Source organism: Thioalkalivibrio thiocyanodenitrificans ARhD 1 (assembly GCF_000378965.1).
In the GTDB taxonomy this organism is placed as follows: Bacteria; Pseudomonadota; Gammaproteobacteria; order Ectothiorhodospirales; family Ectothiorhodospiraceae; genus Thioalkalivibrio_A; species Thioalkalivibrio_A thiocyanodenitrificans.
On sequence record NZ_KB900536.1, the window covers coordinates 1,055,494 to 1,283,782 of the forward strand.

224 protein-coding genes, 2 tRNA genes and 1 pseudogene (2 of these 227 running past the window's edge) are annotated in these 228,289 nt (G+C 64.7%); 59 read left to right on the forward strand and 168 right to left on the reverse strand.

Going from position 1 to position 228,289, the window contains the following annotated elements; all coding sequences use genetic code 11:
* The 11 genes from THITHI_RS20535 to THITHI_RS0104965 form a co-directional block, all read right to left on the reverse strand.
* A protein-coding gene (locus THITHI_RS20535; protein ID WP_018231962.1) for an AMP-binding protein crosses the window boundary here: on the reverse strand, positions 1–248 show its start. It extends 1,324 nt beyond the left edge of the window; only the first 248 of its 1,572 coding nucleotides appear in the window; its start codon is at positions 246–248; its stop codon lies off the left edge, out of view.
* A gap of 75 nt (positions 249–323) precedes the next feature.
* Entirely contained in the window at positions 324–1,766 is a 1,443-nt protein-coding gene (gene sauS / locus THITHI_RS20540) for an acylating sulfoacetaldehyde dehydrogenase (protein ID WP_051079915.1), read from the reverse strand.
* A gap of 183 nt (positions 1,767–1,949) precedes the next feature.
* A complete protein-coding gene (locus tag THITHI_RS0104925) occupies positions 1,950–2,915 on the reverse strand; it encodes a Bug family tripartite tricarboxylate transporter substrate binding protein (protein WP_026186064.1) in 966 nt (321 codons plus the stop codon).
* A gap of 86 nt (positions 2,916–3,001) precedes the next feature.
* Entirely contained in the window at positions 3,002–3,448 is a 447-nt protein-coding gene (locus tag THITHI_RS0104930) for a tripartite tricarboxylate transporter TctB family protein (RefSeq protein WP_018231965.1), read from the reverse strand.
* A complete protein-coding gene (locus THITHI_RS0104935; RefSeq protein ID WP_018231966.1) occupies positions 3,445–4,968 on the reverse strand; it encodes a tripartite tricarboxylate transporter permease in 1,524 nt (507 codons plus the stop codon). Before THITHI_RS0104935 ends, THITHI_RS0104930 begins: the two co-directional genes overlap by 4 nt.
* Before the next feature lie 299 nt (positions 4,969–5,267).
* Positions 5,268–7,013 (reverse strand): sulfoacetaldehyde acetyltransferase, encoded by a 1,746-nt coding sequence (xsc, locus tag THITHI_RS0104940; RefSeq protein ID WP_018231967.1) that lies wholly within the window; start codon positions 7,011–7,013, stop codon positions 5,268–5,270.
* 356 nt (positions 7,014–7,369) lie between these two features.
* On the reverse strand, positions 7,370–8,137 hold the full coding sequence (locus THITHI_RS0104945; protein WP_033337075.1) for an IclR family transcriptional regulator: 768 nt from the start codon (positions 8,135–8,137) through the stop codon (positions 7,370–7,372).
* Positions 8,138–8,400: 263 nt separating this feature from the next.
* Positions 8,401–9,585 (reverse strand): acetate/propionate family kinase, encoded by a 1,185-nt coding sequence (locus THITHI_RS0104950; RefSeq protein ID WP_018231969.1) that lies wholly within the window; start codon positions 9,583–9,585, stop codon positions 8,401–8,403.
* A 302-nt stretch (positions 9,586–9,887) separates the two neighbouring features.
* On the reverse strand, positions 9,888–10,220 hold the full coding sequence (locus tag THITHI_RS0104955) for a DUF2173 family protein (protein WP_018231970.1): 333 nt from the start codon (positions 10,218–10,220) through the stop codon (positions 9,888–9,890).
* Between the two features lie 3 nt (positions 10,221–10,223).
* Entirely contained in the window at positions 10,224–10,562 is a 339-nt protein-coding gene (locus THITHI_RS0104960; protein WP_232199384.1) for a DUF2173 family protein, read from the reverse strand.
* A gap of 54 nt (positions 10,563–10,616) precedes the next feature.
* A complete protein-coding gene (locus THITHI_RS0104965) occupies positions 10,617–10,973 on the reverse strand; it encodes a DUF2173 family protein (RefSeq protein WP_018231972.1) in 357 nt (118 codons plus the stop codon).
* A gap of 278 nt (positions 10,974–11,251) precedes the next feature.
* Between THITHI_RS0104965 and THITHI_RS0104970 the strand changes: the two genes are divergently transcribed.
* Positions 11,252–11,758, forward strand: coding sequence for an RDD family protein (locus tag THITHI_RS0104970; protein WP_018231973.1), 507 nt, complete (start codon positions 11,252–11,254; stop codon positions 11,756–11,758).
* A 371-nt stretch (positions 11,759–12,129) separates the two neighbouring features.
* Here the strand turns inward: THITHI_RS0104970 and lptG are convergent, their stop codons facing one another.
* Positions 12,130–13,155 carry an LPS export ABC transporter permease LptG gene (gene lptG, locus THITHI_RS0104975; protein ID WP_051079972.1) on the reverse strand — a complete coding sequence of 342 codons (1,026 nt, stop codon included), beginning with the start codon at positions 13,153–13,155 and terminating at the stop codon, positions 12,130–12,132.
* Between the two features lie 32 nt (positions 13,156–13,187).
* Entirely contained in the window at positions 13,188–14,309 is a 1,122-nt protein-coding gene (lptF, locus tag THITHI_RS0104980) for an LPS export ABC transporter permease LptF (RefSeq protein WP_018231975.1), read from the reverse strand.
* 133 nt (positions 14,310–14,442) lie between these two features.
* Here lptF and THITHI_RS0104985 point away from each other — a divergent pair, with 133 nt between their 5' ends.
* The 4 genes from THITHI_RS0104985 to THITHI_RS0105000 all read left to right on the forward strand — a co-directional run bounded on the left by THITHI_RS0104985 (position 14,443) and on the right by THITHI_RS0105000 (position 19,770).
* On the forward strand, positions 14,443–15,933 hold the full coding sequence (locus THITHI_RS0104985) for a leucyl aminopeptidase (protein WP_018231976.1): 1,491 nt from the start codon (positions 14,443–14,445) through the stop codon (positions 15,931–15,933).
* Between the two features lie 44 nt (positions 15,934–15,977).
* Complete coding sequence (locus tag THITHI_RS0104990; RefSeq protein WP_018231977.1) at positions 15,978–16,424, forward strand: DNA polymerase III subunit chi; 447 nt, start codon at positions 15,978–15,980, stop codon at positions 16,422–16,424.
* 21 nt (positions 16,425–16,445) lie between these two features.
* Entirely contained in the window at positions 16,446–16,841 is a 396-nt protein-coding gene (locus THITHI_RS18510) for a hypothetical protein (RefSeq protein ID WP_018231978.1), read from the forward strand.
* Positions 16,842–17,007: 166 nt separating this feature from the next.
* Positions 17,008–19,770: a valine--tRNA ligase gene (locus THITHI_RS0105000; RefSeq protein WP_018231979.1), complete on the forward strand. Its 2,763-nt coding sequence runs from the start codon at positions 17,008–17,010 to the stop codon at positions 19,768–19,770.
* A gap of 392 nt (positions 19,771–20,162) precedes the next feature.
* On the opposite strand, the gene THITHI_RS20545 is transcribed toward THITHI_RS0105000, so the two are convergent.
* Entirely contained in the window at positions 20,163–20,336 is a 174-nt protein-coding gene (locus THITHI_RS20545; RefSeq protein ID WP_156820477.1) for a hypothetical protein, read from the reverse strand.
* Here THITHI_RS20545 and fdnG point away from each other — a divergent pair.
* The 7 genes from fdnG (at position 20,326) to THITHI_RS20550 (ending at position 29,474) form a co-directional block, all read left to right on the forward strand.
* Positions 20,326–23,379 carry a formate dehydrogenase-N subunit alpha gene (fdnG, locus tag THITHI_RS0105010; RefSeq protein WP_156820478.1) on the forward strand — a complete coding sequence of 1,018 codons (3,054 nt, stop codon included), beginning with the start codon at positions 20,326–20,328 and terminating at the stop codon, positions 23,377–23,379. The genes THITHI_RS20545 and fdnG overlap by 11 nt on opposite strands.
* An 11-nt stretch (positions 23,380–23,390) precedes the next feature.
* Positions 23,391–24,284 carry a formate dehydrogenase subunit beta gene (gene fdxH / locus THITHI_RS0105015; RefSeq protein ID WP_018231982.1) on the forward strand — a complete coding sequence of 298 codons (894 nt, stop codon included), beginning with the start codon at positions 23,391–23,393 and terminating at the stop codon, positions 24,282–24,284.
* Between the two features lie 15 nt (positions 24,285–24,299).
* Positions 24,300–24,935, forward strand: a complete 636-nt coding sequence (locus THITHI_RS0105020) for a formate dehydrogenase subunit gamma (RefSeq protein WP_018231983.1) — start codon at positions 24,300–24,302, stop codon at positions 24,933–24,935.
* The gene (gene fdhE, locus THITHI_RS0105025) at positions 24,932–25,858 is read left to right on the forward strand and encodes a formate dehydrogenase accessory protein FdhE (RefSeq protein ID WP_018231984.1); all 927 of its coding nucleotides are present in this window, start codon (positions 24,932–24,934) and stop codon (positions 25,856–25,858) included. The genes THITHI_RS0105020 and fdhE overlap by 4 nt, the downstream gene beginning before the upstream one ends.
* 69 nt (positions 25,859–25,927) lie before the next feature.
* The gene (selA, locus tag THITHI_RS0105030) at positions 25,928–27,373 is read left to right on the forward strand and encodes an L-seryl-tRNA(Sec) selenium transferase (RefSeq protein ID WP_051079973.1); all 1,446 of its coding nucleotides are present in this window, start codon (positions 25,928–25,930) and stop codon (positions 27,371–27,373) included.
* The gene (selB, locus tag THITHI_RS0105035) at positions 27,370–29,286 is read left to right on the forward strand and encodes a selenocysteine-specific translation elongation factor (protein ID WP_018231986.1); all 1,917 of its coding nucleotides are present in this window, start codon (positions 27,370–27,372) and stop codon (positions 29,284–29,286) included. The genes selA and selB overlap by 4 nt, the downstream gene beginning before the upstream one ends.
* A gap of 92 nt (positions 29,287–29,378) precedes the next feature.
* Positions 29,379–29,474: transfer RNA gene (locus THITHI_RS20550), tRNA-Sec, on the forward strand.
* 34 nt (positions 29,475–29,508) lie between these two features.
* Here THITHI_RS20550 and THITHI_RS0105040 read toward each other — a convergent pair.
* The 17 genes from THITHI_RS0105040 to THITHI_RS21185 all read right to left on the reverse strand — a co-directional run bounded on the left by THITHI_RS0105040 (position 29,509) and on the right by THITHI_RS21185 (position 44,547).
* Entirely contained in the window at positions 29,509–30,972 is a 1,464-nt protein-coding gene (locus tag THITHI_RS0105040; RefSeq protein WP_198005578.1) for a sigma-54-dependent transcriptional regulator, read from the reverse strand.
* A gap of 183 nt (positions 30,973–31,155) precedes the next feature.
* Positions 31,156–31,374, reverse strand: a complete 219-nt coding sequence (locus tag THITHI_RS0105045) for a DUF2970 domain-containing protein (protein WP_018231988.1) — start codon at positions 31,372–31,374, stop codon at positions 31,156–31,158.
* A gap of 30 nt (positions 31,375–31,404) precedes the next feature.
* Entirely contained in the window at positions 31,405–31,875 is a 471-nt protein-coding gene (locus THITHI_RS0105050; protein WP_018231989.1) for a periplasmic heavy metal sensor, read from the reverse strand.
* A 161-nt stretch (positions 31,876–32,036) separates the two neighbouring features.
* Positions 32,037–33,632: a peptide chain release factor 3 gene (locus THITHI_RS0105055; RefSeq protein ID WP_018231990.1), complete on the reverse strand. Its 1,596-nt coding sequence runs from the start codon at positions 33,630–33,632 to the stop codon at positions 32,037–32,039.
* Between the two features lie 216 nt (positions 33,633–33,848).
* Positions 33,849–34,400, reverse strand: coding sequence for a DUF3106 domain-containing protein (locus THITHI_RS0105060; protein WP_018231991.1), 552 nt, complete (start codon positions 34,398–34,400; stop codon positions 33,849–33,851).
* Complete coding sequence (locus tag THITHI_RS0105065; protein ID WP_018231992.1) at positions 34,397–34,753, reverse strand: hypothetical protein; 357 nt, start codon at positions 34,751–34,753, stop codon at positions 34,397–34,399. Before THITHI_RS0105065 ends, THITHI_RS0105060 begins: the two co-directional genes overlap by 4 nt.
* Positions 34,750–35,316 (reverse strand): RNA polymerase sigma factor, encoded by a 567-nt coding sequence (locus tag THITHI_RS0105070; RefSeq protein ID WP_018231993.1) that lies wholly within the window; start codon positions 35,314–35,316, stop codon positions 34,750–34,752. Before THITHI_RS0105070 ends, THITHI_RS0105065 begins: the two co-directional genes overlap by 4 nt.
* A gap of 104 nt (positions 35,317–35,420) precedes the next feature.
* A complete protein-coding gene (locus tag THITHI_RS0105075; RefSeq protein WP_018231994.1) occupies positions 35,421–35,852 on the reverse strand; it encodes a hypothetical protein in 432 nt (143 codons plus the stop codon).
* A 191-nt stretch (positions 35,853–36,043) separates the two neighbouring features.
* The gene (rimI, locus tag THITHI_RS0105080; protein WP_026186068.1) at positions 36,044–36,511 is read right to left on the reverse strand and encodes a ribosomal protein S18-alanine N-acetyltransferase; all 468 of its coding nucleotides are present in this window, start codon (positions 36,509–36,511) and stop codon (positions 36,044–36,046) included.
* Between the two features lie 222 nt (positions 36,512–36,733).
* Positions 36,734–37,441 carry a uracil-DNA glycosylase gene (locus tag THITHI_RS0105085; RefSeq protein ID WP_018231996.1) on the reverse strand — a complete coding sequence of 236 codons (708 nt, stop codon included), beginning with the start codon at positions 37,439–37,441 and terminating at the stop codon, positions 36,734–36,736.
* Between the two features lie 29 nt (positions 37,442–37,470).
* Positions 37,471–39,021 (reverse strand): 2-isopropylmalate synthase, encoded by a 1,551-nt coding sequence (locus THITHI_RS0105090; RefSeq protein WP_018231997.1) that lies wholly within the window; start codon positions 39,019–39,021, stop codon positions 37,471–37,473.
* Between the two features lie 379 nt (positions 39,022–39,400).
* Complete coding sequence (gene pssA, locus THITHI_RS0105095; protein WP_018231998.1) at positions 39,401–40,207, reverse strand: CDP-diacylglycerol--serine O-phosphatidyltransferase; 807 nt, start codon at positions 40,205–40,207, stop codon at positions 39,401–39,403.
* Position 40,208: 1 nt separating this feature from the next.
* Complete coding sequence (locus tag THITHI_RS0105100) at positions 40,209–40,841, reverse strand: phosphatidylserine decarboxylase (RefSeq protein ID WP_018231999.1); 633 nt, start codon at positions 40,839–40,841, stop codon at positions 40,209–40,211.
* 94 nt (positions 40,842–40,935) lie between these two features.
* A complete protein-coding gene (gene ilvC / locus THITHI_RS0105105) occupies positions 40,936–41,952 on the reverse strand; it encodes a ketol-acid reductoisomerase (protein WP_018232000.1) in 1,017 nt (338 codons plus the stop codon).
* Between the two features lie 88 nt (positions 41,953–42,040).
* Positions 42,041–42,532 (reverse strand): acetolactate synthase small subunit, encoded by a 492-nt coding sequence (ilvN, locus tag THITHI_RS0105110; protein ID WP_018232001.1) that lies wholly within the window; start codon positions 42,530–42,532, stop codon positions 42,041–42,043.
* Between the two features lie 13 nt (positions 42,533–42,545).
* The gene (locus tag THITHI_RS0105115; protein WP_408643393.1) at positions 42,546–44,234 is read right to left on the reverse strand and encodes an acetolactate synthase 3 large subunit; all 1,689 of its coding nucleotides are present in this window, start codon (positions 44,232–44,234) and stop codon (positions 42,546–42,548) included.
* Positions 44,119–44,547 (reverse strand): DUF305 domain-containing protein, encoded by a 429-nt coding sequence (locus tag THITHI_RS21185; protein WP_083908661.1) that lies wholly within the window; start codon positions 44,545–44,547, stop codon positions 44,119–44,121. Before THITHI_RS21185 ends, THITHI_RS0105115 begins: the two co-directional genes overlap by 116 nt.
* Before the next feature lie 296 nt (positions 44,548–44,843).
* Between THITHI_RS21185 and THITHI_RS0105120 the strand changes: the two genes are divergently transcribed.
* Complete coding sequence (locus tag THITHI_RS0105120) at positions 44,844–46,490, forward strand: histidine kinase (protein WP_018232003.1); 1,647 nt, start codon at positions 44,844–44,846, stop codon at positions 46,488–46,490.
* On the forward strand, positions 46,487–47,167 hold the full coding sequence (locus THITHI_RS0105125) for a response regulator (protein WP_018232004.1): 681 nt from the start codon (positions 46,487–46,489) through the stop codon (positions 47,165–47,167). The genes THITHI_RS0105120 and THITHI_RS0105125 overlap by 4 nt, the downstream gene beginning before the upstream one ends.
* A 75-nt stretch (positions 47,168–47,242) precedes the next feature.
* Here the strand turns inward: THITHI_RS0105125 and THITHI_RS0105130 are convergent, their stop codons facing one another.
* Genes THITHI_RS0105130 through THITHI_RS0105145 form a run of 4 tightly spaced genes read right to left on the reverse strand, consistent with a single transcriptional unit; the run spans position 47,243 to position 49,885 of the window.
* Positions 47,243–47,614: a S24 family peptidase gene (locus tag THITHI_RS0105130; RefSeq protein WP_018232005.1), complete on the reverse strand. Its 372-nt coding sequence runs from the start codon at positions 47,612–47,614 to the stop codon at positions 47,243–47,245.
* A complete protein-coding gene (gene cysG / locus THITHI_RS0105135; RefSeq protein ID WP_018232006.1) occupies positions 47,611–49,077 on the reverse strand; it encodes a siroheme synthase CysG in 1,467 nt (488 codons plus the stop codon). The genes THITHI_RS0105130 and cysG overlap by 4 nt, the downstream gene beginning before the upstream one ends.
* Before the next feature lie 21 nt (positions 49,078–49,098).
* Positions 49,099–49,371 (reverse strand): glutaredoxin 3, encoded by a 273-nt coding sequence (gene grxC / locus THITHI_RS0105140; protein WP_018232007.1) that lies wholly within the window; start codon positions 49,369–49,371, stop codon positions 49,099–49,101.
* A 43-nt stretch (positions 49,372–49,414) separates the two neighbouring features.
* Positions 49,415–49,885 (reverse strand): tetratricopeptide repeat protein, encoded by a 471-nt coding sequence (locus THITHI_RS0105145; protein WP_018232008.1) that lies wholly within the window; start codon positions 49,883–49,885, stop codon positions 49,415–49,417.
* A gap of 587 nt (positions 49,886–50,472) precedes the next feature.
* Between THITHI_RS0105145 and THITHI_RS0105155 the strand changes: the two genes are divergently transcribed.
* Positions 50,473–50,673 (forward strand): Alvin_2107 family globule sulfur oxidation protein, encoded by a 201-nt coding sequence (locus tag THITHI_RS0105155; RefSeq protein ID WP_026186069.1) that lies wholly within the window; start codon positions 50,473–50,475, stop codon positions 50,671–50,673.
* An 81-nt stretch (positions 50,674–50,754) separates the two neighbouring features.
* Here THITHI_RS0105155 and THITHI_RS0105160 read toward each other — a convergent pair whose 3' ends face one another.
* From THITHI_RS0105160 to THITHI_RS0105190, 7 genes are all read right to left on the reverse strand, one after another.
* On the reverse strand, positions 50,755–51,393 hold the full coding sequence (locus THITHI_RS0105160; RefSeq protein ID WP_018232011.1) for a hypothetical protein: 639 nt from the start codon (positions 51,391–51,393) through the stop codon (positions 50,755–50,757).
* Positions 51,390–52,172 carry a DUF3050 domain-containing protein gene (locus THITHI_RS0105165; RefSeq protein WP_026186070.1) on the reverse strand — a complete coding sequence of 261 codons (783 nt, stop codon included), beginning with the start codon at positions 52,170–52,172 and terminating at the stop codon, positions 51,390–51,392. Before THITHI_RS0105165 ends, THITHI_RS0105160 begins: the two co-directional genes overlap by 4 nt.
* A gap of 142 nt (positions 52,173–52,314) precedes the next feature.
* Complete coding sequence (locus THITHI_RS0105170) at positions 52,315–52,518, reverse strand: hypothetical protein (RefSeq protein ID WP_018232013.1); 204 nt, start codon at positions 52,516–52,518, stop codon at positions 52,315–52,317.
* 235 nt (positions 52,519–52,753) lie between these two features.
* A complete protein-coding gene (locus THITHI_RS0105175; protein WP_018232014.1) occupies positions 52,754–53,095 on the reverse strand; it encodes a TusE/DsrC/DsvC family sulfur relay protein in 342 nt (113 codons plus the stop codon).
* 65 nt (positions 53,096–53,160) lie between these two features.
* Positions 53,161–53,850 carry a type I-MYXAN CRISPR-associated protein Cas6/Cmx6 gene (gene cas6, locus THITHI_RS0105180; protein ID WP_018232015.1) on the reverse strand — a complete coding sequence of 230 codons (690 nt, stop codon included), beginning with the start codon at positions 53,848–53,850 and terminating at the stop codon, positions 53,161–53,163.
* A gap of 12 nt (positions 53,851–53,862) precedes the next feature.
* Positions 53,863–54,054 (reverse strand): hypothetical protein, encoded by a 192-nt coding sequence (locus THITHI_RS0105185; protein ID WP_018232016.1) that lies wholly within the window; start codon positions 54,052–54,054, stop codon positions 53,863–53,865.
* A gap of 10 nt (positions 54,055–54,064) precedes the next feature.
* Positions 54,065–55,009, reverse strand: coding sequence for a TauD/TfdA family dioxygenase (locus THITHI_RS0105190; protein WP_083908662.1), 945 nt, complete (start codon positions 55,007–55,009; stop codon positions 54,065–54,067).
* Positions 55,010–55,512: 503 nt separating this feature from the next.
* On the opposite strand from THITHI_RS0105190, the gene dsrA reads away from it, so the two are divergent.
* From dsrA to THITHI_RS0105265, 15 genes are all read left to right on the forward strand, one after another.
* Complete coding sequence (dsrA, locus tag THITHI_RS0105195; RefSeq protein WP_018232018.1) at positions 55,513–56,784, forward strand: dissimilatory-type sulfite reductase subunit alpha; 1,272 nt, start codon at positions 55,513–55,515, stop codon at positions 56,782–56,784.
* 51 nt (positions 56,785–56,835) lie between these two features.
* Complete coding sequence (dsrB, locus tag THITHI_RS0105200) at positions 56,836–57,915, forward strand: dissimilatory-type sulfite reductase subunit beta (RefSeq protein ID WP_018232019.1); 1,080 nt, start codon at positions 56,836–56,838, stop codon at positions 57,913–57,915.
* 87 nt (positions 57,916–58,002) lie between these two features.
* Positions 58,003–58,395, forward strand: coding sequence for a sulfurtransferase complex subunit TusD (gene tusD / locus THITHI_RS0105205; protein ID WP_018232020.1), 393 nt, complete (start codon positions 58,003–58,005; stop codon positions 58,393–58,395).
* 88 nt (positions 58,396–58,483) lie between these two features.
* The gene (gene tusC, locus THITHI_RS0105210; RefSeq protein WP_018232021.1) at positions 58,484–58,876 is read left to right on the forward strand and encodes a sulfurtransferase complex subunit TusC; all 393 of its coding nucleotides are present in this window, start codon (positions 58,484–58,486) and stop codon (positions 58,874–58,876) included.
* Between the two features lie 16 nt (positions 58,877–58,892).
* Positions 58,893–59,195 (forward strand): sulfurtransferase complex subunit TusB, encoded by a 303-nt coding sequence (tusB, locus tag THITHI_RS0105215; RefSeq protein WP_018232022.1) that lies wholly within the window; start codon positions 58,893–58,895, stop codon positions 59,193–59,195.
* A 55-nt stretch (positions 59,196–59,250) separates the two neighbouring features.
* Positions 59,251–59,583: a TusE/DsrC/DsvC family sulfur relay protein gene (locus THITHI_RS0105220; protein ID WP_018232023.1), complete on the forward strand. Its 333-nt coding sequence runs from the start codon at positions 59,251–59,253 to the stop codon at positions 59,581–59,583.
* A 70-nt stretch (positions 59,584–59,653) separates the two neighbouring features.
* On the forward strand, positions 59,654–60,400 hold the full coding sequence (locus THITHI_RS0105225; RefSeq protein WP_018232024.1) for a respiratory nitrate reductase subunit gamma: 747 nt from the start codon (positions 59,654–59,656) through the stop codon (positions 60,398–60,400).
* Between the two features lie 40 nt (positions 60,401–60,440).
* Positions 60,441–61,931 carry a sulfate reduction electron transfer complex DsrMKJOP subunit DsrK gene (gene dsrK / locus THITHI_RS0105230; RefSeq protein WP_018232025.1) on the forward strand — a complete coding sequence of 497 codons (1,491 nt, stop codon included), beginning with the start codon at positions 60,441–60,443 and terminating at the stop codon, positions 61,929–61,931.
* A gap of 61 nt (positions 61,932–61,992) precedes the next feature.
* Positions 61,993–63,939 (forward strand): NAD(P)-binding protein, encoded by a 1,947-nt coding sequence (locus THITHI_RS0105235; protein ID WP_018232026.1) that lies wholly within the window; start codon positions 61,993–61,995, stop codon positions 63,937–63,939.
* Between the two features lie 2 nt (positions 63,940–63,941).
* A complete protein-coding gene (locus tag THITHI_RS0105240; protein WP_018232027.1) occupies positions 63,942–64,430 on the forward strand; it encodes a hypothetical protein in 489 nt (162 codons plus the stop codon).
* Complete coding sequence (gene dsrO, locus THITHI_RS0105245) at positions 64,427–65,164, forward strand: sulfate reduction electron transfer complex DsrMKJOP subunit DsrO (RefSeq protein ID WP_018232028.1); 738 nt, start codon at positions 64,427–64,429, stop codon at positions 65,162–65,164. The genes THITHI_RS0105240 and dsrO overlap by 4 nt, the downstream gene beginning before the upstream one ends.
* A gap of 18 nt (positions 65,165–65,182) precedes the next feature.
* On the forward strand, positions 65,183–66,430 hold the full coding sequence (gene nrfD, locus THITHI_RS0105250) for an NrfD/PsrC family molybdoenzyme membrane anchor subunit (protein WP_018232029.1): 1,248 nt from the start codon (positions 65,183–65,185) through the stop codon (positions 66,428–66,430).
* 22 nt (positions 66,431–66,452) lie between these two features.
* Positions 66,453–67,871 carry a cobyrinate a,c-diamide synthase gene (locus THITHI_RS0105255; RefSeq protein WP_018232030.1) on the forward strand — a complete coding sequence of 473 codons (1,419 nt, stop codon included), beginning with the start codon at positions 66,453–66,455 and terminating at the stop codon, positions 67,869–67,871.
* A 25-nt stretch (positions 67,872–67,896) separates the two neighbouring features.
* Positions 67,897–68,259, forward strand: a complete 363-nt coding sequence (locus THITHI_RS0105260) for a HesB/IscA family protein (RefSeq protein WP_018232031.1) — start codon at positions 67,897–67,899, stop codon at positions 68,257–68,259.
* A 19-nt stretch (positions 68,260–68,278) separates the two neighbouring features.
* Positions 68,279–68,953, forward strand: coding sequence for a Fe2+-dependent dioxygenase (locus THITHI_RS0105265; protein WP_018232032.1), 675 nt, complete (start codon positions 68,279–68,281; stop codon positions 68,951–68,953).
* 82 nt (positions 68,954–69,035) lie between these two features.
* Here the strand turns inward: THITHI_RS0105265 and THITHI_RS0105270 are convergent, their stop codons facing one another.
* From THITHI_RS0105270 to THITHI_RS18515, 10 genes are all read right to left on the reverse strand, one after another.
* Positions 69,036–70,130 carry an Sfum_1244 family protein gene (locus THITHI_RS0105270; RefSeq protein WP_033337083.1) on the reverse strand — a complete coding sequence of 365 codons (1,095 nt, stop codon included), beginning with the start codon at positions 70,128–70,130 and terminating at the stop codon, positions 69,036–69,038.
* Between the two features lie 149 nt (positions 70,131–70,279).
* Positions 70,280–71,206, reverse strand: a complete 927-nt coding sequence (locus THITHI_RS0105275) for a hypothetical protein (RefSeq protein WP_018232034.1) — start codon at positions 71,204–71,206, stop codon at positions 70,280–70,282.
* A gap of 112 nt (positions 71,207–71,318) precedes the next feature.
* On the reverse strand, positions 71,319–72,599 hold the full coding sequence (locus THITHI_RS0105280) for an OmpP1/FadL family transporter (RefSeq protein ID WP_018232035.1): 1,281 nt from the start codon (positions 72,597–72,599) through the stop codon (positions 71,319–71,321).
* Between the two features lie 265 nt (positions 72,600–72,864).
* Positions 72,865–74,016, reverse strand: coding sequence for a radical SAM protein (locus THITHI_RS0105285; protein ID WP_018232036.1), 1,152 nt, complete (start codon positions 74,014–74,016; stop codon positions 72,865–72,867).
* Between the two features lie 158 nt (positions 74,017–74,174).
* Positions 74,175–75,254 carry a geranylgeranyl reductase family protein gene (locus THITHI_RS0105290; RefSeq protein WP_018232037.1) on the reverse strand — a complete coding sequence of 360 codons (1,080 nt, stop codon included), beginning with the start codon at positions 75,252–75,254 and terminating at the stop codon, positions 74,175–74,177.
* A complete protein-coding gene (locus tag THITHI_RS0105295) occupies positions 75,255–76,340 on the reverse strand; it encodes a lipoate--protein ligase family protein (RefSeq protein WP_018232038.1) in 1,086 nt (361 codons plus the stop codon). It abuts the gene before it with no gap.
* On the reverse strand, positions 76,340–77,530 hold the full coding sequence (locus tag THITHI_RS0105300; protein WP_018232039.1) for a radical SAM protein: 1,191 nt from the start codon (positions 77,528–77,530) through the stop codon (positions 76,340–76,342). Before THITHI_RS0105300 ends, THITHI_RS0105295 begins: the two co-directional genes overlap by 1 nt.
* 80 nt (positions 77,531–77,610) lie before the next feature.
* Positions 77,611–78,048 (reverse strand): glycine cleavage system protein GcvH, encoded by a 438-nt coding sequence (gene gcvH, locus THITHI_RS0105305; protein ID WP_083908663.1) that lies wholly within the window; start codon positions 78,046–78,048, stop codon positions 77,611–77,613.
* Between the two features lie 701 nt (positions 78,049–78,749).
* Positions 78,750–78,980, reverse strand: coding sequence for a sulfurtransferase TusA family protein (locus tag THITHI_RS0105310; RefSeq protein WP_018232041.1), 231 nt, complete (start codon positions 78,978–78,980; stop codon positions 78,750–78,752).
* 146 nt (positions 78,981–79,126) lie between these two features.
* On the reverse strand, positions 79,127–79,483 hold the full coding sequence (locus THITHI_RS18515; protein ID WP_033336906.1) for a rhodanese-like domain-containing protein: 357 nt from the start codon (positions 79,481–79,483) through the stop codon (positions 79,127–79,129).
* Between the two features lie 353 nt (positions 79,484–79,836).
* Here THITHI_RS18515 and THITHI_RS0105320 point away from each other — a divergent pair, with 353 nt between their 5' ends.
* The 4 genes from THITHI_RS0105320 (at position 79,837) to soxB (ending at position 84,452) form a co-directional block, all read left to right on the forward strand.
* Positions 79,837–81,282 (forward strand): M48 family metalloprotease, encoded by a 1,446-nt coding sequence (locus THITHI_RS0105320; protein WP_033337085.1) that lies wholly within the window; start codon positions 79,837–79,839, stop codon positions 81,280–81,282.
* 318 nt (positions 81,283–81,600) lie between these two features.
* On the forward strand, positions 81,601–82,068 hold the full coding sequence (soxY, locus tag THITHI_RS0105325; RefSeq protein WP_018232044.1) for a thiosulfate oxidation carrier protein SoxY: 468 nt from the start codon (positions 81,601–81,603) through the stop codon (positions 82,066–82,068).
* A 48-nt stretch (positions 82,069–82,116) separates the two neighbouring features.
* On the forward strand, positions 82,117–82,425 hold the full coding sequence (gene soxZ, locus THITHI_RS0105330) for a thiosulfate oxidation carrier complex protein SoxZ (protein ID WP_018232045.1): 309 nt from the start codon (positions 82,117–82,119) through the stop codon (positions 82,423–82,425).
* A gap of 227 nt (positions 82,426–82,652) precedes the next feature.
* Positions 82,653–84,452 (forward strand): thiosulfohydrolase SoxB, encoded by a 1,800-nt coding sequence (gene soxB / locus THITHI_RS0105335; RefSeq protein WP_018232046.1) that lies wholly within the window; start codon positions 82,653–82,655, stop codon positions 84,450–84,452.
* A gap of 397 nt (positions 84,453–84,849) precedes the next feature.
* Here soxB and THITHI_RS18520 read toward each other — a convergent pair whose 3' ends face one another.
* On the reverse strand, positions 84,850–85,407 hold the full coding sequence (locus THITHI_RS18520; protein WP_198005579.1) for a tetratricopeptide repeat protein: 558 nt from the start codon (positions 85,405–85,407) through the stop codon (positions 84,850–84,852).
* A 483-nt stretch (positions 85,408–85,890) separates the two neighbouring features.
* On the opposite strand from THITHI_RS18520, the pseudogene THITHI_RS20985 reads away from it, so the two are divergent.
* A pseudogene (locus tag THITHI_RS20985) lies at positions 85,891–86,013 on the forward strand (ATP-binding protein); the annotation flags it as partial.
* Between the two features lie 484 nt (positions 86,014–86,497).
* Here the strand turns inward: THITHI_RS20985 and THITHI_RS0105345 are convergent.
* The 20 genes from THITHI_RS0105345 to THITHI_RS0105440 all read right to left on the reverse strand — a co-directional run bounded on the left by THITHI_RS0105345 (position 86,498) and on the right by THITHI_RS0105440 (position 102,692).
* Positions 86,498–86,573: transfer RNA gene (locus tag THITHI_RS0105345), tRNA-Lys, on the reverse strand.
* A 142-nt stretch (positions 86,574–86,715) separates the two neighbouring features.
* Positions 86,716–87,984: a YeeE/YedE family protein gene (locus tag THITHI_RS0105350; protein ID WP_018232048.1), complete on the reverse strand. Its 1,269-nt coding sequence runs from the start codon at positions 87,982–87,984 to the stop codon at positions 86,716–86,718.
* A gap of 192 nt (positions 87,985–88,176) precedes the next feature.
* Complete coding sequence (queC, locus tag THITHI_RS0105355; RefSeq protein WP_026186078.1) at positions 88,177–88,851, reverse strand: 7-cyano-7-deazaguanine synthase QueC; 675 nt, start codon at positions 88,849–88,851, stop codon at positions 88,177–88,179.
* A 186-nt stretch (positions 88,852–89,037) separates the two neighbouring features.
* On the reverse strand, positions 89,038–89,691 hold the full coding sequence (queE, locus tag THITHI_RS0105360) for a 7-carboxy-7-deazaguanine synthase QueE (protein ID WP_018232050.1): 654 nt from the start codon (positions 89,689–89,691) through the stop codon (positions 89,038–89,040).
* Between the two features lie 111 nt (positions 89,692–89,802).
* Positions 89,803–90,597, reverse strand: a complete 795-nt coding sequence (gene ybgF / locus THITHI_RS0105365; protein WP_018232051.1) for a tol-pal system protein YbgF — start codon at positions 90,595–90,597, stop codon at positions 89,803–89,805.
* Complete coding sequence (pal, locus tag THITHI_RS0105370; RefSeq protein ID WP_018232052.1) at positions 90,597–91,139, reverse strand: peptidoglycan-associated lipoprotein Pal; 543 nt, start codon at positions 91,137–91,139, stop codon at positions 90,597–90,599. Before pal ends, ybgF begins: the two co-directional genes overlap by 1 nt.
* A 63-nt stretch (positions 91,140–91,202) precedes the next feature.
* On the reverse strand, positions 91,203–92,513 hold the full coding sequence (gene tolB / locus THITHI_RS0105375; protein ID WP_018232053.1) for a Tol-Pal system beta propeller repeat protein TolB: 1,311 nt from the start codon (positions 92,511–92,513) through the stop codon (positions 91,203–91,205).
* A 20-nt stretch (positions 92,514–92,533) separates the two neighbouring features.
* Positions 92,534–93,493 (reverse strand): cell envelope integrity protein TolA, encoded by a 960-nt coding sequence (tolA, locus tag THITHI_RS0105380; protein WP_018232054.1) that lies wholly within the window; start codon positions 93,491–93,493, stop codon positions 92,534–92,536.
* 4 nt (positions 93,494–93,497) lie between these two features.
* Positions 93,498–93,944: a protein TolR gene (gene tolR, locus THITHI_RS0105385; RefSeq protein ID WP_018232055.1), complete on the reverse strand. Its 447-nt coding sequence runs from the start codon at positions 93,942–93,944 to the stop codon at positions 93,498–93,500.
* A gap of 37 nt (positions 93,945–93,981) precedes the next feature.
* Positions 93,982–94,668, reverse strand: coding sequence for a protein TolQ (gene tolQ / locus THITHI_RS0105390; RefSeq protein ID WP_018232056.1), 687 nt, complete (start codon positions 94,666–94,668; stop codon positions 93,982–93,984).
* Positions 94,658–95,107, reverse strand: a complete 450-nt coding sequence (gene ybgC, locus THITHI_RS0105395) for a tol-pal system-associated acyl-CoA thioesterase (protein ID WP_018232057.1) — start codon at positions 95,105–95,107, stop codon at positions 94,658–94,660. The genes tolQ and ybgC overlap by 11 nt, the downstream gene beginning before the upstream one ends.
* A 36-nt stretch (positions 95,108–95,143) precedes the next feature.
* Positions 95,144–96,205 (reverse strand): Holliday junction branch migration DNA helicase RuvB, encoded by a 1,062-nt coding sequence (gene ruvB / locus THITHI_RS0105400; protein ID WP_018232058.1) that lies wholly within the window; start codon positions 96,203–96,205, stop codon positions 95,144–95,146.
* A gap of 132 nt (positions 96,206–96,337) precedes the next feature.
* Positions 96,338–96,943, reverse strand: a complete 606-nt coding sequence (ruvA, locus tag THITHI_RS0105405) for a Holliday junction branch migration protein RuvA (protein ID WP_018232059.1) — start codon at positions 96,941–96,943, stop codon at positions 96,338–96,340.
* Entirely contained in the window at positions 96,940–97,479 is a 540-nt protein-coding gene (gene ruvC / locus THITHI_RS0105410) for a crossover junction endodeoxyribonuclease RuvC (protein ID WP_018232060.1), read from the reverse strand. Before ruvC ends, ruvA begins: the two co-directional genes overlap by 4 nt.
* A 109-nt stretch (positions 97,480–97,588) precedes the next feature.
* Positions 97,589–98,338, reverse strand: a complete 750-nt coding sequence (locus THITHI_RS0105415; RefSeq protein WP_018232061.1) for a YebC/PmpR family DNA-binding transcriptional regulator — start codon at positions 98,336–98,338, stop codon at positions 97,589–97,591.
* Positions 98,339–98,504: 166 nt separating this feature from the next.
* Positions 98,505–99,140: an esterase/lipase family protein gene (locus THITHI_RS0105420; RefSeq protein ID WP_018232062.1), complete on the reverse strand. Its 636-nt coding sequence runs from the start codon at positions 99,138–99,140 to the stop codon at positions 98,505–98,507.
* Positions 99,133–99,582 (reverse strand): dihydroneopterin triphosphate diphosphatase, encoded by a 450-nt coding sequence (gene nudB, locus THITHI_RS0105425; RefSeq protein ID WP_232199385.1) that lies wholly within the window; start codon positions 99,580–99,582, stop codon positions 99,133–99,135. Before nudB ends, THITHI_RS0105420 begins: the two co-directional genes overlap by 8 nt.
* A gap of 260 nt (positions 99,583–99,842) precedes the next feature.
* Complete coding sequence (aspS, locus tag THITHI_RS0105430; protein ID WP_018232064.1) at positions 99,843–101,615, reverse strand: aspartate--tRNA ligase; 1,773 nt, start codon at positions 101,613–101,615, stop codon at positions 99,843–99,845.
* Positions 101,616–101,712: 97 nt separating this feature from the next.
* Complete coding sequence (locus THITHI_RS0105435) at positions 101,713–102,396, reverse strand: DUF502 domain-containing protein (protein ID WP_018232065.1); 684 nt, start codon at positions 102,394–102,396, stop codon at positions 101,713–101,715.
* Positions 102,396–102,692: an FmdB family zinc ribbon protein gene (locus THITHI_RS0105440; RefSeq protein WP_018232066.1), complete on the reverse strand. Its 297-nt coding sequence runs from the start codon at positions 102,690–102,692 to the stop codon at positions 102,396–102,398. Before THITHI_RS0105440 ends, THITHI_RS0105435 begins: the two co-directional genes overlap by 1 nt.
* A gap of 111 nt (positions 102,693–102,803) precedes the next feature.
* Between THITHI_RS0105440 and THITHI_RS0105445 the strand changes: the two genes are divergently transcribed.
* Both THITHI_RS0105445 and THITHI_RS0105450 read left to right on the forward strand, forming a co-directional pair.
* A complete protein-coding gene (locus tag THITHI_RS0105445) occupies positions 102,804–103,181 on the forward strand; it encodes a DsrE family protein (RefSeq protein ID WP_026186079.1) in 378 nt (125 codons plus the stop codon).
* Positions 103,182–103,333: 152 nt separating this feature from the next.
* Positions 103,334–104,185, forward strand: a complete 852-nt coding sequence (locus tag THITHI_RS0105450) for an SDR family oxidoreductase (RefSeq protein WP_018232068.1) — start codon at positions 103,334–103,336, stop codon at positions 104,183–104,185.
* Positions 104,186–104,730: 545 nt separating this feature from the next.
* Here THITHI_RS0105450 and THITHI_RS0105455 read toward each other — a convergent pair.
* Together THITHI_RS0105455 and THITHI_RS0105460 are read right to left on the reverse strand one after the other, a co-directional pair.
* Positions 104,731–107,994, reverse strand: a complete 3,264-nt coding sequence (locus tag THITHI_RS0105455; protein WP_018232069.1) for an efflux RND transporter permease subunit — start codon at positions 107,992–107,994, stop codon at positions 104,731–104,733.
* Complete coding sequence (locus THITHI_RS0105460; RefSeq protein ID WP_018232070.1) at positions 107,991–109,055, reverse strand: efflux RND transporter periplasmic adaptor subunit; 1,065 nt, start codon at positions 109,053–109,055, stop codon at positions 107,991–107,993. The genes THITHI_RS0105455 and THITHI_RS0105460 overlap by 4 nt, the downstream gene beginning before the upstream one ends.
* Positions 109,056–109,337: 282 nt before the next feature.
* On the opposite strand from THITHI_RS0105460, the gene THITHI_RS0105465 reads away from it, so the two are divergent.
* The 3 genes from THITHI_RS0105465 to THITHI_RS0105475 all read left to right on the forward strand — a co-directional run bounded on the left by THITHI_RS0105465 (position 109,338) and on the right by THITHI_RS0105475 (position 112,222).
* Entirely contained in the window at positions 109,338–109,817 is a 480-nt protein-coding gene (locus tag THITHI_RS0105465; RefSeq protein ID WP_156820479.1) for a DUF4124 domain-containing protein, read from the forward strand.
* A gap of 122 nt (positions 109,818–109,939) precedes the next feature.
* Positions 109,940–110,284: a phenylpyruvate tautomerase MIF-related protein gene (locus THITHI_RS0105470; RefSeq protein ID WP_018232072.1), complete on the forward strand. Its 345-nt coding sequence runs from the start codon at positions 109,940–109,942 to the stop codon at positions 110,282–110,284.
* 219 nt (positions 110,285–110,503) lie between these two features.
* The gene (locus THITHI_RS0105475) at positions 110,504–112,222 is read left to right on the forward strand and encodes a proline--tRNA ligase (RefSeq protein WP_026186082.1); all 1,719 of its coding nucleotides are present in this window, start codon (positions 110,504–110,506) and stop codon (positions 112,220–112,222) included.
* A gap of 88 nt (positions 112,223–112,310) precedes the next feature.
* On the opposite strand, the gene THITHI_RS0105480 is transcribed toward THITHI_RS0105475, so the two are convergent.
* Positions 112,311–114,671, reverse strand: a complete 2,361-nt coding sequence (locus THITHI_RS0105480) for a DUF1631 domain-containing protein (protein ID WP_018232074.1) — start codon at positions 114,669–114,671, stop codon at positions 112,311–112,313.
* A 141-nt stretch (positions 114,672–114,812) separates the two neighbouring features.
* On the opposite strand from THITHI_RS0105480, the gene THITHI_RS0105485 reads away from it, so the two are divergent.
* Entirely contained in the window at positions 114,813–115,685 is an 873-nt protein-coding gene (locus THITHI_RS0105485; RefSeq protein ID WP_026186083.1) for an HDOD domain-containing protein, read from the forward strand.
* Between the two features lie 169 nt (positions 115,686–115,854).
* Here THITHI_RS0105485 and THITHI_RS0105490 read toward each other — a convergent pair whose 3' ends face one another.
* The 3 genes from THITHI_RS0105490 to THITHI_RS0105500 all read right to left on the reverse strand — a co-directional run bounded on the left by THITHI_RS0105490 (position 115,855) and on the right by THITHI_RS0105500 (position 117,433).
* Positions 115,855–116,142 (reverse strand): acylphosphatase, encoded by a 288-nt coding sequence (locus THITHI_RS0105490; protein WP_033336907.1) that lies wholly within the window; start codon positions 116,140–116,142, stop codon positions 115,855–115,857.
* 202 nt (positions 116,143–116,344) lie between these two features.
* Positions 116,345–116,929, reverse strand: coding sequence for a LysM peptidoglycan-binding domain-containing protein (locus THITHI_RS19730; protein ID WP_033336908.1), 585 nt, complete (start codon positions 116,927–116,929; stop codon positions 116,345–116,347).
* Positions 116,930–117,118: 189 nt separating this feature from the next.
* Positions 117,119–117,433 carry a DUF4398 domain-containing protein gene (locus THITHI_RS0105500; protein WP_033336909.1) on the reverse strand — a complete coding sequence of 105 codons (315 nt, stop codon included), beginning with the start codon at positions 117,431–117,433 and terminating at the stop codon, positions 117,119–117,121.
* A 137-nt stretch (positions 117,434–117,570) separates the two neighbouring features.
* Here THITHI_RS0105500 and arsC point away from each other — a divergent pair, with 137 nt between their 5' ends.
* From arsC to THITHI_RS0105515, 3 genes are read left to right on the forward strand one after another with little or no spacing between them, the layout of a single operon-like run.
* On the forward strand, positions 117,571–117,933 hold the full coding sequence (arsC, locus tag THITHI_RS0105505) for an arsenate reductase (glutaredoxin) (protein WP_018232079.1): 363 nt from the start codon (positions 117,571–117,573) through the stop codon (positions 117,931–117,933).
* Position 117,934: 1 nt separating this feature from the next.
* Positions 117,935–118,534: an NAD(P)H:quinone oxidoreductase gene (gene wrbA / locus THITHI_RS0105510; RefSeq protein ID WP_018232080.1), complete on the forward strand. Its 600-nt coding sequence runs from the start codon at positions 117,935–117,937 to the stop codon at positions 118,532–118,534.
* Positions 118,534–118,890 (forward strand): DUF2069 domain-containing protein, encoded by a 357-nt coding sequence (locus THITHI_RS0105515; protein WP_018232081.1) that lies wholly within the window; start codon positions 118,534–118,536, stop codon positions 118,888–118,890. The genes wrbA and THITHI_RS0105515 overlap by 1 nt, the downstream gene beginning before the upstream one ends.
* 10 nt (positions 118,891–118,900) lie before the next feature.
* Here THITHI_RS0105515 and hda read toward each other — a convergent pair whose 3' ends face one another.
* From hda to THITHI_RS0105535, 4 genes are read right to left on the reverse strand one after another with little or no spacing between them, the layout of a single operon-like run.
* Entirely contained in the window at positions 118,901–119,605 is a 705-nt protein-coding gene (hda, locus tag THITHI_RS0105520; protein ID WP_018232082.1) for a DnaA regulatory inactivator Hda, read from the reverse strand.
* 7 nt (positions 119,606–119,612) lie between these two features.
* Positions 119,613–120,719 (reverse strand): AI-2E family transporter, encoded by a 1,107-nt coding sequence (locus THITHI_RS0105525; protein WP_018232083.1) that lies wholly within the window; start codon positions 120,717–120,719, stop codon positions 119,613–119,615.
* Positions 120,719–121,273 carry a CDP-alcohol phosphatidyltransferase family protein gene (locus THITHI_RS0105530; protein WP_018232084.1) on the reverse strand — a complete coding sequence of 185 codons (555 nt, stop codon included), beginning with the start codon at positions 121,271–121,273 and terminating at the stop codon, positions 120,719–120,721. Before THITHI_RS0105530 ends, THITHI_RS0105525 begins: the two co-directional genes overlap by 1 nt.
* Entirely contained in the window at positions 121,270–122,355 is a 1,086-nt protein-coding gene (locus tag THITHI_RS0105535) for a DUF2066 domain-containing protein (protein WP_018232085.1), read from the reverse strand. Before THITHI_RS0105535 ends, THITHI_RS0105530 begins: the two co-directional genes overlap by 4 nt.
* Positions 122,356–122,533: 178 nt before the next feature.
* Here THITHI_RS0105535 and purM point away from each other — a divergent pair, with 178 nt between their 5' ends.
* The 4 genes from purM to THITHI_RS0105560 all read left to right on the forward strand — a co-directional run bounded on the left by purM (position 122,534) and on the right by THITHI_RS0105560 (position 126,254).
* Entirely contained in the window at positions 122,534–123,613 is a 1,080-nt protein-coding gene (gene purM, locus THITHI_RS0105540; RefSeq protein ID WP_018232086.1) for a phosphoribosylformylglycinamidine cyclo-ligase, read from the forward strand.
* The gene (gene purN, locus THITHI_RS0105545) at positions 123,613–124,287 is read left to right on the forward strand and encodes a phosphoribosylglycinamide formyltransferase (protein WP_018232087.1); all 675 of its coding nucleotides are present in this window, start codon (positions 123,613–123,615) and stop codon (positions 124,285–124,287) included. Before purM ends, purN begins: the two co-directional genes overlap by 1 nt.
* 4 nt (positions 124,288–124,291) lie before the next feature.
* A complete protein-coding gene (locus THITHI_RS0105550) occupies positions 124,292–124,996 on the forward strand; it encodes a DUF3108 domain-containing protein (RefSeq protein ID WP_018232088.1) in 705 nt (234 codons plus the stop codon).
* A 346-nt stretch (positions 124,997–125,342) separates the two neighbouring features.
* The gene (locus THITHI_RS0105560; protein WP_018232090.1) at positions 125,343–126,254 is read left to right on the forward strand and encodes a DMT family transporter; all 912 of its coding nucleotides are present in this window, start codon (positions 125,343–125,345) and stop codon (positions 126,252–126,254) included.
* On the opposite strand, the gene THITHI_RS0105565 is transcribed toward THITHI_RS0105560, so the two are convergent.
* The 4 genes from THITHI_RS0105565 to pmbA form a co-directional block, all read right to left on the reverse strand.
* Entirely contained in the window at positions 126,251–127,171 is a 921-nt protein-coding gene (locus THITHI_RS0105565; protein WP_232199386.1) for a zinc metalloprotease HtpX, read from the reverse strand. The two genes, THITHI_RS0105560 and THITHI_RS0105565, sit on opposite strands and share 4 nt — an antisense overlap.
* A 69-nt stretch (positions 127,172–127,240) precedes the next feature.
* Positions 127,241–128,524 (reverse strand): peptidoglycan -binding protein, encoded by a 1,284-nt coding sequence (locus THITHI_RS0105570; protein WP_018232092.1) that lies wholly within the window; start codon positions 128,522–128,524, stop codon positions 127,241–127,243.
* 2 nt (positions 128,525–128,526) lie between these two features.
* Positions 128,527–129,675, reverse strand: a complete 1,149-nt coding sequence (locus THITHI_RS0105575; protein ID WP_018232093.1) for a hypothetical protein — start codon at positions 129,673–129,675, stop codon at positions 128,527–128,529.
* Between the two features lie 296 nt (positions 129,676–129,971).
* Positions 129,972–131,315 carry a metalloprotease PmbA gene (gene pmbA / locus THITHI_RS0105580; protein ID WP_083908665.1) on the reverse strand — a complete coding sequence of 448 codons (1,344 nt, stop codon included), beginning with the start codon at positions 131,313–131,315 and terminating at the stop codon, positions 129,972–129,974.
* Positions 131,316–131,576: 261 nt separating this feature from the next.
* Between pmbA and yjgA the strand changes: the two genes are divergently transcribed.
* Complete coding sequence (gene yjgA, locus THITHI_RS0105585; protein WP_033336911.1) at positions 131,577–132,077, forward strand: ribosome biogenesis factor YjgA; 501 nt, start codon at positions 131,577–131,579, stop codon at positions 132,075–132,077.
* Positions 132,078–132,246: 169 nt separating this feature from the next.
* On the opposite strand, the gene tldD is transcribed toward yjgA, so the two are convergent.
* The 13 genes from tldD to leuS all read right to left on the reverse strand — a co-directional run bounded on the left by tldD (position 132,247) and on the right by leuS (position 148,714).
* A complete protein-coding gene (tldD, locus tag THITHI_RS0105590) occupies positions 132,247–133,692 on the reverse strand; it encodes a metalloprotease TldD (RefSeq protein WP_018232096.1) in 1,446 nt (481 codons plus the stop codon).
* Between the two features lie 120 nt (positions 133,693–133,812).
* On the reverse strand, positions 133,813–134,655 hold the full coding sequence (locus tag THITHI_RS0105595; RefSeq protein WP_018232097.1) for a carbon-nitrogen hydrolase family protein: 843 nt from the start codon (positions 134,653–134,655) through the stop codon (positions 133,813–133,815).
* A gap of 27 nt (positions 134,656–134,682) precedes the next feature.
* Positions 134,683–135,015, reverse strand: coding sequence for a hypothetical protein (locus THITHI_RS0105600; RefSeq protein WP_156820481.1), 333 nt, complete (start codon positions 135,013–135,015; stop codon positions 134,683–134,685).
* A 66-nt stretch (positions 135,016–135,081) separates the two neighbouring features.
* Entirely contained in the window at positions 135,082–139,014 is a 3,933-nt protein-coding gene (locus THITHI_RS0105605; protein WP_026186089.1) for a YhdP family protein, read from the reverse strand.
* 172 nt (positions 139,015–139,186) lie between these two features.
* Positions 139,187–140,665, reverse strand: coding sequence for a ribonuclease G (gene rng, locus THITHI_RS0105610; RefSeq protein ID WP_018232100.1), 1,479 nt, complete (start codon positions 140,663–140,665; stop codon positions 139,187–139,189).
* A 25-nt stretch (positions 140,666–140,690) separates the two neighbouring features.
* Positions 140,691–141,266: a Maf family protein gene (locus tag THITHI_RS0105615; RefSeq protein ID WP_018232101.1), complete on the reverse strand. Its 576-nt coding sequence runs from the start codon at positions 141,264–141,266 to the stop codon at positions 140,691–140,693.
* Between the two features lie 196 nt (positions 141,267–141,462).
* The gene (gene rlmH / locus THITHI_RS0105620; protein WP_018232102.1) at positions 141,463–141,933 is read right to left on the reverse strand and encodes a 23S rRNA (pseudouridine(1915)-N(3))-methyltransferase RlmH; all 471 of its coding nucleotides are present in this window, start codon (positions 141,931–141,933) and stop codon (positions 141,463–141,465) included.
* Between the two features lie 82 nt (positions 141,934–142,015).
* Positions 142,016–142,393 (reverse strand): ribosome silencing factor, encoded by a 378-nt coding sequence (rsfS, locus tag THITHI_RS0105625; protein WP_018232103.1) that lies wholly within the window; start codon positions 142,391–142,393, stop codon positions 142,016–142,018.
* A 26-nt stretch (positions 142,394–142,419) separates the two neighbouring features.
* On the reverse strand, positions 142,420–143,076 hold the full coding sequence (gene nadD / locus THITHI_RS0105630; RefSeq protein WP_018232104.1) for a nicotinate-nucleotide adenylyltransferase: 657 nt from the start codon (positions 143,074–143,076) through the stop codon (positions 142,420–142,422).
* Between the two features lie 81 nt (positions 143,077–143,157).
* Positions 143,158–144,441 carry a glutamate-5-semialdehyde dehydrogenase gene (locus THITHI_RS0105635; RefSeq protein ID WP_026186090.1) on the reverse strand — a complete coding sequence of 428 codons (1,284 nt, stop codon included), beginning with the start codon at positions 144,439–144,441 and terminating at the stop codon, positions 143,158–143,160.
* 32 nt (positions 144,442–144,473) lie between these two features.
* Entirely contained in the window at positions 144,474–145,523 is a 1,050-nt protein-coding gene (gene holA, locus THITHI_RS0105640) for a DNA polymerase III subunit delta (protein ID WP_018232106.1), read from the reverse strand.
* A 192-nt stretch (positions 145,524–145,715) separates the two neighbouring features.
* Complete coding sequence (locus THITHI_RS0105645; protein WP_018232107.1) at positions 145,716–146,114, reverse strand: LPS-assembly lipoprotein LptE; 399 nt, start codon at positions 146,112–146,114, stop codon at positions 145,716–145,718.
* A gap of 146 nt (positions 146,115–146,260) precedes the next feature.
* Positions 146,261–148,714, reverse strand: coding sequence for a leucine--tRNA ligase (gene leuS / locus THITHI_RS0105650; RefSeq protein ID WP_018232108.1), 2,454 nt, complete (start codon positions 148,712–148,714; stop codon positions 146,261–146,263).
* Positions 148,715–148,926: 212 nt separating this feature from the next.
* Here leuS and THITHI_RS0105655 point away from each other — a divergent pair, with 212 nt between their 5' ends.
* A complete protein-coding gene (locus tag THITHI_RS0105655) occupies positions 148,927–149,292 on the forward strand; it encodes a TusE/DsrC/DsvC family sulfur relay protein (RefSeq protein WP_026186091.1) in 366 nt (121 codons plus the stop codon).
* A gap of 48 nt (positions 149,293–149,340) precedes the next feature.
* On the opposite strand, the gene THITHI_RS0105660 is transcribed toward THITHI_RS0105655, so the two are convergent.
* From THITHI_RS0105660 to THITHI_RS0105690, 8 genes are all read right to left on the reverse strand, one after another.
* Positions 149,341–150,414 carry an ABC transporter ATP-binding protein gene (locus THITHI_RS0105660; RefSeq protein WP_018232110.1) on the reverse strand — a complete coding sequence of 358 codons (1,074 nt, stop codon included), beginning with the start codon at positions 150,412–150,414 and terminating at the stop codon, positions 149,341–149,343.
* 102 nt (positions 150,415–150,516) lie between these two features.
* Entirely contained in the window at positions 150,517–151,356 is an 840-nt protein-coding gene (locus THITHI_RS0105665; protein WP_018232111.1) for a carbohydrate ABC transporter permease, read from the reverse strand.
* The gene (locus THITHI_RS0105670) at positions 151,353–152,249 is read right to left on the reverse strand and encodes a carbohydrate ABC transporter permease (RefSeq protein WP_018232112.1); all 897 of its coding nucleotides are present in this window, start codon (positions 152,247–152,249) and stop codon (positions 151,353–151,355) included. Before THITHI_RS0105670 ends, THITHI_RS0105665 begins: the two co-directional genes overlap by 4 nt.
* Entirely contained in the window at positions 152,246–153,565 is a 1,320-nt protein-coding gene (locus THITHI_RS0105675; RefSeq protein ID WP_018232113.1) for an ABC transporter substrate-binding protein, read from the reverse strand. Before THITHI_RS0105675 ends, THITHI_RS0105670 begins: the two co-directional genes overlap by 4 nt.
* Positions 153,566–153,654: 89 nt before the next feature.
* Positions 153,655–153,801, reverse strand: a complete 147-nt coding sequence (locus tag THITHI_RS20555; RefSeq protein ID WP_156820482.1) for a hypothetical protein — start codon at positions 153,799–153,801, stop codon at positions 153,655–153,657.
* Positions 153,798–156,614, reverse strand: coding sequence for an EAL domain-containing protein (locus tag THITHI_RS19615; RefSeq protein ID WP_198005580.1), 2,817 nt, complete (start codon positions 156,612–156,614; stop codon positions 153,798–153,800). The genes THITHI_RS20555 and THITHI_RS19615 overlap by 4 nt, the downstream gene beginning before the upstream one ends.
* Before the next feature lie 331 nt (positions 156,615–156,945).
* The gene (locus THITHI_RS0105685) at positions 156,946–157,590 is read right to left on the reverse strand and encodes a response regulator (RefSeq protein WP_018232115.1); all 645 of its coding nucleotides are present in this window, start codon (positions 157,588–157,590) and stop codon (positions 156,946–156,948) included.
* Entirely contained in the window at positions 157,587–159,938 is a 2,352-nt protein-coding gene (locus tag THITHI_RS0105690) for a PAS domain S-box protein (RefSeq protein ID WP_083908667.1), read from the reverse strand. The genes THITHI_RS0105685 and THITHI_RS0105690 overlap by 4 nt, the downstream gene beginning before the upstream one ends.
* A gap of 726 nt (positions 159,939–160,664) precedes the next feature.
* Between THITHI_RS0105690 and THITHI_RS19735 the strand changes: the two genes are divergently transcribed.
* From THITHI_RS19735 to THITHI_RS20560, 5 genes are all read left to right on the forward strand, one after another.
* Positions 160,665–162,902 (forward strand): putative bifunctional diguanylate cyclase/phosphodiesterase, encoded by a 2,238-nt coding sequence (locus THITHI_RS19735; RefSeq protein WP_083908668.1) that lies wholly within the window; start codon positions 160,665–160,667, stop codon positions 162,900–162,902.
* Between the two features lie 15 nt (positions 162,903–162,917).
* Positions 162,918–163,640 (forward strand): response regulator transcription factor, encoded by a 723-nt coding sequence (locus THITHI_RS0105700; RefSeq protein ID WP_018232118.1) that lies wholly within the window; start codon positions 162,918–162,920, stop codon positions 163,638–163,640.
* 309 nt (positions 163,641–163,949) lie between these two features.
* Entirely contained in the window at positions 163,950–165,782 is a 1,833-nt protein-coding gene (locus tag THITHI_RS0105705; protein WP_198005581.1) for an IPTL-CTERM sorting domain-containing protein, read from the forward strand.
* 532 nt (positions 165,783–166,314) lie between these two features.
* Entirely contained in the window at positions 166,315–166,809 is a 495-nt protein-coding gene (xrtH, locus tag THITHI_RS0105710) for an exosortase H (RefSeq protein ID WP_018232120.1), read from the forward strand.
* Positions 166,799–167,374 carry an exosortase H-associated membrane protein gene (locus THITHI_RS20560; protein ID WP_018232121.1) on the forward strand — a complete coding sequence of 192 codons (576 nt, stop codon included), beginning with the start codon at positions 166,799–166,801 and terminating at the stop codon, positions 167,372–167,374. The genes xrtH and THITHI_RS20560 overlap by 11 nt, the downstream gene beginning before the upstream one ends.
* A gap of 56 nt (positions 167,375–167,430) precedes the next feature.
* On the opposite strand, the gene THITHI_RS0105720 is transcribed toward THITHI_RS20560, so the two are convergent.
* From THITHI_RS0105720 to THITHI_RS0105775, 12 genes are all read right to left on the reverse strand, one after another.
* Complete coding sequence (locus THITHI_RS0105720) at positions 167,431–168,738, reverse strand: TRAP transporter large permease (protein ID WP_018232122.1); 1,308 nt, start codon at positions 168,736–168,738, stop codon at positions 167,431–167,433.
* A gap of 10 nt (positions 168,739–168,748) precedes the next feature.
* Positions 168,749–169,264: a TRAP transporter small permease gene (locus tag THITHI_RS0105725; protein WP_018232123.1), complete on the reverse strand. Its 516-nt coding sequence runs from the start codon at positions 169,262–169,264 to the stop codon at positions 168,749–168,751.
* A gap of 87 nt (positions 169,265–169,351) precedes the next feature.
* Positions 169,352–170,515 carry a TRAP transporter substrate-binding protein gene (locus THITHI_RS0105730; RefSeq protein WP_018232124.1) on the reverse strand — a complete coding sequence of 388 codons (1,164 nt, stop codon included), beginning with the start codon at positions 170,513–170,515 and terminating at the stop codon, positions 169,352–169,354.
* The gene (locus THITHI_RS0105735; RefSeq protein WP_018232125.1) at positions 170,490–170,789 is read right to left on the reverse strand and encodes a hypothetical protein; all 300 of its coding nucleotides are present in this window, start codon (positions 170,787–170,789) and stop codon (positions 170,490–170,492) included. The genes THITHI_RS0105730 and THITHI_RS0105735 overlap by 26 nt, the downstream gene beginning before the upstream one ends.
* A gap of 332 nt (positions 170,790–171,121) precedes the next feature.
* On the reverse strand, positions 171,122–171,799 hold the full coding sequence (locus THITHI_RS0105740) for a TVP38/TMEM64 family protein (RefSeq protein WP_018232126.1): 678 nt from the start codon (positions 171,797–171,799) through the stop codon (positions 171,122–171,124).
* Between the two features lie 132 nt (positions 171,800–171,931).
* A complete protein-coding gene (locus THITHI_RS0105745; protein ID WP_018232127.1) occupies positions 171,932–172,543 on the reverse strand; it encodes a class I SAM-dependent methyltransferase in 612 nt (203 codons plus the stop codon).
* A gap of 307 nt (positions 172,544–172,850) precedes the next feature.
* The gene (locus THITHI_RS0105750) at positions 172,851–173,318 is read right to left on the reverse strand and encodes a universal stress protein (protein ID WP_018232128.1); all 468 of its coding nucleotides are present in this window, start codon (positions 173,316–173,318) and stop codon (positions 172,851–172,853) included.
* 149 nt (positions 173,319–173,467) lie between these two features.
* On the reverse strand, positions 173,468–174,244 hold the full coding sequence (locus THITHI_RS0105755) for an ABC transporter permease (protein WP_018232129.1): 777 nt from the start codon (positions 174,242–174,244) through the stop codon (positions 173,468–173,470).
* A complete protein-coding gene (locus THITHI_RS0105760) occupies positions 174,241–175,224 on the reverse strand; it encodes an ABC transporter ATP-binding protein (RefSeq protein ID WP_232199387.1) in 984 nt (327 codons plus the stop codon). Before THITHI_RS0105760 ends, THITHI_RS0105755 begins: the two co-directional genes overlap by 4 nt.
* A 267-nt stretch (positions 175,225–175,491) precedes the next feature.
* Positions 175,492–176,892: an efflux transporter outer membrane subunit gene (locus tag THITHI_RS0105765; RefSeq protein WP_033336912.1), complete on the reverse strand. Its 1,401-nt coding sequence runs from the start codon at positions 176,890–176,892 to the stop codon at positions 175,492–175,494.
* Complete coding sequence (locus THITHI_RS0105770) at positions 176,885–180,049, reverse strand: efflux RND transporter permease subunit (RefSeq protein ID WP_018232132.1); 3,165 nt, start codon at positions 180,047–180,049, stop codon at positions 176,885–176,887. Before THITHI_RS0105770 ends, THITHI_RS0105765 begins: the two co-directional genes overlap by 8 nt.
* A 28-nt stretch (positions 180,050–180,077) precedes the next feature.
* Positions 180,078–181,247 carry an efflux RND transporter periplasmic adaptor subunit gene (locus THITHI_RS0105775; protein ID WP_018232133.1) on the reverse strand — a complete coding sequence of 390 codons (1,170 nt, stop codon included), beginning with the start codon at positions 181,245–181,247 and terminating at the stop codon, positions 180,078–180,080.
* Between the two features lie 492 nt (positions 181,248–181,739).
* Between THITHI_RS0105775 and THITHI_RS0105780 the strand changes: the two genes are divergently transcribed.
* Complete coding sequence (locus tag THITHI_RS0105780; protein ID WP_018232134.1) at positions 181,740–182,690, forward strand: LysR family transcriptional regulator; 951 nt, start codon at positions 181,740–181,742, stop codon at positions 182,688–182,690.
* Between the two features lie 64 nt (positions 182,691–182,754).
* Here the strand turns inward: THITHI_RS0105780 and THITHI_RS0105785 are convergent, their stop codons facing one another.
* From THITHI_RS0105785 to THITHI_RS0105795, 3 genes are all read right to left on the reverse strand, one after another.
* Positions 182,755–184,050 (reverse strand): RNA polymerase sigma factor, encoded by a 1,296-nt coding sequence (locus THITHI_RS0105785; RefSeq protein WP_018232135.1) that lies wholly within the window; start codon positions 184,048–184,050, stop codon positions 182,755–182,757.
* A gap of 22 nt (positions 184,051–184,072) precedes the next feature.
* Positions 184,073–184,426, reverse strand: a complete 354-nt coding sequence (locus THITHI_RS0105790) for a YciI family protein (protein WP_026186095.1) — start codon at positions 184,424–184,426, stop codon at positions 184,073–184,075.
* 221 nt (positions 184,427–184,647) lie between these two features.
* Complete coding sequence (locus THITHI_RS0105795; RefSeq protein ID WP_018232137.1) at positions 184,648–185,061, reverse strand: VOC family protein; 414 nt, start codon at positions 185,059–185,061, stop codon at positions 184,648–184,650.
* Between the two features lie 274 nt (positions 185,062–185,335).
* Here THITHI_RS0105795 and cuyB point away from each other — a divergent pair, with 274 nt between their 5' ends.
* Positions 185,336–186,034 (forward strand): cysteate racemase, encoded by a 699-nt coding sequence (gene cuyB / locus THITHI_RS0105800; protein ID WP_018232138.1) that lies wholly within the window; start codon positions 185,336–185,338, stop codon positions 186,032–186,034.
* A gap of 168 nt (positions 186,035–186,202) precedes the next feature.
* The gene (locus THITHI_RS0105805) at positions 186,203–186,727 is read left to right on the forward strand and encodes a zinc ribbon-containing protein (RefSeq protein ID WP_018232139.1); all 525 of its coding nucleotides are present in this window, start codon (positions 186,203–186,205) and stop codon (positions 186,725–186,727) included.
* 203 nt (positions 186,728–186,930) lie between these two features.
* Here THITHI_RS0105805 and THITHI_RS0105810 read toward each other — a convergent pair whose 3' ends face one another.
* From THITHI_RS0105810 to THITHI_RS0105855, 10 genes are all read right to left on the reverse strand, one after another.
* Positions 186,931–188,064: a hypothetical protein gene (locus tag THITHI_RS0105810; RefSeq protein ID WP_018232140.1), complete on the reverse strand. Its 1,134-nt coding sequence runs from the start codon at positions 188,062–188,064 to the stop codon at positions 186,931–186,933.
* A 175-nt stretch (positions 188,065–188,239) separates the two neighbouring features.
* Positions 188,240–189,505 (reverse strand): vWA domain-containing protein, encoded by a 1,266-nt coding sequence (locus THITHI_RS0105815; RefSeq protein WP_026186096.1) that lies wholly within the window; start codon positions 189,503–189,505, stop codon positions 188,240–188,242.
* A 20-nt stretch (positions 189,506–189,525) separates the two neighbouring features.
* Positions 189,526–190,572 (reverse strand): AAA family ATPase, encoded by a 1,047-nt coding sequence (locus tag THITHI_RS0105820; protein WP_018232142.1) that lies wholly within the window; start codon positions 190,570–190,572, stop codon positions 189,526–189,528.
* 208 nt (positions 190,573–190,780) lie between these two features.
* Positions 190,781–192,316: an apolipoprotein N-acyltransferase gene (lnt, locus tag THITHI_RS0105825; protein WP_018232143.1), complete on the reverse strand. Its 1,536-nt coding sequence runs from the start codon at positions 192,314–192,316 to the stop codon at positions 190,781–190,783.
* A gap of 113 nt (positions 192,317–192,429) precedes the next feature.
* The gene (locus THITHI_RS0105830) at positions 192,430–193,293 is read right to left on the reverse strand and encodes an HlyC/CorC family transporter (protein ID WP_018232144.1); all 864 of its coding nucleotides are present in this window, start codon (positions 193,291–193,293) and stop codon (positions 192,430–192,432) included.
* Positions 193,294–193,405: 112 nt separating this feature from the next.
* Entirely contained in the window at positions 193,406–193,852 is a 447-nt protein-coding gene (gene ybeY / locus THITHI_RS0105835) for an rRNA maturation RNase YbeY (protein ID WP_018232145.1), read from the reverse strand.
* Between the two features lie 10 nt (positions 193,853–193,862).
* Positions 193,863–194,861, reverse strand: coding sequence for a PhoH family protein (locus tag THITHI_RS0105840; RefSeq protein WP_018232146.1), 999 nt, complete (start codon positions 194,859–194,861; stop codon positions 193,863–193,865).
* Between the two features lie 97 nt (positions 194,862–194,958).
* Complete coding sequence (gene miaB / locus THITHI_RS18545; protein WP_018232147.1) at positions 194,959–196,320, reverse strand: tRNA (N6-isopentenyl adenosine(37)-C2)-methylthiotransferase MiaB; 1,362 nt, start codon at positions 196,318–196,320, stop codon at positions 194,959–194,961.
* An 88-nt stretch (positions 196,321–196,408) separates the two neighbouring features.
* Complete coding sequence (gene ssb, locus THITHI_RS0105850) at positions 196,409–196,867, reverse strand: single-stranded DNA-binding protein (protein WP_018232148.1); 459 nt, start codon at positions 196,865–196,867, stop codon at positions 196,409–196,411.
* 92 nt (positions 196,868–196,959) lie between these two features.
* Positions 196,960–198,336 (reverse strand): MFS transporter, encoded by a 1,377-nt coding sequence (locus tag THITHI_RS0105855; RefSeq protein ID WP_018232149.1) that lies wholly within the window; start codon positions 198,334–198,336, stop codon positions 196,960–196,962.
* A gap of 308 nt (positions 198,337–198,644) precedes the next feature.
* Between THITHI_RS0105855 and uvrA the strand changes: the two genes are divergently transcribed.
* Positions 198,645–201,500: an excinuclease ABC subunit UvrA gene (gene uvrA / locus THITHI_RS0105860; protein ID WP_018232150.1), complete on the forward strand. Its 2,856-nt coding sequence runs from the start codon at positions 198,645–198,647 to the stop codon at positions 201,498–201,500.
* Between the two features lie 43 nt (positions 201,501–201,543).
* On the opposite strand, the gene THITHI_RS0105865 is transcribed toward uvrA, so the two are convergent.
* From THITHI_RS0105865 to rpoB, 35 genes are all read right to left on the reverse strand, one after another.
* On the reverse strand, positions 201,544–202,281 hold the full coding sequence (locus THITHI_RS0105865; protein WP_018232151.1) for an SAM hydrolase/SAM-dependent halogenase family protein: 738 nt from the start codon (positions 202,279–202,281) through the stop codon (positions 201,544–201,546).
* Between the two features lie 372 nt (positions 202,282–202,653).
* On the reverse strand, positions 202,654–203,079 hold the full coding sequence (rplQ, locus tag THITHI_RS0105870) for a 50S ribosomal protein L17 (RefSeq protein WP_026186097.1): 426 nt from the start codon (positions 203,077–203,079) through the stop codon (positions 202,654–202,656).
* A gap of 37 nt (positions 203,080–203,116) precedes the next feature.
* Complete coding sequence (locus tag THITHI_RS0105875; RefSeq protein WP_018232153.1) at positions 203,117–204,115, reverse strand: DNA-directed RNA polymerase subunit alpha; 999 nt, start codon at positions 204,113–204,115, stop codon at positions 203,117–203,119.
* A gap of 179 nt (positions 204,116–204,294) precedes the next feature.
* The gene (gene rpsD / locus THITHI_RS0105880) at positions 204,295–204,915 is read right to left on the reverse strand and encodes a 30S ribosomal protein S4 (RefSeq protein WP_018232154.1); all 621 of its coding nucleotides are present in this window, start codon (positions 204,913–204,915) and stop codon (positions 204,295–204,297) included.
* 16 nt (positions 204,916–204,931) lie between these two features.
* Positions 204,932–205,321 carry a 30S ribosomal protein S11 gene (gene rpsK, locus THITHI_RS0105885; RefSeq protein WP_018232155.1) on the reverse strand — a complete coding sequence of 130 codons (390 nt, stop codon included), beginning with the start codon at positions 205,319–205,321 and terminating at the stop codon, positions 204,932–204,934.
* A 31-nt stretch (positions 205,322–205,352) separates the two neighbouring features.
* The gene (rpsM, locus tag THITHI_RS0105890) at positions 205,353–205,709 is read right to left on the reverse strand and encodes a 30S ribosomal protein S13 (protein ID WP_018232156.1); all 357 of its coding nucleotides are present in this window, start codon (positions 205,707–205,709) and stop codon (positions 205,353–205,355) included.
* A gap of 67 nt (positions 205,710–205,776) precedes the next feature.
* The gene (rpmJ, locus tag THITHI_RS0105895; RefSeq protein ID WP_018232157.1) at positions 205,777–205,890 is read right to left on the reverse strand and encodes a 50S ribosomal protein L36; all 114 of its coding nucleotides are present in this window, start codon (positions 205,888–205,890) and stop codon (positions 205,777–205,779) included.
* A gap of 28 nt (positions 205,891–205,918) precedes the next feature.
* A complete protein-coding gene (gene secY, locus THITHI_RS0105900) occupies positions 205,919–207,253 on the reverse strand; it encodes a preprotein translocase subunit SecY (RefSeq protein WP_033337092.1) in 1,335 nt (444 codons plus the stop codon).
* Between the two features lie 21 nt (positions 207,254–207,274).
* Positions 207,275–207,706: a 50S ribosomal protein L15 gene (gene rplO, locus THITHI_RS0105905; protein ID WP_018232159.1), complete on the reverse strand. Its 432-nt coding sequence runs from the start codon at positions 207,704–207,706 to the stop codon at positions 207,275–207,277.
* Between the two features lies 1 nt (position 207,707).
* Positions 207,708–207,896: a 50S ribosomal protein L30 gene (gene rpmD / locus THITHI_RS0105910; protein ID WP_018232160.1), complete on the reverse strand. Its 189-nt coding sequence runs from the start codon at positions 207,894–207,896 to the stop codon at positions 207,708–207,710.
* A 5-nt stretch (positions 207,897–207,901) separates the two neighbouring features.
* Entirely contained in the window at positions 207,902–208,408 is a 507-nt protein-coding gene (gene rpsE / locus THITHI_RS0105915) for a 30S ribosomal protein S5 (RefSeq protein ID WP_018232161.1), read from the reverse strand.
* A gap of 12 nt (positions 208,409–208,420) precedes the next feature.
* Positions 208,421–208,774 carry a 50S ribosomal protein L18 gene (gene rplR / locus THITHI_RS0105920; protein ID WP_026186099.1) on the reverse strand — a complete coding sequence of 118 codons (354 nt, stop codon included), beginning with the start codon at positions 208,772–208,774 and terminating at the stop codon, positions 208,421–208,423.
* A gap of 16 nt (positions 208,775–208,790) precedes the next feature.
* Positions 208,791–209,324: a 50S ribosomal protein L6 gene (gene rplF, locus THITHI_RS0105925; RefSeq protein ID WP_026186100.1), complete on the reverse strand. Its 534-nt coding sequence runs from the start codon at positions 209,322–209,324 to the stop codon at positions 208,791–208,793.
* 13 nt (positions 209,325–209,337) lie between these two features.
* Complete coding sequence (rpsH, locus tag THITHI_RS0105930) at positions 209,338–209,733, reverse strand: 30S ribosomal protein S8 (RefSeq protein ID WP_018232164.1); 396 nt, start codon at positions 209,731–209,733, stop codon at positions 209,338–209,340.
* Between the two features lie 14 nt (positions 209,734–209,747).
* Positions 209,748–210,053, reverse strand: a complete 306-nt coding sequence (rpsN, locus tag THITHI_RS0105935) for a 30S ribosomal protein S14 (RefSeq protein ID WP_018232165.1) — start codon at positions 210,051–210,053, stop codon at positions 209,748–209,750.
* A gap of 13 nt (positions 210,054–210,066) precedes the next feature.
* The gene (gene rplE / locus THITHI_RS0105940) at positions 210,067–210,606 is read right to left on the reverse strand and encodes a 50S ribosomal protein L5 (RefSeq protein WP_018232166.1); all 540 of its coding nucleotides are present in this window, start codon (positions 210,604–210,606) and stop codon (positions 210,067–210,069) included.
* A gap of 12 nt (positions 210,607–210,618) precedes the next feature.
* Positions 210,619–210,936, reverse strand: a complete 318-nt coding sequence (rplX, locus tag THITHI_RS0105945; protein ID WP_018232167.1) for a 50S ribosomal protein L24 — start codon at positions 210,934–210,936, stop codon at positions 210,619–210,621.
* A gap of 17 nt (positions 210,937–210,953) precedes the next feature.
* Positions 210,954–211,322: a 50S ribosomal protein L14 gene (gene rplN / locus THITHI_RS0105950; RefSeq protein WP_018232168.1), complete on the reverse strand. Its 369-nt coding sequence runs from the start codon at positions 211,320–211,322 to the stop codon at positions 210,954–210,956.
* Positions 211,323–211,359: 37 nt separating this feature from the next.
* Complete coding sequence (gene rpsQ, locus THITHI_RS0105955; RefSeq protein ID WP_018232169.1) at positions 211,360–211,626, reverse strand: 30S ribosomal protein S17; 267 nt, start codon at positions 211,624–211,626, stop codon at positions 211,360–211,362.
* Between the two features lie 4 nt (positions 211,627–211,630).
* Positions 211,631–211,828 (reverse strand): 50S ribosomal protein L29, encoded by a 198-nt coding sequence (gene rpmC, locus THITHI_RS0105960; protein ID WP_018232170.1) that lies wholly within the window; start codon positions 211,826–211,828, stop codon positions 211,631–211,633.
* Positions 211,828–212,241 carry a 50S ribosomal protein L16 gene (gene rplP / locus THITHI_RS0105965; RefSeq protein ID WP_018232171.1) on the reverse strand — a complete coding sequence of 138 codons (414 nt, stop codon included), beginning with the start codon at positions 212,239–212,241 and terminating at the stop codon, positions 211,828–211,830. Before rplP ends, rpmC begins: the two co-directional genes overlap by 1 nt.
* 12 nt (positions 212,242–212,253) lie before the next feature.
* Complete coding sequence (gene rpsC / locus THITHI_RS0105970) at positions 212,254–212,940, reverse strand: 30S ribosomal protein S3 (RefSeq protein WP_018232172.1); 687 nt, start codon at positions 212,938–212,940, stop codon at positions 212,254–212,256.
* A gap of 11 nt (positions 212,941–212,951) precedes the next feature.
* Entirely contained in the window at positions 212,952–213,290 is a 339-nt protein-coding gene (gene rplV / locus THITHI_RS0105975; RefSeq protein ID WP_018232173.1) for a 50S ribosomal protein L22, read from the reverse strand.
* A 5-nt stretch (positions 213,291–213,295) separates the two neighbouring features.
* The gene (rpsS, locus tag THITHI_RS0105980; protein ID WP_018232174.1) at positions 213,296–213,568 is read right to left on the reverse strand and encodes a 30S ribosomal protein S19; all 273 of its coding nucleotides are present in this window, start codon (positions 213,566–213,568) and stop codon (positions 213,296–213,298) included.
* A 15-nt stretch (positions 213,569–213,583) separates the two neighbouring features.
* Positions 213,584–214,408 (reverse strand): 50S ribosomal protein L2, encoded by an 825-nt coding sequence (gene rplB / locus THITHI_RS0105985; protein WP_018232175.1) that lies wholly within the window; start codon positions 214,406–214,408, stop codon positions 213,584–213,586.
* 12 nt (positions 214,409–214,420) lie between these two features.
* Positions 214,421–214,717 (reverse strand): 50S ribosomal protein L23, encoded by a 297-nt coding sequence (gene rplW, locus THITHI_RS0105990; RefSeq protein ID WP_018232176.1) that lies wholly within the window; start codon positions 214,715–214,717, stop codon positions 214,421–214,423.
* The gene (rplD, locus tag THITHI_RS0105995) at positions 214,714–215,319 is read right to left on the reverse strand and encodes a 50S ribosomal protein L4 (protein WP_018232177.1); all 606 of its coding nucleotides are present in this window, start codon (positions 215,317–215,319) and stop codon (positions 214,714–214,716) included. Before rplD ends, rplW begins: the two co-directional genes overlap by 4 nt.
* Positions 215,320–215,324: 5 nt before the next feature.
* A complete protein-coding gene (gene rplC, locus THITHI_RS0106000; protein ID WP_018232178.1) occupies positions 215,325–215,969 on the reverse strand; it encodes a 50S ribosomal protein L3 in 645 nt (214 codons plus the stop codon).
* 135 nt (positions 215,970–216,104) lie between these two features.
* Entirely contained in the window at positions 216,105–216,416 is a 312-nt protein-coding gene (gene rpsJ / locus THITHI_RS0106005) for a 30S ribosomal protein S10 (protein ID WP_018232179.1), read from the reverse strand.
* 83 nt (positions 216,417–216,499) lie between these two features.
* Complete coding sequence (gene tuf, locus THITHI_RS0106010) at positions 216,500–217,690, reverse strand: elongation factor Tu (RefSeq protein ID WP_018232180.1); 1,191 nt, start codon at positions 217,688–217,690, stop codon at positions 216,500–216,502.
* 33 nt (positions 217,691–217,723) lie between these two features.
* Complete coding sequence (gene fusA, locus THITHI_RS0106015) at positions 217,724–219,817, reverse strand: elongation factor G (RefSeq protein ID WP_018232181.1); 2,094 nt, start codon at positions 219,815–219,817, stop codon at positions 217,724–217,726.
* 39 nt (positions 219,818–219,856) lie between these two features.
* A complete protein-coding gene (rpsG, locus tag THITHI_RS0106020) occupies positions 219,857–220,324 on the reverse strand; it encodes a 30S ribosomal protein S7 (protein WP_018232182.1) in 468 nt (155 codons plus the stop codon).
* 26 nt (positions 220,325–220,350) lie between these two features.
* Positions 220,351–220,728 carry a 30S ribosomal protein S12 gene (gene rpsL, locus THITHI_RS0106025; RefSeq protein WP_012638885.1) on the reverse strand — a complete coding sequence of 126 codons (378 nt, stop codon included), beginning with the start codon at positions 220,726–220,728 and terminating at the stop codon, positions 220,351–220,353.
* A gap of 122 nt (positions 220,729–220,850) precedes the next feature.
* Positions 220,851–225,050, reverse strand: coding sequence for a DNA-directed RNA polymerase subunit beta' (rpoC, locus tag THITHI_RS0106030; RefSeq protein WP_018232183.1), 4,200 nt, complete (start codon positions 225,048–225,050; stop codon positions 220,851–220,853).
* A gap of 79 nt (positions 225,051–225,129) precedes the next feature.
* On the reverse strand, positions 225,130–228,289 hold the 3' portion of the coding sequence (gene rpoB, locus THITHI_RS0106035) for a DNA-directed RNA polymerase subunit beta (RefSeq protein ID WP_018232184.1). Its footprint extends 917 nt past the window's final position; only the last 3,160 of its 4,077 coding nucleotides appear in the window; the start codon falls outside the window, past its right edge — the gene reads right to left on this strand; it ends in the stop codon at positions 225,130–225,132.

Genomic DNA, 228,289 nt, shown 5'->3' on the forward strand with positions numbered 1-228,289 from the left:
GGCACGATGATCCGTCCGCTGGCCATCACGCCAAGAAACAGGATGGCGGACCAGAGGCCGTTCTCCATGAGAAAGGCTACCTTCTCGCCCCTGCCGACGCCGCCCGCGGAGAGATACCTGTCAATCACGTCGATGTAGCGGCGCAACTGTTCGAAGCTGACGGTTTCGGAGGTCTCGGGGCCGATGAGAAACGGCTCGTCCGCGCGCTTCCCGGCCCATTTTTCCGCGAGTGTGAGAATCGTGCTCATGGTGATCTGAACCCTCGACAGAATCCCGGAATCAGTGATGACGGATGCGGCAGCGCGCCGGGCGATGCCCGCCAGTCAATCCGCGTCGATGCCGTACTTCTTCCAGTACGGTTCAAACAGTTCCTGCATCGTCGGCTCCACGGGGGGAATCGACCTCGCGATGCGCGTGATGTTCATGTAATGGTTGACATTCAGGTTCTCGGAGATGGGATTTCCACCCCAGGTCCCGCAGCCCATGGACAGAGAGAACGGCAATCCGTTGTCGAAGCTTCCACCGGTCGCGAAGGCGTGGGCCTGGTTGACGATGACCCGGCATACGGGCATCTCCAGGCCCAGACGGCGGACGTGGTCATCGTCGCGGGTATGAATGCCGCATGAATGTCCAGCCCCCTGGTGCTCGAGGATCTCGCGCACCCGGTCGAAGGCGGCATCAAAATCCCGTGCACGGTAGAGGGTGAGCACTGGAGACAGCTTCTCGCTCGAAAACGGGTGGTCGCGCCCCACCCCGCTCTCCTCCACCATCAGGATGCGGACATCGTCCCCGGTGGCACGGTCAATGCCCGTGGCGCGCGCGATCTCCACGGCGCTCCTGGCAAGCAGGTTTCGATTCAACGCACCCTGCTGCCACAGATTCTCCTGCAGGCGCTGCTTCTCCTGCGCATCCAGCAGTACCGCCCCCTGGCGGGCCATGGCGGCCAGCATCGCGTCATAAACCTCGTCCACGATCACGAGGCTGTTCTCGGAGGAACAACTGGTGGCATTGTCGAAGGTCTTGGATGCCGCGATCCTGGCCGCCGCATCGTCCAGATCCGCCGAGGCATCGACAATGACCGGCACATTGCCGGTGCCCACGCCGATCGCCGGCGTGCCGCTGGCGTATGCGGCACGCACGTTGTTCTGGGAACCGGTGACCAGGACCAGATCCACCTGGCGCATCAGCTCCAGCGTCATCTCCTTGGTGACCGGCGTCGGCAGGTACTGCACCAGGTCCCTTGGCGCGCCCACGCGGTCGAGTTCCTCGTGCATGTAACCCACGAGCCGGGCGCACACCTCCGCCCCCTTGGGCGACGGCGAAAGGATCACCGCATTACGGCACTTGAGGGCATTGATGACCTTGTTGGCCGGCGTCGCGGCCGGATTCGTGGATGGCACCACCGCGCCCACCACTCCGACCGGACGGGCAATCTCCACCAGTCCGAGTTCGGGCAGCTCGCGGATTACGCCCACCGTCTTCCGTCCCTTGAGATCACGCAACAGACCCTTGGTCTTGCGCTCGTTCTTGATCATCTTGTCCCGAACATTGCCAAGCCCGGTCACCTTGACCGCCAGCTCCGAAAGCTCGCGGTTGCGATCGGGCTGCATGAGCGCCCAGGCGATGCCGGTGACCGCCTCGTCCACCCGGACCTGATCGAACTGTTCGAACAGGCGCTGGGCAGCCCGGGCCCGGGCAACCACTTCGGCGACTCGTGCCGCGGCCTCCGTGTCTGCCGCCTGTCCACTGACGTGTTGGGAAACCATAGTCTTGCTCTCTGAAAGGGCTTCACCCATCCGCCGGGCCGGGCACAGGCCCATGCCTCACGTGGGGAGCCGCAACGACGCCGGACGGACCGGCGCCGGATAAGATCGGAATCAGGGGCCGGGCCGTCCCTGACCCCCACTCACCGTCCGTGACGGGCCCCTGTAAAAACACTGCCAACAGACTCAGTTGGCTTCCATGCCCTCGAACAACTGCTCCAGGGTCACCTGCTGGCGCTCCCAGAGTTCCCGCGTCTCGGCCCGGTTCATGACACGCAGGGGTGAGCCGCCCGCCAGCATGCGGCCCTTCACGCGGTCGTGGTTGAACATGTTCACGAACGCCTCGGACAGCCGCTCCAGCCGGTCCGCGGGGACGCCCTGGGGTGCCATCACACCGCGGAAGTTCACGCTGGTGTCGTCCACGTCGAAGCCCCGCTCCTTCAGGGTAGGCACATCCGGCAGGAAGTCCTTGTCACGCTCCAGGTCCGCGATGGCCAGGATTTTCAGACGATCGCGCGCACGATAGGCGTCGGACAGGTTGTTGAAGCCCGCCATGGTCTGACCGCCCTGCACGAACCGCATGGCATCCACACCGCCGGAAGTAGGCACATAACGCAGCTCGATGTCTGCCGCCCGCTCCAACTGCAGGCTCGCGATGTGGTGACCCACGAACTGTCCGGCACCCGATACCGTAACCCCGCCGGGATTCGCCCTGGCGTATTCGACCAGATCTTCCACGGTGTCGAACTGGCTGTCCCGGGAGACGATCAGTACGGCAGGATCCGCACCCCAGTTGGCGATCGGCTCAAGGTTGTCCTTGTTGTAGTGGGTATCATGCATGATCGACTGCGCGATGAAATGCGGCACGTTGTATCCGGACAGCTCGTAGCCATCCTTGCCAAAGGACTGGACCACCTGGTTCCAGCCCACCTGACCACCGGCACCGGGGCGGTTGATGATCGCCACAGGCTGGCCCAGGAACTCCTCGGACGGAATGGTCACGATGCGTGCCTGGAAGTCGGAAGCACCACCCGCGGTGTACGGGATCATTACGGTCAATGGACGTTCGGGGAAATCCGCCTGCACGGCGCCCAGCGCGCTCAGGCCGAATACGACCGGAACCGCCAGCAACCCCATCAGATATCGTTTCATGAAATTCATCATCGGTTACTACCTCCTTAACATCCCATTGTGGATTGTTTTGGGGCCGGTTCATGGCCGGCCCGCTGTTGGGCTCGTCAAAATAAGAGTGCTCGTGGCAAATGAACGTTCAACAGGAGAACAAACAAGAGATACAGGGTGAATGTGAAACACAGGCCGACGAATACCATGATTCCCAGCCGCCGCATGGTGAAACGTTCCGGGCTGAACACCAGGGCCGTGGCCATGAAGACCAGAAACGAGGTGGAGAAGAATCCCAGGCGCGGCGCGAGAAAGGCCAGCCCCAGCAGGATGACAAGCATGGGCCAGATGATCCGCATGGGGATCGATTCGATGTCGGCCGCCATGAGCAGCTTTCCGGGCTTGAACGCCATCACCGCGAGACCCACCGACAGCACGACCATGGTAAGCGCCACCATGCGCGGAAATTCGTACCCGCGGGCATCCGGCGATGACCAGATCAGGAGGCCGACGGACAGAAGCACGCAGGTGACGGCGGCCAGTCGTTGAGCCCAGACATTCATTTCCCCGATGCCTCCGCGCTTTGGGCCGCGCGACGTCTGCTGCGTATCTTGAGTTCACTGTAGATGCTGTAGCCCACCGACACGAGGCACAGGGAGATCAGTACGATATTGATGGTGCCGGTAAAGAAGTATGGCACGGGGCCGTCCAGGGCCGGGGCGATGATCAGCCCCTGGAGCAGGTTCTCCTCGGCAATGGGGCCGAGAATGATGCCCAGCACCACCGGTCCGGGGCCGAAACCGTAACGCATGGCGAAGTACATGCCCGTACCGAGCACGAGCATCACGAGAACGTCCGAATAGCTGTGCTGCACGCTGAACGTGCCGAAGATGGCCAGCACGGCCACGGCGCCCGCCATGTACTGCTTGGGAATACGGATCACGTAACGGCTCAGGGAACTGATATAGAGACCGAACACCATCAGCAGGATCTGCGCGGCCAGCAGGGCACCCAGGAACGTCCAGACCACCTGGCCGTGCTGCGTGAACAGATCCGGTCCAGGAAACAACCCCTGAATAAGCAGGCCGCCCAGCAGCACCGCCGCGGTGGGACTCCCCGGAATGCCCAGTGACAGCATGGGGACCAGTGACGACCCCACCATGGCATTGTTGGCGCTTTCCGAGGAAATGACGCCGTCCGCTTCCCCTTTGCCGTAATTCTCGGGATTCTTGCTGAACTTCTTGCTCTGATCGTAGGCCAGCAACCCGGCGATCTGCCCGCCGGCGCCGGGGATGAGCCCGACGATGGCACCCACCACGCTGCCCAGGGAGAGCGTGCGCACCCGGCTCAGGTTGTAGCGCACCGACCGCCAGATGCTGCGGCTCTCCATCCGGAACTCTTCACCGGACTGGCCCCGCCAGGCACTTTCCACCATGTAGAGCACCTGCGGAATGGCGAACAGCCCGATCAGCGCCGGCACGATGCTGACGCCGCCCTGCAGATGGCTGGTAAAGACGAATCGCTCCGTGCCGAGAATCGGGTTGAATCCGATCAGCGAGATCCAGATCCCGAACGCCCCGGCGATCAGCCCCTTCAGCACCGACGCGCTGCCGAGCGATCCGATCACCGTGACGCCGAGGATGGCCACCCAGAAGAGTTCCGAAGGCCCGAAGCGCAACGCAAGTTCCGCCAGCGGCGGCGTGAAGAAGATCAGGACCAGCACGCCGAGCACACCGCCGATGCCGGAACTGATGAAGCAGTAATGCAGCGCCTCGGTGGCCCGGCCGCTCTTGGCCATGGGATGGCCGTCCAGGATCGTGGCGATATTGGCCGGCGCCCCCGGGATGTTGACGAGGATCGCGCTGACCGCGCCTCCGGCCACCGTGGAGGCATAGATCACGCCGAGCAGAATGAGCCCGGAGGTCGCATCCATCTGGAAGGTGAACGGGATCAGCAGCGCCACGGCCATGGTGGGGCTCACGCCGGGCATGGCGCCAAGCAGCAGCCCCACGACGGTCCCGAGGATCAGGATGACGAGGTTGACGCCACTGAATACCTCGGGAAGGTACGTTAGCAACTCCACGATCGATTCTCCTGCCTCATGACCCCTCCGCCGCTGTCCGGTGATCCCTTACCGGAACCTGTGCATGGCGCATGGAAACCTGTCCTCGGGGATCCGCGACCCCTGAAGATCCGTCCATGCGCTCGTTCGGGCAACACGCGATCCGATGCAATGCGCCTCCGCGGGGCACCGGATGCGTATTCACCCTTTATAGTCGTTCTATATGGCTTCCCTATCTGCTGTCGACAATCTCGATCCGGCACGCAGCGGGCCGGTCACCTGCTTCCCCGGACAAGGGGGCGCCATGGCGCCCGCCCTGCTCACATGTACTTCTTGTACTTGTCCAGCAGGCGCTTGGGATGCTTGAGCGCGTCGCGGCGGAACGGGTCGCCCAGTTCCCGCGAGACATTGATCTCGATCACCGTGGTCTTGCCCTCCTGCTGCGCCTTGCATGCCGCAGCCAACGCGCCGCCCACATCGTCGAGCTTGTCGACGGTCACGCCCTCGGCACCCATGGAACGCGCAATCCCCGCCCATGACGGGCTGTTCAGATTCGAACCCACGAAACGCTCGCCGTAGTAATCCACCTGGTTCTTCTTCTCGGCGCCCCACTGGCGGTTGTTGAACACCACCGCCGTGACCGGGATGTTCTCCCGCACGCAGGTGAGGATCTCCACCATGCTCATCGCCCAGGCGCCATCACCCACGTAAGCCACCGCCGGTCGGTCCGGCGCACCCACCTTGCAACCGATGATCGCCGGCAGCGCATACCCGCAGTTGCCGAAACTCATGGCAGCGAAGAAGCTCCTTGGCTGTTCGAAGCGCAGGTAGGAATTGGACACCGAGCAGATGTTGCCGATGTCCGTGGAAACCATGGCGTTGCCGGGCATGGCCTTCTCCAGTTCCCGAAGCACCTGACGCGGATGCAGGCCGCCGTCCGAATCCGCCACCTTGAGACTCCAGTCGTCGCGCTCGTGGCTCCAGGAGTCGAGCTCCTTCTCCCACTGCGCCTTGGTGGTCTCGATGGTGCCAAGCCGCTCGTCACGGCTGGCGTCGCAGGCAAGCTTGCGGTCCTTGAGTCTTGCCAGCAGCGCACGCGCCACCGACGCCGCATCACCCAGCAGATCCACATCGGTGTTCTTCACCAGCCCCAGCATGTCCGGATTGACGTCCACCTGGATGATGCGCGCATCCTTCGGCCAGTAATCGAGCCCGTGCTGGGGCAGCGTGCCGAAGGGGCCAAGCCGGCTGCCGAGCGCCAGCACCACGTCGGCCTTCTCCATGAGCTGCATGCCGGCCTTGGAGCCCTGGTAGCCCAGCGGGCCGGCCCAAAGCTTGTGGCTCGCCGGGAAGGAGTCGTTGTGCAGGTAACTGTTGACCACCGGCGCGCTCAGGCGCTCGGCGAGTGCGATGCACTCGGCAACGCCGTCCGACATCACCACCCCGCCTCCGGAGATGATGACCGGGAAACGTGCCTCGGCCAGCAGGTCGGCGGCCCGGTCCAGTTCACGCTCGCCGCCGGCGCCGCGCTCGATGACCTTCGGACCCGGGATCTCGCACTCGATCTCGCCGTAGAACAGATCACGCGGGATGTTGAGCTGGGTGGGCGCATTCTCGTTGATGGCACGATTGAAACAGCGCGCCGCGATCTCCGCCATGCGGTCCGAACGGCTCAGGTGCCCCTGGTACTTGGTGATCTTCTCGAAGTACGGCAGCTGCTCGGTCTCCTGGAAACCACCCAGGCCCTGGGAGTTGGTGCCCGTCTCCGGCGTGATCGCCACCACCGGGCTGTGCGCCCAGTAGGCCGCGGCGATGCCGGTGACAAAGTTGGTGATCCCCGGACCGTTCTGAGCGACGCAGACCCCGTGCCGTCCGGTCACCCGGGAGTATCCGTCCGCCATGTGGGCGGATCCCTGTTCATGCACCGTGGGTATGAAACGGATACCCGCCGGTTCGAAGATGTCCAGCGCATCCATGAACGCCGAACCCACGATGCCGAAGACATTCGTGACGCCATGCGCAGCCATTGTCTCCACCAAAGCCTCACTGGGGGTCATGCGTTTCATCAGTCTTTCTCCTTGGAAATAGGTCAGGCTCTGAATCCTGTCCCGCGGCCGGCCTCCCGAACCGGGGCCCGCGGCGGGTCACGAATCACGTCGGGCAGTACGAAATTAAGGGGCCATTATAGACAATTCCCGAGATGATGCGTCTCATTTTTAGCGTATTTTGTCGTTTTTGTGCAATCAGAGGGAAAAAAGTTCTGGCCCATGGATTGCATGCACCTGTCCCGGACGGCATGGATTGCGAGAAACATGAATGACTTGCCGTCGGGAAATATCGCACGGGATACACCGGGCGGTCGTGGTGACCGGACCGCCCGCATCGTCACGACGGCCGCAACGGTCCGGGTCTGCCCGGCGGTTCAGCCGTACATGATGGGGGCGAGTTCGCGGGCGGCCTCACGCAGATCCGGCAGGATGGCGCGCAGTTCCGCCAGGGAGCGGCGGGGAATGGAGGCATGAATGGATACGGCGACGATCGGCGCACCCCTGGGCGGGCGGATGGGCACGGCAATACAGGCCATCCCTTCGATGAATTCCTCGTTGTCGATGCCCACCTCCTCCCGGCGTGTACGCGCCAGTTCACGCTGAAAATCCTCCGGGTGCGTGATGGTGTGGCGGGTCTTGGGCTCGAGAACCAGCGAGGCGATCAGGCGGTCACGCACCCGCTTGGGCTGCAGGGCCAGCAACAGCTTGCCGGTGGCCGTGCAGTGCAGCGGCACATGGGAACCGACATCAAAACGCAGCCGCAGCGGCCAGGCGGAATCCACCCGGTCCAGGTAGGTGATGCGGTCACCTTCGAGCAGCACGATGTTGCAGGCCTCACCGACCTTCTTCGCCAGTTGCTGCAGGATCAGATGCTGCGGACCGCGCATGGCCTCGCACTGGAACACCTTGTAGGCAAGGTCACGCAATGCCGGGCCGGGCACGAAGCGACGGCCGGTCTCATCCTTGAGCAGGTAGCCCTCCTCCTCCAGCAGGGCCACGATGCGGTGTACGGTGGGTTTGGGCAGGCCTACCAGATCCGAGATCTCCGGAAGTGCCAGGGGCAGCTGGGCATTGGTCACCGCATGCAGCACCTGCAGCGTGCGCGCGCCCGCCGAACCGCTCTGACGCTTCTTAACCGGCATATCCAGCCACTCCGCGGCCGCGGGCACCGGTCCACTCACCGTGACGCGGCAGTAAAACAGGCTGGTCGGCAGTCGTTGTTGTCACCATGCGGTTCCGTTCGATGTCGCGTCCGAAACAGGGCGCGATACCCGTTGCGATCGGAGAGATATGGAAGGCGCAGCCCACGCGAATATGAAACTCCCCCGCGTTTTTATAGCATGTCATCGCACCCCGGGCATTCGGGCCGGATGCTTTCAATCATGAAAACGCCGGCGGTGCCGACTCACGCCATCTGCAGACAATCCAGCGTGTGCCGGGCGATCATCAGCTCCTCGTTGGTGGGGATCACCCACGCGTGGACCCCGCTGCCCCCGGTACTGATGCGGCCCGAGCCCTGCTCGTTGGCCGCTTCATCCAGCTGCAGACCCAGCCAGTCCAGGCGCCGGCAGATGGCCCGCCGTATGGGGGCCGCATTCTCCCCGACCCCGGCGGTGAACACCAGCGCATCCAGTCCGCCCATGGCGGCCGCCAGGCTGCCGATCTCCCGAACCGCACGATAGACGTAGTACTCCACCGCCTCGGCAGCCGCCGCTTCGTCGCTGGTCAACAGTTCCCGCATATCGGCGCTGATGCCGCCGGACAGGCCCAGCAGCCCGGATCGGCGGTAAAGCAGGTCCTCCAGCTCGGCAATGCTCATGCCTTCGTTCTGAAGCAGATGCAGGAGTACGCCCGGATCGATGCTGCCGCAGCGCTGGCCCATGGGCAGACCGTCCAGGGCGGTGAAGCCCATGGTCGTGGCCACGCTGCGGCCGTCCTGCAATGCACACATGCTGGCGCCGTTGCCCAGGTGCGCGACCACGGTCCGGCCGCGGGCGGCACGGGCGTCGACGTCCGGAAGCACCGAGGCGATGTACTCATAGGACAGGCCGTGGAATCCGTAGCGCAGGATGCCCCTGTCCTCGTACTCCCTGGGGAGCGCGAAGCGCTGTGCCACCCGGGGCTGCCGGCGGTGCACCGCGGTATCGAAACAGGCGACCTGAGGCAGGGACGACCACAACCGGGATACCGCGTGAATGGCCTTGAGATTCTGGAGCTGGTGCAGGGGCGCCAGGCTGCTGTAACTCTCCAGCATGGCCAGCGTGTCCGGCTCCAGACGCACGGGACGGCTGAAATGGGCGCCGCCATGCACCACCCGGTGGCCCGCCCCCACCAGTTGCCCGTCTTCCAGAAGCTCCTCCAGCCAACGCAGCGCCTGGTCCAGGGCCTGATCGTGATCGGCGGCATCATCCAGATTGCGCCTGAGCAGGGATCGGCCCTGCTCATCTGCGAAGCAGAGATACGCACGGCGCCCCCCCAGGCCGTCGGCCTGCCCGCGAAAGCGCGGTTCCAGAACAAGGCCATTCACCGCGTAGAGCGCAAACTTGATACTGGACGAACCTGCATTGATGACCAGAAGGCTTCGGGTCATGGTGTCTCCGCATCTGTCTCAGGGCCGTCGAACTCGAAAGGCAATTCGGGACTGAAAGGTGAAAACATGGAGTAAAGTTCAAGGTTCAAAGTTCAAAGTTCAAGGCAAAGTCCCCCACGACGATCCCGCGGTGTCCTTATCCTTTGAACCTTGAACCTTGAACCTTGAACCTTGAACCTTGAACTTTGAACTTTGAACTTTGAACTTTGAACTTTGAACTTTGAACTTTGAACTTTGAACTTTGCCGCCGAGTATAGGGATCCGACCCGGCTCACGCGACCCGCCTGCCATCGCAAGGCCACTCAGAAACGGGCCACGTCATCCAGTTCGCGCATGACCTCGTTGATGGAGGTCTCCGCATTGACGACGAGACAGACCAGGTTGCCGATGGAGCATACCGAGTGGGCATGTCCACGCACGATCCAGCCCTTGGGGGGTGTCCAGCCGCGCAGCCGGGTGAACATGGAGAACTGGTCCGCATTGCCCTGGGTGAAGCGCTTGTAGTCGTGAGCGAAGCGCGCCAGCCGGGACATGTTCACTGCATCCAGCAGTCCGTACCCCTCAACGAACGCGCCGTCGTCGCGGAAGCGGGCCACCACCATCACGCCATCCAGCGCCAGCAGCCGCCTGATCATTCCTCAGCCCGCCAGGGCGGCGTAGGCCGCTTCCACGTCGCCCTCTTCGTTGCGCAGTATCACCCCATGACAACCATTGATGACGGCTGTCCAATCCATGCCGATGAGCGTGAATCCCTCGATGGGATAGAAACCGCTCATGCCGGTCAGTCCCTCCCAGCCCCGCGCCTGCATCGAGGCCAGGGATATGTTCGCCACACAGACATGGCTGAGCATGTCCAGGGCCACCTCATCCATGCCGGAATCCGGCGCGATCTCGTGACTGACCAGTTCTCCCTTGTCAGAGAACCGGAAGGCGGCGATGGCGCCGCTCAGCGTCATGAGCGTACTCAACTCAATCATTCGAACACCTCTTCCCCTCGCTGCGCATATGCGGACCCGGTACGGATGTCCGGGTCAGACCATGTCGATAGCCACTTCGTCGAGCGATTCGTGCATGCACCTCAGCACGGCGTTCATGGTGCCGTCCGCGTTCTCCAGGAAGCAGAAGAAATTGGCCATGACGCAGACGCTGAACCGCGGGCCCCTGACCGCCCAGCCCCGTGAGGGCACCAGCCCGCACCCCGGGCAGAACACCCCCAGCATGTCGCATTCCATGTGCACCCCCATATGGGTAGCCCGGCACATGATGGACGCCATGCGGGCCATCTCCGGCGTCAGATTGCCGTCGTAGGAAAACCGGTCACCCCGGTAGGAATACTCTCCGGCCGCCAGGACACCCGGCTGCGCCATGAGATTTCGAACCAATCCCATGAACCCCTCCCGTCAAAGGTGCGGCGATCCAGGCAGGACACCGCACGGAAACGGAACCGTCTCCGCCCGAAACCCGTTCGCGGCGGGGATTCCCTTATAATGGCCCGCTTCTGCATGGGCGGGCTTTTCCGCGAATTTTTACCACAGCGGTCCGGTTCTCGCCATAAAATCGATCGGAGCTATTGAAAAAATTGATGGGATTTCCGGGATCCACGACCGACATCGCGAAACCGGGTACGGGGCCGGGCACGATCCCACCCGCCGCCACAGGATGATCCATGCCACTTGAACAACCCTGCCCGGAGCCCGTCTCCCTGCCCCGCAGACTGGGCGCCATGATCTACGACGGCCTGTTGCTGCTGGCCCTGCTCATGGTGGCGGAGTTCCTTATCGCAGCCCCCTTCGGCATCACCGAGGAACACCCGCTGTTCCTCCCGCTGCGCCTCTATGTGCCGGTGCTGGCCTTCGGCTTCCTGGGCTGGTTCTGGACGCGCCCCCAGGGCCGGACACTGGGCATGCAGGCCTGGCATGTCCACCTGCTCAGCGACGAGGGCGGGCCGGTCACCTGGCGGCAGGCGGGCATCCGCTTCATCGTCGCCCTGTTCCAGTGGTGCATCGTACTTGCCGCTATCGCCCTCTACCTGCGGGGCTGGTGGTGGGCCGTCCTGCCGCTGGCGCTGGTGGTGGCGGGCGGACTCGTGCTGACCTGGCGCGACCCCCGGCAACTCATGCTGCATGACCGGCTCTCGGGTACGCACCTGATGAGGGTGAGGGGTGAGGGGTGACGCATGGAGCATGATGGCCGCCCCGTCACTTACCACTGCTCTTCATCCCTCCCGTAGGATGGGTCAAGCGCAGCGGACCCATGCGGAAGAGACCGTGACGGGCTGACCGAGGAGCGTAACGAGTGGCCGGTCAGCCCGTCACTTGTCACTCGTCACCATCCGTTCAGCATGGGTCCGCTGCGCTTGACCCATCCTACGGTCCACTCGTTACTGTTGACCGCTAACCCCTGGCTGCCTTGGTGAGGGTGGCGTGAAGATCGAAGTTCAAGGTTGAAGGTTCAATGTTCAAAGGGGGTGGGTGACTGTGCCACTTCTCCGTTGAACCTTGAACCTTGAACCTTGAACTTTGAACCTTGAACTTTGAATTCGCCCTACCTGACTCGCCTGAGCGCCAGCATGGCGATCACGAAGAAGATCAGCAGCGGCAGACTGGCGCTCAGCATCGGCGGCAGACCGTAGAGGATGCCCATGTGATTGAGCGTGCGGTTGAGCAGGTGAAAGCCCACGCCGATCAGCAGGCCGATGAACAGCCGCTGCCCCGCGCTGCCCGTGCGCAATGAGCCGAACACGAACGGGATGGCCAGCAACAGCATCACGAGGCTCGACAGGGGCGTGGAGAAACGCAGCCAGAAGGCCAGTTCGTAGTGGGCGGAATCCAGATTGTTGTGGCGCAGGTAATCCACGTAATGCGCCAGTGTCGCCGCCGACATCTGGCGCGGCTCCACCGCCAGCACGCTGAACAGTTCGGGCGCCAGCAACCGGGGCCAGCGCTCCTCGGCCACGTGCTCGCTGCGCACGCCATCTGCGTAAACATGGCTTCGGCGGATACCCGAGAGCACCCACTCGCCGCCCTCCAGGTGTGCCGCGTCCACTTCCATCAGGCGCTGCAGCCGGCGGTCGTCGTCCAGCTCGTAGATGCGAAGGTTCAGCAGGCGCAGATCCGGCATCACCGCGCCCACGTTGAGAAAACGCTGTCCGTCCTTGGCCCACAGACCGCCGGCCCGCAAATGCAGCTGCTCCGAGTGCGCCATGGTACGCAGCGTCTGGGCCCGCTGCTCACTGGCCGGGGCCACCAGTTCTCCCACGAGGACGACCACCACCAGCATCAGCACACCGGCACGCAGCACGGAACGCACGATGCGCGCCACCGAAAGTCCGGCGGCGCGCATCGCGGTGAGTTCGCTGTTGGCGGCAAGGGTACCCAGGCTCAGCAGGCTCCCAAGAAGCACGCTCGTGGGAAACAACTCATAAGCGCGGCGCGGCACCGTGAGGGCCGTGTAGACCAGCGCCTGCACAAGCCCGTACCGGTCGCCGTCGATATCGTCGATCTCACCGATGAAGGCGAACAGGGTGTCCAGACCCGTGAGCACCAGCAGGGCCAGCAGCGTGCCGCCCATGACACCCCGGGCGATGTAGGTGTCCAGGCGTTTCAAGCCCCGGCCTCCCCCAGGCCGGCGCGGCGTCGCACCCGCAGGCCCCGCTGCCGCCAGAGCAGCGCCAGGGTCAACGCGACGAGGGCTGCATGCACCCACCACATGCCGAGCCAGGCCGGTGTCTGACCACTGGCATACCAGGACTTGCCCAGGATCAGGAAATTGGCATAGACGATGTAGACACCGATGGCCGCGGTCAGCTTGGCGAAGCGCCCTCCCCGGGGGTTGGTGGTATGGGAAAGCGGCAGCGCCAGGGCTGCCAGCAGCACCATGGAGACCGGGATGGAGATGCGCCACTGCATCTCCGCACGTTCATGGCGGTGTGTCGAGCCGATGAGTTCCCGGGTGGACATGCTGTCCACGCCGCCCCGCCTCGAGCCCTCCGGGTCCGGCACCCGGACCCCGTGGGTCCGGAACTCCAGAATGCGGAATTCCCGCTCCCCGGGCCGACCCAGGTACCGGTAACCGTCATGGAGCACCAGGTAGCGCTGGCCGGTCACGGGATCCACCTTGCTTTCCGCGCGCCGGGCGGTGACCACCTCGGTGCCGTCCGCGCCCCGGGACTGGATGAACACATCGCGCATGGCGGCGCCGTCCGGCGTATAGCCTTCGATGAAGAACACGCGTCCGCCCACCCGGGACTCCAGAAACCGCCCCGGCGACACGCCCAGCAGTTCGGAACGACGTTCCACATCCATGCGCACCTGATCGATGGTCGCCGACGCCAGGGGCGCACCCCAGAACACCAGCACCGTGAGCAATGCCGTCATGGGCGCGGTCACCCAGGCAATGGTCTGATACAACCGCGCAGGCCCGACGCCGCAGGCCTGCAACGCCGCCATCTCGCTGTCCTTGTACAGGCGCCCCAGGCCCAGCATGAGGGCGAGGAAAAGGGACACCGGCAACAGAAGGATCAGTCCGCGCACCGAACCGAGCGCCACCAGCGTCATCAGCACGTCCGCCGGAATGCGCCCCTCAGCGGCTTCGCGCAGCATGCGGGCGACGGTCCCGCCGACGATGATCAGCAGCAGCACCAGGGTCACGGCCAGATGCGTGCCCAGCATCTCCCGCATCAGATAGCGGTTGAGGACATTGGGCCGGGCCGCGCTCAAGCCCATTCGGCAGCCCTTCCCCCGGACGCCCGGCGTGGTGATAAGCGGTCAACTCTCATAGAATGCATAAACCTCAATCAGGCAACCCGCGTTCGCGGCATGACATCGCGAACCCCCATCAGCATACCCGAGGAAAGGCATGGAATTTTCAGTCAAGAGCGGCAACCCGGAAAAACAGCGCAGCGCCTGCGTGGTCGTGGGCATCTTCGACCGGCGCAAGCTGTCCGCCGCTGCCCGGGTCCTGGACAAGGCCAGCGGCGGGGTACTCTCCACCATTCTGCGCCGGGGCGACATGGACGGGGAGAAGGGTCAGACCCTCTGGCTGTACAACCTGCCGGATACACTCTGCGACCGGGTCCTGCTGGTGGGTTGCGGCAAGGAACGCGAGTTCGATGAACCCGCCTACCGCAGTGTGACCGCCACCATGGCGCAGACCGTACAGCGCAGCGGCGCGGTGGAGGCGGTGAATTATCTCACGGATCTGCCGGTAAAGGGTCGTGACACCCTGTGGAAGATCAGCCAGGCGGTCACGGTCACCGAGGACGCCCTGTACCGCTTTCAACGGCTCAAGAGCAAGAAAGACGACACCCGGCGCCCCCTGCGCCGCATCGTCCTGAGCGTGCCGTCGCGTTCCGACCTGCTGCCCGGCGAGGAGGCCGTGCGCATCGCCGCCGCCGTTTCCGTGGGCACCCGGCTGACCCGGGACCTGGCCAACCTGCCCGGCAACATCTGCACCCCCGCCTACCTGGCCGAACAGGCCGTTCAGCTGAAGAAGACCTACAAGGGGCTCAAGGTGGAAGTGCTGGAGGAGGCTGGCATGGAGAAACTGGGAATGGGCGCCCTGCTGTCCGTCTCCCGGGGGAGTGCGCAGCCCGCCAAGCTGATCGTCTTGGAGCATCGCGGCGGGAAGAAGGATCGGAAGCCCGTGGTGCTGGTGGGCAAGGGCATTACATTCGACACCGGCGGCATCTCGCTCAAGCCCGGTGCGGCCATGGACGAGATGAAGTTCGACATGTGCGGCGCGGCCAGCGTGCTGGGAGTCATGAAGGCCTGCGCCGAGATGATGCTGCCCATCAACGTGGTGGGCGTGGTGGCGGCTGCCGAGAACATGCCCGACGGCAAGGCCACGCGGCCCGGCGACGTGGTGACCACCCTGTCCGGTCAGACCGTGGAGATCCTCAATACCGACGCCGAGGGCCGTCTCGTGCTGTGCGACGCCCTCTCCTACGTGGAGCGCTTCACTCCGGATGCGGTCATCGACATCGCGACGCTGACCGGCGCCTGCATTATCGCACTGGGTCACCAGGCCACGGCCCTGCTCGGCAACCATAGTCCGCTGGCCCACGAACTGCTCAACGCCGGCAGGCAGAGCTACGACCGGGCCTGGGAACTGCCGCTCTGGGACGAGTACCAGGAACAGCTCAAGAGCAACTTTGCCGACATGGCCAATATCGGCGGGCGTCCCGCCGGAACCATCACCGCCGCCTGCTTCCTGTCCCGGTTCACCAAGAAATATCACTGGGCCCACCTGGACATCGCGGGCGTGGCCTGGAAGAGCGGCAAGGAAAAGGGTGCCACCGGCCGCCCCGTCCCCCTGCTGATGCAGTACCTGCTCAACAAGGCAGGTTGAGGTTTCTCCTTGCCACGTGCCACTTGAGACTTGCCACTGCCTTCATGACCCGCATTGACTTCTACGTACTGGATGACGAGGACCCCGGCGAGCGGCTGCGCATGGCCTGCCGCATTATCCAGAAGGCCTTCGGCCTGGGACACCGGATCCATGTGCACACGGGTTCGGCCGGGCTGTCCGGGCAACTGGATGAGGCCCTGTGGACCTTCAGGGATATCAGCTTCATTCCCCATGAGGTGGAAGGCTCGGATCCTGACTGCCCGGTGCAGATCTGCCATGATCGGGAACCAGACACCGCCGGCGAGATTCTCGTCAATCTGGACTCCCGTGTACCGCTGTTCTTCAGCCGCTTCGAGCGGGTCGCAGAGATCGTCAACCAGGAGCCGACCGTCCGCGACGCGGGCCGCGAACGCTACCGTTTCTACCGGGACCGGGGCTACGACCTGACCCATCACCGTCTCGGCCCGCCGGGCCGGAATCGCGCGTCATGACCGGACACCCAGGAGTACATCATGGCCAAGCCCCCCGAGGCACCTCGCATTCCCACACTGACCCGCCTGATCCGACCCGCCGCCGCATCCCGGGCGGGCAGCGGCCGCCAGAGTGACCCCGGAGTGCCCAGACCCGCGGCCGGGCCCCTGCCCGAGGACCTGGACATCGACCTGCAGTTGGATGCCCTGGATGCCCTGGATACACCCACGGCGTTCCCGCCGGCCCCCCTGGAGCCGATTGTGCCTCCGTCGGATTATCCCGCCGCCCATGACCTGCACGCCCGTGTCGAGACCATAGTCGACGAGGCGCTGGCAGCGCACATCCCGGCATTGCGCGAACAACTGGTGAAATCCGTGTTGCGCGCCCTGTCCGAACCCGCCGCCGGATCCCGCGGGAAGGCACCGGGAGAAGACTGACCACCCGGGCGCAACACGGCTTCCCCACAACCCACGATGTACTCCCGGGTCACGGCACCTGATTGACCCGCGCGGCCCCGGGCAACACCAATACCCGGCGGGCTTCCGTTATAATGGCGGGCTTTCGGCCAACTGCCGGCACCCAAAGCCACACACCCGGATACCCATGGACAAGACCTACGACCCCCGCGCCATCGAACAACCCCTCTACCAGGAGTGGGAGAAGGCCGGACATTTCCGGCCCGGCGGCCGGGGCGCCCCCTACTGCATCATGCTGCCCCCGCCCAACGTGACCGGCACCCTGCACATGGGCCACGCCTTCCAGCACACCCTCATGGACACCCTCATCCGCTACCACCGCATGGGCGGTGACGACACGCTCTGGCAGGGAGGCACGGACCATGCGGGTATCGCGACCCAGATGGTGGTGGAACGGCAACTGGCCGCCGAGGGCATCAGCCGCCACGATCTCGGCCGCGAGGCCTTTCTCAAACGGGTCTGGCAATGGAAGGGGGAATCCGGCGACACCATCACCCGGCAGATGCGGCGCCTGGGCAACAGCATCGACTGGGAACGGGAACGCTTCACCATGGACGACGGGCTGTCCAGGGCCGTGCGCGAGGTGTTCGTGCGCCTTTACGACGAAGGGCTGATCTACCGCGGCAAACGCCTGGTGAACTGGGACCCGGTGCTGCACACGGCCGTCTCGGACCTGGAAGTGGTTGCCGAAGAGGAGCAGGGATCGCTCTGGCATATGCGCTACCCGCTGGCCGACGGCTCCGGACACCTGGTGGTGGCCACTACGCGTCCCGAAACCATGCTGGGCGACACTGCCGTAGCCGTGCACCCGGAGGACGAGCGCTACAGCCGACTGATCGGCAAAGACGTCGAGCTTCCCCTCACCGGGCGCACCATCCCGGTGATCGCGGATGACTACGTGGATCCGGAGTTCGGCTCCGGCTGCGTGAAGATCACGCCCGCCCACGACTTCAATGACTACGCCATAGGGCAGCGCCACGCGCTGCCCATGATCAACATCCTCACCGTGGATGCCCGGATCAACGACGAGGCCCCCGAGACGTACCGGGGCCTGGACCGCTTCGAGGCACGCAAGCGCATCGTCGCCGATCTGGAGGCCCGGGGGCTGCTGGAGCGCATCGACGACCACAAGCTCATGGTGCCCCGGGGCGACCGCACCCATGCGGTGATCGAGCCCTTCCTCACGGACCAGTGGTACGTCAAGGCCGGTCCGCTGGCGGAGCCCGCCATCCGCGCAGTGGAGGACGGGCGCATCCGTTTCGTGCCCGACAACTGGAGCAAGACCTACTTCGAATGGATGCGCAACATCGAGGACTGGTGCATCTCCCGCCAGATCTGGTGGGGTCATCGCATCCCGGCCTGGTACGATGAAGCGGGCAACATCTACGTGGCCCACGACGAGGACGAGGTGCGCCGCAAGCACAACCTGGGCAGGGACGTGATGCTCAACCAGGACCCGGACGTGCTCGACACCTGGTTCAGCTCGGCGTTGTGGCCCTTCTCCACCCTGGGGTGGCCCGACGAGACGCCGGAACTGGGGCGCTATTATCCCACCAACGTGCTGGTCACGGGCTTCGACATCATCTTCTTCTGGGTGGCCCGCATGATCATGATGGGCCTGAAGTTCATGGACGACGTGCCCTTCCGGGAGGTCTACATCACGGGGCTGATCCGTGACTCGGAAGGCCAGAAGATGTCCAAGTCCAAGGGCAACGTGCTGGACCCCATCGATCTGATCGATGGCATTGCCCTGGAAGACCTGGTCGAAAAGCGTACGCGGGGCCTGATGCAGCCGCAGATGGCCAAGCGCATCGACAAGGTCACCCGCAAGCATTTCCCCGACGGCATTCCGCCCTTCGGCACTGACGCCCTGCGCTTCACCCTCGCCTCGCTGGCCTCCACCGGCCGGGACATCAAGTTCGATCTGGGCCGCATCGAGGGCTACCGGAACTTCTGCAACAAGCTGTGGAACGCCGCCCGTTACGTGCTCATGAACACCGAGGGTCAGGACACCGGCCTGGGCGGGGAACCGGTGGAGCTGTCCCTGGCCGACCGCTGGATCGAGTCGCGCCTGCAGGCGGTGATCGCCCAGGTCCGCCATCACATGGACCACTACCGCTTCGACCTCGCCGCCCAGACCCTGTACGACTTCACCTGGCACGACTACTGCGACTGGTACCTGGAACTGTCCAAACCGGTACTGACGGGCGATGCCGGCGCGGTGGCGCAGCGTGGCACCCGCCGCACCCTGGTGCGTGTGCTGGATGCGATGCTGCGCCTGATGCATCCGGTCATGCCCTTCATCACCGAGGCCATCTGGCGCCAGGCGGGCCCGCTGGCCGGGTGCGACGGCGACACGCTGATGCATCAGCCCTACCCGGCGCCGGACGAGGCGCGGGTGGACGCCGCCGCCGAGGCGGAGATCGACTGGGTAAAGACGTTCATCCTCGGCATGCGGCGCATCCGTGCCGAGATGGACATCTCGCCGGGCAAATCCCTGCCCCTGCTGATCGAGAACTGGAACGAAAAGGACCGCACACGCTACACGGACAATGAGGCCTTCATCCGCTTCCTGGCCCGGCCGGAATCGGTCACCTGGCTCGAGGCGGATGACGAGGCCCCCGAATCGGCCATGGCCCTGGTGGGCGAGATGCACCTGCTGATCCCGCTGGCGGGCCTCATCGACAAGGACGCCGAGATCGCACGCCTGGAAAAGGAGCGGGCCAAGGTTCGGAAGAATCTGGACGTCTGCGGCGCCAAACTCGCCAACCCCGGTTTCGTGGACCGCGCCCCCGCCGAGGTAGTGGACAAGGAACGCTCACGGGTGGCGGACATGGAAGTGACCCTCAAGGAGCTGGACGCGCAACTGGAGAAGATCCGGCAGATCTAGTGCCGCGTCCCACGAGGCTGTTCACAGGCAAAACCTACGGGGCGCTCGCAGCGTAGGAACCCAGTCCCGCGGGCGATCCGGCCCGACACCGGTGGATCATTCTTCGCCCGGGGGACCGGGCTCCTACGGGAATCCCCCCTCCGTGTAGGAGCCCAGTCCCCTGGGCGATCCGGCCCCACGCCGGTGGATCGTTCTTCGCCCGGAGGACCGGGCTCCTACGGGGACCCCACCCAGTGTAGGAGCCCGGTCCTCCGGGCGATCCCTTCCACACCGATGCTTCACCCGCCTCCAGGCGCGTCAAAGTGGCCCATTAAAAACATCAGACCCGGGTCAAATCGACCCACCACGCCCTGTTTCATGATTTCCTGATATTTGCCTATCAGATTGTTTATTCATTCTTTTTTCATTTTCATCAGCACTGGCTCAGGTATTGCATAAACTTTTTGGATAGCCACATAAGAAGGACTGCCGGTGACCGGCAGGTGGTTATTTCGCAAAACATGCGATTCCAACAATAAGAAACTTTGGATTCCATTCCAGTCGAGGAGCGAGTCGATGAAAGTCACAAGACGTCAGTTCCTGAAGCTCTGCGCGGGAGGCATGGCCAGTTCCAGCCTCGTCGCCATGGGCTTCTCGCCAAGCGAGCTGCACGCCTCGGTACGCCAGTTCAAGCTGGCGCGCACCACCGAGACCCGCAGCACCTGTCCCTACTGCTCGGTCAGTTGCGGCGTGATCATGTACACCCTGGGATCGGGCGGCAAGAACACCCACAAGGCTCTGATCCACATCGAGGGCGATCCGGACAATCCGGTCAACCGCGGCACCCTTTGTCCCAAGGGCGCCGGCCTGATGGACATGATCAACAGCGAGACTCGACTGAAGCATCCCGAGGTGCGCGCGCCGGGCTCCAACGAGTGGCAGCGCATCTCCTGGGATGAGGCATTCACGCGCATCGCCCGCCTGATGAAGGACGACCGTGACGCCAACTTCATGCTGCGCAACGAGCGGGGGCAGCGGGTCAACCGCTGGGCCACCACGGGATTACTCGCCAGTTCCGCGGCCAGCAACGAGGGCGGATACATCAGCGCCAAGACGGCCCGTGCCTACGGCATGACGGCAGTCGACACCCAGGCGCGCATCTGACACGCCCCGACGGTAGCCAGTCTGGCTCCGACGTTCGGGCGAGGTGCGATGACCAACCACTGGGTGGACATCAAGAACGCCGACCTCATCCTCATCATGGGCGGCAACGCCGCCGAAGCACACCCCTGCGGTTTCAAGTGGGTCACGGAGGCCAAGGCCAACCGTGGCGCCAGGCTCGTGGTGGTGGACCCCCGTTTCACGCGCTCCGCGGCAGTGGCGGATTACTACGCACCGGTGCGGGTAGGCGCGGATATCGCCTTCCTGGGCGGGGTGATCAATTACCTGCTGACCCATGACCGCATCAATCACGAGTACGTGACCAACTTCACCAACTCGGCCCTGATCGTGAATGCCGACTACAGGTTCGAGGACGGCATGTTCTCGGGCTATGACGAGGCCAACCGCCGTTATGATCGCAGTTCCTGGGGCTACGAGATGGGTGATGACGGCTACGCACGCGTGGACATGTCCCTGCGGCATCCGCGCTGCGTGTTCCAGTTGCTGAAATCCCACTACTCCCGCTACACGCCGGAGATGGTGAGCAGCATCACCGGCACCCCGGAAGACCGGTTCCTGAACATCTGCGAGATGATCGCGGAGACCTCGAAGCCGGACAAGGTGATGACCATCATGTACGCCCTGGGGTGGACCCAGCACACAGTGGGTTCCCAGAACATCCGCACCATGGCCATGATCCAGCTCCTGCTGGGCAACATGGGCATGCCGGGTGGCGGCGTGAACGCACTGCGCGGCCACGCCAACGTGCAGGGTATCACCGACATGAACCTGGTGACCACCAACCTGCCGGGTTACCTGGGCCTTCCGGGTGACGCGCACCAGGACTTCAACGCCTTCATGGAGCAGCGTTCGCCCAGGCCCATCAGACCCGGCCAGATAAGCTACTGGCAGAACTACCCGAACTTCCACGTCAGTCTCATGAAGGCATGGTGGGGCGATCATGCCCATGCCGGCAACAACTTCGCCTGGGACTATCTGCCCCATGTGGACAAGCCCTACGACGTGCTGCAGATGTTCGAACTGATGCACAAGGGCGAGATGCACGGCTTCCTGTGCCAGGGATTCAACCCGCTGGCCGCCGTCTCCCACAAGGCGAAGATGAGTACCGCGCTGGCCAAGCTGAAGTTCCTGGTGGTGATGGACCCGCTGGCCACGGAGACCTCGGAGTTCTGGCGCAATTTCGGCGTCTACAACAATGTGAATCCGAGAGACATCCAGACCGAGGTATTCCGTCTGCCCAGCACCTGCTTCGCCGAGGAAGACGGCTCCTTCACCAACTCGGGACGCAACATCATCTGGAAGGAAAAAGGCGTGGAGCCGCCGGGCGAGGCGAAGACGGACCGGGCCATCATGGCCGGCATCTTCCTCAAGCTGCGGGAGTTGTACCGTGAAGAGGGCGGCACGTATCCCGATCCCATCGTCAACCTGCACTGGCCGTACACCAACCAGGAAGAGCCGGACTCCGGTGAAGTCCTGCGGGAGGTGTCCGGCCGGGCCATCGCGGACATCCGCGATGCGGACGGCAACGTGACCATTCCGGCCGGTCGGCAGGTAACGGGCTTCGGTCAGTTGCGTGCCGATGGCAGCACCATCTGCGGAAACTGGCTGTACAGCGGATGCTGGTCACCCGCGGGGAACATGACCGCGCGCCGGTCCACATCCGACCCGTCGGGCCTGGGGCTGTATCCGGAGTGGGGATTCTGCTGGCCGGCCAACCGGCGCATCCTCTACAACCGGGCTTCCTGCGACACCCAGGGGCATCCTTGGGATCCGAAGCGGGCACCGATCGCCTGGGACGGCAGCCGCTGGAGCGGTCCGGACGTTCCGGACATGCGGCCCAATGCGGCACCTGCCGAGGGCGTCAATCCCTTCATCATGATCCCCGAGGGGGTTGGCCGCCTGTTCGCGGGCATGAACGACGGACCGTTCCCGGAGCACTACGAGCCCTTCGAGACACCGGTGGGTCACAATCCGCTGCATCCGGACAATCCCAAGGCCACCAGCAATCCCGCGGCACGCGTGTTTGCCAACGACTGGGCCTCCTTCGGCAAGGCGGACGAGTTCCCTTACGCGGCGACCACCTACCGGCTCACGGAGCATCACCACTTCTGGACCAAGCATGCGCTGTCCAACACCATCACCCAGCCGGCTCAGTTCATCGAGATCGGCGAAGTGCTGGCAAGGGAGAAGGGCATCAGCAACGGCGACCAGGTGACCGTCGAATCCAACCGCGGCGACATCACCGCCACGGCGGTGGTCACCAAGCGCATCAAACCCCTCAATGTTGACGGAAAGGTCGTACACACCGTGGGTATCCCGATCCACTGGGGCTTCACCGGTGTGGCCCAGAAAGGCTTTCTGGCGAATGTGCTCACGCCATTCGTCGGTGACGCCAACGCCCAGACGCCGGAGTTCAAGGCGTTCCTTGTCAACATCGAGAAAGCCTGAGGAGGTGCGCCATGTCATCGATGCAATCTCTTGATATCAAGCGCCGCTCCGCGACCACCCTGCCCTCGCCCAGCGTACGCCGGGTGCAGCCGCAGGTGGCCAAGCTGATCGATGTATCCAAGTGCATCGGCTGCAAGGCCTGTCAGGTGGCGTGCATGGAATGGAACGATCTCAGGGACGAGGTGGGCACCAACGTGGGCGTCTACGACAACCCGGTGGATCTCAACGACAACACCTGGACGCTGATGCGCTTCTCGGAGGTGGAGCCGGAGGACTATGCCTTTGAATGGCTGATCCGCAAGGACGGCTGCTTCCATTGCGAGGACCCGGGCTGCCTGGAGGCCTGCCCGGCGCCCGGCGCCATCGTGCAATACACCAATGGCATCGTGGACTTCGTCTCGGAGAAGTGTATCGGCTGCGGCTACTGCGTGGCCGGCTGTCCGTTCGACATCCCGCGGATCTCTCAGAAGGACAACCGCGCCTACAAGTGCACCCTTTGTTCGGACCGGGTCGCCGTCGGCATGGAGCCCGCCTGCGTCAAGGCCTGTCCCACCGGCTGCATCACGTTCGGCACCAAGGAGGAAATGGTCAGGCATGCGGGGGACCGGATCGCGGACCTGAACTCCCGCGGTTACGACAATGCGGGACTGTATGATCCGCAGGGGGTGGGCGGCACCCACGTCATGTACGTGCTGCAGCACGCCGACAGGCCGGAGCTCTATCACGGCCTGCCGGAGGACCCGCGGATCAGCGGCATGGTCAGCTTCTGGAAGGGCGTCAGCAAACCGGTCGGCATGGCCGTCCTCGGCCTGACTGCCATCGGGGCATTCTTCCACTACCTCAAGGTCGGACCCAAGGAAGCAGAGGAAGAAGACGACACCAACACCACTGGCAGCAAGGACTGAGAGGAGAGCCAAACCATGTCCGACAAAGACAAGCTCATCGAGCGTTACACCGCGGGTGAACGGCGCAACCACTGGCTGACGGCCATCACGTTCATCCTGCTGGCACTCTCCGGTCTCGCGTTGTTTCATCCGTCCATGTACTGGCTGACCAACCTCTTCGGAGGGGGACAGTGGACGCGCATCCTGCATCCCTTCATCGGGGTGCTGATGTTCGTCGTGTTCCTCGGCATGATGCTCCGGTTCTGGCGTCATAACCTGATCAACCAGAACGATCGCAAGTGGCTGGGACAGCTGGGCGACGTGATCAGCAACCGGGAGGACCGTCTGCCGCCCGCGGGGCGTTACAATGCGGGCCAGAAGCTGCTGTTCTGGGTGATGGTCCTGTGCATGCTGATCCTGGTCGTTACCGGCGTGATCATCTGGCAGCCGTACTTCGCACCGATCTTCTCCATCGGGCTGGTGCGTTTCGCCTTGATGCTGCATGCCCTGAGCGCCTTCGTGCTCATACTGGGGATTATCGTGCACATCTACGCGGCCATCTGGGTGAAGGGCTCGACGCGCGCGATCACCCGCGGTACCGTTACCCGACCATGGGCAAAGAAGCATCATCCACTCTGGTACCGTGAGGTCACCGGGGAGGCCAAGGAATGAGTTCCATCATCCAGCCGGGTGCCATCGTTCCACCCAGTCAGGAGGCGCCGTTTGTTCGGCTCGCCGACCGGAAGCATGTCTTCCGGCGGCGGGCGGAACGCCTCCTTGACCTGGCCGATGGACACCCTCTGGAACCTTTTCTCATGTTCCTCGGGGCCCTTGCGCGGGCCCAGCAGGATGCGCTCGACTCACTGGAGCACAGCAACCCGGTCAGCCCGCGTCCGGATACTTCCGGTGCCGGCGGCGCGGCCGTCTTCCCCGTCCAGGGATGGACGCGTGCCCCCTTGTGGCGGGATCTGCTCGGCTCGATCCTCGATTCGGTAGAATCCGCGGCACCCGCGGCGACGCGTCAGGCCATCGACCGGCTGCGTTCCATGGACGACGGCGAACTCGAGGACATGGCACAGCGTATCCTCGACGGGGACAACGAGGCACTCGACCCTGCGGCCGCCCCCCTGGTGGCGAGCGCCCTGCAGGTCTACTGGACCCATCTGGCCGGTCACGCGGATCCTGGGCATCTGGGCGAGAAGCGCTTCAGCAAGGTCTGCCCGGTTTGCGGCAGCGCACCGGTGAGCAGCATGGTGCGTGTGGGTGGCGTGGAACAGAAGCTCCGTTACCTGCACTGCTCGCTTTGCGAGAGTGATTGGCACCTCGAGCGGCTGACCTGCAGCAATTGTGAATCCACCACGTCGCTTCAGTTCATGGGGATCGAGGGCGGCAGCGAGGCGGTCAAGGCCGAGGCCTGTGGCGAGTGCCGCAGTTACCTGAAGATCCTTTACATGGACAGGGATCTGGACGTGGATCCCGTGGCGGACGACATCGCCACGCTGGCGCTGGATCTGCTCATGGCCGAAGAGGGCTATGAGCGCAGCGGGCCAAACCTGTTGTTTGTACCCGGAGAGGAAGTGGCAGACACCAACTGAACCCTGTCGGCCGGAAAACCGAGAACCCGCCGATACCCACCCGTGCCGCGTGACGGCCGAGCCCGGACCATGACGACAGCAAACCGGAACAGTACACACACAGACAACCACCCGCACGACCGGCCCCGCCCCCCCTCGGTGGAGCGTCTTCTGTCTCTTCCCGATTCACAGCCCCTGATCGTCCGGCACGGACGGGAACCGTTCCTGCGCGCGCTGCGCCTGGTGCTTGACGGTCTGCGCGAGGACCTTCACAAGCCGGACACGGACGCCCGGCGCTTCGAGCCGGCGCAGATCCTGAGCCACACCGCTTCCGTGCTGGAAGCCGCGGCCGCGCCACGGCTTCGCCAGGTGTTCAATCTCACGGGAACAGTGCTGCACACCAACCTGGGCCGGGCCCTGCTGCCGGTCGACGCGGCCGAGGCGGTGATGCGCGCAGCCGTCGCTCCCGGCAACCTGGAGTTCGACCTGCAAAGCGGCAGGCGCGGCGACCGGGACGATCTGATCAACGAACTCATCGGCGAGCTGACCGGAGCCGAAGCGGCCACCGTCGTCAACAACAATGCCGCCGCGGTCCTGCTGTCGCTCAACACCCTCGCCCTGCGAAAGGAAGTTATCATCTCCCGGGGAGAACTGGTGGAGATCGGCGGCGCCTTCCGCATCCCGGAGGTCATGCGCCGTGCCGGCTGCAAGCTGGTCGAGGTGGGCGCCACCAACCGTACGCATCCCCGCGACTTCGAAAGCGCCGTCGGTGCGCGCACGCGCCTCATCATGAAGGCCCATACCAGCAACTACGCCATTCAGGGCTTTACCGCCGTCGTGCCGGAGGCGCGCCTGGCGGAGATCGCCCATGCCCACGATCTGCCCTTCATGGTGGATCTGGGCAGCGGTACCCTGGTGGACCTGGAGCGCTACGGTCTGCCCCACGAACCCACCGTACAGGAGACCCTGTCCGCCGGTGCCGACGTGGTCACTTTCAGCGGTGACAAACTCCTGGGCGGCCCGCAGGCCGGGCTGATCGTCGGACGTGCCGACCTCATCGCCCGCATCAAGAAGAACCCGCTCAAGCGCGCCTTGCGGGTGGACAAGATGACGCTCGCCGCCCTGGAGGCGGTTCTGCACCTGTACCGGGATCCCGACCGGCTCCACGAACGGCTCACCACGCTGCGACTGCTCTCGCGCCCCGAATCCGAAATATCCGCGCTCGGGGAACGCCTGTTGCCCTGCGTTCAGGGCGCGTTCGGCCAGGCCGTACGCGTCACCCTGCGCCCCTGCCAGAGCCAGATCGGCAGCGGGGCCCTGCCCGTGGACCGGCTGCCGAGCCGGGCGCTGGTGCTGGAGCCACCCCGACCCGGGCGCGGCGCGGGCACGGCGCTCAAGCACCTGGAACGGGCCCTGCGCGGCCTGCCCTGCCCGGTCATCGGGCGCATCAAGGATGGTGCGCTGTGGCTGGACCTGCGCTGCCTGGAGGACGAGCAGGCATTCACGCGGCAGCTGTCCGGACTCGTGCTGCCATGATCGTCGGCACCGCGGGCCACATCGATCACGGCAAGACCGCACTGGTGCGCGCACTCACCGGCGTGGATGCCGACCGTCTCAAGGAGGAACAGGCCCGGGGTATCACCCTGGATCTGGGCTATGCCTATCAGGCATTGACGGACGGGGGTGTACTCGGATTCGTGGATGTGCCGGGCCACGAGAAGCTGGTGCACAACATGCTCGCCGGCGCCACAGGCATCGACCATGTGCTGCTGGTGGTCGCCTGTGACGACGGCCCCATGCCCCAGACACGGGAACATGTTCAGATCCTGGACCTGCTGGGGCTGGCGAGCGGCACCGTGGCGCTCACCAAGTGCGACCTGGTGGACGGCGTGCGTCTGGAAGAGGCGCACCGGCAGATTCGGGACCTTCTCGCCTCCTCGGGCCTGGCCGACGCCCCGGTCATGGCCGTCTCCTCGGTCACCCGTGAGGGCATCGACGCCCTGCGTGACCACCTGCACGCTGCCGCGCGCGAAACCGGCCTGCGGCGAACCGACGGCATGTTCCGTCTTGCGGTGGACCGTTGCTTCACGCTGAGCGGGGCTGGCACGGTGGTCACCGGCACGGTGCACGCCGGCCGCGTATGCGTGGGCGACACCGTGCGGGTCACCCCGTCCGGGCTGGACGTGCGGGTGCGCGCCATCCACGCTCAGAACCGTCCCGGGGAAGAGGGGCTTGCCGGCCAGCGCTGCGCGCTCAACCTGTCCGCCCCGGGCCTCGGGAAACGCGATATCGCCCGGGGCGACTGGGTGGTGGATCCCCAGCTTGACCGGCCCACGTCACGCCTGGACGCACGCCTGCGCGTCCTGCCGGACGAGCCCGGGCCGCTCAAGCACTGGGCACCCGTGCACCTGCATCTGGGTGCCGCGAGACTCATGGCGCGGCTTGCAATCCTCGAGGGTGACCGGATTGAACCGGGTGCCAGCGGCCTCGTTCAACTGGTGCTCGAGGACGAGACACACGCGCTGCACGGGGACCGTTTCGTGCTGCGCGACCAGTCGGCCCGTCGCAACATCGGCGGCGGCGTGATCCTGGACAACCAACCCCCCGCCCGGGGACGTCGCACCGCGGCGCGCATCGGCCTGCTGAACGCCTACAGCCAGCCCGACCCGGCCCGCGCCCTGCGCGCAGCCCTGCCCTTCGCCCCGCGCGGCCTGAACCTCGACAACTGGATGCGCCTTCGGAATCTGGACACCCGCAACGCGGACGCGGTCCGGGAAGGCGTCTCCATGCGCCTGGTGGAGACACAGGCGGGCCTCACCGCCTTCGACCCGGCGCACTGGAGCGCCCTGCGTGAACGCGCCCTGCAGATGCTCGCCGAGGATCATGAGCGGCACCCGGAGCGACTCGGACCGGATCGGGAACAACTGCGCCGGCTCACGGCACCGGCCATGGACCGCCCCGTGTTCGGCGCCCTGCTGGATGAACTGGTGGCCGAGGGCCGGATGGTGCTGCACGCCCCCTGGATCCATCTGCCCGGTCACCGCGTGACCCTGGCGCCCACCGAGGAGCGTCAGTGGCTGGAGCACATCAGGCCAATGCTGGAAGCGAGCCCGTACAATCCGCCCCGGGTGCGCGACATCGCCCGCAGCTGCAATCTGGAAGAGGACAAGGTGCGCCGGCTCATGCGCCAGTTGGCCGGCATGGGCGAGGTCTACCGGGTGGCCCACGATCACTACTTCACCCGCGATGCCGTGGCGGATCTGGCCGTGATCGTGCGCGACCTGACCGAGCAGCATGGTGCAGCGCTCGCGGCGCCCTTCCGCGACCGCATCGGCACCGGCCGCAAGGTGGCGATTCACATACTGGAATTCTTTGACCGCATCGGCTATTCACGCCGCATCGGCGACGAACACCGTGTGTTCAAGGATTCCCTGTTGAGGCTTCGCTGAGTTTGAATGGACAGGCTTGTCGAGGATCTGCACGACCCAAATGATTGAGAATATGGGTAATTCCTGCTAATCCTGTCCATCAGCATGAAAAGGGAAGGACTTCGTATCCGGTGGTGCGGCCGGTCTTCAAAACCGGTTGGGGCCGTCAGGCGGTCCCGGGTGGGTTCGACTCCCACGTCCTTCCGCCATTTTTGCCCGGGCTGTCGTTTGACATCCCGGACGTCACCGACCTCCGGTGCCGTCAGGTGCTGCCGGGTTCGGGCCGGCTCCTCGCAGTGTCGTCCGGTCCGACGCCGTCCGCAGCTTGCGTTCCAGGGTCTTGCGGCCGATATTGAGCTGCCGTGCTGCCTCGGACTTGTTTCCCCTGCACTGCTCCAGCACAGCAAGGATATGGGCCATTTCAACCTCGGCAAGTGTGGGTGTCTTATCCACCGCTTCGGCATTGAGGCCGTCCAACGCTCCGTTCATGCGCAGGACCTCGCTCGGCTGGCGCCCCAGCAGCAAGGAGCATTCCATGAGATTCCTCAACTCCCGCACGTTCCCCGGCCAGCTGTAACGGCGCAGCCGCGCCAGTTCGACGTCGTCAAGCTCCACCTCCGGCACGCGCAGTTCCGCCGCCAGGGTACGGGAGAAGTACCTGGCCAGGGCCGGGAGGTCCTCCAACCGTTCGCTCAGTGCAGGCATGCGGATGGTCAGTACATTGAGCCGGTAAAAGAGATCCTCCCGGAAGCGTCCGTTATCGACCACATTCGGCAGGTGTCGATTGGTCGCCGCGATGATGCGCACGTCCACGGGTGTCTCTCGATTCGACCCCACCGGACGGATCGTGCGCTGCTCGATGACACGGAGGAGCTTTGCCTGCATGGGCAAGGGCATCTCGCCGATCTCGTCCAGAAAGATCGTCCCGCCATGCGCATAGGTGAACAGGCCGTCACGGCTTTGCAGTGCGCCGGTAAAGGCGCCCTTCACATGACCGAACAGCTCACTCTCCAGCAACTCCGCGGAAAAGGCCGCGCAGTTGATGGGCACGAACGGGCCGTCGCGGCCGCTCCATACGTGGATTGCCCGGGCAGCCAGTTCCTTTCCGGTCCCTGACGCGCCTTCGACCAGCACCGTGGAGGGCATGGGTGCGATGCGCTTGATCACATCGCACACACTGGTCATGAGCTCGCAGTCCCCCACCATACCGTCCATGGCATTCCATTGTTCGATCTGGCGACGCAGCAGGAAGTTCTCGCGTGCCATCTGCTGCTGCTGAAAACACCGGTCCACGGCGGTCAGCAACTGCTCGACCCGGAACGGCTTGACGATGAAATCGACCGCCCCCGCACGAAGCGCGGCGATGGCGGTATCGAGGTCGGTGTGGGCCGTGATGAAGATCACCGGCGTGCTGCCACCCTGATCGCGCAGCGACTGAATCCAGCGCACTCCCGACTGCCCGGGAAGGCGGATATCGCAGATGATCAGGTCGAAATGGCGCTGCTGGCAGATCTCTTCCGCCTGTTCCGCCCCCTCAACCAGCTCCACCCGGGCATGGTGCTTGGCCAGACCATGCATGAGGAAACTGCGCATACCCGGCTCGTCATCCACCACCAGTATGGAAAAGGCGCCGGAACCCGGTATTGAGGATCCCCCTTGATCCGGGTGACCCATCCGGGAAAACGATCCGGCAGGTACCGTAGACATACCGTCCTTACCTCCAGTGGTCATCCATTCTGGGCATCTCAACCTTATCCCGACCACAATCGGGGCGGTTCCCTGAGACGTGACGCCCGTCAGCCGGCCCTGAAACGAATTCGCACAACGATGATTCTAGACCATCCGCGCCTCATGCCGGCCCATCCGGCTCGAGATACCGCGACGGGCGGCCTACACCCCGGCCAGCCACAGCACCAGGCGCACGACGCCGAACACCGTGAGCACGAACAGCAGGGTCGCCAGCAGGCCCACCACCACGAAATGTATGGGTTTGCCATGCCTGAAGTCGCGCTCACGGTTGCGACGGTTCTGCACACCGAAGAAGGCCGACAGGACGCTTTTCAGTACATCCCAGAAGCTCACCCTCTCGTCTGACCTGCATTGATTCATGTCTGGCCCCTCATGGCTCGGGCAGGAAAATCAGGGTTGAAGACGCTCGAACCGGGCAAAATCGTCCAGATCCAGTTCCAGCAGGCGAAAACGCTCCAGAAGGATCATGCGTTTGGACGCGTCCAGGTCATTGAGCAGCACGATGAGCTGTTCCAGCACCCGGCTGCGGTAATGGGAATCCTCGCGTCCGATATCCTCCAGGAGGCTGCTCACGGCGTCGAAATCCGGCGCGGGATCCGCCAGGTGACCGAACAGTTCCCCATGGACCAACCGCCGCTGCGTCCGGCGGCGTTCGTCACGCGCGGTGGCGAACCTGCCGAGGCTGACCAGCCGATGGCGCCATTCGGGTTCGGCGTCCAGATCATCCAGCAATCGCTGCAGATCACCGGTCAGGGCCGCGTCAGGTGGCGGGCCCGCCGACGGCGCGGCCCGCTGTGCAAAAAGGTATCCATTGGCGAACAGCGACAGCACCAGCAGTACTGCCAGAATCCATGTCTGCATCGATCTCTCCCGGTGCCCGCGGATCCCGACTCTGCGGACGGGTGGCAGCCATCATAACCCGGCGCCGATGATCCATTACACACCGACTGTCAGCACGACGCGACCGTTGTTCCCGTCACCTCCCCCGGGATACCGGTACCGGTGGCGCCAGGATCGCGGGTTCAGGCGCTCACGCCATGTTCCCGCGTGGCCTGGAAGCGGATCTCCGGCCACTTCTCCTGGGCCATCTGCAGGTTCACCCGGGTGGGTGCGATATAGACCAGGTCTCCGCCGTGGTCCACAGCCAGGTTGGCGGCCGCCTTGTCTCTGAACTCCTCGAACCTGCGGCCGTCATCGCAGCTCACCCAACGGGCGGTCTGCACGTTCACATTCTCGAAACTGGCATCCACGTTGTACTCGGCCTTGAGCCGGTGGGCCACCACGTCGAACTGCAGGATACCCACGGCACCGAGGATCAGGTCGTTGTTGGTCAGGGGCCGGAACAGCTGCGTGGCGCCCTCCTCGCAGAGCTGCTGCAGGCCCTTTTGCAGCTGCTTCATCTTCAGGGGGTCACGCAGATGGGCGCGGCGGAACAGTTCGGGAGCGAAGTTCGGAATTCCCGTGAAGGAGAGCTGCTCACCCTGGGTGAAGGTGTCGCCGATGCGGATGGTGCCATGATTGTGCAGGCCGATGATGTCGCCCGGGTATGCCTCCTCCACGTGTTCCCGGTCCGAGGCCATGAAGGTGAGCGCATCGCTGATCTTCACGTCACGACCGATGCGCACCTGGTGCACCTTCATGCCCTTCCTGAAGGCACCCGAGCACACCCGCATGAAGGCGATGCGGTCCCGGTGCTGGGGATCCATGTTCGCCTGGATCTTGAATACGAAACCGCTGAAGGTCTCCTCGGAGGGGTCCACGTTGCGCGTCTCGGTCTCCCGGGGCCGGGGCGGCGGGGCGTTATTCACGAAGTCGTCCAGCAGCTCCTGCACGCCGAAGTTGTTGATGGCGGAACCAAAGAACACCGGCGTCTGACGACCGGCCAGGTATGCCTCCTTGTCGAAGCTGTGGGAGGCACCCATGACCAACTCCAGCTCCTCGCGAAGCTCGGTGGCCTGCCCGCTCAGGACCTCGTCCAGGCGCGGATTGTCCAGACCCTGGATCACTTCGCCCTGCCGGATCTTGCCCCCGTGAGTGGGCGAGTACAGATGCACGGCGTCCCGGTGAAGGTGATAGACACCCTTGAATCGCTTGCCCATGCCAATGGGCCAGGTGACCGGCGCGCACTGGATCCCAAGCACGTCCTCCACCTCGTCCAGCAGATCGATGGGCTCACGGCCCTCCCGGTCCAGCTTGTTGATGAAGGTCATGATCGGGGTGTCGCGCAGGCGGCACACCTCCATGAGCTTGATGGTGCGCTCCTCCACGCCCTTGGCCACGTCGATGACCATGAGCGCCGAGTCCACGGCGGTGAGCGTACGATAGGTGTCCTCGGAAAAATCCTCATGCCCCGGGGTGTCCAGCAGGTTGACGATGCGCCCCTTGTAGGGAAACTGCATCACCGAGGAAGTCACCGAGATACCGCGCTGCTTCTCCAGCTCCATCCAGTCCGAGGTTGCATGGCGCGCCGCCTTGCGCCCCTTGACGGTGCCGGCCAACTGGATGGCACCGCCGAACAGCAGCAGCTTCTCGGTGATCGTCGTCTTGCCCGCATCCGGGTGGGAGATGATCGCAAAGGTGCGCCGGCGGGCGGTCTCGGTGGCGTGCTTGGAACTCATGGACTAGGGAGGGGGCTGATGGAAACTGCTCATTATAACTCATCGAGGACGGCGGCCGAAGGATGAGTGACGGTCAAAGTTCAAAGTTCAAGGTTCAAAGTTCAAGGAGAGGGTGCCTCGGGTTTTTCCTTTGAACCTTGAACCTTGAACCTTGAACCTTGAACCTTGAACCTTGAACTTTGAACTTTGAACCTTGACCTACCGCCCTGAATCGCCCTATTCCGGCGGGCCACCGCGCAGGAACCGGCGGCGTTCCTCGGGATCCATGCGGCGCAGGCGCTCGCGCAGGGCCTCGCGGTCGGCCTCGGAAAGGCTCTGCAGGTACACCCCCCAGGCCCGCTGACGTTCCCGGACGGCCTGACGCTGTTCGGGGCTCAGGGCACGCCAGCGTTCACGCAACCGCTCCCGCTCCTCGGGCGGCATCGCCCGGAAATGCTCCCAGCGCTCGCGCATGAAGGCACGCTCGTGGGGTTCCATGTGCTCCCAGCGCTCCAGGCGTTCCCGCAGGCGGGCACGCTCCTCCGGGTCCATGTGCCGCCATCGTTGCGCGGCGCGCAGCAGTGCCTGGCGGCGACGATCGGACAGGTCATCCCAGTCTTCCTTCCAGGGTGCCAGCGCCCTGCGCTGTTCCCGGCTGAGGGCGGACCAGTCCGGGGCGGGCTGCCCGGCGACGTGAAAATGGCCATGGTCCGGAACATGGCCATGGTTTCCGGCGCCGGCGGACAGGGCCAGTCCAAGCAGCAGAACGAATGCGAGAACACGCATCATCTCTGCGCATCCAGGGCCCAGGCAAGAAGCTCCGGGTCCCCCACCCATTCCGCCTCTTCCATGGCCAGCAGGAGTTCCGGATCATCCAGCTCGGCCAGCTGCGGCGGCAACGGGTCCAGGCCGTCCGGGCGCAACAGCAGCAGACCCGCCACGAGCATCACCGATGCCGCCAGGGCAAGCCCGTAGGCGGGCAGCCGGGCCGGCCCGGGCTTCACGCCGGCAGCGGCGACGGCTGCCTGGCGCGCCCGGGCCAGGCGTGTCGCCTCGCCGGGCGACAAGCCCGCTGTGCGGTCCAGGTCGTCCCGGACACGCCGCAGCAGGGGGTCGACACGGTCAATCTCGTCCCGGTTCATCGGTAAACCTCCAGCCGTTGCCGCAGCGCGGCCATGGCGCGGTGCATATGAGTCTTCACACTGCCCTCGCTGATACCCAGCACCCGGGCAGTCTCGGCAGTATCCAGGCCTTCCCAGACACGCAGCAGGAAGGCCTGCTGCTGGCGCAGGGGAAGCGCCGACAACACCGCCTCCAGATCCCGGGAAAACCGGGCATCCTCCAGGGCCCGGTCAGGTTCCGGGGTCGCCGCATCGCGCCACTCATCGGTCGCCGGTCCATCATTGTCCGGATCAGTCCGGCCGTGCCCCAGGCCGAACACGGACAACACGCGGTTGCGGACCTTGCGGCGGCGATGGGCATCCAGTATGCGGCGCTGCAGGATCCGCCAGAACAGCGGGGCCCATTCCCCTTCCGGCCGGTCCGCATATCGGGTGATCAGCTTCTCCATGGCATCCTGCACCACATCCAGAGCCGCCTCCCGGTCGCCCAGAGCCAGTGCGGCCATACGCACGGCCCGTGCCTGGACGTCCGCCAGGAACCGGTCGAGAAGGACTGCATTGTCATGGTTTCCCGTCCGGTTCAAGCCTGGCGGTCCCTCATCATTGATCAATGCCGCAGGTGACGAACCCATGCCCGCCACCCGCGCACTCACATCCTTAGCCCGGACATCTCACCAAGGCGGCCGGGCTAGCGGCGATACCCGCCCTCGCCGCGATGTTCGCGCCTCTCCTCGCGCAGGGCCTCGCGCTCCTCGGGGCTCATGGCCTGCCAGGCGGCGCGGCGCTCTTCCATGCGCATCCGTGCCTGCTCCTTGTAGCCGGCCTTTTCCGAGTCGGAAAGCGTATCCCAGTGCAGGCGCATGGCCTGATGCTGCATCCGCATCTCTGCCCGGTGGGCCTTTCGCTCCTCGCGGTTCATATCGCCATGGCGCTCATGCCCGCGGCCGCCGTAGCGGTGCTCACCCCCATCGCGCTTGGCCATCATCATATGGCCATGATGCCCGTGACGGGCCTCCTGGTCACCCCGGTGATCGTGTGACGGTCCGGCCAACAGCGGCGCGGACAACGCCAGCGCGGTCAGGACGCCTGCGGTAAGGATCGTGCGGGAAAGCTTGCTCATAGTCGTGCTCCTGTGACAATTTGCGACCGGGCGGATTGCCGGCCTTCAGGAACAAGAACGCACGACGGAGGGATCGGTTGACGTCGAGGACGGTTCGATGTTCAAAGTTCAAAGTTCAAGGTTCAAGGGGGATGCCCGGATGCGCGCATGCCACCCCTTTGAACTTTGAACTTTGAACTTTGAACCGTGACTCACCCATGCAGGCTCTTCGCCAGCACCAGCGCATCCTCCCGGCTGCTGCCTGCCGGGTAATAGCGCTTGCGCAACCCGACTTCGTTGAAGCCCTCGCTGAGATACAGGTGGACGGCCGGCGTGTTGGACGGGCGCACTTCCAGAAATGCCGTCTCCACCCGGTGTCTGCGGGCCTGCTCCAGCAACCCGCGCAACAGGAAACGCCCGTAGCCTTGACCCTGACACTCGGGACGCACGCACAGGTTGAGCACATGGCACTCCCCGACCGCCATGGACATCACGCCGTAGCCCACCAGCAGGTCCGATTCGTTCATCACCCAGCAGGAATAGCCCACACGCATGCAATCCCGGAAAATTCCCTCGGTCCAGGGATACGGGTAGGCACGCACCTCCACCGCCATGATCTCGTCCAGATCCTCGTGGCGCATGGGGCGAAGTATCGGACTTGTGCTGAGAATCGCGCTCACGGTGTTCGAGCCTTCTGTCGTCTCCGTAGCATCGGAGGGAAGTGCAGGGACGGGATCAACGAGGCGTGCAGAAACGCCTTGTTCGTGATCAAGCAGGTCATCCTTTTGATCCTGCTCAATATTTACCCGTCCTGTGGATCCCGAGAAGTCCTGCTTGTATTGATCATGATCGTCTTAATCTGCAATGGCCAAACCGGAGCCGCAAGGCACCCATGGGCAGTTTCAGACCCCCATCACACGGCGAGCGAGGCGCAGATCCTCCCAGACCTTGCGCTTGTCGGCCGGTTTGCGCAGCAGGTAGGCCGGATGATAGGTCACCACCAGCGGGGTGTCGCGGTAATCCAGGGTTCTGCCCCGCAGCCGGGCCAGCGGTTCGTCGGTGTCCAGCAGATTCTGAGCGGCGACGCGGCCCAGGGCCACGATGACGCGGGGCCGGATCAGGCCGATCTGCCGATCCAGATACTCGCGACAGGCCCGGGATTCCTCGGGCCGGGGATCCCGGTTGCCCGGCGGGCGGCACTTGAGGATGTTGGCGATGTAGACTCCCTGCCCCCGATTCAGGCCCAGGGCGAACAGCATGCTGTCCAGCAACTGACCCGCACGCCCCACGAACGGCTCGCCCCGGCGGTCTTCCTCCGCCCCCGGCGCCTCGCCGATGAACAGCCAGTCCGCCTGCCGGTCCCCGACGCCGAACACCGTCCGGGTGCGGCCCGCTGCCAGTTCCGCACAGCGGGTGCAGGTACGGACCTGCTCGGCCAGTTCGTCCCAACCGGCGACTGCCGTCTCGTCAGGCGCAGGCGCCTCGGCAGGCACCGACTGGCGCGCCGGTTCACCATTCGCATCCGCTGCCGTCAGCGCATCCCGCAGCACCCAGCGCTGGACACCCATGGCATCCAGGTAACGCTGCCGCTGCTCAGGGCCCATGCTCATCCTTCAACCTTCGTCCTTCATCCTTGTGATCACACGTCCCCAAGCTGCGGGTGCGCCCGCCCCGCCGGGTCCGCCAACCGGTTCAGGGCACTCAGATAGGCCTTGGCGGAGGCGATCACGATGTCCGTGTCCGCGCCCTGCCCGTTGACCACCCGGCCCGCTTTCTCCAGGCGCACGGTGACCTCGCCCTGGGCGTCGGTGCCGCTGGTGATGTTGTTCACCGAATAAAGCAACAGTTCCGTGCCGCTGGGCACGATGGTCTCAATGGCCTTGAAGGAGGCATCCACCGGCCCGCCGCCGGCGGCGGAACCGCTCCTCTCCTCTCCGTTGACGTTAAGAGTCACCGAGGCCACCGGGGTCTCTCCGGTCTCGGAGCATACCTTGAGTGCCACCAGCTTGTAGCGCTCGTTCTCCATGGCCGCGGCCGCCTCGGTCACCAGGGCCTGCAAGTCCTCGTCGTAGATCTCGTGCTTGCGGTCGGCAAGATCCTTGAAGCGAGCGAACGCCTCGTTCAATTCCTCCTCGGAATCGAACTCGATGGCCAGTTCCTTCAGGCGCGTCTTGAAGGCATTGCGGCCCGAGTGCTTGCCCAGCACGATACGGTTGTCGCTCCATCCCACGTCCTGGGCACGCATGATCTCGTACGTATCCCGATGCTTGAGGACTCCGTCCTGATGGATACCGGACTCGTGGGCAAAGGCATTGACGCCGACAATGGCCTTGTTGGGCTGGACCGGGAAACCGGTGATGCTGGAGACCAGCCTCGAACAGGGTACGATCTGAGTGGTATCCAGGGTGGTGTCGCAGGGAAACACGTCCTGGCGGGTACGTACCGCCATGACGATCTCCTCCAGCGCCGCATTGCCGGCCCGCTCACCCAGACCGTTGATGGTGCACTCCACCTGCCGGGCGCCGTTGAGTACCGCGGACAGGGAGTTGGCTACCGCAAGCCCCAGGTCGTTGTGGCAATGCACGGAGAACACAGCCTTGTCGGCGTTCGGGATACGGTCGCGCAGGTTATGGATCAACTCGCCGAACTGCAGAGGGATGTTGTAACCCACCGTGTCCGGGATGTTGATGGTGGTCGCGCCCGCATCGATCACCGCCTCGATCACCCGGCAGAGGAAATCCAGTTCGGAGCGTCCCGCATCCTCCGGGGAGAACTCCACGTTGTCCGTGTGACCGCGGGCCTGTTTGACCGCCCGCACCGCCTGTTCCAGCACCTGATCCGGGGTCATGCGCAGCTTGTGCTGCATGTGGATGGGCGAGGTTGCGATGAAGGTATGGATGCGGGCCGAGTTGGCCCCCTTGAGCGCCTCGCCGGCCCGGTCGATGTCCGCGTCCTTGGCGCGGGCCAGCCCGCATACGGTGCTGTCCTTCACCGCCCGGGCCACGGCCTGAACCGACTCGAAATCGCCGGGGCTGGCGATGGGAAAGCCCGCCTCGATCACGTCCACCCGCATCTTTTCAAGGGCCTTGGCGATGCGCACCTTCTCCTCGCGGGTCATGGACGCGCCGGGGCTCTGCTCGCCGTCGCGCAAGGTGGTGTCAAAAATGATGAGCTTGTCGCTGCCTGACATGTCTGTTTCTCCTGCCGGCCGGTCCCCCGGCCTGATATCAATTTACGAATTCTAACGGATTCCGCGCCTGCAACGGCGTATCCCGTCCAGACGGACGGAAACACGGATCAGGGGTGCGTTTTGGCCTCGCCAGGCATGGGAAGATGCCGCTAGCGCGGCAGTCGCAGGACGAGCAGGAAAAGACCGCAATAGCCCGTGGCACCCGCCTGGCGGGGGGTGCTGGAGAGAGCGAACTGGCTCCGGGCGTTAGGCATGGTTGCGGGTACTGAACAGGCCGTTGGTTTAGACTTGATCCAAAAATATCAGAGACGAACGGGGCCTGCAAGTGGGAAGGGCGAATCGGGAAGTGGGAAAGACCTCACTTCGCACTTCCCGATTCTTACTTCGTACTTTGTTCATCCTTTTGACCTTCGCCTTCATCCTTGACCTCGGCGGCCGCCTCGCCCCGTGCCCGCCGGCGGCGCCAGCGGATCACGGAAAGAGCGGGTCCGGAGAGGGCGTAAAGAAGGAAAACGCCCCAGAGCACCTTGGGCGGGTCGATGGCGGTGAGCATCAGGGCCACGACAATCACCAGCACCGCGAAGAACGGCACCCGGTGGCGGAAATCCATGTCCTTGAAGCTGAAGTACGTGACATTGCTGACCATCAGGGCACCGGCCGCCACGGTGACGATCAGCGCAAGAATACCCAGATCCGAGCCCTCGAACTTGAGATCGTGCCAGACCCACACCATGCCCATGACCAGGGCGGCGGCGGAGGGGCTCGGCAGGCCCTGGAAGAAGCGCTTGTCGGACACGCCGATCTTGGTGTTGAATCGGGCCAGGCGCAGTGCCGCCGCGGCGGCGTAGAAGAAGGCAGCCACCCAGCCCACCTGCCCCAGATCCACCAGGGCCCACAGGTAGACCACCAGCGCGGGCGCCAGGCCGAAGGAGACCATATCCGAAAGACTGTCGTACTGCGCGCCGAAAGCGGTCTGGGTGTGGGTCATGCGCGCGACGCGCCCGTCCACGCCGTCCAGGACCATGGCCACGAACACGGCAATGGCGGCGGCGGTGAACTGCCCGTTGATGGCGGCCACCATGGCGTAGAAGCCTGCGAACAGCGCTGCAGTGGTAAACAGGTTGGGCAGGAGATAGATGCCCCGGCGGGTCTTGTGATCGTCCGGGTGCGGTTCGGATTCCGACATATCAGGACCGATCGTTCTGCTTGTGAATCAGAATACCGATGATATCACTGCCCGCCTTGACCCGCTGCCCGACCTCCACTTCCACGCGGCTGTTCTCCGGCAGGTAGATATCCACCGGCCGGCCGAACCCGGCGAACCCGCAGCGCCTCCCCTGGCCCATGCGTTCGCCGGACTGCACGCCACAGCGGATATACCGCAGTCCTCCGGTGAGTCCGACCGCGAAGACCAGATCGTCCTCCTCGTCCGACCGGATCCACACGGCGAACTGGTCCTGGGGTACCTTTTGGTCGACACCTTCCTTTCCCGGCCACCAGCGGCGCTGTACCTTGCCCTCGATGGGGCTATGGACGTTGAACTCGCCCGCGAGCGACTGGCGCAGACTCACGCGCCGGCCCTTGCGGTCCAGGAACGGATTGCGGTCGTCGCTGATCGCCGTGACCACACCGTCCACCGGGCTGACCACGGCCAGCGCCTTCGGAGTGATCGGGCGCGTGAAATCGCGAAAGATGAACAGGGCCATGGCCAGCAGGATCCAGCCGGGCCACGCGGCGGCGCCCCACAGCGCGTGGCTGCCCGCGACAACAACGGCGGCCAGCGTGACGTAGGGTCGGCCTTCAGGAGCGAGGGGGAGCATTGAGGGAAGATACAAGAGGCAAGTTGCAAGAGACAAGAATGGGCGAACCCCTCTCTTGCCCCTTGCATCCTGCCTCTGCGGCGCTACGCGCCGCTTAGTTCTTCGACTTGTCGACCATCTTGTTGGCCTTGATCCAGGGCATCATGTCACGCAGCCTGCTGCCCACCACCTCGATGGGATGCTCCCGGGCGATGCGGCGGCTGGCCTTCAAGGTGGCGGCGCCGGCCTTGTTCTCCAGGATGAATTCCCGGGCGAACCTGCCGGTCTGGATCTCGGTGAGGATCTTCTTCATCTCCGCCTTGGTCTGCTCGGTGACCACACGGGGGCCGCGTGTGATATCGCCATACTCCGCCGTGTTGGAGATGGAGTAGCGCATATCGGCGATGCCGCCTTCATACATCAGGTCCACGATCAGCTTCAACTCGTGCAGGCATTCGAAGTAGGCCATTTCCGGCGGATAACCTGCCTCCACCAGGGTCTCGAAACCGGCCTGCACGAGCGCAGTGGCGCCGCCGCAGAGCACCGCCTGTTCGCCGAACAGGTCGGTCTCGGTCTCGTCCTTGAAGCTGGTCTCGATGATGCCCGCGCGGCCGCCGCCGTTGGCCGAGGCGTAGGAGAGCGCGATGTCACGGGCCCGGCCGGAGGCGTCCTGGTACACGGCGATCAGGCTCGGCACGCCTCCGCCCTGGGTGTAGGTGGAACGCACCAGATGCCCGGGTCCCTTGGGGGCGACCATGATCACGTCCAGATCCGAGCGAGGTTCAATCTGCTCGAAGTGGATGTTGAACCCGTGGGCGAAGGCCAGTACGCCGCCCTGCTTCAGATTGGGTCCCACCTGGTCCTGGTACAGGGCGGCCTGGTGTTCGTCAGGGGCCAGAATCATCACCAGATCGGCGCCCTTGACCGCGTCCTCGATGCCCTGGACCTTGAGGCCGGCACCCTCGGCCTTCCTGGCCGAGGCGGAACCGGCGCGCAGCGCCACGGTCACGTCCACGCCGGAGTCCTTCAGGTTGTTGGCATGGGCATGGCCCTGGGAACCGTAGCCGACGATGGCGACCTTCATGCCCTGGATGATGGAAAGATCCGCGTCTTTGTCGTAATAAACCTGCATAGGAATGCTCCAGTCGAAAGATACAAGAGGCAAGATACAAGAGGAGTCGGGGCTGCCCTTCTTCCCTCTTGTACCTTGTATCTGCTAACTAAATCTTTAATGCCGCATCGCCCCGGGCGATGCCCATGACTCCCGAACGCACCACCTCCAGTATTTCGAAGGGACGCAGGGCCTCGATGAAGGCATCGAGCTTTTCGCTGTTGCCCGTGAGCTCCACCACGTAGGTGGCGGCGCTGACATCGATGATCCGGCCGCGAAAGATACTGGTGAGGCGCGTGACCTCCTCCCGATCGTCACCGCCCACGCGCAACTTGGCCATCATCATTTCGCGCTCGATGTGCCGGTACTCGGTCAGGTCCATGAGCTTGACCACGTCCACCAGCTTGTTGAGCTGCTTGACGATCTGCTCGACGATCTCGTCGGACCCGCTGGTGACCAGGGTGAGGCGCGACAGCGTCGGGTCGTCGGTGGGCGCCACGGTGAGCGACTCGATGTTGTAACCGCGGGCCGAGAACAATCCGGCCACCCGGGAAAGGGCGCCGGACTCGTTTTCCATCAGGATGCCGATGATATGTCTCATGATGTCCCCGCCCCTACACCAGTATCATTTCGTTCTGACCGGCACCGGCCGGGATCATGGGATACACGTTCTCGGACTGGTCCGTAATGAAGTCCATGAACACAAGCCGGTCCTTGAGCTTGAGCGCCTCCTTGAGGGCGCCCTCCACATCCGCCGGCTTCTCGATACGCATACCCACATGCCCATAGGCCTCGGCCAGGACAACGAAATCCGGCAACGCATCCATGTACGACATGGCATAGCGGCCCTGATAGAAGAATTCCTGCCACTGGCGCACCATCCCCATGTAGCGGTTGTTCAGGTTCACAACCTTGATGGGCAACTGGTACTGCAGGCAGGTGGACAGCTCCTGGATGCACATCTGGATACTGGCCTCGCCGGTGACACAGGCCACGGTGGCTTTCGGATGGGCCAGTTGCACACCCATGGCGGCGGGCAGGCCGAAGCCCATGGTGCCCAGACCGCCCGAGTTGATCCAGCGATTGGGCTTGTCGAACTTGTAGAACTGGGCCGCCCACATCTGGTGCTGGCCCACGTCGGAGGTGACGAAGGCATCACCCTTGGTAAGCTTCCACAGGGTCTCAAGCACGTACTGGGGCTTGATCAACTCCGAGTTGCGGTCGTACTTGAGGCAGTCCATGGCCCGCCATTCACCGATCTGTTTCCACCAGGCCTTGAGGGCTGCGGCATCGGGCTTGCGCGGGTCGGCCTTGATCTCCTTGATCATGGCCTTGAGCACCGTGTCCACCTGTCCGACGATGGGCACGTCCACCTTCACGTTCTTGGAGATGGAGGCAGGATCCACGTCCACGTGCACAATCTTCGCGTATGGGCAGAACTTCTCGATGTTGCCTGTCACCCTGTCATCGAAGCGCGCGCCGATGGCAATCACCAGATCCGCATGATGCATGGCCATGTTGGCCTCGTAGGTGCCATGCATCCCAAGCATGCCCACGGAGAGCTTGTCGGTCGCCGGATAACCCCCGAGACCCATCAGTGTGTTGGTGATGGGGTAACCCAGCAGGCGGGTGAAATCGGTGAGCGACTTGGCGGCACGCCCCAGAATCACGCCGCCACCGGCGTAGATAATGGGCTGACGGGCCTCCAGGATCAGGTCGATGGCTTTCCTGATCTGCCCCGTGTGTCCCTTCACGGTAGGGTTGTAAGAGCGCATCCGGATCGTCTTGGGATAGCTGTACTCGCACTTGGCGGCCGTCACATCCTTGGGGATATCCACCACGACCGGACCGGGCCGTCCGGTGGTGGCCACATAGAAAGCCTTCTTGAGGGTCGTGGCCAGATCCTTGACGTCCTTCACCAGGAAGTTGTGCTTCACGCAGGGACGCGTGATGCCGACCGTGTCCACTTCCTGGAAGGCGTCATTGCCGATCAGGTGCGTGGGGACCTGTCCGGTGAACACCACGAGCGGGACCGAGTCCATGTAGGCATCGGCGATACCGGTGATGGCGTTGGTCGCGCCGGGACCGGAAGTGACCAGGGCTACGCCGGGCTTGTCGGTTGATTTCGCATAGCCTTCGGCGGCGTGAATCGCCCCCTGTTCGTGCCGCACGAGGATGTGTGCAACCTTATCCTGCTTGTACAGGGCGTCGTAGATATGCAGAACGGCGCCACCCGGGTACCCGAAAATAAGATCGACACCTTCCTCCTGCAGGCAGCGGACAAAGATCTCGGCACCGGTCAGTTCCACGGTCTGGTCTCCTGCTCTGTGAAGGTGGTGGTTGTGTTTTCCTGCAGCGACCCCGGGGAGCGCAAGAGAGCGCCCCGCCGAAACGGCAGGGAAAGCGCACAATACTAATATGAAGCGGTCCGAATTTCACGAAAACTTGATCATTCACGCATATTCTGTGGTTTTTGGTCGACGCCCAGCGCCGCATCGTCCCGATCTCCTCCTTCCGGTCCGCGATGATCTCCCGGGCGCATTTGCGGATCTCCGGATCCCCGCCGTAACGCAATACCGCCTCGGCCATCCCGACAGCCCCTGCGAGCAGCAGCATGGAAAGGAAAAGCCGCGGTCGGCTTGCCGGGACCGGGGTACCCCGACTGCCCGCGCACAAACCCCGGGGCCCAACTGGTGGCCGGCCGTAGTGCGCCGAATTGCGGGAGTGGCGATAAGGAAAACGCGGGACTGTTGCTCACCCCGCTCCCGGAAAAAAACCCGCGCGGGGGCACCGGGGCTCGCCTCAGACGCAGGAATATGTAAACTAGACTCATTAATATACCCGTCGGCTCGCGTGGCCGGCTGCCCACCGGGGCACTCCGACGGGTGTGTCGCAGGAGGTCACAGAAGGTCATGAACATACATGCAAAGGCACGGCACGGGCCCGATTTTGCCACCTGGCTGATCCGCCCGGCCCAGGGCTGGCGGCATAAGGCCCGCGGCATGGTTCAGAACCGCATGTTCCTGCTCCTGGGCGCAATCGGTGCAACCTTCCTCGCGGGGCTGGGCATCAATGTCTGGATGCTGATTTCCGGCGCCGGCCCGGCGGGGCCGACCTTTGTCCAGTTGGCCGTTCTGGGCATTGGCCTGGTGGTGACACTGAGCCTGCCCCTGTTTCTCTACCGGCACCTCATTACGCCCCTCTTCCACCTGCGCCACTGGGCGCAACGGGCGCGTGGCGGCAATCTGGCGGCGCGCATACCACCGCCGGCGGGCGGCGAGTTCGCCGAACTGGCCGAGGACGTCAATGCGCTCACCGAACAACTGCAACGTCTGACCCGCGAGATGCGTGACGAAGTCCGGGCACAGACCGAGCGCCTGGAACAGAAGTCCCGCACGCTGGAGGTGCTGTACGACGTGGCGGCCAGCATCAATACCGCCCGGGACCTGGAAGACCTGCTGGCCCGTTTCCTGACCAGCATCAAACAGACGCTGGGTGCGCGGGCCGCCACGGCCCGGCTCGTCACGCCCGACGGCCAGATGAGGCTGGTGGCCAATCTGGGGTTCCACCCCGACGACCGACATTGCCACCAGGTACTGCCCCTTGGACGCTGCTTGTGCGGCCACGTGGCCGATGGCGCGGGCATGGCCGGCCGGACCGATGTGCACCAGTGCGGCCGGGTGGAAACCGACAGCCTGGAGGCGACGGAACACCCGGCCATGATTGCGGTACCGCTGCAGCACCGGGGTCAGACCCTGGGCATCTACAGCCTGTTCATGGACGAGTGCCCCGAACCACTCAGTGAAGACATGGAGAACCTGCTCACGAGCATCGGCCGTCATCTGGGCATGGCCATCGAGAAGGCGAGGCTCGACGAGGAGGCACAGAGGCTCGGCATCATCGAGGAACGCACGCATATCGCCCACGAGCTGCACGATTCTCTGGCGCAGACCCTGGCAAGCCTGCGCTTCCGGGTAGGTGCCCTGGAGGAGTCGGTGAATCGTACCGGCTCCACGGAGCTGAAGAGTGAGGTCGACGTGGTACGCGACGGGCTGCACCGTGCCAACACGGAACTGCGGGAATTGATCAGCCATTTCCGGGCACCGCCGGTCACCCGCCAGGGCCTCGTCTGCGGTGTGGAGAAGCTCGTGTCAGACTTCCAAAAGGACACGGGGATCAATGTCTACCTGCAAAAGGAATGGCAGCAGAACGAACTCGCCGGGGAGATGGAAAGCGAAGTGCTGCGCATTGTTCAGGAGGCCCTGTGCAATATCCAGAAGCACGCCCGTGCCCAGCATGTGAGGATCCTGTTGCGGGCCGATGCCCAGGGGGATTTCCTGGTGATGGTGGAAGACGATGGCCGCGGTATTCGGGGCAAGGCGCGGGGCGGCCGCGGTGAGCATATCGGACTGAGCGTCATGAAAGAGCGTGCCGCTCGGCTGGACGCCGACTTTCGCATCGAGAGTGAACCAGGGGAAGGCACCCGCATGACATTGAGATTCCAGTACCCGAAGCCGCGGTCAGTGGACATCCGACCCCGCGTACAGGCGGCACCATGAACCGGCGCGTACTGCTCATCGATGATCACGCGTTGTTTCGCGAAGGTCTGCAGGAACTGCTCAAGAGACGGGGCATCGAGACCGTGGGCGCCGTGGGCGACGGCGAGGCCGGTATCCGGCTGGCGGGCGAACTTCAGCCGGATGTCATCCTGCTGGACATGCGCATGCCCGGAATGAACGGGCTTGAGGTCTTGCGCCGACTTCGGCAAAGCGGCCTGGCCATGCCAGTGGTCATGCTCACCACCAGCACCGAGGAACAGGACCTGGTCGAATGCCTGCGCAACGGCGCACAGGGTTATCTGCTCAAGGAGATGGAACCCGGGGACCTGGTCAACGCGCTGGAAGACATCATGCTCGGCAAGACCGTTGTCGCGCCCCACCTGGCGCAGCTGCTGGCCCGTGTCGTGCAAGGCCAGACCGGCTCGGAACACGAGCCCAACCCTTTCGACGTACTCACCCCCCGGGAAACCGAAATTCTAGGGCTGCTGGCCGAGGGCCAGAGCAACAAGGTGATCGCCCGCAATCTGGGCATTTCCGATGGCACGGTGAAGCTGCACGTGAAGGCCATCCTGCGCAAGCTGGGGGTGCATTCACGGGTTGAAGCTGCCGTGCTCGCGGTCCAGCAGGGCCTGCATCGCGGAGCGATCGGCGTCAAGGAAGCGTCCGGGGAAAGGTGAAGTGGTCAGTTGTCCGTTGTCAGTGGTCAGTGGTCAGTTGTTTAAAACAACTGACCACTGACAACGGACAACTGACTAAAGATAATGCTTGTGCTGTGAACGGCGCCGGCCCGCGCGCTGGACCACCACTCCGACCACGGCTCCGATGCCGTCGATCTCGATCTTGCGGTGATCCTCCTGCAGGGCGACCAGGTAATAGCGCCCGTCTTCGATCCTGATCTGCCGGAAGAGATATTCCTCTTCGTGCTTCGCGACCACATAGCTGCCGTCAGCCACCACGCCGGACGGATCGACGACAATGATCACGCCATGCTCGAACTCCGGCGCCATGCTGTCGCCCAGGACCCGGAGGGCGAATGGTTCGCTGGCTGCACACCCCCCGCCCATGCCCGCGTCGACACTGTCCGACCCCATGGTCCCTGGATCAAAAACGCCGTAATCACTCATGGTTTACCTCCGGTACCGACCCGGTGGTGGTGTACCTGGCCGTGTGTACTGAACAGGCTTTCCGCCGTGTGATCCGTGCCCGGCTTGAACCACTGCAGCCGCTCGTGCAATGTCACCACCTCGCCCACGATAATCAGCGTGGGCGGCTGCACATCATGGTCCTTCACGATCTCGGGAAGCGTTTCCAGCGTACCCACCATGACCCGCTGGTTCTGGGTGGTGCCCTGCTCCACCAATGCGGCCGGAGTATTTGACGGCATGCCGTGGTCGATCATTTCCCGGCAAATGACGGGCAGCCCCAGCAGGCCCATGTAGAACACCACCGTCTGACGCGGCTGGGCCAGCATGTTCCAGTTGAGATCGATGGTGCCATCGCGCAGATGCCCGGTGGCGAACACCAATGCCTGAGCATAATCCCGATGGGTGAGCGGAATGCCGGCGAAGGCGGCACAACCCGCAGCGGCGGTGATGCCGGGTACCACCTGGAATGGAATTCCCTCCTGCATGAGGGTATCGATCTCCTCACCGCCACGGCCGAAGATAAACGGATCGCCTCCCTTGAGACGCAGCACCCGCTTGCCCTCCTTGGCCAGTCGCACCAGCAGGCGATTGATGTCCTCCTGTGGCAGCGTGTGCTGATTGCGCTTCTTGCCCGCGTAGATCATCTCCGCGTCACGGCGCACCAGTTCCAGGATGGCCGGCGATACCAGGTTGTCGTGGACCACCACATCCGCCAGCTGCATCAATCGAAGGGCACGAAAGGTGAGCAGATCCGGGTCGCCGGGACCGGCGCCCACGAGAAACACCTCGCCGCCCGAATCGCGCTGGTCAAGGCCGGTTTCGACCGCCCGGTCCAGGGCCTCCCGGGCCGCATCCTCCCTGCCGGACAGAAACAGTTCCGTCACAGGCCCCTCCAGAAGGCGTTCCCAGAAGCGGCGCCGCAGCTCGCCGTCGGCGATACGCTCCTTTACCCGCAGACGGTAGCCTTCCACCAGGGCGGCCAGGCGGCCGTAGGCGGCAGGAATGAAGCTTTCGATACGGGAACGGAACAGGCGTGCCAGCACCGGCGAGGATCCGCCGGTTGAAATGGCCACCTGAAGCGGGGAACGATCCACCATGGAGGGGGTAATGAAGCCGCACAACTCCGGCTGGTCCACCACGTTGACCGGGATCGAGCGCTGCATGCACAACTCCGAGACGCGGCGATTGACCTGCTGATCATCCGTGGCGGCGATCACCAGCACACGGTCGACTACGTCGTCGTCCTCGAAGCCACGCGCCAGGTGCTCGATGGCATCCTGCCCTTTCAGCGCCTGCAGTTCGCCGCAGAGAGCGGGCGATACCACCGTGACCCGGGCATGGGCCTTGCGCAGCAGCGAGACCTTGCGGTACGCGATGGGACCGCCGCCCACCACCAGACAGGGACGCCCCTCGAGCCGCATGAAGATGGGAAAGAAGTCCATGGAATGCTCCCGCGCAGGGGGTCAGGAAATGCCGGCCTCGGCAATCAGTGCATCGAGTTCGCCTTCCATGTCCAGCTCCACCAGGTCATCGTAGCCGCCCACATGGCGGTCACCAATAAAGATCTGCGGCACACTGCGCCGCCGGGTCATGCGAAACATCTTCGCCAGTTCTTCCCGGTCCCGGTCCACCCGGACCTTTTCCAGATGGCCTCCAAGCCCCCTGCGCACCAGCAGGCGTTCGGCCCGGTCGCAATAGGGACAGATCGCGGTGCAGTACATGCGAATCACGCTCATGGCGGAGCTTTCCGTGGGCTTTGCGTTCAGGGCTGGGAAAGCCTCAGTTGAGGCGCTTGAAGACATCCATCTCGGCCGGATCAAAACCCGCCTTCTCATACCATCTGCGCGCCGCCTCGAGATCACGCTCGACCCCGTTGCCCTGCTCGTACATCATGGCAAGTGTGGTCTGGGAACCGGCAAGTCCCTGATTGGCGGCCAGTTCGAACCAGTGTGCGGCCTGCCTTGCATCCTGCTCAAGGCATTCGCCTTCCAGGAACATGAAGCCCAGACCGTGCTGGGCCATGGCGTGGCCCTGGTCGGCTGCGGCGCGCATCCACCGGGCGGCGGCGTCCGGATTCGGTGTGCCGCCCAGACCGTTCTGGCACATGATGGCCACCCGATACTGGGCCTCGGCGTTGCCGCCCTCGGCCAGGGGCGTCAGCAACTGCATCGCCCTTGCGAAGTGCTTGGCCTCGAAAGCGGAAATGCCGCTTTGCAGGTCCATGTGGTCGTTGTCTGCAGATTGCTTCATCAATCCTGGTACCCGTGATTTGTCCGGCATGAGAAAGTTCAGATGCAGGACAGGATGCCCTGCGGGGATGCGCCGCGGAGGGCGGCGGGCCGGAATTTATCCCAGCTTGCTAAAGGGTCATGGTGACGCAAAGACATGGCCCTCAGGAACCCTCTCAATGGGGATATACGCCGTCCGAAGCGGCCACCGCTATAATCCGGGCCTTGGCACAAGGCCCCTACAGCCGCCGGGAACACGCCGGTTTACGCGGTTTCGCGGCCGAACGAGGCCCGGGATCACCCATCAGTCCTTGCGCAGGTTGCAGAATGCCCGAAAGCCAACACGCCTTACAGGATACTGCGGCCATTATACTGCCCTGCATGCAGAAGGTCGCCACCGGGCCGATTCGCGAGCACTTGGTCTGTGCGGGTCCCCCGGGCCTGCGGCATCCGGAGCGGGCGAAGACCCCAAGGGTCGGCACGGTCATGGTCCGCTGTGTGCAGGGCCCCGTTTCCGCTCACGACCGGTTCATTGGCTGAGCAATCCGAGCAACCCTACTCCAACAGCAGTATTCGCGGAGTTCCGCGATCGAATCCGAGGAGATGAACATGGACAACAAGACCTACTACGAGACCACGACCAAGATGGAAAGCGTCGGCGTGGACGAAGCCTACATCCTGGGCTGGCAGACCGGCTTCCTGCACAATCCGAAGCTCGAAGAACAGCGCGTGACCGAGGCCTACGAGGCCGGGTACAACGACGGGCGGGAAGGCAAGACCGACGGCTACAACAACTGGACGAAGCAGTAAAGGCTGTCCGTGGTCAGTGGTCCGTTGTCAGTTGAAAAAGGCAGAAATCAACTGACTACGGACCACTGACCACGGGCAAACTCAGTCCTCGGCCATGGGGCGGACCGGGCCCGCTTTGCCGGGGCCGGAGCGGTCGTCGGAGCCCGCCAGCAGGGCATCGAGGGAGGCCGTGTACTTCTCAACGGCCTCCGGGCCCTCGATGGCGACCACCTGGTCGATGGCCCATTGTCGGTTGGCGGGGCCAAGGGTCTCGCTGACCCATTCGGCGAAGGCCCGCAGCAAGCCGAACCCCGGGCCCTCAACGAGGCTGTACTTGCACTCCGCATACACGCTGTTGCGCGCGTTCAGCTTCTCTATGAAGGCACGCCGGTAATCCGCCGGCGTCATGTGCTTCTGGTCCTCGGGCGGGCGGTTGTCCGCGCGATTCTCCTCCACCAGACCTGCCAGGCGCAGTGCCATGGCGGTGATGAAGCGAGCCCGTTCCTCTTCGGTAAACTTGCCGTACACCTGGTGATCCGTGAGGTGCAGCAGGAAGATCGCAAACTCCTCGATCACGTCGAGGCGTTGATACTGGGTTTGCGTCTCGAACGCCTCGTTCTCGAGATTCAACACGCCGTTGCATGCCACACGCCAGGCATTGGCGGCGCTCACCGTGGCCACATCCTCCAGGGTGCGGGCACGGTCCCCCTGCTTCCAGCGATTGCGCAGCCGAAGGCTCATGCCGCCACCTTCAGGCTGGCGCTTACACCATCCCAGAAGCGCAGGCGTGCCTCGATGGCCGCGCGCGCCGCCTCCTCCGCCTCCCGAATCTTCCGGGGATCGCCGCCGCACAGCATGTCCAGCATGCGAAGCGAGAGCGGGCCATGGGAGCCCTCATCCAGATGAATATGTCGCTGGAGGTAGAGGTGAAACATCGGTGCATCCTGCTCGGCGATGCCCATACGGGCAAGCAGTGAACGGAACATGCCGGGAATGACGTGCTCGCGGCCCAGGGCGAGCGCCGCGGCCACCACGTGGGGCCTGCCGGTGCCGATAAAGGCGAAGGTGCTCTTCATGAACTCCACGGACGGCGCCGGCGCGATGCCGGCAGCGAGCGCGGCCTCGATTCCCTCGCTGGCAGCGAGGTTCACAAAGCGCATCGCCCCCCGGGGGTCGGCACCCAGTTCCGACATGGCGCCGCAATACAGCTCGAAATGACTGAGACAGCGTTCGCCTCCGTCCGGCCCCGGGATACGGTCGGACTCCTCTTCCAGCACCAGCTCATTGATGAACCGGCACACGGCCGCATCGGGGGCCGGAGTCCAGGGATACCGGGCCGGGGCGATGTGATGCTGAATGAATTTGAGCAGGGACATGAAATCCCATACCGCGTAGACATGGTGTTCCATGAAGCGGCGAAGGTCGTGGAGATCACCCAGTCCGTAAACCGGGTGTGCCTCGAGCCGATCGCGCAGGGGCGCGATGATCCCGGGGTCAAAACGGATCGGCTGACTGGACATGGACTCGGCCTCCCGTGGAGCAATGAATGCCTGGGTCATACATGGAAACGCCGCCTGTCCGGTCACGACCCGGGCAGACGGCGCGAAGGCAAACCGGGTCGGCATGCGCAAACCCGGGGAGGGAGATCACCCTCCGGTCATCTTACCGGCGGGAGCCCTTTTCCTCGTGGGCGATGTCCACCAGTTCCATGGCGATATCGCGGTACTTCTGACGATACGCATGCAAGGGGTGACCTTCGGGGGCCAGATAATACTCCTCGGGCTCGACGCCATTGGCATGTTCGTACTCGATGAACTTCTTCTGCATCTCGAGCATCTGCTTGATCAGTTCCTGCTTCTTGCTCATCGCTTTCTTGGCCTCCGATTGATTCGGTGTGGCGGAGTGGCTCCGAAACTGCCCCGGAATATAGCACCGCCCTCCAAACCGCCTTAACCCCCCTAAGGGGATATAAATGCAGTGGCTAGTCTCAAGTGGCAAGTGGCAAGGGAACCCACCCAAACCCCGGCCCTCACCCTGAGGAAGAGGAAGTGAATGATTTTGCCTTTCCTTGCCACTTGAGACTTGAGACTTGAGACTGCCTTCAATATCCGCCCTTGCGGCGGCTCTCCGGCAGGCCGGCGATCCGGCCCCCCTGCTTGCTGGGATCCAGCGGGAAGAGGTCATAGATAGTCTTCGCGTCGACGCTCTTGTCATCCCACTTGGCCTGCATGGCCTTGACAATGGTACGGGTATTGGGCTGATTCTCGTTGTTGTTGATGTACTCGTCGCGCAGATAATGGATCAGATCCCAGTGCCGCTCGGTCAGTTCGATACCTTCCTTGGCCGCGATGGCCTCGGCCACCTTCTCGCTCCAGTCACCGATGTCCTCCAGGTACCCCTTGTCATTGGTCTCAATGGTGACCCCATCCACTTCCAGACTCATCGAATCATCCTCCTGCAGAAAATGTGGTTTATCGGGTTAAAGACACATCAAGCTCTGAATTCCGCTCAGCTTCCCTGCTTGCCCTGCACCGGGGCGACATCCTTGTGGCCTATGAACAACCCGCAGCCCATGAGCCGCCGCGGCCCGATCCCGGCACGCTGAAGCAGCACCGAGGAATACGGGTCCAGGTCGGCCACCATGAGGCTGCGCGTGAATACCTCGCCCTCGGGCGTATGCAGCACATGACTGCGGCCGCACAGCAGTTTTGACACCGGCACATCCAGCTCCCGCAGATGCCGGGCCGCCTCACGCAGAAAGTCCTCCTCGTCCTGTGTCGCCCGGGCCACCACATAGCGGGCCAGCAACGCCGGCTGAGGCTGCAGGGGGATCACGCTCGCCTCGCCAAGGCTGAGTTCGAAGCCATCCAGGTCGAACCGCTGCCCGGCCAGGTCACGGGCATTCTCCAGGCGGTGCCGGGGCAGGCGCAGGCGAAAGCGGGCCCGGCGGGAGAGATGCAGCACATCGTGCTCCGGATCCTGCGGACGGTACCAGCCATTGCCGGATTCCGCCCCGTGGATCAGGTGGATACCGGCATGCTCCTCGTCCTCCAGCCAGGGCAGCACCCGGCGCACCGCGCTGGACAGGGCATAGGCGTGGTCCAGAGGCAGGCAGCGGCAGTCGATGCGGTAGGACACATCGACCACGTCATCGGGCAACTGCTCGACTCCGGTTTGCGGCATTTCATCCCAGTACATATGCGTACATCCCTATGACATGGGTGAAGTGAACGCCGCCTCGATCTGCTCCTCCCAGTCCGGAGGTGTATCCGGAAAAGGCGGCTTCACGTCGGAACTCAGGAATCGCTCGCCCTCCCGGGCGCGCTGGCGCACGAGTTCCAGCAGTTCCTGGAAGGACTGCAGGTCGTGATTCTGCATCAGGACTTCACTCAACCAGAGCATGGTATTTTCCTCAGGTTCCGGCAATCCGGTCCAGATATCGGGCCCGGTAGATCAGCCGTTGGTGACCCCCGCCGGCATCATCCCTGAACCCGGTGCGCGCATGCAGGACGTTGTTGCATACCACGCCCTCACCGGGGCGCAGCCGGTAGCGCAGGATATCCGGATTGTCGTCCCCGCCGAGCAGTTCCCGGATGCGCGCGGCCGCGGCCCGGGTGGGCCCGTCGTCCCGCCACCGGATATTGCGGAGCCTCGCCGTGTAGCGCATGTGAAGCCGGCCGCTGGCCGGGTCGACACTGAAAACCGGACCGCTCTGGGCCTCCCGCAGGGTCTCGCCGTTGACCACGTTGGGGGGAATGGTGAAGGCCCGGGGGTGGCTCAGTGCCTCGATCCAGGCCGGATTCTCGTCGCGCAGGCGGATATAGAGCAACTCGTGATCCATGTAGGCGTTCTCGCCCCCCTCCGGGGCATCGGAGACACAATGCAGCAGCATGGCCCGGATACGCCTGTGGGGCGGGTTGTAGTAGCCGTCACAGTGCCAGCTGAGCGGGCGGTCGGTATAGGGAATGTACTCGCCCTGAGGGCCGCCCGGGGTCACGCGCAGTTCACTGACCCCGTCCTCTTCCGCGCACAGGTTGTTGTCCAGTCGGACCAGACCCAGAGCCGCGGCGAAACGCCTCACCTGGCCCCGGTCCATTGCCCGCCCCCCGTCACTGCAGCGATAGAACACCATATTAAAGCGCGATACCCGCTCCAGAAGAGCCGCGCGCTCCGCCGCCGTCAGGTCTTCGGGGTTGCCCACGGGGACCATCAGGCGTTCCGGCTCGAGGAGACCGCCGGCCAGTTTGGTCTCCCGCCATCGCCTGTACGCCCGATCCTCCGTCAGGAGAAACGGTGAAACGCCGGAGAACGGGGTCTCGGGCAGGCGGTCCACGGCAGTTGCGGAATTCGTCGTCATGGGGTCTGGAAAATCTCAATGACCTGGGGGTTGAGTATCCGATCGGGTGCCGCCGGGGAATCGCCGCGCACCGAACCGCCCCGGTCACCGGACGCAGTGTAGTGTCCTGCATCGGATGCACAACACTCCATCCGGGATAGGCAGGGACCCGCGCGGCAGCGGCGCATCGCACATTATAACGCCACCCGCCCGACCTGGCCCGGGCCACTTCCGGGGATCGACGGCCCGGGTTCACGGGCCGATGCGGGAACGTCCTGTCCGGCCGCTTTGCGCCTATCCCGAGAGGGATATGCGGGGCCAGGAGTTCCACCCCAACGGTAGGGTGTTCTCCTCGCGGTGCCCCACCTAGAGTCTACCGCAGCACAAAAAGGGGGTCGGCGAACATGCCAGATCCCGGAACAGACCCGGACAGGGTCAAGGCTGTATCGCGAAGTGACTGGTTATATCCTAAAATAACAGGTTACACAGCAAACCCTGTCCCCAGCATCCGAAAGGAGATCGTCATGGCCAAGAACCAGCACCCAACCCCCATGCTCGACGAGTTGGAGAACGGCCCCTGGCCGAGCTTCATCTCCGGCATCAAGCGTCTTCGCGACGAACACCCTGACGAGCGCATCCAGGGCGTCACCAACGACCTGCTGGGCCAGCTCGAGCACTCCTATGAAACGCGCAAGGGCTACTGGAAAGGTGGCACCGTGTCCGTTTTCGGCTATGGCTCCGGCATCATTCCGCGCTTCTCCGAAGTGGCCAAGGCCTTCCCGGAGTCCCGCGAATTCCACACGGTCCGCGTGCAGCCGCCGGCCGGCAACTTCTACACCACCGACATCCTGCGCCAGCTGACCGATTCCTGGGAGAAGTACGGCTCCGGGCTGATCACCTTCCACGGCCAGACCGGCAACGCCATGTTCATCGGCGTAAACACCGAGAACACCCAGGCCTTCTTCGACGAGATCAACGAGTACGGCTTTGACCTCGGCGGCGCCGGCCCCTGCGTGCGCACCGGCATGTCCTGCGTGGGCGCAGCCCGCTGCGAGCAGTCCTGCGCCAACGAGCAGCGCATCCATCGCACCCTGCTGAACCGGTTCACCGACGACGTGCATCGCCCGTCCCTGCCCTACAAGTTCAAGTTCAAGGTCTCCGGCTGCCCCAATGACTGCGTGAACTCCATCGAGCGTTCCGATTTCGCAATCATCGGCACCTGGCGCGACGACATGAAGATCGATCAGGCCGAAGTCAAGGCCTTCATCGAGAAGAAGGGCCGTGACTATGTCATCGACAACGTCACCACCCGCTGCCCCACCAACTGCATGACCCTCAATGACGATGACACCCTCACCGTCGACAACAGCAACTGCGTGCGCTGCATGCATTGCCTGAACGTCATGCCGAAAGCACTCTCCCCCGGCGACGACAAGGGCGTCACCATCCTGGTGGGCGGCAAGCGCACCCTCAAGATCGGCGACCTGATGGGCACCGTGATCGTGCCGTTCATGAAGCTCGAGACCGAAGAGGACTACGAGCAGCTGACCGAGCTGGCCGAGAACATCATCGAGTTCTGGGCAGAGAACGGTCTGGAGCACGAACGCTGCGGCGAGATGATCGAACGTATCGGCCTGGTCAACTTCCTCAAGGGCATGGGCATCGAGGCCGATCCCAACATGGTCAACCATCCCCGTGAGAGCTCCTACATCCGCATGGACGAGTTCGACGAGGCTGCAGAGCAGTACCTGCGCCGCAAGATGGAAGAGAAACAGAAGCGGTCGGCGGCCAACTGAGCGGCCACCACAAACAAACCATCAGAATCCGTATAAGTGCAGGAGTAAGCAATGGCACAGGCACAGGCAATGCGTCCGCCCATCGAATCGGGATGCCCGGACGGCTTCCAGTACATGCATCCGGTCATGCGGCGCAATTTCGGCATGTGGAAATGGCACGATCATCCCCGCCCCGGCGTTCTGCGTCACGTGGCCGAGTCGGGCGAACAGGTCTGGACGGTCAAGGCCGGCACCCAGCGCATCCTCGACGTGTTCACCCTCCGCAAGCTTTGCGATATCGGTGACAAGTTCGCGGACGGCTATGTCCGCTTCACCATCCGCTCGAACATCGAGTACATGGTGGACGACGAGGCCAAGGTGGAAGCGCTGATCAAGGCCCTTGAGGACGCCGGCTTCGTGGTGGGCGGCACCGCAAACTCCATCTCCATGATCTCCCACACCCAGGGCTGGCTGCACTGCGACATCCCCGGCACCGACGCCTCCGGCGTGGTGAAGGCGATGATGGACGAGTTGATCGACGACTTCCGCAACTGCAACATGCCCAACCGGGTGCACATCACCACTTCCTGCTGCCAGATCAACTGCGGCGGCCAGGGTGATATCGCGATCAACGTGCAGCACACCAAGCCGCCGAAGATCAACCACGACCTGGTGGCCAACGTGTGTGAGCGTCCTTCCGTCGTTGCCCGTTGCCCGGTGGCGGCCATCCGCCCCGCGCTGGTGAACGGCAAGCCATCCCTGGAAGTGGACGAGAAGAAGTGCATCTGCTGCGGCGCCTGCTATCCCCCCTGCCCGCCCATGCAGATCAACGACGCCGAGCACACCAAGCTGGCCATCTGGGTCGGCGGCAACCACTCCAATGCCCGCGGCAAGCCCACCTTCCAGAAGCTGGTGGCCTCCGGCATCCCCAACAACCCGCCGCGCTGGCCCGAGGCCACGGCCATCGTCAAGAACATCCTGAAGACCTATCAGAAGGATGCCAAGGATTGGGAGCGGATCAACGACTGGATCGAGCGGATCGGCTGGCCCGAGTTCTTCGAAAAGACCGGTCTGCCCTTCACGCGCTTCCACGTGGAGAACTGGCGCGGCGCGCGTAACAGCCTGAACGCCTCGACCCATATCCGCTTCTGATCAGTCTTGCAGGAGACGGAATAACGAGACCCACCCCTCGGGGCCCGCGCGGCCCCGAGGGCTCGATAGCCACAGGACAGTTCAAGCATGAAATACGGCATACTAGTCAACGAGGGGCCTTACCAGCACCAGGCGGCCGACACGGCCTACCAGTTCTGCAAGGCAGCCATCGATCGCGGCCACGAAGTCTTTCGTGTGTTCTTCTACCATGACGGCGTGAATACCGGCACCCGGTTCGGCGTGCCCCCGCAGGACGATCGCAATATCACCACGCGCTGGGCCGAACTGGCCGAGGCGCACAACATCGACATGGTGATCTGCATCGCGGCGGCCCAACGCCGTGGCATCCTCGACGAAGGCGAGGCCAAGCGCCAGGGCAAGGACGGCCATAATATCGCACCCGGTTTCCGCATCTCCGGTCTCGGCCAGCTCATCGAAGCGGGCATCCAATGCGATCGGCTGGTGGTCTTCGGGGATTGACCGCGCGCGGTGATCGATGACCCGCACGGGTGGGGCACCATGGCCTGCCCGTGTCAACGGCAACATCAAGTCTCTAAGGTGAACGAAAATGTCCGAACCCTGGGAAGAAGAAGGCCCTGGTGAAATCAAGAAGTTCATGTACGTCAACCGCAAGGCGCCGTACGGAACCATCTACGCCCTCGAATCCCTCGAGGTGGTGCTGATCGCCGCCGCGTTCGAGCAGGATGTCAGTCTGGCATTCATCGACGACGGGGTGTACCAGATCAAGAAGGGCCAGGACACGCAGCAGATCGGGATGAAGAACTTCTCTCCCACCTATCGTGCCCTGGAAGGCTATGACGTGGAGAAACTCTACGTGGAAGCCGAATCCCTGGCCGAGCGTGGCCTGACCGAAGATGACCTGCTTGTGCCCGTCGAGGTGATGGCGCGCGAAGACCTCGCCCGCCTCATGGACGAGCAGGACGTGATTCTGAGCTTCTGAGGAGCCCACTGTGAGCATGCTGCATACCGTGAACAAGTCGCCATTCGAGCGAAACACACTCACCGCCTGCCTGGGGCATTCCCTTCCCGACTCCGCCGTGCTGCTCATCGAGGACGGCGTGTTCGCCGCCATGCGGGGCACCACCCACGAGAACGATGTGCGTGAAGCCACGAAGGACCGCAAGGTCTACGTGCTCGGTCCCGACCTCCTCGCCCGGGGTCTGGCCGCCGACAAGGTCATCGACGGCATCGAGGTAGTTGATTACGAGGGCTTTGTCGAACTGACAGAGAAACACGACAAGGTGCAGGCCTGGCTCTGACGACCCGGGACCCTTCAACCGACGACACTGAAACGACAGCAGGAGGAATTACCAAATGCCAATCGAAGTAAACGGCAAGACGTACGAGACCGACGAAGAAGGCTACCTGGCCAATCTGAACGACTGGAACGAGGACCTGGCCAAGGCCATGGCCGAGGCCGACGGCACGACGCTCGATGAGAACCACTGGGAGGTGATCAACTTCCTGCGTGAGTACTACGAGGAATATCAGATCGCGCCCGCGGTGCGCGTGCTGACCAAGGCGATCGGCAAGAAGCTCGGTGCGGACAAGGGCAACAGCAAGTACCTCTATGAGCTGTTCCCCTACGGTCCGGCCAAGCAGGCGTGTAAGTACGCCGGCCTGCCCAAGCCCACCGGCTGCGTGTAAGTCACCAGTGGTTCCGGATCCGGGTGGAGCTGCATCGCTTCACCCGGATTCTTGACTGGAGGAAGCCCTCGTGTCGTTCGCGACCGTGTTCTTTGCTTTGCTCTTTTACGCGGCCACCGCGATCCTCCTGATCGGGGTAGGTATGCGCATCGCGCAGTATGCCCGTGCGCCGGCGCCGCTGAAGATACCCACCACTCCGGCCCCCACGACCCGGTCCGGGGTTGTTCTCCGCATGGCCTCCGAAGTGGTGTTCTTCCATAGCCTGTTCAAGGCGAACAAGTGGATATGGATCCTGGGCTGGGCCTTTCATCTGGGCCTCCTGCTGGTTCTGCTGCGTCACCTCCGGTACTTCACGGAACCCGTATGGACCTGGGTGGCGCTCATACAGCCCTTTGGCATATACGCGGGCTTCGCGATGCTTGCCGGGCTGCTGGGCCTCTGGGCAAGGCGTCTGTTTGTCGAACGGATCCGCTACATCTCGTCTCCCTCGGATCACCTGATGCTGATTCTGCTCATCGCCATTGCCGCCAGTGGGCTGGCCATGAAGTACATCTGGCATACCGACATTACCGCAGTGAAGATGTTCTTCCTGGGTCTGATGCGCTTCGAATTCCATCCGTTGCCCACCGAGCCCCTGCTGCTGGTGCATCTGCTGCTGGTGGCGGTCCTGATGATCATCTTCCCGATCAGCAAGCTCCTGCATGCACCGGGCCTGTTCTTCAGCCCCACGCGCAACCAGGTGGACGACTCCAGGGAACGCCGGCATGTGACCTGGATATCCGGTGCCGAGAAGCCCGCGGCACAGACTGAACGATAACGCCCGGCGACATATCAAGCCCGCCGCGAGGACCGACACGATGGCCGATTTTGAAACACCTGAGGTCAAGGAGTACCTGGAGATACCGGCGCTCAAGCAGGGCGTGATGTCTCACAGCAAGCCGTTCGTCTCCAAGGAGCAGTTCCAGGAGCCCCTGGGATTCCCGGGCGAGCTGGTGGAGAACTGGCAGCAGGTGGCCGTGGACAAGCTCGGCGAACTGCTCAAGACCAACCGCGGCCTGCGGGTGTTCATGGACTCCTGCGTGAAGTGCGGTGCCTGCACCGACAAGTGCCATTACTTCCTCGGGACCTCCGACCCGCGCAACATGCCGGTTGCCCGCCAGGACCTGCTGCGCGGCGTCTATCGTCGTTACCACACCCTTCCGGGCAAGCTCTTCCCCAAGCTGGTCGGTGCCATGGACCTGACCGAAGAGGTGCTGGACCAGTGGTACAGCTACTTCCATCAATGCTCCGAGTGCCGGCGCTGCTCCGTGTACTGCCCCTACGGCATTGACACCGCCGAGGTCACCATGGCGACCCGGGACATCATGAATGCCATCGGCAAAGGGCAGAAGTACAGCAACGAGATCATCGGCAAGGTCTTCAAGATCGGCAACAACCTGGGTCTGCCCGAACCCGCGCTGGCCGACACCCTCGAGGGGCTCGAGGAAGAGGTCAAGGAAGACACCGGCGTGGACGTGCGCTATCCCCTCGACGAGAAAGGCGCCGAGGTACTGCTGGTGACCCCATCGGCGGACTTCTTCGCCGAGCCCCACGTGGACGGGCTCATCGGCTATGGCAAGGTATTCCACCAGGCCGGCATTTCATGGACGCTCTCCTCGCACGCCTCGGAGGCAGCCAACTTCGGCGTGTTCATCGGCTCGATGGACAACATGAAGCGCATCGCCATGCGCATTCGCGAGGCGGCGCTGGATCTGGGCGTCAAGCGCATCGTGTTCGGCGAATGCGGTCATGCATGGCGGGTGGCCTACAGCTTCCTGAACACGCTTGCCGGGCCCTTCGATTTTCTCGATCCGCGCTATCCGGTGCCACAGCATATCTGCGAGGTCACCTACGATCTTATCCAGCGCGGTGTCCTGACACTGGACAAGAGTGCCAATGATCATCGGCGGGTCACCTTCCACGACTCCTGCAACGTGGCCCGCGCCTCGCGCATGGGTGACATGCCGGGCGGGCAGTTCGTGATCCCGCGCGAGATCATCAAGGCGGTGTGCAACCACTATTACGACATGGCCCCCGAGACCATCGGCGAGGCCACCTACTGCTGCGGCGGAGGCGGCGGTCTGCTCACCGACGATCTCATGGAGTTGCGCGTCAAGGGGGCCCTGCCCCGCATGCAGGCACTCAGGGAGGTGACCGAGGAGAACGGCGTGACGCACCTGGCGGCCATCTGCGCCATCTGCAAGAGCCAGTTCTCGAAGGTCCTGCCCTATTACGGATTCCAGATGGACCAGATCGTGAGCGTGCACCAGTTGGTGAGTGACGCCATCGTGATGGCCCCGAGACAGTAGACAGAAGCGACCTATTCGAACTATCAGGCCCGACGGCCCGATTTGACCAGGAGAGTAAGGCATGGCGACTTCCAGCGATGACATGAAACTGACGTTCCGCAAGTTCCGGGACGGGGATCACGAACGCCGCAGCTGGAAAGAGGCGATCTTCGAGGGAGACCACTCCCACAAGTGCCCCGTTTACGTGCACCGCACGCCGCCCTGTCAGGGATCCTGCCCCTCCGGCGAGGATATCCGCGGCTGGCTGCAGATCGTGCGCGGTATCGAGAAGCCGCCGGCCGATCTGAGCATGCAGGAATACGCCTTCCGCCGTCTGACCAGCGCAAACCCCTTCCCCTCGGTGATGGGGCGCGTCTGTCCGGCCCCGTGCGAGTCCGGCTGCAATCGCAATGAAGTGGAAGACTTCGTCGGCATCAACTCCGTCGAGCAATACATCGGCGACACCGCCTATGCGGAGAAGTTTGAGTTCGAGAAGGCCCCTGCCCTGTCCGGAAAGCGGGTGGCCATCATCGGCGGCGGCCCCGGCGGCATGTCGGCCGCCTACCACCTGCGCCGTCGCGGCCATGCCTCAACCATCTTTGACGACCACGAGGAACTGGGCGGCATGATGATGTACGGCATCCCGGAGTACCGGGTGCCGCGCGAGCGCCTGCGCCACGAGGTCAAGCGCATCCTGGATCTGGGCGACATCGATGTGCGCCTCAAGACCCGCGTCGGCAAGGACGTGAGCATGGAGGACGTTGAGAAGGAATTCGACGCCGTGGTCTGGGCGGTGGGCTGTCAGACCGGCCGCAAGTTGCCGGTACCGGGCAGCGAAGCGCCCAATTGCATCACCGGCGTGGAGTTTCTCGAGGCCTTCAACACCGGCCGTATCCAGGTGCTGAGCACCGACAACATCGTCTGCGTAGGCGGCGGCGACACCTCCATCGACGTGGTATCCGTGGCTCGCCGCCTCGGCAGAATCGAGGCCGAGAACGTCACTGACCACCCGGAGGACATGATTCACGGCTATGTCGCTCACGACAGCGTGGCCAGCGCGATGCGCACCGGCGCCACCGTGACGCTGACCTCGCTGTTCCCCAAGGAAAAGATGACTGCGGCCGAACACGAGGTGCATGATGCCCTCCATGAGGGCGTGAGCATTCTCGACGGCGTGATGCCCGTCGAGGTCGTGCTCAACGACGAGGGCCGCGCGGTTGGGCTGAAGATGGCCAAGTGCGAGTTCGAGGGCAACGCGCCCAAGCCCGTGGAAGGCACCGAGTTCGTGCTTGAGGCCAGTCTGATCATTTCGGCCATCGGCCAGGGCGGCAACCTCACCGGCCTTGAAGCCCTGGACAACGGCCGCGGCTTCATCGACACCGACAAGTTCTACCAGGTCCCGGGCAGGGAAGGTCATTTCGTGATCGGCGACATCATCCGCCCCCACCTGCTGACCACGGCCATCGGCCACGGCGCCATCGCGGCCGATTCCATCGACCACTTTCTGCGCCGTGAAGAGCCCATCAAGCGCCCGCGCGTGGATGTGCACCACTTCAACCTGCTCGGCAAGCTCCAGGAATTCGGCCTGGAGCCGCCCACCTACGCCGGTGGGGAAACCTGGGGTACCTCCGAGGGCGAGTTCGCGGTGCACAACTACGAGGACCGCTCGTTCCAGGAGATCGTCTCCCACGAGAAGCTCTTCAAGGGGCACTTCCCCTATACCCCGCGCAACAAGCGCAGTGAACACGGCCCCGGCGCCGACGAGGTGATCGGGCATTTCGAGGAGCGCATGGACTGCCTCAGCGAAGAGCAGGCCGTCGAGGAGGCCAAGCGCTGCATGAGCTGCGGCATGTGCTTCGAGTGCGACAACTGCGTGATCTACTGCCCGCAGACGGCCGTGTTCCGTGTGCCCAAGAAGCAGTCCGCCACGGGCCGCTATGTGGACACCGATTACGCCAAGTGCATCGGCTGCCATATCTGTGCCGAAGTGTGTCCCACCGGCTACATCGACATGGCCATGGGTGAGTAGGCATGCGACAGGGGATCTTTCATGCCCGTCTGATCCTTCCCGGCCTCCTGCTGGCGGGTGTCGTACTGATGCTCGCCGCCTGCGGCCAGGTGGAAGCCCCTCAGATGATGGAGGCCCGCGGGGATCAATGTGTGGAGCCGGTGGACGTCATGCGCCGGGATCATATGAAGTTCCTCAGTATCGAGAAGGATCAGGCAGTGAACTTTGGCATCCGGAATCCCGATCACAGCCTGAGGGGGTGCGTCGACTGTCACGTCTCTCCCACTGCCAGTCGGGAGGATCCGGCAAGTCATTTCTGTCTCAACTGTCACAAATTCAACGCGGTGCGTATGGATTGTTTCCAGTGTCATGCGGACAAGCCCGCCAACGGCGACTACATGCACACCCTCAATCCTCACGGGCCTGCCGGCGGCTTCGACCTGGCCGCGGACGGCGAGAGCCTCGCCCGTGACATGGAAACGATCATTGCGCTGGAGAGTCAGGAGCCATGAGCAAAGAGAGCCAGCCAAATCTCTCGCGCAGGCAATTCATCACCGGAGCCGCCGCCGCGGTGGCCAGCCTGACGCTGGCCCCGGGCGTATTCCTGCTCCGGACCGCGGGTGCCGGCACGGGCACCCAGGAAGGTGCCCGTTGGGGCATTCTGATCGACACCAATCTGTGCGGTGACTGCAACGCCTGCGTCGAGGCCTGCCACAAGGAGAACGGCATCGGCAGCATGAATCGACCCAGGACCGACGCCCAGTGGATCCGCAAGGTGGAGATCACCGACCGCGCGACCGGCCATACCCGTTCTCTGCCGGTCATGTGCCAGCATTGCGAACACCCGCCCTGCGTGGACGTGTGTCCCACCGGCGCATCGTTCCGCCGCGCGGACGGCATCGTACTGGTCAATAAGCACACCTGCATCGGCTGCCGCTACTGCATGATGGCCTGCCCCTACAAGGCGCGTTCATTCATCCACGAACCGCTGACCGACCAGGTGCCCCACGCCCCCCGGGGCAAGGGCACGGTGGAGAGCTGCACCCTGTGCGTGCACCGCATCGACCGCGGCGAGCGCACCACCGCCTGCGTCGAGGCCTGCAACAAGGAAGGCAACGGGGCCATGGTGTTCGGCGACCTCAATGACCCCGATTCCGAGATCTCCCGCCGCCTGGCCGAGTACGGCGGCGTGGCCATCCGCGCGGACCTGGGCCTGAACCCCGGCGTGCGCTACCAGGGACTCTGACAACAAGGGCTGAATGACATGACAGTGAAGACCCAGTTCAGGGAGATCGAGGGGCGCAGCGGCGCCTACTACGGGCTGCTTGCAGCCCTGATCGTCGGTATCGGCCTCGGCCTGCTGGCCGCCGTGTTAAAGGGCACCTACGGCCATCACATCACGGGCATGGACAACCAGATCGTCTGGGGTCTGCCCCACGTGTTCGCGATCTTTCTGATCGTGGCCGCTTCGGGAGCGCTCAATGTTGCCTCCATCGCCTCCGTCTTCGGGCGCAAGATCTACAAACCGCTTGCCCCGCTCTCGGGACTGCTGGCCGTCACCCTGCTCGCGGGTGGCCTGGCGATCCTGGTGCTCGACCTCGGGCGCCCGGACCGGCTCATCGTGGCGATGACCTATTACAACTTCAAATCGATCTTCGCCTGGAACATCTTCCTCTACACCGGCTTCATGGCCATCGTCATCGTGTACCTGTGGTTCATGATGGAACGGCGCATGAACCGCTACAGCCACATGGCGGGTTATGTGGCCTTCGTCTGGCGCCTCATTCTCACGACCGGTACCGGCTCGATCTTCGGCTTCCTGGTGGCCCGGGAGGCCTACGACGCCGCCATCCTCGCGCCGCTGTTCATCGCCCTGTCCTTCTCCCTGGGCCTGGCCGTGTTCATGCTGACGCTCATGGCCGCCTATGGCTGGAGCAAGCGCCCCCTGGGTGATGTCATCCTGCGCCGGCTGAAGAACCTCCTGGGTGTCTTCGTGGCCGCCGTACTGTATTTCGTGGCGGTCTATCACCTGACCAATCTGTACGCCACCCGGCTTCATGGCGTGGAGGCCTTCATGCTGCTGCACGGGGGGATCTATCCATTACTGTTCTGGGTCGTGCAGATCGGCCTGGGCAGTGTGCTGCCGCTGGTGATGGTCTTCCATCCCGTATGGAGCCGTTCACGTGCCGTCATCGGCGCGGCCGCTGGTCTGGTGATCGCGGGCGGACTGGCTCAGCTGTATGTCATCATCATCGGCGGGCAGGCCTATCCCCTGGACATGTTCCCTGGGCACGATGTCAGCAGCAGTTTCTTTGACGGACAGGTCGCACCCTACGTGCCCACTCTCCCCGAGTTCATGCTGGGCATCGGCGGCGTGGCACTTGCCTTCTTCCTGGTGGCCGTGGCCGTCAAGTTCCTGCGCTTCCTCCCGGCCAGTCTGGCGGACGACAAGATCGATCCTCACCACAGCACCCGCCCGGCCGGCGCCGAAACCGCCTCCGCGGGGGCGTGAAAACGGCAGGCGTGGCGTGACCATGACACGCCTGCTCATCTCCGCGGCGCACAAATCCTCGGGAAAGACGACCGTCAGCACCGGCTTGTGCGCCGCGCTGCGCAAACGCGGCCACCTTGTTCAACCCTTCAAGAAGGGGCCCGATTATATCGACCCGTTGTGGCTCGGGCATGCTGCGGGGCGCCCGTGCGTGAACCTGGATTTTCACACCCAGAGCAGAGAAGAAATCCTCGAATCCACGGGCCGCTATGCGCGCGGTGCGGATATCACCCTGATCGAAGGCAACAAGGGGCTTTTCGACGGCGTGGACCTGGAAGGCACGAACAGCAACGCCGCACTGGCCAGGTTGCTCAATGTGCCGGTGGTGCTGGTGGTGGACTGCCGCGGCGTGACCCGGGGCATCGCCCCGTTGCTGCTTGGTTACCAGGCCTTTGACCGGGAGATATCCATTGACGGCGTGATCCTCAACCGGGTGGGGGGCGCCCGCCACGAGTCCAAGTTGCGCGCGGTTGTCGAACACTACACGGACGTGCCCGTGCTCGGCGCGCTCCAGGAGAATCCCGAACTCCAGATCGTCGAGCGACACCTGGGCCTTGTCCCCAGCAACGAACATGACGATGCCGACATCCAGATCGATCGTCTCGCCGAGGCCGTGGCAGGACAGGTGGACCTGGACCGGATCATCGGGCTTGGAACCGACCGGTCACCCCCGCAGGCCACGGTGGCGGCGCAGATCTCGCCGTCGGGGGCCCGAGTACGCATCGCCGTGGCCAGGGACACCGCGTTCGCATTTTACTATCACACGGACCTTGAGGCCCTTGAGTCGGCCGGGGCCGAATTACGCTTCTTCGACACCATGAAGGACGCCCGGATACCGGACGCCGATGCCCTGTTCATCGGGGGCGGATTCCCGGAGAGTCACCTAGAGGCCCTGGAATCCAATCGCCCCATGCGCCGGGCGATACTTCAGGCCATCGAGGCCGGCATGCCGGCCTACGCCGAGTGCGGCGGCCTCATGTACCTGAGCCGCAGCATCCGCTGGCAGGGACGGCGCCACGAGATGGTCGGCGCCATCGCCGGGGACATCACCATGCACGCAAGGCCGCAGGGCCGCGGTTACGTCTACCTGGAGGGCACCCGGGAGCATCCCTGGCCGGGCGCTTGCGCGCATGACGCGAGCGGAACCCCGCCGATTCCGGCACATGAATTTCACTACTCCGCCCTGGAGCCCATGGACCCTCCACCCGCCTACGCCTACCGGGTGGTGCGCGGCCATGGCGTGGACGGGCACCATGACGGCATCGTCTGTCGAAATCTGCTTGCCAGCTACAGCCATCAGCGCCACACGCGCAGCAATCCGTGGGTCACGCACTTCGTCGCATTCATCCGCTCCTGCATGGACCGTTCGACGCACGGCGCAGGCCACTCGATTGCCCCATGAACAAACGGTTTCAAAGGAGTTCACCATGATCACTGTCACACCCGCAGCCGCAAAGCAGATCAAGGCATCGGCCAAGGAGAGCGGCATGCAGAATCCTGCCCTGCGGATCGCCGCCCGGCGAAAGTCCGATGGCGCCATCGAGTACGGCATGGGCTTCGACGACACCGGACGCGACGAGGACCTCACCTTCAAGAGCGAGGGCGTCAGCCTGGTGATGGATCCCATCTGCGTCGATCTGCTCAAGGACACGGTACTGGATTACGTGGAGATGGAGCCGGGCGAATACAGGTTCATCTTCATGAACCCCAACGATCCGCACTATCGCCCCCCCGAGGGCGGCGCCGCCCCTCCGTCTGACAGCAGGGGCACCTGGTCTCCGGAGAAATAAGCGCGGGTACAAACGATCCATGCTGCTGACCATCCCCGAACTGCTCAACGCATCCCAACTGGAAGAGATCCATCGGCTGCTCGCTGATGCACCTTTCACCGACGGGCGTTACAGCGCCGGGGAGGACGCCCGGCGCGTCAAGCGCAACGAGGAGCTGGAGCCGGGCGACGCACGCGTTGCCGCGCTCAACCGGCAGGTGCTGATGCCGCTCTACCGCCACTCCGCCTTCCAGGCCGCCGCCCTGCCCCGCCGGCTGTCCGGCGCCTTCTTTGCCCGCTACCAGCCCGGGATGCGCTACGGGGCCCATGTGGATGATCCGGTCATGGGACCGGAAGGCGGGCGTTACCGTGCAGACATTTCAGTGACGGTGTTCCTGAATGCCTCCGACGCCTACGAAGGCGGTGAGCTGGTCGTGGAGACGGCCTTCGGTGAGCAATCCGTGAAACTCCCCGCCGGCCATGCCGTGATCTACCCCTCCTCCAGCCTGCATCACGTCAGTCCGGTGACGCGGGGCGAGCGCCTGGTGGCGGTCGCATGGGCCGAGTCCATGGTGCGCGACCCGGCGCAGCGCCACATCCTGTACGAACTGCACCAGGTGCACGAATCCCTGCGCGAACGAGACCCCGACGGCGAGGCCACACGCAGGACCGGGCATGTACGGGCGAACCTGATGCGTATGTGGGGGGACGTTTGAAAGACTGTCAGTTGTCAGTTGTCAGTTGTCAGTTGTCAGTTGTCAGTTGTCAGTTGTCAAAGTCTAGACCGCCAGGCGCTTATCACTGCGCAGGGCTGACGGCGTCCAGACATAATGAAGGGAGTTCCGCGTCGCTGATGGGCCAGGACTCGTGCGGCTCATCCAGCAGGCGCCGTGCGACCGCCAGCCAGTGTTCCCGGGACGGCGCCACCAGGCGCTTGAGCGCATCCAGGGATCCCGTCTCCAACCACGCTTCGTACGCCTTGCGCAAACCGGGAGCCAGCGTGCCGCGCATGCCCCCCAGGTTGGCGAAGTAGAAATGCAGGGCGCCGTCGGAGCCGCTTTCAAGCAGGGCCGGCAGCGTGCTGAGGCTATCGGCAAGATGGTCGCGCACGGCGCGCATCACGCGTTCCCCGCGGGTCCCCGCGACCTCCAGTACAAGCGCCTGCCAGGCCGGGCCCAACAATCTCCCCGCGAGCACCTCCCCCACTTCGTGCCACACGGCGGATTCCACCTCGGAATCAAGCATGGCCTGAAAGCTGCGCTCATCCCCGGGGACATGACCATAGGCGTTCAGCGCCCGGCACAGCGCGTCATCGGCGGGCGCACCGCGGAACTGCCAGGCCTCGATCATCTCGTGGAGCATGCGACGGATGGATTCCGTACGCACGAATATCAGGTCGCCCCGGGACATCGCCGGCGGCGCCACCAGGTCCCGGGCCTCCTCCTCGCCGACCACATAGATCCGGTATCCCTCGAAATCCTCGCGGCTGACCAGTCTGCCCAGGAAGAACAGGGGGCGGGCGCCGCGCCCGTAACCTGCACCGTAGACCAGGCCATGGGGATCCAGCCGCCGGTTGATGGATTCGTGATCGAAGGGGTCGTAATGCGTCTTGCCCAGGGGAAGGGGCTCCAGGTCCCTTTCCTCCAGGTCCTGCCACAACTGCTCCTGCCGGATGACCCAGTCGCCCACCTCCTCCCGGTCGAGGGCGGCCGAGTACGGCAGGCGCCGCATCCAGCGATAGAACTCCCGCATCTTGAGCAGATAGATACACAGGGTATCGTTGCCGGCATGCCGGGCATCGGCAATGTCGCAGTTGCGCTGCACACGCACGGAAAGATCCCGCAACTCGCCAGGCAGCAGCCGGTCCACCGTTGTATGCCCTGCGTCTGCCATCGTCTCCGCACTCTGACCGTCGAGAACCACGCCTTCATTCTGCTCCAGGCCCGGGACAAAAAAAACCCCGGCAGAACCGGGGTTCAAAGGCTGATATAGCCCGATCACTCCATTCCGGATGACCGCGATCGCTCAGGTTCGATCGGTCGCTAACCTCCGGATACCCTGGTGAGTGCCTCTTCCAACGCGGCCGGAGACCGTCTCAGCCGCATGAAACTGTTGGCGCCCATCATGCGCAGGTCGGGGAAATGCACGGCCATGCGAAAGCGCATGTGCAGGGCCTCCACATTCCCGCCGTTGACCAGAATCTCATAGGGCAGATAGGCGGTCTGGCGCATGGGCTTGAAATCGACAATGGACATCTGGCGGACCTCGTCCATATGCTCGTTCGCACCGCCATCGGCCTGGCGCATGGATACCCCGAAGACGGTCATTTCCGTACCCGGGATGTCGAGTCGGTAGATCCTGGATACCCCACCCCGGCGTTCGGCCAGCCCCCGCTCGACCGCGGCTACCGCCTCCGCGTGGCTGTTGTAGCTGGCCAGCTCATAGGGTTCGTCAAAGTATTCCATGCCCCAGGTGTAGTTGTAACGTGCCAGTTGATCGGGCGTCAGACCGTCATCGGAACCGAAGGTTTCACGCTGACCCAGTGCGGCCGCCAAGCGTGCCGACACATGGAACAGCTCGCCGTTCAGGCGGTAGGCATGCCTCAGGTAGAGGGGATTCGCGTAGGCGATCTGGGTATTCCCTTCCACCTCGGTCAGCGAAACCCTCTGGGGCGCGATGTAGCCCCCCCGATCGCTGGCCGCCGCCGCCCGCAGCAGATCATCGCTGGTCGCGACGATCACGTGAGCCCCGTCATAGGGTTGGTACTCACCCAGGATCTCGAAACCCTGCCCCTGAAGGCCGCTGCGCACCATGTCCAGATGGTCCGCGATGGAACCGGAGTGGACTGCGCCAAGCACGAACGGTTTGAGGGTGGTGCCTTCCTGGGCATGCAACGGCGAAAGGAACAGGATCATCCAGGCAAAGGCGATCCACACGAACCTGCGGATACTGCGTTTGGAGTACATCATCAGGCACCTCGCAATTCATCGAATCGGTTTGCAGGCAGTATCAGCGCCGTGGGGCGGATCCCTGCCGGACCGGACGAGGAACGGGGCCCTGAGGCCCCGTTCCGCGAAGTCCCTAGAACTTCCAGGCGTAGCTGGCTTCGATCTCGAACTGGTGCATCTTCAGTTCGATTTCCTGACCAGGGGCAAGCGGGTTCTCGCCGCTCACCTTCTTGGTGGGTGCGTACATGGCAGCGAAGTTCAGCTCGTTGTCCGCCCCCAACGCCCTGGTGAAGCCGAAGGTCACGTGATGTTCCATGACACCGGGGGCCAGGATGTTGAACAGCACCTCGGAGTCCCGAATCGGCTGCTTGCCGTAGCTGTAGCCCAGGCGCCACGTCCAGTCCGGGCTGTTCTGCCACTGGTAACCGACCTTGGCAATGGTCATGTCTCTCCAGCCGAAGCCGGGGCCGTTATCCGCGCCAAGGGGTTGCCCTTCCATGGTCAGATTCGTGAACGGATTGGCCACCGAATCCACGTTGCTGTACCAGATATGCTGAACATCGAACAACAGCGTGGAAGTGGGGGTCAGATCCCAGGCCAGACCCACGGTCAGGTTGGCGGGAATGTCGAAGTCACCCTGCTCAGCAAACAGGCCGCTGTAGTTATCGAACTCATCCATGAACATCTTGGACTGGTAGGCAATGCCCAGATGCACGCCGGGCCCGACCTCGGCCTGTACACCGAGTCGAACACCGAAGCCCCATGAGGTGTCCGTGCCACGATCGGTCAGATTGGCGGGATCCATGGAGAAATCGGAGAAGGAACCAAGCCCCTTGGCCTTGAAGCGTTGATACGCGATGACGGGAGTCACACCCCAGGAAACCGTATCATTGATCTGGCGGGAATAAGTGGGGGCAATGAAAAGCTGCATCAGGTTGACGCCCGCTTCACCGGCGTAGAACGTACCGCCGGCCGGAGTCACGGGATAGTCCGTGTTCATGCCGCCGTTACCGTAGATGGCCAAACCGATGCTGCTCTGGTCATCCAGCATGCGGTTCCAGCCGAAATGAGGGATCAGGAAGGCCTTCGAGCCACTCTTGACCGTGCCGGACTCCAGGGGGAAGCAGCCCTGCTCGAAGCCGCACATCGGCGTGCCTGACACGGAGTACTCCCGCCGCGGCGAGAAAAGCGCCACGCCGAAGTCAACGCGGTCACCCACGTTCACCATGCCTGCCGGGTTGGTGGCCGGTGCCAGGGTGTCCTGGGAATAGGCCGCACCCGCACCCGCCAGACCCTTGCTGGTGGTGCCGTATCCGTGAGAGAAGTAACCGTTGGTGGCCTGGGCCACTCCGGTGGCGGCGAGTCCCGCCGCCAGACATGCAAAGACAGTCGACTGTCTGACAAGTTTACGCATGGAATCCTCCTGGGATGGCTTGGCTCGATCGGCCGCGCCTAAGTTGTTATTTGGATGATGAAACCGGGCCCTGGTTATGGTTTTAATTCCGCCTGTGAGCATCGTCAAAATAGCCCAACGGGTCCAAACAGAATATTTGATGCAGGATCAATTTGGTATATGCCAATACATAGTTATATTCCTATGTAAGTAACTTCTGCCCATTGAGCACCCGTTACCGCCGGCCGGCGCGGAGTTCAGGGGAAACCGAACGGCAGTGACAGGCTCAGTCTTCGGTATCGTGTTCAAAGGTACCCACCTGCTCGCCGGCCATCTGGCGGCGCACGAACTCCACGTCGGCGCTGTTGAGGGCGAAGGGGAAACTCAGGATGTCCGCGGGACCGGAATCTCCATAGGGACGATTGCAGGCGGAGACCTCCTCATCCGTCTTGCCGGGGCAGCCGGATGTCTGGAACGGCTTTCCCGATGCGATCAGCTCGCGCAACGCCCGGTCGTTCAGACCGAAATCCACAACCCGGCCATCCTCATCGAACTTCATGTCATCGATACGCCCGCCTGCGTAATCGATGATGAAACGACCCATCTGTACACGGCGCCACTGATCCCTGGGCACGGGATTCCAGTCCTCCATCAGGGAACCCTGTTCGGGGAAAAAGGCGAACATGTGGTTATGACCACCCAAGTCGCGGATCTTCTGGCAAACATCCAGAATCTCCTGCTCCGTCTCGCCCATGCCGCAGATGAGGTGCGCACCGAACTTTTCGGGGCCGAAGATCTCGGCCGCCCACTCGATCGCCTGCCAGTACCTGTCCCAGCGGTGGGGGCTGTCCACGGCCTTGCCGCGGGTGCGCTCGAAGATCCCGGGCGTCACCGCGTCCAGCGCCACGGTAAAGATATCCGCGCCCTTGTCGCGCAGGTTCTTCAGGTCCGCGTAGCTCATGGTGGTGGGGTTGGAGAGGATGGACACGGGGATATGCGGCACTTCCTTCACCCACTTCTCCAGCAGCACCACCGTGTCGTGGTCGGAATTGGGATGAGTGATCATGGAGATGCACATGCGCTCGAACCGGCCTTTGTCGGCATTGCCCTTCACGCGCTCGATCACGTCCTCGTAGCGGGCCGTGGGCCAGTCCACGCGGATGAAATTGCGATCCGCATAGTCGCGTGACTCCTCGCGGTGACGCGCCAGGCCGCAGTAGCTGCAGTTGGCTCGGCAGCCTTCCGGATAAGTGACCAGCAGATTCAGGCAGTGCGTGCAGGCAGTGCGGTGCATGGCCCCGGGCACCAGGCCCAGGGTGATGGCCGCGGCGGTGGACATCTGCACATAGTCCGGGGAACGCATCTCCGGCGTTTTGATGTGATAGTCGGGCCGGTAGAACCTCACCGGAGCAACCACGGACTCGGCACGGGCACTCATGGAAAACCTCCAGAAAAACGCAGATACAAGTCTCAAGAGGCAAGGGACAGGTCAAACCCTGACCCGCCGGTATCCTGCCTCTTGCATCTCGCCGCGATCGGCCTTGATTGCCATCGCAAGCCACACATGCAGAAAAACTGAATGACCCAACAATCCTTTCAGACCGCGGCGCCCTCAAAATAGTCGTCGAACGCGATCCAGCCCTTGCGCTGCACCCCGTCCTCGTTGGCCGCCACCGTGCGCCAGTATCCCGCCAGTTCGCGGCGCCGCTGCACGGCGCGGTTCACCGCAGTCTCGAACTGGTCGCGTATGTCTTCCTCGTAATCCCCGAAGGCATCTGCATCGCCCGAGAGATGGGCGACGGCCGCCTTTCCGGCCCGTTCGCCGGAGATCACGGCAGCGGCGATACCCGCGCCGGTGATGGGATGGGTCAGGCCGGCGGCGTCACCCGCAAACACGATCCGGTTCACCACCAGTCGACCACGCAGGCCGCCTACGGGAATGGCGCCGCCGGTGCGGCAGAGTATGGCATCGCCCACCCGCCCCGCATCGGCCAACTGTCTGTGCAGACGTGCCAGGGGCTGCTTGAGATTGTCCTCCCAGCGCCGGTCCGCACCCACACCCAGGTTCGCAACACTGCCCTTTGGGAACAGCCATGCATATCCGCCCGGGTAGTCGTCCGACAGCCAGATGTCGGTATCACCGCAGGGCCTGAGCAACGGCACGGTGTACTGGCGGGTCTGCACGATATCCAGCGGCTCCATTCCCAGGGCCGCCGCCACCGGGGAACGAGGGCCGTCAGCGGCCACCAGCACCTCATAGCGGATGCACTGCATCTCGCCTGCCTGACGCACGGTGGCCACGCGGTTCTCCGCGTCCAGCTCCGTGAGCCGCGCTCGCGTCCAGAGTTCGGCGCCGTGCCTGTCGGCCTCCCGGGCGATCGCCCGGTCGAACTCGGCGCGATCGATCATGAGCCCCGAAAACCCGCATTCATGCACCCGCCCCGAAGGCAGCACGCTCTTCATTCCGCTGATACGCTGCTTGAGCACGCCCTCGGTCCGGGCATAGGCGCCCATGGGGATCGGGATGAACTCCGCACACTGCACCGGTTCACCCAGGAACCGATTGCGCTCGACGCCCAGCACCGACAGCCCGGCCCTGGCGGCCATGTGCGCGGCACTGGCTCCGGCAGGGCCGAGCCCCACCACCAGCACGTCCGTGGACCGGATGGCATCCATTCAGGGACTCGCCTCCCGACTCTCCAACGCCGCACGGATAGCGGCGATGAAGTCGCGCGGGGTCAGCATCAGCATCTCGGCCGAATGCCGCTCGAAGAATCCCGTCACGTTGGCCTCAAGCTGATCCAGGGGCGTGTCGCGAAGCGCCGCCTCCAGGTCCACCACCAGTCGCCGGGGCCTGACGAAGAAGTCACCGGTGATCCACACCTGCTTGAGGCGCTCGCGGCCCGGGTCCACCGACACACCCACGCGCAGGGTGCCGCCCCGGGAACGGCTCACCGCCTCCAGCAGCGGGACATCGCTCGCCGGACGGTTGTGCTGGTAGATCCATTCGGGTGAGTCAATCTCCGTCAGGGCCTCGGCGAAGGCCTTCTCCTCGGCGTCATTCAGACCGTCGGCCCACTGGAGCCTGGCGCCGAAGGCCCCGGCAAAGGACTCGGCCAGATGCTTCCTGACCAGATCGAAGGACGGCAGTTCACCGATCAGGTCCTTGAGGTTTGCCACCCGGTCACGGGCCGACGCAATGGCCTTGTCGGAGAGCTTTTCCGCCGGAATGCGCAGCACACGCAGCATTCGCTCCACATCGAAGTCGATGAGCAGGGTGCCCTGATACATGATCGAGTCACCGTCAAACGCCCCGCCGGTGCCGGAGATCTTCCGCCCGTCCACCTCGATGTCGTTGCGCGGCCGGTAGCGTGCGTCCACACCAAGCGCTCCGATACCCGCGGCCGCCGCCTCGCAGATGCGTTTCGCAATCGCGCCCATGTCGGCCGTACCCAGGAAGGCCTTGTCCAGATACAGTTCCCAGCCGATCTGGGTCTCGTCGAAATAGATGGCGCCACCCCCCGTGATACGGCGCTGGATGTCGATGCCCTGCGCCGCGCAGTAATCGGTGCGCAGTTCCTGTTCCACGTTCTGATGGAAACCGACCAGCGCGCTTGGGGTAAAACGCAGGAATCGAAGCGTATGAGGTGACGTGCCCGCCTGGTGGGATTCCAACAGGGCACGGTTCAGCGCCATGTTCTCGGCGGCACGGCGCAGACCGGTATCCAGTACCCGCAGTGTCCCGGGATCACGCATGGGCATCAGCCTCCGCGGCAGCCGTCGGAGCCGGCGGTAAACGCGCCCGCCCGGGCCACCACCCGGATGCCGCCCGGCCCCGTAACGGATACACGCGCCAGTTCACGGCGCCGCCTCTCTTGGGCGAGGACGGCTTCAAGATCCAGTTCGATACCGGCGCTGTCGCCAGCCACGGCCATGACCTCGTCGCCCACCGCGATGGAACAGCAGGCGGGGGTGACACGAACTCGGCGATCCAGCCGGGCGGCCAGCTCCACCATCCCGTCGGACGGATGGGCAATGCCATTCAGCCCCGCCATGACCGCGTAGGCATCGATCTGCTGCCTGGCGATGCCCGGCGGCCGGGCACAGCCCAGAAGCAGCGGCGTCTCCGGCAGGGCCTTGCGCGCATCCATGAAGAAACGGCCCACGGATTCGGTGTCCGGCGTCACGAACGGGCGATTCTCGGAGGCATAGAACGGCATGACAACCACCAGCACCACCGCGTCCGGAAGGTGGCGCCCGAGCATCTCCAGCGCGTTCCACTCACCCAGCAGGCGGCCGTAGTGCAGGCCGATGACAATGTGGGGAACCACTTTCATGCGGGTCTTCACCAGACTTTCCAGCGTCGCCTCAAAGTCGTCCACGGAACGTCGCAGATGATAGACCTGCGTGATCGTATCCTGGGAACCGATCACATCCATCATGGCTGCATCGATGCCCGCCTGCTCCATGGACAACGCCACATCATCGTCCACCAGTGCCGTATGCATGGCGATGCGGAAATCCGGGAAGGTGTCCTTGATACGGCGGATCGTGGCGTAGTATGCGTCGTACTCCACCTCGTTGCGGCGGTTGGAACCGCCGGTGAGCAGCATGCCGCGGCCGCCGTCCTCAACGATGCCGTTGACCACCCGCCACAGCTCCTCGGGCGTGCGCGCCGGGATCATGGGCTTCAGGATAGCGGCCCTGCAGTGGTCGCACTGAAGCTTGCAGTCGCCCCCGGTGACGGATACGGCAGGCCAGGTCTTGCTGCCGCAGTCGGTGAGTTCCGAGGTCCGGCAGGACTTGAACGTCGGGGTATAGAAATGCATCGGCGGAATGTCGCAACCGGCCAGCGCGGACCAGTCGGACTCCAATGATTGCACCAGATCCGGATCCAGAGGCAGGTCCTCCAGTGGCTCCACATGCTGGAGCAGATCGTACCAGTTCGACATCGCCGACACCCCGTGAAAGCCCCTTCAGTCGAAAAGGCCGCCTCTCCGGGAAAGGCGGCCTCGGATTTCACGCCGCGATCTCAGCAGCCGCCGAATCCGTCCTCGTCCATCTTGGCCTCGAAGGCGGCCAACGCCTCGGCGCCGGTCTTCAGGTCGCCGGACTCGCCATCCCAGTCGGCGGGCTTGAGCCTGACCAGCCAACCCTCTCCGTAGGGGTCTTCATTGATGAGACTCGGCCTTGCGGCCACCGCATCATTGATGGCGACGATCTCGCCGGTCACGGGGGTCTTGGCCGGACCCACCCATTTGCCGGATTCCATCGTGGCACAGGACTTGTCCTTTTTTACTTCCCGGCCCACCTTCTTCGGGGTGTAGGAAACCATCTGACCGGCGAGGGAACCCGCATAGGAGGTCATGCCGACCGTGGCGGTGCCGTCAGCCTCCTGACGCACCCACACGTTGTTGTCGATGCTGTACATCAGGTCTTCAGGAATATCACATCCCCGTACTAAGCCCATGCTTTCCTCCGGTACATTCTTATGGATGGACCAACCCGCGGGTCAGGACGAACCCGGAAGTTCCGTCCCTGTTATCAAAGGCTATCCGCTAATCGCGCCTCGGGATGAGGCCGGCCAGCACGCTGGCTCTTGATGACGTGATCAGCCTCCCGGTTGACGTCGGCCGATCGAGCAATTTTATACCCCCGTGAAGCGGGCTGGCAAACGCGCATATCAGGCTCCCATGCCCCGCATCACGAGTAAAATCAATGAGCTTCACGTACCGTTCCGCGTGGCGGGCGAGTCCTTCGTGGCATCACCTTCCGGTGACATCCATCCCAGTCAACACAGCCACAACAACCGTAGGAGCCCGGTCCCCCGGGCGATCCTTCCCAGGCCAAAGCCCCTTTCGCCCGGGGGACCGGGCTCCTACGGGGGGATGATCGAGCCACTGGAAACGTCGAGGCGCCTGTCCGTTTCGGACCTTGCAACCCGTGAGTACACCCGCCATGGTCACAGGACCAGGGGGGATCGCGAAACGGGGAGATGGCCAGGGTTGATCGTGCCGGTCAGTGACCGACAGGCCGTGACGCTGCCCGGTTAACGACCCGAAGGAGGGGGGGTATCGCGGCCACAAACCAGGGGATGGTTGTGGCAAAGGAACCGCCGCTGCCGGAGGAGCCGGAAGCGGCGGCGCGGTCTTTTTCAGAGTTCGGGCCCGATCAGTTCTTCTTCATCAGGAAGTAGAACTTGCCGCCATCCTCGCGGCTTTCCAGAAGCTCGTTGCCGGTCTGCTTGGCAAAGGCCTCGAAATCCTTCACCGCACCGGGGTCGGTGGCGATGATATGCAGCACCTGTCCGCTGCTCATGGATGCCAGGGACTTCTTGGCGCGCAGGATGGGCAGGGGGCAGTTCAGCCCGGACGCGTCGAGTTCCTGATCGAAATTAGCCATTGTTCCAATCTCCTCAATGAATACGTTCTCGTGGGTACCTTTCCGGCTACGAAAAGGTAAATCTTATATTCTTATATTCAAACTCTAACAAGCTACAAGCCCGGACCCTCGGGGTGCCATTCAATATTTTCTATGCGGCTAACAGCTTACCTTATTGAAGCCGTTTGCACAGGTGCCGGTGCCGGATCCTCCAGACCCAGGCCTGCCTGGGCCCATGCCGCGACGCCTCCCCGCAGATTGTAGACCTCTGTGAAACCGTGCTGGGCAAGAAAGGCACAAACCTGCGCCGAGCGGGCTCCGGTCCGGCAATAGATGATCAGGGGTTCTTCTTCGTCCAGGTCCTGCAACCGCAGGGGCAACAGGTGCATGGGGAGTAACGAGGCCCCGCTGATGACTCCTCGCGCGGTCTCCGAGGGCGTCCGCACGTCCAGCAAGCGGAACGCCTTGCCGGCATCGCGCCACTGCCACAGGGTGCTCACGTCGATTTCCTTGAATCCGTACACAAACAAACCTCCTCATGGAATCAGGCCTACAAACCGACAATAATCATATTCTAATATTCAATCTTTTAGCCAATGCATCTGCTCCGGCAGATATGACGATCCGTATCGACCTTGCCGCAGGGGCTGAACGCCCGTGCCACCGCAGTGTCATAATATGTCGGACCACGGCATCGTATATGACCCCGCATGTCCAGCCCCGTCCGGTCAGGAGATGAGACCCTGGAACAGAGCAGCAACACAGCCCGGCCATGTCACCCGGTGAGACCCGTCAGGGCCACCGGCAAACCGCTCCGGACCGACATCTGCACCTGCGGGCACCGCATGGCGGCCCGTGCATGCGCTCCGGGCGGCCGATGACCGACCCTCAACCATACCGCCAAGCATTGCGCCACTTCTTCCACAACGTGTGCCTGCTCCTGATGCTCGCCATCGCGGTGCCGGGCACCCTGTCCGCGGACCTCAACCTGCCGGACATGGGCGATCCTTCGGCGGCCACGCTTTCGCCCGGCCAGGAACAGCAACTGGGCCGTACGCTGCTGCGCGAGGTGCGCCGCACCCTGCCCCTGGAACAGGATCCGCTCATTAACGCCTATGTGCAGGCCCTGGGGCAGCGGCTGGTTTCCAGCACACCGGACGCCCACGCCCATTTCCGTTTCCTGGTGGTGGACGACCCGCGCATCAACGCCTTCGCCATGCCCGGCGGCATCGTGGGTGTCAATACGGGCCTGATTGCGGCGGCCCGTGATGAATCAGAACTGGCGGCCGTGATCGCCCATGAGATCGCACACGTCACCCAGCGCCATCTGGCGCGCATGTACGCGGACAGCGCCCGCATCGATCTCGCCACCGGGCTCGCCATGCTGGCCGGCATCATTGCCGCTGCCTACGACCCCCAACTGGGACAGGCCGCCATCGTCGGGGGCATGGCCGCCGGCACCCAGGCGCGCATCAACCACACCCGCGCCAATGAGCAGGAGGCCGACCGTATCGGTATCTCCATCCTGGCGGCTGCGGAATACGACCCCCATTCCATGCCACGCTTTTTCGAACGCATGCTGCAACTGAGCCGGGCCAATCCCGACAGCATCCCCGATTTCCTGCGCACCCACCCGGTCACGACCGCGCGAATCAGCGACAGCCGCGCGCGTGCGGATCAGTATGAGGACCGGGACTATCGTCGGGACTCCACCGAGTTCGTCTTCACGCTGGCCCGCGTCAAGGCACGTATCGATGCCGCCCAAACCGTGGCGGAGTTCCAGCGGGGCCGCGATCAGGACAAACCGGAGGCCCGCTATGGCTACGCGGTTGCCCTCCTGGAACGCGGAGAGACCACGGCCGCACGGGAGGCCATCGATGCCCTTACGGATGAGGATGCACCGCGCCTGTCCCTGCAGCTGCTGCGCGCCGAAATCGCGCAACGTGAGCGCCGGCTCGCCGATGCCCTCTCGATTCTGGAGGGCCTCAATGACATCTACCCCCGCCACGCGCCGGTGATTCACGCCTATGCCGAGGTCCTGCTGGATGCCCGCCGGCCCGAGGATGCGCTGGCATTGCTGGACCGATATCTTGCCCAGTCCCCGGATGACCCCCAGCTCATACGCCTGAAGGCACGCGCCGCTGATCAGGCCGGGCAGCGTGCCGTCAGCCACGAAACCATGGCAGAGTATTATTTCTACCTTGGACGCTATGGGGAGTCCCTTCACCAGCTCGAAATGGCTCTTCAGGCCCCCGACCTGACAGCCTTCGTGGAGGAACGGGTCCGCGACAAGCGGAATATCGTGCGGGATTGGGTCCGTTAGCGTCCCGACCTTGGCGGTGACTCGCCCTGCCTTTATTTCGGAATGTTCTTATATTCAAATTCCGGCATTGCCATGTGACAGGAAACGGGTACCCTTGTGGCTCGGCGCGCCTGTGCCCCCGACCCATGATCCTCGCGGATTGAGAAGCGAAAGACCTGCTTCCGGGGGTTCCCATGACCGGAATTCGGGCGCGGACGTCCGGAGCCTGTCCGAGTGATCCGCCCGAAGCGCGGCCCCGATGAGGGGCCGAGGCACCGCGATTCACGGCCGCCGAATACAATATACAACCGCAACCACACAACAACTTCTGGAGTCCACATGAACAGCAAGCGTCGAGTGTTTCTCAAGGGCACCCTGGCCGCAGGCGCGGTGGGTGTCGCCGTGGGCGCGGGCCTGCTGGCCCCCCGCACCGTCCTGGCCGCCTGGCCCGAGGCCGCCTTCCAGGCCCAGTCCCTGTCCGATGCCCTGAGCGCCGCCATGGGCTCGGACTCGCTCAGCGACGGCGACGTCTCCATCCAGGCCCCGGACATCGCCGAGAACGGCGCCGTGGTGCCGATCTCCATCGAATCGGGCATCAGCGGTGCCACCAGCGTGGCCCTGCTCGTGACCAACGCCAACTTCCCGCTGACCTCCTCCTATGAGCTCGGCGAGGGCGCCAAGCCGGTGGTCTCCACGCGTATCAAGATGGGCGAGACCTCCGATGTGGTCGCCGTGGTCAAGGCCAATGGCCGGCTCTACAGCGCCTCCAAGGAAGTCAAGGTCACCATCGGCGGGTGCGGCGGCTAAGCACGCCCCTCACGCCCACAGCCAGCATTCATTGAAGGAGACACCATCATGTCCAGCATTCGAGTACGTGCTCAGATCAGCGGCGACACCACCAACGTGCGCGCCCTGATGAGCCACCCCATGGAGACCGGCCAGCGCAAGGACAAGGCCGGCGAGGCCATCCCCGCCCACTACATCAAGGAAGTCAAGGCAGAGGTCGGCGGCCGTCATGTGCTGACCGCCAACTGGGGTCCGGCCATCTCGCGCAACCCCTACCTGTCGTTCGAGTTCACCGGCGCCTCGGCCGGCGACACCCTCACCCTCTCCTGGGTCGACAACAAGGGCGAGTCCGACTCCACCGACGTGCAGATCGGCTGATACACTGTCCCCGCAACCGGGCTCCGAAAGGAGCCCGGTTTTACGTTTCAGGCAGCCCTTGGACGGACGACGGACCACATGCGAGAAGCCGGTGGAATAATCCCGTCCCCGGACGCGTCTTTCCCCGGATGTGCGCGGCAGGCCCGTTGCCCGGCATGCGCTGGCCCCCTCGACGACAAGATCACCATCACGCCCGATCGCAGACCAAGTTTGGAGGACATCCCGTTATGAATCTATCCCGCCGAGAATTCCTGCAGGTCCTCGCCGCGGCCAGTGCCGCCGGCTTCAGCCTCAGCGGCTGTGGAAACGATGCCGCCCCGGGCAACAACGGCGCCAATCGGGCCGCCGCCAACGGCCCCAGCAATCCCTACGAGCTGAAGCCCTACGGCAATGTCAGCCTGATGCACTACACCGACTGCCACGGGCAGCTGCTGCCGATCTACTTCCGGGAGCCCAACATCAACCTGGGGGTCGGCGACATGCACGGGCGTCCGCCGCACATCGTCGGCAAGCGCCTGCTCGAGTACTACAACATCGAGCATCCGAGCCTCTGGTCTCACGCCTACACCTACCTGGACTTCGTCGAACTGGCGGAGAGATACGGCAAGGTGGGCGGCTTTGCGCACTTCGCCACCCTGGTCAAGAACATCCGCGCCCAGCGCCCGGGTGCCCTGCTGCTCGACGGGGGCGACACCTGGGGCGGCGGATCCGGCACGGGCCTCTGGACCAACGCCCAGGACATGGTGGACATCCAGAAGCTGGTCGGCGTGGACATCATGACCGGCCACTGGGAATACACCTTCGGCGCCGACCGGGTGAAGGAGGTCGTCGAGAACGACTTCGCCGGCCACATCGATTTCGTGGCCCAGAACGTGGTCGACGTGGACTGGGAGGAACGGGTCTTCAAGCCCTACGTCATCAAGAATCTGAACGGCGTGAACGTCGCCGTGATCGGCCAGTCGTTCCCCTATACGCCCATCGCCAATCCCCGTTACATGGTGGCCGAATGGTCGTTCGGTATCCGCCACCGCCAGATGCAGGAGACCGTCAACGATGCCCGCGCCGAGGGCGCCGAGGTGGTGGTCGTGCTGTCCCACAACGGCATGGACGTGGACATCAAGATGGCCGGCCTGGTGGACGGCATCGACGCCATCATGGGCGGCCATACCCATGACGCCGTGCCCCAGCCGCTCGAGGTCAAGAGCCCCAACGGCCACACCTGCCTGGTGACCAACGCCGGCTCCAACACCAAGTTCCTGGGCGTGCTCGACCTCGACGTGCGCAACGGCCAGGTGCAGGGCTACCAGTACAAGCTACTGCCGGTGTTCGCCAACCTCATCGAGCCGGACCGCGAGATCGCCGAGTACATCACCAACATGCGCAACCAGTCGGTCACCTACGACGGCGAGACCTTCAACATGCAGGAGAAGCTCTCCGAGGAGATCGCCGAGGCCGAGGAACTGCTCTACCGCCGGGGCAACTTCAATGGTACCTTCGACCAGGTGATCTGCGACGCCCTTATGGAACAGGTGGACGCCGAGATCGCCTTCTCGCCCGGCTTCCGCTGGGGCACCTCAGTCCTGCCCGGCCAGAAGATCACCTTCGAGCACGTCATGGACCAGACCGGCCTGACCTACCCCGCCGTGACCCGCAACGAGATGACCGGCGAGATGATCAAGACCGTGCTCGAGGACGTGGCCGACAACCTGTTCAATGAAGACCCCTTCTATCAGCAGGGCGGCGACATGGTCCGCGTGGGCGGACTGAAGTACGCGATCGAGCCCGGCGGGGCCATGGGCAACCGCATCTCCGACATGGAACTGGACGGCAAGCCCATCGACCCGAACAAGACCTACGTCGTGGCCGGCTGGGCGAGCGTGCAGGAACAGCCCGCGGGTGACACCGGCCGCAAGATCTGGGACGTCACCGCCGAGTACCTGCGTGACCACAAGACCATCCGGGCGGGCGAACTGAACGTGCCCCTGATCAAGGGCATGGGAGACAACCCGGGCCTGGAGAAACTCTAGCCGGAATCGCCCCACAGGTTGTTCACCCCCCCTGTAGGAGCCCGGTCCCCCGGGCGAAACAGGCCTCGGCCTCGGCAAAATCGCCCAGAGGACTGGGCTCCTACACGGAGGCAACACACACGTAGGAGCCCGGTCCTCCGGGCGAACGGGGCCTGGCCTGGGCAGAATCGCCCGGAGGACCGGGCTCCTACGGGAACGACCCGCACGGAACGCCACAGGCCCGCCGGATCTCCGGCGGGCCTCTTTTTTGCCTGAAACCACCGCAACCAAGGCCGCCCCGGCCGGTCGTGGTCCGGGCCATACGCTTCCCACGAACGCCGTCACGCGTTCCGCGAGGAACGAACCCCTCGCCGTCCCCGCAACATGCGCCCGGCAGGACACCCGGCCCCGCGAAACGCTATCGACCCCGCTGCGCAGCCTCCTGCTGCCAGGCATCGGCCAGCCGCCGCGCCTGCTCGACCTGCTCCCGGGTCATGTGGACCGCCACCGCATCACGATATCTCATGGCGGCCTCACGCTGCCCCGGCTCAAGTCGCAGTACGCCTTCGGACGGATCCATGTGGGCCGCGGCCAGGTGGGCCCACTTGTGGGCCAGGACGTAGTCCTGCGGCACACCCTGGCCCAGCGCGTACATCACGCCCAGTCCCAGTTGTGAAGGCCCGAAACCCTGGACTGCCGCCTTGCGGTACCAGCGCATCGCCTGATGATGATCCCGGGCGACCCCGTGACCGTTGTAGTACATGTACCCGAGATCGTGCTGCGCGGGTGCCCCGCCCTGCTGCGCGGCCCTGTCCAGCCAGTGGAAGGCCTTGTCAAAGTCCCGGGGCACTGCGGTGCCATGCAGGTACAGGTTCCCCAGTACGGCCTGATCCATCACCGACCCGAGATCCGCCGCCTGTCGCAAGGCCTCGAACCCCGGAGGCTCCGCTGGATCCGCATCCGCCGACGCCGTCACGAACAGAACAATCCCCAACAGAACTGCGAGGGCGCATCTCCGCCGCCCCCCGGGTTTACGCTCCTGGTTCCCCATGGTGTCCTCCAGGCGGCCATGCCGCCGTCCAACGGTATGGGGGGACACGCCCACATACACGCGTGCCCGCATATCCGGCGCCACAGAGCGCGCCGAAGCGAAGGCGTATATAACTGATAGTAGCAACCCGTGACGGGGATGATTCGAAGCCTGTCACCGTTTGGCGAGGCAATGAAGGGCCCGGTGACGGCCGGTCCCAGTATTCATCATAAGTAATTGATTTTTCGTGGTTTGCGCTGCGCCGTCGAGCAGGGCCGCCCCTGCGGCGCCTCCCACCTGGTTCCGGCATCGCCCCGTGCTACTCCGCGTGGCCTGATCGTTGTCTCGCGGTTCACACTGAATACTCCGATGCCCATCGCCGCTGTCCCGCCGGCAACGGCCGCCACCCGGGACCGAATCTCGTTTGGCGCCTTGGCCGCCGCCATACTGGATCGCAACCTGCATCACTCCCATGCCATCCAGACCAAAGGGGATAGCTACAGGCTGAGGGAGAAACACACGGCGGGGATCTTGAAGCCCCAACCAGCGACAACAGCTCGCCGGGTGGGTCAATTTTACTTTGCAGAAATTCCGTTAAAGTGGGTCAGTTTTCAGTTGCCGTTGACACGCGCCCGCAGGAAAACCGCCGACAGACTGGGAGATGGTTCGGGGCATCGGGCACCTGGGACAGACAACACAATATGGCCGAGCATGGTGAGCAAAGTGGCGCATTTCAATAATCGCGCCACATTCACATGGACCGTGATCTTCAGTCATAGCAAGGCCAGCCCCTCAACCCATGTCCGCTCGAAGCACGGGTTCCCCGATTTGGGGGCCGAATTAGGCTTCCAAGGCTCAGTTGCGCGGGGGAAACCGGGGACGGAAACCGGGACAGACCACGGTATTTCCGTTGAGGACGAAGACCTGCCTTGGGGAAGGGACCAGGGCTGCTGCCACAGCGCACGAATCAACGGTGACCATTCTGTGACCCACGAAAAACCTGGCATATGCCGGGCTTCGTAAGCGCGTGATTAAATGGTGGGTCGTGTAGGACTCGAACCTACGACCAAGAGATTAAAAGTCTCCTGCTCTACCAACTGAGCTAACGACCCGTATCCGGAGGGACCGGCAACGGACTGGGCCGTCACCGAAAGGCGGTTATCTTACTATGCTCCGCCCAAATCACAAGCCCGCGCGGACGCGGGCTTGCGGGCAAATAACACGGCCGGGGCCCCGAGAGGCCCCGGGCCTTCCTCAGACCGCTTCCAGCTTGCGCATGCTGCCGGGCAGCAGCTTGAGATCCACCAGACCCGTGACCAGTGCCTTGAGGAACGTGGCCTCGTCTTCGTAGACCATCTTGTAGTACTGCACCTTCATGGTGAGCGCCGCACCCAGAACAATGGTGGCGAATGTCAGGAACCCCCCCAGGGCGAGGGTGGATGTGCCGGTGATGGCCTGACCAACGGTGCAACCCATGGCGAGAACACCACCGACGCCCATGAGTACGGCACCAATGAAGTGGTTCACGAAATCGCGGAAGGAGGCGAACCACTCGATACGGAAACGCTTGCTCACCAGGGCCCAGAACAGCGAACCCAGGATCACGCCAACAAGGGAGATGACGCCGAAGAAGAGCACCGAGTTGTCGAAGCCGGCCATCACATAGCGCAGGGATTGCCCCATGGGGTTGATAAAGGTGAACGACTGACTGGACCAGGGCATGGCCTCCGCGGGGCGGCCTTCGGGATCATCAGCCAGGAAGTCCCAATCCTGTATGTAGGCACGCATCTCGTAGGTATCCATGCCGTCGGTCACCTGGACGCTGCTGGTCACGTACCAGGCGCCGATCACCACCAGGCCGACCACCAGGCCGCCCAGGATATTGTCGAAGCTGGAACGGAAGTCGGCCGCCTTGAATACCCAGTACAGCAGCAACAGGCCCAGGACCAGCCCGATGATCAGGCGGGCCCACACGGCAGCCTCGCCGCTTGCGACGATGGAACCCAGGTCCTGACCGCCGCTCATGGTGATGGACAACTGGTTGGTCCAGCCAAACATCAGTTGATAGAGCGTCTCCCCCGTGCCGAACACCGGTTGCCTGGTCGTCAGCCAGAAGGCGATGACGGCAATGACGAGCATGACCATCAGGGACTTGATATTGCCGCCACCAACACGTATCAGTGTCTTGCTGCCGCAGCCGCTGCCGAAGGTCATGCCGATACCGAACATGAAGCCGCCGAGCGCATGGGCAATCCAGTTGAAATTGGCCATGCGATACGGGGGGAAGGCGCCATCGGCATCGACCAGGCCCATGGACTCGAACACCACCACGCCCAGCATGGCGACCGCAATGGCCAGTATCCAGGCGCGCATGCGGCCCAGATCACCCATATTGACCCAGTCGGAAACCGCGCCCATGGTGCAGAAATTGGCCTTGTTGGCCACGGCGCCCAGGATGAATGCCAGCACGAAGGTGGCGCCCAGCACCACCGCCGCTGCGGTCGGGAAGCTCTCGAAAACCATGTTATTCCTCCAGCGACGAACGCGTGTCGAGGGCGAGACCCCGAGATTGACTGCGATCGGACGCCCAACCCCTCGATTTGGGCGGGTGTGCATGGTCCGACCGCTTCCGGCGCGGGATTATACCCCCAGGCAGGATGGGTGTCATGATTTGACAACACGGGCTCCCGGGAAGGTCCCGGCAACTGCCGCGGATCAGGGCTTCCTGTAACGGGTGGCATCCTCCACACCCGCCTCGGCAAAACCTCGCGCACGCAGCCGGCATGCATCGCAGACGCCGCAGGCCCGGCCCTCTGCGTCCGCCGAGTAGCAGGACACGGTGGCGGCGAAATCCACGCCCAGGTCGTGTCCGCGCCGGATGATGTCCGCCTTGCTCATTTGCTGCAGGGGCGCATGGATGGTGAACCCCGGTCCCTCCACGCCTGAGCGTGTGGCCAGATTGGCCAGCCGCTGGAAGGCCTCGATGAATGCCGGACGGCAGTCCGGATACCCGGAATAGTCCACCGCGTTGACGCCAATGAAGATATCCCGGGCCGGAAGCACCTCCGCCCAGGCCAGGGCGATGGACAGGAATACGGTGTTCCGCGCAGGCACGTAGGTCACCGGAATGCCTTCAGACGGCTCCCGGGGCACCGCGATGCTTGTATCCGTGAGCGCCGATCCACCGAACACGGAAAGGTCCAGATCAACGATACGATGATCCCGGGCGCCCAGGGCGTCGGCCACACGGCCCGCTGCCTGAAGCTCCACGGCGTGGCGTTGCCCGTAGCGAAAACTCAGGGCATGGCATGCATAGCCCTGTTCACGGGCCATGGCCAGAACGGTGGCGGAATCCATGCCGCCGGAGAGAAGGACGACTGCGTTTTTCATCGAGTGATACTTACTTTGGTGAGGCGGGGCAGATCGGGACGGGCGATGAAGTGCGAAGTGCGAAGTGCGAATTGGGAAGTTGGATGCAAAGACCTTGATTTCGAACATCCAGAATCCCGGTTCGGACGGTCATTCCCACTTCCAAATTCACACTTCGTACTTCACTCCAAATTCACACTTCGTACTTCATCGCCCCGCTTCCTCCCCCCACAGGTACTTGTGCAACTGGATCTGGAAGCGCACGTCCAGGCGGTCGGCGATGATCCAGTCGGCCAGTTCGCGTGCCGGGAGCTGTCCGTGTCCGGGGGAGAACAGTACCTCGCAGCGGGCACTGATGTCATGGGTGGCCACGGTCTGCCTGGCCCATTCGTAGTCGGCCCGGTCGCAGATGACGAACTTCACCTGGTCCTGGAGCGACAGGTAGCGCAGGTTCTCGAAACGATTGCGCGCGCACTCGCCGGAACCCGGCGTCTTCAGATCCATGACCTTCACCACCCGGGGATCGACGCCGGCCACATCCAGGGCACCGCTGGTCTCCAGTGACACCTCGTGGCCCGCATCACACAGGCGCTTCAGCAGCCCGTGGCACGGCTTCTGCGCCAGCGGCTCGCCGCCGGTCACGGTCACATGGCTCACGCCGTAGTCACCCACCCGCTCCACGATGGCGTCCACGGACATCCATTCTCCACCGGTGAACGCGTAGGCGGTATCGCAATAACCGCAACGCAACGGACAGCCGGTGAGCCGCACGAACACCGTCGGCCAACCCACGGTCCGGGATTCGCCCTGCAGGGACAGGAAGATTTCGGTGATGCGCAGGCGGTCGGTGTCGGTCTGCATGGGGATGGATCGATGAGGGATGATCGGCCATTGTAGGATCCCGCCCCCGCGGGCGAAACCGGGGGGCAGGATCGCCCGCGGGAGCGGGCTCCTACGGGGGCATCCTTTTGATTACCTGCCTTCGTCGCGCATGCGCCGCAGGCGCTGCTCGGCCAGGCGGGCCACGGCACTGCCCTGGTGATTCGCCACCACCTGTTCCAGCGCCGCACGGGCACGATCCCACTGCCCGAGTTCATAGTGAGTGAACCCCAGCTTGAGCTGCGCGTCGCCGATCTTGTTGCTGTCCGGGTAGTCAGCCATCACCTTTTCGAACTCGACCAGAGCACCGTCGAAATCCCGACTCACATACTTGGCCTCACCCAGCCAGTATTGTGCGTTCGCGGCCAGTCCGCTTTGCGGATAGTCATTCAGAAAGGCACGGAACGCGCTCACCGACTGATCGTAGCGCCCTTCGCGCAGCAGATCGAAGGCGGCCCGGTAGACCTGCTGCTCGTCCGCGGCACCAGGGGCCGGCGCCACCGGTGCCGCGGGATCGGCCGGATCCGCCACGATGGGGGTATCGGGCCGGGCGGGACCGGGGCCCGGGGCCACCCGGACACCGCCCTCCTCCAGCGCCTGCAGACGCCGGTCCACATCCAGGTACAGATCCCGCTGCCGGCTGCGCAGGTTCTCCAGTTCGTGCTCGCTGGTTTCCGCGCTGCCCCGCATGGCGCGCACTTCCTGCTCCAGCGCGTCCAGGCGGCGCATCATGTCCATGAGCGCCTGGTTGTCCATCAGGCGCTCGAGGCGCTGGATGCGGGCGTCCAGTTGCCTGGGATCCGGCATGGCCTCCTGTTGCGCAGCGGCCAGGCCCGGCACCAGGAGCGCCGACACCATCAGGACCCGCGCCCTGTCACGTAATGCCATTACATCCCCTCCCGGTCATAGACCAGCTCCACACGGCGATTCCGGGCCCAGGATTCCTCGTCACGCCCGAACGCCGCGGGCACCTCTTCACCGTAGCTGATCACCTGGATCTGGTCGGCCCGGGCGCCCTGCAGCATCAGCATCCTCTGCACGGACTGGGCGCGCCGTTCGCCGAGACCCAGATTGTACTCCCGTGTGCCCCGCTCGTCGGTATGGCCCTCGGCGCGCACCCGTACGCCCGGGTTGTCCGCCAGGTACTGGCCGTGGGCGGTGATCACGTGTTCGTACTCCGCCCGGATGTCACTGCGATCGAACTCGAAGTAGACGATGCGCTCTGCCAGCGGGCTGTCGGGGTCGTCCAGCGGATCGGCGAACAGCCGGCCGTCCGGATCCAGGGGCATGGTCTCGATACCCGTATCCGGCCGTGCGGACGGGTCACGGACCGCGGCGGGGTCCTCGTCGCCGGGGCGCGTCGCCTTGGCGCAGGCACCCAGGGCGAAGGCAAGCACCAGTACAAACAGGATCTGCAGCGTGGATTTCATGGCACGACTCCTCGTTGAATGAAAGTGGTTCCCGATCTTGGGTCCATCTCGGCTCTGATGTCTTCAATCCAGAAACGGCGACCAGGCGGGCTCGCGGACTTCGCCCTCCTGGAGCACGAGACTCTGGCGCACGCGCCCGTCGGCGCTCACCGCGGCCAGCTCACCCTGGCCGCCGGCACCCGCCGTGGCATAGATGATCATGCCGCCGTTGGGGGCAAAGCTGGGCGCCTCGTCCAGGCGGCCGTCGGTGAGCAGGCGAAGCTGGCGGCTGCCGCGCTCCAGCACACCGATCCGGAACCGCCCCCGGTCGCCGTGGACCATAGCGATCAGGCGGCCATCCGGCGAAACGGCGGCATTGCCGTTGTAACGCCCTTCGAAGGTCAGGCGGCGCGCCTGCCCGCCGCCCGCGTCCACCTCGTAGATCTGCGGATTGCCGCTTCGATCGGAGGTGAACAGGATACTCCTGCCGTCAGGCATCCACTCGGGTTCCGTATCGATCGACCGGCTGTCGGTGAGTTTGCGCAGCGTACGGTCCGAGAGATTCATCACGTAGATATCGGGCGCCCCGTCCCGGGACAGGGTCAGCGCCATCCGCCGGCCGTCCGGGGACCAGGCCGGCGCGCTGTTGATGCCTTCGTGGCTCGCGATGAGTTCCCGGCCGCTGCCGTCCACGTTCTGGATATAGACCTCGGAGCGCCGGTTCTCGAAGGACACATAGGCGAGGCGCCGCCCGTCCGGGGACCACACCGGCGAGAGGATGGGCTGGGGGGAGCGGAAGATGGTGCGCGGGCGGTGGCCGTCCGCGTCCGCCACCTGGAGCGCGAAACGGGACTGACCGTTCGCCCGGGTCACGCTCACGTAGGCCACCCGGGTACTGAAGGCGCCCCGGGTGCCGGTGATCTGCTCGTAGATGAGATCGCTGATCTTGTGGGCGGCCCGGCGCAGATCGTCGCGGCCGGACACCGGAATCCGGTAGCCGGTGGTCTGGCGCCCGCTGACCGCGTCGAACAGCTGGAACTGCACGTTGAAGCCGTCGGCGCCCGTGGCCTGGAGACTGCCGATCACCACGTGCTCCACCCCCGCGTTGCGCCAGGCGCGAAAGTTCACGTCCCCGCCGCGCACCGGGCGTTGCGGCATGCGAGCCCGTTCCAGGGGCGCGAACTGGCCGCTGCGGTGCAGGTTGGCCTGGACGATGGCCGCGATGTCCTCCGGCGCACGATCCCCCGCCCCCTGCCAGCCGAAAGGCACGACGGCAATGGGCATGGCGCCCTCCACCCCCTGGGTGATGCGGATCTCCAGGGCCGCCCGGGCGCCGAACGGCAGCAGGCACAGAACCAGGAGAAGCAGGATTCGCGAAGATGCAGTCGATGTCATGATGTGTCCCGGCACTGGGTTCAACGGGGTTCAAAGGTAAACCGGATCTCCCGGGCGAACAGTTCCGGGTCGGGCGGATCCGGCAGCGGTTCCGCCTTGCGCACGGCGGCCTCCACGGAGCGGCAGAAGGCGGCATCGCCGGTGCAGCGCTCGATGCGCACGTCCTGAATGTAACCACCCGGCGTCTGGAGCACGATCACCACGGCCATCTGCCCGGACTGGAAACCGCTCGGCTGCAGCCAGTTGCGCTCGACGGCAGCCCTGATGGCGTCCGTATACTGCCCCCGGAGGCTTGCCAGCTGCATGCGGCGCTCCTCCTGCCTGCGGTCATCCTCCTCACGGGCCAGGCGTTCCTCCTCGGCCCGCAACGCGGCCTGCCGCCTGGCCTCCTCGGCCCGGCGTTCCTCTTCCAGCCGGCGCTGGCGTTCTTCCTCGGCCCGGCGGGCCTCTTCCTGACGCCGGCGTTCCTCTTCGGCGCGGCGCGCCTCTGCCTCCGCCTGGCGCCTGGCCTCCTCCTGGCGGCGCTGTTCCTCCTCCGCCCGTGCCTGCGCCTGCCGGCGGGCCTCTTCCTGGCGCTGGCGCTCGGCTTCTGCTTCTGCTTCTGCCTGGCGACGGCGCTCCGCCTCTGCCTGGCGCCTGGCCTCTTCCTGGCGGCGCGCCTCCTCCTGGCGCGCCTGTTCCCGGCGCTGGCGTTCGGCCTCCTCGGCCCGGCGCCTCTCCTCCGCCCGGCGGCGTTCGGCCTCGATGCGCTCGCGCTCGGCCGCGCGCTTGTCCTCCTCGATGCGGTCGAAGGTGCGCGCATCCACGGCCACGGCCTCGATCACCCGGTGGGCATCGGGCTGGTGCACCGACACGTCCAGCACCGAGGCCTGGCCCCGCGGCGTGAACTCCAGGCCCAGCAGCATGGCCAGCAACAGCAGCAGGTGGACCAGCGCAACGGCGCTCAGGATTCGGGGATGATCTTGCAGGGTCTGCCACATGGCATCAGTCGCCCGCCTCCGCGGGATCGGTAATCAGCCCCACCCGGGCCACCCCGGCGGACTGCACGGTCACCATGGCATCCACCACCCGGCCGTAATCCACGTTGCGGTCGCCGCGCACATACACCTGGACCCCGGGCCGATCGGAGAGCAGCCCCGCGACGATCTCGCCCAGTACCTCCCGTTCCAGGGGCACGTTCACCTGCGGCCCCTGGTTCAGGGTCACCTGCCCGTCCCGGGCGACGGTCACCACCACCGGTTCGCCCTCGTCCGGGTCCGGCTCCATGGTCTCGGCCCGGGCCTGGGGCAGGTCCACCTCCACACCCTGCTGCAGCAGGGGCGCGGTCACCATGAAGATGATCAGCAGCACCAGCATCACGTCGATGAAGGGCACCACGTTGATCTGTGACATGGGACGGCGCCGGCGCGCCGCATCCTTGGCTAGCGCCATACGCCCCGCTCCCGGCCGGCTGTCTGTCCGGCGCGCATCACATGGCCTCCTCGGTGGCCGGGGCCTGTCGTTGCAGCAGTGAGGTGAACTCCTCGGTGAAGTTGTCGTAGCGCGTGACGATGCGGTCCACATCGTCGGAGAAGCGATTGTAGGCGATCACCGCCGGGATGGCCGCGAACAGTCCCAGCGCGGTGGCGATCAGCGCCTCGGCGATGCCCGGCGCCACCATGGCCAGCGTGGCGGTCTGTACGCCGGAGAGCCCGATGAAGGCGTGCATGATGCCCCAGACGGTGCCGAACAGGCCGATATAGGGGCTGGTGGAACCCACCGTGGCCAGGAACGACAGATAGCTCTCCAGCCCGTCCACCTCACGGGAGACGGCGACGCGCATGGAGCGCAGGGCGGATTCCCCGAGGGTCACGCCCCGTTCGTGACGCTGCTTGCGCCCGCGCAGGAACTCCTTGAAGCCGGCGACGAACACGTGCTCCAGCCCGGACACCTCGTTCTTGCGCCGGATGCCCTCGTAGAGATGGGCCAGGTCGACACCCGACCAGAAGCGCTCCTCAAACTCGTCGGTGGCGACCCGCGTGTCGCGCAGCACGCGCCACTTGATGATCATCACCGTCCAGGACAGCACGGAGGCCACGACAAGGATGAGCATCACCAGTTGCACGATGAAGCTGGCCTCGAGAATCAGGCGATACAGGGAAAGATCAACGCTCACGTGTCTCGGCCTCCAGGGCTGACAGGGCTTCGAGGATATCGTCCGGGACGCTGCGGGGCCTGAAACTGCCGGCATCCAGACAGGCAATCTTGACCTCCCCGCGGCTCAGCAGTTCCGGCGCGGACCCGGCCGCGGTCCTGACGACCGTCTGTGCGAACTGCAGGCTGGCCCGCCCCATGGACCCGATGGCCGCGGTCACCTCCAGCAGGTCGTCCAGACGTGCCGGGCGAAGATAGTCCACTTTCACGGAACGCACGGCGAACAGCAGGCCGCGCTCCTGCACGAGCCGGGCCTGATCGAATCCGAGAGATCTGAGCCATTCCGTGCGGGCGCGCTCCATGAAGCGCAGGTAATTGGCGTAATACACGACCCCGCCGGCGTCCGTGTCCTCGTAGTAGACGCGCACCGGCCAGACGAAGGTCCTGTCTGACTGCGACATGTTGCTGGATTGCACGCTCATGGAAACGGGGCTCGATCACACTTTGTCTTCACCGGCGTCGCCGGAGGCCGGGCTGAACAGGTCTCCGGCCACACCCGCACCCCCGGGCACGGCCAGGCCGAAATAGCGATACGCATTGCCGGTGGCCATGCGCCCCCGCGGGGTGCGCATGAGGAAACCCTGCTGGATCAGGTAGGGCTCCACCACGTCCTCGATGGTGCCGCGCTCTTCGCCGATGGCCGCCGCCAGGCTGTCCACACCCACCGGCCCGCCGTCGAACTTCTCGATCACCGCCAGCAACAGGCGGCGGTCCTGGGCATCGAAGCCCTGCACGTCCACGTCCAGGAGATCCAGGGCGCGGTCCGCCACGGCCGCGGTGATCACGCCGTCGGCCTTCATCTGGGCATAGTCACGCACCCGCCTGAGCAGCCGGTTGGCGATGCGCGGCGTCCCCCGGGAGCGCCGGGCGATCTCGACCGCGCCGGCCGGTTCCAGCTCCACGTGCAGGATGCCGGCGGCACGCTGCACGATGCGGGTGAGATCCTCGGCGGCGTAGAACTCCAGCCGCTGCACGATGCCGAAGCGGTCCCGAAGCGGCGAGGTGAGCAGCCCGGCACGGGTGGTGGCCCCCACCAGGGTGAAGGGCGGCAGATCCAGCTTGATGGAACGCGCCGCCGGCCCCTCGCCGATGACGATGTCCAGCTGGAAATCCTCCATCGCCGGATACAGGACCTCCTCCACCACCGGGGACAGGCGATGGATCTCGTCCACGAACAGCACGTCACGGGGTTCCAGGTTGGTGAGCAGCGCCGCCAGGTCTCCCGGGCGCTCCAGCACGGGCCCCGAGCTGTGGCGCAGGTTCACGCCCAGTTCGTGGGCGACGATATGGGCAAGGGTGGTCTTGCCGAGCCCCGGCGGACCGAAGATCAGCACATGGTCCAGCGCCTCGGAACGGCCGCGGGCCGCGCCGATGAAGATTTCCATCTGTTCGCGCACCGCCGGCTGGCCCACGTAGTCCGCCAGCCGCCGGGGGCGGATGGAAAGTTCGGCCGCTTCGTCCTCCCTGGAGCCTTCAGCGGTGATCAGACGTTCAGGCATGACTGCTCAAGAGGCAAGATACCAGAGGCAAGATACAAGAAAAAACGTGAAAAAAGAACCACAACATTCTGTTACACAGCAAGAAATCCGCACTTCAAAGGGCGTTTCCCCTGACACCCGACACCTGGCGCTTCACTTCAGTGTCGCCTTCAACGCCAGCCGGATGAGGTCTTCCGAGCGCTCCGCCTCGCCCTCCACGGCGCTGATCAGCCTGCTTGCCTCCTGGGGTCTGTAGCCCAGGGACACCAGGGCCGAGACCGCGTCGCTCACGGGGTCCGGCGCCGCCGCCGCGGCGGCCGCCTGCTGGCCGCCCGCCACGGCGGCGGTGGCCGGCAGGGACGCGAGCCGATCGCGCATTTCCACCACCAGGCGCTCGGCGGTCTTGCGGCCTATCCCCGGCAGGCGCACCAGGGAGGCCGTGTCCCCGTTCATGACGCAGCGGGCGAAGTCTTCGGCGCTCATGCCCGAGAGGATGGCGAGCGCCATCTTGGCCCCCACGCCGCTCACCCGGATCAGGCTTCGGAAAAGCCCCCGCTCGGACTCGCTGGCGAAGCCGTAAAGCACGTGAGCGTCCTCGCGCACGTGCAGATGGGTATGCAGAGTCACCTGCCCGCCCGGTTCCGGCAGGTTGTAGAACGTGGACAGGGGCGCCTCGATCTCGTAGCCGACGCCCTGGACCTCCAGCAGCAGGAAGGGCGGCTGCTTGCTCACCAGCTCGCCGCGCAGGCGGCCGATCATCGCCGGGACCTCCGGCGGCTGCCCCGGGTCCTGAAGGCAAGCCCCCGGACGCCTTCGGGCAACTGGCTGAGGGTCGCCCGTGTATGGGCGTGGCAAAGCGCCACCGCCAGGGCGTCGGCGGCATCCGGCAGGGGCGCGTCCTTCAGGCCAAGGATCATGGTGATCATGTGCTGAACCTGTTCCTTGCTGGCGGATCCGGTGCCCACCACCGCCTGCTTGATGGACGTGGCGCTGTACTCCACCACGGGCAGGCCGCCGCGCACCCCGGCGCAGATCGCCGCGCCCCGGGCCTGGCCCAGTTTCAGCGCGGACGAGGGGTTGCGCGAGACGAACACCTGCTCGATGGACAGCACATCCGGGGCATGGGCCTCCACCAGTTCGCTCACCTGTTCGAAGATGCGTCCCAGGCGCACCACCAGGTCCGCCCGGCCGAGCCGGATACAGCCGCTGTGCACATGGGCACTTGTCCTGCCGTCACTGTCGACGATGCCGAAGCCGGTCACCAGGGAACCGGGGTCGATGCCTAATATGCGCATTGTATGCGCAGTGGCAAGTCTCAAGTGGCAAGTGGCAAGGGAAGAACGACTCTTCCTTGCCACTTGCCACTTGAGACTTGCCACTGTTCCACCATCGCTCGCGAAACCCTCAGGCTTCCATGGCCTGCATCACTTCATCGGGGAAGTCGGCATTGGTATACACATTCTGCACGTCGTCCAGATCGTCCAGCATGTCCAGGAGCTTGAGCAGCGCCTGGGCGCTGTCGGCGTCCACGGGGGCGGCGGTACCGGCACGCATGGTCACCTCGCTGCGCTCGGGCCTGAGGCCCGCGCCGGTCATGGCGGCGCGCACGGTCTCGTAGTGGTCCGGGGCGGTCAGCACGTCGATGGAGCCGTCGTCGTTGGCCAGCACATCCTCGGCACCGGCCTCCAGGGCCATCTCCATGATCCGCTCCTCGTCGCTGCCCGGCGGATAACTCAGGATGCCCTGCTTCTCGAACAGGTAGGCCACCGAACCGTCGGTGCCCAGATTGCCGCCGCACTTGGTGAATGCATGACGCACCTCGGCCACGGTGCGATTCCGGTTGTCCGTCATGCAGTCGACCATGATCGCCACGCCGCCGGGGCCGTAGCCCTCGTAGCGAAGCTCCTCGTAGTTGACCCCCTCCAGCTCGCCGGCGCCGCGCTTGATGGCGCGCTCCACCGTGTCCTTGGTCATGTTGGCATCCAGGGCCTTGTCGGTGGCCAGACGCAGGCGGGGATTCGCGTTCAGGTCCGAACCGCCGAGGCGGGCGGCCACGGTGATTTCCTTGATCAGCTTGGTGAAAAGCTTGCCGCGCTTGGCGTCCTGGGCATTCTTGCGGTGCTGGATGTTCGCCCACTTGCTGTGTCCTGCCATGGAGGTCTTGTCTCTTAGCGTGATTCGATTTGGATTCGGGGATATTCGCGGCGGGGTCGCCGCTCCTACCGACACCATGGAGCACGTAGGAGGCCCGACCCCGGGCCGAATCGCCCGCCGCACCGGTCCGGGAACCCGGCGGCCAGCATAAGGGGCATAGTCTAACTTAGGGCGACCGGGCCGTGAAATCGCCCCACCTGAGGAAGGCGGCCACTGCCTCCGCCACCGCCTCCGACCAGAGCATGCCGAAGTGGCCATAGGGCACAGCGAGATGGGCATTGATCTCCGGCGAGCGGGTTTCGGCCAGGGCCACGGTGCCGTCATTGGGGGTGTCCAGCCGCCAACAGAACAGCGTGCCGATGCCGAAACCGCGGTTTCCCGCCACCATGCCCAGTTCCCGGCCGGCCTTCCAGCGGGGGGCGCCGCCGAGCAGGCCCCGCCTGATGCTGCGCCCGAGCAGCCAGCGGGTCAACGGCGTGCGGGCCATGCAGGCGGCGGTACGGCTGCCGTTGATCGGGGTGCCCAGCATCACCACCCGCCCGGGCCGCTGCATGGGATAACGCTCGAACAGGTGCGCGACCACCAGCCCGCCGAGACTGTGGGCCACCAGGTGCACCACGTCCGCGTCCACGGAACGCAGGAACCGGTCCAGCCGGGCGGCGTTCCACTCGGGAGCGGCCAGGATGCTGGAATAGCGGAACTGATGGCATTGAAAGCCTTCGGCGGCCATCCGGCGGCGCAGGGGCGTCATCTCGAGCCCGGTCATCCACAGGCCATGGACAAACACCACCGCCTCACGCATCGGGCGCGTCCTCCCCGAGCACACGCTCCCGGATCACCCGGGCGTTGCTCCAGGAGAAGCAGCGCCCGGCGGCCTCGGCCGCCGGCAACCAGCAGTATTCCGTGTGCTCCCTCGGCTCGAGACGCACCGGCACCGGTGCCGGCAGCGCCAACAGAAACACGTGCTCCAGATTTTCGTGGACATCGGGGGCGTAGCGATGCCGCCAGACCGTATGGATCGGGAAACGATACGTCAGTTGGCAGTCCACGAGACCCCCGGCATCCAGCCCGGTCTCCTCGTAGAGCTCCCGCCGGGCCGCGGATTCGGGCAACTCGCCCCACTCCAGGCTGCCGGTCACCGATTGCCAGAAATCCGGCGGCTCACGCCGGCGCAGGAGCAGGACCTGGCCATCCAGGGCATGGACGACGATCAGGACGGATTCGGGTCGTTTGAACGAAGGCACGGATACAAGATACAAGAGTCAGGAGCCAAGGGAACCCGGTTTGCACGGCGCCTGCGGCAAGCCTTTCCCCCGGCGATCGGGGCAATCGCCCGCGGGAGCGGGCTCCTACGGGGGGCCGAGGCCGTCGTAGGAGCCCGGTCCTCCGGGCGATCAGGCGACGCAGGCAGCCTGAAATGGGGTTGGCTGGGAAAAAAACACCCCCGGCAACTGGCGGATCGCCTGCGGGAGCGGGCTCCTACGGGGGGGCGAGGTTCCTGGCCTTACGAGGATGGCTTCCGGGTGCGGATGCTCAGCTCCCGCAACTGCGCCTCGGACACCTCCGCTGGCGCATCGGTGAGCGGGCAATGGGCCGTCTGGGTCTTGGGGAAGGCCATCACGTCACGGATGGACTGGCTGCCGGTCATGAGCATGACCAGGCGGTCCAGGCCGAAGGCAATGCCGGCATGGGGCGGGCAGCCGTACTTCAGGGCATCCAGCAGGAAACCGAACTTTTCCCTGGCCTCTTCGGCGCCGATGCCCAGAAGCTCGAATACGGCCTGCTGCATGGCGGTGGTGTGGATACGCACGGATCCGCCGCCCACCTCGGTGCCGTTGAGCACCATGTCGTAGGCGCGCGACAGCATCTCGCCAGGATGGCCGGTAAGGTCCTCCACACGTTCCGCCCGGGGCGCGGTAAAGGGATGATGCAGGGCGACCCAGCGATTGTCCTTCTCGTCGTGTTCGAACATGGGGAAGTCCACCACCCAGAGGGGCTTCCAGCCGCGCTCCACCAGGCCCCGGTCATGGCCGACCCGGACGCGCAGGGCACCCAGGGATTCGTTGACCACCCGGGCCTTGTCCGCGCCGAAGAACAGGAGATCCCCGTCCCGGGCGCCGGTGCGGTCCAGGATCTCCACCACCACCGTGTCCGGCAGGAACTTGAGAATGGGCGACTGCAGGCCCTCGCGGCCGGCGTTGATGTCGTTGACCTTGATGTATGCCAGACCCTTGGCGCCGTAACGGCCGACGAAGGCCGTGTAATCGTCGATCTCCTTGCGCGACAGCGCCCCGCCCCCGGGCAGCCGCAGTGCCGCGACCCGGCCCGCGGGATCCTGTGCGGGACCGGAGAAGACCTTGAAATCCACCTCGCCCATCACGTCGGTCAGTTCCGTCAGCTCCAGGGGAATGCGCAGGTCCGGCTTGTCGGATCCGTAGCGCGCCATGGCCTCGGCGTGACTCATGCGCGGGAAGGGGGCGTGCAGGGGCACCTCCAGCACCTGGGCAAACAGCTCGCGCAGCATCTCCTCCATGAGCCCCATGACACCCTCCTCGTCCATGAACGAGGTCTCGATATCGAGCTGGGTGAACTCGGGCTGGCGGTCGGCACGCAGGTCCTCGTCGCGGAAGCAGCGCACGATCTGGTAGTAGCGGTCCAGTCCCCCCATCATCAGCAGCTGCTTGAACAGTTGCGGCGACTGGGGCAGCGCGAAGAAACTGCCCGGATGGGTGCGGCTGGGCACGATGTAGTCGCGCGCGCCTTCCGGGGTCGCCTTGGTGAGCATCGGGGTCTCGATATCGAGAAAGCCGTTGTCCTCGAGGAACCGGCGCAGGGTGCGGCTGATGTGCGCGCGCATCTGCAGGCGCGTCTGCATGGCGGGGCGGCGCAGGTCCACGTAGCGGTAGCGCAGCCTCGTTTCTTCGTTGACGTCGTCCTCCTCCAGCTGGAAGGGGGGCGTCTCCGCGGCATTGAGCACGGTCAGGTCCTGACCCAGCACCTCAACCGCGCCGCTGGGCAGGTCCGGGTTGACCGTGCCCTCCGGGCGGCGGCGCACCCGGCCGCGCACGGCGAGTACATACTCGCTGCGCACCCGCTCGGCAGTGGTGAACACCTCGGGCAGGTCAGGGTCGAACACCACCTGCACCAGGCCCTCCCGGTCGCGCAGGTCGATGAAGATCACGCCTCCATGGTCCCGGCGCCGATTGACCCAACCGCACAGGGTCACTTCCTGGTCCAGGTGTGATTCGTTGACGGCCCCGCAGAAATGACTACGCATGACTTGCCCTTCTTGGTTGAATGAGTTCACCGCCAAAGGCGCGGGTGCGCCGGGGAACGGGAATCGCGCGGTGTAATGCCCTGAAAAGGCGGCAATGTTACGACTTGGACTGGGGGGGCGCAACTTCGCCGCCGCGCCCGGCTTTGGGCGCCGGGGGCCATTTCGGCGTCACCACGCCCAGGGACATGACCAGCTTCAGGCCGTCCTCCACGGTCATGTCCAGCTCCACCACGTCGTCGCGAGGCACCAGGATGATGAAGCCGGAGGTAGGGTTGGGCGTGGTGGGCACGAACACGGTGAGCACTTCCCTGTGGGTGCGGTGCTGCATCTCCCCGACCCCGACGCCGGTCTGAAAGGCCAGGGTCCACAACCCCTTGCGCGGATACTCGATCATGAGCACCTTGCGGAAGGAATCCCCGCCGTTGCCCAGCAGGGTCTCCATGACCTGCTTCACGGCCGAGTAGATGGTGCGCACCAGGGGGATGTGCTGAACGATGCCTTCCCACAGCTCAACGAGCTTGCGCCCCACCAGATTAGCCGTGACAAGCCCCGTCAGCAGCAGGATGACCGCCGCCAGCAGCACCCCCAGGCCGGGGATCTTGAATCCGAACAACGCCTCCGGCCGCCAGGCAGGGGGCAGGAGCAGCAGGCTGTTGTCCATCAGATCCACCAGGAACTTCAGGACAAAGAAGGTGATCACCAGCGGCACCCAGACCACCAGCCCCGTAATCAGATACCTGCGCAGGGCGACGAGCCGGGGCCGCTGTTCGGAAAGAGGCATCAGCCGGCTGCCGCCGCCTTGGCCGTATCCGGCTTCTTCGTTTTCTTCGTCTCCTTGGGCTTGGCGTCCGGCTTGGCCGACTCACCCCCGCCGTCCTTGAGGTTGCGCTTGTTCTTGCTCTTGAAGTCCGTCTCGTACCAGCCGCTGCCCCCGAGCCGGAACCCGGCCGCGGACACCAGCTTGGACAGCGCCGGTTTGCCGCACTCGGGGCACACGGTCAAGGGCGCGTCACTGAGCTTCTGGATGGCCTCCAGCCGGTGACCGCAGGCGCCGCACTCGTACTCGTAGATGGGCATTTTCAATCCCTCATCAAATCGGTCAGTATTGTCGCTGAATTATATGGGGCCGGTTTGCCGGAATACCACACCGGGCCGCTCGAAGGTATCCGGGTCCGGGGGGACCATTGCATGGCAGACAAAGTCGTCATCCTGTTGCTGAATGTGGACATGGAGGTGCCCGACAACCTGGGGGCACCCTTCTTCCAGGCCGCGGTGGCGGCAGCCATGGACCTCAAGGTGGAGATCCACTTCGCGGCCCGCACCACCCGGCTCCTGGTCAGGGGTGTCGCCGATCAGTTGTATCCCGCGGAAAACAGGGAAAAATCCATCTACAGCTTCATGCGGGATGCGCACGAGGCCGGCGTGAAATTCTACGCCTGCGCCGGGGCGGCGGCCACACACCAATTGACCGAGGACAACAGCATCCCGGAACTGGACGGCATTCGCGGTGTGGCCGCGTTTCTCGGTGCGGCCATCGAGGACGACGTCCTCACGCTGACTTACTAACCACCCTTCTACTGCGGCTGCCGATATGCTCGCTGTGATCCACCGGTCCGCATGGGTCCGCTTCGCTTGACCCATCCTACCGGTTACCCTTCGCATTCATCCTTCATCCTTCATCCTTCATCCTTCACCCTTCATCCTTCAAAGACCCCCCCATGCCGACTGCACCGCGCACTGTCCTCATCACCGGCTGTTCCAGCGGCATCGGTCATTGCGTGGCCCATGGCCTGAAGGCACGGGGATACCGGGTGTTCGCCACCGCACGCAGGACCCGGGACGTGGCGCGCCTGAGCCAGGAGGGCCTGGAGGCCCTGCATCTGGATCTGGATGACAGCGGCAGCATTGCCGCCGCCGTGGAGCAGGTACTGGAGCGCACCGGCGGGCAGTTGTACGCGTTGTTCAACAACGGCGCCTATGGCCAGCCCGGTGCCGTGGAGGACCTGTCCCGGGGCGTGCTGCGGGCACAACTGGAGACCAACCTGCTGGGCTGGCTGGAACTGACCAATCGGGTGCTGCCCGTCATGCGCCGGGCCGGCGAAGGACGGATCATCCAGAACAGCTCTGTGCTGGGCCTGGTGTCGTTGCCCTTTCGCGGTGCCTACAACTGCTCCAAGCATGCCCTGGAGGGCCTCACGGATACCCTGCGCCTGGAACTCGCGGGCAGCGGCGTGCATGTGAGCCTGGTGGAACCCGGCCCTGTCGAAAGCCGCTTCCGGGCGAATGCCCATGCGGCGTTCCTGAGAAACATCGACCGGGAGCGCAGCGTCTTCCGGGAGCGTTACGCCGCCGCTGAGCGGCGCCTCACCAGGGAGGGTCCGGCAGCCCCTTTCACCCTGCCGCCCGAAGCGGTGCTGAAGAAGGTCATTCATGCCCTGGAAAGCCCGCGGCCCCGCGCCCGCTACTACGTCACCGTCCCCACGTATCTGCTGGGCACCCTGCGCCGCCTGCTGTCCACCGCTTTGCTGGACCGGGTGCTGCTGGCGGTCGCACGGCGCGAGAATCGTTGACCGGCGGCACCGGGGCGCGGCCGGCACGGTATCCCGGAGCGGCTTCGTCTGCTCGCGATTCCCTCGGGATGACATCCTGCGGCAAGCGCAACCCGGGGCCGGACAGGCGTTATGACCCCGACACGCCGCCGCGGGCCACGGACAGAAAAAAGCGTCCCCGGAGGTTACCCCGGGGAGGGTCCAGATAGGGGTTTGGGGGACGAAGAGGGGTAGGTTAGCGTTTCCAGTGAGCCACCAGGCGCCCCGTGCAGCGTCGCGCCAGACGACAGTCTGCGCGGTCACAGCCAATCCGGGTCCTCGTGCCGAAACACGGCGCCTCACCACTGGCAACCTGCAGGCGGCGGATCTCAGTGCCGCTCAGTAACCAGGGATTCACGGCGGCAATGCCACTACGCCATTCTGCACGCCCGTCCGGATCCATCGCAGGATACCTCCTGCATCCCGATGTGACTCATCATCAAGTCTAGCCCGGTTCCGCAAAGCTTCATTGATCTTGATCAATAAACCGTGCCCGGCGGGCGCCTCACGCCTCACGCCTCACGCCTTCAATCCGCTCTGACCAGATGCAGACGGTTCCTGATGTAACTGTAGTAGAGCACCGGGATCACCAGGAGGGTAAGCACCGTGGACACCAGAATGCCGAAGATGAGCGATATGGCGAGACCGCTGAAGATCGGATCGTCGATGATGAAACCGGCGCCCACCATGGCGGCCAGACCGGTCAGCACGATGGGCTTGGCGCGAACGGCCCCGGCACGGATCACCGCGTCCTCCGCGGCCTCACCCCGGCGCAGCTCGTCGTTGACGAAATCCACCAGCAGGATGGAGTTGCGCACGATGATACCGGCCAGGGCAATCATGCCGATCATGGAGGTGGCCGTGAACTTGGCATCCATGAAGAAGGCATCCATGAGCGCATGCCCGGGCATCACGCCGATCACCGTGAGCGGGATGGGCGCCATGATGATCAGGGGCACCATGTAAGAGCGGAACTGGGCCACGACCAGCAGGTAGATGAGCACCAGCCCCACCGAGTAGGCGATACCCATGTCCCGGAAGGTTTCATAGGTGACCTGCCATTCCCCGTCCCACTTGAGACTGTAGAAGTAAGGGTCGTCCGGCTGGGAGATGAAGTACTGCTGGATGTTTCTGCCGAACGCCAGCGGCAGGTCCCGCAACTGGAAGACGAGGTCGAACATGCCGTAGAGCGGGCTGTCCAGCTCACCCGCCATATCGCCCGTCACGTACACCACCGGCAGCAGGTCCTTGTGGTGGATGGAATGCTCCCGGGTGGTCTCCACCACGTTCACCAGTTCCGACAGCGGCACGAGCGCACCGCCCTGTGAACGCACCTTGAGCGCGAGCACGGAATCGATCTCCGCCTTGTCGGCCAGGTCGAATTCCAGGCGCACGGGCACGGCATACTTCACGTTCACGCCATAGAGGTAGGTGGCGTCATCGCCGCTCATCACCGTGTCCACGGCGTTGACCACCGCCTGCTGGGAGACGCCCAGCAGGGCCGCCTTCTGGCGGTCCACCTCCAGGATCAGGCGCGGACCCGGAAACTCCACGCTGTCGTCCACATCCACGATGCCATCGGTGGCCTCGAAGACCTGCCGGAGCTGGCGGGCCACTTCGATCTGCCCCTCGTAATCCAATCCGTAGACCTCGGCCACGATGGGCGAGAGCACCGGGGGACCCGGCGGCACCTCCACCACCTTGACCGACGCGTCATACCGGGCGGCGATCTCGCGCAACGGATCACGCACCGAGAGCGCCACGTCGTGGCTCTTGCGCTTGCGCTCGGAGGCGTCCAGAAGGTTCACCTGGATATCACCCATGTGCGCGCCCTCGCGCAGATAATACTGGCGCACGAGGCCGTTGAAGTTGATGGGTGACGCGGTGCCGGCATAGAGCTGGTAATCGGTCACCTCGGGCACGGTGGCGAGATAGGCGCCCATCTCGTGCAGGACCCGACTGGTCTGCTCCAGGCTCGAGCCTTCGCGCATGTCCAGCACCACCTGAAACTCGGACTTGTCGTCAAACGGCAGCATCTTGAGCACCACCGCCTGAAAATAGACCAGGGAGACCGAGGCGAGGATCAACACCACCATCCCGCCATAAAGGCCCCAGCGGCGCACCCTGGCCTTGTCACCGCGCAGGAAGGGTCCCACGCTGTGCTCGGAAAGGCGCATCAGCCAGCCGCTGGCCTCCTCGGAGTGGCCCTGACCGCCATCCGCGTGCGGCCGGGCCTCGGCCTGGCGGCGCAGCATCTTGTAGGTCATCCACGGGGTGACCACGTAGGCCACCGCCAGGGAGATGATCATGCCCATGCTGGCGTTGATGGGGATGGGACTCATATAGGGCCCCATAAGCCCTGTCACGAACGCCATGGGCAGCAGGGCGGCGATCACCGTGAAAGTGGCGAGGATCGTGGGGCCGCCCACCTCGTCCACTGCCAGTGGAATGGCCTCCAGCAGCTTCTTCCTGCCCATCTGCATGTGCCGGTGGATGTTCTCCACCACCACGATGGCATCATCCACCAGAATGCCGATGGAGAAGATCAGGGCGAACAGCGACACGCGGTTGAGGGTGAAGCCGTAGGCCCAGGAAGCGAACAGGGTGATGGCGAGCGTGATGACCACCGCCGTGCCGACGATAAAGGCCTCGCGCCACCCCAGTGCCAGCCAGACCAGGATCACCACGGAACCGGTGGCCAGGATGAGTTTCCGGATCAGGGTGCGGGCCTTGTCGTCCGCGGTAACGCCGTAATTGCGGCTAATCGTGGTGTTCACCCCCTCCGGGATGAAGGTGCCGCGCACCTGGTCCAGGCGTTCCATGATCCTGTCGGCAATGTCCACCGCGTTGGTGCCCGGCTGCTTGGCGATGGCCAGCGTCACCGCGGGCTGGGTCATTCCCGCCACCGTCTCCTCGCCCGATGCCACGCCCAGTCCGAAGCGGACATGGCTAACCGGCGGCGCCGGGCCGTGGCGAACCTCGGCGACATCGGAGAGAAACACGGGACGTCCGTCGCGCACCCCTACCACCAGCTCAGCGATCTCCTCGGCGCTGGTCAGGAAGGTGCCCGCCTGTACCGGAATCTCCATGTTGTCCCGCACCAGCGCGCCGGTGTCCCGGGAGAAGTTGCTGGCCTGAAGCGCCATGCGCAGTTCATCCAGGCCGATGCCGTAGCCGGCAACGCGCTGCGGATCGAGCACGACGTGCACCACATGGTCCGGACCGCCGATGGTGTAGATGTCCCGCGTGCCCGGCACGCGTTTGAGTTCGGTCTCGAGGCCGTGGGCGACACGCAGCAGTTCATGGGCACCGCGGGACTCGTCCTCGGTCCAGAGGGTGACGGCCACGATGGGCACATCGTCGATGCCTCTCGGCTTGATGATGGGCTGGCCCACACCCAGGCCCTGCGGCAGCCAGTCCTGGTTGGAGAAGATCTGGTTGTAGAGGCGCACGATGGCCGCGGTGCGGTCCTCGCCCACCTTGAACTGAACCGTGAGCACGGACATGCCCGGCTGCGATACGGAATAGACATGTTCGAGCCCTTCGATCTCCGAGAGCACCTGCTCTGCGGGGGAGCTCACCAGCTGCGCCACCTCCCGGGCCGTGGCCCCCGGGAAGGGGATGAACACGTTGGCGAAGGTCACATTGATCTGGGGCTCTTCCTCCCGGGGCGTGACCATGACGGCGAACAGCCCCAGCAGCAGGCCCACCAGGGCCAGCAGGGGCGTGATCTCGGAAGTGAGAAACTTGCCGGCAATGCGGCCCGAGATACCCATGCCGCCGTCACTCATGGGGTCGTCTCCCGCTGCTCCTTCAGGTACAGGGTGGCGTGCACCGGCTCCAGGGCCACCCGCTCGCCGGCCTCCAGGCCGGCCAGGACCTCGATCATGCCGTCGTCCAGGACACGACCGGCGCGGATCTGGCGAAGGCTGACTCGCTCGGTCTCGTCCACCACATAGACGCCGACCAGTTCACCCCGGTACACCACGGCACGCTCGGGCACGACCAGACGCTCGCGCTCACCCACCGCGAAGGCGACTTTCACGAACATGCCCGGGAACAGTCCCTCGGTGCCCACAGGAAGGTCCACGCGCACGCTGAAGGTGTTGGTGGCGGGATCGGCGTAGGGAAAGAAGGTCAGGCCATCGGCGTCGACCGGCGTTTCGCCGTCGTGAAACACCCGCGCTCGGCCCAGTTCACGCACCGCCCCGATATGACGCTGGGGCACGTCGGTGGTCACCCGCAGGACCTCCAGCGAGATACCCGCAATCAACGGCTGCCCGGGGCTAACGCTCTCGCCCACCTCCACGAAGCGCTCGGTCACAATGCCCGCATAGGGCGCGCGCACACGCGTGTATTCCAGCTGTTCCTCGGCCCCGGCCACGGCCGCACGGGCGGATTCCAGCCGGGCCCGGGCCGAATCCCGGGCGGCGGTGGCCCTGTCCATCTCGGCCCGGGCAACCAGCTGCCGCTCGAAGATCCCGCGGATGCGCTCATACTCGGCTTCCGCCTCGCTGAACCGGGCCTCGGCCTCGCGCAGGGCGGCGCTGGCCTGGTTCAGGCGGGCGCGCTGCTCGGTATCGCGCAGGCGGGCAATCAGGGCGCCCTCCTCCACGAACTCGTCCACATCGTAGACCAGCTCCACAATGCGTCCGGACGTCTGGGCCGACACCGTGGCCCGATGCACCGCCTCCACGCGTCCGTCCAGCACCTGCTCCTGAACCGTGAGCTGGCGCTCCGCCCGGGCCGTCTCGAAAGGCACCGCCACGGCGGTTCCGGTCACCCCGCCGCCCAGTACCACGGCCAGGACCGGGGCCAGGATGGCTATACTGCGGTTCAATTGCCTGTCCATGCTCGTCTCCCCTGCTGGATCGGTCCCCGCCGGCAGCGGCGAGGGATGGAGTAATATTAGATTTTTCTAATATACAAGCATCCGCCACACGGAACAACCACCGCCCCGCCCACGGGCAACTCCCGACACGCCGCCGACGCCCCGCGCAGGTCCCTTCGGTCAGACAACGGACGTCTGTCATGGCGTGACCTGCACGGGTCAAGTATATAGAAATCATCACCCGCCACCCCCGGGGACCGGCGGGTGCTTTCTGTTAAGCTTGCCGCAAGGAGACTGATGCCCATGAGTTGTCCCGAAATCATCCGTATCACCCCTTTCGCGATCGCCGCGCTGCTTCTGGTCATGGGGCTGCTCCCGCCCCCGCTGACAGCCCAGGACACCGTGTACCGGTGGACGGATTCGCAAGGCATGGTGCATTACGGTCAGGCGCCGCCACCTGGCGTGGATGCGACACCCATCACCCGAGCGGCTCCCCGGGTCGACCGGGCGCCCCAGGAGCGTCTGGAACGTGCCATGGAAGAGCGCGATCAGCGACACGAAGAGACCCGCGCCGAGCAGGAGGAGCGGGAACGCCAGGAAGTCTCCGAACGCATCCGCGCCGAAAACTGCGCACGCGCCCGAACCAACCTGGAAATCCTCACTGCCCGGGGCGGCCGCGTCACCATCCGGGATAACGACCAGTATCGCGTCATCGACGAGGAAGAGCGCCAGACCAGGATCGCGGCGACCCGCGAGCAGATCCAGGAGTTCTGCCGCGACTGATGCATACCCGCCACCCGGCGCCATGATGCCCGATCCGCGCCCCGCAGGCCGCATGGCGCGAACCGGGGCGCGGGTTTCATGACAGCCTGCCCCGCAACGACATCCGAAGGATCCCGCTGCCCATGCCCCTGCTGAGTATCGAGACCAACCAGACCGTGGACGATTCGTCCATCGCGCATCTGCTGAAGACGGCATCACGCATGGTTGCGGAGCAATTGGGCAAGCCGGAACGCTTTGTCATGGTGCGCTTCAACCGCAACCCGGACATGCTCTTCGCCGGCGACGATGCGGCGCTGGTGTATATGGAACTGAAGAGCATCGGGCTCCCGGAAACCGCAACCGGAGAGCTCTCCCTGTTGCTCTGCAATCTCATGGAAGCGGAGATCAATGTGTCCCGGGACCGGGTGTATATTGAATTTGCCAATGCGCCCCGTAAGCTATGGGGCTGGAACGGCGGCACCTTCTGAGCCCCACTGGCAGGGACAACGGCAAACACCTGGCAAAGGAGAATTTGCCACAGAGGTCACAGAGGTCACAGAGGGGAAAGACAGAAAAGCACCCTTCAGGCCCTGTGCTTTCAGCCAGGGGGTCCGAAAGGACTCTCCTTCTCTGTGACCTCTGTGCCCTCTGTGGCAGAAGTGCTTTTCGACCCCGAACCCATCACATCAAAAACCAAGACAAAGAACATGCGCGCAACCCGATTCCCCCTTGCCACTCTCAAGGAAACCCCCGCCGACGCAGAAGTGGTGAGCCACCAGCTCATGCTGCGCGCCGGCATGATCCGCCGCCTCGCTTCCGGTCTTTACACATGGACACCCCTGGGCCTGCGCGTCCTGCGCCGTGTCGAGAACATCGTACGCGAGGAGATGGACCGTACCGGCGCCCTGGAACTGCTCATGCCCGCCGTGCAACCGGCGGAGCTGTGGCAGGAGTCAGGGCGATGGGAGCAGTACGGCCCGGAGCTGTTGCGCATGAAGGACCGGCACGAGCGGGAGTTCTGCTTCGGGCCCACACACGAGGAAGTGATCACGGACTTCGTACGCCGGGAGGTGAAGAGCTACCGACAGCTTCCGGTCAACTATTACCAGATCCAGACCAAGTTCCGCGACGAGATCCGTCCGCGGTTCGGCATTATGCGTGCCCGCGAATTTCTCATGAAGGACGCCTACTCCTTTCATGCGGATGACGAAAGTCTCACGGAGACCTACGCGCACATGCATGCCGCCTACTGCCGCATATTCCAGCGCTGCGGCCTGGACTTTCGTGCCGTTCTGGCGGACACGGGTGCAATCGGCGGCAGTGCCTCCCACGAGTTCCATGTATTGGCAGATTCCGGAGAGGACGCCATCGCCTTCTCCGACCGGAGCGATTATGCGGCCAATGTGGAACTGGCCGAGGCGCTGCCCCCTGAGGCTGCGAGAGACGAACCCGCCGAAGAGTTACGTCTGGTGGACACACCGGATGCGCGTACCATCGCCGACCTGGTCTCCGGGTTCGGCCTGCCCGTGGAAAAAACCGTGAAGACCCTGGTCGTGGCGGCCGACGAAGACGCCGACACGCCGCTGGTCGCCCTGCTGGTGCGTGGAGACCACGAACTCAATGCGGTCAAGGCGGAGAAGCTGCCCCGGGTGGCGAAGCCGTTACGCATGGCCGGCGAAGAAGAGATCCGGGCTGCCATCGGCGCCGGTCCGGGCTCCCTGGGCCCCGTGAAACTGCCGATTCCCTGCGTGGTGGACCGGGCTGTGGCCGTGATGAGCGATTTTACCGCCGGGGCCAATGTCGACGGCAAGCACCATTTCGGCATCAACTGGGAGCGCGATGCCCCACTGCCGGAAGTGGCCGACATACGCAACGTGGTGCCGGGCGATCCGAGTCCCGACGGTCATGGCCGGCTGCAGATACGCAGGGGCATCGAGGTGGGCCATATATTCCAGCTTGGCCGCAAGTACAGCGAGGCCATGGCCGCAAGTGTGCTGGATGAGCAGGGCCGCACACTCACGGTAACCATGGGCTGCTATGGCATCGGTGTTTCCCGGGTGGTGGCAGCGGCCATTGAGCAGAACCACGACGGACAGGGCATCATCTGGCCGCAGGCACTGGCCCCGTTCACCGTGGCGCTGTGCCCCATCAACGCCCAGAAGTCCCAGCGCCTGCGTGAAGCCGCCGACACCCTCTACGAACGACTGCTGGCCTTTGGCATCGACGTCCTGTACGACGACCGGGGGCTGCGCCCCGGTGCCATGTTCGCCGACATGGAACTGATCGGCATCCCTCACCGTCTGGTGCTGGGTGAACGAGGCCTGGATGCCGGCGAAATCGAGTACAAGGGACGGCGGGACGCCGAGCCGACCATGCTGCCGATGGACGGGCTGGAGGGGTTCCTCAAGGATAAGCTGGAAGAATGAAAATGAAACGGGAAGGGGGAATGAAACCACCCCCTCCCCGGCCCTCCCCCTAAGGGGGAGGGGATTTCAACTTCTCACTTCCCGATTCTCACTTCACACTTGGAGAGAGGCTCGCCATCAGTGTACTGATGGCCCGATCGAATACGGGCACGTCCTCGATGATGTTGGCCCGGCCTTCCCGAAATTCAGCCGCCAGGGCCGGCACGGTCAGCTCCCTGACCTTGAGCCCGTGACGATTCACGAAGAAGTACTTTCCGCTGATAAGACTCTTCCAGGAGAGCTTGGCCCGCATGGGTCGGGCTTCCTCATCCTGAAGCTCGAGCCATGTCCCCTCCTCCAAGTTCCGGGCCTGCGCGAGGTGCGCGTCCTCGTCCACTCCGACGGACCCGTCGTCCGCATCCGCGTCCTCATAGACATGGAAGCTGCCCTCGGTGATCAATCGGTTGATCTCGGCCACCTTTCGGGCAATGAAGGAACGACTGTCCTGCAGTTCGGATGGATCGGCGATCGGCCCCGCATCAGGCACCAGGGCGGGCCTGGGAATGCCCGCCCCCAGGTTCTGCGACGTACCGGAGGCGCTCGCCGGAAGCGCACCGGCTGCGGCATCCGCACGTACCGCTCTCGCGGACGCGGCATCCGGCCGCTTGAGTAACGGCCCGGCGTCCACGTCAAGTTCGATATCCGGATCACGCACCAGGCGTGCATGTTCCGCGGCGAGCACCGCCAGAATGGCCTGCTGCTCATCCTCACTGCAGGACATGCGCGTCATGCCTTCCTGCAGCGCCCGCAACAAGGACGGCAACAGGTTGGTAAGCTGATCACGCTCGGCCTGGGTCGATTTGGGCAACAGACTCCACACCAGCAGGGAGGCCACGTTAAGCGCCTTCTTCCAGAGTTTGCCATGCTGGCCCTCCTTGAGGTAGATGAGCACCAGGAGGTCCTGCCAGGTGGTGCGCAAGAGCCGGAGCACCGGCTGCGGCAGGAGGTGATCCTCCACCACACGGCCGATGGCCTCGCCGGCCACGGCCTTGGCCATACGCATGTGTTCCTTGCTCTGGGCCAGCAACGTGCTGCGTTCCTCACGCTGCGCGGCGCGCTCCGCCTGATCCCGGGACCACTCCTGGAACGCCAGCAGTTCGCGCTCGAAGAGGCCCACGTCACCGTCACTGTCTTCGAGCAGACGGGTCACAAGGGATTCAATCCGGGAACGCAGGCCATCCTCGCGTTCCCCCTCCTCAGTCCAGCCAATGCCCGCCCGGGCCAGCTCGTTGATCAGGCGCCGGGCCGGATGCTTCCTGCGGTTGAAAAAGCTCCTGTCGACGATGGCCACCCGCAGCACGGGAATCTGCAACCGCCCGATCAGCTCCTTGATCGGAGCGGGAAGCGCGGGGTCGTCGAAGATGAAATCGAACAGCATCGCGACAATATCGATGGCCGTCTCGTCCGTGCGATTGAGCGCGACGCCGGTGGAAACCCCACCATTGACGGCGCTCAGCACCGCGTCCTTGAGTTCGGCACCACTGTAGACACCCCCGGACGCCGGAGCGGCAGCGGGAAGGCCTCTGAGCGCGCCGGCGACCAGCGCCCGGTCCACCAATGTGACCCCTGGCTGCAACGCACCGCCCGACTGTCCCGCAAGGCGCTGCAACAGCGACAGTAATTCGCCCCCTTCGTCTCCATCCGCCGGATCCGGTGCCAATTCCTCTTGCGCTGTCTCCGGGCCCTCACGGCGGGCGGTCTGACCGGGATTGGCAGCGGGGCGGGCATGCAGGTCGGGGAGTATGCCCCGCTCCGCGAGTTCGTGATTCACTTCCTTGTAGAGTTCCGGCAACTGGCCGACCACGTACTTGTCGAACAGCTTGTAGATGATCAGACGGATGCGCAGACTCACGTCCAGCGCCTTGACGGCACTTCGAAATGCCTCGCACAGGGCCGAGGGCGCCAGTGGATGCGCATCCTCCGCGAGTTTCGGGCGGTCCAATGCCACCGCGAGCCGGCGTGTCAGCACATACAGCTGGCTTTCGTTGACCCGATTGGCCTTGGAGATCATGCCCTCCAGGGCCAGATTCTCTTCCAGTTCATCATCATCCACGAGGGAGAGCTCGAGCTCACCGCCGGGAGCCTTGGCACTCCGCCCCGCCCCACCACGCAGGAATGCATCGAAGAGACGCGAAAGCTGCAGGGGATACTCGCTCTCCATGGTCGAGCGCCTGCGCCGCACTTCGCGCATGGCCTCGAAATACTCAGACTGCGTCTCGTCGTCTTCAGCCTGCTCGGCCCGCTTGAACAAGGCATCATCCGTGTTATCCAGCATTGCCTTCAGGCAACGCTCCACGTGATGTGCCGTCAGGGTGCGGCAACGACCGATGATCTGAAGGGCCGACCCGGCCGACTCCCGCCTGGCCGCGCCGTTGAAGGGAACCACATTCTCGCTGCCCGGATCGCTCATGGTGGACTCCGCAAGAGGCGAACCACACGCGCATCGTGGCGTGTTTCCGACCCCTGGCAAGTTGGCGTACACATCTTATACTCCCTAGTGTTTGCCGGTGACCACCGGGCGATTCGCAAAAGCGTGGCGTCGATCAAACTTATGAATGCGGTTTCCGACAAACGGGGGCAAATCAGGGAACTACTGGTAGAGTGTTCCGCCCTTGTCTCGCCGCCCGATATCGTGATCCAGCTGCGCCATGCCGTCGACGCGCCCGACAGTACGCCCGAAGACCTGGCCGCCATCGTCATGCAGGATCCCGGCCTCGGCGCACGTATGCTGCATATGGCCAATTCCGCCATGTACGGCCTCAATCATCGGGTGGAAACGCTCAGCCGTGCCATCTCCATCATCGGCCCGCGGCCCCTCTATCATCTTGCTCTGGCGCTCACCGCATCCCAGACCTTCGCCAGACTCTCCGACGAACCCGTGGACATGGCGGCATTCTGGCGCCACAGCGTGTTCAGCGCACTGATTGCCCTCGACCTTGCCCGCCGCAGTCGGGCACACCATCCCGAATGCCTGTTCATGGCGGGCCTGCTGCATGACCTGGGCAGTCTGGTGCTCTACCAGCGCTCTCCGGACAGCCTGCGAAAATCCCTGCTGGCCTCGCGTGACAACGAGCATGCACTCGTCCGGAAGGAACGTGAACTCTTCGGCTTCGATCATGCCGAGGTGGGTGGTGCACTCCTCGAACTCTGGGACATGCCGAAAGACGTGCAGCACGCGGTAGCGCGCCATCACCGGCCGACGTCGCCCATGAGCCTGCCGGTGGCTATCGTGCATCTGGCCGACACCCTGGCGAACCGCACGGACCAAGGGAGCCTCAGCGGATTCGGTGCCTGCGGCCAACCACCCCATCCGGACGCCTGGAAGCTGTTGGGCCTGGACGAGGGCCTCACGGACGAAATCCGGAAAGAAGTGCACCTCCAGTTCATGGAGACGCTGCACGTGATCCTGCCGCAGCACAGATGAAGGCTATTCAAGGTTCAAAGTTCAAGGTTCAAAGGGGGGCGCCGGGCCCTTGCGCGATGGCGGGAAGACGCCAGTCACCTTTAAACTTTAAACCTTGAACCTTGAACCTTGAACCTTGAACCTTGAACCTTGAACTTTGAACTTTGAACCTTGAATCTCGAATACGCTTTCACCCCACCCTGAATCCGTCAGGCACCGGCCCCTGGAAATCTTCACCACTGACGTCATCCACCCGGGCGGCGGAAGGTCCCTCCCAGAGCCACGCCTCCAGGGCACGCACACGGTCGCAGGGCCCCGCCGCCACAACCTCCACCCGCCCGTCACGGAGGTTTCTCGCGTGGCCGGACAGCCCGAGGCGTTGGCCTTCGCGCCGGGTGGAGGCCCGGAAGAACACGCCCTGAACCACACCGCTTACCAGAAAGCGTCTTGCACAGATGTCCGTTGATCCTGGGGGCATGGGGATGGTCAGTTGTCAGTTGTCAGTTGTCAGTTGTCAGTTGTCAGTTGTCAGTTGTCAGTTGTCAGGAGCGTAACCGCCCCCCACAGCATGTCAAAGGACTCTTGTACAACTGACAACGGACAACTGACAACTGACAACTGACCAACCAAAAAAAGGGCCCGCACTAGGCGGGCCCCGGATACTTACGCCGGACTGCCGATCAGCGCTTGGGACTCAGCCCGTACTGGTCCAGATAGCGCACGTCGGAGTCTTCCACGCGACCCAACTCCCAGGCACCGCGTGTGCGCGCATGCCGCACTGCGGCGTCCACATCGCCCTGGGAGGGTTCCAGTTCGATCGTCAGGCGCTGGCCCGGATAGATCAGGTCCGCATCGCGGATCTGGGATGCGTTGGCCTTGTAGATCAGCGGCCACTGGTACGGATTGCCATAGACGGAACTCCGGCCCGAGATCCGCCAGAGACTGTCGCCACGCACCACCTCGTAGGTCATGGTGGTGGGAGGTGCAGGCGGAGGCGGCTCAGCCCGTGGGGCAGGCGCAGCGGGGGTAGGCGGTGCGGGCGGCGGTTCAGGCCGCGCAACCAGATCCGGGTCGCACTCTTCCACCACGTTGTCCGGAGACCAGCGGTCGGTACGCCAGCAGTCACCCGCTGCGTTGCGCCAGTACTCGCCCGGAGCGTTTACGACGTAGCCCGTCTTCTCGGGCGGCTGCGTGGTGGCACACCCAACCGAAACTCCCAGGGCGATCGCACCAACGACGAAAAGCCGCAGATGTTTCGTTCTCATGACGTTAGCTCCTGATTATTGAGGATTCTTGTGAGCACACCACAGGGCGTACGGATATTGAAAGCTAACACCGCCCCGGTGAAATCGTCAAGGACAAAGAAAAACACAGGTCACGGAACGGAAAATCCGCCCACACCGCTGCCCGGACGACGATCGGCGGGGAGAGGATTGTTCGGCCGGCGTGCCCACCTATCTGCCTGTCCCCGGGCTACCCAGGGCCTGCTCACGCGCTTCCACGGCATGGAGTCGCGCCAGATCGGCCTTCTCCCGGGCAGACCTGTAATTCCCCTCATTGAGCAACGCCTCGGCGGACTCCAGCAACCGCCGGGCACTCAGATAGCTGGGCAGGGCCTGGTCCCGTGCCCCGACCTGTTCCGCCGCCTGAAGCGCCTGCCGGGCGTCACTCATCTCCTGAACCGGGGCCGTAGCGGCGCAACCGGCAAGCGCCGCAAGCAACAGGTATAATGCAATGAACGCTGCGCGACGCAGGTGTCTGCTCCACATGGGACGGTTTCGCGAACTCGGGGCGCGGGATGGGACCCCTGATCCGCGAAACGCTATCACCGGCCCGGAGAAGCGTCAAGGCGGCCTCCTGACCATCGATACTGCCCGTTTACTCCTTCAAAGCACAAGGCATCTTCATGTCCAGCCAATCCACTGCGGTTGTCATCTACCACAATCCACGCTGCAGCAAATCCCGGGCGACCCTTGAACTGCTCAAGTCCAGGGGCATCGAACCCCGAGTGGTGGAATATCTCAAGGCGCCCCCCGACGCACAGGAGCTGGATCGTATCCTCAGACTGCTGAATCTGGAACCGCGGGAACTGATGCGCCGCAAGGAACCGGAATACACCGACGCTCACCTGGACGATCCGGGGCTCACGCGGGAGACCCTGATCCGCGCCATGGTCCAGCGTCCCATACTCATCGAACGTCCGATCGTGGTACATGGCGATCGTGCCGCCATCGGCCGCCCGCCGGAACAGATTCTGGAGATCTTCTGACGTGAGCGAGGTACTTGTCGTCTATTACAGCCGCTACGGTGCCACCGCGGAGATGGCCCGGCACGTGGCCCGGGGCGTGGAGTCGGTGGACGGCATGGAGGCGAGACTTCGCACGGTGCCGCCGGTGTCGGCCACCTGCGAAGCCGTGGATGATGACATCCCCGCGGAAGGCCCTCCCTACGCCAGCACCGCTGACCTGGTTCAGTGCGCCGGCCTGGCGCTGGGCAGCCCGACCCGCTTCGGCAACATGGCCGCGCCCATGAAGTATTTCCTGGACCAAACCGGCAGCCAGTGGCTTTCCGGTGCGCTTGCAGGAAAACCCGCCGGTGTCTTCACCTCCACCGGCACCCTGCATGGTGGACAGGAGAGCACCCTTCTCAGCATGATGATTCCCCTGCTGCACCACGGCATGCTGCTGGTGGGTATCCCCTACACGGAATCGGCGCTCACCGACACGCGAACCGGCGGCACGCCTTACGGCCCAAGCCACCTGGCCGGTCCGAAGGGCGATCTGCCCCTGAGCGAGGACGAACGCGGGCTCTGCCATGTTCTGGGACGGCGCATTGCGGAGATCACCCGGGCGCTGGAGCGACGCGGCTGATGCGTGTCGCCCGTGTACTGGCCCTTTCGGGCCTGCTGGGCCTGTTTGCCCTGATTCTCATGTGGAACGTCTGGCTGGACCCGCCCCGGGTCGTGCCCCGGGCGCTGGTACTCATCCTGCTGCTGACGCCCCTGCTGCTGCCACTGCGCGGCATGATGGCGGGGCGTCTCTATACCCACGCATGGGCCACCTACCTGGCCATGCCCTACTTCGTGCTCGGAGTCTTCCACGCTGCCGGCACAGGCCCGGAACGCGGCTACGGCTGGCTGATGGTCTGCCTGAGTATCGCCTGGCTGGCCGGCGCAGCCGTATACCCGAGGCTCGCCCGCCGGCAGTCAGGTCACACCAGAGGCTAATCCGGCTCCTTCACGCATCCTCACCGGCCCGCGTCACCGCACGAGCAAAAGGCAACGTGATCCGTCGTTGCTGCCCCAGGGATTCCCGCTCAAGCCGCTGTGCCTGCGCCAGCAGGGACGGCAGATCCCGGGGGCAGGTCCTGAGCAGATACTCGGCCACCTCGCGCGGCAGCTCGAAGCCGCGGCGCCGGGCCCACGCCACGAGCAGCGCGCATTTGGCGTCGTCATCCATCGGCGCCAGCTGGAACACCGGCCCCCACACCAGTCTGGAAGCCAGATCCGACAGCCCGGAGGACAGGGCCCGCGGTGACTGACGGTCGGAAAGCACCAGCTGCGTGCCCCGGGCCCGGGCGTCGTTGATGAGATTGAACAGCGCCATCTCGCCTTCCGGTGACCCGCACAGCGCACCGACGCCGTCCAGGCAGACCACATCCAGCGCATCGAGGCCATCGAGCGACCGGGCGCCGGCGCCGGCCAACAGCACGCGCGGCAGATAGGCTGCCCGGCGCCCCCGCTGCGCGGCTTCATGACAGACGGCCTGAAGCAGGTGTGTCTTTCCGGTACCGGCCTCCCCGTACACATAGATCTGCATCTCCCCGCGCCCCCTGGCCAGGGCCCGGAGACCGTCCAGCACCAGGGAGTTGGCGCCCGGATGGAAGCTTCCAAAGTCCGACCCCTCGGGCAGGGTCACGTCGAGAATCAACTGACGCGCCACCGGTGCGCTACTCCTGCGACCCGGATCCGCCATCCGCGTAGAGCCGGCTCTGGCGATAATCCATCCGCGCATGACGCACCCCGACCGCCAGCACGGCCGCCACCGGCAGGGCCAGCAGCACACCGAGGAAACCGAACAGCTGCCCGCCCGCCAGCACAGCGAAGATCACCGCCACCGGGTGCAGTCCGATACGATCGCCCACGATCCGGGGTGTGAGCACCAGACTTTCCAGCAACTGCCCGGCGGCGAACACCGCAAGCACCCAGAACAGCAGCTTGGGATCGGCACCCTGCACAAGAGCAGCGGCCAGGCCCAGGCCCAGGCCCACGATGACGCCCAGGTAGGGCACGAAGCTCACCAGTCCCGCCATCACACCCACGGCAATCCCCGGCTCCAGGCCGGCCAGCCAGAGGCCCGCGGCATAAAAGACGGACAGGCTCAGCATCACCAGCAGCTGCCCACGCACAAAGGTGGCAAGCACCGCGTCGGATTCCGCCGCAATCCGCACCATCCTGGGCTCCACGCTGCGTGGCAACAGGTCGCGCACACCGGCCAGCAGACGATCCCAGTCACGCAGCAAATAGAAGGTGACCACCGGCACCAGCACCAGATTGAGCAGCCAGGCGAACACCAGCCCGCCGGAGCGGCCCACGGATTCCAGCACCCGGACCGCCCAATCCCCCGCCTGCTGCCAGTGCTCCGCCAGCAGACCCGAGACCGGCCCCGGGTCCAGCGCATCCGCCGGCAGCCCCATGCGATCCTGCAGCCAGGGCACGGCCTGTTCGCGGATCCATTCCAGCCACTGGGGCAGCCATTCCATGAAGCGGGCCAGTTCCCGCTGCAACAGTGGGAGCACCATCAGCACGGACAGCACAAGCGCCGCAAACAGGAGCAGGAACACCAGCACCACGGCCGGGGTGCGTGACATGCGCCATTTCCAGCGCCGCCCCTCGACCTGAAGCCGCGCGACCAGAGGATTGCCCAGATAGGCGAACAGGGCGCCCAGCAGGAAGGGTGTCAACACCGGGCGCAGCCAGTACACCAGCAGTCCCGTCCCCGCCGCGGCCAGCAGCAGCGCGAGGCCCCGTCCGCCCGACCAGATCCCCTCGTTCATTACACCGCTCGCCGGCCCGTGATGGCCCGGCAGGTCCAGCCCACCACGTATCCGGCGCCGCTGGTCACGGTGGTCACCAGCACGATGCCGATGAGTGCGTCCAGCAGCAGGGGCGGCAGCGGGACGACGCCCGCGTCCAGAAGCACCGAGATCACCAGCACGATCTGGAAGAAGGTGTTGACCTTGCTGATCAGCAGGGGTCGCATCTCCAGACTGCGTGTCAATGCGCGATAGGCCAACGCACCCAGCATGATCACCATGTCGCGCAACACCACCAGCATCACCAGCCACCAGGGCAGCAGGCCCACAAAGGCCACGGTGAAATAGGTACCCATCATCAGCACCTTGTCCGCCAGGGGATCCAGATAGCCGCCCAGGCGCGTTTGCCATCCATAGCGGCGCACCAGCCAGCCATCGACCCCGTCGGACAGGCCGGCCAGCAGCAGCAGGAGCAGGACCCACGCATACTCACCCGTCAGAAGCGCCCAGACGATGGGCAGCGTCAGCAGCAGACGCATGCAGGTGATGGCGTTCGGGAGCTGTCGCAGATTCACCGGGACAGACGCAGGTTCACACTGGCCATGGCACCGGGCTCGGACGGTTCTGCGCCGGCGTCGGCGACTTCCAGCACCGTGCCCAGGCGCACGCCCCGTTCGAGATCCCTCGGGCTGCCCCTAAGCTGGGTGACGAAAACAGCCCGGTCCGGCTCCAGACGATACGGCCTGATCTCCACGACGACACTCAGTTCCGACAGATACCGGCGCACCTTCTGGTAGGCCTCCATATCATTCACGCCATCCACCACCACCTGCACGTGATCCTCGGTGGGCAGGAGTCCGGCAATCGCCAGCCGGCGGCCCAGCAGATCCGCCAGCCCCTGCAAGCCCTCATCCAGGACCCCTTCAAGACTGTCGGCCTCGGCCTGGTAGTCCTCCCGGAGATCCTGGGAGAACAAGCGCCAACGTGCGTTCCATGCATCCCCCCTGGGCTGCACGTACACAGCCGCGACGTATCGGGCCGAATAACGCTCCGACGCCCGCAGGACAGGCTCGTGGAACCCGCCCGATAGATCGGCAAAATTCACCGCGGCCCGATCTTCCAGATCCATCACCGGGAACACCAACTGCAGGCCCCGCTCGCCCGCCACGCGTTCCAGCACTTCCATCAGCTCGCGTCCTTCCTCTCCACCCAGAATCACCCGCTCGCCCTCGTGGACTGCACCCAGCCAGACCATCAGACCGGGTCGGTTCGCCCCCCACACCGGCAATCCCCGCTCCATGAGCAGGCGCTCCAGTGCGCGGCCGTCGAATCGTACCTCCAGGCCCACCGTGCCATCGCCGGCATCCACATAGCGAAAACGCTGGACATGTCGACCGGCCTGACCGCGAAGGTCATCCACACGCGGATCCCGGAGCACCTGGCGGTCACCCGAGAGCTTCACAAGCACCTTGTCCAGGGCCCGCTCGAACCCCGCCTCGCGGGCCGGGCGGTCACGGTTCTCCACGGTGACGGTGGCCTCGTGCAGGCGGTTGTCCGCAAGGACGCCGGTGACGGTGAACGACCACGCCAGGAGCACCAGCAGGCACCAGGCCGGCAGGGCGAGAATCGAGTGGCGTTGAACATGTGGCGGACTCATGGAATCAGGGGGATTTTCGGTTATGTGGCTGGTCGGCTAACATACCACAGATACCCGCTGCCTGGCCGCGCGCCGTACGGTGCGCGATACCCACCCATGCACGCGCCCGCCGCACCGGCTTTACACGTTCCGGGGCGACCGATACCATCGGCCGCCCGCAACCGCAGGACCCGACGTCATGTCCAGCCCCGATCCAGAATCACCTGACAAGCCCGAGACCGGTGGCGGTCTTCGATATCGCGATGCGGGTGTCGACATCGATGCCGGAAACACCCTGGTGGAGCGCATCAAACCCCATGCCCGGCGCACCCATCGACCGGGCGTCCTGGCGGGGTTGGGGGGGTTCGGTGCGCTGTTCGAACTGCCCGTGGACCGGTTCAGGGAACCGGTACTGGTATCGGGCACCGACGGCGTGGGCACCAAGCTTCGACTGGCCATGCAGCTGAACCGCCACGACACCATCGGGATTGACCTGGTGGGCATGTGCGTCAATGACATCGTGGTCCAGGGTGCCGAGCCCCTGTTCTTCCTCGACTACTACGCCACCGGGCGCCTGGATGTGGAGGTGGCCGCCGACGTGGTCAAGGGTATCGCCGACGGCTGCGAGCAGGCGGGCTGTGCCCTGGTCGGCGGCGAGACCGCCGAGATGCCCGGGATGTACGAAGGCGGGGACTACGATCTGGCGGGTTTCGCCGTGGGCATCGTGGAGAAATCCCGAATCCTCGACGGACGCCAGGTGCGCGAAGGGGACATCATCCTGGGCCTCGCCTCCTCCGGACCCCACTCAAACGGTTACTCGCTGATCCGCAAGGTGCTGGAGGTGAGCGGCGCCGATCTGCAACAGGCCTGCGGCCAGGTGAGTCTTGGCGATGCGCTGCTCGCCCCCACCCGCATCTACGTGCGCCCGCTGCTCGAACTCATGTCGCAGCAACCCATCCATGCCCTGGCCCACATCACCGGCGGCGGACTGCTGGAGAACATCCCCCGGGTGCTGCCGCCCGGCACCTGCGCATCCCTGGACCCCGCCGCATGGACCCGCCCCCCGGTGTTCGAGTGGTTGCAGACGGCGGGCAAGGTGACTGAACAGGAAATGCTGCGCACCTTCAACTGCGGCATCGGCATGGCGGTGATCCTCCCCGCTGACGGCGTGGACGATGCGACCGGTCTTCTGGCCCGTGCAGGGATCGACGCCTGGCCCGTCGGCAGGATCACCGCGAGCGACGCGATGCCGCCTCGCGTGGAACTGGTTTCAAACTGATGGGGCATGACCTGCTGCCGGTGGTGGTGCTCATCTCCGGTGCCGGCACGAATCTACAGGCCCTCATCGACGCCGCACAAGCGGGAACCATCCCGATTCGAATCGCTGCGGTTATCAGCAACCGGCCCGGCGCACCCGGTCTGGCACGGGCCGAGCGGGCCGGGATCCCGGTTCACACGCTGGACCACACCGCCTATCCTGACCGGGAAAGCTTCGACGAGGCCCTGCAGGCCTGTATCGAAACCTACGATCCCGGGCTCGTGGTGCTGGCCGGATTCATGCGCATCCTCACGCCGGGCTTCGTGGAACACTTCGCCGGCAGGATGCTCAACATTCATCCGTCGCTGCTGCCGGATTTTCGCGGCCTCAGGACGCACGAACGTGCACTGCAGGCCGGGATCCGGGAGCATGGCGCCAGCGTGCACTTCGTCAACAATGAACTGGACGGCGGCCCCGTGATCATGCAGGCGCGCGTTCCCGTGCTGGCCGACGATACCCCCGAGCGCCTCACCGCACGCGTACAGGCCCGGGAGTACGAGCTCTACCCCAAGGTAGTGGGGATGTTCGGCGAGGGCCGCCTGAAACTGGAAGACGACCAGGTCCGGCTCGACGGCCGGCCGATCCGGGCGCCCCTGGATCTGGACACGATACCGGACAGCCCTCGGGAGAAATGAAGCAATGTGCTGGAAACCCATCATCGCCGGGATCGCACTGATGCTCGCCGCGGCCCCCGCCCTGGCGATGCCGCCGCCGTACACGGCCTTCTACGAGGCCTTCGCCTACGGCAATACCCTCAAGACCCGCAGCTCCGTGAACTATGAACCCGGCCGCGTACGCATGAGCCTTGACGCCCGGGTCGTGGGCTTCCTTCGGTTGTTCGGGCGTTTCGAGTTGTCCCGGGAAACCATCATATACAACGGCCCCGAGGGGCTCCGGCTCCTGGAGAGCCACCACAGCAGGACCCAGCCCCGGCGCAGCCGCGAGGTGCACACCCGCATCGACTGGGAAACCGGCGTGGCCGAAGGCACGGAGAACGGGGAGCGGTTTTCGGTGCCGGTCAATGAAGGGACCCTGGACTATCTTTCAGTTCTCCTGGTGATCATGCAGGAACTTCGCACCGGTGTTGCCGAACCCCGTCAATCGGTGGAGATCATCGAAAGGGACCGGGTGCGCGCGTATGGTGTACTGCGCGAAGGCACCGAACGCCTGGAAACGGAACTGGGTCGCCTGGATACCGTCAAGGTGACCCGACGTGACGACGACCGCGGGATCGGGCTCAGCGCGTGGTTCGCACGCGACCTGCACTACATTCCGGTGCGCTTTGACTACGAGGCGGACGGGCGCGTGTACGTGCTCAATATCACCGGACTGGACTGGCACTGATGTCCTGATCGCGCCCGATACCGTTGGACGGGCATGGGGCATGGCGGGGCCCCGACCGCTTTCCGCGCCTCGACCGGCATGCATCAGGCATTCGAAACGCGGCACATGCGAGCGCCGGCACTTGACTCCCTCCCGTTCCCATCGGACACTTTCGCCGTGAGCACGTTCTTCGTACAGGCCCGACGCATGCATGACTGGCTGGCAAGCCGGCACCGCCTGCGCGCGCCATTCGGAGAGACGTAACCGCATTCCACAACCGTTCTTCCGGATTTGCCCCAAGGGGCCGCAGGCAGACACCTGCGGCCCCTTTTTGTTTTCACCCAGTCCAAAGGAGGCGCGAACCACCATGTCCGTCCCGGCTGCCTATCTGGGCGTGATCCTCATCTGGGCCACCACCCCGCTCGCCATTCAGTGGAGCGGCGAAGGTCCCGGCTTCCTGTTCGGCGTGGCCGCGCGCATGGCCATCGGCGCCGTGCTGGCGCTGGCCCTCGCGCGTCTGTCCGGGGTACGTGTCTGGCGACGGGATGCCCTGGCCGTCTACATGGTGGTGGGCCTGGGGATTTACGGAGCGATGCTCAGCACCTACTGGGCCGCACAGCAGATCCCCTCGGGATGGATCTCGGCAATCTTCGGCTTCACGCCCATTGCCACCGGCGCCATGGCCGCCCTGTGGCTCCCGGGGCAGGGGCTGACCCGCGTGCGCCTGACAGGCGCCCTGCTGGGAGTGGGCGGACTGGCGGTGATCTTCAGCGGCGGGGCGGCCGCCCATGAACAGGCGGCCGCCGGGATCGCCGCCGTGCTGCTCGCCACCTTCATCCACGCGGCGAGCGCCGTCTGGACCAAGCGCCTGGGCGCCCAATTCCGGCCCCTGGCCCTGGTGGCCGGCGGGCTGGCCCTGTCCACGCCGCTGCTCGTGGCCACCTGGGCGGTGTTCGACGGCAGCTGGCCGGCCTCGCTGCCGGAACGCGCGCTGGCATCGATCCTCTACCTGGGGGTCATCGGCTCCGTGCTCGGATTCTCGCTGTACTACTACGTGCTGGGTCGCGTGGATGCAACGCGCGTGGCACTGATCACCCTGATCACCCCGGTGGCCGCCCTGTTGCTGGGGCATGCGCTCAACGACGAGCCCCTGAGCCTGCTGGTGGTTTCGGGGGCGGGCCTGGTGATTGCCGGGCTGGCCGTCTTCGAACTGGGAGACCGGATGGCGCGCCACCGGGTCCGGCAGATCCCGAACGGTGGTGACCGATATGCTGACTAGAACCATGTACCGCCGATGCGCCATCCCGGCCTGCGCAGGTCGGCACGCAACAGAGGGCGCGGGTCAAAGCGGGCGGGAACGGTCAACGGGCGGATACCCGGCATCGGCTGAAGGCCCATGAGCCTTTCGATGCGCCGTTCCGTAGGCGGGTGTGTGCGCAGCCAGGAGGGTTCCGGGATACGCCAGCCGGGCAGGAGAACCCGCTCCAGCATGCTTCTCTGCACCGATTCGAGCCTCGCCAGGGCGGAAGCCAAACCTTCGGGGTCGCCGGTCAGCATGACGGCACCCAGATCCGCCTGGTACTCACGGCTGCGCGAGAGGGCGAGCTGGAACAGCGCGCTCAGTGTCGGTGCAAAAACCAGCAGGGCGATGGCCAGCCAGCTGATGGTCTGTTCGCCCATGATCAGCAGCGGCAGGTTGACCAGCAGCAGGCATTGCCCCACCAGTGACAGGAGACCCGTCAGCCGGCTGGAGAGATCCGCGAATGTCATGGTGCGCAGATCATTATGCGCAATGTGGCTGACCTCGTGGGCCAGCACCGCGGCGAGACCGCGCAGATCCAGGCCCCGCAGCAGTCCGTCGGATACCGCCACGGCCGCCTGCCGGCGATCCCCCACGGAGAAGGCGTTCATCACCCGGCTGGGCACGTAGTGGAGCGTGGGTGTGGCCGGCAGCCCGGCCCGTTCTGCCAGTTGCTCCATGATGGCCACGGGCACCGGGGCCACGCGCGCATCCAGGCGCCGTGCCCGGTACAGACGCATGACCAGCGCCGGCGAAACCGCCGGATTGAAGAAATACAGGAGACACACGGTGCCCATGGCCATCAGGGCGTATGATCCCCCACCGATCAGCCAGCCCACCGCGCCCAGCAATCCCATCAATCCCGAGACCAGCAGGACCGTCTGCAGGGCGTTCATGAGCCGATGATTCATTACGTGCGCAGGTTCCATCGCGGCACTGCGGCGCGGGCGACCGGCGCGTCCCGCTTAATTGGGGGCACTCGTGAGGCGCATCTCGATGCGCCGGTTGCGTGCAAAGGCCTCTTCCGTATCGCCCGGCGCCACCGGGTGATACTCGCCGAACCCGGCCGCTGCAAGCCGTCGGGGCGGCACCCCGCGGGCGATGAGATACTCGACAATGCTCTGCGCCCGGGCCGTGGAGAGCTGCCAGTTGGATGGAAACTGCTCGGTGCGGATGGGGCGCCGGTCCGTGTGGCCCTCCACCATCAGCACCCAGCCGATATCGTCGGGGATACGCGCATCCACGTCCCGGATGAGCTGCGCCACCCGGTCGAGCCGTTCACGGCCGTCGGCACCGATATCCGCCGAAGCAGTCTCGAAGAACAGTTCCGACTGGAACCGGAACCGGTCCCCCACGATCTGGATGTCCTCCACGTCCGACAACACCTCCCTCAGGCGCCCGAAGAACTCGGAACGGTACCGGGACAACTCACGCACTTCCTCGGCGAGCGCCAGGTTCAGGCGCTCGCCGAGATCGGCGATCTCGACGCGCTGTTCCTCGATGGTGGACTCGCGTGCCCGCAGGGCCTCGTTGAGCAGGGCAAGCTGCTGCTCCAGGGCCTCCATCTGCCGGCGCATGGCATCCACCCTGGCCTGTGCATCGGCGGTCAGGCGGCGCTCCTCCACCAGTGCCTGATCCCGTTCCTCCACCACGGCGACCAGATCCTGGATACGGATCTCCCGCTCCTCGATATCCCGCTGGGCCAGCAGCGTGGTTTCCTCCGCTTCGGCAAGACGCGCCTCCAGGGCCTGGCTGCGGTCGCGCAACTGACCCACGGTCTCGCGGCTTTCGTCCAGCTCCCCGGCGAGACGGCCGACCTGGGATTCGAGATCCTCACGCACCCGCCGCAGGACGTCGATGTCTTCCTGGAGCGAGGCAATCTCCATCAATCGCGCCTCCAGGGACTCGGCCTGCTCGCGCATCTCCGCCTGGCTCTCGGCCAGACTCTCTTCCAGCTGGTGGCGTTCGGCCAGTGTCACCTGCAACCGGCCGGTCAGGGCCCGCACGCGCTCCTGCAGGGCCTCGGCCTCGGCCTCGCGCATGGACAGGGTGTCCGCCAACTGGGTCACCCGCTCCTGGAGGGTCTCCAGTGCGCGATGACGTTCGAAAAGGACATCCGAGAGGTAGAACTGAGCCACCACGAAAAGCATCAACAGGAAGACGAACACCAGCACCACCGTGGCCAGCACGTCCACGAAGCCCGGCCAGATGTCGGTGCTGCGGCTGCGGCGGCGGAATGTCGAGAGCATGATTAACCCCTGCCGGGCTGATCTCCCGCGCGCGCCAGGGTGCGCGCCAGCAGGCGGATCTCCTCACGAAGGACATCGTTGAGCTGGGTGCGGTCCGTACCCAGTTCCTGGCGCATGGTGTCCAGAGTCTGGGTCAGATGCTGCAACTGGTCGCGGATCTGCCCGTCGGTGGCGGCGGTGGACTCGGTGGATTGCGCCAGGGCCTGCAGGACACCCTGCAGTTCGCCCTGAGTGCGCACCATGTTCATCATGGCCTTGTGATCGCTGCGCGATTGTTCCGCCAAGGCGCCCACCTCCTCGATGAGACCCTCCAGACGCTGCTCCGCCGATCGCCGGTTGTCCTCGCCTCTGGCCATGACCCGTTGCAGCTTGTCCAGGCTGTCGGCGGTCTGCTCCAGCAGGGCCTGGATGTAGGCAGGCACGCTGCCCTCCCCTTCCGCCGCAAGACCACCGCTGGACAGCCGGGTCTGCCCGGCCAGCCACTCCTCCAGTTCGTTGTAGAAACGGTTCTGGGCATGCCCTGACTGCAGATCGATGAACCCCAGCACCAGGGCGCCGGCAAGCCCGAACAGGGACGAACTGAAGGCGGTACCAAGCCCGGACAGAGGCGCCTCGAGGCCCGCCTGCAGCCCCCTGAACGCCGTACTGACGTCTTCGCCGCCCAGGTTCAGGCCGGCGATCACCGCACTGACCCCACCCAGGGTTTCAAGCAGGCCCCAGAAGGTCCCCAGCAGGCCGAGAAACACCAGCAGGCCGATGATGTAGCGCGAGATGTCGCGGGATTCGTCCAGGCGGGAGCGGATCCCGTCCAGCAGGGTACGCAGCGACGTGGTGGAGAGGGTGAACTGCTCGCCGTGCCGGCCGGTGAGCAGCCGGGCCATGGCACCCAGGAGACGGGTACGGGGTATGGTGGCGGCGTCTGCCGCGTCGGCGCGCCGGAAGCGCTCGATCCAGCGCATCTCCGGGGCGAGGATCATCACCTGCCGGTAGTTGATCACCAGACCCGCCAGCAGCACCATCAGGATCATGCCGTTGAACACCGGGTTGGCCATGAAGGCCCGGGTCAGCGGCATGATCAGGAGACCCACCACGAGGGCCACCGCCAGCAGGAACAGACTCATCCAGATCAGGGCGTTGCGTGTATTGCGCATGGGCCGCCTTCCGAATCGTGCTTGCAGATACCGCGCAGAGTAACCGCAATTGCGTACCCTGATCCAGCATGCTGGAAGGGGAAAGTGGGAATCGGGAAGCGGGAAAGGCCGCCTCCCGCCCTCCCCCCGCAAGCGACGGAGGGGGTTGCCCCTCACCCTCAGGGTATATGGAGCGGTGTGAGGTTCCTCCCTTCCTCCTTCCTCCTTCCTCCTTCCTCCTTCCTCCTTCCTCCTTCCTCCTTCATCCTTCATCCTTCATCCTTCTTCCCACTTCCCACTTCCCAACTCCCACTTCGCTATTCCCCGGCGACCGTCACCTGCTCCAGGAGCAACGAGCCGGTGCGGATGTTGCTGTCCACGTTCACGTCATTACCCACGGCCCGGATACCCTTGAACAGATTCCTCAGATTGCCGGCCACGGTGACCTCCTCGACGGGATACCGGATCTCGCCGTCCTCCACCCAGAAACCGGCCGCGCCCCGGGAATAGTCACCGGTCACCATATTGATCCCGTGGCCGATCAGTTCGGTGACCAGCAGGCCGGTACCCATGTCCCTCAGCAGGCCGTCCAGATCCTGCTCCCCGGGTTCCATGGTGAGATTGTGCACGCCGCCGGCATTTCCGGTGGTGCTCATGCCCAGCTTTCGCGCCGAATAGCTGTCCAGCACGTAACCCTTGAGCACCCCGCCGTTCACAACGTCTCTGGGCCGGGTCGCCACGCCCTCGCTGTCGAAGGGCACGCTGCCCAGCGCTCGGGGCAGATGGGGTTGTTCGTGGATGCGCACGAAGGACGGGAAGACGTCCTCGCCCAGGGCATCCACCAGAAAGGACGCCTTGCGGTACAGTGCTCCGCCGCGCACCGCGCTCACGAAATGCCCGACCAGGGAGCGTGCCATCTCGGGCACGTACACGGCGGGGCACTGGCGCGTGGACAGGCGCCGTCCGCCCAGGCGCCGCACGGCGCGCCGTGCGGCCTCGAGACCCACGGATTCGGGCGTCTGAAGGCCGTTGGCGTCCCGGGATACGGAATACCAGTAATCCCGTTGCATCCCCTTCTCGTCCGCGGCCACCACCGAACAGCTGATGGAGTGACGGGTCGCCGTATAGGCCCCCAGAAAGCCGTGGGTGTTGCCGTAGACCGCCAGTCCGCGAAGCGTGTTGGTGGAAGCGCCTTCGGAATTGATGATCCGCGCATCATGATCCCGGGCGGCGGCCTCGCAGCTCTGCGCCAACTCGATGGCCTGCTCCACCGACAGGTCCCAGGGGTGGTCCAGGTCCAGGTCCAGCCAGTCGCCGGCCATGAGATCCGGATCGGCCAGCCCCGCGCAATCGTCCTGCGCCGTATAGCGCGCGATGCGGCAGGCGGCATGCACCGCCTCGCGGAGGGCCTCGTGGCTCAGGTCCGAGGTGCTGGCCGTACCCTTGCGCTGGCCAAAGTAGACCGTGATGGCCACACCCTGATCCTTGTGGTGCTCCAGGGTCTCAACCTCACCGAGGCGCACGTTCACCGACAGACCCAGATCATTGCTGGCGGCCGCCTCGGCACTGCTGGCGCCCGCCCTGCGGGCTTCGTCCAGCATCTGCCCGACGATCGATTCCATGGTCTGCTGGTCTCTGGGGAGTCTCTGAATGGCTGTCATGTATATTCCCGAGTGTCTGGAGAGCGGGCCCGGGGACCGGGGATCTCCTGAATCGTTGTAAGATGCAGTCCGCGAGTCAACGCAAAGCGGACTTCCGAAAAGCCGGACAGCGTAAGGGCCCAAAGGGATTCGCAAAGGACGCGAAGAAAATCTCCTGTTCAGGAAAGCCTTGGCGGCTCTTGCGCAGTCCATCGCGCCCTTCTCGGTCCGGCTTTTCAGGCGGTTCGTTTGCGGATCCTCTTCCTTCGTGCCGAGGCACCCATGAGTGAAGACGACGACTATATCAGCCGCAGCCGGCTCAAGCGCGAGGCCGAGGAGGCGCAGCGCCTGGGCGAGCGACTGAGCACGCTCAATGACGCGGAACTCGACGCCCTGGCCCTGCCCGACGTGCTCGCGACGGCCATCCGTGATGCGCGCGCCATCCGCCAGCACGGCGCGCTCCGGCGCCAGCGCCAGTACATCGGCAAGCTCATGCGCAAGATCGACATCGCGCCCATCCGGGCCGTCCTGGCCGAAAAGGAGCGGAACCGGCACCGGGAAGCCAGGGCATTCAAGGGCCTGGAGACCTGGCGCGAGCGGCTGCTCACCCAGGGCGCCGAGGCCCTCGATGCCTGGCTCGCCGAACATCCGGACAGCGACGCCGGGAAGCTGCGTGGGCTCATCGACAGCGCTCGCGACGCACCCACCCCGGCGGCCCGCAAGACCGCCTCCCGGGCCCTGTTCCGCTACCTCAGCGAACGTGCGCGGATGCGCGCGAGTTGAAGTACCGAAGCCGCACCGCGAAGGGCGCGAAGGGATTTGCCAAGGACGCGAAGAAAATCTCCGGTTGAAAAACCCTTTGCGACCCTGGCGCATCCCTTCGCGCCCTTCGCGGTTCGCTATCGGTGCGCTTGCTCACTCGAACCTGCGTTCATTCGCGGAGCGCTGCGGTTCAGGTACTGGTGCCGCCCACGGTCAGTCCGTCCACCCGAAGGGTCGGCTGGCCGACGCCCACCGGCACGCTCTGGCCTTCCTTGCCGCAGGTACCCACGCCGGTATCGAGTTCCAGATCGTTGCCCACCATGGATACCCGGGTCAGCACTTCGGGGCCGTTGCCGATCAGAGTGGCCCCTTTCACCGGCCGGGTCACACGGCCGTTCTCGATGAGGTAGGCCTCGGACGCCGAGAACACGAACTTCCCGGATGTGATGTCCACCTGGCCTCCGCCGAAGTTCACCGCGTAGAGCCCCCGCTCCACGCTCTCCAGGATCTCGCCCGGATCGTGCGCGCCCGCCAGCATGTAGGTATTTGTCATGCGCGGCATGGGCAGGTGGGCATAGGATTCACGCCGGCCGTTGCCGGTGGCGGGGGCGCCCGTCAGCCGGGCATTCAGGCGATCCTGCATGAAGGCGCACAGCACGCCATCCTCGATCAGCGTGGTGCACTCCGTGGGCGTGCCCTCGTCGTCCACGTTGAGCGATCCCCGCCGGTCCATGAGTGTGCCGTCATCCACAACCGTCACGCCGTCGGCGGCCACCTTCTGCCCGATGCGTCCGCTGAAGGCCGAAGTGCCCTTGCGGTTGAAATCGCCCTCCAGCCCGTGGCCCACCGCCTCATGCAGCAACACGCCCGGCCAGCCGGGTCCGAGCACCACGGTCAGGGTGCCGGCGGGTGCATCCACGGCCTCCAGGTTCACCAGCGCCTGACGCACGGCCTCACGCGCATATCCCAGCGCCCGATCCTCGTCCAGAAAATACGCGTAGCCCACGCGCCCGCCCCCACCACCGGAGGCCTGCTCCCGGCGCCCGTCCTTGCCCTGCACGATCACGTTGACACTCAGGCGCACCAGCGGCCGCACGTCGGCGGCCAGCGTGCCGTCGGTGTTGGCCACCATGATCACTTCGTGCACGCCGTTGAGGCTCACCATCACCTGGCTCACACGCGGGTCCAGGCGGCGGGCCTCGGCATCCACGCGGTGCAGCAGATCAATCTTCGCCTGCTCGTCCAGGGTGGCCAGCGGATCCAGCGGCGCGTACAGCTGATGGCCGTCCTGGTTACGGCGCACGGCCACCTGGCCCGATACGGACTGGCGCGCGATGGCGCGGGCGGCAGCGGAGGCCTCCAGCAGGGTGGGCATCCTGATGTCATCCGAGTAGGCGAAGCCGGTCTTGTCACCGCTCAGGGCGCGCACGCCGACCCCCTGCTCGATGTTGAAGCTGCCGTCCTTGACGATGCCGTCCTCAAGGGACCAGGACTCGTGACGGGTCAGCTGAAAATACAGGTCGCCCCCGTCGAGCCCCGGGCCCATGAGCCCACCCAGCGCCCGATCCAGATCGCCCTCGGTCAGGCCCGCAGGCTCCATGAACTGTTGCTTGGCGATCTGCAGGACTTGGGACATTCGGGGGTGATCTCCACGGGACAGGGGGTGCATACGTTGTTCACAGTGGGGCCTGTACCGCACCAATTCAACCCGCCGATTGCGGGGCCTTTGGCCCGCACGATCCATCGGAGCCGGGGGTCAGCGGATCCCGCAACTCAGGCGGCGGTGGCTGATGCTCGGGAAACTTCTGCGGACCGCGGCAAGCCGCTCCGGATCCATCTCTCCCGACACCACCCCGGAGCCGCGGGCCAGACGATCCAGCACCTGGCCCCAGGGATCCACGACCATGCTGTCGCCATGGGTCTCCCTGCCGTTGACATGAAATCCGCCCTGGGCCGCCGCGATCACATAGATCTGGTTTTCGATGGCCCGCGCGCGGATCAGGGCCTCCCAGTGGGCCCTGCCGGTGATGGCGGTAAAGGCCGCGGGCAATGCCAGGATCTCCATGCCCTGGTCCAGCATCTCGCGAAACAGTTCCGGGAAGCGCAGGTCATAACACACGGCGATGCCCAGCCGCCCGAACGGCGTCTCCACCACCACCGCCCGGTCCCCCGGGGCAGTGGTCTCGGATTCATTGTAGGACTCCTCGCCTTCCGGAAGTTGTACGTCGAACAGGTGGATCTTGTCGTAGCGGACCACACGCTCCCCCAGGTCGCTGAACAGCAGGCTGGAGCCGAACACCCGGTTGGGATCGTCACTGGCAATGGGAATCGTGCCGCCCACCAGCCATAACCCGTGACGCTGCGCCTGTTCCGCGAGGAACGCCTGAAGCGGCCCTCGCCCATCCTCCTCGGCCTCGGCGAGCTTGTCCGCCTCGGTCATGCCCATGAGTGCGAAATTCTCCGGAAGGACCACCAGGCGCGCACCGGCGGCAGCGGCCTCCGAGATGAGGCGCCCTGCCTCGGAGAGGTTGGCGATCACGTTGGGGCCCGAGGCCATCTGTATGGCAGCCACGCGGGTCACTGGGGTATCGCTTTGCATGGCATCAGGCTTCACCGGTCAGGGGTTTCAGGGACGGATCACCAGGTCGAGCTGCTCGTGCACCGATGTGTCCCCTTCCACATGGATGCGCAGCGAGGGGACACCCAGGGCCACCAGCCAGTCGCGCAGTTCCGCCGCCCAGAACTCACCCTGTTCGCTCTCCGGGTGGCGAATGGTCAGGCGACGATCTTCGCCACCCTGCAGGGTGGCCACGGCCTCGCGCAGGGGCGTGAGCCGAATCAGGTACTCGGCGCTGCGCGGCGTCGACCAGGTCTCGGCATCCACCACGAGCACGGTCTGTGCGGCGGCCGGGCCGGCGGCAAACAGGAGGGCCAGACAGAGGATCCGAAGCGGCTTCATCAACATGACACCACTATACCAACCGGCATCGTGATCGCCTATCCGGCTGTGCAAACCCGCAAGGCCCTATCCCGGCAGGTCGTCGCCCGCCGGCCTGGCCAGGGTCTCCACGACCGGATCCTGCCATGTGCCGGTGACTCGGTATTCCACCCGGGCCGCCGCATCGATGCCGCGGCCCATGCCGAGGACACGGTCGAGGATGAACACCGCGGCACCGGCCATGGGGCCACCGAGCAGGGCACCTGCCACCGGCAGGGCGCCGCCCACCCTGGGCGTCACGACGATGCGCTGGTCGTGATCCCGCGCGACGATGCCGGTACGGCCCTCGATCTCCACGTTGGCCGCCACGCCCTGGATGCGCAGATCGGAGGTGTAGGCGTCGCTGCCCACCAGATGGATCGTGCCCTCCAGTTTGTCGAACAGGAAACCCCGCTGGAACACGTCGCGAAAATCCAGGGCGAGCCGGCGGGGCAGCATGTTCAGGCTGAACAGTCCCAGCAGCCGCCCCGCCCCCGGATCCATCTCGACCAGGCGCCCGTCGATTATGTCCACGCGCCCGTCACCCTGGAGGCCATCCCATGTGAAATGCGTGGGTGCATCGGGCCAGCGCACCTGACCCTCCATCTTCCCCTCTCCCTGATCGAAGCCGTGCTGAAACCCCAGATCAGTGAGCATCAGCCCCAGATGAGAGGTTCTCAGATCGTAACGCAGCCGGGTCTGATGCCGGTCCGGGGCCGCGATGCGCCAATCCCCGGTGATACGCAGGCTGGCATGACCGCCTGCACTGCCCGCCTGCAGGTGGTGAACCTGTATGCCGTCACGCACGGGGGTGGCTTCAATGCGCAGGTCGGTGAATCTGCGTCCGTCATGCACGAGTTCCTGTATGCCACCCCGCAGCCCGGGCATTGTGCGGGGGTCCAGGCGGGGCAACCCGGATGCAACCCCTCCAGCAGGCGCCGCCATCCGGTCCAGATCCACCCGCTCCATGTTGAACGTCAGCGGGGCGACCCCCCGAAGCTCCCGGGGGATCTGCAGCTCGCCCCGCAGCGCCGCCGAATCCACCCGGACCTGCCAGCGTTCGCGGCCGCGCAACGCGCTCAGATGGACATCCCGGACCACCCGTGCACCGCTGATCACCTCACCCGCATGGAGATCGATCGCGCTGACACGGCTCCCGGGAGGCGGTTCGGCGGCATCGGCCGGGTGCGCTTCGGCCACCGCGTGCCATGCATCCAGGTTGACGCGCTCCATGCGCCCCGCGATACGAAGGCCCTCCTCCGGCATGCGGGCATCCCCTGCATTGAAGCGCAGTTCACCGCTCAAACCGTCATTGTCCGGTTGCAGCACGCCCGACAGGATGGTGCCGTAACGCAGGTGCACGGGGTCCCGCGTCGGCCCGAGCGGGACCTCCAGGTGCAGGGGCACCCGGACTCCCGACGTCTTGGCAAGGGGCTCGGGCAGTTCCGAGGTCACCCCCTCAAGCATGGACTCCAGACGCAAACGGGGGCTTCCGGTCCCATCGATCGGCGCCGTGAACTCGCCGCTCCAGTGTGACCGGCCACGCAGGTGAGGCCTCAGATAGTTCGGCAGATGCGCCGCAAGCGCCGCCACCGGCTGCATGCCCTCCGCGCGCACCGTGAGCGGCCCGCCGTCCGGCATGCTCGCATCCAGGGACAGGGATTCGTCATTGAAGCGAGCCTGCACCTGCTCTGCAGTCACCGTAGCCTCGGTGAAGGCCACCCGACCCGTCACCCGGGTGAAATCCACCGGCTGCGTCTCCAGGCGCAGCCGGTTGCCATCCAGTTCCACCGCACCGGAGACGCGCGTGGCGGCCGGACCGCCGCCGCCCCGGTGCAGCGGCATGGTCAGGGCCAGGTCCAGACGGCTGTCGCCTTCGGCACGGGTGTCATCCAGCAGGCCGTCCAGGCCGCTCACCAGGGGGCTCTCCCGCACGTAGCGCAGCATGTCGGACAGGGGTCCCCGCGCCTGCCCCCGCACCTCCAGTTCCGCGGCCCGGTAATCGGCAATGCGCACATCGGCGTCACTGATGCGCGCATCGAGCAGCCGTCCGGAGGCGTTTTCCGCGCGCATGCCCCGGTCATCGAAGATCAACTCGCCGGCCACCTCCCGCAATGCCGACCAGCCGGGCTGGTAATCCAGCACACCGTCGCTCACCCGGGCGCGGACTTCGAAGATGTCGTCATCGCCCTCCAGAGGGAACTTCCTGAACGGGCCGCTGAACACGAGCCGCCCGTCCAGCACCCGGCCGTCCACAATACTGCGGCTCAGCCACCGGTAGGTGGGTTCCGGCATGATGCCCACCGGCAGATACCGCGCGGCGCGGCTGCCGTCGCCATCAGCGAATTCCACCTCCAGATCCATGCGTGGCTCCGGCCCCAGATCAAGGACCAGGCGGCCTCCGGCCCGCACATCCTCGTTGTGCACGTGCAGATCCTCACTGGTCACCCGATAGCCGTCCCCGTGCCGTGTCCAGTCGACGGTACCCCTGACCGCAGACGCCCACAGGCTGTCCGCGAACAGCCGGGGGACATCCACGCGCATGTGGCGGCTGTTCAGACTGACCTCCCCGCCATCGTGGTAGACACTGAAATCGCCGCTCAGGCCGTGAAAGCCGGGCAGGCGTTCGTGGGGCTCCACCGCAAGCTCCCGGAACGCGCCGGTGGCGGCGAACTGCGGCTCTCCGATCTCCGGCAACTGCCCATGAAATCGCACCCGGGGCAGTTCGCCCGCGGGCCGGAGCCCCGCAAGCAGGGAGCGCTGCCCGACATCAAGGATGTCCTGGGAGAGAACCAGCGGCAGGAGATGATCCACCCGGACACCCTCCGCTTCTCCCCAGAAGCGCCGTGTACCCTCCACCTCCTCGTGGAAGAGTGACAATCCCATGCGCACGGACGGGCGGCCGGCATGCTGCAGCTGCAGCCGATGCAGCCTGAGCTGCCAACGCCCGCTGCCGCGTTGTTCCCAGAGGGCATCGACGGCCAGCCTGTCCAGGCGAACCGGTTCCGGCGCCGGTTCGTTCTCCTCCTGCCCCGGCGGTGCCAGACGCAGATCCGCCGCCTGCACCCGCGCACGCACCCGATCCGGCCGTCCGGCGGCGATGCGGCTCCACATCTCCATGTCCACCACGCCGGACTGCACGTTGATCCTTCGCGCCAGGGCGTCGTCGGGCAGGGCGTCGATCACGATCCCCTGCCCCCGCACGTGCACCTGACCCCGCCAGCTCTCCAGGACCTCCGGGTCGCCCGTCACGTCCACACCGACGGTCAGATCCCGCCCCAGTTCCGGGGGAAGGAACACCTGACCGGCCAGGCGCAGGGTATCCGCGCCCACCGCCACGCCCAGATTCAGGTCGTCGAAGCGGTAGTCCAGGTCCATCACCCGGTCGGTGTAGCGCAGGCGGCTGGACTGCAGCCGGAAGGTGGTTCCGGCCAGCATCTCCAGCACCCGGGCGCCGCCGTCCCGGACCGGCGTTTCGTTGTCCGCCGCCACCGTGCCGGCGCCCGACACCCGGAACAGCCCGTCGGCATCCCGGACAACATGCACGTCCGCGCCCAGCACGCGGACCGAGTGGAAGCGCCACTGGCGCTGCCACAGGCTGTGCCACAGGCGCACGCCCAGATCGAGCCGATCCAACTGCAGCAGCGGCGGACCCGACTCATCCCCGAAGATGGCCACCTGATCCAGGTGTATCCGCGGACCCAGCAGGTGCCAGCCCGCATTCAGCGCGCCGATCTCCACCCTGTAACCCAGACGATCCCCCAGTTCGAAGGCCACCTGCTCCCGGTAGTCGGCCGCCATGGGCAGGGCAAGGCGCAGGGTCGTGACCAGCACCGCCAGGAGGATCAGGCCGCCTGCCGTGATCCAGATAGCCGCGGCCTTCAACCGGCTGAGCCCGCCGCGCCACGCCACGCGCCAGCCCCCCGCCCGCTCGCGCGGCGTGCCTCCGGTCTCCTGATGCCTTGACTCACTATCCCGCATATCTCACCACACCCGGGGATGCGCGCCGATTCGCCCGCAGTGACACGGTGTACCCGCCCCGGCAGCCAGGTCTGTGCCCGCACCATATGGCCCCGCGGCCCAGCGTACCCGCTTCGTTCAGCGGCAAGAAATGCAGGTTGGACATGCCGAATCGTGAATCCCTGTCACCCGGTCAGAGCAGCACCACGTCGAACTGCTCCTGGGTATAGAGACTCTCCACCTGGAAACGAATGGGAATGCCGATGAATTCCTGCAACTGCGCGACGCTGGCGGATTCCTCGTCCAGCAGCAGGTCCACCACCGTCTGGGACGCCAGCACCAGCAGCTCCTTGGCGTCGAACTGGCGTGCCTCCCGCATGATCTCGCGGAACATCTCGTAGCAGACGGTCTCGGCGGACTTGAGATAGCCCCGTCCCGTACACATCGGGCAGGGCTCGCACAGCAGCCTCTCCAGACTCTCGCGCGTGCGCTTTCGGGTCATCTCCACCAGCCCCAGGGGAGAGACCTCGCAGAGCTGGCTCTTGGCGTGATCCTTCTCGAGCGCCTTCTCCAGCGCACGGAACACCTGGCGCTTGTGTTCCTCCTGGAGCATGTCGATGAAGTCGATGATGATGATGCCGCCCAGGTTGCGAAGCCGCAGTTGCCGTACGATGGCCTGGGCTGCCTCCAGGTTCGTCTTGAAGATCGTCTCTTCCAGGTTGCGATGCCCCACGAACCCGCCGGTGTTGATATCGATCGTGGTCATGGCCTCGGTCTGGTCAAAGATGAGGTAGCCGCCGGATTTCAGCTCCACCTTTCGCTCCAGCGCCTTCTGGATCTCATCCTCCACGTTGTAGAGATCGAAGATGGGCCGCTCGCCGGGATAATGCTCGATGCGCGGCATCAGTTCGGGCACGTACGTCTCTGCAAACTCCAGCACCTTCTGTGCCGTCTCCCGAGAGTCGATACGGATCTTCTCCAACTCCACGCCCACCATGTCGCGAAGAATGCGCACGGCCAGCGGCAGATCCATGTAGACCTCGGAACCCGGCGGCACCGAAGCGGCCCGTTCGCTGATGGAGTGCCAGAGCTTGTGCAGGAAACCCACATCATTGCGCATGGACTCCTCGCTGGCCACATCAGCCGCAGTGCGCACGATGAATCCGTGCCCCTCCCCCTCCTCGGCCAGGATGCCCTCCATGAAGCCCTTCAGCCGGGCACGGTCCGTCTCGTCCTCGATACGAGTGGATACACCCACGTTCGGGTTGTTGGGCATGAGCACCAGGTACCGGGAAGGCACGGTGATGTACGTGGTCAGGCGCGCACCCTTGGTACCGATGGGATCCTTGATCACCTGAACCAGGATATCCTGCCCTTCACGCAGCAGCCGCTGGATGGGCTCGGTCGGCTTGCTCTCGCCGTAGGGCAGTTCCTCACGCTCCACCGGCGCCACGTCCGATGCGTGCAGGAAGGCGGCCCGTTCCAGTCCGATGTCCACGAAGGCGGCGTCCATGCCCGGCAGCACACGGCTCACCCGGCCCTTGTAGATGTTGCCCACGAGACCACGCCGGCGGGCGCGTTCCATGTTCAACTCCACCAGTACGCCGTTCTCCACCAGGGCAACTCGGGTCTCCTGGGGGGTGACGTTCATCAGTATCTCGGTACCCATCATCGGTTCTGGTCCCTTTCCCGGCCGATCAGCGTCGCCCCCCATGGGCCACGCCGAATGCCTCCAGTAATTGTCCGGTCTCGTACAGGGGCAACCCCACCACACCGGTGTAGCTGCCCTCAAGATGTTCAACGAACAGCGCTCCCAGTCCCTGGATGCCGTAGGCGCCGGCCTTGTCGGCAGGCTCGCCGCTGTCCCAGTACACGCCGATCTCGCGCGGTGCCAGGGTGCGAAACCGCACCCGCGTCACGGAGAGGCGTACCGCCTCGCGCTCCCCGTGCACCAGCGCCACGGCGGAGAACACGCGATGCGTTCTGCCCGACAGTCGCCCCAGCGTATCCATGGCATCGTCCCGGTCGACGGGCTTGCCCAGTATGGCCCCATCCAGGCTCACCACGGTATCGGCCCCCAGCACCGGCTGTCCCCCACTCTGGGCCCTCCATCCCGCCCGCGCCTTCTCAAGCGCCATGCGCTGTGCGAAGTCCTCGGGCGCCTCACCGTCGAGAGGAGTCTCGTCCACGTCCACCGGATACACCCGGTAACTGACGCCGATCTGTTCCAGGAGTTCGCGGCGGCGGGGAGAGGAGGAAGCCAGGATAAGCATGGGAGTTCCTGGATGAACTTGGGCTGAACAAGGCTAAGGCGGAACCGGGGCGCCGGAAGTGCGAAGTGTGAATTGGGAAGTGAGAAGTGAATGACCGGAACGGCCAGAAGCTGGACAAGGCCACCGCTTTCCTATTCGCACTCCCCAGTTCCCACTTCGCACTTCATTTCCCCCTTCCCAATTCACACTGCCCACTTCATTCACGATGGTACGGGTGCCCCCGCAACAGGCTCCACGCCCGGTAGATCTGCTCGGCGACGATCACGCGCACCAGTGGGTGCGGAAACGTGAGCGGTGACAGAGACCAGACGAGATCGGCGCGAGCGCGGCAGGCAGCGGTCAGGCCCTCGGGACCGCCCACCAGCAACGCGACATCCCGGCCGGCATGCATCCAGTCGTCCAGGCATTTCGACAGTTCGGCAGTGGAAAAAGTGCGTCCCCGTTCGTCCAGCGCAACGACCTGGCAGTCCTTCGGGATCGCATCCAGCATGCGGGCACCCTCCGCCTCCGCGATGCGGGCGAGATCCGCGTTCCTGCCGCGCCTGTTGGCCGGGATCTCCTTCAGATGCAGGCTGCACTCGCCGGGCAGGCGCCCGGCATATTCCCGGTAGGCCTCGACAACCCAGGCGGGCATGCGTTCACCCACCGCCAGGAGATGGATGCGCATTAGTACCCCGTGTCGCCCGCTGGTTGCACGTCAGGGCCCCGCACGGCCACGCTGGACTGCAGGATATTTGCGGGACACGACACTAACCCCGCAGCCGCTTGACCTTGCTGACCGGCTCGGATGCCTCGGCGGCCGGGGCATCGGTGAGCCAGAGCTTCTCCAGGTTGTAGAAGTCACGCACGCGGGGCAGCATCACGTGCACCACCACGTCGTTGAGATCCACCAGCACCCATTCGTTGTCCCCTTCCCCCTCGGTGCCCAACGGCATCACACCCGCCGCCTTGGCCTGGATGGCCACGTTGTCGGCAAGCGCTTTCACGTGCCGGTCCGAGGTGCCGCTGGCGATCACCATCATGTCGGTGATGGTGGTCTTGCCACGCACATCGATGACCTTGATATCCTGGCCCTTGAGGTCCTCCAGGGCCTTGATCACCAACCCGGTGAGTGCTTCAGTCTGCATGTCTACCCCGTATACGGATGGCGGTTTCAGGCAAGGCGCGTGGCCTCGTCCCGGGCATGTGTCACGTAAAGCCCGTGCATGCGGATGTACTCGAGCACGCTGTCGGGCATGAGATAACGCGGGCTTTCGCCCCTGCGCAGCATGGCACGGATGGCGGTGCCCGAAAGATCCAGTGGCGTCACCGGATGGAAGAACACCGCGCCCGCGGGCCGGCGGCGCAGATCGTCCGGATCCCGGGTGGCGGCCCGGGTGAGCGGGTCGCCGGGGCCACGGGGGGCAGCGCTGCCGGGCCGGTGCACCACCAGGATGTGGGCGAGCGTGAGAATGTCCTGCCAGCGATGCCAGGAGGCAAGCCCCGCAAAGGCATCCATCCCCATCATCAGGCACAGCGGAACGTCGGTGCCCAGTTCCGCGCGCAGGCTCTCCAGGGTGTCGACGCTGTAGGACGGGCCTTCCCGGTCCAGCTCACGCCGGTCCACACAGAATCCCGGCTGACCCTCGATTGCGCGCTCCACCATGGCGAGACGGTGTTCCACCGGGGCCTCCGGCGCATGGCGATGCGGCGGGATGCGGCAGGGCACGAAACGCACCTCGTCCATATGCAGCTGCTCCATCACCTCCAGCGCGGGGCGCAGATGCCCGAAATGAACGGGGTCGAAGGTGCCGCCGAGGATCCCGATCATGAAGGACGTGGCAAGTGGCAAGTGGCAAGTGGCGAGGAAAGCAGTCCTTGCCACTTGCCACTTGCCACTTGAGACTGGGCGTCAGCCCCGTACATGCCCGTCTCCCAGCACGACGTACTTCAGCGTGGTGAGGCCCTCCAGACCCACCGGCCCGCGCGCATGGAGCTTGTCCGTGCTGATGCCGATCTCGGCGCCGAGGCCGTATTCGAATCCGTCGGCGAAACGGGTGGAGGCATTGACCATCACGGAACTGGAGTCCACCTCACGCAGGAAACGACGGGCGCGGGTGTAGTCCTCGGTGACGATGCTGTCGGTATGGTGGGAGCCGTAGGTGTTGATGTGCTCGATGGCGGCATCGAGACCGTCCACCACCCGTACCGCCAGCACGGGGGCGAGGTACTCCTCGCTCCAGTCCTGCTCGGTGGCCTCCTTGATGCCGGAGAGAATGGCGCGACTGGCCTCGCAACCGCGAAGCTCCACGCCCTTGTCGGCAAACGCGTCCCCCAGCCGCGGCAGGATACGTTCGGCCACACCGCGGCTCACCAGCAGGGTCTCCATGGTGTTGCAGGTGCCGTAACGCTGGGTCTTGGCATTGACGGCCACGCGCACGGCCTTGTCGGGATCGGCACCGTCATCCACGTATACGTGGCACACGCCGTCCAGATGCTTGATGACGGGGATGAGCGACTCCTCGCTCACCCGGGCGATGAGCCCCTTTCCGCCCCGGGGCACGATCACGTCCACGGAGTCCTTGAGCCTGAGCAGCGCACCCACGGCGGCCCGGTCGGTGGTGGCCACCACCTGCACCGCGTCCATGGGCAGACCCGCCCGTTCCAGGCCGTCACGTATGCAGTCGGCCAGGGCCCCGTTTGAATGGAAGGCCTCGGAGCCGCCGCGCAGGATACAGGCGTTGCCGGACTTCAGGCACAACCCTGCCGCATCCACGGTCACGTTGGGGCGGGATTCGTAGATGATGCCAATGACCCCCAGGGGCACGCGCATGCGCCCCACCTGGATGCCGCTGGGCCGGTAGTTGAGATCGGAGATGGCCCCCACCGGATCGGCGAGCGCGGCGATCTGACGAAGGCCCTCGGCCATCACCGCGATCCGCTCCGGCGTGAATGCAAGGCGGTCCAGCAGGGCATCATCGAGACCGTTCTGCTGCCCGGCCTCCAGATCCTTGCGGTTCTCCGCCATCAGCGCCGCGGCGCGGGCCTCGATGATCTCCGCCATCCCCAGAAGGGCCGCGTCCTTCACGCCGGTCTCCGCCCGGGCAAGCGCACGCGAGGCCGCCCGGGCACGCCGCCCCATCTCCACCATGTGAAGCTCGATATCACCCACCACGTTGTCCGCCACAGCGTTCATGGACATGCTTCTCCTGTCCGGGCATGAGGGCCTTACGCCTCCCGCATGCCGCGTCTCGCATCCCGGGGCGGGCCCTCGAACAGGACCCGGCCCGCAATGCCTGCCGTCAATTGTAACAACTCGTCCCAGGCGCTGCCCGGTGCCTGACCCTTGATGGTCCGGTCCACCAAAGCACAGCGTGACAGCAGGGCCCGCCAGCCCCCCACCGGGTGCCGGGAAAGGGCCTTCCTGACCAGTGGCTGGCGGCGCGACCAGACACCCTTCATGGCCTGGGCAGGGGCAGTGCCCGCGTGGACTTTTTCCGAAATATCCGCCAGTTGCCGGACCTCCCGGGTCAATGCCCAGAGGATCAGCACCGCCTCCACGCCTTCGCCGCGCAGACCGTTGAGTACATGCACCGCTCGGGTGACATCGCCGGTCAGGGCCGCGTCGGCCAGGTCGTAGATGGTATATCGGGCCGCGTCACTGACCGATTCCAGCACCCCGTCCGCGTCCAGCGGTCCCGCGCCCCGCAGCAGGGCGAGTTTTTCCACCTCCTGTGCGGCCGCCATCAGGTTGCCTTCCATCCGTTCCGCCAACAGGCGCACCGCCGGCCCGTCGGGCTGCAATCCCCGGGCGCGCAGTCGACGGGTGATCCAGCCGGCTGTTTCCGACAGGGACAGGGGCCAGACCTGTATCATCACCCCGGCCCGCTCCAGGGCCTTGACCCACTTGCTGTTCTGGACGCCGCGATCCAGCTTGCCGGCATGCACCATGAGCAGGGTGTCCTCGGCGGGCCGCCCCGCAAAGGCTTCCAGCACCCGGCTCCCCTGGGGGCCCGGCTTGCCGGTGGGCAGCCGCACCTCCAGGATGCGCTGCTCGGCGAACAGCGACAGGCTGTCCGAGGCCGCCTCGACCTGCCCCCAGTCGAAACCCTTCTCGACGGTGAATACCTCGCGCTCGGTGAACCCCCGGGCCCTGGCAGCGGCGCGCACCGCGTCCGCCGCCTCCATGAGCTGCAGGGGCTCGTCGCCCGCGAACAGATACACGGGGGCGAGGCCCTCTTCCAGGTGACGCGCCAACTGTTCGGGTTTCAGCCGCATACGGATCAGGTTGAATGATCAATGGACAGGATTGACAGGATTCTTCAGGATTTACAGATGTTGAAAACCAAAAAATACCAGACAGGTCGTACAGGAGTCTGATGGATCATTTTCTTGATCCGGTCTGCTCGATTCTGTTCTTCATTCTGTGAATCCTGAAAAATCCTGTTAATCCTGTCCATTCCAGGGAAGTCACTGAGTCGCCGCCTGCAATCGGAACATCACCAACTGGGAAAGATCCCGGTGCATCGCTTCCCGCAGGGACTGTTCCTGCCCGGCCTGACTCAGCACCTGCAGCGGGTCGTGGACGTATTCACGGGTGATGCTGAGCGTCACCGGCTCAAGCGCCCACTCATCGCCGCGCCCGCGCACTTCATACTCGAGCACCAGATACAGTTCATACTCGCTCACCCGCGCGTCCCCGCCCACGGAGAGCACCCGCCGGCCCGACTCCAGATGCCGCACGCGAAACTCCGCCGTGGACGCCTGACGGCTGTCCACCAGCGTGACGCCACCGGCAGTCAGCAGGATGGAGAGTTCGCGTGCGAAACCATGCCCGGCACTCACGCCGGTGATCTGCGTGCGTTCCATCTGCGGCGGCAGTTCAGGAGGGCCGCGCAGCTGAAAGCCGCATGAAGCAAGGAGCAGAGACAAGAGGCAAGAGACAAGATACAGGAAAAGCCGAACCGCCTGGGGGCGGGCGTGTCTCTTGCCTCTTGTCTCTTGCATCTTGTCTCTCACTTCACCACTACATTCACGAGCCGTCCCGGTACAACGATCATCTTCACCACCGTCCTGCCTTCGATGTGCCGCTGCACATTCTCATCAGCAAGCGCGGCTTCCTCGACCGCGGGGCGATCGGCATCGGCGGCCACCTGGACCTGGCCGCGCAGCTTGCCGTTGACCTGCACCACCAGTTCCACGGTATCGCTTTCGAGCGCTGATTCGTCCACTCGCGGCCAGCGTTCGTCCACGGCGGCACCGTCATGGCCCAGTTCCCGCCAGAGCGCATGGGCGATGTGGGGCACGATGGGGGCAAGCATGAGCACGGTGATCTCCAGTGCCTCCTGCATCACGGCGCGGCCCTGGGCGCTGGTGTCCTCGAAACGGCCCAGTTCGTTCATCAGTTCCATGCACGCGGCAATGGCCGTATTGAAGGTGTAACGCCGCCCGACGTCATCGCTCACCTTGGCGAGCGTCTGGTGCAGCTTGCGGCGCAGCGCCTGTTGTTCGGCAGTGAGCGCCGACGTGTCGAGCGCGGGCACGCGGCCACCCTGGACATGCCCGTAAACCTGCTTCCACAGGCGCCGCAGGAAGCGATGTGCCCCCTCCACCGCCGAGTCCGACCATTCCAGCGACAACTCCGGCGGCGCGGCGAACATCATGAACAGGCGTACGGTGTCGGCGCCGTAGCGTTGGATCAGCGATTCCGGGTCCACGGTGTTGCCCTTGGACTTGGACATCTTCGCCCCGTCCTTGAGCACCATGCCCTGGGTGAGCAGGCGGGCGAACGGCTCGTCGCTCGACACCAGGCCCTCGTCGCGCATGAGTTTGTGGAAGAAGCGCGCATAGAGCAGATGCAGCACCGCGTGCTCGATGCCCCCGATGTACTGATCCACCGGCAGCCAGTGGCGGGCCCGCCGGTCCAGCATGGCATCATCCGCGTCCGGGCAGGCATAGCGCGCGTAATACCAGGAGGATTCGAAGAAGGTATCGAAGGTGTCCGTCTCCCGCTCCGCCTTGCCGCCGCACCCGGGGCAGGTGGTCTCGTAGAACCCGGGCATCTTCTTGATGGGCGACCCCAGTCCGTCAAAGGCCACATCCTCGGGCAGTACCACCGGGAGATCCTCCTCCGGTACCGGCACCGGGCCGCAGGCCGGGCAATTGATCACCGGGATCGGGCAGCCCCAGTAGCGCTGGCGCGACACGCCCCAGTCCCGCAGCCGGAAGTTCACCCGACGGCGCCCCTTGTCCGCCTTCTCCAGGAAATCGGCGATGGCGTCGAAGGCCTGATCTGAGGAAAGTCCGTTGAACTGGGCCGATTCCACCAGCACACCCTTGTCGGTGAAGGCACCCTGCTCCAGGTCCACTTCCACGCCATCCTCGGCGGGGATGATCACCTGCCGGATGGGCAGGTCGAACTGTTTCGCGAACGCCCAGTCCCGTTCGTCGTGGGCGGGTACCGCCATGACCGCGCCGGTGCCGTATTCCATCAGCACGAAGTTGGCCACCCAGATGGGCACCGGCTCGCCGGTGACCGGGTGCACGGCCGTCAGGCCCGTATCCATGCCCTGCTTCTCGAGCGTCGCCATGTCCGCCTCGGAGACCTTGGTATGGCGGCACTGCTCGATGAATTCGGCGAGCCTCGCATCATCCCCGGCGGCCTTGACCGCAAGCGGGTGCTCAGGGGCCAGGCCCACGTAGCTCACGCCCATGAGCGTGTCGGGCCGAGTAGTGTAGACGGTAAGCGGCGCCTCGCCCTCGACCGCGAATTCCAGTTCCACGCCCTCGGAGCGGCCGATCCAGTTGCGCTGCATGGTGCGCACCTGATCCGGCCACGCCTCCAGGCCGTCCAGCCCCTTGAGCAGTTCATCGGCGTAGTCCGTGATGCGCAGGAACCACTGGGGAATCTCGCGGCGCTCCACCGGCGCGCCCGAGCGCCAGCCCTTGCCATCGATCACCTGCTCGTTGGCCAGCACGGTCTGGTCCACCGGATCCCAATTCACCATCGCGGTCTTCTTGTAGGCCAGGCCCTTTTTCATCAGCCGGGTGAACAACCACTGCTCCCAGCGATAGTACTCGGGCCGGCAGGTGGCCAGTTCCCGGTCCCAGTCATAGCCGAAGCCGAGGCGCTTCAACTGCCCGCGCATGTAATCGATGTTCTCGTAGGTCCATTGGGCCGGAGGCACGCCGTGCTGGATGGCGGCGTTCTCCGCCGGCAGGCCGAACGCGTCCCATCCCATGGGCTGCAGGACATTCCTGCCCTGCATGCGCTGATAGCGGGCGATCACATCGCCGATGGTGTAGTTGCGCACATGGCCCATGTGCAGCCGCCCGGAGGGGTATGGAAACATGGACAGGCAATAGAAGGGTTCCCCCGGGGCATCCTCCCGGGCGCGAAACGTGCCATTTTCCTCCCACCAGTCAATGGCTTGTCGTTCCAGTGGTTCGGGTTCGTAGTGTTCGTGCATGTGACGGATTCTTCCGTGCATCGGAAATGGAAGGGGCAGGCCTGTCGCCTGCCCCGGGCAATGGATCAGGATACCAGCCGCCCAAGCGGACCCACAACCGGAGCGGACCCGGCACGCGCAATGCGGACACGCTTCCTGATGTTTCCCGATTCCCGGGCTACACTGAAATGGAAGGAGCCGTCCTGGATCCATCGCAAAACGGAGGTATGCAAATGAGTTCCGAAATGAACGAGATTCTCAATCCCGGTTCTGTCACTCGCGACCCCGCCTTCAAGCATGCCCCCCTGGGCTGGACCCGGGAAGACGCCATACGCGAGGCCGAGTCTGATGGTCTGACACTCACCGACGACCACTGGGAGGTGGTCCGATCCCTTCAGGAGTACTACCAACGCCACGAGGACGGCCGCGTCAACCTGCGCGAACTGCACGACGCCCTGGAGGAACGTTTCCACAGCCGCGGCGGCAGGAAATACCTGTTCGCCCTGTTCCCCAAGGGCCCCGTGGCCCAGGGCTGCCGCATCGCAGGCCTCAAACCCCCGGTCGGTACAGTGGAGTCGGGCTTCGGCAGCGTCGCCTGATCCCGGAGCAATCCGCAGGGCGTGGACCGGCGGCCGCCTTGGTGAAACTTAGAGGCTGACCCCCGCAGCGTCGAACCAGTGGATCGCCTGGACGTCCACGGAGACGTCCAGGTTCTCACCGCGCTGACAGCGCACCTGCCCGGCCACCCGCGCCGCACACAGGACCGTGCCGGCCGCACCCGCGTCCAGGAAGTACACCAGCGTCTCGTGCCCCAGTGATTCCAGGGCTTCCACCCGCAGTTTCAGGGCCGCCGACCGTTCGGCCGAGGCCAGGGCGAAATGCTCCGGGCGCAACCCGGCGTGACTGGCGCCCGCCGGCGCCCCGGCGGGCAGATCCAGCCACTGTCCGGCCAGTTGCATCTGTACTCGGCCGCCTGCCGTTTGCATACGCAGGGGAAAAATATTCATGGACGGGTTGCCCAGGAAGCCGGCCACGAAGCGGTTGGCGGGCCGCCGGTACAGGGTCAGGGGCTCGGCCACCTGCTGCAGCCGCCCCGCGTCCATCACCGCCACCCGCTGGCCGAGGGTCATGGCCTCCACCTGGTCGTGGGTGACATAGAGGGTGGTGGTGCCCAGGCGCTGCTGCAGCGCGGCGATCTCGGTGCGGACCTGCACCCGCAGGCGGGCGTCCAGGTTGGAGAGGGGCTCGTCCATCAGGAACACGGCCGGCTCGCGCACGATCGCCCGTCCCATGGCCACCCGCTGGCGCTGGCCGCCGGAGAGTTCCCCGGGCCGGCGCTCCAGCAGATCCCCCAGCCCCAGGGTCGCGGCCGCCTCCCGCACGCGGCGGTCGATCTCGGCACGCTTCAGACCGCGCATGCGCAGCGGAAAGGCCAGGTTGTCGCGCACCCGCATGTGGGGATAGAGGGCATAGTTCTGAAACACCATGGCCACGTTGCGGGCCTGCGGCGAAAGCGCGTTCACCACCCGTCCGTCCATGAGGATCTCCCCGGCACTCGCCTCCTCCAGCCCCGCCAGCATGCGCATCAGCGTCGACTTGCCGCACCCCGAGGGCCCGAGCAGCACCAGGAACTCCCCGTCCCGGATGGAGAGATCCAGCCCCGGGATCACCGCGTTCCCGTCGAATGCCTTCCTGACCCCCCTGAACTCAACCGAAGACATCGGCCCTCCTCTATCCCACTCCCCAATTCCCGATTCTCACATCCCGAACGTTCATCCTTCATCCTTCATCCTTCATCCTTCATCCTTCATCCTTCCAAAGGCTCACCCCTTCACCCCCGCCCACGCCACCCCCTGCACGAAGCCGCGCTGGAACACCACGAACACCACCAGCACCGGCAGCACCATGAGCACGCCGAAGGCGAGGATGTCGCCCCAGGCGAGCGGCGGCAGGGTGTAGAAGGTGGCGATGCCGAGCGGCAGGGGACGCACCTGCTCCGAGGTGGTCATGAGAAGCGGCCACAGGTACATGCCCCAGTGGAACAGGAAGGTGACGATGGCGACGCTGGCGAAGGCGGCCCGGCTGTTGGGAATGACGATGGTGAGAAAGGTGCGCAGCACGCCCGCCCCGTCGATGCGGGCCGCCTCCTCCAGTTCCCGGGGCAGGCCCAGGAAGAAGCTGTAGAAGAGGTAGATGGCGAGGGGGTTGGCCACGAACGGGATGGCCTGCACCAGGTGGTCATCGCGCCAGCCCAGCCACGAGACCTGGTAGAAGAGCGGAATGGCGATGGCCTCGAAGGGGATCACCAGCAGCGCCAGCACCAGCGCGAGTACTGCATTTCTTCCCCACCAGCGCAGGCGCGCCAGGGCGTACCCCGCGAAGGCGTTCACCGCGAGGCCGAGCCCGACGATGAGCCCGTTGATGATCAGCGAGCTCGCCATGTAGCTGGCAAACGGCACCCGCTCGAATACCGAGCGGTAGTTCTCCAGGCTGGCCGACTCCGGGACGAAGGCGCGCAGCGTGCCCGCCTCCGCCAGCACCAGCGCATCGGGCTTGACGCTGCCCGCCAGCATGAACAGCACGGGTCCGAAGAACAGCGCCGTGCAGGCCAGCAGCAGGACATAGGCCAGCACCATGCGCACCACGAGACCGGGGCGGCTCATTGCACCTCCCCCCGCTGACGCATCAGGCCGCGCTGCAGCAGCGTAATGCCCAGCACGATCACGAAGAACACCACGCTCATGGCCGCGCCAAGGGCAACCTGTCCCTGGTCGAAGGCGGTGCGCACCACCTCGTGGATCACCGTGGTGGAGGCATCCCGGGGACCGCCGCGGGTCATGATGCGTACCTGGTCGAATACCCGGAAGGAGAGGATGGTGGTGACGATCAGCACGAAGATCAGGGGGTTGCGCAGTCCGGGCAGTGTCACATGCAGGAACCGGCGCATGGGCCCCGCCCCGTCCACGGCGGCCGCCTCGTAGAGTTGGCGGGGGATCGCCTGCAGTCCCGCCAGCAGGATCACCATCTGGAAACCCGCCCCCTGCCAGATGGAAGTGACCATGATGGCAGGCAGCGCCCAGGCCGGATCGTTGAGAAAATCCCGGGGCGCCCAGGCCCCGAGGCTGAGTGTCGCCAGCACCGCATTCAGCAGCCCGTCCGGGCCCGGGGCGAAGATCAGCACCCACACCACCGCCACCAGCGACAGTGGAAACACCACCGGCATGAAGAACAGGGTGCGGAACAGCAGCCGCCCCTGGAAGCGGCGGTTGAGCAGCAGGGCCAGCGCCAGGCCCAGAGCGGTCTGCACCGGCACCACCACCAGGGCGAACAGGACATTGTTCGCCAGGCCGCGGCGGAACCCCGGCTCGTCGAAGGCGAGCCGGTAGTTCTCCCAGCCGACATACTCCAGCGGCAGGGGGGAGCCCATGCGCAGGCTCGTGAAGGAGAGCACCACGGCGAGTGCGAAGGGCAGCAGGATGAAGACCCCCAGGCCAGCCAGGGCAGGCGTCACCAGCCACCAGGCGATCCGGGCCTCGCTGCGCCGCCACGGGCTCACAGCGGCATCTCCCCCGCCGCGGCCGACGCGCGTTCAACGTCCGGATAGAAGCGGTTCGCCACCAACTCCCGGTCGATGTGCCGGGCCGCCCGGACAAGCGTCTGTTCCACCGGCGCCCCATGGCGGATGTCCCGGAAGGCCCGGCTGAAGGCGGCGGTAATCACCGGGTAGGCGGGGGTGCGCGGACGCGGTACCGCGTAGCCCTCCTGCAGTTGCCGCACGAACAGATGCAGGGGGCCGCCGGGGCCATAGTCCGGCGATTCGGCCACCGCACGACGCGTGCCCGGTACCGCGCCGTTGGCGCGGGTCATCTCCAGCACCTGCCGGGGCTCAAGGAGAAAGGCCAGCAATGCCGCGGCCAGTTCCGGCTCCCGGGCCTCACGGGTGATCGCCCATTGCCAGGAACCCTGGCCGGTCACCAGACGCGGACCGAGGCGCGGCAAAGGCAGGAGCAGCAGGTCCCCTCCCAGGGCCTCCCGGTAGGCGGGATGATTCCAGTGTCCGCCCCAGGCGAGCGGCACACGGCCCTGAACGAAGGCGGCGTCGTCCAGATTGGGGTCCACGTAATCCGATTCGATCCAGTGCTGGATCTCGCCCATGGCGCGCACGGCGGCCGGGGCGTCCAGGGCGCCCGAGGCACCCGCGCCGTTCTCCCGGTGCACCAGGTCCGCCCCCGCCGACTGGATCAGGGGCGAGAATGCGTAGGTGAACCATTCGTCCGGGTAGTTGAGCTTGAGGTCCAGCACGCGGCTGTCCGGCGAAGAAGCGGCGAGCCTTTCGAGCACCGATCGGAACTCGTCGCCGTCCCAGGCGTCTTCCGGCCCCGCCGGGATGCGCACCCCGGCCCGCGCCAGGGCGCGACGGTCCGCCCACAGGCCGAGCCCCGAATCGAACACGCCTGCGCCGTAGAGCCGGCCGCGCCAGGTTCCCTGGGTGATCAGGGAAGGCAGCAGGTCGTCGCGAACGGCCTCGGGCAATAGGTCATCCAGTGGGCGCAGCCGCCGCTGCCACGCGTAGTTGTAAAGATAAGGTCCATCCAGCTCCAGCAGATCCGGCAGGCGGCCTGCCAGGGACGCCGCCTGCACCTGGCCGTTGTAGGACCCCTCAGGAATGAAGGTGAGCCGCACCGCCACACGCGGATTGCGCGCCTCGAAGCGGCGCAGCTGCGCTTCCAGGGTGACGCGCTCCGCCTCGCGGCCCGCATGGGCCCATACATGCAGTTCGCGGACACCGTCGGCGGCCGGAGGGCGGTCGATGCAGCCGGCGATGACCGCCACGGCCAGAAACAGCATGATGAACCCGAGCGATTGCCTCATCCCTTCAGATTAGACCGGATGAGGCCATTGGCCACCGGGAGCCGGAAAATCAGGAGGGGCAAGCATGAAGCCGCATGCGGGCGATGCAGTCAATCCTGCTGCGGCGTCAGCGTCGCAGGCGGACCGTCAATGACCGCTGACAGGTGACGGTCGGACGGGGCCACGATGCTTCTCGTGGCATCGGGAACAGACGCAGCCACCTGCTCCCCGAAAACACGACCGTTGCGGTGGTTCATGACCTGTCCGTCAACAGGTTACCCAGGACCCTCGCCCGTTGCTCATCAACGACCTTCGGCATCGTTTCCGCCATGAAAAGCCCGAGTTCCATGGGGCGCGCAATCCCGTAACCCTGCATGTACTCGATGCCCATGTCGCGCAGCATCACCTCGATTTCCGGGTTCTCCATGGACTCGGCGACCATCGGCAGGTCCATGGCGCGCGCCACCGTATGGGTTGCCTGCACCATGGCGGCATGCCGCTCGTCGGTGGGCATATCGCGCACGAAGCCGCCGCCCATCTTGATGAAGTCGATGGGCAGGTCGCGAAGATAGGCGAATGAGGACAGGCCCGTGCCAAAGTCGTCGAGCGCCACCTTGCAGCCCATGGAACGCAGGCGGGTCAGCAGATCGTGCGCCACCTTGAAGTTGCCGATGGTTGCGGTTTCGGTGACCTCGAAGCAGACGCGCCCGGGCGCGATGGCGTGCTCACCGAACTGCTGCTCGATGAATTCGGCGGTGCCGGGATTGCCGAGCGACGGGCCGGACAGATTGATGGAGTACAGCGGGCCATCGTCGTCGCCGGCGTCAGTCCGCGCCGCCAGTGCGGCAAGTGTGCGGGAAATCACCCACCGGTCGATCATTCCCATCAGCCCGTAACGCTCGGCGGCGGGGATGAACACTCCGGGGCCGACGACCACGGTGTCCGCCTGATGCAGGCGCAGCAGGATCTCCACCGCGAACAGCGACCGATCGGCCACCCGGACGATGGGCTGGCAGTAGAGCTCGAATTCGTCCCCCTCCAGGGCGTGCTGCAGGCGGGACAACCACATCATGTCCGTTTGATATCTGCTCATGTGGTGGTCGTCGGGCTCGTAGAGATGAACCTGGTTGCGGCCCTTCTCCTTGGCCGTGAAACACGCGGCGTCCGCCAGGGCCAAAAGCTGGGCGGGCGACTGATGAGGATCGGTGACGGGCACCACACCGATGCTGAGCGTCACGGCAAAGATGTGTCCGTCATAGCGAAAGCGTATCCCCTCGGCCTCACGGCGCAGGCGCTCGGCCACCTCCACCGCCTTCCCGGGCGGACAGCCGTGGATCAGCACACCGAACTCATCCCCTCCCAGACGGGCAAGGAGATCGGTGCCGCTGATACACCGTTTGAGCGCACCGACCAGTTCCTTGATCAGGTGATCCCCCGCGGGATGGCCGCAGGTGTCGTTCACGACTCTGAACTGATCGATATCGAGATAGCAGATGGCAAAGTGGGCATCATCGTCCGCAATGTGCGAGACCAGCGCATGAACGCAGCGCTCGAACGCACCCCGGTTGATCAGGCCCGTCACACTGTCGTGGGTGCCGTGGTAGGAGAGCAGGTGCTGTTCGGACCAGGCATTGAGCAGATCGTAGAAGACCGTCACCGTTCCGGCGATACCGCCTTCCGGATCGTGGATGGGCGCCGTGGAGTGGAATACGGCAACCTCGGTACCATCTCGGCGCACCATGAGGTTGTCGTCACTGCCGGCGATGATTCGGCCGCTATCCATGCAGGCCGCCACCACCGATGCCGGCGCCTCGCTGGTGTAGCGGTTCTCCAGGCGAAAGATCCGCTCGAATGACTCGCCCCGGGCCTCGGCGGACGACCATCCTGTCATGGCCTCCGCGGCCGAGTTGAGGGATTCGATGCGCCCGGCCCCATCCGTGGTGATCACGCCGTCACCGATGGAGCCGAGCGTGATCTCCGCAAGACGCTGCTGCTCGAACAATTTCACCACGATGCGGCGAACCCGTGCGGCGGTGAGAACCGCTATGCCGCCCACGAGGACCACCATGATCACCGAGACCGCCATATCACGCCGGATCCGGTGTGCGACGGGATGCAGCGCCTCCTCCACCGCCAGGCTGATCGCATCCGAAACGTCGATCACGGAGTCGATGGCATGGGTTGAGCGCTCCACCCATTCGCTGCCCGACATCGGATATCGCCCGCTTTCGAGGGCCCGGTGGACAGCCCTTCGATCCTCGGCGAGGCCTTCCTGGAACTGCTCCTGCATGGCCGAGAAGGCGCGGGTGACGGCCGAGGGAAAGGCATTTCTGCTCAGGTACTGTTCGAGTTCGGCGGTGTAATGATCGATCATCAGCGAGAGGTGACGTGCCTGCGCAAGGGCCGAGGCGGGCAGCGGCCGGCCCGCGCTGATGAAGAAGGCCAGCAGACCGCGCTCCCGGCCCGAGTACTCGCTCAGCATCCAGGAGAGTTCGCGCGCCCTGCGTGCGTGTTCGACGGTCAGCAGTTCCCGTGGCATCGGTGTCGAGACGGCCATACCCACCGTGTAGGCGGCGGCGATGGTGTCGGTTGCCGCGTCGAACCACTGCTCGTGCTCCACCCCGTCCGGGGGCTCCGTACCGGTATCAATGCGGTCGCGCAGATCGAGGACCCGGCCGTAGTCCGTTCGAAGCCGGTCCGTACTGTCGGAGAGGAAACGGTCACTGGAAAGACCGGAGGGCAGCGACCCGATCCGGTCATGGAGGCGATCCCATCGGCTGTCGGTGACACTTCGGACCGCCTGCAGCCGCAGCCTGAGCGTGTCGCGCTCATGGGACGGGGTGCCCAGAAGCGCCATGGTGAAACCGCGCTCCCGGGCCAGGGCCGTGGCGAAACCGATGGTCTCGGTACTGAGACGTTCCGCCGCCTGCACCACCTGCATGTCGCGGTATTCGTGATGGACCACCACCGCCATGCGGCCCGCGAAGCTGAGCACGGCCACCACCAGGAAACCCAGCGCGACCAGGATGAGCCGCTGTTGTCTGAGCGTCCCGTCCTGCATCCGGCTCATGGATGGCCTGTCCACGGTCATCCGTGTCGCCGTCCGGATGCGGTCGGTTTATCCGGCCCATACGCCGTCCGCACGCATCGCGGGCAGTCAGGCGTCCGACTGGGGCTTCGGGGTGCAGAGGTCATTTGATGCACCTTCCACCTCCATGATGAGAGCACACGGGTTGCAGCCACACGGCCGGCGGAGGAGACATCGTCATCCCGGGGACCCTCGAACTGACGGGCCATGATGTCCCCGCTCTCCGAACACAGCATAGCGTTGGCGTTCATCGTTTGACGCATGGAACGGTACGAACGGGAGTCTCCACAGGAAACTTAGGGAAAATTTCCCGTCACGGCGAGATCAGGCCGGTCCTGATGGCCAACAGCACCATCTCGGTGGTACTCGTGATGCCAAGCCGCGTCTTGATCCGGCTGATGTTGTTGGAGACGGTCTTCGTGCTCAGGTGGAGCTGCTCGGCAATCATGGCGGTATTCTTGCCTTCCGCCACGAGGCGCAGGATCTCGAACTCCCGGGGGGAGAGCGTGGAGAGCAGGTTTTCGGTGCCCTTCAGGTGCTCGAGCGCCACGTCCTGCGCAATGATCGGGCCGAGGTACAACTTGCCCCGCGCCACGCGATCGACCGCCTCGACGAGCACGTCGGCCCCGGCCTCCTTGAGAACGTAACCCAGTGCGCCCGCCTCCAGCACGCGCCGCACCAGCAGCGTGCTGCGGTGCATCGTGAACACCAGAATACGTGCCTTGGGATCACGGGCAACGATGCGCCGCACCACCTCCAGGCCGCTGATCCCGGGGAGCGACAGGTCGATCACCATCATGGTCGGGCGATGCTGCGCATAGAGCCGGCCGGCCGCCTCGCCGGAATCAGTTTCGGCGACCACCCGCATGCCTGGTCTCGCCTCAAGCAGACGCCTGAGGCCGGCGCGCACCACGGCATGGTCCTCGACGAGCAGGATATCGACGGGCGAGGGGTTCAACGGCGTTCACCGGTTGCGGCTGGAACCGCGTCGAGCGGCACCGACACGAGAATGCTCAGGCCATGACCAGGGCGCGAACACAGTTCGAACATACCGCCATGGGATTCAACCCGTTCACGCATGCCCAGCACGCCGAGCCCCATACGCACCTCCGTCGGCTGGATGCCCACCCCGTCGTCACGCACCAGGAGATGAATCCGACCTCCGGGTTGGGTGCATACCGGTGCATGCAAGGGGGCATGGGTGCCGGGCTCTCCTGCCCCGGGCGCGCCCTCGGCCGCACTCGGTTCCGGAGGTTCGTGGGCCAGACAGATCCGGATCTCACCGGCACGGGCGTACTTGGCGATATTGGTCAGTGATTCCTGCACGATACGGTAGAGATCAAGCGCCAGATGCTCGTCAAGCCCCTCGAATCCGGCTTCCGGGGCGCTGAATTCGCAGCGCACCAGGGGATTACGGCGCCCCCAGTCGCCGATCTCCTGGCGCAGTGCGTCGATCAGGCCAAGCTGGTCGAGTTCCAGGGGGTGCAGGCGCCGGGTGACGGCCCGCGCCCAGGACTGGGCGCGGGCTGTGAGGTCCATGATATCGCCAGCCGCAGCCGCCACGGTATCCGTATCCGCATCAGGGGCCAGAATGGATTCCGCGTCGAGCCGCACAGCCGTCAGCAGCTGGCCCAGTTCGTCGTGCAGCTCCCGCGCCAGACGCTTGCGCTCGTGCTCCCGTGCGGCGATCACGTTGCGGGCCAGCCAGCGGTTCTCCTCGAGGACGCGGTGCAACTGCCGCTGGGTGACCTGCTGGTCCGTGATGTCCCGACCCACGCCCCGGAAACCGAGGAAACGCCCCTCCGCGTCAAGGCGCGGCCGGCCGGTCAGCGACAGGTATCGCGGCCGCCCGGCTTCCGGCCGCCAGTGGATGGTCAGGTCGTGAAACGGCCGGTGGTTCTCCAGGGCCGCGAGGAACTCCCGCCACTCGGGTGTATCGACGACACCCTGGCTGCGATGGCAGTCCTCGCAGGACTTGCCGATTGCGCCGAACGGATCGACGCCCAGCAGTTCTCGGGCGTTGGGCGAGAGATAGATAAGCCGCAGATCGGGCCCCAGTTCCCACAGCCAGTCGGCGGCGATGTCCGTGAATTCACGCAGGCGCGCCTCGCTGGCCTCCAGCCGGGCCCGGTCGGCATCGCTCGCCGTGATATCCAGCACCGTGCCCAGCAGCTCCGTGATCTGGCCGTGGCGGTCCATCAGCACCTCCCCCCGGCTGTGTACCACGCGCAGGGAACCGTCGCGGGCGGTCAGATGGTGCCTGAACTCAAACTCCCGCGCGAAACCATCCAGGGCAACCCGCAAGGTCGTCATCAGCCCGGGGCGTTCTTCGCGTGGCACGCGCCTCAGCAGGGCGCGGTAACTGGCCGTTTCACCCGGCGGGTCGCCCAGCAGGTGCCACAGCTCCTCGGACCAGCGGAAACCGCGCATGCGGCGATCCCACACCCAGTAACCGAGGTGAGCGATGCGCTGAGCCGCCTTGAGTATCGAGCCCGTGCGACGCTCGGCATTGCGCGCCCGTACCCGCTCGGTCACGTCGCGAAACACGCCCAGCAGGCATGTCTGTCCCTCCAGTGCGATCCGGGACGAAGAAATGTCCGCCACGAACACGGTGCCGTCGCGGCGCAGCACGGGTATTTCCGTGCTGAAATGCGTCAGTCCGGCGGCATGGTCCCGGAAGGCATCCAGCACCCAGTTCCGGTCCCGGGGAGGATGCATGTCGGCGATGTCAAGGGTGAGCAGTTCCTCCCGGGGCCTTCCCAGCATGCGGGACATGGCTTCGTTGGCAAAAACCAGTTGACGACTGTCCGGGTCAACCACCACCAGGCCGTCGGTGGCGGCATCGACGATGGTGCGAAGGCGCCGTTCGGAGGCCCTGAGCCTGTCTTCGGCGGCACGTTGCGCCGTGATATCCGTGATATACGCCTCGAACCCCGTCAGGCGCCCGTCGGCATCATAGAGCCCCACCAGGTCGATCAGCGCTATGATCGCTTCCCGCAAACCGGCGCGGCGCAGCCGGAACGGCTCATGGTGCGGATAGGTGAGCTGATGAAGCCTGCCAACCAGATCCTCGGCCTGGCCCGGGTCCTCGAACAGATCCGCGAATGCCGGTGTATTCGGTGCATTGCCGTCGGGCAGCCCGAACAGGCGCCGGGCCGCCGGATTGGCGTAGACCATGCGTTGCCGGTGATCGAACTGGACCAGGGCCTCGTGCATGCGCGTCAGGCGCCGGACGAGAGTCTTGCGGCAATCGGAGTCTGAGCCGGCAGGCCTCGCCTTGCGGTTCCGGCTCAACTCAGCGGGCATGGGATCGTCTGCTCTGGTTCAAGACGGGTACGGATTCCTGCGTACGCGATCGTAATATGCCCCCGACCGCCCCGCCGGTGCCAAGGCGCGAGGCGACAAACATCAAGGCACCACGTGACACCGGGTGAAGCGGACCGGCACAGGCGTGCAACCGGGGGCCGCTCCGGTGCCTTTGACCTTGTATACCATGTGGTCTGTGGAAGCGGACACAGTGCTCGGTGTCCAATGCACGGATCCCTTCCCCCTTCACCACGCACGGCATGTGGATCATTTTCTCATGCAATCAATCAATTGAAAGGCATGCCGGGAAAGACTCCCGCCCTGCACCCGACGGGTTCCCGGAAATGGCCTTGAGCCCCCCCGACCAGGAACGCTGCACCCGGTGATGGCCCTATACTCCGGCTCATCGCCATTCCCCCTGATCCGCTCAAGGCGCCTTGTTTCCGGAGCAGTCGGGCACCGTGTGTCATCAGGCCTCTGAACTTCGTGGGCGGTTTGCGCGTCACGGGCGCGGATCTCCCGGTTCCCGGACACGCCGGTTGCGTGTCCGGCCTGGCGGACAAGCCGTATGACGGTGTGCATGGAGGTGTGCATGGAAGTGGACCTTGCATCGGTGCGGGTCGGTGCCGGCTTACACAAATAATCCTGTTTAATGACTATCATAAATTTAATTTGGCATTAAGACCATATCGCTAAGTACATTGACAGGTTCAGGGGGGGCATTACATGTCTGCAAAATCCTCCGGTGATGAGGCGGGTTCAGCGCGTGTGCGCGTATATTCGGATCAGACCATTCATGAGGCGTTCGCGCAGTTTCTGGGCATCACGGAGCAGGATCAGCGGCTGCTGGTCAGGTACCACGAGGTGCTGATCGGGGAGAGCGAGCGTTTTGCCGAGATCTTCTACGATTACCTGCTGAGCTACCCGATCACTGCGCAGATCCTGGCCCGATACCAGAAGGACGGCGGCGAGCTGCGCGCGCTGATCAACTCCCAGCTGGGTCACCTGTGGCAATTGCTCTCCGGTCGCGTGGACCGGGAGTCGGCCCGCCGTCTGGCCCATATCGGTGATGTGCATTACGGCTTTGGCGTGGAGCCGGTGTGGGTGATGGGGGCCTACCTGCTGTACTGGGATCACCTGCGTGCGCGCCTGGCGGATATCCCGGAGCCCGAGTGCACCGCCCTGGAGAACGCGGTGACGAAGTTCCTGTTCCGCGACATGGGGCTGATGCTCGAGGGCTACTGGGATGCGACCGTGCGCCAGGTGCAGGACGAGCGCAACAAGGCGCAGGCGCTGCGCGAGCAGATCACCAGTCTGCTGGCGAATCTGCCCCAGGTGCTGTGGTCGGTGGACGTGGTGCGCAACGAGCCGCTGTACGTGAGCCCCAGCAGCAGGCGGATCTGCGACATGGACGTGGACACACCGATTCCCTGTCTGAACTGGACCGTGGCGGAGGACCGCGAGGCGGTGCGCCAGGCCTGGCGCGAGGCGCTGGCGGGGCGTCAGGTAGAGGTGGAGAGCCGGGTCAGGGCGCCGGACGGGGAGTTGCGCTGGTTCCGGCGCGTGTTTCACCCCTTCACCGACGAGAGCGGTCGCGTGGTGCGCATCGACGGGCTCATGGAGGATGCCACCGATGCCAAGCACAACCTGGAACGCCTGAATGTGCTGGCCACCACCGACAGTCTCACGGGGCTGTCGAACCGCACGGTGCTGCTCGACCGGCTCGAGCGGGCGATTGCCGCGGCCGGGCGCGGGCGGGTGCCCCGGCAGGTGGCGCTGATGCTCATGGACCTGGACCAGTTCAAGGAGATCAACGACACCCTGGGCCATCCGGTGGGCGACGAGGTCCTGCGCAGGGTGGGGGCGCGTCTCTCGGAGAAGCTGCGCGACTCCGACACGCTTGCGCGCCTGGGCGGCGACGAGTTCGCGGTCCTGCTGCCGGAGATGGAGCATGCCCGGGACACCGCCGAGAAGGTGGCGGGCAAGCTGCTTGACTGTTTCAACGAGCCGTTCTGCATTGCCAATCAGAATCTCTATCTGGGGGCGAGCATCGGCATTGCCATGTTCCCGGAGCATGGCGAGAGCGTGGACAGTCTGATGAGCCGCGCCGATGTGGCCATGTACGAGGTCAAGCGTGCCGGGCTCGGTTACGGTTTCTACGACGCAGGCACCAACCCCCACACCACGAAGCGGCTCAGGCTCGCGGCGGAGCTGCGCGGCGCGCTCGAGCGCGATGAGCTGCGCCTGCACTATCAGCCCAAGGTGGATCTCGCCTCGGGCAGGGTCAGCGGGGTGGAGGCGCTGGTGCGCTGGGCGCATCCGCGGCGCGGTCTGATGTATCCGGAGGAGTTCCTGCCCACGGCCCTGCGCACGGGGCTGATCCACCCCATGACCGACTGGGTGCTGCGCGAGGCGCTGACACAGTGCATGGCCTGGCGCGCCGAGGGCCTTGGCCTGCGCGTGGCGGTCAACGTCGACGATACGCTGTCGTTTCACCACTGCGATCTCGCCGAGCGCATCGGGGCGCTGCTTGAGGAGATCGGCGCGCCCGCCGACTGCCTGGAGATCGAGCTCACGGAGAATCTGCTGGCGAGCGACATCGCCACCAGCTCGGCGGTGCTCGAGCGCTTGGCGAACCTGGGTGTCAGGATCGCCATCGACGACTACGGCACGGGCTACTCCTCGCTGGCCTATCTGAAGCAACTGCCGCTGCATACGCTCAAGATCGACAAGTCGTTCGTGATCGACATGTGTCAGGACGAGAACGACGCGGTGATCGTGCGCTCCACCGTGGATCTGGCCCATAACCTGGGCTACACGGTGGTGGCCGAGGGCGTGGAGGACGAGGAGGTGCTCCAGCTACTGGAGATCCTTGGCTGTGACAGCGCCCAGGGCTATCACATCGCCCGCCCCATGGCCGCCGACGCGCTGGCCGGCTGGCTCCGGGACCGGGCCCGGAACTGAGCCCGGGGCAGACGTATGCGACAACAACCACCGCACCGCCTGCTGTTGGTCGAAGCTGACGCAGGGCTGCGCATTCAGATGCGGATTTGCCTTGCCGACATGGGATACCAAGTCGTCGAGGCGGGCAGCGTCGATGCCTTTTGGCGCTGCATGCGATCCCATTCCGTAGACCTGGTGTTGCTGGATCTCTCCCTGCCCGACGGGGATGGCCTGGACCTGTTGGACCGACTGAATTTCATGCCGGTTCATACACCGGTGTTCGTGATCTCGGCCCGGGACGACACAGTCAGCCGATTGACCGCTCTGGAGCGTATGGCCAGCGACTTCATCACCAAACCGTTTGATATCCGCGAACTACAGCTTCGTATCCGGAATTTCCTTCTTCTGTACGACCAAACCAGCAATCACCGCCGACCACCAATCGCACACCGCCTGGGAGGCTGGACCATCGTACCCGAGACCCGCACCCTCACCCACGACAATGGCGCCACGGCTTCGCTCACCGCGGGCGAGGCAGAACTGCTTCGCGCCCTCCTGTGCTCCAACGGTGCGGTCCTGTCCCGCAACACGCTTCTTGACACCCTGAACCGGAGTCTAGGGCGGGCGAGTCCGGAATCCCTGACCGTACTGATCTCCCGATTGCGAGGAAAACTCGCGGCCGGCGAGCAAGAAGAGGATCGGATCGTGACCGTGCACGGTGTCGGGTACCGGCTGCAGCTTTCACTGCCGGGCAGATGACGCCCGCCCGGGGCGTGACCTCTCGAAGCCCCCATTTACCACTTGTTAATGAATTGTTCTCTTCTTGTTCAGGAATGCGCTCCGGGTACTTGCTATCTTGGGCGCGACCATCCGGAGGGGCGGGCCGCATTGCGGCCGGTGGGCTTGCGGATCGGAAATCGAGCTGATGAATCGGGATAAGGGAGAACGCGGATGTTTCAGGCATGCAGAGGGCAGTGCGGGGGAATTCCTGTAACCGGACTTGGGGCAGGCCCCAAGCGGGCTGGCCGAGGGGGCGTCTTTGCGGTGCTACTGCTGGCCGGGTTGTGCATGATGACTGCACCGGCACAGGCCGATCCACCGCCGGAGGGGCAGGGCGATTTCCGGGTTCAGAACTACGCGACCGGGACGGGTAACGGGAACTATGTATACCGTGGTTATCTCTTCAAGCCCGCGCGAGACGTGGTTGTCACCGGCATGTGGGGAGGGTTTGGGCCAAATTGTAGCGAGTTTGGCGGTGCGATATACAACGCCACGTTGACCGGTGGCGGCACGGTGACAGTCCCGGAATTCAACATAGGCAGCATCGTACGGGAAGTTCGCTTCACGGACGGCATTGCCAACACGCCTGAGTTTCGGCCCTTCCTGACCAACATCACCTCGGGTGACCCGGATCCAGCCACCCTGTCGGCGGACAACTACTACGTGATAGCTCAGGGCCGCATCGTCGGTGGCAGCGGTTGTCATTTCAACTCCGGTTCCCTCGATTTTGAAAATCTGTTGCTTGGAAGCGCCATCATCGATGAGTGGTATCCACAGCAAGATGCTCAATACAACATCAGCGGAACGGGGGAGCCATCGATTAACGTCGGCAAGACAATAAGTTGGACGGACACCATTCGCATTTTGGTCGGCTTTCGCTATGAAACCGACGTTGCCCAGGCTGACCTGTCCGGAGTCAGCACCACCGCTTTCCAGCTCGATGGGACCAACAATGTTGTGGTCAATGGGTTGTTGAGTGATAGCGGCCTGCAGTCCAATGATCAGGAACTCACGCTCTATTTCGAGTGGTCAACCAGTTCTGACTTCAGTGGATCGACCCTGACCCCCGCCGAGCCGTTCACCATCACCGGACCGGCGCAGGATGTACCCTTCGGCGTGACTTTGAGTGGTCTGGCCAACGGAACGACCTATCATGTTCGGGCGGTGGCCATCAGTGAGGCCGGACGGGTCGATGCCAATGCCCTTTCCTTTACCGTGGGATCGATGGATGAAGGCTTTGAAGTCCAGGCAACTGCGTCACTCGGTGGTTCAGTAACGCCGGCAACCCGTGCCGTCGAAAGCGGGAACACAACGACCTTCTTTGCCCAGCCCAGCCAGTATTTTACGCCCCTGGAAGATGTGGGTGGCACCTGCCCGCAAGGCAGCTGGGACGGCAACACCTACACGACCGGTGAAATCACTGAGGCTTGTAATGTGGAGATCAATTTTGCATCGCATGGAAGTTGTGGACCTGCGACGGAAACCAATAGCCTGATGGCCCCGACAGCCGGTCTATGTGCTAACGGCACTGCTTCTGCAGTTCTCAGTGCCGATGGTGTACATAGCTGGACTTGTGATGGCACAGGAGGCGGTGAAACCGCCATGTGCTCCACCTCAGGGCAAGACGGTAGCCCGGCCGGCCCGGGAGTGGGTGACGACAGCGGTACAGTGACATTGACAAGTACGGGTCCGGAGTGCGTCGTCAATCAGGCGGAAGTTGTAAGTCCTCCGCCAGAGTTACCTCAAGGGTACAACATGCCTTTTGGGCTGGTTGACTTCACAGTATCAGGTTGCAGCGGGGGGGCCGTAACCATCCAAACAACCTATTCCGGTAGCGTTGAGGGGATGGTTTACTGGAAGTATATCAACGATGACTGGGTGGTCATGCCTGCGGACATCTCGGGCAATACCATTACTTTCACCGTCGAGGATAACGGGCCGTTCGATGCCGATCCGGCCGAAGGCGTCATTAGGGACCCGAGCGGCCCGGGTCTGCCCCTGTCGGGCCCAGGGTCGGGTGTGACGAGTATACCTACCCTCTCCCAGTGGGGGCTGTTCCTGATGACCGGTTTGCTGGCCCTGATGGCATTGTGGGGGCTGCGCCGCCGCCAGCCGGTGTGAGAGAACCGGGGGCCGCGCGCCAACACCGCGCGGCCCCCGGGCTGGCTTGGGGCGGGTGCAGTGCCGCACGCACGCGCATTGAATCTCCCGGCAAGTGGAACCCGCCGACACCACCCGACTGGGGCCCTGAATCCCAGGGCTTTGGGGGACTATCCATACGCGCCCTATCGGCGGTGGAACAGAGTTCCGGAGTCTCGTCCTTTCCCCATGAGCACCCCGAAACCCCGATGTGATCCCGAGCGATTGCCTCACCCCTTCAGATTTGTCCGGATGGGGCCATTGGCTACCGGGAACACGAAGGTCAGGAGGGGTAAGATCGAAACCGCACGCGGATGATGCGGCCAATGAGAATGTACATGGTGGAAACGATGCCTGTACCCTTGTATCAGAATCTTTACCCTGACCCGAAACCCGTCTACGGTACAGGGAAGTCGGGGTGCCGGCGCGTGAGGTGATCGAGATGTCCATGCCCGGAACCGGCAAAAACCGTTGTCGTGGGATCGCCCCCCCGAGGCCTTCCGGATCATAGCGAATGCTGCGTTTCTTCCTCGTATTCCTCGTCCTGCAGGGCGTACTGTTCACCGTGGAGCTTCTGCGGCCCGTGCAGCGGGCGGTGATTGTTCCCTTTACCGAGTTCCTCGCCCTTCTCTCGGGGTGGCTCATCAAGCTCTTCGACAGCCAGGTCGTCACGTATGGTGTCGTGATCCAGAGCACGGCCAATTCCTTCGGCGTGGAGATCGCGGCGGGCTGCAACGGCGTGGAGGCGACCATCATCCTGGTGGCGGCCATCCTCGCCTTTCCCGCGCCCTGGAAATACAAGCTGATCGGTATCGCCTCGGGCTTCCTGGCCATCCAGGGGCTGAATCTGGTGCGCATCATCTCGCTGTTCTATCTGGGCCAATGGAACATGACGGCCTTCGAGTGGGCACATCTGTACGTCTGGCAGGCGCTGATCATGCTCGATGCACTGATCGTGTGGCTGGTGTGGATTCGCATGATGCCGGAGCGTGCCGCCCATGCCCTCTGATCCGTTGCGCGGATTCCTCCTGAGGACACTGGTCTGGCTGCCGATCTGCTTCTTTGCCTGGTACTATCTTGCGAACCTGCTGATCTGGCCCCTGGTTCCACTGGCTGATCTGGTCCTGGGTGCTGCCCTGCCCGGGGTCCTGGAGGCCGTCCAATTGGGGCCGCGCGAGATCCAGTTCCTGACGCATCTCGAGGTCACGGCGCCGGACGGCCGCGTCGGCACCATCGCGTTCAGCATCAATCCGCTCATGTACGCCTACAATCTGCCGCTGCTCGCGGCCCTGATGATCGCGGCCGGCGAGACGCATTTCTCGTGGACCAGACTGCTGATCAGCTACGTTGCGCTGTTGCCGTTCCAGCTCTGGGGCGTGAGCTTCGATTTCGTCAAGACCGTCACCTTTGACGTCGGACCCGAGGTCTCCGCGCAGATCGGCATCACCGGCTGGGGGCTCGAAGCCGTCGCGCTCGGCTATCAGTTCGGATACCTCATGATGCCGGTGATCTCGGCCACGGCGGTCTGGATCCTGCTGAACCGCCGCTTCATAAACTCGCTGCTCGTGCGGTAGGGACAGGCCGGTCAGCCCACCGGATGCGGGCCGCCCCCATGACCCGCCGCCTCGCCTCAGTTGATCAGGAACAGGGACAAGCCGGGTACAAACGCGAGCACCAGCGCCACAATGAGCATGGCCAGCACGAACGGAAAGGCCTTTGCGGCGATTGAGAGCACCGGTTGCCCGGTGATCCCGGAGATGACAAACAGGTTCAGCCCCAGCGGCGGCGTGATGAATCCGATACCCAGAGAGGTCACCATGAAGATGCAGAAATGGATCGGATGCATGCCGATCTCCTGGGCCAGAGGCAGCATGATCGGGGCCAGGATAACGATATTGGGGGTGCTCTCCATGACCAGCCCGGCCAGGATGAACACGCCGAGCATCATCAGGATGATCAGCACCGGATTCTCGGTCAGCGCCGTCACCGAGGCGATCAGACTCTGGGGCACGTCGTTGATGGCAAGCACCTGCGCGAGCGGCAGTGCCACCGCGATGATCGGCACGATCACTCCGCAGACCTTGGCCGAGCCCTCCAGCGTGCCCGGGAAATCCTTGAGCCTGAACGTGCCCTGAAACAGACCGATGGCGATGGTGGTCACCACCGCCACTGCGGCGGCCTCGGTGGGCGTGAAGATCCCCGAATAGATACCGCCGAAGATGATGCCCGGCACGAGCAGCGCATAGCGCCCGTCCCAGATCGTCCATAGCCAGTGCCGGAAATCGAACCGGCGGCTGACATGCTCATAGCCGTTCAGCCGGTTCATGATGGCGTTGGTGATCATGATGGACGTCATCACCAGCACCCCGGGCACGATGGCGGCGAGGAACAGCGTCGAGGTGGAGATGCCGAGCACCATGCCGATGATGATGTAGGCAATGGACGGCGGGATGAGGATGCCGGTGCAGGCCCCCGCGGCAACCAGCGCGCAGGCATACCCCGGTGCGTAGCCCCGCTCGATCAGACTTTTTATGGTGATACGGCCCACGGCCGCCGCGCCGGCGGCATCGGACCCCGAGACGCAGGCGAAGAACCCGCAGCCCAGCACGGTGGAGGTTCCGAGCCCGGACCGGGTGCTGCCCATGGTCGCCTCGGCGATCCTCAGCAGCTTCAGTGACAGGCCGGTGCGCACGAGCACGTCGCCGGTCAGCACGAACAGCGGAATGGCGATCAACGCGAATGCGTCGAGGCCGTGGAACACCGACTCGCCGATGAGTTCCACAGGCAGGGTCCCGGTAACCACCAGGATGAGAAGCGCCGTGACGCCAAGTGATACCCAGACGGGTACCGCGAGGGCGAACATCACCAGCATCAGCAACAGCGGACCGAGCACCTCCCAACCCAACTCCGAACTGCCAAACGCCTCCGGTATGTACATGTGAACCGCCCTAATCGAAGAGCTGCCGCGTGGGGCGTGGGGGCCGCCCGGCGCGCAGGTCCGAGATATCGACGATGAGAGACTGAACGACGCGGATCAGCAGCAACCCGAATCCGAACGGCACCGCGAACAGCACCCACGCCCGCAGGACCCGGAGGCCGTCGGTCACCGACCCGTACTGGATCGAACTCATGAACGGAGCGATGGAGAGGTAGAGGATCACCGCCGCCAGTACACCCATCAGGATGTCGCCCATCAGGATGATCGCCGTGCGGACCCGCGGGGGCAGGAAGGTGAGCAGCACATCGATACGGATATGCGCCCTGTCGCGGACGGCCGCCGCCGCCCCGATCCACACCAGGTAGATAAAGGCGTAGCGCGCGGTCTCCTCGCCCCAGATGGACGAGAAATCGAGCAGGAAGCGGCGCAGGACCTCGATGAAGATGACCGCAACGATGTAGATGTAGAAAACCAGGAGCAGCCAGCGTTCGCCATCCCGGTCAATGGTGGCAAGGAATCTTTTCATTCGGGTTCCGCGGGTTGACGGCCGGCAGTGACGGGAGGTCGCGGACAGGATTGCCTGTCCGCGACCTCCCGCGTGATCACCGGGCGATCAGACGTCGTGCACGTAGAACCGGGACCGGGTCTGGGCCGCTTCACGCATGCGTTCAAAGCTGTCCAGCGAACCCGCAAGCTTCTTCTTGATGTCATCCCACTCTGGACGCTGGGCACCGCAGGCTTCGACCCACTGGGCGAGCTCGTCTTCAGTGGGCGTATAGAACTGGACACCGGACGCCGCCATCTCCGCCATGGCATAGGCGCGCGAGGCGGGCACCTGCGCCAGGTTCTGCTGGAAGGTCATCTCGCTGGCGAAATCAATGCCTTCCTGCACATCGGCGGGCAGGCCGCGGAACCACTCCAGGTTGCAGGAGTAAACCTGGGAGTCGGGCACCGGCTTGTTGAAGGTGATCCAGGAGAGGATGTCCTTGAAACCGTTGGAATACAGCGCCACCACCGCCGGATCCAGGGCGTCGGCCACGCCCTGCTGGATGGCCGACGGCGTCTCCCCCCAGGCCACCGGGGTCGGATTGGCCCCTGCCAGCGTATAGAACTGCTGCAGAATCTCCGAGGCCGGCACGCGGAACTTCACGCCGCGCAGATCCGAGGGGGTCTTCAGCGGAGCGCTCTGCATACCCTTTCTCGCAGCCACGGTACGCGGATCGAGCACCAGGTAGAGGAGGATCTTGAAGCCGCGCTCCTCGGCCTTGGTATGCACCACGCTCTTCCAGGCGTCAGACGTTACCAGGTTGACGAACTCCTGGTTATAGCCGCACCAGTAGGGAATGTTGATCAGATCCACCTCGGGCGCGAACGGAGAGAAATTCGAGATGGAATGTTGTGCGGCCTGGATGGTGTTGCTCTGGACACCCTGTGCCAGTGCCGATCCCATGCCCAACTGGCCCGCCGGGGCGAGGCGCACGTAGACATGCCCGTTGGTGGCATTCTGGATGTTTTCCTTGAGATTGAGCTGCATCAGCGGGTACCAGCGGGTGGCGCCGATGCGGTACTCGGTGGCAAGTGTCATGCGGACCTGCGCGGCACGTTCCCGTTCACGCTCCTCCTGGGCGGTCTGCGCCGCGGCAGGGCTCGCCAACAGCCCGCCGGCCCCGGCCACCACCGCCGCGGTAAACCCGTATTTGCCGCACAGCTCGAAGAATCGCCGGCGCTCCAGCGACTCCGGTGTATCCTGCTCAGTACGATTCCTGTTTTTTGTCATGACTACCGTCCTCCTCCAGGGGTTGCGGATCCGGTGGCTTGGCACCGGCCTGCCGTTCCGCCGCAAGCGCGGCGATCACGAAAAAGGTGGCTGAGCCGAAAAGAAGCAGAAACTCGGGTACCCGGGCAAGGCGAAGGCCGGGATCCCAGCCGAAGGCGGGCGCGAACCGTCCGTACAGGACATTGAGAAGAAACGTCAGGATAGCGAGGAAACTCGCCGTAAGCGCCAGGGCGACGAGCCATGAGCGCGCCCGATAATGTCCGTCGGATCCCATCTGGTCTCTACACCACGGGTTCAAACCGGCATCCGTTCACCGGCGCCCGGATGCCGGATCCGCAGGACAAGACGTGGATGCATTTGAACAAGGCCCAAGATCGCAATTATTTTAGAATAAGGAATGTTGCGTATCAAAAATGGGGTTGATCTCCATCTTATAGTCGGTATCGGAGACTCGCGCAAGTCATGCGGCGGGAGATGATCGAGGACCGGCGCCGGAAGCACGAGGGTCTGCCCCAATGCTGCCAATCCGTCCGTCGGAACGCACCGCCCAACCGGAATCACCCCATCGCGCCGCCGCCTCAGCCAGGGGCATCCGAGGCGTCCGCATCAGGGGTTCACGAGCCAGTTCCATACCCGGTGCGTGACAATCCAGGCGCCCACGGCAATCACGGCCGCAGCCACCATCAATATCGCCGCCTCACCGGCGGTGGGCATGCGCCCCAGCTGCAGCAGGACGTGCGTCGCGGCGACCACCACGACCGTGGGCGGGACAATTCCGATGGCCGTGCCAAGAAGAAAGTGCCGGAACCTGATGTGTGTGGTCCCCGCGGCCAAATTGATGATCGTCTGGGAGACAATCGGGACCATGTTGATGACGATCATGCTGACGACACCGCGCTTGGCCAGGGATCGGCTCAGCTGTTTCATGCGGATCCCGGACAGCCGCCGAACCGGACGCCGCCCGAGGTAGCGTCCGATCATGTATCCGATCACCGCCCCCAGGAGGGTGCCCAGGTAGACGACCGCGAAACCCAGCCAGGGTCCCAGTGCGATGACGCCGACAGGCACGAGCAGCAGCTGCGGGATGGCCAGCTGCTGGCCGACAACGACGCCCGCGAGAATCGCCCAGGGAAGCCACGGCCTGTCCGCGAACCGCCCGGCCATCTCCTGCAGCCGCGCCGGCTGCCAATTGTCGTCGCTCGCAATCATCCCCCACATCAGGGCCAGCGCCAGCAGCACGATCAGGACTGCCAGCAGAATAACGGCTCGAAGACGAACAGACATGGCGAACCCGCCCTTCAATAGCGAGAAGAGATTTCCCTTGCCCTCACCGAACCCCCGGGCACGATGCGGACACCCTCCGTGGATCGCCTGATCGGGACGGGGCCAGTGCCCACAGCGGATCCGCGGAACGCCTCATTGCCGACACAGCCGGTACCAGTGCTCGTCCGGCCTCATGATCATTTGCAGCACCTTCGGCAATCGAAAATGAGACGCTTCCACATGAGTGATCTTCCATCCGGGAAACGCGCCCTCGATCTCTTCACGGGTGGCACCGCGGATCAACGGCCTGACGCGCCTGGGCCAGACCAGCAGCATCACCGTGGCATCCGGTGCGGCGAGCGCGTCGATCTCACGGCCCATCGCCTGCTGTCGATCCGTATCAAAATCGTGAAAGGTACCCGTGTCGAGCACCAACCGGAACCCCGCCCCGACACCGGAGGCACGCAACGCGGTGACATCGCCCTCGACGAGCCTCATCTCCACGCCGGCCTGCCGGATGCGCTCCCGTGCGCGATCCAGGGCCTTTGCAACATTGTCTATTCCGGTTACCTGCCATCCGCGTCTCGCCAACTGGATACCCCATACCCCACTCCCGGTACCCAGGTCGAGTGCGGGGCCGAAGGGAGGGGTCCGTCCGCTCTCCTCGCGTTCCATCAGTTCGCAGAATCTGTTGACGAACGCCGGATCGGCGGCGGCGTCCTCCCACGGGTGGAACCCGACCGAGTAGGCAAACTGGTAGTTCATGGCGACCTCCTGTGCAATTCGTTATCAGGGAATCACACGGTCCACGAGCACCAACTCGCAGCTCAATCCATAGATTAGATGGAATCCTCGTCACTCGCACCGCCCGGAACGGGCATGCCGCATCACGCATTGCGCACCTGCAGCATACCCCTGCGGACGGCACCCGGAAGCCGGGTGGCGCGGGATCGTCAAGGTCGCAGCAATCCATCGGCGGTGGGGGGGGGTACAACGGTCACGTCACGGAACGACAGCGGCCTGCATGCGGATCCGGGCAAGCCGCTGGCTCCAGGTCGAGGAATACTTGGGCTCAGCGAATGACCAGTACCGGGCACTTGGCATGATGCAGCACACGCTGGGTGGTACTGCCCATCAGGATCTCCTTGACCTGGGAAAGTCCCCGGCGTCCCATGATGATCATGCCGCCCGTGACACCGCCGGCATGATCGAGAATCGCCTTGGCCGGCTCGCCTGCGATGGTCTTCTCCTCCACCGATACTGATGTCTCGCCGATGGCCTTGCGTGCGGCGTCGAAGGCGGTCTTTGAGTAGCTGTTGCGCAGCTTCTCGAATCCCTCCGGCGAGAAGTGCTCCAGGTCCTTTCGGCTGGCCCCTTCTCCGGGCCAGCCGAACATGTCGAGCGGCGATTCCGGAAAGGCAAAGAGCAGGCGCACGGGCACCCCCAGCTTGTCAGCCAGCCGGACAGCGTAGGTGGCGGCGGCATTGGCGTTCCGCGACCCGTCCACGGGCACCAGTAGAATATCGGGCAAATCGGTCATATCGGTCTCCAGAGTCGGTAAATGACTGTGCATTCCAGCCGGGGCAATCAGTGCAGGGCTGAGTTTAGCCCATGACATGCGCTTGAGGGTTGACCCAGCGCATCCTTGTCCCGTTCCGGTGAAGCAAGGCGCGGCGCGCCGATCCCGGTTCAACTCTTGAGCCGATACCCCGTGCGGAAGATCCCCCACACCAGCAGGAGCCCAAGCCCGATCAGGCCGGACACCACGGCAAGACTGATCCCCATGGACACGTCGCCGCTGCCATGGAAAGTCCAGCGAAATCCGCTGATCACATAGACAACCGGGTTGAACAGGCTTACCGTGCGCCAGGCGCCCGGCAGCATGTCGATGGAGTAGAAGGCACCGCCCAGGAAGGTGAGTGGCGTGACAATCAGCATGGGCACGAACTGCAGTTCCTCGAAACCCCGGGCCCAGATGCCGATAATGAAGCCCGCCAGGCTGAATGCCACCGCGACCAGTACCAGGTAGAAGAGCATCCAGCCCGGGTACAGCACCTGGACCGGCATGAACAGACTTGCCGTGAGCAGAATCAGCAGTCCGAGCAGGACCGACTTGGTGGCCGCCGCCCCCACGTATGCCAGCACGATCTCCACCGCAGAGACCGGTGCGGAAAGCAGTTCGTAGATGGTCCCGGTGAACTTCGGCATGTGAATGCCGAAAGATGCATTGTTGAGACTCTCCGTGAACACGGTCAGCATGATCAGACCGGGCACGATGAAGGCTCCGTAGGTCACTCCATCCACCTCGCCCATCCGCCCGCCGATCGCGGCGCCGAACACGACGAAGTAAAGCACCGTGGTGATCACGGGGGTGGCGAGGCTCTGCCAAAGCGTACGAGCGAAACGCGTCATCTCGAAGCGGTAGATAGCCCGCACGCCATGGATATTGAACTGCGTGGCGTTCATTTTCTCTCACTCACCAGATTGACAAAGATCTCCTCAAGGGAACTCTGCCGTGTATTGAGGTCGCGGAACTCGATGCCCAGTTCACCCATACTGCGCAGCAGGGCCGGGATACAGGCCTGTTCCTCGTCGGCGCCGAACGTAAGCTCGAGCTCGCTGCCGTCGTTGTTCAGCGTCAGGTCCCAACCGGCCAGCGTCGCGGGAATGCTCGGGAGCGGCGACTGCAGATGCAGGGTCAGCTGCTTCTTGCCGAGTTTTGCCATCAGGGCCTGTTTGTCCTCCACCAGGATCAGCTTGCCCTTGTGGATCACCCCCACCCGCTCGGCCATCTCCTCGGCCTCTTCAATGTAGTGCGTGGTGAGAATTACGGTGACACCGGTGTCGCGCAGTCTGCGCACCAGCGCCCACATGTCACGGCGCAGTTCCACATCGACGCCTGCGGTGGGCTCGTCCAGGAACAGCACGGCCGGCTCGTGGGCCAGCGCCTTGGCGATCAGCACCCGCCGCTTCATGCCGCCGGAGAGCGTCATGATCTCCTCGTTACGCTTGTCCCACAGGGACAGGTCACGCAGCACCCGCTCCAGGTACGCAGCATCGGGTGCGAGCCCGAAGAGCCCACGGCTGAACCGGACCGTATCCCACACGGTCTCGAACATGTCCGTGTGCAATTCCTGGGGCACCAGTCCGACCATGGAACGCGTGATGCGATACTCCCGAATGATGTCGTGGCCGCCAACGAGGATACGGCCCGCGCTAGGATTGACGATGCCGCAGACGATACTGATCAGCGTCGTCTTGCCGGCGCCGTTGGGGCCGAGAAGCGCGAAGATCTCGCCGCGGCGGATCTCGAGATCGATGCCGCTGAGGGCCCGCAGGCCGGAGCCGTAGATCTTGTCGAGGCCGCGCACCGAGATGACGGGTTGCGTGTCCCCGGCCGATGCCTCCGGCACGCGCACGCCCGACAGGGCACCCTGCTCGCTCACCCGATCCTCCTTGCTCCGAAATGCGTCTCGCAATGCCATTGTGTCAGCTTCCGTCATGAAAATCCGGTACGGCGCCCCGGCACTCAAGGACGTCTTCTATCGCAAGGCCGCGAAGCACGCAAAGAAGAGCCTTCAACGAATACCGTTGCGTGCCTCGCGGCTTTGCGAGAGATCTGGCACGGTGTCCGCTCAGACCCGCCCGTGCGAGCACCGAGTTGCCGAGCCGGCGCCGGGGTAACGCACGACACCGCCTGTACCGCAGCGCTATCAGCTCTCCCAGCCGCCCGCAAGCGAACGATAAAGCGCCACCAGCGCCACCGCCGCGCGAGTCCTGCCATGGGCCAGTCGCGCCTCGGCCTCCAGTTGCGCCCGCTCGGCATCCAGCACCTGAAGAAAATCCACCGCACCGGCCTCGAAGCGAAGCCGCGCCAGCCCGGCCGCTTCCGACCCCGCGGCGGCCGCGGCCTCCAGATACGCCTGCTCCTGCCGCGCGTGTGCATAACGCACCATGGAGCTTTCGGTCTCCTCGAGCGCCAGCAGGACAGTCTGCCGATAGTGGACCAGATGCGCCCCGGCATCGGCATCCGCCGCCGCGATGCGTGCGCGCACCCGACCGGCATCCAGGAAGGTCCAGTCCACGCCCAGCGCAACGATGCGGGTCTCGCTGTCGCGCTGGAACAGATTGCCGAGATCCGCCGCCTGGGTCCCGATCAGGGCGCCCAGGGTAAAGCGCGGAAAGAGGTCCGCAGTGGCGATCCCGACCCGTTCCGTGGCGGCCGCCAGCCGGCGCTCGGCAGAGCGCACGTCGGGGCGCCTGCGCAGCACCTCCCCGGGCGTGCCCACCGGAACACGGTCGGGCAGCGCGGGCATGGGCGCCGATCGGGACAGTGTCCCGGCGAGCGCACCCGGTTCCCGGCCGGTGAGCACCGCCAGCCGGTGCGCGGTCACGGCCACCTCGCCGTCCAGCACAGGGATGAGCGCCAGGGTGCCCTGGAGCTGCGCGCGGGCGCGGGCCACATCCAGGTCGGTGCCGCGCCCGGCCTCCAGCCGCGCCTCCACGAGGCCAAGACTGCGGCGCTGATTGGCGGCATTGCCCCGCGCCACGGCCAGCTGCTGCTGCAGGCCGCGCAGCTCGAAATAGCCCCGCGCCACTTCACCCACCACCGCCACCTGCACCGCCGAGAGGTCCGCACGCCCGGCCTCGGCAAGGGCCTGCTGCGCCTGCGCGCCCCGGCGCAGTCGACCGAAGAAATCGAGCTCCCAGGCGGCTCGAACCCCCAGATCGTAGCTTTCGAAGTCGCGCTGGTTGCGGGACACGTCCGGCATCTGGTCGGCGCTTGCGCGCACATCCGCCGCCTGCGCGGTGGCGGTCACACCGGGTCGTCGCTCGAGGCGGGCATGGCGTTCGAACGCCCGTGCCTGCTCGTAGCGCGCGGCGGCGATCTGCACGTCATGATTGGACGACAGCGCATCCTCCACCAGGGTCGTCAGGACGGGATCGGCGAAGCTCCGCCAGAAACGGGCCTCGCCCTCTCCCGCCGGGAATACACCGCCCTCGGCCCGCGTAAAGCCGGCGGGCTCCGCCGCTTCCGGGCGCACGTAGTCCGGTCCCGCGGCACAGGCGGACAAGAGCACCGCGAGGCCGACCGGCAGCATGCGCCTATGCATGGTTCTCTTCCGGCAGTTGTATGTCATGGCGGCGCAGCCGCTCGGCGAGCCGACGCAGGGCCACGTAGAACACCGGGGTCAGGAACAGACCGAAAGCGGTCACGCCGATCATGCCCGCGAACACCGCGATGCCCAGCGCGTTGCGGATCTCGGCACCGGCGCCGGTAGCCAGCACCAGCGGCACCACCGCGGCAGTGAAGGTGATGGAGGTCATGATGATGGGCCGCAGGCGCAGCCTGCACGACTCCAGCGCCGCTTCCAGGATGCCCATGCCCTGGCGCTCCAGGTCCCGGGCAAACTCCACGATGAGGATGGCATTCTTGCAGGCCAGCCCCATGAGCAACACCAGCCCCACCTGCACGAACAGGTTGTTGTCGCCGCCGGTCATCCACACTCCGAGCAGCGCCGAGAGCACGCACATGGGGACGATCAGGATCACGGCCAGCGGCAGCGTCCAGCTCTCATAGAGGGCCGCGAGCGCGAGAAAGGCCAGCAGCACGGCGAGCGCCACCGCGATCACCGCCGCGTTGCCCTGGTTCACCTGCTGGTAGCTGAGATCGGTCCACTCGAAGCCGATGCCTGCCGGCAGCACCGAGGGCGCGATGGCCTCCACCACCGCCAGCGCCTGCGCCGAGGAGAGCCTGCGCGGATCGGCCTCGCCCATCAGGTCCGCGGCCGGGTGGCCGTTGTAGCGCAGCACCGGGTCCGGTCCGTAGGTCTGGTCGATGCGCACCATGCTGGCGATGGGCACCATCTCGCCGCGCGCGTTGCGCGTGCGCAGCCGCCCGATGTCCTCGGCGTCGGTACGAAAGTCCGCGTCGGCCTGGGCGATCACCTGCCAGGTGCGTCCGAAGCGGTTGAAGTCGTTCACGTAGGCCGAGCCGAGATAAACCTGCAGCGTCTCGAAGAGATCCGTGAGCTCCACGCCCTGGGCCTTGGCCTTGGCACGATCCACATGGGCGTCGAGCTGCGGCACGTTGGACTGGTAGGAACTGAACGGGAACCCCATCCCGGGCACCTGCGCGAGCGCGCCGGAGAGGTTGTTCACCGCGTGCTGCAACTCGCCGTGGCCGAGCCCGGCACGATCCTGCACGAACAACGAGTAGCCGGAGCCGGTGCCGATGCCAAGCACCGCGGGCGGCTGGAAGGCGAAGGCGAAGCCTTCCTGGATGCCCGAGAACTTCATATTCAGTTCAGCGGCGATCGCCTCGGCACTGCGACTTCGGGACCTGAAATCCTCGAGGCCGAAGAAGACCGTGCCGGCATTGGGCGTGTTGTTGAAATGCATGGGATTGAGGCCCGGAAAGGCCACGGCGCTCGCCACGCCCTCGGTCTCCAGGGCGAGCCGGCTCATACGGCCGACCACCGCGTCCGTGCGATCCAGGGAGGCGCCCTCGGGGAGCTTCACGGCGCCGATGAGATAGAGCTTGTCCTGGGTCGGAATGAAGCCGCCCGGCACCGCCTGGAACATGAGCCCCGTGGCGGCGAGCAGCCCAGCATAGACCACGAACACGGCGCCGCGGCGTCTCAGCGAACGCGTCACCGATCTCTGATAGCCGTCGGCGCTCGCGCCGAAGAAGCGGTTGAAGGGACGGAACACCCAGCCGAACAGTCCGTCGATGATGCGCGTGAGCAGGTCCTTCGGCGCGTCGTGGGGCCTGAGCAGCGCGGCGGCCAGGGCCGGCGAGAGGGTCAGCGAGTTGAAGCCGGAGATCACCGTGGCCACGGCGATGGTCACCGCGAACTGGCGGTAGAACTCGCCGGTCACGCCCTCCAGGAAGGCCATCGGCACGAACACGGCGCACAGCACCAGGGTGATGGCAATGATCGGCCCGCTCACCTCGCGCATGGCCTGATGCGCGGCGGCGAGCGGCCTGAGCCCCTCGGCGATGTGGCGCTCCACGTTCTCCACCACCACGATGGCGTCATCCACCACGATGCCCACGGCGAGCACCAGGGCGAAGAGCGTGAGCGTGTTTATGGAGAATCCCAGCAGGAGCAGCACGGCGAAGGTGCCGACAATGGACACGGGCACGGCCAGCATCGGAATCAGCGAGGCGCGCCACGTCTGCAGGAACAGGGTGACCACCAGCACCACCAGCACCACGGCCTCGAGCAGCGTATAGACGACGGCCCGGATGGACTCGCGCACAAACACCGTGGGGTCGTAGACCACCTCGTAGGCGACCCCCTCCGGAAACTGTTCCGAGAGTTCCGCCATCGCCTCGCGCACCCGGTTCGACACGTCGATGGCGTTGGAACCAGGCGCCTGGAACAGGCCGATGGCCACCGCCTGGTCGTTGTTCAGCAGCGAGCGCAGCGCGTACTCCGAGGCACCCAGCTCGATGCGGGCGATGTCGGCGAGCCGCGTGAGCCGCCCGTCCTCGCCGGTCTTGATCACGATCGCCCCGAACTCCTCCTCGCTGACGAGCCGTCCCCGGGCGTTGATGGAGACCAGAAAATCCGAGGCCTGGGGCATGGGCGGCGCGCCGAGCTGCCCGGCCGAAACCTGCACGTTCTGCTCGCGGATCGCGCGCAGGATATCGCCCGCCATGAGCCCGCGCGCGGCGGCTCGGTCGGGGTCGATCCACACGCGCATGGCGTAGTCGCCCGCGCCCCAGAGCAGGGCCTGCCCCACGCCCGGCAAGCGGGCGAGTTCGTCGCGCACGCGCATGGTGCCGTAGTTGCGCAGGTAGACGCTGTCGTAGCGCCCGTCGGGCGAGGTGAGATGCACCACCATGGTGAGGTCCGAAGACATCTTGTCCGCGGTCACGCCCATTCGGCGCACGTCCTCGGGCAGGCGCGGCAGCGCCTGGTTCACGCGGTTCTGGACATGCACCTGGGCGATGTCCGGATCGGTGCCGGGGCGGAAGGTAATGGTCATCCATAGCACGCCGTCGCTGCCCGCCACCGACTTCATGTACATCATGTTCTCGACGCCGGTGATGGCCTCCTCCAGCGGCGCCGCCACCGTATCCGCAATCTCCTGGGGATTGGCGCCCGGGTACACGGCGCGCACCGAGACCGTCGGCGGCACCACGTCGGGATACTCGCTGAGCGGCAGCAGCGGGATGGCGATGATGCCCGCCACCAGGATCACGATGGACAGCACACCCGCGAAGATGGGTCTGTCCACGAAGAATCTTGCGAAATTCATGCGTTCCTTCCTCCCCGCCCCTGCACCTTCACTGTTGCGCCTGCGCATCCGGCGCGATCGCCGGCGGATCGCCCATGGCGATCACCTGCGCCTGCACCGGCATGCCCGGGAAGAAGACCCGCTGCACACCGTGCACCAGAACCCGGTCGCCGGGCTCGAGCCCGGATTCCACCACGCGCAGCCCCTCCACCATCCGCCCGATGCGCACATCCCGGCGTAGTGCGCGGCTGTCCTCACCCAGCACATACACATACTTGCGGTCCTGGTCGGTGAGGATCGCCTTGTCGTCCACCAGCAGGGCATGGAACGTGCCGCTGCCGGGCAGCCGCACCCGTGCGAACAGGCCCGGCGTGAACACACCCTCGTGGTTGGAGAGCAGTGCCCGGCCGCGGATCGTTCCGGTGTTCGGATCCAGGTGGTTGTCCATGAAATCCAGCACCCCCTCGTGGGGGAAATCACGGTCACCGGCCAGCGCCACGTGCACGGGATGCGCGCCGTTCGATCGCTCCCCGTTGCGTTCCATGGCCTGGTAGCGCAGGTAGGCGCGCTCGTCGCCGTCGAAGTACACATGCACCGGGTCCAGCGAAACGATGGTGGTCAATCGTGTGACGTCCGCCTGCGCCAGATTGCCGGCGGTGATCCGTGCGCGCCCCGCCCGTCCGGAAATAGGAGCACGCACCTCCGTAAATTCCAGGTCGAGTGCGGCCGTATCCAGCGCGGCACGCGCGGCACGCACGTTGGCCTCGGCCTGGCGGGCCGCTGCCTGGCGCTGATCATGCTCCTCGGCCGAGATCGCCCGGGATTCGGCGAGCCTGCCGGCACGGGCCAGTTCGCTGCGCGCGAGCGCCGCCTGAGCCTCGGCACGGGCCAGTTCCGCGCGCGCCTGTTCAAAAGCGGCCCGATAGGGCCGCTGGTCGATGGTGAACAGGACATCGCCCTTCTCCACCACGCCACCTTCCTCGTAATCGACCCGTTCGATGTAGCCGCTCACACGGGGGCGCAGGTCCACGGCCTCGGCGGCCTCGATGCGTCCGGTGAACTCGTCCCAGTGGACCACATCGCGAAGCAGCACCTCGGCGACACTCACCGCGGGTGGCGGTGGCGTGCTGTCCGGTTGGGCGGCACTCTCGCAGCCCGGAAGCATGCCAACCAGAGCCGCCGTTGCGACGGCCACGAATCCGTTCCTGATCCTCATCATGTTGCCTCCGCCGCCCCGCACGGGCGACACGCTTTTTGCCAAGTCGAATGGTATGGACGTGGCTGTGCTGTGCCCGGCCACCCTTCGCGATTCATAAAGACACACCACATGAACGGCTTTCCTGTCGTTCCAGCGAGGCGTGCAGACTACGGCGCGCGACGCTTCGCGACTAGCCGGCAATTGCGGGAATCTCTGTTCCATCTGTGGCACAATCACTCGCTTATCACAGGAGTGGGGCAGTGTCCGCCGCGTCCGTGTCCGTGCCTGTTTTCCCGCGGCCCCAGGACCGCCTCCATGCCGGCCCGTCCCGAGCGATCGCGAAGCATGCACCGCCGGGGAGCGGCACGTAAGTGTCGAAATGGACACAAACGGGACGATCCCGCCATTGCGGTCACAATTCGGGCAATGGCGACCCGGCCGAATGACTTTCCCGGGAAAACCGGTATCGGTTGTGGCACAATTCCCAGTCGTCCGACGCGGGCGGAAATCGACATGCAGCGGGATCTGAACGAAACGCTGGTCTTCGTGAAAGTGGTGCAGCACGGCAGCATCACCGCCGCCGCACGCGCCCTCGATCTGCCCAAGACCACCGTCAGCCGAAAACTGCGCACCCTGGAAGACCGCCTCGGTGCACGGCTTCTCAATCGCACCACCCGCAGTCTCGCGCTCACCGAGGCGGGCACCGTCTACTTCGAGCACAGCCGGAAGATCGCGGCGGAACTGGAAGAGGCCGAAAGCGCGGTCCACCAGCTCGAGGGCGACCCGCGCGGCTGGTTGAGCGTGACGGCCCCCTACTCCCTGGGCACCGGCCTCCTGGCACCGATCCTCCATGAGTTCCGCGCGCGTTACCCGGACGTGCACGTCGAGATCGTCCTGAGCAACGACATTCTCGACCTTGTCTCCGAAGGGATCGACGTCGCACTCCGTATCGGTGACCTCCCGGACTCGACACTGGTCGCGCGACGGCTGGTCACCTGGCCGACCCAGGTGTTCGCCACCGGGGGCTATCTCGAGCGCTTCGGTGAGCCCCTGGTGCCCGAGGACCTGCTGGACCATCAGGCACTGGCCCTTCCCACCCACCGCAACAGCCACGGCTTCCGCTGGCGACTCGATGACGGCACCGGGGAGAAGGACTTCGAGGTGAAACCGGTGGTCGTCGCGAACGATCCGGAGATGCTGCTGCCGCTGCTGGCAGCCGATCAGGGCCTGATGCTGGTCAGCGAGATGATGGTCAACTGCTACCTTCGGGGCGCGAGCGTGCGTCCCGTCCTCGATTCATGGCGCGGCCCAGAGGTGAGCCTGAGCGCCGTCTACGTGGGCGGCCGGGTGCTGTCACCCCGGGTGCGCGCATTCGTGGATTTCGTCGCCGAACAGATGCACCTGCGGTGCATGTCCGTGGCATGTACCGCATTGGGCACGGATTGTGATGCCCCCGCGGCCTGAGCCGCGCAACAGGCGAAACTGAAACCGGGAACACCGCAGCGCGGGGACGCGAGGCGATCCTGATTCAGGACCCGTCGCCATGGGCACGCGTGTTGTCCTGGCGAACACAGGCCGCAGCACGCCGCAGCAGGAGCTTGCGCTCCGGGGCATTTCGAGTCAGCGCCGCGGCACGCTCGAACTCCACGCGCGCCTCGGCAAATCGGCCCAGTCTATCCAGCAGGTCACCGCGCACCCCGGGAAGCAGGTGGTAGCGCTTCAGGGAAGGCTCATCCACCAGGGCGTCGACCAGTTCGAGTCCGGATGCCGGGCCAAAGGCCATCGACACCGCGACCGCCCGATTCAGTTCCACGACCGGGGATGGCATGAGCTGGACGAGGGCATCGTACAATGCCGCGATCCGCCCCCAGTCCGTCTCCCCGGCGGTGCGTGCCTGCGCGTGGCAGGCCGCAATGGCCGCCTGCAATGCGTATGGCCCCATGGCGCCGCCAAGCGCTTTGGCCCGTTCCAGCGCAGCGAGCCCGCGACCGATCAGGAGCCGGTCCCAGAGACTGCGATCCTGGTCGAGCAGCAGTACGGGGTCGCCCGACGCGTCAACCCGCGCGCGCAGGCGCGATGCCTGGATCTCCATCAGTGCCACGAGTCCGTGCACTTCCGGCTCGCGCGGCGCAAGCTCGGCCAGGATGCGCCCGAGCCGCAGCGCCTCCTCGCACAAGGCCGGGCGCACCCAGTCATCGCCGGAAGTGGCGGAGTAACCCTCATTGAAGATCAGGTAGATCACTTCCAGCACCGACGCCAGCCGGGCGGCGAGTTCGGGCCCGCGCGGCACCTCGAAGGGCACATGGGCCGCACTCAGGCTGCGCTTGGCGCGAACGATGCGTTGCGCCACGGTGGGCTCCGGAACGAGGAAGGCGCGCGCGATCTCGTCGGTGCTCAACCCGCCCAGCAGCTTGAGCGTGAGCGCGACGCGCGCATCGGTCGAGAGCACCGGGTGACAGGCCGTAAAGATCAGGCGCAACAGATCGTCACCGACCGGATCGTCCAGCGCGGCATCCGCTTCCTCCGGGTCCGGCGCGTGGGCAAGCGCCAGTTCGTGACCGATCTGCTCGTGCTTGATGGCCAGCCGCCTGTTGCGGCGAAAATGATCGATTGCGCGATACTTCGCCGCGGCCATGAGCCAGGCGCCCGGGTGATCCGGGATGCCCGATTTCGGCCAGTTCTCGAGCGCGGCAACGAGTGCATCCTGCGCCAGTTCCTCGGCAAGGCCCACGTCGCCGGTCATCCGCGCGAGTCCGGCGATCAGCCGCGCGGATTCCATGCGCCAGGCGGCCTCGACAGTGCGGTGGACGTCCGGCCCGGTCATCGCGGCCGGACGGCCTGTCCGCTCAGGTGAAGCATGGTCCCAGCTCGCGGACTTCGACGGTGGCCCACTCGGCTGCCGGGCACTGGGCGGCGATCTCCAGCGCCAGATCCCTGTCATCGCAATCCAGCAGGAAGAAGCCGCCGACTATCTCCTTGGCCTCGGCGAACGGCCCGTCGATGTGCGTGCGCTTGCCGTCGCGCACCTGCACGCGCACGCCGTCGGCATCCGAGCGCAGTGACTGGGCGTTGAGCAGCAGGCCACGCTCCTTGAGCGAGTCGGCGAAGCGCAGCATGATGTCATAGAGCTCGCGGCCCTCCTGCTCGCTGCGCGAGGCGCGCTGGCCCACCGGTTCCACAATCAGCAGCATGTATGGCATGACGATCCTCGCTGTTCGGTCCGCGCCGGCCTGTGCGTGGCGGGACATGCAGGCCGATGGCGGACAATGACGCTGCCCAGGCGCCAGGACCGGGTTTCCCGCAGATCCATTCTAGTCCGCCCCCCGCCCGGCTTGAAGCGCGTACTCCCCGGAGACTGCGTCGAATGCGACGTCCGTCCGCAAATCGAGGCTCCGGCAATCAATGCCCCGTCACCTTGAGTTCACGGCGAGACATTGATCATCCAGGCGACGCCGAAGCGGTCGGTCAGCATGCCGAAGCGTGGCGACCAGAAGGTTCTGTCGAGCGGCATCTGCACTTCTCCGCCATCGGCCAGTGCCGCGAACATCCGGTCCGCCGTGGACGCGTCCGGCACGCTGATCGACAGCGAGAAACCGCCGAACGCCCGCGGATGCGGGCTGCAATCATCGGAGGCCATGATCACCGCATCACCGATGCGCAGGCTCGCATGCATGATCCTGTCGTCCATCCCGGGCGGGATCATGCCGGGAGGCGGGGGTTCGGGATTCTCCCGGTAGCGCATGAGCATGTCCACGTGCGCGCCGAGGGCACGCCTGTAGAACTCGACGGCTTCCTCGCACCGGCCGTCGAAGAACAGATAGGGCTGAATTTCCATGGGTTCCTCCCGTTGGCAGGCCGGCGTTCGGGCCGGCGGCGTTTGCGGCCCGGCATCCGCACGTACGGGGCTTCAACCGGGTCAAGCTCTGTCCGTACGTCGAACGGGCAGGGGAAGAATCGACATCCGGCGGGAAACCGGTCCGGCAAGCGGCCCGAGGCACCCAACCCCGTCCGCCGGCATGTGGGCCTGACCGGGATCATGTGTATTCTAGTGTCGTGTCCCGTAAACCACCGGCAGGCCTGCCGGCCGGGAGTTGCAGACGGAGGTACCTGTGAGCGGCAAGATCGTGGGAATCATGGGGGGCATGGGCCCGGAGGCCACCGTGGACCTGATGGCGAGGGTCATCAGGGGCACACCGGCCGAAGATGACATCGACCATATCCGCATGGTTGTCGACAACAACCCCAAGGTGCCCTCACGCATCAGGGCCCTGCTCGACGGCGGAGGCGAGAGTCCGGTCCACTGTCTGCAGGACATGGCCCGACGGCTGGCCGCCTGGGGCGTGGACTTTCTGGCCATGCCCTGCAACACCGCCCACTATTTCCACAAGGAGATCCAGGACGCCGTGTCCATTCCGGTTCTGGACATGATCAGCCTGGCCGTGGCGAGGGCCGCTGACAGCAATCCCAACGTTGAGTCCGTGGGCCTGCTCGCTTCCACCGCGACGGTCAATCTCGACATCTACGGACCGGCGGCCGCCCAAAGGGGTCTGGCACTCCTGACTCCGACACCCGCTGTTCAGGCCGACCTGATGGCCGCCATTCGGCGGATCAAGACAGGCAGGTACGGCGAAGAAACGGTAGCGGCGCTGCAAGACGCCGCGGAAACCCTGGTACAGGGGGGTGCCGGTGCCCTGCTGGTCGCATGCACGGAGTTGTCCGTCCTCTCGCACCGCATCCGGGCCGGCTGCCCCGTACTGGACTCCGCCCAGATCCTGGCCGAGGCCATCGTCAGGGAAGCCAACCGGTGACTGGCGGAGATGATGACAGGATGGCGCACCTGGGGCGCGCAATCACAGGCCATTCAGCCTGATCCCGCTCAACCCTTCGCCCGAATCCCGTGGCGATCGGCTGCCGGACTTGATAGCCTCCACCTTAGCGATATCCGCCGCCCGGCACCCACGCTTGGAGGAGTCCCCATGAGCGAACAGAAGCAGGAAGAGAACACCAAGGACCGCCTTGCCCACGCCTATGACCGCATGCTGGAGCGTGTGCGCCACACGCTGGACACGGCCGAAAAGAGGGTGGCACCGACCCTGGAGCATGCCCTGAAGGACGCGCGGGAACGGGCGGTGGAACTGGGCGAGATTACGCGCGAGGAAGCGGACAAGGTGGCGGATTACGTGCGGCAGGACCTGCACGACATGGCGGAGTATCTCAACGAGACCAGCAGGGACTACCGCGAGTGGTTCCGCATGGACCTCCAGCTCATCGAGGCGAAGATCATGGACATGCTGGGGTCGATTGCCGACCGTACGCGCGTGGAGATCGCGGAGATCGCGGCCCGGGCCGCGGTGCGGGAACGGCATACCGGCGAGATCGCCGGTCCGGGGGTGCTGGCATGCACCGGCTGCGGTGAGGAACTGCACTTCAAGACCAGCGGGCACATCCCACCCTGCCCCAAGTGCCGGAACACCACCTTCCGGCGTATTCGGGGGGAGTGAAAGGCGAACCGTTGCCGGAAAAAACTACGTAGGTTGGGGTGAGCGGAGCGAACCCCAACGGCCGTGGCGAGACCGATGGCCAATGTTGGGGTTCGCTCCGCTTACCCCAACCTACGGCCGTTCTTGAATTCTGGACAGCTTTTCTCGGCGTGCTTTGCGCCTTTGCGAGAGAAATACTTTCTTCGTCAGCTTCGTGGCTCGGATTACCGGCCGCGCAGACGACGCAGATGGGGCGTCAACGGCACGGTGACCGGCTCGATGCTGCTGCGCAGCGCGGGCCCCACGGAGTCGGATAGGCCGAAGATGGGGGCGATGAGTTGCTCGCCCACGCAGGCCAGCACCCGCAGGCTCTCCACCAGGGAGAGATCCTGTTCCGGCAAGCGGGCCTTGAGCGTCGCAAGTTCGCGGCACAGGCGGGGGTCGTTCAGGCAGTCCTCCGGCTGGGCGCAGTCCTCCAGCAGGGGGGCCATATCCCGGTAGCGTGCCTCGGGGGGCCTGATGGGGGCGAAGTAGTCCTCGATGGCCTCAAAGAGCTGGATCACAACCCCCTGATCGGCGCAACGCCGGAACACCCCGTCTACCGTCTCCAGCCAGGCCTGCCCGCGGGGGCTCAGGAGGCGTGCCAGCAGGCCTGCATGTTCGTTCCCCTCCGCTGCCAGTTCCCCGAGCAGCCCCTCCAGGTCCGCGAAGCGGGGATGCGGCGCTTCTTCCAGGGGCAGGTCGTTCGGCAGGGTCTTGAGAAAGCCCACCCGGTACGCCGGCTTGCGTTGGCCCCGGGCCCAGAGCTGCTTGCGGGCGGCCTCGTCGATGAGCCCGGGTTGCAGGACCAGGCGTACGGATTCCACCATCTTCTGGGTGTCTTCTTCATACGGCAGGAATTCCACCAGGAAGTCCGCCAGCACCCGCCCCATCTCCCCCCTCGCCACCCGCTCGCGGGCCAGCATGGCCCGGGCGTGTTCCGGGGACTGGTCCACCCACCACGCATGGCGGGCGATCTCGTCGGTCAGCCCCTCCGCGTGCACCACGGCGGCCACCGCCTCGGGCTCACCGAGACGCAGCAGTTTGCCCAGACTGTCGGTGCGCGCGTGCCCCATGCGGGTCCAGCGGTGCATGAAGCGGGGGTAGCCATGGGGGGAACCCAGCACGTGGTTGGAGATCAGCTCGCGCACCTGGCGCAGGTACTTCTCATCCGGGCAGTTGGGATGGAGCTGCACCTTGGCCTCGCCCTTCCGGGTCAGTGCGACGACCTGCAGCTTGCCCTCGTCGATGCGCAACGCCCGCAACTCCTGGTTGAGGAGCACGTTCAGGCGCAGGCTGTCTTCCGGGCTCAGGTTCATCTCATGAACCCTGCCAGTGGCGGGTAAGTGGCAAGTCTCAAGTGGTAAGTCTCAAGTGGCAAGAGCCCCAACCCCCGCCCGCAAGCGGGGCAGGCAGCACACCCGGTTCTTTCCCTCTCCCTCAGGGAGAGGGTGGTTTCCCTCGCCAGTTGCCACTTGAGACTTGCCACTGCGTTCAGTTTAACTGGACGCGCTGCCCCCAGGGCACCGGGCTCTTTCCCTTGACCAGCCACACCACGGGGAAATGCGGCGCTAGCGCCGGGAATTCTCCCTGGGCGTCGGTAAAATACACCAGCAGGTCCGGCTGGCGGTCCAGGGTGTCGATCCAGTCGAACACGGGTCGGAAATCGGTGCCGCCGCCGCCCTTGAAGGACTCTGGCAGGCGAAGCGCCTCCCACGGCTCGAACACCCAGGGGCCGTCCGGATTGAGCGCGTGGTCGCAGCTATGCAGCGAGACCCGGGCACGGATCTGGCCCTTGATGGCGTCCACCTCGGTGATGAAGTCGTTCATCTCCTGGTCGGACACCGAGCCGCTGGTGTCCAGCACCACCACCATGTCCAGGTTGTGGCTGCGCAGGCTGGGCAGGATGGCCGGCTCGCCTCGCCTGGACGAGGGACGGTTGTAACTGTAGTCGTCCCGGGCCTGGGCGCTCATGTAGCGGGCCAGCAGCATGCGCCACGGCAGTTGGGGCTGCAGCAGGTGGTCCACCAGGCGCGCCATGTCGCCGCTGAGCTTGCCCGCCTGCATCGCCTGCTGGGCGGCGCCGGCCAGACGCTGCCGCCACTGCACGGCCAACTCCTCGCGTTCCTGATGACTCAGGGGCGGCGGCGGCTGGCTGCCGCCCTGGTTCTCGTCGGTCTCGGTTTCCGGCCGGTCGCTCTCGTTGCGACCCTGCCCGCGATCCTGTTCCTCATCCTCGTTGCGGCTGCCGCCGTTGCCCTCGCCGGAATCCGGCGGCGGCTGTCTGCCCCTGCCGCGGCTCTGTTCCTCGGGCCGGTCGTACACATGCTGGTCCAGGGTGGATTCGTTCTCGTTATCCTGGATGAAGGGGTAGATCTCCTCGGCGGACATGCCCTCGTAGCTGCGCTCGTAAAGCATCCCCGGCGGCGGGGTGAGGCCGTCGTTGATGAGAATGGGGTTGATGGCGTAGTCGCAGGCGATGTCCCACAGGTGCTTGACCCGGTGACCGCGCCGGGCGAAGTGGCCGAGTGCGCAGTGCAGGGCCTCGTGGGCCAGCATGAACTGGGTCTCTGCGAGATTGAGCCTGTCGATGTACTCGGCGTTGTAGTAGAGCTTGCGGGCGTCCACGGCCGTGGTCCTGCACCAGTCGCCGGCGGCCTCCAGGGGCAGGCGCAGCACCAGCGCGCCCAGGAAGGGCTTGTCCAGGATCAGGCGCGTGCGCGCCGCCCCGAGCTTGGTTTCCACGTCAGGCCTGGTCACGACTGTCACTCCCCGCGACCTCAGTTCTCGTAGAGCATCAGGTCCGCCACCTCCGTGGCCCAGCGCCCGAACTCCGGCACCGAGAACAACGGTTCGCCCAGCGCCCGGTGCATGTCCATGATCATCATCACGCCCATCTCACGCTGGGGGAACACGCCGGCGTAGTTGAGGATATTGCCCCAGACCACCGGCGCCTCCTCTGCCTCCTGCGCGCGAATCGCCCGACCCACCAGGGCGGCGGCCACGGCGTACTGCAGGTCGATCTCCCGGGGCGCCGGCAGGGCCTCCCCGGCCACGATGGCATCCAGGTCCGGCAGCTCCTCCAGATGCGCCAGGAAGGCGGCCAGCTCGATGCCCGCCGCCTGGCCCACGCAGGCCTGGAGCGCGCCCGAGAGCAGCTCGGGTTGCCCCTCGAACTTCTGCAGGGCCCGGTGGGCAAACTCCCAGGAACGGGGCGAAGGAAAGGCGACGGGGTTGTGGGCCGGATCGAAGTCGAACAGCAGGTCGGGGCGAAACCGGATGAAGGCGATGATGCGATCATCGATACCCGCGCCGTAGGCCCAGGCCGCCCAGTCGTCCACGTTCAGATCGACCTCGAAGTGCGAGAAGCGGTTGGCCAGCGGCGCGGGCATGGTGTAGGTCACACCCCGGTCTCCCTGGCGGTTGCCGGCGGCGAAGATGGCCCAGCCCGGCGGCACCTGGTAGTTGCCCAGGCGCCGGTCGAGGATCAGCTGGTAGGCGGCAGCCGAGACACTCGGGGGCGCCGAGGTGATCTCGTCCAGGAACAGGATGCCCTCCGGGCCCTGGCGCTCGGCGTCGGGCAGCATGGCGGGGATCGCCCATTCCACCAGGTCGCCGTGCTTGAAAGGGATGCCGCGCAGGTCCGAGGGCTCCATCTGGGAGAGCCGGATATCGATCAGCGGCACACCGTGCTTCGCCGCCACCTGGGTGATCATCTGGGACTTGCCCACCCCCGGCGGGCCCCACAGCATTACGGGGGTGTGGTGCCCCGAACGGGTACTCTCGAACTCCCGGTCCAGCACTTGCAGCAACTGCGCGGGTCGCATATCTCTCTCTCGGTTTTGCCTTCGGTTAACCTGCTGAGGTTACAGGATCGGGCCCTTGGACCGCAAAACGGAGGGTTATTCCGGGTGTGAGGGGGGGGCACCCTGACGGCTGCTCGATGCACAACCCTTCCCGCCGGCCACGCGCGCACATGCGGACCGGAGATCCGCGCGGCATGGCGCCCGCGGGCGTGCCGTACGTCAGCGGTCATCATCCCCGCGTTCTCCCTGTGTCCTCCATCACTTTCGGTGGCGGCGCCCGACGGCTGAGGAGCAGCAGGCCGAAGGTGAGCAGCAGGGCGGCTCCATTACCCCACCGGCCGAAGGGCGTGAGCCCCGACCGGAGCCGGGCCTCGGCGGTGAGCACATGGGTCTCGAACTGAGGCGAAGTGGCAATCAGTTCACCGCGATGACCGATGACGGCGGAAACCCCCGTGTTGGTCGCCCGAAGCATGTCGCGGCCGGTCTCCAGCGAACGCATGCGGGCGATCTCGAGATGCTGATGGGGGGCGATGGAATCACCGAACCAGGCATCGTTGCTCACGTTGACGAGCAACTGCGCCTCGGGCAGGGCCTGGATGACCTGTCCGCCGAAGGCATCCTCGTAGCACACCGAGGTACCGACGATGATGCCGCCCACATCCAGCAGCGGACGACCGCTGCCGGGCGACAGGTCGGACATGGGTATGTCCAGGTAATCATCCAGCCACATCAGCAGGCCGCGCAGCGGCAGATACTCCCCGAAGGGCACGAGATGACGCTTGTGGTAGGCGGCGGGATGCCCGGTCACATGGACGATGCTGTTGTACATGTCCCCGGTGGCGAACCGGTACACGAAGATTCCCGTCACCAGCGCGCCGCCCGCGGCCTCCACCTCGGCGGCGATCTCCGTCATCGGCTCCTCAACCTCGTGGTAGAAGGTGGGAATGGCCGTTTCCGGCCACAGGACGATATCCGAACCCAGTGCCTGCCGGGTGAGCCCGCCATAAAGCTCCAGTGCCTCTTCCACCGCATCTGGCCCCCACTTTTCCTTCTGGTCCACGTTGCCCTGGACAAGACTCACGGTGATGGGCTCCCCGTCGACCCCGGTCCACTCGATACGGGCAAGACCGACGCCCAGCGCCCAGACGAGCGCCAGTGCCGCCAGCCCGCCGCCCAGCGTACGCAGTGACCATCGCACCACCATCCAGGCCAGCAACCCCGCCATGAGCGCCGCCGCCAGGCTGGCCCCGTACGCGCCCAGCACGGGCACATAGCCCGCCAGAGCCGTATCCACGTGGGCAGTGCCCAGCAGCAACCAGGGGAAGCCGGTGAGAAACCATCCGCGCCACCATTCGAACAGCACCCATGCGGCGGGGAAACACACCGCGAGCGCCAGCCCCGGCAGACGCGGCCCGAAGCGGGCCAGCAAGTAGCCCAGCAGCGCGGGATAGAGCGCCAGGAAGGCGACGAACAACGCGGTGATGAACGCCGCAAGCGGGGCGATGGCCGCGCCGAACAGGTACAGGCTGTGGTAGATCCAGTGCACCCCCGCGCCGAACATGCCCAGACCGAACAGATACCCCAGCCAGGCAGCGCGACCCGGTGTCCGGTCCCACCAAAGCAGGAACAGCAACGCCGGGGCAAGGATGCTCAAGGGGCGAAGGGCATAGGGCGCGAACGCCAGCGCAAGCAGCACACCGGCCAGCAGGGCCAGTGCATCGGACAAACGGGGACGGGCCTCGAGAATGGCGATCACCGGGTTCATCGGGTCAGTGCGGGATGAAGGCGCGGTTCAAGGTTCAACGTTCAAAGTTCAAGGGGGTGGCGGGCCACTGGTTGTCCCTTTGAACCTTGAACCTTGACCCTTGAACCTTGAGTTCACCCATCCGGCTGCTCCGTGTCCTCCCGCAGACGCATTTCCAGAAGGTGAACACGGCGGTTGTCGGCGCGCAGGACGCGCACGTGAAAGCGGTCGAAGTCCAGTTCGTCGCCGCGCTTGGGCACATGGCCGAAACGGTTGACCACCAGCCCGCCGATGGTGTCGAACTCCTCCTCGCTGTACTCCGCGGAGAAGTACTGATTGAACTCGTCGATGGGAGTGAGCGCCTTGACCGTGTAGCGGCCGCTGGGGTGACGCATGATGTGCGTGAGATAATCCTCAATGTCGTGCTCATCATCGATCTCGCCGACGATCTGTTCCAGCACATCCTCGATGGTCACGAGCCCCGCCACGCCGCCATACTCATCCACCACGATGGCCATGTGGTTGCGGCTGTTGCGGAATTCCTTGAGCAGCACGTTGAGGCGCTTGCTCTCCGGCACAAACACCGCCGGGCGCAGCACATCGCGCATGGCGAAGTCCTCCTGGGCGCCTTCGAGGAAATAGCGCAGGAGATCCTTGGCCAGAAGGACACCCAGCACCTCGTCCCGGCTGTCTCCGACGACCGGGAAACGGGAATGGGCGGAATCGGTGATGACCGGCAGGATGTCGTGCAGCGAAGCGTCGCTTTGCACCACGTCCATCTGCGGCCGGGGGACCATGATGTCACGCACCTGCATCTCCGAGACCTGGAGCACGCCCTCGAGCATCCCCAGTGAATCGGGATCCAGGATCTCCCGCTGCTGTGCATTGCGCAGCAGTTCCACCAGCTGCCCCCGGTCCCGGGGCTCGCCGGTAAAAACAAGGCTCAGGCGTTCCAGCCAGGTGCGTAAGGGAGGTTCGTTGCGGGACTGGTCGTTCATGAAGACGCTAGATACAAGACAGAGCGACGGGGCCAGACATTCGACTGGCAAAGGACCCGAACGTCCCTTCTCGCCTCTTGGATCTTGTATCTTGTCTCTTGCTCATTTGTGCTCATTCATACGGATTGTCATAACCCAGCCTGTCCAGAATCATAATCTCAAGCGCCTCCATGCGCCTGGCATCGATCTCTTCAACATGGTCATAGCCCTGCAGATGCAACATGCCGTGCACCACCATGTGCGCCCAATGGGCCTCGGGCGTCTTGCCCTGTTCGGCGGCCTCGCGGGCCACCACGGGTGCGCAGATGACCAGATCCCCCAGGTGTGCTTCGTCGATACCCGGCGGCGCCTCGAAAGGAAACGACAGCACGTTGGTGGCACCCTCCTTGTGGCGGTACGCCATGTTCATCCCGGCGCTCTCCGCCTCATCCACCAGCCGGATGACGACCGATACGTCCCGGCCCTGCGGCCGACACGCGGACGCCCAGCCCGCCAGCTTGCCGGCTTCAGGTACCCCGTCCGCCGTTGTGGCCGTCTGGATCTCCGGACGCAGGGTCATGGGGTGACACTCACTCGCCCGGTTTGTCTTCATCCGCCTCGTAGGCTTCGATAATCCGCTGCACCAGGGGGTGGCGGACCACGTCCCGGGCCGTGAAGAACGTAAAGCTCACCCCCTTTACCTCCTTGAGCACCTCGATCACATGGCGCAGGCCGGACTGGCGGTGATGGGGCAGGTCCGTCTGGGTGACATCGCCGTTGACCACCGCCGTGGAACCGAAACCGATGCGGGTGAGGAACATCTTCATCTGGTCGGTGGTGGTGTTCTGGGCCTCGTCCAGGATCACGAACGCATCGTTGAGGGTGCGTCCGCGCATGTAGGCGAGGGGCGCCACTTCGATGATATTGCGCTCCATGAGCTTGGCCACCGTGTCGAAACCCAGCATCTCGTAGAGGGCGTCATACATGGGTCGAAGATACGGGTCGATCTTCTGGGCCAGGTCGCCGGGCAGGAAACCCAGCCGCTCGCCCGCCTCCACCGCCGGGCGCACCAGCACCAGGCGCCGCACGCGATCGGTCTCCAGCGCCTCGCAGGCGGCGGCCACGGCCAGGTAGGTCTTGCCGGTCCCGGCCGGACCGATGCCGAAGTTCAGATCATGTGTGCGGATATTGCGCAGGTAGCGCATCTGATTCGCGCCCCGGCCGCGGATAATACCCCGACGCAGGTTCAGGGCCGCCTCCTCCGAACTGTCGTCTTCGGCACGCTCCAGCAGCCGGTCCACCCCGGCCTCCTGCAGGTGCAGGTGCACCCGCTGGGGCGAAAGGATCTCCCTGGCGGTAGCGCCATAGAGGTCCTTGAGCAGTTCCACGGCCGCCTGCGCGGGGCGGGCATCACCGATCACGTTGAAGTGGCTGCCGCGGCTATTGATCTCCACGCCCAGACGCTGCTCCAGCAGGCGCAGGTGCTCATCGAACTGACCACACAGGTTGGCTAGCCGCAGGTTGTCGGCCGGGTCCAGGATCACTTCCAGGGTGACGGGCAGATCAGCAGGGTCGGGGGAGGAATTCAAGAGGTCGGAGTACCGTAAGGTGAGGGCTATGGAACAATTATAGAACGTCAGGGAATTCAAGATTCAACATTCAAGATTCAAAGGGGGAATCGCCCCCTCAACCCACCTTGAACATTGAATCCTGAATATTGAATTCGGCTTCAAGCCGACCCCTCAGGGAGTTGTTCAGGGCCTCGGTGATGTGCACCTCCACGAACCTGCCCGTCAGATCGGCGGGACCCTCGAAATTCACCACCCGGTTATTGGCGGTGCGCCCGGCAAGCTGGTCAGGGTCCTTCCGCGAAGGCCCTTCCACCAGGATGCGCTCAACGCCGCCCACCATGGCCTCGCTGATGGCCCGGGCCATCTCGTTGATGCTTGCCTGCAGGCGGGCGAGGCGGACCTTTTTCACCGCCATGGGCACATCGTCCGGCAGGGAGGCAGCGGGCGTGCCGGGGCGGCGGCTGTAGATGAAGCTGAAAGACTGGTCGAAACCGATCTGCTCGATCAGCGCCATGGTGGCCTCGAAGTCCGCGTCGGTCTCCCCAGGGAAGCCGATGATGAAGTCCGAGGAGAGCGAAATATCGGGCCGCGCCTCGCGCAGGCGTCGGATCTTCGACTTGTACTCGATGACCGTGTGACCCCGCTTCATGGCCGCGAGAATCCGGTCCGAGCCGCTTTGCACGGGCAGATGCACGTGGCTCACCAGTTCGGGGACCTCGGCAAAGGCCTGGATCAGGCTGTCGGAGAATTCCACGGGATGGGAGGTGGTGAAACGGATGCGCTCGATGCCGTCCACGGCCGCCACATAGTGGATCAGCAGCGCCAGATCGGCCAGCTCACCGTCGTGCATGGGGCCCCGGTAGGCGTTGACGTTCTGCCCCAGCAGGGTGACCTCACGCACCCCCTGGGCGGCCAGCTGGACCACTTCCGTCAGCACATCGTCGAAGGGCCGGCTGATCTCCTCGCCCCGGGTGTAGGGCACCACGCAGAAGGTGCAGTACTTGGAACACCCCTCCATGATGGAGACGAAGGCGGTGGGCCCTTCGGCCCGGGGCTCGGGCAGGCGGTCGAACTTCTCGATCTCAGGGAAGGAGATGTCCACCACGGGCAGGCCCTGCAGGCGCGCCGAGCGCACCATTTCCGGCAGCCGGTGAAGGGTCTGCGGGCCGAACACCAGGTCCACGAACGGCGCCCGGATGCGCAGCGCCTCCCCTTCCTGGCTGGCCACGCAGCCGCCCACGCCGATCACCACCCCGGGGCGCGCCTCCTTGAGCGCACGCCAGCGGCCCAGCAGGGAGAACACCTTCTCCTGGGCCTTTTCCCGGATGGAACAGGTGTTGAGCAGCAGCACGTCCGCCTGTTCCGGGTCATCGGTCAGCACCATACCCCCCGACTCACGCAGCACGTCCAGCATCTTGCCGGAGTCGTACTCGTTCATCTGACAACCGTGGGTCTGGATGTATACCTTGCCGCTCATGGGTATTTCGTGAGGAGTGAGAGGTGAGGAGTCAGGCGAGAGGGTTGGGGAAACCAACGCCTGTCGCTTCACGCCTATCGCCTCACGCTCAAAATGGAATCTCGTCGTCGAAGTCGGGCTCGGGCGACCGGGCGGGCGCCTGCTGGCCGCCGCCACCCTGACGGGACTGGGACGGGGCGTCGTCGTAGCTGCCGGTTCCGCCGCTGCCGCCGCGGCCACCCAGCATCTGCATGTCGTTGACCACGATCTCGGTGGTGAAGCGATCCTGGCCGTCCTGACCCTGCCACTTGCGAGTCTGCAGACGCCCCTCGACGTAGACCTGGGAACCCTTCTTGAGGTACTCGCCGGCAATCTCCGCCAGCCGACCGAAAAACACCAGCCGGTGCCATTCGGTCCTCTCCTGGCGCTCGCCGCTGCCCTTGTCTTTCCAGCTGTCGGTGGTCGCCAGGCTCACGTTGGCCACGGCGGTACCGCTCGGACTGTACTTGACCTCCGGGTCGTTGCCCAGATTACCCACCAGTATGACCTTGTTGACGCCTCGTGCCATGCGATTCGCTCCTGTGCCGGTTTGTCATGCCGGCGATCCTGCCGGCGGGGGGCCGAAGACCCAATGGGCAATTGTATCAGGACCGGCTCGGCTCAGGCCACGGAGAAACGCCTGAGGGCCGCCTCGTCCAGGGCATGGCGCTCCACCTTGAGGTAGGCCATGCCCTCCTCGGCGATCACCACCGCCTCGGACACCCCCCGGACGGCGGTGAGCTTCATGGCCAGCGTCTCGGCCTCATGCGGGCCCCTGGGGCCCACATGGAGCACGTAGCTGGACAGGTAACGGGGCCGGCGCATGCTGGCGGCCACCACCAGCCAGACCAGGACACCCGCGGCACCCAGCAGGAACACCCCGTGTATCCCCACTCGGGCGTGGAGCATGCCGCCCAGGACACCGCCCACGAAGATACCCATGAACTGGGTGCTGGAATACACGCCCATGGCCGTCCCCTTGCGGTCCGGGGGCGCCATCTTGGCGATCAGCGACGGCAGGCTGGCCTCCAGCAGGTTGAAGGCGGCAAAGAACACGCACAGTGCCGCCACCAGCCAGGCCATTGAACCACCGTTGGCAGCCAGCGCCAGCTGAGCCAGCCCCAGCACCGCAATGGCTCCCACGAAGACCGGCTTCATGCGCCGGTACTTCTCCGCGTAGATGATGAACGGCACCATGGCGAGGAATCCGGCGAGCAGCACCGGCAGGTAGACCCGCCAGTGGATGGCAGACTCCAGGCCCAGGCCGTCGCGCAGCAACAAAGGCAGTACCACGAAGTTGGCGGTAAGCACCATGTGCAGCACAAAGATGCCCGCGTCCAGGCGCAGCAACTGGGTATCGCGCAGGACGGTACCAAAGGATCCGGGCACCGCCTGGGTGTCCCGGTGCACCCGCGCAGCCACCGGCGTCGGCACCAGCATCAGGGTGATGCCGATGGCCAGCACCGCCAGCACCGCCGTCAGCCAGAAGATCCCGGAAACCCCGACCCAGCGATCCAGCACCGGGCCGCCGACCATGGCTACCGAGAAGGACACGCCGATGGTGAGCCCGATGATGGCCATGACCTTGGTCCGGTGTTCCTCGCGGGTGAGGTCTGCGGCCAGGGCCAGCACCACGGCGGCAATAGCGCCGGCGCCCTGAAGCGCACGCCCGGCAATCACCCCGTAGATGGTGTCCGACACCGCCGCCACCACACTGCCCGCGGCGAACACCAGCAGCCCGGCCACCATCACCGGCTTGCGACCCATACGGTCCGACAGCATGCCCAGAGGGATCTGCAGCAGGGCCTGGGTGAGTCCGTAGATACCGATGGCGAGACCCACCAGCACAGGGGTTACATGGGCCAGACTCTCGGCGTAGAGGGTGAAAACCGGCAGGATCATGAACAGCCCCAGCATGCGCACCGCGTAGACACTGGCCAGGGCGCCGGATGCGCGCAGCTCCGCCGCGCTCAGGGAATCGGAATAGCCGGACTGCATGGGTGCGAATGGGGTCCTTGGGACATCGATTCGGGCCGCGCGCCGGCCCGCCGGGGGCGCACAGGTCCGGTATGTTATCAGACCGGGGCAGCGGAGGAAGTATTGGACAGCGCCGAGCGGCAAGTTCAACCACTTGACACCGAACGTCAAGAGCAGCCCGAGCCGACGGCTCGAACCGCTCCTGCTTCAGTCATCCCCCGGGACGCAAAGACCCCCCGCTTGGCCCCGCCTCGAACCACGATGGTAAACTATGTTGTTTGCCCGTCCCCACCGGCCGATATCCCGTCGCTTCGCAAGACCGAGACCCCATGGACAAGATCCTTATCCGCGGCGCCCGCACCCACAATCTGCAGAACGTGGACCTGGACCTGCCCAGGGACCGGCTCATCGTCATCACCGGCGTATCCGGCTCGGGCAAGTCTTCCCTGGCCTTCGACACCCTGTTCGCCGAGGGGCAGCGACGCTATGTGGAGTCCCTGTCCACGTACGCGCGCCAGTTTCTGTCCGTGATGGAAAAGCCCGATGTGGATCACATCGAGGGGCTGTCCCCGGCCATCTCCATCGAGCAGAAGACCACCTCCCACAATCCGCGCTCCACCGTGGGCACGATCACCGAGATCTACGACTACCTGCGCCTGTTGTTCGCCCGAGCCGGGACCCCCCGTTGCCCGGAGCATGGCAACACCCTGGAGGTGCAGACGGTCAGTCAGATGGTGGACCAGATCCTGAGCCTGCCGGAAGGCAGCAGGCTCATGCTGCTCGCGCCCGTGGTGCAGAACCGCAAGGGCGAGCACCACCAGGTGATCGACACCCTGCGTGCCCAGGGATTCCTGCGCGCGCGCATCGACGGTGAACTGGTGGAACTGGACGATCCACCGGCCCTTGACCCGAAACGCAAGCACAACATCGAGGTGGTGGTGGACCGCCTGAAGGTTCGCGACAACGTGCGTGTTCGTCTGGCGGAATCCCTGGAAACGTCACTGGCGCTTTCCGACGGCATCGTGCAGGTGGCCTGGCTGGACGAACCGGCACGTGCGCCGCTTGTTTTCTCCGCCCGTTTCGCCTGCCCGGTGTGCGGCTACTCCCTGAGAGAACTGGAGCCGCGTCTGTTCTCGTTCAACAACCCGGCGGGCGCCTGCCCGGCCTGCGACGGCCTGGGGGTGACACAGTTTTTCGATCCGGCGCGGGTGGTCAGCAACCCGGACCTGAGCCTCGCGGGGGGCGCCGTGCGGGGCTGGGACCGGCGCAACACCTATTACTTCCAGATGATTCAGTCCCTGGCCGCCCACTACGGCTTTGATATCGAGGCCCCCTTCGGCGAACTGGACGAGCCGGTCCGGCGCGTGATCCTGCAGGGCAGCGGCGAGGAGGCCATCGATTTTCGTTACCTGAACGAACGGGGCCACACCACGGTACGCACCCACCCCTTCGAAGGCGTGCTGCCCAACCTGGAACGCCGCTATCGGGAAACCGAGTCCGGTACAGTGCGCGAGGAACTGTCCAAGTACCTGGCCACCCACGCCTGCCCCGACTGCCGGGGCACCCGGCTGAACCGCCAGGCCCGGCACGTATTCGTGGGCCAGTACACCCTGCCAGAGATCACCCGGCTGCCCATCGGGGAGGCCAAGGCCCTGTTCACGGCCCTGAGCCTCCCCGGCGCCAGGGGTCAGGTGGCGGAGAAGATCGTGCGGGAGATCGCCGCGCGGCTGGATTTCCTGGTGAACGTGGGCCTCGATTATCTGACGCTGGATCGAAGCGCCGACACGCTCTCCGGCGGCGAAGCCCAGCGCATCCGCCTCGCATCTCAGATCGGTGCCGGTCTGGTGGGCGTCATGTATATCCTGGACGAACCCTCCATCGGCCTGCACCAGCGGGACAACGCGCGCCTGCTCAACACGCTCACCTACCTGCGCGATCTGGGCAACACGGTGGTGGTGGTGGAGCATGACGAGGATGCCATCCGCCGTGCCGACCACGTGGTTGACATGGGCCCAGGCGCGGGCCGGCATGGCGGATGGGTAGTGGCCCAGGGCACGCCCCGGGAGGTCGAGAACCATCCGGCCTCCCTCACCGGCCAGTATCTGGCCGGCCGGCGGGCCGTCGCCCTGCCCGGAAGCCGGGTACCCCCCGACCCGGAACGCACACTCACCCTGCGAGGCGCCCGCGGCAACAACCTCAAGGGCGTGGACGCGGGCTTTCCCGTGGGCCTGCTGACCTGCGTGACCGGCGTCTCCGGCTCGGGGAAATCCACCCTGGTCAACGATACCCTGTACCGGATCATGGCTCGGCACATCAATCGGGCCGGTGACGAGCCCGCCCCCTGCGCTGCAGTGGAAGGCGCCGAGCAGTTCGACAAGGTGGTGGACATCGACCAGAGCCCCATCGGGCGTACGCCCCGCTCCAACCCGGCCACCTACACGGGGCTGTTCACCCCCATTCGCGAACTGTTCTCCGCCACCCCGGAGGCCCGCACCCGGGGGTACAACCCCGGGCGGTTCTCCTTCAATGTGAAGGGCGGGCGCTGCGAGGCCTGCCAGGGGGACGGGGTCATCAAGGTGGAGATGCACTTCCTGCCGGACGTCTATGTACCCTGCGACGTGTGCAAGGGACAACGGTACAACCGTGAGACCCTGGAGATCCGCTACAAGGGGCGGACCATCCATGAGGTCCTGAATCTGACCGTGGAGGAGGCGCTCGACTTCTTCCATGCGGTGCCGGTCATCCGGCGCAAGCTGGAGACGCTGATGGACGTGGGACTGTCCTACCTCCAGCTGGGGCAGAACGCCACCACTCTCTCCGGCGGCGAGGCCCAGCGCGTGAAGCTGGCCCGGGAGCTGTCCAAGCGCGAGACCGGCCGAACCCTCTACATTCTGGACGAACCCACCACAGGCCTGCACTTTCACGACGTGGAGCTGTTGCTGGCAGTGCTCCACCGGCTGCGTGACCACGGCAATACGGTGGTGGTGATCGAGCACAACCTGGATGTGATCAAGACCGCCGACTGGGTGATCGACCTGGGGCCGGAGGGAGGGTCCGGCGGCGGCGAGGTCGTCGCTCTGGGCACACCCGAGCAGCTCGCGGCTCACCCCGGCTCGCACACCGGGCGGTTCCTGCGTCCGCTGCTGGAGAAGAACACCGGGCCGCAGGCGGTGGCCCGGGTGTAAGGACGCACGCCACCAGTCAGCGCATTCAGGGCCTCTGCTGCCCTCAATCGGTACCGATCACCCCCGCCACCGGGTCCCCGATTCCGGCGCCCAGCACATGGTTGGCCCTGCCGCGATTGACCGCGACCTCCACCAATCCCATGGCATTGCAATACCAGAATCCCTGCCCCGCGGGCACCTCGGCAAATGTGCGTGCGCGATGCAGGCGCGACTTGCCTAGCCGGAGTACCGCATCAACGGGCACGGAAGCGGCGCGCAACCCGGTGATCAGGTTGCCGTAATGATCCACATGGATGACCTCGGGCAGGTCCATGGGCCAGTCGCTGCCCACCAGATCGTCCGGGGATACCTCATCGGCCTCGGGCATGCGTTCCATGGAAAGCTGAAGCGCCACGTGCGCGAACCAGTCACGGCCGTGAAAGCTCGGCGACATGCCCGGCGGGCGCCACTGGACGCGCCAGCAGCTCGCCTCCCTTGCATTGAGCATCACCTGGCTCAAGAGGCCGTTGTCCGGCCCGACGAACCAGCGTCCGTCGGCCTCCATGATCAGTCCGTCCCGTTCCGTGCCGACACCCGGATCCACCACGGCCAGCCAGATGGCGTCCGCGGGGTAGCACGGCACCAGGGATGCAAGCAGATAGGCGGACGCCCTCGGGTTGAAGGCCGGCGCGTCACTGCAGGCGTCCAGCACCGGGCGTTCCGGAAACTTGCCGTGCAGAACGGCTCGTATCTGCCCGGTGTAGAGCCCCGAGGGGCCGAAATCGGTGAACAGGACGAACATGGATAAAACCTGTCAGTTGTCAGTTGTCAGTTGTCAGTTGTCAGTTGTCAGTTGTCAGTTGTCAGTTGTCAAAGAGGATAGCTGGGGATGGTCTTGCCGTTGCGTTGCGATCATCGTACACCTGCGTCCCTGAACGTCTGAATACGGACGTCTTGCCTGGCGGGCGTGGCGTCCCTGCGGGGGTAGGATCAAATTCGGGAACGGCCGGGAACCCTGGTGTAAGGGGTGATTGTGGTCGGTTTCGCCGGTCTCCCTCATGCTTTTTGCACCCTTTGTGGTTTCAGATTCACAGCCTCCGGGGAACGCAGGCTCGCAAAACAAGAAAGCCGGCACATGGGCCGGCTTTCTCGTCAACCCGAATGCGGACGGGTTTCAGTCTTCGCTCTTGGGCTCGGCTGCCGGTTCGCCCCTGGCCGGCTCCTCTGCTCCCGCTTCAATCTCCGGGCGATCCACCAGTTCCACGTATGCCATGGGCGCGTTGTCGCCGGGGCGGAAACCGCACTTGAGGATGCGCATATAGCCGCCGGGACGGGCCTGGTAGCGCGGGCCCAGTTCCTGGAACAGCTTGCCCACCACTTCCTTGTCGCGCAACTGCGAAAAGGCCACACGGCGGGTGTGCACGCTGTCGGTCTTCGCCAGGGTGATCAGGGGCTCGGCCACTCGGCGCAGCTCCTTGGCCTTGGGCACCGTGGTCTTGATGACCTCGTGACGGAACAACGAGGCGGCCATGTTCTGCATGGTTGCCTTACGATGCGAGCTGTTGCGGCTCAGTTGCCGCCCGCTATTACGATGACGCATGGGTCTTATTCCCGTTCAGAAAAGCTGTGTGGCGGCCTCAGCCGGCCTTCTTGTCCTGATCCTTGAGTCCCGGCGGCGGCCAGTTCTCAAGGCGCATGCCCATGGACAGCCCATGGGAAGCCAGCACGTCCTTGATCTCGGTTAGCGACTTCTTGCCCAGGTTCGGGGTCTTGAGCAGCTCCACCTCGGTGCGCTGAATCAGGTCACCGATGTAGTAAATGTTCTCCGCCTTCAGGCAGTTGGCGGAACGCACAGTCAGCTCCAGATCGTCCACCGGGCGCAGCAGGATGGGATCGATCTCCATCTGCTTGCTTTCGGCAACGGCGCTCTCGTCACCCTGCAGTTCCACAAAGGCCGCAAGCTGGCTCTGCAGCACGCCCGCTGCCTGGCGGATCGCGTCGTCGGCGTCCACGGTGCCGTTGGTCTCGAGCTCGATAATCAGCCGGTCCATGTCGGTACGCTGTTCCACACGCGCGCTTTCCACCTTGTAGGCCACGCGACGGATGGGGCTGAAGCTGGCATCCAGCATGAGCCGCCCGATGGGGCGGTCCTCGTCGGCGCCCCTGCGCACGGTGACGGGCTGGTAGCCTCGGCCACGGCCCACCTTCAGGCTCATGGAGAGGTCGCCATTCTTGGTCAGGTGCGCGATCACGTGCTCCGGATTGACGATCTCCACGTCATGGTCCAGCGTGATGTCACCAGCGGTCACCACCCCCGGACCCTTCTTCTTCAGAGTCAGCGTGGCCTCGTCCCGGTTGTGCATCTTCAGCGCGATGCCCTTGAGGTTCAGCAGGATGTCGACCACGTCCTCCTGCACCCCTTCAAGAGAGGTGTATTCGTGGAGTACGCCCTCGATCTCCGCCTCGATCACGGCCGCACCCGGGATGGAGGACAGCAGGATCCGGCGCAGGGCATTGCCCAGCGTATGGCCGAAACCGCGCTCAAGAGGCTCGAGCACCACCTTCGCCTGCTTGGGGCTGACGCTGGCGACCTCGATGTGGCGAGGCTTCAGGAGTTCGTTGACTTTGGTCTGCATTGAAGACCTCGTAATGGGTTAGTTCTGTCGTGAGGAGTGAAGTAGTGTGAGGCGCGAGGCGTGGACTGAGGGAACAGGCCTCCTTTCACCTATCGCCTGACGCCTCACCTCTCCACCCATGCCTGCCGGTGCTGCCACAGCATCATTGCGGCCCGGCGACACCCGCAAGCCGGGAATCGTTACTTGGAATACAGCTCCACCACCAGGGATTCATTGATCTCCGCGGGCAGGTCGCTGCGTTCCGGAACGCTCTTGAAGACGCCTTCCATCTTCTTGGTATCCACGTCAATCCAGCCCGGAAAACCGAACTGTTCGGCCAGCGTCAGGGAATCCTGAATCCGCACCTGCTTGCGGGCCTTTTCGCGCACGGACACCACGTCGGAAGGCTTCACCTGGTAGGACGCGATGTTTACCGTCTGACCGTTCACCTGGATCGCCTTGTGGCTCACCAGTTGACGCGCTTCGGAGCGGGTGGCACCGAAACCCATGCGATAGACCACGTTATCCAGACGGCGTTCCAGCAATTGCAGCAGGTTGTCGCCAGTGGAGCCCTTCAGACGCGAAGCGGTCTTGTAGTAATTGCGAAACTGACGCTCCAGCACACCATAGATCCGGCGCAGCTTCTGCTTCTCGCGAAGCTGCATGCCGTAGTCCGACAGGCGCGTACGGCGGTCGCCATGCTGCCCCGGGGCCTTGTCCAGCTTGCATTTGGTGTCCAGGGAACGGCCGCGGCCCTTGAGGAAAAGGTCGGTGCCTTCCCGGCGGCTCAGTTTGCACTTGGGTCCGATGTATCTTGCCATCTGATAAAGCTCCGGACTAAACGCGCCGCTTCTTGGGCGGGCGGCAGCCGTTGTGAGGAATCGGGGTGATGTCGCTGATGTTCAGGATCTTGAACCCGGCGTTGTTCAGTGCCCGCACCGCGGACTCGCGGCCGGGGCCGGGGCCGCGCACCAGCACTTCCAGGTTCTTGAGGCCGTACTCCTGAGCCGCCGTGCCCGCGCGCTCCGCGGCCACCTGGGCGGCGAACGGGGTGCTCTTGCGCGAGCCGCGGAAACCGGAACCTCCGGAGGTCGCCCAGGACAGCGTATTGCCCTGACGGTCCGTGATGGTCACGATCGTGTTGTTGAAGGTGGCATAGATATGCGCAATACCGTCGGAAACGGATTTCTTGACCTTCTTTCGGGTCCGGGTCGGAGCCTGTGCCATATGATGATATGTCCTGTCGGAAACCAGTCGATTACTTGCGGATCGGACGACGCGGGCCCTTGCGGGTGCGCGCATTGGTCCGGGTACGCTGCCCGCGCAGGGGCAGGCCGCGACGATGCCGCAGACCCCGGTAGCAACCCAGGTCCATCAGCCGTTTGATATTCATGGAAACCTCGCGGCGGAGATCACCTTCCACCGGGAACTGCCCCACCGCAGCACGAAGCTTCTCCACTTCCTCTTCGGTGAGGTCACGGATCTTCATATCCGGCTTGACGCCCGTGACTTCGCAGATCTTCTGCGCACGGGTGGGGCCGATGCCGTAGATCGCGGTCAACGCGATCACGGTGTGCTTGTTGTCGGGGATGTTGACACCTGCAACACGAGCCATTCGTAAATCTCCACGAACCGGCGGAAAAGCCCGGTATTTTATCCAGTTAGGCCTGGCGAATCAATCCTCAACCCTGGCGCTGCTTGTGGCGGGGATCCTTGCAGATCACGCGCACCACGCCGTTGCGCCGGATCACCTTGCAATGGCGGCAGATCGTCTTCACAGAGGCACGTACTTTCATCTCTCTATCCTCAGTCAGGGCAGGCCGGTCAGCGCAGCATGCCCGATTTACCATAACCCTTCAGGTTTGCCTTCTTCATGAGCCCCTCGTACTGATGCGACATCAGGTGGGCCTGAAGCTGGGCCATGAAATCCATGACCACGATGACGATGATCAGCAGGGACGTGCCACCGAAGTAGAACGGCACATTCCAGTACAGGATCATGAACTCGGGCAGCAGGCAGACGGCCGTGATGTAGATGGCCCCTACCGCGGTCAACCGGGTCATGACCCCGTCGATATAACGCTCCGTCTGCATCCCTGGACGGATTCCGGGGATGAACGCCCCGGATTTCTTCAGGTTGTCGGCCGTCTCCCGCGAATTGAACACCAGCGCGGTGTAGAAAAAGCAGAAGAAGATGATCGCGGCCGCATAAAACATCACGTACAGCGGCTGTCCCGGACCCAGGGTCGTGGACAGGTCACGAAGCCAGGTCATGCCCTCGGTCTGCCCGAACCACTGCCCCAGCGTCGCCGGAAACAAGATGATACTGGAGGCGAAGATCGGGGGTATGACGCCCGCCATATTCAGTTTCAGGGGCAGGTGACTGCTCTGCCCGCCGTATACCTTGCGGCCCACCTGCCGCTTGGCGTAATTCACCGTAATCCTGCGCTGACCCCGCTCGACGAACACCACGAAGGCCGTCACCGCCAGCGCCATGATCAGCAGCAGCATCACGAAGGCCGGCGACAACTCGCCGGTCCGGGCCAGCTCGAGGGTCCCGCCAACCGCCGCAGGCAGCCCCGCCACGATCCCCGCAAAGATAATGATGGAGATCCCGTTGCCGATACCCCGCTCGGTAATCTGCTCACCGAGCCACATGAGAAAGATCGTGCCCGTCACCAGTGTCACCACGGTGGTGAAGATGAACACCGGGCCAGGGTTGATCGCCATGCTCATGCCGCCGATCTGCTGGCCGTTCAGGGCGATGCCGATGCCGATACTCTGAAACAACGCCAGGGCCACCGTGCCATAGCGCGTGTACTGGGTGATCTTGCGCCGCCCGGCCTCACCTTCCTTCTTGAGCTGCTGCAGGGTCGGCACCGTGGCGGCCAGCAGCTGCATGATAATGGCGGCCGAAATATACGGCATCACGCCCAGCGCCATGATGCTCAGCCGCTCCAGGGCCCCGCCCGAGAACATGTTGAACATGTCCAGGATGGTACCGCTCTGCTGCTCGAAGAACTGCGCCATGGCCAGAGGATTGATCCCCGGCACCGGAATAAAGGTTCCGACGCGGTAGACCACCAGCGCCAGCAGCACGAAGATCAGGCGCTGCCGCAGTTCCGTGAGCTTGCCGATCCCGCCCAACGAGCCGGCCATGCCTGCGCGGGGATTGGCCACTTATTCCTCGATCTTGCCGCCGGCGGCCTCGATGGCCTCCCGAGCACCCTTGGTGACGGCAACACCCTTGAGAGTCACGGCCTTTTCCAGTTTGCCGGAAGCGATCACCTTGGCCTTGAGCGTCCGGGCAGGCACCACCCCCGCCGCGATCAGCGCGGCCAGGTCCACCGTCCCTTCCAGCCCCGCCAGCTCGTGAAGGCGTACCTCCGCGCTGCGCTCCGACTGGCGGGAGGCAAAGCCCACCTTCGGCAGACGGCGCTGCAGCGGCATCTGGCCGCCCTCGAAACCCACCTTGTGGTAGCCACCGGAACGGGATTTCTGACCCTTGTGGCCGCGCCCGCCGGTCTTGCCCAGGCCCGAACCGATGCCGCGGCCGCGGCGCTTGCCGTCAGGCCGGCTGCCGGGGGCCGGAGAAATGGAATTCAGTCGCATCTCAGGCTTCCTCCACCTTGAGCATGTAGGAGACCTTGTTGATCATCCCGCGGTTCTCCGGCGTGTCCATGACCACCACCGGATTGTGAATGCGGCGCACTCCCAGCCCGCGCACACAGGCAATGTGCTGCTTGAGCCGGCCGTTGAGGCTGCGCACCAGCGTCACCTTGAGTTCTTTCGCCTTGGCCATGTCAATTACCCCAGGATCTCGTCCAGTTTCTTGCCGCGCTTGGAGGCCACCATCTCCGGGTCATGCACCGCGTCCAGCCCGTTGAGGGTGGCCTGAACCACGTTGATGGGGTTGCGCGAGCCGATGCACTTGGCCAGCACGTTACGCACACCGGCCACTTCCAGCACGGCGCGCATGGCACCGCCGGCGATAACACCGGTACCTTCGGATGCCGGCTGCATGAACACCTTGGCGGCGCCATGACGGGCCATCACGGAATAATGCAGGGTGCCGTCCTTGAGCGGCACGCTGCGCATGTTCTTGCGGGCGGACTCCATGGCCTTCTGAATGGCCAGGGGCACTTCCCGGGCCTTCCCGTAGCCGAAACCCACCTTCCCGTTACCGTCACCCACCACGCTCAGGGCGGTGAAACGGAACTGCCGGCCGCCTTTCACCACCTTGGCGACACGGTTCACGGTGATCAGCTTCTCCTGAAGACCGTCGGTTTCGTTGCTTTGCTGAAAACTTGCCATGGGGTCACCCTTTTAGAATTGCAGGCCGCCTTCGCGGGCGGCATCGGCCAGCGCCTTGACGCGGCCATGGTATTTGAAGCCGGAGCGATCAAATGCCACTTCGCTCACGCCCTTGGCCTTGGCACGCTCCGCAATGAGCTTACCCACTGCCACCGCGGCATCCGCGTTCCCGGTGCCCTTTAGATCCTTGCGCACATCGGCTTCCACCGTGGAGGCGCAGGCCACCACTTCGGAACCCGAGGGCGCAATCACCTGGGCATAGATGTGACGCGGAGTCCGATGCACGCAAAGACGGTGAACACCGTGCTTGCGGATCTGGTGGCGAGCGCGCGCCGCGCGGCGCATACGAGCTTCTTTCTTATCCATTCCGGGTCACCTTACATCACTTCTTCTTGGCTTCCTTGCGAATGATCTGCTCATTCGCATATTTCACACCCTTGCCCTTGTAGGGCTCAGGGGGACGGAAGGCACGGATCTCGGCGGCCACCTGGCCCACCTGCTGTTTGTCCACACCCTTGACCACGATCTCAGTCTGAGAGGGCGTCTCGATGGTGATGCCCTCGGGCACCGGGTACTCGACCGGATGGGAAAAACCCAGGCTCAGATTGAGCTGCTTCCCCTGGGCCTGGGCACGGTAACCCACACCCACCAGTTCCAGTTTGCGTTCGAAACCCTGGCTCACACCCACCACCATGTTGTTGAGCACGGCGCGCATGGTGCCGGCCATAGCGTAGTGGCTCTCGTTGCCGTCGCGGGGCGCGAGCACCAGGGTATTGCCGTCCTGGGTCACCTCCACGGTTTCATGGACGTCCCAGGCAAGATTGCCCTTGGGGCCCTTCACCGCCACGTTGTTGCCGCTGACCGTCACGTTCACGCCGGAGGGCAGTTCAATCGGTTTTTTCGCTACTCGGGACATGACTGATATCCGCTTAAGACACGATGCACAGAATTTCGCCGCCCTGCCCCATGGCACGGGCTGCACGGTCGCTCATCACACCCTTGGATGTGGACACGATCGCGATACCGAGACCGCCAATCACCTTTGGCAACTGGTCCTTGGCCTTGTACACCCGCAGACCGGGGCGGCTGACACGCTGTATGGTCTCGATGACCGGCCTGCCCTGGAAATACTTCAGTCTCAGGGTCAGCTCCGGCTTGCCGCCGGCACCATCCACGCTGACGTCCGCGATGTAACCTTCCTCCTGCAGGACCCTGGCGATGGACTCCTTCAACTTCGAGGAGGGCATGCGCACCTCGGTCTTGTTGGCCCTCTGACCGTTACGAAGACGGGTCAGCATGTCGGCGACGGGATCGGTCATGCTCATATTCGTTATTCCTCTTACCAGCTCGCCTTGACCAGACCGGGGATATCCCCGCGCATGGCTGCTTCACGAAGCTTGTTGCGGCCCAGGCCGAACTTGCGGTAGTAGCCCTTGGGCCGTCCCGTCAGATGGCAGCGATTGCGCTGGCGTGCCGGGGAGGCGTCACGAGGCAGTTTCTGCAAGGCGATGACCGCCTGCATACGCTCCTCATATGCCGATTCCGGATTGCTGATCGTTGCCTTGAGCTCGGCCCGCTTGGCAGCATACTTGTGCACCAGCTTGGCGCGCTTGCGCTCACGTTCCAACATGGACGTCTTGGCCATTTAACAAACCTCTTCAGTGCTTGAACGGGAAGTTGAACGCCGACAACAGCGCCCGGCCTTCCTCATCATTCCTTGCCGTGGTGGTGATGGTGATGTTCATCCCACGCAGGGTATCGATCTTGTCGTACTCCACCTCGGGGAAGATGATCTGCTCCTTGACCCCCAGGTTGTAGTTGCCGCGGCCATCAAAACCCTTCGGGCTCAAGCCGCGGAAATCGCGCACACGCGGCAGCGCGATACTCACCAGGCGGTCCAGAAACTCATACATGTTCTCCCGGCGCAGTGTCACCTTGCAGCCAATGGGATAACCGTCACGGATCTTGAACCCGGCAATGGATTTGCGCGCCTTGGTCACCACCGGCTTCTGGCCGGCGATGGCCGTCATGTCGGATACGGCGTTCTCGATGACCTTCTTATCAGCGACCGCCTCACCCAGCCCCATATTCAGGGTGATCTTGGTGATCCGGGGCACTTCCATCACGCTGCCGAACTGGAACTGATCCATCAGCTGCTTGACCACGGTGTCGCGGTAGTAATCTCTCAGCCTTGCCATCTCAGCCACCTGTTAAACGTCCACAACTTCGTTGTCGGACTTGAAGTAACGCACCTTGCGCCCGTCTTCCAGGGTCCTGAAGCCAACACGGTCGCCCTTGCCCTTGGCCGGATTGAAGAGCATCACGTTGGAGATGTGCAGGGGCATCTCCTTCTCGATGATGCCGCCGGGTTTTCCGGCACCCGGGTTCGGCTTCTGGTGCTTCTTCGCCATATTCACGTTCTGCACAACGACACGGTCGTTCGCCAGCACTTTGACCACGTTGCCGCGACGCCCCTTGTCCTTGCCTGCGGTGACGATGACGTCGTCACCCTGCCTGATTCTCTGCATGACTCAATACCTCGAATTCAAAGCACTTCGGGTGCGAGCGAGATGATCTTCATGAACTTCTCGCCGCGCAGCTCGCGGGTCACGGGCCCGAAGATCCGGGTGCCGATGGGCTGGAGCTGGTTGTTGAGCAGCACCGCCGCATTGCGGTCAAAACGCACCACGGAACCATCGGGACGACGCACGCCCTTGGCGGTACGCACCACCACGGCATTGTAAACCTCGCCCTTCTTCACCTTGCCGCGCGGGATGGCGTCCTTGACGCTCACCTTGATGATGTCGCCCACACCGGCGTAGCGGCGATGGGACCCACCCAGCACCTTGATGCACTGGACCTTGCGCGCGCCGCTGTTGTCCGCCGCATCCAGAACCGTTTGCATCTGAATCATGGTCTTATCTCACTTGTCCGTTGCCACGCACGCCGGTTCAGTCGGCGGCCTTCTCAAGCACCTTCAACAACCGGAAGGCCTTGCTCTTGGACATGGGCCGGCATTGCTGCACCATCACCGTGTCGCCCATGCGTGCTTCGTTGTTCTCGTCGTGCACGTGCAGCTTGGTGGACCGACGGATGTACTTACCGTACAGCGGATGACGGACCTTACGCTCGATCAGGATGGTGCGGGTCTTGTCCATCTTGTCACTGATGACTCGACCGGTGATCGCGCGCTGCGCTTTTGCTTCCTGTTCGCTCATATGCTTACTCACCTGCCACGGCACGTTCATTCATAATGGTCCTGATCCGGGCAATATCCTTGCGGATCTTGCTGAACCGGTCGGGTCGGGCCAACTGCCCTGCACCACGCTGCATGCGCAGTCCAAACTGTTCGCGCAGCAGTTCGAGCAATTCCGTATGCAGCTCCTCGTCGTTCTTCTCTCGCAGCTCTTGAGCCTTCATCACATCACCTGCCGGGTCACAAACTGGGTCTTGATGGGCAGCTTGGCGGCAGCCAGACGGAATGCCTCGCGGGCAATCTCTTCGCTCACGCCTTCCATTTCATACAGGATCCGGCCGGGCTGAATCTTGCATACCCAGTACTCCACGTTGCCCTTGCCCTTGCCCATGCGCACTTCCAGGGGCTTCTTGGTCACGGGCACGTCCGGGAACACGCGGATCCATACCTTGCCGCCACGCTTGATGTGGCGGGTCATGGCACGACGGGCGGCCTCGATCTGGCGGGCGGTAAGTCTGCCACGATCCTGAGCACGCAGCGCGTACTCACCGAAGCTGACCTTGCCGCCCGAGAAGGCCAGACCACGGTTCTTGCCCGTGAACTGCTTGCGGAACTTGGTCCTCTTGGGCTGCAACATCTCGCAAACTCCTTAGTTCACCGCGGCCTTGCCTTCATGGCCGCCGTCGGTCTTCTGATCGAAATCAAACACTTCGCCCTTGAACACCCAGACCTTGACGCCGATGACGCCATAAGTGGTGCGGGCCTCGGCGAATCCATAATCAATATCGGCACGCAGCGTGTGCAGGGGCACCCGGCCTTCCCGGTACCACTCGCTGCGGGCAATCTCCGCACCGTTCAACCGGCCGGCGACGTGGACCTTTACGCCCAGGGCCCCCAGGCGCATCGCGTTGCCCACTGCGCGCTTCATGGCGCGGCGGAACATGATGCGGCGCTCAAGCTGCTGCGCAATCCCTTCGGCCACCAGCTGGGCGTCCACCTCGGGCTTGCGGATCTCTTCGATATTGATCTTGACGCTGTTCAGATCCAGACCCAGTCGACGGGCCACTTCCTTGCGCAGCGCTTCGATATCCTCGCCCTTCTTGCCGATCACGATGCCGGGTCGGGCCGTATGAATCGTGATGAAAGCCTGGCGTGCCGGCCGGGCGATGTCGATGCGGCTTACGGAGGCCTGGGACAGACGTTCCTTCAGGAACTCCCGGATCGCCAGATCCTTCGCCAGAACATCAGCAAACTCACGTCCGTCGGCGTACCAGGTGGAGGTCCACTGACTGGATATGCCAAGGCGGAACCCGACCGGATGTACTTTCTGACCCATCTCTGACCCCTTTACTTTTCGCCCACCGCCACGGTGATGTGGCTGGTACGCTTCAGAATACGGTTGGCGCGACCCTTGGCCCGGGCATGGATACGCTTGAGCGTCGGCCCCTGGTCGATGCAGATTCGCGAGACCCTGAGTTCGTCCACGTCGGCACCTTCATTGTGCTCGGCATTGGCGATGGCCGACTCAAGCACCTTTTTGACCATGGCGGCCCCCTTCTTCGGGCTGAAGGTCAGCTCCTGCAGGGCGCGTTCCACCGGCATGCCGCGGATCTGGTCGGCCACCAGACGGCATTTCTGTGGAGAAATGCGCGCAAAGCGGAGCCGAGCGACGGTTTCGATAGCCATCTCGGTTACCTCGCCTTCTTGTTCGCCACGTGACCCTTGAAGGTCCGCGTCGCGGCGAATTCACCGAGCTTGTGACCGACCATGTTCTCATTCACAAGCACCGGCACGTGCTGGCGGCCATTGTGAACCGCAATGGTCAGACCCACCATCTGCGGCATGACCATGGAACGGCGCGACCAGGTCTTGATCGGACGCTTGTCATTGTTCGCCGCAGCGGTCTCCACCTTCTGAAGCAGGTGGTGATCAATAAACGGACCTTTCTTGAGTGAGCGTGGCACTGGCCTATTCCCTCGTTACTTCTTGTTCCGACGACGCACGATCAGTTGATCGGTGCGCTTGTTCTTGCGTGTCTTGTAACCCTTGGTGGGTACGCCCCATGGCGTGACCGGATGCCGCCCGAAGTTGCGGCCCTCACCACCTCCGTGGGGATGATCCACCGGGTTCATGGCGGTGCCGCGTACGGTCGGGCGCACACCCTTCCAGCGCTTGGCGCCGGCCTTGCCGAACTTGCGCAGGCTGTGCTCGCTGTTGCTGACCTCGCCCACGGTGGCACGGCAGTCGGCGGGCACCTTGCGCATCTCGCCGGAGCGCAGTCGCAGCGTGGCATACTGGCCTTCACGGGCCACCAGCTGAACGGCTGCGCCGGCGCTGCGGGCCATCTGGGCACCCTTGCCGGGCTTCATCTCGATGCAATGCACGACGGTACCCACCGGGATGTTGCGCAAGGGCAGGCAGTTACCGGCGCGGATGGGCGCGGTGGACCCGGAGATCACCGGATCGCCTGCGGCGACACCCTTGGGCGCGATCATGTAACGGCGCTCGCCATCGGCATACAGCACCAGCGCGATGTGCGCACTGCGGTTCGGATCGTACTCCAGGCGCTCGACGCGGCCCGGAACACCGTCCTTGTCCCGCTTGAAGTCGATGGTCCGATAGCGTTGCTTGTGACCGCCGCCCACGTGCCGGGTGGTGATCCGACCCTGGTTGTTGCGCCCCCCGGTACGTGTCTTCTTCTCGAGCAACGGACCATAGGGCTCGCCCTTGTGCAGTCCCTCGGTCACCACGCTCACCACGAACCGGCGTCCGGCAGACGTGGGCTTGGATTTGACGATTGCCATGATTGGGTACCCTTACTCGCTTCCGGCCGGCGCGATATCCTGGCCTTCAGCCAGTGTCACGTAAGCCTTTTTCCAATTGGCGCGGCGCCCCTGGCGCGCACCAAAACGTTTGCTCTTGCCCTTCATGTTGACCACGCGCACGGAGGTCACCTCAACCTCGAAGAGCTTCTCCACGGCGGCCTTGACCTCGTCGCGGGTGGCATCCGTGGCCACCCTGAATACTTGCTGGTTGGCCGCGTCCGCCAGCAGAGTGGCCTTCTCGGACACGTGCGGCCCAACCAGGACCTTCAGCAGTCGCTCTTCATTCATGCCAGCCACTCCTCAACCTGCTTCAGGGCCGGCACCGTGATCAGCACGGCCTCGGAACCCACCAGACTTACCGGATCCAGGCCGCCCACCTCGGTCACGTCGACGCTGCGCAGATTGCGCGCGGACAGATACAGGTTGGCGTCGGCCTCGTGGGTGACGATCAGCCCACCCGACAGACCCAGCGCGGAGAGCTTCTCCGTCAGACCCTTGGTCTTGGGGGCATCCACGCCGAAGGCGTCTACCACCACCAGGCGGTCCTGGCGCACCAGCTCGGAGAAGATGGAGCGCATGGCGGCCCGGTACATCTTCTTGTTGAGTTTCTGGCTGTAATCCCGCGGGCGGGCCGCAAAGGCCTTGCCACCGCTGCGCCACAGCGGGCTGCGGATGGTGCCGGCGCGAGCACGGCCGGTTCCCTTCTGGCGCCATGGCTTGGCGCCGCCACCGCGTACGTCGGAGCGGCCTTTCTGGGCCTTGGTACCGGCACGGCCGCCGGCCATGTAGGCCACGACCGCCTGGTGCACCAGGGCCTCGTTGAATTCGCGGCCGAAGGCCTCGTCGGAGACCTCCACGTCCTTCTGGGTGTCTTTGATGGAAAGCTTCATGACCTTCAACCTTTCGCCTTGATGCCGGGGCGCACAAACACGTTGCCGCCGATCGAACCGGGCACCGCCCCCTTGATGAGCAGCAGGTTGCGCTCCGCGTCAACCCGAACCACTTCCAGGTTCTGCACGGTGCAGCGCTCGTTGCCCATGTGGCCGGCCATCTTCTTGCCCTTGAACACCCGGCCCGGGGTCTGATTCTGACCGATGGAGCCCGGCGCGCGATGGGACAGGGAGTTGCCGTGGGTGGCGTCCTGCATGCTGAAATTGTGCCGCTTGACCACGCCCTGGAAGCCCTTGCCCTTGCTGGTGCCGGTCACGTCCACGATCTGGCCGGCCTCAAACAGCTCCACCTTGAGCTCGGCACCCGCCTCCAGATCGGCGCCCTGATCGCCCTCCAGGCGGAATTCCCACAGGCCGCGTCCGGCCTCGACCCCCGCCTTGGCGAAATGCCCGGCGCGGGCCTTGTTGACCCGGGACGCCTTGCGGGAGCCGGCGGTCACCTGCAACGCCCGATACCCGTCGCGCTCTTCGGTCTTGACCTGGGCGACACGGTTCGGCTCCACCTCGATCACCGTCACCGGCAGAGAGGCGCCATCTTCGGTGAAGACGCGGGTCATGCCCAGCTTGCGACCGACCAATCCGATTGCCATGACACTACCTCGTTAAACAAGCCCGCCCGGGGCCGGACGCGCAGTATGGTTCCCAAAGTTCCAAAATCGTGGCCCGGCACAAGCCAGCCTGTACCGGGCCACGGAAAGCAGACAATTATGTCAGAAAAATTGCCGTTAGTTAAGCTTAATTTGCACGTCCACGCCTGCCGCCAGATCCAGCTTCATCAGGGCATCCACCGTCTTGTCCGTGGGGTCCATGATGTCCATGAGGCGCTTGTGGGTCCGGATCTCGTACTGGTCCCGGGCGTCCTTGTTGACGTGGGGGGACACCAGGATCGTAAAGCGCTCCATCTTGGTCGGCAGCGGGATCGGGCCCTTGACCCGGGCACCGGTACGCTTGGCCGTCTCCACGATCTCAGTGGCGGAACGGTCGATCAGCCGATGATCAAAGGCCTTGAGCCGGATGCGGATTCTCTGCTTTGCCATGTCTCGAATTCTCAGGTTAGGTGTCAGGTGTCAGGCGTGAGGCGTGGCTTTTACACCTCACCCCTCACGCCTGACCCCTTACGTCATTCAATAATCTTGGCGACAACGCCGGCGCCCACGGTGCGGCCGCCTTCGCGGATCGCGAAACGCAGACCGTCCTCCATGGCGATCGGGTTGATCAGCGACACCGTCATCTTCACGTTGTCACCCGGCATCACCATCTCCACACCCTCCGGCAGGTCCACCGAACCCGTCACGTCCGTGGTGCGGAAATAAAACTGCGGACGATATCCGTTGAAAAACGGCGTGTGACGACCACCCTCCTCCTTGGACAGCACATACACCTCCGCCTCAAACTTCGTGTGCGGCGTGATCGAACCGGGCTTGCACAGCACCTGACCACGCTCCACGTCATCGCGCTTCGTGCCGCGCAGCAGCACACCCACGTTGTCTCCCGCCTGACCCTGGTCCAGCAGCTTGCGGAACATCTCCACACCCGTGACCGTCGTCTTGACCGTATCCCGGATACCCACGATCTCGATCTCGTCGCCCACCTTCACGATCCCGCGCTCGATTCGACCCGTCACCACCGTGCCGCGACCGGAGATCGAGAACACATCCTCCACAGGCATCAAAAACGCACCGTCAATCGCACGCTCAGGCTCGGGAATAAAGCTGTCCAGCGCCTCGATCAGCTTGTCGATCGAGGGCGCGCCAATCTCGGACTCGTCGCCCTCCAGCGCCTTGAGCGCGGATCCCACAATGATCGGCGTATCATCACCCGGGAAATCATAGGACGACAGCAGATCACGAACCTCCATCTCCACCAGCTCCAGAAGCTCCGGATCGTCCACCATGTCCGCCTTGTTCATGTACACCACAATGTAGGGAACACCCACCTGGCGCGCCAGCAGAATGTGCTCGCGCGTCTGCGGCATCGGACCATCAGCCGCCGATACCACCAGGATCGCTCCGTCCATCTGCGCCGCACCAGTGATCATGTTCTTCACATAGTCGGCATGTCCCGGGCAGTCCACGTGCGCATAGTGGCGCGTGTCCGACTCGTACTCCACGTGCGCCGTGGCAATCGTGATCCCGCGCGCACGCTCCTCGGGGGCATTGTCAATCTGGTCGTAGGCACGAGACTCACCACCAAACTTCTTCGCCTGACACACCGTCAGCGCCGCCGTCAGCGTCGTCTTGCCATGGTCCACGTGACCAATGGTCCCTACGTTGACATGCGGCTTCTTACGCTCGAATTTTTCCTTGGACACGATGACAACCCCTTCTCGATGATTCGATTAGATTCAGGACGCCTTCTTGACGGCGTCAACCACTGTGGACGGCGCCTCGGCATACTTGGCAAACTCCATGGAGTAGGTGGCGCGCCCCTGGCTCATGGAACGCAGGGTGGTGGAGTAGCCGAACATCTCGGACAGCGGCACCTCGGCACGCAGGATCTTCAGCCCGTGGCTGTCGTCCATGCCCTGGATGATGCCGCGGCGGCGGTTCAGGTCGCCCATCACATCGCCCATGTAATCCTCGGGCGTCTCCACTTCCACCTTCATGATGGGTTCAAGCAGCACGGCGCCCGCCTTGAGCGCCCCTTCCTTGAAGCCCATGGAACCGGCGATCTTGAACGCCATCTCCGAGGAGTCCACGTCGTGGTAGGAGCCGTCGTACAGGGTCACCTTGACGTCCACCACGGGGAAACCCGCCAGCACACCGTTCTGCATCTGTTCCTGTACGCCCTTGTCCACGGCCGGGATGTACTCCTTGGGCACCACGCCGCCGACGATGGCGTTCTCGAACTCGTAGCCGGCGCCGGCCTCCCTGGGCTCGATGCGCAGCCAGACATGGCCATACTGGCCACGACCGCCGGACTGACGCACGAACTTGCCTTCCTGCTCCACGGTCTTGCGGATGGTCTCGCGGTAGGCCACCTGGGGCTTGCCCACGTTGGCGTCCACCTTGAACTCGCGCCTCATGCGATCAACGATGATCTCCAGGTGCAGTTCACCCATGCCGGAGATAATGGTCTGACCCGACTCCTCGTCCGTATGGACACGGAAGGAGGGGTCTTCCTGGGCCAGCTTGTTAAGCGCGATACCCATCTTCTCCTGGTCACCCTTGGTCTTGGGCTCCACGGCCACCGAGATCACCGGATCCGGGAACTCCATACGCTCAAGGATCACCGGCTTGTCGAGCGCGGACAGGGTGGTGCCGGTGCTGATGTCCTTCAGACCCACACAGGCGCCGATATCCCCGGCCCGCAACTCCTTGATTTCTTCCCGGTTGTTGGCGTGCATCTGCAGGATGCGCCCGACCCGCTCCTTGCCGCTGTTCTGGGAATTGTAGAGCGTGTCTCCCGAGTTCAGCACACCGGAATAGACGCGAATGAAGGTCAGGGTGCCCACGAAGGGGTCGGTGGCAATCTTGAAGGCCAGCGCCGAGAACGGCTCTTCATCGCCGGCACGGCGCTCCACGGGCTCCTCGGTATTGGCGTCCAGCCCCTTGATGGGGGGCACGTCGATGGGCGAGGGCATGTAGTCGATCACCGCGTCCAGCATGGCCTGTACGCCCTTGTTCTTGAAGGCCGTGCCGCACAGCATGGGCACAATCTCCAGGTCACAGGTACGCCGGCGCAGACCCTGCTTGATCTCCGCCTCGGAGAGATCGCCCTCTTCCAGATACTTGTTCATCAGCTCTTCGCTGGACTCGGCAGCGGCCTCGAGCATGTTCTCACGCCACTTCTCCGCGTCGGCCTGGAGTTCGGCCGGGATGTCCTTCATTTCGAAGGTGACGCCCAGATCCGCCTCGTTCCAGTAGATGGCCTTCATCTTGACCAGGTCCACCACGCCCTTGAAGTTCTCCTCGGCGCCGACGGGAATCTGGATCGGCACCGGGTTGGCGTGCAGGCGCAGGCGCATCTGGTCATGAACCTTGAAGAAGTCGGCGCCGGAGCGATCCATCTTGTTCACGAACGCAAGCCGCGGTACACCGTACTTGGTGGCCTGACGCCACACGGTCTCGGACTGCGGCTGCACGCCGCCCACGGCGCAATACACCATGCAGGCGCCGTCGAGTACGCGCATGGAACGCTCCACCTCAATGGTGAAGTCCACATGCCCCGGGGTATCAATGATATTGACGCGGTGCTCCGGGTACTGCTTGTCCATGCCGGACCAGAAGCAGGTGGTGGCCGCCGAGGTGATGGTGATACCCCGCTCCTGCTCCTGCTCCATCCAGTCCATGACGGCCGCGCCGTCATGGACCTCACCCACCTTGTGGGAAATGCCCGTGTAGAACAGCACGCGCTCCGTCGTCGTGGTCTTGCCGGCATCAATGTGCGCACTGATGCCGATGTTGCGGTATCGCTCGATGGGGGTTTTGCGTGCCACGGGGAAATCCTCGAAAATTCTGTGTCTGAAGCGGGTGCCTTACCAGCGGTAGTGCGAGAAGGCCTTGTTGGCCTCCGCCATACGGTGGGTGTCCTCGCGCTTCTTGACCGCGGAGCCCTTGCTGTCCGCGGCATCCATCAGTTCGCCGGCAAGCTTGAGCGCCATGGACTTTTCGCCGCGCTTGCGGGCGGCGTCCACGAGCCAGCGCATGGCCAGCGCATTCTGGCGCACCGAGCGCACCTCCACGGGCACCTGGTAGGTGGCACCGCCCACACGGCGGGACTTCACCTCCACCCGGGGGCGGACGTTGTCCAGGGCCTGCTCCAGCACCTGGATGCCGTCGCCCTTCTTGCTTTCGATCTGGGTCAGGGCGCCGTAGAGCACCTGCTCCGCCACGGACTTCTTGCCGTCCTTCATGACGGTATTGATGAACTTGGCGAGCAGATCGCTCTTGTACTTGGGATCGGGCAGGATCTGACGCTTGGGGGCTTCGCTTCTTCTGGACATGGTCTATGTACTCGGAAATCGGGCCGTCAGGCCTTCTTGGGGCGCTTGGCACCATACTTGGAGCGGGCCTGCTTGCGGTTCTGGACACCCTGGGTGTCCAAGCTGCCGCGCACCGTGTGGTAGCGCACACCCGGCAGGTCCTTTACACGGCCGCCACGGATCAGCACCACCGAATGCTCCTGAAGGTTGTGACCCTCGCCGCCGATGTAGCTGCTGACCTCGTAGCCGTTGGTCAAACGCACACGTGCCACCTTGCGAAGCGCCGAGTTCGGCTTTTTCGGGGTCGTGGTGTACACGCGCGTACACACGCCACGGCGCTGCGGACAGGCCTGCAGCGCTGGCACCGCGCTCTTTTCCACCTTCCGTTTGCGCGGCTTGCGCACCAACTGATTGATTGTTGCCATGAACTGTTTTCTCCTACCCAAAAACAACGACAGGCCGGACCGTACCGGCCTGTCGAGGGTGCGAAAGTTTAGGGAACAGGGCCGTCCGCTGTCAAGCTAAACGGCGGCCCGCCTTTACAGCACTACTCGGCCGGTGTACCGGTTTCCGCGTCGGCGGGGGCCTCCGCGAGCTCGGGGACATCCTGCACCATCATGGAGAAATCGCCCCCGTGGCGCTTGCGGCGCCGCTCCTTGTGGTATGCCAGGCCGGTACCTGCCGGGATCAGCCGGCCCACAATGACGTTTTCCTTCAGGCCCCGCAGGTCATCCCGGGCCCCGCGGGTGGCGGACTCGGTCAGCACCCGGGTGGTCTCCTGGAAGGAGGCCGCGGAGATAAAGGATTCGGTCACGAGCGATGCCTTGGTGATGCCCAGCAGCACCCGCTCGTACCTGGCCTGTTCCTTGTCGGGACCCAGGCGCTCGTGCTCTTCCATGACCCTGGCGCGGTCCACCTGCTCGCCGGTCAGGAACCGGGTGTCGCCCGGATCGGTGATCTCCACCTTGCGCAGCATCTGGCGGCAGATCACCTCGATGTGCTTGTCGTTGATCTTGACACCCTGCAGGCGGTAAACGTCCTGGATCTCCTTGACCATGTACTCGGCCAGCGGGGTGACGCCCAGCAGGCGCAGGATATCGTGGGGATTCGGCTCGCCATCGGCGATCACCTCGCCCTTCTCCACGTGCTCGCCCTCGAAGACGTTCACGTGCCGCCACTTGGGGATCAGCTCCTCGTGGGTATCGCCCTGGTCGTCGGTGATCACCAGGCGCTGCTTGCCCTTGGTGTCCTTGCCGAAGCTGACCGTGCCGGTACGCTCGGCCAGGATGGCGGGTTCCTTGGGCTTGCGGGCCTCGAAAAGATCGGCCACCCGGGGCAGACCGCCGGTGATATCGCGGGTCTTCGAGGACTCCTGGGGGATACGGGCCACCACGTCGCCAACCGCCACGGTGGCGCCGTCTTCCAGACTCATGATGGCCCCCGCGGGCAATGCGTAGTGAGCCGGGATGTCGGTGCCGGCCAGCTTGAGGTCCTTGCCCTTTTCGTCCACCAGACGGACCGTGGGACGCAGGTCCTTGCCGGCGGACCCGCGGGACTTGGGATCCATGACCACGGTCGAGGAAAGCCCGGTGATCTCGTCCACCTGCTTGTTGACGGTCACACCCTCGATGAAGTCGTTCAGCTGGATGCGCCCGGCCACCTCGGTGATGATCGGGTGGGTGTGCGGATCCCAGGTGGCCACCTCCTGCCCGGACTCCACGGTGTCACCGTCGTTGACCGAGATCACTGCACCATAAGGCACCTTGTATCGTTCACGTTCACGGCCCTGGTCATCGACGACACCCAGCTCGCCGGAACGGGACACGGCCACGAGGTTGCCCTGCTTGTTGGGCACCGTCTTGATGTTGTGCAGACGGATGATGCCCTTGGCCCGGGCGGAGATGGCGCTGATGGCCACCGACCGACTGGCGGCACCCCCGATGTGGAAGGTGCGCATGGTCAGCTGGGTGCCGGGCTCGCCGATGGACTGCGCGGCAATCACGCCGACCGCCTCGCCGTCATTGACCTGATGCCCGCGGGCAAGGTCACGGCCGTAGCACATGGAGCAGATGCCGTAGCGGGTCGCGCAGGAGATGGCGGAACGGACCACCACCTCGTCCACGCCGGACGCCTCCATGAGGTCGACTGCGTCCTCGTCCAGCAGGGTGCCGGCGGGCAACAGACTGGAACCATCGGCCATGATGATGTCCTGGGCCAATACGCGGCCAAGCACACGCTCGCGCAGCGGCTCCACCACGTCACCGCCCTCGATGATAGGCTTCAGAACGATACCCTTGTCGGTGCCGCAATCAACCTCGGTCACCACCAGGTCCTGGGCCACGTCCACCAGACGGCGGGTGAGATAACCGGAGTTGGCTGTCTTGAGCGCCGTGTCCGCCAGCCCCTTGCGCGCGCCGTGGGTAGAGATGAAGTACTGCAGCACGTTAAGCCCCTCACGGAAGTTGGCCGTGATGGGAGTCTCGATGATGGAACCGTCCGGCTTGGCCATCAGCCCGCGCATACCGGCCAACTGACGGATCTGGGCAGCGGAGCCTCGGGCACCGGAATCGGCCATCATGAAGATGGAGTTGAAAGACGGCTGCTTGACGGTGTTGCCCTCGGCATCCACCACCTCGTCCTTGCCCAGCTTGTCCATCATGGCCTTGGCCACCTGGTCATTGGTGTGCGACCAGATATCCACCACCTTGTTGTAGCGCTCCCCCTTGGTCACAAGGCCCGAGGCGTACTGATCCTCGATCTCCTTCACCTGGCCTTCCGCATTTGTGAGGATTCCGGTCTTCTCCTCGGGGATCACCATGTCGTTGATGCCGAAGGAAACGCCCGCACGGGTGGAATACTTGAAGCCCGTGTACATGAGCTGGTCGGCAAACACCACCGTCTCCTTGAGACCCACGCGCCGGTAGCAGGCATTGATGAGCCCGGAGATGGCCTTCTTGTTGAGATCGCGATTGACCAACTCGAAGGGAAGGCCGGCGGGCAGGATCTGCGAGAGCAAGGCGCGGCCCACGGTGGTCTTCACCCGGATGAAGCTTTCGCTCAGTTCTCCCTCATCGTTCGGAGTCACTTCACGAATGCGCACCTCGACCCGGGCATGCAGCTCCACCTGACCGGATTCATAGGCACGGTGAACTTCCTCTACGTCGGCGAAGTGCATGCCTTCGCCCCGGGCGTTCACCCGTTCCCGCGACATGTAGTAAAGCCCCAACACAATGTCCTGCGAAGGCACGATGATGGGATCACCATGGGCCGGGGAGAGGATGTTGTTGGTGGACATCATCAACGCACGGGCTTCCAGCTGCGCCTCCAGGGAGAGAGGCACGTGTACGGCCATCTGGTCACCGTCGAAGTCGGCGTTGAAGGCGGCGCACACCAGCGGGTGCAGCTGGATGGCCTTGCCCTCGATGAGCACCGGCTCGAAGGCCTGGATACCCAACCGGTGCAGGGTGGGCGCGCGGTTGAGCATCACCGGATGCTCGCGGATCACCTCGTCCAGGATATCCCACACTTCCGGGCCCTCCCGCTCCACCAGCTTCTTGGCGGCCTTGATGGTGGTCGCCAGGCCCCGGCGGTGCAGCTTGCCGAAGATAAACGGCTTGAACAGCTCCAGCGCCATCTTCTTGGGCAGGCCGCACTGATGCAGGCGCAGGGTCGGGCCCACCACGATCACGGAACGGCCGGAGTAGTCCACGCGCTTGCCCAGCAGGTTCTGGCGGAAACGGCCCTGCTTGCCCTTGATCATGTCGGCAAGCGACTTGAGCGGGCGCTTGTTGGTGCCGGTGATAGCCCGGCCACGGCGCCCGTTGTCCAACAGCGCGTCCACGGACTCCTGCAGCATGCGCTTCTCGTTACGCACGATGATGTCCGGGGCGTTGAGCTCCAGCAGGCGCTTCAGGCGGTTGTTGCGGTTGATCACCCGGCGGTAGAGATCGTTCAGGTCCGAGGTCGCGAACCGGCCACCGTCGAGCGGCACCAGCGGACGCAGGTCCGGGGGCAGCACGGGCAGGACCTTGAGGATCATCCACTCGGGCTTGTTGCCGGAATCCAGGAAGGATTCGATCAGCTTCAGGCGCTTGGCGATACGCTTGATCTTGGTCTCGGAACTGGTCTCGTTGACCTCCGTACGCAGCCTGGCCGCCTCGCTCTGAAGATCGATGGAAATCAGCAGTTCGTAGACCGCCTCGGCCCCCATGCGGGCGTCGAACTCATCCCCGTGCTCCTCGATGGCCTCCAGATACTGCTCGTCGGTGAGCAGCTGACCCCGCTCGAGCGTGGTCAGGCCAGGATCGATCACCACGAAGGCCTCAAAGTAGAGCACGCGTTCGATGTCACGCAGCGTCATGTCCAGCAACAGGCCGATGCGCGAGGGCAGGCTCTTCAAGAACCAGATGTGGGCCACGGGGCTGGCCAGCTCGATGTGGCCCATGCGCTCCCGGCGCACCTTGGTCTGAGTCACCTCCACGCCGCACTTCTCGCACACCACGCCACGGTGCTTGAGTCGCTTGTACTTGCCGCACAGGCACTCGTAGTCCTTGATCGGGCCGAAGATCTTGGCGCAGAAGAGACCGTCACGCTCAGGCTTGAAGGTACGGTAATTGATGGTTTCGGGCTTTTTCACCTCACCGAAGGACCAGGAGCGGATCAGCTCGGGCGAGGACAGCCCGATGCGGATGGCATCGAACTCTTCCACGTGGCCCTGCTGCTTCAAGAGATTGAGAAGGTCTTTCATGTAATCACCTCAATTCGGTAGGCGCGGTACGGTTTGCAGATCGGGGCCGGGATCGCCGGCCCCAGTACTGCCCCTACTGTTAGTCCTGTTCCAGCTCGATATTGATGGCCAGCGACCGGATCTCCTTCATGAGCACATTGAAGGACTCGGGGATGTTCGCCTCCATCCGGTGATCGCCGTCGACGATGTTCTTGTACATCTTGTTGCGGCCCTGCACATCGTCGGACTTGACCGTGAGCATCTCCTGCAGCGTGTACGCCGCACCGTAGGCCTCCAGCGCCCAGACCTCCATCTCGCCGAACCGCTGGCCGCCGAACTGCGCCTTGCCGCCCAACGGCTGCTGCGTGACCAGACTGTACGGTCCGGTGGAACGGGCATGCATCTTGTCATCCACCAGGTGGTTGAGCTTGAGCATGTGCATGTAGCCCACGGTCACGGGACGGTCGAAGGCATCGCCGGTTCGCCCGTCGAAGAGTGTGGTCTGCCCCGTCTCAGGCAGATCAGCGAGCTTGAGCATGGCCTTGATCTCGTCTTCCTCGGCGCCGTCGAACACAGGCGTCGCCATGGGCACACCCTTCTCCAGATTGGCGCACAACCTCAGGATCTCCTCATCGGAGAACCCGGAGAGATCCACCTTCCGGTCACGGTGGTTGTAGATCTTGTCCAGGAACTTGCGAAGTTCGTCGAGCTTCGCCTTGGCCTCGACCATGCGGGCGATCTTCTGCCCCAGGCCCTTGGCGGCCCAGCCCAGATGGGTCTCGAGCACCTGGCCCACGTTCATGCGTGATGGTACGCCGAGCGGGTTCAGCACGATGTCCACGGGGGTGCCGTCGTCCAGATAAGGCATGTCTTCCACGGGCACGATCATGGAGACCACACCCTTGTTGCCGTGGCGGCCGGCCATCTTGTCACCAGGCTGCATGCGACGCTTCACGGCCAGGTAGACCTTGACCATCTTCAGCACGCCCGGGGCGAGGTCATCACCGGCGGTGAGCTTCTCCTTCTGTTCCTTGAAGCGGGTCTCGAACGCCTCCTGCTGCTCCTTGAGCTGCGCGGCCATCCGCTCGATCTGCTCATTGACATCCTCGGTACGCATGCGTACCTCGAACCACTTCTCGCGGGGCACTTCGGTGAGGTAGGTCTTCGTCACCTTGGTGCCGTCCTTGAGCCTGTTGGGACCGCCGGCGGCCAGCTTGCCCACCAGCAGCTTCTCCACGCGGTCGTAGATATCATCCTCGTAGATGCGAAGCTGATCCTTCAGGTCCTTGCGCACCGCGGCCAGCGCCGCCTCCTCGATCTGCAGCGCCCGCTTGTCCTTCTCCACGCCGTCCCGGGTGAACACCCGCACATCGATCACGGTGCCTTCCATGCCGGAGGGGACCCGAAGCGAGGTATCCTTCACGTCGGAGGCCTTCTCGCCGAAGATGGCGCGCAGCAGCTTCTCCTCCGGGGTGAGCTGGGTCTCGCCCTTGGGCGTGACCTTGCCAACGAGGATATCGTTGGGCTTGACCTCGGCGCCCACGTATACGATGCCCGACTCGTCCAGTTTGGAGAGCAGGCTCTCGGAGACGTTGGGGATATCCGCGCTGATCTCCTCGGAACCAAGCTTGGTGTCACGGGCGACGCAGGTGAGTTCCTCGATGTGGATGGAGGTGAAGCGGTCTTCCTGCACCACCCGCTCGGAGATGAGGATCGAGTCCTCGAAGTTGTAGCCGTTCCAGGGCATGAACGCGACCATCATGTTCTGCCCCAGGGCCAGTTCGCCCAGATCAGTGGAGGAACCGTCGGCCAGCACGTCACCCCTGGCCAGCTCATCGCCCACATTCACCAGCGGACGCTGATTGATGCAGGTGTTCTGGTTGGACCGGGTGTACTTGGTCAGGTTGTAGATGTCCACGCCGGGTTCGCCGGGCTCGGTCTCGTCGTCGTTGACACGAACCACGATGCGGGCCGCGTCCACGGAGTCCACCACGCCGCCGCGACGGGCCACGATCGAGGAGCCCGAGTCAATGGCCACGGTGCGCTCAATACCGGTACCCACCACGGCGGTTTCGGCGCGCAGGCAGGGCACGGCCTGGCGCTGCATGTTCGAGCCCATCAGCGCACGGTTGGCGTCGTCGTGCTCCAGGAAGGGAATCAGCGCGGCGGCCACAGACACGATCTGCTTGGGCGAGATATCCATGAACTCGATCTTGTCCGGGGTGGACATGGTGAACTCATTGGCATGGCGGCACGACACCAGCGCATCCACCAGCCTGCCCTTGGGATCGAGGCTCGCGTTGGCCTGTGCGATGACGTACTGGCCTTCCTCGATGGCCGACAGGTACACGATCTCGTCGGTCACTTTGCCGTTGTGCACACGCCGGTAAGGGGTTTCAAGGAAACCGTATTCGTTGGTGCGCGCATACACCGCCAGCGAGTTGATGAGACCGATGTTCGGACCTTCCGGCGTCTCGATGGGGCAGACACGGCCATAGTGGGTCGGGTGTACATCGCGCACCTCGAAACCGGCCCGTTCACGGGTCAGACCGCCGGGACCCAGTGCCGAGATACGGCGCTTGTGAGTTACCTCGGAGAGCGGGTTGTTCTGATCCATGAACTGCGACAACTGGCTGGAGCCGAAGAACTCCTTCACCGCCGCAGCCACGGGCTTGGCGTTGATCAGTTCCTGGGGCATCAGGCCCTCGCTCTCGGCCACACTCAGGCGCTCCTTCACAGCACGTTCGACACGCACCAGGCCCACGCGGAATACATTCTCCGCCATTTCGCCCACGGAGCGGATACGGCGGTTGCCCAGATGGTCGATGTCGTCCACCTGCCCGTTGCCGTTGCGGATATCGATCAGCGTCTTCAGCACCGCCAGGATGTCATCCTGGTCCAGCACGCCGGAACCCGTGATCTCCTCGCGGCCCACCCGGCGGTTGAACTTCATGCGGCCCACCGCGGAGAGGTCGTAACGGTCCTCGGTGAAAAAGAGGTTGTTGAACAGATTCTCGGCCGCCTCCTTGGTGGGCGGCTCACCGGGACGCATCATGCGGTAGATCTCCACCTGGGCCTCAAGCTGGGACCGGGTGGGATCAATATTCAGGGTCGAGGAGATGTAAGGCCCGTGGTCCAGGTCATTGGTGTAGAGCGTGCGGAACGATTTGATTCCCGCGGCACGGATCTTCTTCAGCAACTCCTCGGACAGCTCGTCGTTGGCATTGGCGACCAGCTCACCGCTGTCGGTATCCACAACA

Bases quoted from the DNA above. Each gene is read 5' to 3' on its own strand.
- THITHI_RS0105065 (WP_018231992.1), bottom strand. From the start codon at position 34,753: ATGAACCGGGACGAGATTGACCGTGTCGACCCCCTGCTGCGGCGTGTC.
- THITHI_RS0105040 (WP_198005578.1), bottom strand. From the start codon at position 30,972: ATGTCTACGGTACCTGCCGGATCGTTTTCCCGGATGGGTCACCCGGAT.
- soxY (WP_018232044.1), top strand. From the start codon at position 81,601: ATGAACAGCAAGCGTCGAGTGTTTCTCAAGGGCACCCTGGCCGCAGGC.
- THITHI_RS20560 (WP_018232121.1), top strand. From the start codon at position 166,799: ATGCCCTCTGATCCGTTGCGCGGATTCCTCCTGAGGACACTGGTCTGG.
- grxC (WP_018232007.1), bottom strand. From the start codon at position 49,371: ATGAGCGTGATTCGCATGTACTGCACCGCGATCTGTCCCTATTGCGAC.
- rpsK (WP_018232155.1), bottom strand. From the start codon at position 205,321: ATGGCACAGGCTCCGACCCGGACCCGAAAGAAGGTCAAGAAATCCGTT.
- THITHI_RS0105500 (WP_033336909.1), bottom strand. From the start codon at position 117,433: ATGTGGAGCAGACACCTGCGTCGCGCAGCGTTCATTGCATTATACCTG.
- THITHI_RS0105160 (WP_018232011.1), bottom strand. From the start codon at position 51,393: ATGAGCCTTCGGCTGCGCAATCGCTGGAAGCAGGGGGACCGTGCCCGC.
- THITHI_RS0105855 (WP_018232149.1), bottom strand. From the start codon at position 198,336: ATGCAGTCCGGCTATTCCGATTCCCTGAGCGCGGCGGAGCTGCGCGCA.
- THITHI_RS0105570 (WP_018232092.1), bottom strand. From the start codon at position 128,524: ATGCTCTCGACATTCCGCCGCCGCAGCCGCAGCACCGACATCTGGCCG.
- THITHI_RS0105235 (WP_018232026.1), top strand. From the start codon at position 61,993: ATGGCGACTTCCAGCGATGACATGAAACTGACGTTCCGCAAGTTCCGG.
- rpmC (WP_018232170.1), bottom strand. From the start codon at position 211,828: ATGAAGGCTCAAGAGCTGCGAGAGAAGAACGACGAGGAGCTGCATACG.
- THITHI_RS19730 (WP_033336908.1), bottom strand. From the start codon at position 116,929: ATGAGAACGAAACATCTGCGGCTTTTCGTCGTTGGTGCGATCGCCCTG.
- yjgA (WP_033336911.1), top strand. From the start codon at position 131,577: ATGAGTGAAGACGACGACTATATCAGCCGCAGCCGGCTCAAGCGCGAG.
- cysG (WP_018232006.1), bottom strand. From the start codon at position 49,077: ATGGACTTCTTTCCCATCTTCATGCGGCTCGAGGGGCGTCCCTGTCTG.
- queC (WP_026186078.1), bottom strand. From the start codon at position 88,851: ATGAAAAACGCAGTCGTCCTTCTCTCCGGCGGCATGGATTCCGCCACC.
- THITHI_RS0105795 (WP_018232137.1), bottom strand. From the start codon at position 185,061: ATGGAAATTCAGCCCTATCTGTTCTTCGACGGCCGGTGCGAGGAAGCC.
- dsrB (WP_018232019.1), top strand. From the start codon at position 56,836: ATGGCACAGGCACAGGCAATGCGTCCGCCCATCGAATCGGGATGCCCG.
- THITHI_RS0105615 (WP_018232101.1), bottom strand. From the start codon at position 141,266: ATGCTTATCCTGGCTTCCTCCTCTCCCCGCCGCCGCGAACTCCTGGAA.
- xsc (WP_018231967.1), bottom strand. From the start codon at position 7,013: ATGAAACGCATGACCCCCAGTGAGGCTTTGGTGGAGACAATGGCTGCG.
- pal (WP_018232052.1), bottom strand. From the start codon at position 91,139: ATGAAATCCACGCTGCAGATCCTGTTTGTACTGGTGCTTGCCTTCGCC.
- soxB (WP_018232046.1), top strand. From the start codon at position 82,653: ATGAATCTATCCCGCCGAGAATTCCTGCAGGTCCTCGCCGCGGCCAGT.
- THITHI_RS0105295 (WP_018232038.1), bottom strand. From the start codon at position 76,340: ATGCCCATGCGTGATCCCGGGACACTGCGGGTACTGGATACCGGTCTG.
- THITHI_RS0105240 (WP_018232027.1), top strand. From the start codon at position 63,942: ATGCGACAGGGGATCTTTCATGCCCGTCTGATCCTTCCCGGCCTCCTG.
- purM (WP_018232086.1), top strand. From the start codon at position 122,534: ATGTCCAGCCCCGATCCAGAATCACCTGACAAGCCCGAGACCGGTGGC.
- rpsH (WP_018232164.1), bottom strand. From the start codon at position 209,733: ATGAGCATGACCGATCCCGTCGCCGACATGCTGACCCGTCTTCGTAAC.
- THITHI_RS0105605 (WP_026186089.1), bottom strand. From the start codon at position 139,014: ATGCGGGATAGTGAGTCAAGGCATCAGGAGACCGGAGGCACGCCGCGC.
- THITHI_RS0104930 (WP_018231965.1), bottom strand. From the start codon at position 3,448: ATGAATGTCTGGGCTCAACGACTGGCCGCCGTCACCTGCGTGCTTCTG.
- nadD (WP_018232104.1), bottom strand. From the start codon at position 143,076: ATGATCGGGATCCTCGGCGGCACCTTCGACCCCGTTCATTTCGGGCAT.
- ybgC (WP_018232057.1), bottom strand. From the start codon at position 95,107: ATGTCGCAGTCAGACAGGACCTTCGTCTGGCCGGTGCGCGTCTACTAC.
- sauS (WP_051079915.1), bottom strand. From the start codon at position 1,766: ATGGTTTCCCAACACGTCAGTGGACAGGCGGCAGACACGGAGGCCGCG.
- ruvA (WP_018232059.1), bottom strand. From the start codon at position 96,943: ATGATCGGCCGCCTGCGCGGCGAGCTGGTGAGCAAGCAGCCGCCCTTC.
- aspS (WP_018232064.1), bottom strand. From the start codon at position 101,615: ATGCGTAGTCATTTCTGCGGGGCCGTCAACGAATCACACCTGGACCAG.
- THITHI_RS0105735 (WP_018232125.1), bottom strand. From the start codon at position 170,789: ATGGGATCCGACGGACATTATCGGGCGCGCTCATGGCTCGTCGCCCTG.
- rpsJ (WP_018232179.1), bottom strand. From the start codon at position 216,416: ATGGCAAAGCAGAGAATCCGCATCCGGCTCAAGGCCTTTGATCATCGG.
- THITHI_RS0105350 (WP_018232048.1), bottom strand. From the start codon at position 87,984: ATGGTTTTCGAGAGCTTCCCGACCGCAGCGGCGGTGGTGCTGGGCGCC.
- THITHI_RS0104945 (WP_033337075.1), bottom strand. From the start codon at position 8,137: ATGCCGGTTAAGAAGCGTCAGAGCGGTTCGGCGGGCGCGCGCACGCTG.
- THITHI_RS0105600 (WP_156820481.1), bottom strand. From the start codon at position 135,015: ATGAAGCCGCTTCGGATCCTCTGTCTGGCCCTCCTGTTTGCCGCCGGC.
- THITHI_RS0105075 (WP_018231994.1), bottom strand. From the start codon at position 35,852: ATGAGCAAGCTTTCCCGCACGATCCTTACCGCAGGCGTCCTGACCGCG.
- THITHI_RS0105290 (WP_018232037.1), bottom strand. From the start codon at position 75,254: ATGGATGCCATCCGGTCCACGGACGTGCTGGTGGTGGGGCTCGGCCCT.
- THITHI_RS20555 (WP_156820482.1), bottom strand. From the start codon at position 153,801: ATGAACCACCGCAACGGTCGTGTTTTCGGGGAGCAGGTGGCTGCGTCT.
- tusD (WP_018232020.1), top strand. From the start codon at position 58,003: ATGAAATACGGCATACTAGTCAACGAGGGGCCTTACCAGCACCAGGCG.
- THITHI_RS0105145 (WP_018232008.1), bottom strand. From the start codon at position 49,885: ATGAAGCAATCTGCAGACAACGACCACATGGACCTGCAAAGCGGCATT.
- nrfD (WP_018232029.1), top strand. From the start codon at position 65,183: ATGACAGTGAAGACCCAGTTCAGGGAGATCGAGGGGCGCAGCGGCGCC.
- rpsC (WP_018232172.1), bottom strand. From the start codon at position 212,940: ATGGGTCAGAAAGTACATCCGGTCGGGTTCCGCCTTGGCATATCCAGT.
- THITHI_RS0105045 (WP_018231988.1), bottom strand. From the start codon at position 31,374: ATGAATCAATGCAGGTCAGACGAGAGGGTGAGCTTCTGGGATGTACTG.
- rpsN (WP_018232165.1), bottom strand. From the start codon at position 210,053: ATGGCCAAGACGTCCATGTTGGAACGTGAGCGCAAGCGCGCCAAGCTG.
- THITHI_RS0105565 (WP_232199386.1), bottom strand. From the start codon at position 127,171: ATGAACGCCCTGCAGACGGTCCTGCTGGTCTCGGGATTGATGGGATTG.
- THITHI_RS19735 (WP_083908668.1), top strand. From the start codon at position 160,665: ATGTCTGCAAAATCCTCCGGTGATGAGGCGGGTTCAGCGCGTGTGCGC.
- THITHI_RS0105435 (WP_018232065.1), bottom strand. From the start codon at position 102,396: ATGCCTCTTTCCGAACAGCGGCCCCGGCTCGTCGCCCTGCGCAGGTAT.
- THITHI_RS0105185 (WP_018232016.1), bottom strand. From the start codon at position 54,054: ATGCTCTGGTTGAGTGAAGTCCTGATGCAGAATCACGACCTGCAGTCC.
- tusC (WP_018232021.1), top strand. From the start codon at position 58,484: ATGTCCGAACCCTGGGAAGAAGAAGGCCCTGGTGAAATCAAGAAGTTC.
- leuS (WP_018232108.1), bottom strand. From the start codon at position 148,714: ATGCACGAACACTACGAACCCGAACCACTGGAACGACAAGCCATTGAC.
- THITHI_RS0105450 (WP_018232068.1), top strand. From the start codon at position 103,334: ATGCCGACTGCACCGCGCACTGTCCTCATCACCGGCTGTTCCAGCGGC.
- rpmD (WP_018232160.1), bottom strand. From the start codon at position 207,896: ATGGCCAAGGCGAAAGAACTCAAGGTGACGCTGGTGCGCAGCCTCAAC.
- THITHI_RS0105635 (WP_026186090.1), bottom strand. From the start codon at position 144,441: ATGAACGCTGTGGCGGACAACGTGGTGGGTGATATCGAGCTTCACATG.
- THITHI_RS0105725 (WP_018232123.1), bottom strand. From the start codon at position 169,264: ATGAAAAGATTCCTTGCCACCATTGACCGGGATGGCGAACGCTGGCTG.
- rplE (WP_018232166.1), bottom strand. From the start codon at position 210,606: ATGGCAAGGCTGAGAGATTACTACCGCGACACCGTGGTCAAGCAGCTG.
- ybgF (WP_018232051.1), bottom strand. From the start codon at position 90,597: ATGGCATTACGTGACAGGGCGCGGGTCCTGATGGTGTCGGCGCTCCTG.
- THITHI_RS0105750 (WP_018232128.1), bottom strand. From the start codon at position 173,318: ATGACCGATTTGCCCGATATTCTACTGGTGCCCGTGGACGGGTCGCGG.
- uvrA (WP_018232150.1), top strand. From the start codon at position 198,645: ATGGACAAGATCCTTATCCGCGGCGCCCGCACCCACAATCTGCAGAAC.
- THITHI_RS0105470 (WP_018232072.1), top strand. From the start codon at position 109,940: ATGCCCCTGCTGAGTATCGAGACCAACCAGACCGTGGACGATTCGTCC.
- dsrO (WP_018232028.1), top strand. From the start codon at position 64,427: ATGAGCAAAGAGAGCCAGCCAAATCTCTCGCGCAGGCAATTCATCACC.
- ruvB (WP_018232058.1), bottom strand. From the start codon at position 96,205: ATGCCTGAACGTCTGATCACCGCTGAAGGCTCCAGGGAGGACGAAGCG.
- THITHI_RS0105720 (WP_018232122.1), bottom strand. From the start codon at position 168,738: ATGTACATACCGGAGGCGTTTGGCAGTTCGGAGTTGGGTTGGGAGGTG.
- THITHI_RS0105690 (WP_083908667.1), bottom strand. From the start codon at position 159,938: ATGCCCGCTGAGTTGAGCCGGAACCGCAAGGCGAGGCCTGCCGGCTCA.
- THITHI_RS0105550 (WP_018232088.1), top strand. From the start codon at position 124,292: ATGTGCTGGAAACCCATCATCGCCGGGATCGCACTGATGCTCGCCGCG.
- THITHI_RS0105420 (WP_018232062.1), bottom strand. From the start codon at position 99,140: ATGCGTGAGGCGGTGGTGTTTGTCCATGGCCTGTGGATGACCGGGCTC.
- THITHI_RS0105755 (WP_018232129.1), bottom strand. From the start codon at position 174,244: ATGAACGCCACGCAGTTCAATATCCATGGCGTGCGGGCTATCTACCGC.
- rpsL (WP_012638885.1), bottom strand. From the start codon at position 220,728: ATGGCAACAATCAATCAGTTGGTGCGCAAGCCGCGCAAACGGAAGGTG.
- THITHI_RS0105480 (WP_018232074.1), bottom strand. From the start codon at position 114,671: ATGAGCGATCCGGGCAGCGAGAATGTGGTTCCCTTCAACGGCGCGGCC.
- THITHI_RS0105120 (WP_018232003.1), top strand. From the start codon at position 44,844: ATGAACATACATGCAAAGGCACGGCACGGGCCCGATTTTGCCACCTGG.
- rpsD (WP_018232154.1), bottom strand. From the start codon at position 204,915: ATGGCAAGATACATCGGACCCAAGTGCAAACTGAGCCGCCGGGAAGGC.
- THITHI_RS0105270 (WP_033337083.1), bottom strand. From the start codon at position 70,130: ATGGCAGACGCAGGGCATACAACGGTGGACCGGCTGCTGCCTGGCGAG.
- lptF (WP_018231975.1), bottom strand. From the start codon at position 14,309: ATGGGCTTGAGCGCGGCCCGGCCCAATGTCCTCAACCGCTATCTGATG.
- THITHI_RS0105655 (WP_026186091.1), top strand. From the start codon at position 148,927: ATGAGTTCCGAAATGAACGAGATTCTCAATCCCGGTTCTGTCACTCGC.
- THITHI_RS0105700 (WP_018232118.1), top strand. From the start codon at position 162,918: ATGCGACAACAACCACCGCACCGCCTGCTGTTGGTCGAAGCTGACGCA.
- selA (WP_051079973.1), top strand. From the start codon at position 25,928: ATGACGACAGCAAACCGGAACAGTACACACACAGACAACCACCCGCAC.
- THITHI_RS0104990 (WP_018231977.1), top strand. From the start codon at position 15,978: ATGACCCGCATTGACTTCTACGTACTGGATGACGAGGACCCCGGCGAG.
- THITHI_RS0105050 (WP_018231989.1), bottom strand. From the start codon at position 31,875: ATGCAGACATGGATTCTGGCAGTACTGCTGGTGCTGTCGCTGTTCGCC.
- rplX (WP_018232167.1), bottom strand. From the start codon at position 210,936: ATGCAGAGAATCAGGCAGGGTGACGACGTCATCGTCACCGCAGGCAAG.
- rpmJ (WP_018232157.1), bottom strand. From the start codon at position 205,890: ATGAAAGTACGTGCCTCTGTGAAGACGATCTGCCGCCATTGCAAGGTG.
- THITHI_RS0105675 (WP_018232113.1), bottom strand. From the start codon at position 153,565: ATGAGGCAATCGCTCGGGTTCATCATGCTGTTTCTGGCCGTGGCGGTC.
- rlmH (WP_018232102.1), bottom strand. From the start codon at position 141,933: ATGCGCATCCATCTCCTGGCGGTGGGTGAACGCATGCCCGCCTGGGTT.
- THITHI_RS0105100 (WP_018231999.1), bottom strand. From the start codon at position 40,841: ATGCTCCCCCTCGCTCCTGAAGGCCGACCCTACGTCACGCTGGCCGCC.
- rplW (WP_018232176.1), bottom strand. From the start codon at position 214,717: ATGAATGAAGAGCGACTGCTGAAGGTCCTGGTTGGGCCGCACGTGTCC.
- ruvC (WP_018232060.1), bottom strand. From the start codon at position 97,479: ATGCGCATATTAGGCATCGACCCCGGTTCCCTGGTGACCGGCTTCGGC.
- rplC (WP_018232178.1), bottom strand. From the start codon at position 215,969: ATGGCAATCGGATTGGTCGGTCGCAAGCTGGGCATGACCCGCGTCTTC.
- THITHI_RS0105740 (WP_018232126.1), bottom strand. From the start codon at position 171,799: ATGTCTGTTCGTCTTCGAGCCGTTATTCTGCTGGCAGTCCTGATCGTG.
- rplQ (WP_026186097.1), bottom strand. From the start codon at position 203,079: ATGCGTCATCGTAATAGCGGGCGGCAACTGAGCCGCAACAGCTCGCAT.
- rpoC (WP_018232183.1), bottom strand. From the start codon at position 225,050: ATGAAAGACCTTCTCAATCTCTTGAAGCAGCAGGGCCACGTGGAAGAG.
- THITHI_RS0105260 (WP_018232031.1), top strand. From the start codon at position 67,897: ATGATCACTGTCACACCCGCAGCCGCAAAGCAGATCAAGGCATCGGCC.
- THITHI_RS0105170 (WP_018232013.1), bottom strand. From the start codon at position 52,518: ATGAGCAAGAAGCAGGAACTGATCAAGCAGATGCTCGAGATGCAGAAG.
- THITHI_RS0105440 (WP_018232066.1), bottom strand. From the start codon at position 102,692: ATGCCCATCTACGAGTACGAGTGCGGCGCCTGCGGTCACCGGCTGGAG.
- THITHI_RS0105155 (WP_026186069.1), top strand. From the start codon at position 50,473: ATGGACAACAAGACCTACTACGAGACCACGACCAAGATGGAAAGCGTC.
- THITHI_RS0105310 (WP_018232041.1), bottom strand. From the start codon at position 78,980: ATGGCTAATTTCGATCAGGAACTCGACGCGTCCGGGCTGAACTGCCCC.
- lnt (WP_018232143.1), bottom strand. From the start codon at position 192,316: ATGAACCCGGTGATCGCCATTCTCGAGGCCCGTCCCCGTTTGTCCGAT.
- ssb (WP_018232148.1), bottom strand. From the start codon at position 196,867: ATGGCACGAGGCGTCAACAAGGTCATACTGGTGGGTAATCTGGGCAAC.
- THITHI_RS0105485 (WP_026186083.1), top strand. From the start codon at position 114,813: ATGAATGCGGTTTCCGACAAACGGGGGCAAATCAGGGAACTACTGGTA.
- tldD (WP_018232096.1), bottom strand. From the start codon at position 133,692: ATGTCCCAAGTCCTGCAGATCGCCAAGCAACAGTTCATGGAGCCTGCG.
- THITHI_RS0105770 (WP_018232132.1), bottom strand. From the start codon at position 180,049: ATGAATTTCGCAAGATTCTTCGTGGACAGACCCATCTTCGCGGGTGTG.
- lptG (WP_051079972.1), bottom strand. From the start codon at position 13,155: ATGGGCGGCACGCTGCTGGCCCTGCTGGTGCTCACGGGTCTGGACACC.
- THITHI_RS0105820 (WP_018232142.1), bottom strand. From the start codon at position 190,572: ATGCGACCCGCGCAGTTGCTGCAAGTGCTGGACCGGGAGTTCGAGAGT.
- THITHI_RS0105275 (WP_018232034.1), bottom strand. From the start codon at position 71,206: ATGATGTACTCCAAACGCAGTATCCGCAGGTTCGTGTGGATCGCCTTT.
- THITHI_RS0105660 (WP_018232110.1), bottom strand. From the start codon at position 150,414: ATGTCTTCGGTTGAGTTCAGGGGGGTCAGGAAGGCATTCGACGGGAAC.
- THITHI_RS0105875 (WP_018232153.1), bottom strand. From the start codon at position 204,115: ATGCAGACCAAAGTCAACGAACTCCTGAAGCCTCGCCACATCGAGGTC.
- THITHI_RS0105515 (WP_018232081.1), top strand. From the start codon at position 118,534: ATGCGTGTCGCCCGTGTACTGGCCCTTTCGGGCCTGCTGGGCCTGTTT.
- dsrK (WP_018232025.1), top strand. From the start codon at position 60,441: ATGGCCGATTTTGAAACACCTGAGGTCAAGGAGTACCTGGAGATACCG.
- THITHI_RS0105090 (WP_018231997.1), bottom strand. From the start codon at position 39,021: ATGTCAGGCAGCGACAAGCTCATCATTTTTGACACCACCTTGCGCGAC.
- THITHI_RS0105020 (WP_018231983.1), top strand. From the start codon at position 24,300: ATGTCCGACAAAGACAAGCTCATCGAGCGTTACACCGCGGGTGAACGG.
- xrtH (WP_018232120.1), top strand. From the start codon at position 166,315: ATGCTGCGTTTCTTCCTCGTATTCCTCGTCCTGCAGGGCGTACTGTTC.
- tolR (WP_018232055.1), bottom strand. From the start codon at position 93,944: ATGGCGCTAGCCAAGGATGCGGCGCGCCGGCGCCGTCCCATGTCACAG.
- holA (WP_018232106.1), bottom strand. From the start codon at position 145,523: ATGCGGCTGAAACCCGAACAGTTGGCGCGTCACCTGGAAGAGGGCCTC.
- THITHI_RS0104925 (WP_026186064.1), bottom strand. From the start codon at position 2,915: ATGAAACGATATCTGATGGGGTTGCTGGCGGTTCCGGTCGTATTCGGC.
- rplO (WP_018232159.1), bottom strand. From the start codon at position 207,706: ATGCGACTGAATTCCATTTCTCCGGCCCCCGGCAGCCGGCCTGACGGC.
- rplP (WP_018232171.1), bottom strand. From the start codon at position 212,241: ATGTTGCAGCCCAAGAGGACCAAGTTCCGCAAGCAGTTCACGGGCAAG.
- THITHI_RS0105285 (WP_018232036.1), bottom strand. From the start codon at position 74,016: ATGAGTGCCCGTGCCGAGTCCGTGGTTGCTCCGGTGAGGTTCTACCGG.
- THITHI_RS0104955 (WP_018231970.1), bottom strand. From the start codon at position 10,220: ATGATCAGGCGGCTGCTGGCGCTGGATGGCGTGATGGTGGTGGCCCGC.
- fdxH (WP_018231982.1), top strand. From the start codon at position 23,391: ATGTCATCGATGCAATCTCTTGATATCAAGCGCCGCTCCGCGACCACC.
- THITHI_RS0105730 (WP_018232124.1), bottom strand. From the start codon at position 170,515: ATGACAAAAAACAGGAATCGTACTGAGCAGGATACACCGGAGTCGCTG.
- tolA (WP_018232054.1), bottom strand. From the start codon at position 93,493: ATGTGGCAGACCCTGCAAGATCATCCCCGAATCCTGAGCGCCGTTGCG.
- THITHI_RS0105125 (WP_018232004.1), top strand. From the start codon at position 46,487: ATGAACCGGCGCGTACTGCTCATCGATGATCACGCGTTGTTTCGCGAA.
- THITHI_RS0105560 (WP_018232090.1), top strand. From the start codon at position 125,343: ATGTCCGTCCCGGCTGCCTATCTGGGCGTGATCCTCATCTGGGCCACC.
- THITHI_RS0105415 (WP_018232061.1), bottom strand. From the start codon at position 98,338: ATGGCAGGACACAGCAAGTGGGCGAACATCCAGCACCGCAAGAATGCC.
- THITHI_RS0105465 (WP_156820479.1), top strand. From the start codon at position 109,338: ATGAGTTGTCCCGAAATCATCCGTATCACCCCTTTCGCGATCGCCGCG.
- THITHI_RS0105460 (WP_018232070.1), bottom strand. From the start codon at position 109,055: ATGGACAGGCAATTGAACCGCAGTATAGCCATCCTGGCCCCGGTCCTG.
- THITHI_RS18510 (WP_018231978.1), top strand. From the start codon at position 16,446: ATGGCCAAGCCCCCCGAGGCACCTCGCATTCCCACACTGACCCGCCTG.
- rplF (WP_026186100.1), bottom strand. From the start codon at position 209,324: ATGTCCCGAGTAGCGAAAAAACCGATTGAACTGCCCTCCGGCGTGAAC.
- rplN (WP_018232168.1), bottom strand. From the start codon at position 211,322: ATGATTCAGATGCAAACGGTTCTGGATGCGGCGGACAACAGCGGCGCG.
- THITHI_RS0104950 (WP_018231969.1), bottom strand. From the start codon at position 9,585: ATGACCCGAAGCCTTCTGGTCATCAATGCAGGTTCGTCCAGTATCAAG.
- THITHI_RS0105300 (WP_018232039.1), bottom strand. From the start codon at position 77,530: ATGTCGAACTGGTACGATCTGCTCCAGCATGTGGAGCCACTGGAGGAC.
- THITHI_RS0105525 (WP_018232083.1), bottom strand. From the start codon at position 120,719: ATGAACGAGGGGATCTGGTCGGGCGGACGGGGCCTCGCGCTGCTGCTG.
- secY (WP_033337092.1), bottom strand. From the start codon at position 207,253: ATGGCCGGCTCGTTGGGCGGGATCGGCAAGCTCACGGAACTGCGGCAG.
- dsrA (WP_018232018.1), top strand. From the start codon at position 55,513: ATGGCCAAGAACCAGCACCCAACCCCCATGCTCGACGAGTTGGAGAAC.
- fdhE (WP_018231984.1), top strand. From the start codon at position 24,932: ATGAGTTCCATCATCCAGCCGGGTGCCATCGTTCCACCCAGTCAGGAG.
- THITHI_RS0105175 (WP_018232014.1), bottom strand. From the start codon at position 53,095: ATGAGTCTGGAAGTGGATGGGGTCACCATTGAGACCAATGACAAGGGG.
- THITHI_RS0105785 (WP_018232135.1), bottom strand. From the start codon at position 184,050: ATGACCGGGCCGGACGTCCACCGCACTGTCGAGGCCGCCTGGCGCATG.
- gcvH (WP_083908663.1), bottom strand. From the start codon at position 78,048: ATGGGCTTAGTACGGGGATGTGATATTCCTGAAGACCTGATGTACAGC.
- THITHI_RS0104960 (WP_232199384.1), bottom strand. From the start codon at position 10,562: ATGATTGAGTTGAGTACGCTCATGACGCTGAGCGGCGCCATCGCCGCC.
- THITHI_RS0105865 (WP_018232151.1), bottom strand. From the start codon at position 202,281: ATGTTCGTCCTGTTCACCGATTTCGGCCCCTCGGGGCTCTACACCGGG.
- THITHI_RS0105790 (WP_026186095.1), bottom strand. From the start codon at position 184,426: ATGCCATACATGCTGCTGATTGTGGAACCGGTGGGCCAGCGCGCCTCG.
- THITHI_RS0105575 (WP_018232093.1), bottom strand. From the start codon at position 129,675: ATGCGCAATACACGCAACGCCCTGATCTGGATGAGTCTGTTCCTGCTG.
- rpsE (WP_018232161.1), bottom strand. From the start codon at position 208,408: ATGGCAAGTTTTCAGCAAAGCAACGAAACCGACGGTCTTCAGGAGAAG.
- rpsG (WP_018232182.1), bottom strand. From the start codon at position 220,324: ATGTCCAGAAGAAGCGAAGCCCCCAAGCGTCAGATCCTGCCCGATCCC.
- THITHI_RS0105535 (WP_018232085.1), bottom strand. From the start codon at position 122,355: ATGAGTCCGCCACATGTTCAACGCCACTCGATTCTCGCCCTGCCGGCC.
- rplB (WP_018232175.1), bottom strand. From the start codon at position 214,408: ATGGCAATCGTCAAATCCAAGCCCACGTCTGCCGGACGCCGGTTCGTG.
- THITHI_RS0105320 (WP_033337085.1), top strand. From the start codon at position 79,837: ATGACCGACCCTCAACCATACCGCCAAGCATTGCGCCACTTCTTCCAC.
- THITHI_RS0105130 (WP_018232005.1), bottom strand. From the start codon at position 47,614: ATGAGTGATTACGGCGTTTTTGATCCAGGGACCATGGGGTCGGACAGT.
- rpsQ (WP_018232169.1), bottom strand. From the start codon at position 211,626: ATGAGCGAACAGGAAGCAAAAGCGCAGCGCGCGATCACCGGTCGAGTC.
- THITHI_RS0104970 (WP_018231973.1), top strand. From the start codon at position 11,252: ATGCCACTTGAACAACCCTGCCCGGAGCCCGTCTCCCTGCCCCGCAGA.
- THITHI_RS19615 (WP_198005580.1), bottom strand. From the start codon at position 156,614: ATGAGCCGGATGCAGGACGGGACGCTCAGACAACAGCGGCTCATCCTG.
- THITHI_RS0105705 (WP_198005581.1), top strand. From the start codon at position 163,950: ATGATGACTGCACCGGCACAGGCCGATCCACCGCCGGAGGGGCAGGGC.
- THITHI_RS0105475 (WP_026186082.1), top strand. From the start codon at position 110,504: ATGCGCGCAACCCGATTCCCCCTTGCCACTCTCAAGGAAACCCCCGCC.
- soxZ (WP_018232045.1), top strand. From the start codon at position 82,117: ATGTCCAGCATTCGAGTACGTGCTCAGATCAGCGGCGACACCACCAAC.
- selB (WP_018231986.1), top strand. From the start codon at position 27,370: ATGATCGTCGGCACCGCGGGCCACATCGATCACGGCAAGACCGCACTG.
- THITHI_RS0105830 (WP_018232144.1), bottom strand. From the start codon at position 193,293: ATGAACGACCAGTCCCGCAACGAACCTCCCTTACGCACCTGGCTGGAA.
- rsfS (WP_018232103.1), bottom strand. From the start codon at position 142,393: ATGCAGACTGAAGCACTCACCGGGTTGGTGATCAAGGCCCTGGAGGAC.
- rpsM (WP_018232156.1), bottom strand. From the start codon at position 205,709: ATGGCTCGTGTTGCAGGTGTCAACATCCCCGACAACAAGCACACCGTG.
- rplD (WP_018232177.1), bottom strand. From the start codon at position 215,319: ATGAAGCTTTCCATCAAAGACACCCAGAAGGACGTGGAGGTCTCCGAC.
- ilvN (WP_018232001.1), bottom strand. From the start codon at position 42,532: ATGAGACATATCATCGGCATCCTGATGGAAAACGAGTCCGGCGCCCTT.
- THITHI_RS0105060 (WP_018231991.1), bottom strand. From the start codon at position 34,400: ATGATGCGTGTTCTCGCATTCGTTCTGCTGCTTGGACTGGCCCTGTCC.
- THITHI_RS0105165 (WP_026186070.1), bottom strand. From the start codon at position 52,172: ATGTCCAGTCAGCCGATCCGTTTTGACCCCGGGATCATCGCGCCCCTG.
- THITHI_RS0105765 (WP_033336912.1), bottom strand. From the start codon at position 176,892: ATGCATAGGCGCATGCTGCCGGTCGGCCTCGCGGTGCTCTTGTCCGCC.
- miaB (WP_018232147.1), bottom strand. From the start codon at position 196,320: ATGAGCGGCAAGGTATACATCCAGACCCACGGTTGTCAGATGAACGAG.
- THITHI_RS0105810 (WP_018232140.1), bottom strand. From the start codon at position 188,064: ATGAACCTGAGCCCGGAAGACAGCCTGCGCCTGAACGTGCTCCTCAAC.
- THITHI_RS0105085 (WP_018231996.1), bottom strand. From the start codon at position 37,441: ATGAGCATGGGCCCTGAGCAGCGGCAGCGTTACCTGGATGCCATGGGT.
- THITHI_RS0105665 (WP_018232111.1), bottom strand. From the start codon at position 151,356: ATGAGCCGCCCCGGTCTCGTGGTGCGCATGGTGCTGGCCTATGTCCTG.
- THITHI_RS0104965 (WP_018231972.1), bottom strand. From the start codon at position 10,973: ATGGGATTGGTTCGAAATCTCATGGCGCAGCCGGGTGTCCTGGCGGCC.
- pssA (WP_018231998.1), bottom strand. From the start codon at position 40,207: ATGTCGGAATCCGAACCGCACCCGGACGATCACAAGACCCGCCGGGGC.
- THITHI_RS0105445 (WP_026186079.1), top strand. From the start codon at position 102,804: ATGGCAGACAAAGTCGTCATCCTGTTGCTGAATGTGGACATGGAGGTG.
- THITHI_RS0105190 (WP_083908662.1), bottom strand. From the start codon at position 55,009: ATGACGACGAATTCCGCAACTGCCGTGGACCGCCTGCCCGAGACCCCG.
- THITHI_RS0105745 (WP_018232127.1), bottom strand. From the start codon at position 172,543: ATGAACTACCAGTTTGCCTACTCGGTCGGGTTCCACCCGTGGGAGGAC.
- THITHI_RS0104985 (WP_018231976.1), top strand. From the start codon at position 14,443: ATGGAATTTTCAGTCAAGAGCGGCAACCCGGAAAAACAGCGCAGCGCC.
- ilvC (WP_018232000.1), bottom strand. From the start codon at position 41,952: ATGCAGGTTTATTACGACAAAGACGCGGATCTTTCCATCATCCAGGGC.
- THITHI_RS0105455 (WP_018232069.1), bottom strand. From the start codon at position 107,994: ATGAGTGACGGCGGCATGGGTATCTCGGGCCGCATTGCCGGCAAGTTT.
- THITHI_RS0105220 (WP_018232023.1), top strand. From the start codon at position 59,251: ATGCCAATCGAAGTAAACGGCAAGACGTACGAGACCGACGAAGAAGGC.
- THITHI_RS0105595 (WP_018232097.1), bottom strand. From the start codon at position 134,655: ATGCAAAGCGATACCCCAGTGACCCGCGTGGCTGCCATACAGATGGCC.
- THITHI_RS0105490 (WP_033336907.1), bottom strand. From the start codon at position 116,142: ATGCCCCCAGGATCAACGGACATCTGTGCAAGACGCTTTCTGGTAAGC.
- rplR (WP_026186099.1), bottom strand. From the start codon at position 208,774: ATGGATAAGAAAGAAGCTCGTATGCGCCGCGCGGCGCGCGCTCGCCAC.
- rplV (WP_018232173.1), bottom strand. From the start codon at position 213,290: ATGGCTATCGAAACCGTCGCTCGGCTCCGCTTTGCGCGCATTTCTCCA.
- ybeY (WP_018232145.1), bottom strand. From the start codon at position 193,852: ATGACCCTGCGTCCGGAGATCCAGACGGCCACAACGGCGGACGGGGTA.
- purN (WP_018232087.1), top strand. From the start codon at position 123,613: ATGGGGCATGACCTGCTGCCGGTGGTGGTGCTCATCTCCGGTGCCGGC.
- arsC (WP_018232079.1), top strand. From the start codon at position 117,571: ATGTCCAGCCAATCCACTGCGGTTGTCATCTACCACAATCCACGCTGC.
- THITHI_RS0105775 (WP_018232133.1), bottom strand. From the start codon at position 181,247: ATGATGAGGATCAGGAACGGATTCGTGGCCGTCGCAACGGCGGCTCTG.
- THITHI_RS0105805 (WP_018232139.1), top strand. From the start codon at position 186,203: ATGAGCGAACAGAAGCAGGAAGAGAACACCAAGGACCGCCTTGCCCAC.
- tolB (WP_018232053.1), bottom strand. From the start codon at position 92,513: ATGACATCGACTGCATCTTCGCGAATCCTGCTTCTCCTGGTTCTGTGC.
- THITHI_RS0105280 (WP_018232035.1), bottom strand. From the start codon at position 72,599: ATGCGTAAACTTGTCAGACAGTCGACTGTCTTTGCATGTCTGGCGGCG.
- rng (WP_018232100.1), bottom strand. From the start codon at position 140,665: ATGATGGGTACCGAGATACTGATGAACGTCACCCCCCAGGAGACCCGA.
- tusB (WP_018232022.1), top strand. From the start codon at position 58,893: ATGCTGCATACCGTGAACAAGTCGCCATTCGAGCGAAACACACTCACC.
- THITHI_RS0105265 (WP_018232032.1), top strand. From the start codon at position 68,279: ATGCTGCTGACCATCCCCGAACTGCTCAACGCATCCCAACTGGAAGAG.
- THITHI_RS21185 (WP_083908661.1), bottom strand. From the start codon at position 44,547: ATGCTGCTGCTCGCAGGGGCTGTCGGGATGGCCGAGGCGGTATTGCGT.
- THITHI_RS0105055 (WP_018231990.1), bottom strand. From the start codon at position 33,632: ATGAGTTCCAAGCACGCCACCGAGACCGCCCGCCGGCGCACCTTTGCG.
- queE (WP_018232050.1), bottom strand. From the start codon at position 89,691: ATGCAGACCGACACCGACCGCCTGCGCATCACCGAAATCTTCCTGTCC.
- THITHI_RS0105255 (WP_018232030.1), top strand. From the start codon at position 66,453: ATGACACGCCTGCTCATCTCCGCGGCGCACAAATCCTCGGGAAAGACG.
- THITHI_RS0105780 (WP_018232134.1), top strand. From the start codon at position 181,740: ATGCAGCGGGATCTGAACGAAACGCTGGTCTTCGTGAAAGTGGTGCAG.
- THITHI_RS0105645 (WP_018232107.1), bottom strand. From the start codon at position 146,114: ATGGAACGCACGCAGATCACCGGCGTGAGTGCCGGGCATGGTTTCGCA.
- pmbA (WP_083908665.1), bottom strand. From the start codon at position 131,315: ATGACAGCCATTCAGAGACTCCCCAGAGACCAGCAGACCATGGAATCG.
- THITHI_RS0105000 (WP_018231979.1), top strand. From the start codon at position 17,008: ATGGACAAGACCTACGACCCCCGCGCCATCGAACAACCCCTCTACCAG.
- cas6 (WP_018232015.1), bottom strand. From the start codon at position 53,850: ATGTACTGGGATGAAATGCCGCAAACCGGAGTCGAGCAGTTGCCCGAT.